We start from the raw sequence: 230,686 nt of genomic DNA on the forward strand, positions 1-230,686 counted from the left end.
TGCTAAAACACAGCTGCTCAGGCAAAAAGAAAAAGAGTTGAAGGAAAAGCTTAGCAATGATTCACCTAGTACAATCACCTACACTTTTGATGAGTTAGAGCACCTGGTTGAAAACTTCCCCCAACTATGGGATATGTCAACGGATGAAGAACGAAAAATCTTATTGAGAGAGATTTTTGAAGAGATTGTGATTGATGCAGATGAAAAAGCTAAAGTGAGTCCAGGAAACCCTAAACCATTTTGGATAGAGAGCGCAAAATAGCAGGTATGCACAGTGCACACCTGCTTTTTATTATTTCAGGGGAGGCAATTATGGGAGCCAATGTTGTGCGCGACTTTTTGGCAAGTGTGACAGATGTGATTGGCGGCAGGAGCTCTGCTTATGAGAACAAGCTTGCTGAAGGACGTGAAATAGCCATCCGGGAAATGGAGGAAAAGGCGCGGAGATTGGGTGCGAATGCCGTTGTCGGCGTCGACCTTGATTTCGAAACGCTTCGCGAAGGCATGATGATGTGCATTGCGACAGGCACAGCAGTCTATATCAAGGAATAGTTTATTAAGACCAGGCTTTTGGCCTGGTCTATTTTATTTTATCAAAGACATTGTTTTGGTCGAAGTCCTCCAGGATTGCCTGGGGCAAATGCGCTCTTAATTGGACTGTGTCTGCCCATAGATAATCTGAATGCTCCGGAGACAGCACGACTTGGTTAGTATGGCTTTTGCAAAGATAGCTGAGGATGACGACCTGCCTTGTTGGATCCGTTTTGAACGTGGTTGCAAATAATATTTGTTCAACAGTAATATGGAGGCCGGTTTCTTCATGAACTTCGCGTATTAATGCCGTCTCAAGGTCTTCCCCGAACTCGATTTTACCTCCGACTGTCTCCCAGCTGTCCCTTCCTATTTCTTCATCTGCCGACCGTTTGACGATCAGGACTTTTCCTTCATGCAGGATGACTCCTTTTACGACGACGAAGATTTTATTAGTATCTGCATAGGTTCGGCTTTCCATCATCTTGATTTCCCCTTTTTAAAGCTGGCAATCCTAAGTCCATTTCCAACGATTAAATCTTCCTTGCGCTCAAAGCCTAGCTTTTCATAAAGCCTGACAGCCGGCAAATTGGCAGCGCCAGTTGAAACGATGATATCAGAGGCCTCTGGCTCAAGCGTTTTTTCGATATATGTAATCAGTCTGGCGGCAATTCCTCTGCGGAAAAAGTCAGGATGGTTCATGACCCGGTGGATATCAATCGTGTCCTCTTCCCTTAAATAAGAAACTGCACCTGCCAGCCTGCCATGGAGATAGCAGCCAATGAATGTTTCGCCACAGCTTTGCAGCTGTTCGAAGGTTTCTTTTAATGGAGGAATTTCCTCCGTTCCTATGTATTCAGCTTCGATTTTGTAGGATGCCCGCTGAAGCTGGAGCACCTCGGCAGCAGCCATGATGTCATTCAAATTGATAGGGCTGAATTCCGGGATGATCCTGTATTCACTTATTTTGCTTAAAATCAGTTCCGGCCTGCCCTGCAGCTCAGGGAGATTGTCCAGAGCGAAGAAACGGAGCTCCTTGCTTTCTCCATCCAGCATTTGCAAAGTCCCATTCCAATCATCACATGCATACAGGGCAATGGCATTATGGATTTCATCACCATTTGGATACTGAAAGTAAAAATCCTCCCCCGCCAGAAGGTCAAGGAATTTCAGGCTATTTAGATGTAGTCCGGTTTCCTCAAGCAGCTCCCGCCTCGCAGTTTGTTCAAAGCTCTCCCCGGGCTCCATCGCCCCGCCCGGAATCCCCCACTTTCCTGTATCACTGCGCAGCTGCAGCAGCACCTCGTAGCGTTCATTAAAAACCAGCACAGCCGAACCCGCCAAAATAAACGGCCTGGTCCCAATCAATGCGCGAATCTCGTTCACATAATCCCCCAAACTCCAGCCCTCCCCGCACCCTTTACCCCTTCACCGCGCCGGGGGTCAGACCCCCGGCACGTTAACGCGTCACAGCGGCGGGGGTCAGACCCCCGCCGCTTTAACGCTGCACAGGATTGGGGGTCTGACCCCCACTGCGTTAATGCATTGGTGCGTTTTTTCTATTATACTAGGTTAAGCATACGAAACTTTGTTTTGTTTTGAAAGGAGCAGTTATGAAATCATTGGTTCTTGCGGAGAAACCGAGTGTGGCGCGTGAGCTGGCTCGTGTTCTTGGCTGCAATAAGACACATAAAAGCTATTTTGAGGGTAATCAGTATATCGTGACATGGGCGCTCGGGCACTTGATTGAATTGAAGATGCCTGAGAATTATGACCCGAAGTATAAGGTTTGGAAGCTTGAGGAGCTGCCGATCGTCCCGGATAAGATGGGATTGAAGGTTATCAAGCAGACGAGCCACCAGTTCAAGGCGATCGAAACGCTTGCTGACCGCAAGGATGTCGGCGAGTTCATCATCGCAACGGATGCCGGGCGTGAAGGTGAGCTTGTCGCACGCTGGATCCTCCAGCGCATCAATTGGCGCAAGCCAATCAAGCGTCTGTGGATTTCCTCCCAAACAGACCGCGCCATCAAAGATGGCTTCAAAAACCTAAAGCCTGGCAAGCAATTTGAAGACCTGTATGAATCTGCCGTCTGCCGCGCAGAAGCTGACTGGCTGATCGGGCTGAACGTCTCCCGCGCGCTGACAACTAAATATAAGGATCCACTTTCTGCAGGCCGGGTACAGACTCCAACCCTGGCGATGGTCCTTGAACGCGAGGATGAAATCAACAAGTTTGTGCCAAAGGATTACTGGACAATCCAGGCGAAGGTCGGCACCCTCAATGCTGAATGGGAGCATAACGGAGAAAAGCGCATTTTCTCAAAAGAGAAAGCGGAGCAGATCCAGAAAAAGCTCACTAACAAAAAGGCTGAGCTGAAATCGATCGACCGCAAGAAAAAGTCTGAGCCGCAGCCGCTGCCGTATGACCTGACAGAGCTGCAGCGCGATGCCAATAAGCGCTTTGGCTTCTCTGCCAAGAAAACATCCAATGTCCTTCAGGGACTATACGAGCAGCATAAACTCGTCACCTACCCAAGGACTGTATCTGCAAGAAAGGAAGTGCGCATAAATTATTTACCTTAAAATCATATTAATTTACCAGTCTATTTTTCTGTTTATAAATTGTGCATAATATTATAGTGTACATAAATATAACGAAACGCGGAAATATACCGGCTGGCCCCCCATTGGGATACATTCGCTAATTGCTTATATGTAAGTCCTGGTGTTGCTTCTGTCATCTTGTAATCCATTATTCATTCCCATCCCTAAAAGGGCAGCCATAATAATAATCGTTTCTTTTTTATCTGGCTTTCGATTATTCGAAGCATGAGTAAATTGCATGAAATCTGGTTATATGAGCAACACCCATGAGTAAATCGGTTAATTTTATAAGATAGCATCTGATACAGGCTTTCACTAAACTTTTTTGCTTCTCCTGGAACATCTTTTTCTAAGCGTGCAAGTGACAGCTTTCCTTTTTCAGGCGAAACTCCATCTAACTTGTTGGAATTGGTAGCTAACCACTTTAACTTTTCATTAAGGCTGCTGGCTCTTTCCGATATAATCATCGAATGATAAACTAACTGATAACCTCGTATTTCCCTTGGTTTATTTCCATGTATCTACCAAAAACAAATATTCCTCAAAATCCCTATATTGTCTGCTGTATACAATGGAAACGTCTCCCCAGAACATACTCCTGCAGTTCTGTTAAAACAGCTTTTTATTTTCTAAACAGATCAGTCCTATTTTTACGACAAAAACAGTTGTTATCGGTTTAATAACGATTGTTCTTGGAATCGATACAATCACACAACCAGCAACCGCCCTTGTTGCTTCTTTGACTGCTACCTTGCAGGCTGGCGGGGATACGAGGTTTCCTATGTATATGACAGCGATAGGAATATGGGTGATTCGGTATTTACTAGGTGTTTATTTTGGATTAGGACTTATCGGAGTCTGGATGCAATAGACAATTATGTTCGTGCGATATTTTTAATATTACGTTATCGTTCTTCTAAGTGGATTCAAAATTCAACTTGATTAGCATTTGTGTTTCTTTTTTCTTTATTCCATTATAGGGCGCTTTAATGAAGTAACTAAAGCCTAATTTCTCACTTAATACCGAGAAATTAGGCTTTTTTTTATATTTGGATTTCCTTAAAGTTGTGAATCCGCATTATCCTGACGCCACCCTAATTATGATAAATCTTGGAAGTAACTTTTTTGTTTCATGATTACTACCTACACCCTTTTATGTAAAGTGGAATAATGTATGTAAAAAGCAGATTTGGAGGTGAAGAATCAAGAATGGAAAGTTATTCAACTCAAAGTATAATTGTCCTTGGCACGGGGATACTTGTTATAGGTGCAATGTTCGTTTTTATAGGCGAATATAAGAAGTTGGGTGAATTAAGAGCGTAAATTGTGTTGGTGGTGGAATAAATATGGCTGAAAAATTAGAGACCTTTATATTGAAGAAATTTAAAGATGTAAGTGACTTTGAGTTACACAACATAAATAAATATAAAATTTTTCTTGTTTCTTCGTTAGTGAATGTTGATTTTGTTAATAAACTTATTATGAATCCGCTCCTTATGGAAGATGCATCAATTGAGATGCTCCCAATAATAAGTCTAAAAAAGGAAACTTCTTTCTTGGTTGCTGAAGATGAATTATTAAGGGGTTCTGTTATTGTCTGCAAAGAAAAAAAGAAAGATTTTTTTATTGTAACACTCCCTTCAGACGTTGGCAGAGGCATTGAACCATCAGAACAGGAGTCTACTTTATATACGTCTTTAGCAAGTTTTACTGAACAACTAAATCAAAATCTAACCATGATTAGGAGGGTTCTACCAACTTCTAATTTGAAGTCATGTATGTTTACAATTGGTGACCTATCAAAAAGTAAAGTGGCTATTCTATATCTTGAAACTCACTCGAATGAAAAAGAATTGAATGATCTAAAAGAAAAAATAAACAAAATTAAAGTCGAGTTTGTAACGAACTCAGCCTTTTTAGCGAGATTACTTAGTTCATCAAACAGCAGTTTTCCAGAATATCAACTTTCAAATCGGCCAGATTTTGTAGGGTTATCTTTATCAAAAGGAAAATTTGTCATATTAATGGATCAAACCCCATTTGTGATTATCGGACCAAGTACATTTTACGATTTTTTCTTATCAGCAGAGGATTATATTTTCAATACCTGGACTGCTTATTTTTTTAGGGTTCTTCGATTGGTGGGGTATTTTTCCTCTTTGCTACTAGTGCCTATATATGTGGCATTTACTACTCATCACTACGAAGGATTTCCAATTGAAGTTTTATTCCTTGTAATTGAGAGTCGATCTGATGTGCCTTTTCCTCCACTTTGGGAAGCGCTTCTAATGTTAATAACAATGGAATTTTTAAAAGAAGCAAGTAAAAGAATGCCGACAAAGACAGGTAACACACTTGGAATTGTTGGCGGAATAATTATTGGTGATGCTGCGGTTCAAGCGGGGCTAGCAAGTAATATACTTATTGTCTTGGTAGGAATAACAGCAGTTTCTTCATTTTTAGTGCCAAACTATATTATGGGTAGTTCCACAATAATATTAAGATTTTTGTTGCTTATGCTTTCGTTTGTATTTGGGATGTTTGGAATTGCGGCTGGATTTTGTATGTTAATTATTCATTTGAATTCTAAAAATTCAATAAATATCCCCTATCTCTATCCATATAATGTCGTAAAAGAAAGGTAAGGTTTAGATGTTTCAATTTTTGTTTCGAGAGTTACCCTTATTAAAAAATCATAGGGAAGAAATAAAGGTTAGTGGTTGGAATTGGGTGTTTGTTGTCAATCGGTTGCAAGTCGGTTATACTTTATTGCTTTTACCGACACAACTAATAAGTGGTGATAACTATTGGATCTTACTTCTTGGATTTGTTATATCTCAGGTTAATTTATTTTTTATTAGTAGGTGGATTACATATAAAAAAAGTGATAAGGAAAAAAAAGGAGGGGCTCTTTCAAAACTATTCATCAATTTAACATTAGCGACGGGAGTCGGTTTTTTATTAGTAAAGTTACTTGTTATAATCATTGGATATGCCAAGGTGATTCAGTTATATTTACTTAGATATGACAGGATAATAAGTATTATTATAGTTCTTGGAATTTTGGTTGTCTATTTAACTTATCAGGGAATTCAAAACATTACCAGATTTTCCGTCTACTCCTTTATTTTTTCTGCTTGGATTATCCTTTTTTATATTCAAGTTTTATTTGCCCCGACCTCCACTTTTAATGATTTTATACCGATATGGAATGGCTTCTCTATGGAAAAAGATATAAGTAAACTATTTTATGTACTCTCTGCCTTTTCAGGACCAGAATTAATTTTGTTGCTTCGAAAAGGGGTTTTACCAACGAAGAAAGTTTTTACTTATTTTACAATAGGAAATACTTTAACCTTGTTGGAGTTTTCTTTCTTTTTTTATCTATCTGTCATATTCTTCGGTCAAAATTACTTAGAAAAAGTGGAATATCCTCTAGTGTCCATGGCTAGGTATATGCAGCTTCCTATCATAGATCGGCTTGAAATGTTTATTATATCCTTTTTTATGTTTCCACTGATATTCTCCTTATCTTTCGTGAATTTCTTTATTTTCAAAGGATTTTTTTATACCTTTAAGACAAAACTAAATAACATAACCTATATCATTTATAGTTTCTGTCTGATTTGGATAATATTATTCGTTGAAAATAAGTATTGGGCAGAAAGCGATCAAGCGAAAATTTGGTTAAATTATTATGTGTACTTAACTGCCCTTGTATATACCGTAATACCATTAGTCTTATTTATAATAAAAAAGGTGAAAAAAGAATGAAAAAAAGAACACTATTTGTTTTTCTACCAATCATTTGGATTTTAACTTCATGCAATATTGGAGAAAATACTATTGAGGAGATTGCGCCTGTAGTTTTGTATTTTTTTGAAAAGGGGGAGAATGAAAAGTATAGGGTAACCACTATGGTTCCTCCTGTGAAGCGTGAAAAAAGAGCAGTAATAACCACAGAAGAATCACTTATAAAGGATATTAAATCAAAATTAAACTCTCAATACTTCAGAAGTATTAAAGATGGACAATTAAGAATCGCTTTTTTTAGTAAAGAACTTGCTGAAGAAAGTATTGAGGAGATTGTCACTGCATTATATATGGATACGGATATATCTGACAGGGTATATTTAGGAATCGTTGAAGGAGATTTTAAGAATCTAATGATTTCCAACTCATCTACTGATTATCTTCTATATAGGGAAATGAAGCACAACCAAAATCAAGGAGAAATCCTAGTTGTAGACTTACATGAATTTATAAAATCAATTCATTCTAATTATGCAGACCCTTACTTGCCATTTTTTTCAATGGTGAAAGGGGAATTGCATTTTAATGGTTTGGTCTTATTTAAGGATTATAAATTAATTCACCGGTTCAAACTAAACGAGGCTGAATTGTTTGACTTTCTAACTGGACAAGTGAATTATCACGAGGTATTTTCATTACAAAAATTACATCTCAATTTGGGACTCGTTAACTCTGACGTTAAGTTTCAAGTAAATAACGAGGGAAAAAAAATAAAGATAAGCATGAAGTTACGAGGTATAATTAATGAATATCAGGGATCCAAAGACTTAACTATAGAAAAAAAACAATTAGAACTTAAATCAGATATACAAAGTGAAATTAAAAAGTCAATGGAAGAACTTATACAAACGCTCCAATCAAATCATGTTGATCCTTTAAAGATAGGTCTTTATACCAAAGGAGTTTTTTCAGAACCATACAAGGATGGAAAGTGGAAAGATGTATGGCCTGAATATAATGTGGAGTTAATTGTTGAATTAGATATTAAAGATTATGGTACATATCAGAGAAGAGGAAGTTTTTAGTTTTCACTGTCTGTGATTTTGTAAATAATCAAAGTTTCTTGAGTGGTTACTTTGGCGATGTATGAACACATCATGGACTAGAAATTGTACATCTATTTGAAAATATTTATAACGATATCACGATTAAGGCGCTTATTGTAAACACAATGAAAGTATTAGGGGTTCATTGTGTCTCGAAAACGCAGGAAATGTGATTAATGCCGCGACTTTCAGCTAATAAATTCGGTTTATTAGTAGCAGATTTTCACGAAACCCTCGCGCCCTATTTGACAGTGGCAGAAGGAATGAGGCTGGCTGCCCTTACGTTCGATAAAGATGTATCCAAATTACCTTGTTATGCAGGATAACGATTTTTTATAATATCTAGCCGATATTCCACAAAGGATATCGGCTTTGTTTTTATCTAGAAATCATGCTATATCCATCTATAGTTTTGTTTAGGTAAGATACAAATTTGGAATCAGAAAAGTGATGATGAAATAAATTGATTTATCTCTCATTTAGTCATCAAATAATGTTGCGAAACTACTCTTAAGATCCAGGCTGAGACTCTCCTGTTTATTCTGTTCATTTATGGAAATTACATTATCTCGTATTCCTTTTTCTCGCCTTACACTTGGATTAGTACTAGCAATTACAAGACTTTCATAATGTTTAATAATGGCTTGCTGTTCATTTATTTCTTTTTCTTTTTGTTTGATAATCTCCTCTAAGTCTTCTGTATCCTTTACTTTTTTATTTAGCTTTAAGTTTTGTTCATAAAGAGACTGAATGACTTCGTTTAAATTAAACAAAGCATCCCTTAATCCCTTTTTATTATTTTCAAATCTTGTAATATATTCATCTATATTTGGAAGGGGGAGAGAATGATTTGTTGTAACTAAGGATTGACTAATGATAGGTTGATTCAATCTATTAATCACATGGGCCATTCTCCGTGACCAAACATGGCGTTTGATTTTGGTTGCCTTCTCTAATTGTAGGTAAGTTACTTTCCCAGGATTATCTTTAACATATTTCTCAAGTATTGACTTAAGTTCAGCCTCTGTATACCTATTAGGACGACCTTTTTTATTTTTGTTCGGTTCCATCTGGATTCACCTCAAATCTTTTTGGGATTAGTGAGTCTACCATAGCTTTTTGTTCCATCAACCTATTAAGTTCATTTGCGGTAGAAGATAGTTCTTCCTGATCAATTGTCGAATAATAGTTAGTATCTAGATTAAATTTCATATTTTGATTAATATGTTCTAATAACTTAATTTGATTACTGATACGACGGTCTAATAAGTCTGAACAATCTGTTAACCAACGAATTCCGTCTGTGAGATTTTCCTCTGGATTGAAATGATAAAAATCACAAAATCGACAATCACCAGTACAGTTATTTGGAAAATTCGAATCTGTACAATATCCATATTCAACAGGTCTTAGTGTCTCAAAGTCACTAAGCTCATAAATACGATGTTTGTCAAGTTTGCCTTTAACAGTAAATATACCGTCTGACATAGATTTATTTAATCGGTCTAATCGATTATTCTCGGACAAAACATATACCATTGACTCTGCAAAATACTCAATATGTCCCCAGTAATTTTGTTGAGTTCTTAATCGTCTATGTCCACCCATTTTAGCGATGGATAGCATGTTAAACCCCTGTAGCATCATGTTGCAAAAGGCGAAATGCCTTGTGTCACCAGGAGAAACTTGCTCTACTTCTAAGTATTTATATTTACCTCCCATAACTTTCTTGTAAAAATTATCTAATAGCCACTGAAATTGTGATAATAGTAGAACAGAGCGATCCTTTTTGTAGGTATCTCTCTTTAAATCTAGATACTTATAATAGGTTTCATACGACATTAAATAGTTCGACGTATAATCATTTGGTAGCATATCTTGATATGTTTTTAATAATCTATATGTTTCTTGGTTAATTTGAAGCGTGTCTTCAACATCGATATCACTATAACTTTCGTATTTCCGTTTCTCCCTTGGGACTGTGATCCAATATGAATTATCTTGGTTTTTCGTGATACAGTTTTTCTTCAATAGGAGAAATTCACTAGGACGCAAAGGTATAATCGTTGTTATTTTCCACCATAATAATATTGGGTAATATTTTGCCCGTTCATGTTGATTGCAAGTGTTTTCAAAGTCACTTATTACATCATCAAATACTAGGATAGATTCGTACTTAGGAAGTTTTCTATTTCTTTGAATATATTGATATAAAGGGGTACATTTTTCAATATATTCAGCAGCATTAGAATGACTGAAAAAATGCAGAAATCTGACTGTGTACAAAGCAATACTATTCCGTTTGCTATACCCAAATTGATTAATGTATTCTTCCAACTCTGGTAAAGCCCCTAAGCTAAATCCTTTGCTAATATATATCGCTTCTTTTATTGAGGTAACAACGTGTTGTGTATGATGAATTGTAAATTCAGATGAAATTTGAAGTAGGGCAAAACACTTCAGAGCAATATTTAATTCGCGAAATAGTTCAAGTTCGAACTTCAAAGATCGTGTGTTTCTAAAACGGTCACAAAGTGTCCAGATAGTATCGTCAAAACAATCTGCTTCAAGATAACCTTTTAATTTATATTCCATAAAAATATTATAGTATTGAGAGATATTTGTTTTATCAAATCTATGATTTTCAATGATATTTATATTCATAGATTTCCCTAAATCTTTTATTCTTTTTTGTGAGATCACAAGTCCACAACCCTTTATACTTTGGTTTCTGATACCTTAGATGTAACAGATAAATCATCTTGAATATCAATTAAAGAATTTCTTAAATCCCTTAAGTCAATAAATGTTCCAATATGCTCTCTACCTAACTCAACCGCTGCTTGTTCTAAAATAAATAAAACCTTAAATAACAGAGATGAATCTCTTTTTCGTATTGCCTCAAATTTCGTTGATTTTATTGATTCAATCAGTCTCTTTAATTCCTCACCTACTGAAAATAATAGGTAGTCTTTTGGTATAATATATTCGCAATTTAAACAGGAGGTAGCCGCATTATTACTACATTTAGGAAATATAAAGCATTGAGCATGTTTCATTTTAGCAGGCAATTCTCCGTGGAAAATCTTCTTTAATTTAATTTCTAATTCTTTTTTTGACATCATTGCTAAGCGCAATGGTAACGAATTCTCATTATTTTGTTCCTTTAGTAAGAAAGACGATAGACCTTCCAATTGAATAGGTGCATAGCCGTCACGGTATAACTGTATCATCTTTGTTCGTTCTTCTAGTGTCTGTGAACCCTGATCCGTATATAAGTTAATCATACTATTATACAACCAACCAAAATGGCCGCGATTAAACAGGTTAAGTGAAACATTATCTAGAGGCCCATCTTCATTCGTAAATTGTATATAAACAGTTGTTGAGTCTTGATCTTTATGATATCGCATCGTTCGTGTTAATTCGTATGAAATATCAGCATCTTTTCCTGATTCATTAATATGGTGGAAATAATAGGTTAGTAGAGTTCTGTTCATTTTTAAACTTTTAAAATCCGACAAATCTTTCTTATGCTTAAAAAATTTTTTGTTAATGAAATTGTGCCTGATGGATTCGAGCAATAAGATATCTTTCCATTTTCTACGGTGCAATTCAACAATTACTACGGCAGTTGCAAATGGAACGACAAGATCGTTATGACACAAAAACTGTCCAAGTGCACCCGTTTTGGAAATCCGCAATTTCCCTACTTTTAAATAGACCTGATTTGCAATTAATAGGGCTTGTTCTTGCGATAGTCTTTCTTTTTCAAAGTAACTAAGCGAGTTGACTTTGATATCATCCAGATCAATGGAAGGAAGCCCGTGAATAATATCTGATTTACGCCAGGCATTAATCATATGCATTAAAACAAATAACCACGTTTGAGCAATTGTTTTAGTTTTTATTGCTTCTGGGACATGAACCTCAATATTTTTTACATAATTGTAGTAGTCCATAAACTTTTCAAAGCTATATATATTTTTGTCTTTGGAACCCTTGTTTGCCATATTATAATTATTTTTAAAATTACAATTCACACGTTTTGCACAATATTGAAGAAAAGAAACAAAGTATTGTTTGACATAATCAGGAGTGCTTTTTGATTGCAGTATTCCTTCAATTTCTCTATCTGTAAGAAGAAATACTTCTCTAGGAATAATCGATATTATAGCATCAATTGTATTTGCGTAATAAACGACTTTCTTGTTTAGTGTATCTCCATTTGCTTTACTATTAGATAGCGTGTGATTAACAAATTCCATATACAAATCAAATGAACCTTGGAGTGTGTTTGGTATTTCCAAATTCAAGGATTTGTATTTAAACTTATTGATCGCATCGAGAGTAGTGAACTGACCTTTAGTTTCAGGTGTAAACTGCTGATACAGTGAGGTTTCATAATCAGCAATATCTGCTTCTGGAATAACCCAACTTCCTGTTGACATTTTATAAGCTCTTGGAAATCGATTATATAATATAAGCTGTTTAGTATAGCCCTTGCTAAATTTTAACCTTTCAGCAACTTCACTTATGGTTAAATAGCCTGGAGGAATTGATAAAGTTAACTCAAGACTTTCAATATCTGTTTCAGGGATTAAATAGCCCTCTCTTCGTGCCCTTAAGATAGCATTTGGGAATTTATTTTCTTTTATATATTTTCTTATAGTATCTGGATGACAAGCCAATATTTCAGCAGCTTCTTTGATTGTTATATATCCAGGTAACTTAATTGGCTTTTGCATTTCAAGTAATTGAATATCTGTTTCTAATATTAAGTATTCATTTTTATGACCGCGAATATAGTTAGGGAAGTTTCCTTTTCTGATATGTTCCCTAACTGACTCCTCATGACAGCCGAGTTTCTGCGCAGCTTGAAACACAGTTAAGAAGCCATCAGGTATCACAAGAGATTTTTCATATGCTGAGATATCTGATTCTAATATTAAATAACCTTCAGTTTGGTTTCTGAAAATAGTGTTTGGAAATTTGTTAGCTTTAATATAGTCTCTAAGAGTAGCTATACTAATATCTAATATTTTTGCTGCTTCTTTTAATGGTATGTATCCTTCTGGTAACTCTAAGTTTGTCTTTAAATTTTCAATATCCAATTCTGGAATAAGATAACCTAGACCGGCCCCTCTTAAAACCGCATTATGGAGTTTATTTGTTCTAATGTAGGTTAAAATATGACTTTCACTCCACAACATTCGCTTAGCAGCTTCTTTAGTTGTTATGTACCCTTTTGGTATGCTTAAATCTTGTTGTAAGTTAAGTATATCCTTTTCAAGAATCCAATATTTCCGTCCAACTTTGTGATAAGAAAGGGTGCCAACATTTATATAACGAAGAATAGTATTAGGGTTTAACGACACCATACTAGCAGCATCTTCTAAGGAGACATAACCATCTGGTTCAAGGGCTTGTTCGAAATCTTCCACATCAGATTTCGGAATTAATCGGCCTCGACCGTGTTTTTTTGAAATTGTATTAGGGAACTTTCCTTGTTTGATATAAATTCTTATGTTGGAATCAGAACATGACAATCTTGATGCAACTTCTTGAATTGTTAGGTAACCTTCGGGAACGGTGGCAAGTTCTTGTCTAAGAGTATCAATGTCTGATTCAGGTATGAGATAGGAACGACTATTTTCTTTTTGGATCGCATTCGGAAGTTTGTTTTTTTTCATATAGCTTCTAACGGTACTTTTATCACAGGATAGTGTTTTAGCTGCTTCCTCAACATTTAAATAGGACATCTTTCAGCACACCCTTTCAAACTCTCTGATTTAACTTACACTTGAATCATGGTTTTGTAAGCTCTGGACTGCTTGATCCATATAGAGTATCTAATCGGTTTTCTAACTTTTCTTTCATTCTGTTCGTATTCGCAAAGTATGGCATAACGGATTCAAAGCTACTGTCTCCACGAGGAAATGAAACTTCATAAAGATTTTTCGCTTCTTCAGCTAAAAGATTACTAAAAACACCTCTTCCTAAGTGCGTTGACCACTTGAAACTTGCTAGGGTCAGTGAGGCCATTTTATCATCTACATTCTTTGAGTTTCTTAAATATGAAAGAAACTCTTCCTTTAATTTGTTAAAATTATATCTGTAACTTTGTCCTGTTAAAGCATAGCCATGTTTGTTTATAAAAAGTGGATCTGAACCACTTGTAGCAGGATATTTTTCGAGATGATTTTTATAAAAAACCTTTGCCCAATTTTTGTACCCTAATACCAACTGATACCTAGGCTTTTTAACATAATTTGATCCAGACGTATTACTAAGATCGGTTCTTAGGTTCCGACTTTCAAGGTTAAGAACTAATCCATTTTCACCATAGGACCCAAGAGTACTTACATCCATTCGTCGTAAGTTTACAATTTCCCCAACCCTTAATCCCCCAAAAAATTGCATATACACCCCTAATGCAATTGCACTTTTGGTTTGAAAGGCTATTTCTAAGAAATATAGAATGAATTCATCAGGTATGGTATGTAAAATATTATTCTTTTTATCTCCTAGGTAGTTAACATTATGGAAAGGGGAGACATAATAAGTCTCATATTTATTGTAGGGTTTGGTCTTCTTCTCGAATATATCCATTTCAATGCAAATGAAATTTCTTTTTGCTAAATAGATATAGAACTCAGTAATGGTTCTTTCTATTTTTTGTACAGTACTACGAGGAACTTGATTATAGGTTAAATCATTTAGAAAATCACTACCATGTTCTAAATCTATCTCGGTTATGGAAGAAAGGTTATAATAATTTTTATTCTCAATAAGGTAATTAAGGAACTTAACTAGATTATAGGCATGAGATTTCATAGTATTAAAAGCACTGTACTTCCACTTATAAAAAATAAAGTCTGTTAAAGGATGTATCATCGACTTATTGTTTCGTCTGTTTTTAACTGCAATAACTGCAAATTCTTTTTCAACCTTACTGCCGTCTTTGTTTTTACCAATTTGTGACCAAACCGATCGAACAATAAATTTGATATATCCACTTCGATCAAAGTCAACTACATTTTTTTTACTTTTCATATAAACCCTTCCTTGTATAAATAGTAACCTGGTAATCTTAATAGCAACCATATCATTTAACAGATTAATGCACAATAAAACTAAATTTTTTTAGGAAGAAACGTTGATAAAAAAAGGGGCGTTGGCTATTAATGCACAGAAACTATTTATGTACAATTGTTAATAGATAAAGGACGGATTCACGCTATTTGACAACCGATATGGAAGCAACAATGGCGGACCGCCTTGAGGGAATTTTGTCCGGCTACAAGGATGAAGCAAAGCCGGCGCTTGCCCAAAAAGGAAAAGTGTTGGCTCGCCGCGTGTTCAATAATGAAAAAGTTACTGATCACCACGCCATCATTCCGACAGAGGAACGGCTGCATCTCGCTGATCTGTCACCTGACGAAAGAAAACTATACGATTTAATCGTCCGCCGTTTCCTGGCGTTGTTTTATCCTGCGTATGAATACGAAACAATCCACGCGAGCTTCATTGTCGAAGGTGAATCGTTATCAGCGCGCGAAACAAACGTCCTTGATCTTGGTTTTAAAAAGGTCCTCGTAAAAGACGAGGATGACCAGGCCGCCAAACAAAGCCTTGGCCATCTTGAAAAAGGCAAGAGCTATTCAATCGGCCCGGTGAACCTGAACAAGAAAATGACCGAACCGCCGCTTCGCCTTTCCGAATCGGATATCCTTGCTAAAATGGAGAAATTCGGTCTCGGCACGCCGGCTACCAGGGCGGAAATTATTGAACGCCTTATCAGTTCTGAAGTCGTTGAACGCCAAAACGGCCGCTTGTTCCCTACGAAAAAAGGCAAACAGCTGATCGACCTGGTGAATGAGGAATTGACTTCCCCTGAGCTTACGGCAAAATGGGAAAAAGAGCTTGAGGAAATCGCCCGCGGCAAGGGTGACCCGAAGGCATTCAAGCAGCGGATCCGCGAACAGACTGCCCGCCTTGTTTCTGAGATAAAAACAAGTGACAAGTCTTACCGTGCACATAATCTGACTGGATCGAAATGTCCTGAGTGCGGCGAATTCATGAAGGAACGGAAAACGAAGGAAGGCAGAATCCTCGTATGTTCAAGCCCGGAATGCAATTTCCGCAAGCATAAGGATCCAAAGCTTTCCCAGCGCCGCTGCCCTCAATGCCACAAACGTATGGAGATCCATAACGGCAAGGCAGGTGCCTACTTCCAATGCCGCCGCTGCAATGTCGTCGAGAAGGCTGAGGATAAGAAAAAGGGCGTTTCGAAACGCGAGGAGCGGAAGCTGAAGGAAAAATACAGCCCAGCCGAGTCCAGCTTCGGAACGAGCCTTGGCGATTTGCTGAAAGCAGCGCTTGAGGATAAAGAGTAATTTTTGCAGACCAACCAGAAAAACTTTGGGAAGTCCCCAAACATACCATTTAACTAAAAGCGGCCCTGTGCCGCTTTTTCCTTGTATTTAACTTGTAAAATCTTCCTTCAAAATAGTATGATATTCGTTGGACTTATGGAAAAGGAGAAACATCATGAGATTAAGAGACTGGGACCGCAACCTCAAAATCCGCCTATTTGGCGAGGCTTTGATGAATATTACTTTTTGGATGTTTTTCCCGTTTTTAACGATTTATTTTGCCGAAAGCTTCGGAAAGGATAAGGCAGGATTCCTGCTGATTTTTTCACAGTTGTTCTCGGTGTTTGCCAATCTGCTCGGCGGCTATACAGCAGACCGGTTCGGCCGCAAACGGATGATGGTCATCTCGGCATTCGGTCAAGGTGTTGCCTTTCTCGTCTTTGCGTACGCGGTTTCGCCATGGTTTACATCACCGATTCTCGGCTTTATCTGCTTCGCGCTTGTTGGCGTGTTCGGCTCGATCTATTGGCCGGCCAGCCAGGCAATGGTCGCAGATGTTGTGCCGGAAAAGGACCGCAGCAGCGTTTTCGCGATTTTTTACACCTCGATCAATATCGCCGTTGTAGTCGGGCCGATTCTCGGGGCACTTTTTTACGTAAAATACCGCTTTGAATTGCTGGTTGCTGTCGGGATCATCTCCATCCTGCTGGCATTGGTGCTTTCCAGATGGACTCGGGAGACCGTACCGGATTCAGCAAGAGTGAAACAGGCGGCGGATGGAAAATGGTATGATTTCCTTAAAAATCAGCTGGCTGATTACAAGGTCATTGTACAGGATAAAGTTTTCCTGCTGTTCATCATTTCGGGAGTTCTTGCGGCGCAAACATTCATGCAGCTTGACCTGCTATTCCCTGTTTACACTAAGGATACGGTACAAAATCAGACAGTGTTCGAGCTAGGCAGCAAGGTCTTCACGGTCAATGGCGAGCAGGCTTTCGGGCTGATTCTTTCGGAAAACGGCCTGCTTGTCGCCTTGTTCACTGTTTTCGTCACAAAATGGGTGACCCGCTTCACGGAACGGAATGTATTTGTGCTATCCTCTGTCACCTATGCAGTGGCCATCCTCATGTTCGGTTCAACAAACTGGATCTGGGGCCTGATTGCCGCAATGGCTGTCTTCACGCTGGCCGAATTGATGACGGCTGGCCTGCAGCAGACCTTCATCTCCAATCTGGCACCAGAGCATATGCGCGGGCAATATTTCGCGGCGGCATCACTGAGGTACACAATCGGTAAAACAATCGCACCTATCACGATTCCGCTTACTGTCTGGATCGGCTATGGATGGACATTCATCATCCTCAGCATCCTCGCGCTGTTGAGCGCTGGCCTATACTGGGTAATGTTCCGGCTGTACGAAAAAAGTAAGGCAGCCGGCGCTATTTAGCACAGGGATTCTTTTTCCTGTGCTTTTTCAATTTCTCAGTTAAAAGGCATCAGAACAAGTTCACATGAACTTCCTCCCATAAAGCCTTCAGCCCTCGAACTGAACGGTATTCCTTAAACACAGTTCCCTACCTGCAGGTTTCAAAAATTCTCCAGACAGCCACCTCCTGCTTTTTGTCCACACAAGTCGAACGCATTCAGTTTCTTTTTTCCTATAAAATCGTTACAATATAAAAGAAGATTCAGAAAAGGGGCGAAATTAATGAGTGATTTCCTGACGAATTTAGAAAAATATGCGGATCTTGCTGTCAAGGTTGGCGTTAATATCCAGGAGGGCCAGACGCTTGTCGTCAACACTACGCTTGATGCTGCGGATTTTGTGCGCCTGGTTGCAAAAAAGGCGTATGAAGCTGGCGCTAAAAACGTGGTTGTCAACTGGAATGATGATGTCGTTTCCAGAACAAAATACGAGCTTGCGCCTGATGAGGCTTTCACCGAGTATCCTGAATGGCGTGCCCGTGAAGTAGAAGCACTTGCAGAAAATGGAGCAGCATTCATGTCTGTCGTTTCTTCAAGTCCTGACCTTTTGAAGGGTGTTAAATCCGAGCGTATCGCCAATTTCCAAAAGGCAGCTGGGACAGCATTATCGAAGTACCGCAAGTACATACAATCAGACAAGGTCAGCTGGACAGTTGTTGCCGCTCCTTCCGAGGGATGGGCGAATATGGTCTTCCCTGATGAGCCAGCAGAAACAAGAGTGCAGAAGCTGTGGGAAGCCATTTTCAAGGCAGTCCGCGTGAACACTGAGGATCCTGTTGCAGCTTGGAAAGAGCATGATGCATCTCTCCATGAAAAAGTGGACTACCTGAACAGCAAACGCTACAAGAAGCTTCACTATAAAGCTCCTGGCACTGATTTGACAGTTGAGCTTCCAGAGAAGCATATCTGGGTAGGTGCTGGTTCTGTTAACGAGAATGGCCATGAATTCATGGCGAACATGCCAACGGAGGAAGTATTCTCTGTGCCTGTTAGAACTGGCGTGAATGGCTATGTTTCAAGCACGAAGCCGCTCAGCTACGGCGGAAATATCATCGACCGCTTCAAGCTGACGTTTGAAAACGGCAGGATCGTTGGCGTCGAGGCAGAGGAAGGCGAAGAAATCCTCAAGCAGCTTGTAGCGACAGACGAAGGCTCGCATTATCTTGGTGAAGTGGCGCTCGTTCCATTCAACTCGCCAATTTCCCAGTCAAATGTTCTTTTCTTCAATACACTATTTGATGAAAATGCATCCAACCACTTCGCTATCGGCAGTGCCTATGCGTTCTGCATCGAGGGCGGCAAGAAAATGTCGTCTGAAGAGCTCGCTGAAAATGGCCTGAACGAAAGCATCACTCACGTCGATTTCATGATTGGCTCTGACAAAATGGATATCGATGGCATCACTGAAGATGGTTCAGCTGAGGCTGTTTTCCGCAATGGTGATTGGGCATTCTAATTTCTGATAATGCCAGTAGCCGCACCTGCTTGTAAACTGTACCCTATAGAAGCCACTTTTTTTGTGTCTGCTCGCAGGGTACAGTTTACTTAATGGGGCGGCTTTTTTTTACCCTATACCGTTCCCGCCAGTATGCTATAATAGAAGTAATGAAGCATGATTAGATAGATTGCTAACTAAATGGGAATCTGGGGGCGACGTCTTGATTCAATTACATATTGTTGTGTCAGGAGAAGTTCAGGGTGTAGGATACCGCTATTATACTCAAATGAAGGCGATCCAATATGGAATTACCGGCTGGGTGAAAAACCTGCAGGGAGGCGGTGTGGAAATCCTCGCTTCCGGTGAAAAAGCTGCCCTGGAACGCTTCATCGACGAGGTCCGCAGAGGCAACCCTTTCTCACATGTCAACCATATTGAAGTCAATGAAACAGAAAAAACAGATACATATAAATCATTTGCGATAAAATACTAGCAAAAAGGCAGGGGGCTCGTTCCCCTGCCTTTTCCTTTGCGATCTTATAATCAAGCCTCTTGGGTCCCGCGCTGCACTCATTCCTTAACACCTCGAGCCCCATCCCTCTCGAAAACTAGCCTCAATCAAACGAGAGGATTGACCCATCCGGTTCTTTTAAAATAGCATCCTTCATTTTATTCAGCTGTTCCTCTTCACTTGGCTTTAAGCCCAATAGTGACAGCAGCCCCAGGGAATCCAGCATCTCTTCTGTGAAGCTTTCAAGTTCCTGGCTCAGCGTAGAATCTGCCGGGCAAAGTTCAACTAGAGTTTTATTTTCCTTTAATGCCTGGTCAATGAGCTCCAATCCCAGCTCCTTTGTGATTTGCCCGTTAGCTTCAGATAATTTTTCACATGCTGTTTTCGCTGTTTGGTCAACAGTTTCTTTTACTGGCTCAACGACCGGCTGGGCAACGGTTTTTGCAGTATCAGTTGTCGTTTTCACTGTTTCTTTTACAGGTTCAGTGACCTTGCCGACAACCGGCTCCACCACGTCGTCTTTAACTTTCCCGGCAGTGTCCTTCAATGGGTCGGTCACTGCCCCAACGGTATCTTTTAGCGGGTCCGTTACCTTTCCTACTGTGTCCTTCAGCGGGTCCGTTACCTTCCCTACCGTATCCTTCAGCGGGTCCGTCACTTTGCCAATCGTATCCTTAAGAGGGTCAGTGACTTTTCCTACCGTATCCTCTAATGGGTCGGTTATTTTTCCAACGGTGCCCTCCAATGGATCTGCAGCTTCAGCGATTGGTGCGAGTAATGGATCGGTCACAGCGCCAATTCCATCAAGAAGGTCTCCATCCTTTAATGGATTGCCATCACATGTCAGGGGCAGCTGGCCTTTTGTGATCTTTGAAATTTCCTTCTTCATTTGTTGTATCGGCATCGAGCTTAACTCAGAAAGAATTTTTAACGTCCCCGGCTTTTGCACCCCGCCATCACCATTGACCGTCTTCAGCTGCAGCTGATCAAGGCTGCTGTCTTCGGCTGTCATGGAGTGGGCCACCATCGTGACGTTCTCGAGCGCAGCGCTTGGGATCAGCTTGGCTGCATGGACACAGGCCCCTTTGAAGGAGATGGCTGTCGTATCGACCTGCATCCCTTTAATGGAAACCGGCCCATCCGCTTTCATCGTGATGCTTACCATGCCGCCTCCTGTTTGGAACTGCTTCGTCAATTTCATGCCGTATATTTGCACCGAATCATATCGAATCCTCAGCATCGGTTTTGAGTTGGAGCCAGAGGTCTCTCCGGTGACGATCATCGCCGTCATATTTTCACCGACTACCCTGTCTGCCTGGATTATGAAGCCTCCCTCATTGGCAGCAGCATCTGCTTTTTGTAAATATGGAAAAAAGGACATTGCCACAAGCTGTATGCTAAGGGCAAACAACATCAGTCTATTTTTTAACAGCCAGGAAACCGTCATTGTCTCTCCCCTTCACCCTGTTTTGGCAGGCTGCGCAGTGATTTCTTTACCTGGTTTCGCCTGCACCTGCTCTGCTGGGACCAGCCGCCATGCAGTAAGCAGTGAACCGCCGATGATCCCGAAAATTGTTCCAAACAAAAATCCACCAAGCGCGCCAATCACGGATAAGATCGACAGAAAAATGACGATGATTCCCAGAGCCTTAGAAGCACTCGGCAAAAAGAAAGACATCAGCCCCATCAATGTGATCAGTCCGCCAAACAGCAGGCCGATGACCGCAATTGAGCCTGGCAGGAATGTACTTAAATAGAGATTCAGCGGCACCCATAAAATCATCAGGCCGCTCAGGACAGTAAGAATCGAGCCGATAAATGGCCTGGTATGCCTCCACTTTTTAAAAACCATCAGGGTCACCTCCTGTTATTTTTTATTGATTTTTTCAACAGTCAATTTCATGCCGGCCATATTGATGGTTTCCTGGAAAAGATAATGCGTCTTCAATTTTGCGTTTTCAAGAATGATTGTGCTCGATGTTTGCTGGAATTGCTTTGTCCAGTCATCACTCTTGTGTTCTGCGAGCGCCAGGTTTTGGAACTTGGCATTTGCCTCGATCAGCCCTGCATCATGCTGCAGCCCAGAAATCTGCACGGGCTTTGAAGCCTGGATTTTCACCCTGATCCACTCTCCGCCAACCTGAAAATCCTTGTATAATTGGAGATTGTCAATTGTCAGTGTTTCAATCAAGTTGGTACCCTGCGGAGTTGCGTCAGAGCTGCTTGTTTCTCCAAGTTTCGGATAAAATTTGTATCCCTGGCCTTCCAGCTTATCGAATTCAACATAAAAGTCGCCGACCCCGGCTATTGGGACCGCATAGGCCACTCCCGACAGCCCAAAGGAAACGAGAAGCAGGCCAAGCAGCAGCACTCCTGTTGCCAGCGAGGTCCAAAAAACCTTTTTATTCGTCTTGCTTTCCATTACGACAGCTTCGTTCAATGAAGCCACCTCCGTTAAATTTTTTTAAAATTCAAAATTAATTCAATTTCTTCTAACATATCCCCAAAATATCCAAAGTCCAACCGCGGAAAATATCGTAACTATTTTGTTAAGCCCGTCATTTGTCGGGTATATAGAAAACGACGTACAGAAATCTGAATATTGAAACGAATTGTTTTTTATCAGTTCGGCCTGTTAAATTTCACTGTTGATTTTCGTTCCAGGCGCTTCGCTTTCCGCGGGGCTGGCGCTGAGCCTCCTCGTCGCTTTGCTCCTGCGGGGTCTCATCTGTCCAGCTGCACCCGCAGGAGTCTACGCGCCTTCCACTACAATCAACATCGTATTGAAATGAATATTCAAATTTAACGGAGCTTATCAGTCAAAGAGAGCGAGGATCCTGTATGGAACATAAGATTGAAGATTTGGCCGTTAAGGGATTGCTGCTTTTAAAGGAAAACGAGAAGCCCTTTCTGAAGGAATGGGCAGAATTCAAGCGCAGCCTGAAGATGTGGGAAAATGAGCTCATTTCGGATTTTGAAAGAATGATTGCTTTCGGTTTTCATAATTTGGAGAAATATAATTTTGTGTCATCCAATGATTTCATCATGGCGCTTGTACATAAATGGCAATCAAAGAATCGGGAGTTCGTGGATGACGTCGAGGCGATATTTTTGATCAGTGCTGTGGAAAACCTGTTTCACAAAGTGCTCCGGCAAAATGGAAATACTGGATTTCTGGACCACCAGGCTGTACAGGTTTTTTTCACAAGAATTATCGATAAAGTGTTAAGGACTCAGCAGCTCGAATGCCAGGATGATAAATGGCTGCGGACAATGCTGAGCTTGCGTACGTTCCCAAGCAATTGGCTGGCAGTTGTCCGAAATGAAAAAAGCCATTACAGAGTTCGCAAGGTAGTTTGTTCAGACGGCCTTGCGGTAAACGACCAGCTGATTTCGATGTGTGAAGGACTGCAGGCAGAGAAGGCAGATGATCTGTCGTTGGCGCTGTCGCGGCTGCTGACGCCAGGAATGGAAGATTCACAGATGATCATGATTCCTGTCTTGAATGAGACACTGATGGTTTGTGTAAAAAAGCAGGCTGAAGCCATTACTGAGGAGCAGATTGAGACGTTGCGGAAAATGTATCTGAAGCAGATGAAGCTGAACCATCTCGAGCACGAGCTGGAATGGAAGGATGCAACATTATTGTTCCAGCAGCGTCTCCTGCAATCGCAGAGTGCTGCCGAGGCGGTGAAGATGATTACTCAGGGCCTTGTCGATTATCTTCCTTTCTCACGCTGTGCTTTATTCATCTATTCACCAGGCGAGCATAGCGGGGTCGGGGTTCATGCGCATAATGTGCAGGCGGGTTCTGTCCAGCAGATTAAGGAGAGCATCGCCGAGTTTCCGCTGCTGACTAAATATTTGAAGCATTTCAGCCAGTCGAAGCCTATTTTCATAGAAGATGCAGCGGAGGTTTTGCCTGATAAATATGTGCGGGAATACAGCCTGAAATCGCTGGTTGTCCTCCCGATTTATGTTCCTGCTGAAAATAAACTCATCGGCCTAGGCCTGCTCGACCGTGGCGAGAACACAGCATTCACGGTAAACAACCAGACGCTGACGGCACTGATCAAGTTCGGACAATATGGCGGCGAATTGCTGAACAGGTACTGGGATGATGCCGTCCAGCTGTTTGGCACACAGCGCGCCGTCCTGACAATGCGTGAACGCGAGGTCCTCAAGCTCATCGCCGAAGGAGCCTCCATCAACGAAGCAGCCGACAGCCTTCATCTCAGCAGCTACACCGTCCGGGACTATATCTCCGCCATCATCCAAAAACTAGACGCAAAAAACCGCACAGAAGCAGCCGTCAAAGCCCTCAAAATGCGCCTGATCAATTAACGCATCAACGCATTGGGGGTCAGACCCCCGGTGTGTTGATGCGGTGAAGCGCCGGGGGTCTGACCCCCGGCGCGGTGGCGCGGTGGTGTACTGCACGCTCTTCTCTTACTTTACTTACTTAACTTAACTTAACTTCACTTTACTTTACTTCTCCCCCCCCTCCCCCTTTCTCCTATTGCTTTTTGCTGGTGTATCTCGGAAAATAGGAGTTGGATAGATATATTTACAGGGGGTTCTTTTTTTATGTGGAATGAATTCAAGAAATTTGCTCTTAAGGGCAATGTGCTGGATCTGGCTGTCGGGGTGATCATCGGCGGGGCGTTTGGCAAGATTGTCACTTCGCTGGTGAATGATATTATCATGCCGATTGTCGGACTCATCACTTTTGGTGAAGATTTCTCGAAGCTGAGCTATAAGGCCGTAAAATACGGGGCATTTTTACAGTCAGTGGTTGATTTCTTCATTACGGCGTTTGCCATTTTCCTATTCATTAAATTGGTCACACGCTTCCGCAAGAAGAAAGAGGAAGTGGTGGTTGAAGTGAAACCTGATATGAAGGAAGAACTGCTCATGGAAATCCGTGATTTATTAAAAGAAAATAAAAAAATAAATGAAACTTCTTGAGCCTGTCACCGTATATATTATCAAACATAAATTTCATGAGGTGACATTGAATGTACGCTTATTCAGAGAAAAATGTAATGCCTTCGGTGATGCGCACGTTTGCGATTTCCCTGGCAATCGCTTTTGCAGGGGTTATGGCTGGTGTCTACGTTCCGCCTGCACTGTTCCTGCCGCTGGTTATTATCGAAGTAGTCATGCTGCTTAGCATGTTCTTTTTAAGAAAAAGAAAAGCGGTATCCTATACGTTCTTATACATCTTTACATTCATTTCCGGTATGACGATGTACCCTGTGATCGCGCACTATGTAGCGACATCCGGTGCGAATGTCGTAATCAATGCTCTAGGTACAACAACCGTTGTTTTCGCGGGTCTTGCTCTTTACGCTGCAAAAACAAAGCGTGACCTTAGCTTCCTTGGCGGCATGCTGATGGCAGCCCTGCTGGCATTGATAGCAATCAGCATTTTCAGCATCTTCTGGCCGTTGAGCTCCACTGGGATGATGGCTTATTCCTTCATTGGAATCCTCGTCTTCAGCGGATATGTATTATTTGATTTCAACCGGATGAAGCATTATGGAGTAAGCCCTGAAGAAGTTCCTTTGATGGCTTTAAACCTGTATCTCGACTTTATCAACTTATTCCTATATATCCTTCGATTCTTTGGCGTTTTATCGAATCGGGATTAAGTTGAGCACGAAGAGGCAGCCGCATTGGCTGCCTCTTTTATTTTCCTTAAAATGGTATAAAAACCAGTTTTTAATCAAGTTTATTAAGTTTTCTGTTATTTCTACCGGGTATATAAAGAGTGCAAGGCCAATACAACACAATGAAGGGACTGGTTAAAGTGAAGAACTTTACGGCGACTTCAGAATACGTCATTGGCTTAGCAAACGGAGGAAGATTCGCGTTGCAGTCTCAAGGCACGCTGGTCTTAAATCGATGGACTTAACACCGATTGGCCCCAGTGAGTTTTTGAGATTAAGTTAACCGAATATGACTTGGAAAACGGTCCAATGGATCGGCGAGGCCAATTACCAAAACGGAAGGGACTGGTTAAAGTGGAGAACTTTACGGCGACTTCAGAATACGTCATTGGCTTAGCAAACGGAGGAAGATTCGCGCTGCTGTCTCAGGGCACGCTGGTCTTAAATCGATATACTTAAGATCGATTTGCCCCAGTGTTAATGTTTTGATAAGCAGTGATGAATAAGAACTCCATATTTGTCCGCAGGATTGAGCAACGCCAATACACATAGAAGGGGCTGGTTAAAGTGGAGAACTTTACGTCGACTTCGGAATACGTCATTGGCTATGCAAGCGGAGGAAGATTTGCGCTGCTGTCTCAAGGCACGCTGGTCTTAAATCGATATATTTAAGATCGATTGACCCCAGCGGAAAATTGAATAGCAAAACTTAATACTCCTCCCATCGTCCGTTGGTTCGGACTTAAAAAAGGTGCTGGCCGGATGGCTTGCACCTTTTTTAATGAATAACTGCTGTCCCTATACTCCAATGCGCTCTCCCAGGTTTACACTCAATCACAACCGGATATTTAATAACTATCTTTCAGAGGGAGGTTTTATCATGGAAAAAGACCATATGATCCATAAAGACGGCGAAGTAGATACTAGCAAGGTGGACGAGACCCTCAATCGCATGGACAGCGACCGTGCAGATGAGATTCTCGGTGATTTCAATGAATTCAAATCCTACTTAAGCAAGCGTATCCAGCTTGGCAGAACGGCCGGATTAAGTGATGAGCAGCTGGCAAACACAGCTCAGCAAATCGCTGATTACTTGGCTGAAAAAGTAGAGCCGCGCAACCGCGAGGAGCAGCTTTTAAGGGAGCTCTGGAAGGTCGGCAATGAAGAGGAGCAGCACAAGCTGGCCCATATGCTCGTAAAGCTCGCGGAATAAAACGCAAAAAAATCGCCCATATGCGGCGATTTTTTTGTTATCCAAAAAATCTGTTCTTTCCTTTGACCTTTAAAATATCTCCCATCCAGCCTTTCATTTTCAGGTAAAAATACAGCCAGACAGTTGAAATCAAAATCAAGCCTCCAGCCATCGCATAGCCTAGCTTCCATTCCAGCTCAGGCATGACTTTGAAGTTCATTCCCCAAAGCGCCCCCCAGGCCATGACTGGCGTGAATAAAATCGTGATAACAGTCAATGTTTTCATGATTTCATTGCCTCGATGCGTTGATACCACTTCCTCCAGATTGATCATCGTGTCAATTTCATGCTGATAGGCTGCCAGGAGCGCCTGGGCCCTTTCCACACGGATTGCCACCCGGCTGAATTCCGTCATTTCCCTGATTTCTTTGCCATATGCCTCTTCTCCAACGAATTTCAATTCAACGATCGGAACCAGGAGGTTTCTCCAAATCAGCAATTCATGCCTATTTTCATAGATCTCCTCGAGGATCTGCAGGTTATTCTGCTCCTTCATCTTCCAAAGAAGCTCATGCAGCCTCTCTTCATATGCATCAATTTTCAGGAGATAGCTTGATAGAATCTCTCCCAGCAAAATAAAAAAACCTTCCACACCGTTTTCCGCCTGATCCATCTGCTTGAGAATTCCCAGAGAGCTAGCGTCAAGGACATCGAAATCAAAATCAATGGTGACAAAGAATTCCTTACAGATATAGAAATGGAATAAATTCCTCTCATGCTTCTCTTCGATATCCTGCCTGTAAATCAAGGAGCCCCAAATAAATTCCTCTCCTCTGGTTTGCGTATTGACCTGAAGGTAATTGGCTTCATTTGCTTCAATACTTTTATACCACTCATGGCAGGTCGGAAATTTTGAAATGATCTCATTAATTTCAGCTGTTTGACTCTCATCAAACTCGAACCATTTCCATTTTCCCTCGTTAAAAGTGTGCTGCATCAGTCTCATGCCTTTCTTTTTAAAGGAATTATAAATAATACTCTTCCCCTAAAAGAAAACTTTGAAACAAACTCAGGTTAAAACTGGATGGCCTTCCATTTGAAAAAGGTTTTCCATCCCAAAAGTGCGGGTAAATAATATCAACGAGGCAGACAAAATCGCTTCAAGGCCTCTAACACTTTTATAGCAAAGGTGTATTACTAGGAGGGACTAAATCATGCAAACCAATTCAAGTCCAATGAAATCAGCTGTCATGCTTGGTGTTGGAGCAGCGGCATTGTGGATGGCTATGAAACCTGAAAATAAAACGAAATTGACAGAAATGGCAACTCAGCTTAAGGACAAGCTCATGCCAGCTAAAACAACTGTTCTTCCTGTCCAAAAAGCAGGCAATCCCGATCCGCTGGACGTAGAGGACAACAAGATGGTCAGCGAAGGCGCAATGTATGGAGTCAACTATTACAACGAGAATTTACAGAATCAATAAACAGCTAACCCCCTTCAATGGCGGGAAGCTGAAAAAATGTCCGGGGATATGCTTCCCCGGGCTATTTTTGTGTAATTTAAGGGTAAATATAGAATACTAAAATCATTATGTGGATCGGAGGTGCCGGACGGATGGGCATCTTGTTTATTTTCGTTTACTTGGTCATTGTTTTCACCGTAATTGAGATCAATACCACAATTTTCACCGCCACAGGCCTTGAACGTCAAGTGGCGAGATTCCAGGTGATTTCTATGCTGACCGGAACGGGCTTTACCACGGGGGAATCCGAATTGATCATTGACCATCCTGTAAGAAGAAGATGGGGTTCCTTTTTGATTTTGTTCGGTGCGTTCTCGCTCGCTGTCATCATTTCTGCTATTACACAGCTGCTGTCAGATACGTTTTACGCCATGGAAATAGCCTATATTGCCGGCGTTCTTCTCGCCGTTTTGCTGATTATCCGTACACCCTATGTAAAAAAAATGCTTGAAAGCAAGTTGAAGAGTGAATTAGAGGAGCACTATGAATTGGCGGACCTGCCTATCAAGGATGTGCTGTTAATGGACGATGAGGATGATGTCCGTGAAATTTCGATTGAGGAAGACTCACGCTTTGCTGGAAAAACCTTTGATGATATTATTGATCGCGAAGACGATATCATGCTTTTATTTATCAAGAGAGGCGACATCAATGTCAGGAATAAATCCTATCATACCGAATTGGAGCCTGGAGACCGCCTTATTCTATATGGACATAATCCATCCATAGATGAAAAATTCAAGGATGCCTGACCTACAAAAATGGAAGCATGAGGTACGTCCCCATGCTTCAAGTGGAAGCACGGGGACGTACCTCGTGCTTCTTTTGCAGGTCGGCTATGCCTTCTTTGCATACTCCGTATTGGAGCCAGGAACAGTTTTTACATAGGTGATCAAGGTCATCGGGAACGACTTTTTCTGCTGTCAAACTTACCAGATAGGACTTGAGATAGCTTTTCCCTGGTTGGAGGCCAAGATGGGAGATGATTTTCCCATCCATTGACAGAACATGTTCATTTGAACCCTCACCTGCCTCACAAATCTCTAGTCCTCGGTGCGGACATGACATGCAGGCATCGTCGAAGGCTGCCACTACCTTTATGTAAAAATCCTGATTCGGATCGCGAATATCATTGACTATTCCTTGCATTGTCTTAACAAATTCGGGACTGTAGCCCATCCCCCTGAATCCATGCACACATAGGAGATGATGCCCGCGCAGCACCTTTTCCACTGGATCCCCTCCTGTCAGCTTTTCCTAATACATTCTACAATCATACTGAAAAACCCTTCATTAAACTCATTAGTAGCGGGTATGCCGGACGCTCCTCGCCAGCCAGGTGATCCCGATTTTTTTGCAGATCGTCAAATAATGCAAAAAGAGAATTACAAGGCTTCCGGTATTCATGCCAACGATGACTCCCTCCATTTGCCATTCCGGCCGGGACCCCAACAGATAGATGAGCGAAAAAGTGACTACTGTCGCATAAACAGAATGGATGAAGGCATCCTTGATTAGTCCGAGACCAATCAAATATGCCTGCATTGGAATCGTGAAATAGTGGAACAGGAAATACGGTGCGAGCAGCTGCACATAGACCGCAGCATCCCTGGAATGAAAAAATTTCGCCGTTATCGGCTCGGCCAAAAAGAAAAAGGCTGTAACTGCGGGCAGGCCATACAGAAAAGTCAAAAGCATGACCTGCTGAAGCAGCCTCTGCAGCTTATGAAACTCTTTTTCAGCGTAGGCTTTTGATACGGTTGGAATCAGGATAATCAAAAATGAATGAGCTATGAATGCTGGAAAGAAGCCAATTGTCATCGCCACTCCCGCCATCATCCCGAACTGCTCTGTCGCCGTTTCCGAAGAAACGCCAGCACTTATCACTGCCGCCTTGATTAAAAATGGCTGGACCGCATGGGTGAGAGAATGGAAAATCCGCAGGCCTGTCGTCGGAACGGAAACTGCGACAAGATTTTTCCTGACCTCCCTCCCGCTGAGCGTCTTGCCCGGCATCCTCCTGATTCTTTGATAGGACATGATGAATAAATGCAGCAGATAAAGAAAGACGACGAGCTCGCTTGCGGCCAGTGTGCAAAAAGCAACAAGCAGGGCTGCTTCGCTGCCAAATTCAAAGAACTGGAATAACACCGTTAACAGGACCAGCTGCACAATTCTCCTGAGAAAATGGGAAACCGCAATTTTGCCCATTTCCTGTTTTCCCATGAAAAATCCCCTGGCAATCGCGGAAATCGTCATCACCGGGATCAGCGACAGCACTACCCATTTGAGCAGCGGATGATAGTCCTGGAAAACCGGAACCACCGGCAGGATAATGGCTGCTGCAAGGAATAACACTGCTGTAAAGGTCACCGCAAGCCTGATCGCATGGCTGAGCATGCTCCGGTGGTAAAGCTCATCCTTCTCGGCAACCATTTTCGAGATCGAAACCGGCAGTTCAAAGCTTGCTAGCATCATAATCAGGAAAATCGTTGGCAAAATCGTCATGAAGTGCCCCATGCCTCTTTCCCCAAGCTCCCTCGCCAATATCATGTTAACAAGGAACTCCACCACTTCGCCCAGAAAAGTCGCAATCACGAGGATGGACATTCCTTTTAAAAAAGTACTCATAGCCTCTCTCCCAATCTTGTCTCATTTACTTCTATATACATATGAGACAAGTCCGGACAATATTAAGGAAAAGCTTCTGAGGACGAAATTCATTCAGATTGAGTAGTATTGTGGACTTGCGGATTGATTGAAAAAGAAAAGCTCAGAGCGCACTCTGAGCTTTTAATGTTTTACGATATATTCTCAAGCATCACATATAGACTATCCCGTTCTTCATCCATCTTTTCTTTTTCAGCATACAGTCCCTGTAATGCATCCAAATCTGATATTGCCGACATTTTACTTTCAAGTGAAGCAATCTCGTTCTCGATGGCCTCAATTCGGTCGAGGAGCTTGCCTTCATCGATTTGGTCAGCAGCCTTTTTTACGGCTTTAGCTGCCGCAGGCTGCTTAACCGGCTCAATTAATGGAACAGGTTCTTCTTCCCGCTGCTTCCTCCACTGAGCCATTTTCACACGAGCTCTGCCGTAATTCCCTTCGACTTCCGTCAGTTCGCCGCTTTCCAGCCAATATATTTTATCAAACAGCTTATTCAGAAAAAAGCGGTCATGCGATACTGCGAGCAGGGTGCCTTCGAATCCGTCGAGTGCTTCCTCAAGCACTTCGCGGGAATCAATATCAAGATGGTTCGTCGGTTCATCGAGGATGAGGAAATTCAAGTCCTGGTGCATCAGCTGGGCTAGTCGCAGCCTCATCCGTTCTCCCCCGCTCAATTGTAAGACCTTCTTGAAGACGGCTGGCCCGTAGAACAGGAAGCCGGCAAGTACATTTCTCGCTTCCCCCTCATTCATGACGACCTCACTGCGGAAGGCGTCCAGTACCGTTCCGTCCTTGCTTGAAAGTTCCATGTGCTGTGATAAATAACCAATTTTTACATTGCTGCCAAGCCTTGCTTCTCCATGATCAGGTATCAGCTCACCCAGGATGAACTTCAGCAGCGTCGTTTTTCCTGAACCATTCTCACCGACGATTGCCGCCCGGTCCTGGTACTTCAGCTGCAGATTGACTTTACTGAATAACTGCCTGCTGCCGAACGACTTTTTAACATCATCGAACACGAGCACATCTTTCCCGCTGCGCGCCCCAGTTTCGAGCTCGAAGTTCATTTTCTTCCTGTTCAAGATCGGGCGGTCGAGCTTCTCCATCCTCGCCAATGCCCTTTCCATATTGGTGGCCCGCTTGTGCAATGCAGAGCTGGGCGGGTTTGACCGGTTTGCCCAATCACGAAGGCGCTTTATTGCTTCCTTCATCTTTTTGATTTTGCGCTGCTGTTCCTCGTACGCCTGGAATTCCCGCAGCAGTTTTTCTTCCTTTTCCTTAAGGAAGCCTGAGTAATTGGCATGATACAGCTCAATCTCCCCATCCTCCATATCAAGGATCTTTGTCGCTGTTTCATCAAGGAAATAACGGTCATGCGAAATGATGATAACCGTTCCATCGTAATCCGACAGAAACTCTGCCAGCCATTCTGCGGCCATAATATCAAGATGGTTTGTCGGCTCATCCAGCAGAAGCAGATCAGGGTTTCGAAGCAAGCTCAATGCCAGCCCAGCCTTTGTTTTCTCACCGCCGCTGAGGCTGTTGAAATTTGAATCAAGCAGGCCGGGAATATTCAGGCCATTGGCAATCCGGTCGATATTCGCTTCCATCTCGTAACCGCCGCCAAGAGAAAATTTCTCCTGAAGCCCTCCGTATTTCACAAGCAGTCTTTCAAGCCTGACCGAATCCTCCGCGGCTGCAGCCATTTCTTCCTCCAGCTTTTTCATCTCCTGCTGGGCTGCAACAAGCTCATCAAAGGCGGTCACAAGCACATCCCTGACTGTCATCTCTGGATCATAGACCGGAATCTGGGCCAAATAGCCAATCTTCAATCCCTTTTTCCAGTGTATCTTGCCGCTGTCCGGCTCTTCCATGCCTGCAATCAGTCTTAACAGCGTAGTTTTGCCGCTGCCATTCCTGCCTACCAATCCGACCCGGTCTTTCTCACTAATTTCAAAGCTCATATCCTGAAAGATAAGATTTCCGCCGTACATTTTGCTTATATTGTTAACACTGCATGTGATCATAATTTTATCCTCCTAAACGACCTCCCCTTTCCACTAAAAAGCATTCGCAGTATTGCTGCACCTGGCCCCTTGCAAAAATTGGACGCAAAAAAGCCAGGGGCAGACGCTCTGCTCCTGGCTCCAAATATCAGTTAAAACAAAAGGAGGGCATAGAGCCCTCCCTTTCTCACCGATGCTTGTTTTTAAGCGGGAAAAGAGATGATCCTACCGTTTTGTTTTGATATTGAACTGCTAAAAAAGGGCATACGTGTCCCGTTGGCAGCTGCAACAGCAAATTTTGCACGGCAAAAATATAGGAATTCGTTCCAGAATCCGCGCACAAAAACAGTCTTGATCATCTCTCCTCACCTCCGTTCATTAAATATTCACTCTTATTTTATTATTCCTTCAATATAATAGCAAGTTTTTTCAAAAGTGTTCCTTAAAAATGATGATTTTCGTTCCAGGCGCTTCGCTTTCCACGGGGCGTCCGGTGAGCCTCCTCGTCGCTATCGCTCCTGCGGGGTAAAATGGCCCCTTCTTCTCGGGCCATTTCTACCGGGGTCTCACCTGTCCGCTTCATCCCGTAGGACATTGATTAGCTTCCTTGAACGTGCCCACGCACGATGGAAATGCGTTAGCATTTTCGGAGGAGTCTTCGCGCCTTCCACTACAATCATCTTGGTATGAAACTAAAATTAATTTCCAAGGATAAAATAATGAAGGAATTCGCCTAAGACGTACCATTTTATCTTTAATCAAATGTTTGATTAAAGTCCTAATAACCGCGCTGCTTCAAGCTTTTAGGCTCTTTTCCCAATTTTTTCAAATCAAGAGAATTCTTCGGTTAAAGCGTTTAAGCACGCTGCGGTGGCGGGTAATTAATGACTAACGAAGGAGTGGGTGGCAATGCTTAGACACTTGGAACTTTCAGATTACCAGCTCTGGATGTGCAAAAAAATAAAAGAAAAGCTTGCTGAAAAGCATGATTATATAAATTGCGCTTCCCATTATCCAAATGAATTTGAAGAACGGGAAGTCATATCCATAGCCTTAAGCGAAATGCTTATGAAATTAGATGTAATCGAAAAGGAAGCGAATTAGGATGTTCGGGGCCTGGATGGCCTCTTTTTTGTGTCTATTTTTCTATGAACTCCTTATTTCCATCCTTCTTTTTCAGCTCTAGAAGAATTTCATTTAAGATTGCTTCCTGCCTTTTTGTGCTCGTCACCAGCATGACAAATAAAGCAATCATGACGATTGGAATACCGAGTGAAGCCATGATACCAAAGAATCCAAACAAACCCGCTAATCCTTCCATATAACCAGCTCCTTTTCTTGTATGGCTATCGATGAGCTTTATTTTACAATCGAATGCCTGAAAGCATAGATCACAGCCTGGGTCCGGTCCTGGACCTGCAGCTTGCTTAAGATATTGCTGACATGAGTTTTGACTGTTTTTAATGCAATGAACAGCTCGTCGGCAATTTCCTGGTTGGTCTTGCCCTCGGCGATTAGCTTCAGCACTTCCATTTCACGCTCGGTTAACTCTTCGTGCGGCAGTATGGTATTCTTCTGGCGCATCTTCATCATCATTTTACCTGTTACTTCCGGCTCAAGGACTGGCTGCCCAGCATATGTAGCCCTAACCGCGTTGGCGATTTCACTTGCCTTCGATGTTTTCAGCATATAGCTCGTCGCACCCGCTTCAAGTGCAGGGTACACTTTTTCATCATCAAGGAAGCTCGTAACAATGATAACCTTTGCTTCCGGCCATTTTTCGATGATTTGCCTTGTTGCTTCGATTCCATCCATTTCTTTCATGACCAGGTCCATCAGGATGATGTCCGGACGCAGCGAAAGAGCCATTTCGACTCCTGTCCTTCCATTATCCGCTTCCCCGACAACCTCGATGTCCGGCTGTGCGGATAGATACGAGGAAACTCCGATCCGAACCATTTCATGGTCATCTACAAAAACAACTTTAATCATGCTTCTCACCCGCCACCACTAAAATTGGAACCTTGACCTCAAGCCTGGTTCCTTTATTTTCCACACTGACAATTTTCAGTGCGCCGCCGATTTCCCCGGCGCGTTCATGCATATTCTGGAGGCCATAGGATCCTGCTTTCATTTCTTCCACATTGAATCCGCGACCATCATCAACAATTCTCAGGATGACCTTATCGTCCCTCTTGATGAGCAGAATTTCAAGATGCTCCGCTTTTGCATGGCGAAGCGTGTTTGATACCGATTCCTGAAGGATCCGGAACAGATGGTCCTCGACACCCTTGTCTAGTGGGAACTCCTCGACCTTCCATTTTATATTCATTGTGACTTTTTGCTTTAATTCGATTAATAGCTCCTCGATTCCTTCCTGCAGGCTTTTCCCTTTAAGGGCAGCCGGACGAAGATGCAGAAGCAGGGCTCTCATCTCGAGCTGCGATTGATGGATCATCTCTTCGACCATCTTTAATTGCTTCGATTCCCGGTCATCAGACGGAGCCTTCGTTTCATTGATTGCTGACATCATCATTGAAGCCGCGAACAGCTGCTGGCTGACAGAATCATGAAGCTCCCGGGCAAGCCTGTTTCGCTCCTGTGAAATGATTTCCTGGATGCGTGATTCCTGCTCCTCCGCTTTTTCAGTCGCAAGCCGCTGAGACAGCATCGCTTTTTCCGAGATTTGCTTGTGAAGCTTCCCGACTCTTTTCGATATCGATAAAATTTCTGCAAAACTAGTATTCTGATCAATTTCAGGCTGCTGCCCTTCCTCAAGCTGGAACAGCCAGCTGTCCACCAGCTTGAATTGCCGGCGCCAATAGATTCCCGAGCCCAAACCAAAGGCTGCACCCAACACAACGCTAATGCTAAAAGCAAAAAGGATGAACGGGATGTCCATCAGTTCCCGGTTCCATAGGTCCGAAAGCCGGGCAATCGGAAAAACAAGTAAGTATGAGACAGTCACTGCGGCAAAAAGAATGATGCCAAGCGTCAATCCCCATAAAATCTGGCGCATCGCTGAGGTCATATCCGCTTCACCTCGATATCGCCAATCACCATCGAAGTGAAGATTTTCACCTTTTGCTCTGCCTCTTCATAGCCTGGGGTCTGCAGGAATAAACTCTGGTTCAGCACCCGGCCCTCTTCATGCTCAAATACCTCGGCAGAACCGATAAGCGCAGAATGGCGGACCGTCACCTCTAAATCATATGGCACAAAGACCTTCACATTGCCAATAATATTGCGGATGAAAATAACCGTTTCTCCCTTTGGCAATACAGTCAGGCTCAGGTCAATGACACTGTCGCCAATCCCAGTCTGGATATTGACATCATTCCACTCATACACATGCGGCGGTGTTTCCTGATGTCCATACAGCCTGTTGTTAAAAAGCGGGGGTTTTTCAATCAGGGTTTCCTGCTTCTTTTCCAGAACCGGCTCCTGTAAAACTGGCGTAATCACCTGTGGCTTCTTTTTCGACTGAGCAAACTGGTATGCCAGATAAATCAGGACGGCCAGCAAAAAGAACCTGAATGTCATCATGCTGAACACACTGCTCAGGAAAAAGAATAGCCCGCCCCAGAAAAGAAGCTTACCGGACTTCTTAGGGACTAGGGATCGCCCAAAATAAATCATCGCCCCGCTGGCAAGAAGGGAGAAAATCAGGCCTTCATTAAAGAACGAGACCTCCAGCAACAGCAGAATCAGTCCTGTGATTGCGATCCAGCTGATATAATCCTTCTTTAAGTTGTTTAACATTCTGCTCTCCTCCCTTCCTCTTATCCTTGAATCAATCGTTTATGGAATCACATAGTTTGAGGAATTTTGATTGAAGTCTATCGGGGTGATATCCCAAAAGGCGCAGCTGCCTGCGCCTCTTAAGAATACCATGTTTTGCCTATTAAATAGAATGTGTTTCTTGTGATTTCATTTCTTTTTCCAGCTGGGCAATCCTTCCGTCAATCGTGCTGCGGTAGTAAGAGCTGTTCACCTTCTGCTCGAGATTGTCGAGGTAGGTTTCCATGTCTGCGAACGTTGAGCTCCCTTTATCTGAATAAGCATTGTTCTCAAGCACCTGATCCATGCGATAGTTCGCGCGCGTTACATTCTCGCGGCCCATCAGCTCCATGCGGCGGATATGCATATCCTTCAGCTTATGCTTCATATCTTCATATTTCCGTTCAAGCTCCAGCTGCTGCTTCGCGGCATTCTCCATAGCCTCCTGCAACCTGGCTGCTCTTTCCTCAAATTGAGCCTGCTCCTCGGCAGCGAAGTTTTGCAGCTCCGTTTCGCCCGCTCTCATCGCCACTTCAGACTGATATTTGCGCTTTTCAGCCATTTCGAGCGCCTGGTGATGTTCTCTCGCAAATTGCTCCTTCAGCTGGCCTTGTCGCTCAACCAGCTTCCTGACCTTTTCTGTTTCCACTTCGCATTCACGCAGATACTGGTTCAGCAGTGCGATTGGATTCTTGTTTTCCTTTTTATCAAGTGCCTCGTGCAGATCCGCCATGATTGTGTTTTTAAGTCTTGTTAATAGATTTGTCATTTTAGGTTCTCTCCTCTTGATTTAAAGTTTTTTTGATTGATTACTTTTTGGCTTTGTAAATAAGGCTGTTGATTTCCGTTCCAGGCGCTTCGCTTTCCTCGGGGCTGGCGCTGAGCCTCCTCGTCGCTTTGCTCCTGCGGGGTCTCACCTGTCCAGCTGCTCCCGCAGGAGTCTACGCGCCTTCCACTACAATCAACATGTTTTTAAAAAAAATGGGGGCTGAAACAGAACCTTTCTTCACACCTAGTTGTTCTTCAACTGAGCCCATTGCTTTTCGAAGTTGTTGAATGGGTCGTTTTCTTGCTGGATCGCTTCTTCTTTTTTGTCCCAGTTTTTATATACCAGGTACAGGACATAAGCGGCGGCGATTCCGAGGATGGCTGGCACGTTTGAGGCTGTTGCCATCAGGATGATGAACCCTGCGATGCCCCAGCCGATTTTTGCTGCTGTTGAGTTCGACTTTAAGAATTGCTTTACGGCAAAGTACAGAACCAGCAAACTGACGGCTAGGCCGACCAGCGGTCCAAGATTTGAAATCAGCACCATAGCCGCGATGCCACCAGCAACGATTAAACCAAATTTTTTCATTTTCAATTCCTCCTTATCTCTTATGGTTACATCTTACCTCTCTGGCAAAAATTCCATAACGAGCCTGAGCTTGATTTTGGAGTAGGACCTGAGGCGGAGCAACAGGCAGGACTGTTGGTACCTTGCCTTTTAGAAGGAATAAATTAGCTGTTATTTCATTGTTTTAACGGGTATCAGGTAGAGGGCAGCCCGTTTAAGGGGCGCAAGCTGTTTTATAGAAATTTTGTCCAGCAAGGAGGTCATTACATCATGTTCGGACTTCAAGATATATTCAAATTTCTGTGGGGATTCTTTTTAATCTTCCCAGTGGTGATCATCATTCATTTGCTGGGGCATATCACCTTTGCGGCCATTTTTGGGGCGAAAGGAATACGCGTGACGCTTGGGAGCGGAAAATACCTATTCTCTGTTTGGAAAATCGACATCCATAAATTTTATTTCTGGTCGGGAGACTGCGAATTCGAATATGTAACCTTTGATAATCGCTTATCGAAAACGTTTATTTTATCGGGTGGATCGCTATTTAATCTATTAAGCATTTTGCTGCTCAACCTTTTGATATGGTTTGGATTATTCGAACCCTCAATGATTGCTTACCAGTTTATTTATTTTTCATTTTATTACCTGTTCTTTGCCATACTGCCAATGGATTATCCAGGCGGCGGCCTCAGTGACGGCAAAGCTCTATATCGATTATGGAAACGCGGCGATCGCCACGTTTCATCCGCGGATTGCCAGTACCGATGCTAAAAAAAAAGGAAAGCCGGCCAGAATATCACTTCTGGACGGCTTTTTTTACTGGATTTTTTTTCGTTTGGTATTCGTAAATGAATTTATTACTTGTTTGCTTATAAACATCAAGTTTAGAAAACACCCATGTTAAATCTGTCATAAAAACTACTTTCACTGTTAATTCCCAAAAGCTGTCCGTTAGAGTCACTTAAAACGACTGCTTTCTCTGGAAATGCGTAAAAGCTGTCCGTTAGAGTCACTTAAAACGACTGCTTTCTCTGGAAATGCGCTAAAGCTGTCCGTTAGAGCCACTTAAAAGGACTGCTTTCACTGGAAATGCGCAAAAGCTGTCCGTTAGAGCCACTTAAAACGACTGCTTTCTTAGGAAATGCGCTAAAGCTGTCCGTTAGAGCCAGTCATAAGGACTGCTTTAACAGGAAAAGCGTAAAAGCTGTCCGTTAGAGCCAGTCATAAGGACTGCTTTAACAGGAAATGCGCAAAAGCTGTCCGTTAGAGCCAGTCATAAGGACTGCTTTAACAGGAAATGCGCTGAAGCTGTCCGTTAGAGCCACTTAAAAGGACTGCTTTCTCAGGAAAAGCGTAAAAGCTGTCCGTTAGAGCCAGTCAAAAGGACTGCTTCCTCAGGAAAAGCGCAAAAGCTATCCGTTAGAGCCACTTTAAAGGAACTCTTACAGGAAAAGTTCTAAATTATATTTTAGGTGGTGCTCATGCAGCAAAAAAATTGGTGAAATTCCACCTATCATTTATAAACTGGAACATCATTGCCCATTGATTCCTGGATGGCAACACACACTTTCTATCTGTCTTTCTAGAAAAAACAAAGAGAGCGAGAGAAATCTCGCTGCCTTTGTCGACAACCAAGATTTACGGAACCTGATAATTTTTAACAGGGGTGCTCCCTTACCTGGCAATAAACAGCTGTGTCCAATAATGACCGTAATCGCCGCCTGATGCGTAACCCGTTCCCATATGGGTGTACGTCCCGTTCAGGATATTCTTCCGGTGACCGGGGCTGTTCATCCATGCCTGTACGACATCTTCTGCCGTCCTTTGGCCAGCTGCGATGTTCTCGGCACCGCTCCGATAAGTGACACCGAAGCTTCGCATCATATTGAATGGGTCGCCGTAGGTAGGGCTTCTATGGGAAAAATAATTCCTGTCCCGCATATCAACACATTTGTATCTTGCCACCCGTGAGAGCTGAGAATCGTTAACAAGCTGCGGCAAGCCATGCTTGGAGCGTTCTGCGTTGGTCAGCCTGACGATCTCTTCGTCTATGCTCCTTGCTGTCCCCTGGCCTGGAATATTGATTCTTTGGCCTGGATAAATCATGGCTGGATTTTTGACCTGCGGATTGGCTGAGATGATTTCCGTTAATCCCACCTGATAACGCATGGAGATTTTCCACATAGTATCACCTGATTCAACAATATGTATCTGCTGTGCCAAAGTACTGGCCGGAACGAACCAAAACAGCAGCATCAATGCCAGTATTGCTTTTTTTCCCATAAAGCATTCCTCCTCAAGGTTAGCTTGAGAAATTCTTCGTGAAATATACAGCGGAATTGGTTTTTTTCGTGCCTGTAAGAAAACAACACACACATGCTGCATATAGATTTAACAAGGGAGGAATGCGATTATGGGCTATCTCTGGGTGATGACCATCGGTTTTTCCATTTGCCTTGGGTTAATGGGCGGAGCTCTTATGTATTTTATTTTTTCCTCATTGAATGTAGATGACGCCAGCAGGATTGATTTGCTTGATTCTCGGACAGAGGATGACAATAAAAAATAATGCTGAAACAATGCCAAAAGGCTGCCAAGTCAATGGCAGCCTCTTTTCTATGGCATCAAATTAAAAATCGCGAGTGTTGTCAAAACGAGTATTAGCAGGGTTGTCCGATGTCAGTGGTGCATCGACCGGCTGCTGCGTACGTGTTACGTTTGTGTCATTCAAGCCAACCCGGTTTTCGTCGCGCTCAACGACAACAAGAATTTTACCTTCTTTTACATAGCCTTCATAACGGTCTGCTTCATCCTCTGGAATACCCATTCCAATCAGTGCTCCAGCAAGACCGCCTGCACCTGCGCCGACTGCCGCACCTGTAAGGGTTGCAGCAATTGGACCAGCTGCCACGATTGGCCCGATTCCAGGAATCGCCAATGCACCAATACCAGCCAATAAACCTGTCAGGCCGCCTAGAACGCCGCCTGTTGCTGCACCTGCAGCAAGACCTTCCTCAGTCTTCGTACCGGTTGCTTCGTTAATGTGATCCACTTCTTCATCGTTTTTACCGATAACAGAGATGTCTTCTGTTGAGTAGCCTTGTCTTTTCAGGTCCTCAACAGCCTGGATTGCCTCACGCTCATTATCGTATACTCCAACTAGATGTTTTTCATGTTCATAATACATATTAAAAGCCTCCTTTAGACGAGTAGTCCCTTTAAAGATACCCGTCTGAAGGAGGCGTAAACATAATGTCGAACAGTTTTCAAGTGCTATTTTATTTATTTTACAGAGGCTTCCAAAGCTGACTCAAATTGGGCAATAATATCCTCTGCATGCTCGATCCCGACAGAAATCCGCACTACTTCATAGGTGATTCCAAGTTCTGCCTGAGCCTCCGGCGGAAGAGCACGATGAGACGTTTTCAGCGGATGGGACACTGTTGTTTCCACTCCAGCAAGGGTCGGAACAATCTTCACCCAGCCAAGCGATTTGAAAAATAAATCCGTATCCACATTTTGTCCCAGTTCAATCGTGACGATGGCGCCAAATCCTTTTTCCCCTTTTTCAAAAGGATAATAGACCCTGGCAACCTTGTCATTTGCACGAAGCTTTTCGGCGAGCAATCTGGCATTCTCGGACTGTGCCTTCATCCTTAGTGCAAGTGTCTTCAAGCCGCGGCACGTCAGCCATGCCTCAAAAGGACTGAGGTTGGCTCCAAGGTTCACGATCCTCGACCGCGCCTCAGCAATCAGGTCCTTCCGGCCGACGACGACACCTGCAGTCACATCACTATGGCCGCCGATATACTTCGTGGCGCTGTGGACGACAAGGTCAGCCCCCAGCAGGAACGGTTTAAGATGGAGAGGAGTCGCAAAGGTATTGTCAACAAGAACAGCAAGCTTGTGTTTCTTTGCAACCGAAATGACCTCTTCAAGATCTTCAACCCGCAGCAAAGGGTTCGTGATCGATTCCGTGTATAGCAGCTTCGTATTTTCCTTGATTGCAGCTTCTACTTTCTGCAAATCAGTGAAAGGAACAAATGTTGTTTCGATGCCGAAGTTGTGCAGCTCTGATTTTAACAGATGAAAGCTGCCGCCATACAAATCGGCCGCGGCAACGATATGGTCACCGTTCTTTGCGACTGCCAGCACGCCTGCAAGGATGGCGGCCAGACCCGAAGATGCCGCTGCCCCGTCCGGTGCCTGCTCAAGCGCCGCTACAGACTGGCCCAGTTCGTCTGTATTCGGATTGCCGACACGTGAATAAAGATAATTGCCTTCTCCCTGGTAAAAGCCCTCCAGTTCATCGAGATTGTTAAACGTAAATGCGGAAGTTTGATAGATCGGCGTTGCCTTGCTTTTGATGCCATCTGTTTTTTTATGCAATGAATGAACTACTTCTGTCTCGAACTTGCCTGCCAATTTGTCCACCTGCTTTGTATGATTTGTAAAAAAGAAAAACCTCTTCCAATAAGAAGAGGCTTTAGCGCTTGGCTATCCTCTCTCATCTTCAGACGTTGACTCTTCAGGAATTAGCACCTTTCCCCTTTACAGGAAGGTTGCCGGGCTTCACAGGGCCTGTCCCTCTGCCGCTCTGGATAAGAGTATATTTTTCTCTCTTCATTACGGGCATTTTTTAAAACAGCCATAAGAAAAGAGTCCTATTAATAGCTGAAGTATATCAACTAAAAAGGACTCTCGTCAATTGATTGTTCTGGTGCGAATCAGTCTTCAGAAGGCTCGCTGTCAAGCAGATCCCATGGCGTGATGACACCGATTGGCGTGCCGTGGCGGTCGCCTGTTTCGGTGATGATGACTGCCTGCAGCTTCTTCCCTCTCGTATGGTAGCGTTCAAAAAGTTCCTCGATTTCATAGAGCGAGGTTTCCTCTTTGACGAAGGTAACAAAGTAGTTTTTCCCTTTCGTCAGAAGGTCCTTGATCCGGACATCTTCAAAATGAATAACTTCACTTGAAAAATGCTTGGCCATCCACTGGATGATTTCTGTCGAAGTTAGCAGTGCGACATATTTATCATCCTTGTCATAAACCGGGAATCTCGTGAAATCAAACTTGTTGATTACCTTCAGCACATCTTTCAGATACGCATCTTCATAATAGTAGAATACCGGGCTTGTTGCGATTGAAAGGGCCGTTTGCGGCTTTTCAAATTCGCGGCAGATTTCCTCAATCTGTTCAACGACCTCGATATGCGGTTCCGCGATATAGAAATCCGCATTCACCCGCTCATGGACAATCGCATTGCGCAGCTTCGCAAACTGGTGCAGCTCACTTTTATATTTGCGGATTAATGAATGATTCTTATAGCCTGAGTACAGGAGCTCAACAAACGCATCGCTGTCGGTTTCCTTCACCATTTCCCTTAAAGCTTTATGGATTCGGTTAAAAGCGGTCTCAAACCGTCCCGATTGCTCCTTATGGTTCACCTCATGCTCCTGGCTTGAGTTTTCTGCGTCCTGCTTGCTATTTGGGTTACTCTTTTGTTGGCCGCTTTGATTTTGTTTGGAAGGAACTGATTCCCTGTTATCCCGCTTCCCATTCGCATCTTGTACATTAGCACTCTTCCGCTTATTGTCCTTATTATTGCTTTGATTTTTGTTTCCATTGTTGTTTTTGTTCTCGGTTTTGTTGGGGTGTCCGCTATTATTTTTTTCTGATGCAATTTTTGTGCTGCTGTTTTTGCGGCTTCCGTTTTGCTCTCCGGTTCCGCTATTTTTGGATTGGCCGGTATTTCGCTTAGCGTTTTGCTGTGACTTGTCATCTGCAGACTTAGTCTCGTTGGTTTGATTAGCCTGCTTGGTGACTGCTTTTGTCCCGGCAGTTTCCGCCTTCGGATTTGAAGTTTCCTTGATTTTTTTCATCTTAGGATTCTGCTTCGCCTTTTCAGCGCTCTGTTGAGTGATATTTTCTGATTGCAGCGGTTTTCTTTTCTTCCGCTGCCCAGATTCCTGCTGCCTAGTATTTGATCTATATTTAACTTGAGTATCGTTAGCCAAAATGGTCCCTCCGGTTTTCTGTAGAATCTTTCTCTCCTCAATACCCAAATATGCCTATTTTCTAATCCTGGTTATATAATCTAAAAATATACAGAAAACTCGCCGATTGGCAAGCCCTTAAAGGCGAAGACAGAGGCGAAGTTGCACTTATGCGTTAGGAAAATATAAATTGGCTGTTTTCGCAAAGATTGTTTCCTTCATAAATATTGAATTTAGATCCTGTTGATTGGAGTGGAAGGCGCGTAGACTCCTCCGAAAATGCTAACGCATTTCCATCGTGCGTGGGCCCATTCAAGGATGCTTTTCAGAGTCCTGCGGGATTAGACGGACAGGTGAGACCCCGCAGACGCCAACGGCGGCGAGGAGGCTCAGCGCCGGCCCCGCGGAAAGCGAAGCGCCTGGAACGGAAATCAACAGCCTTTTATTACAAAGCCTTTCTTAAAAAACATATATTCACCTTTTTGAAAATGAGTGTTTTCTTTCAAAAATTTATAGAATAGCAACAAAGTATTAGAAAAGAGCCTATAAATTTGAAAAAAGTTATATTTTCCTATTAGCCCAAACAGGACGGTGATTGTCTTGAGTTTTAAAAAAGTTTGATACAATATATATAGTACAAAATTTGATGGTTTGATTTTTAATAGAAAAGGGTTGGATTTACTGTGGCAAAAACAAAGAAGAAAAGTGTGGCGAAAGAGATTCAGCGGCTGATCGTGATAACAATCGGCGCGATTATTGCAGCATTTGGGCTTGATATGTTTTTGGTTCCCAATGCGATTCTTGACGGAGGAGTCATCGGTCTGTCCATCATTGCCGCGGAACTGACAGGTGTCTCAATGAGTATATTCCTGATTGTATTGAACCTGCCGTTTTTGTATATTGGCTACAAACGGATGGGTTTGAAATTTACGCTTAATACATTGTACGGAGTTGTGGTTTTATCTGCCGCTACTGCATACCTGCATCATTTTGAGCCGGTTACGACCGATCTGTTCCTGGCTACGATTGTTGGCGCGGTCATCCTCGGCACCGGTGTCGGCCTTGTTATCCGTGCTGGCGGAGCTTTGGATGGCACGGAAATCGTCGCAATCCTTGTCAGCAAAAACCGGACTATTTCAGTTGGCCAGCTCGTCATGGTGATGAACTTTTTCATCTTTATCCTCGCCGCATTGCTCGTGTTCAGCTGGGATACAGCGATGTACTCGATCATCACTTATTTCATCGCTTTTAAAATGATTGATGTAGTCGTCGAAGGTATGGAGGAATTGAAATCCGTCACGATCATTTCGGACACGCCGGAGGAGATTGCCGAGGAACTGCTGAAAACCGTCGGACGCGGCATGACGTATATCCATGGACAGGGTGTCTTCTCAAACGAACCGAAGAAAATCATTTATACCATCGTGAGCCGGATCGAATTATCGACGCTCAGGTCCACTGTATACGATATCGACCCTAATGCGTTAGTGGCAATTGAGAACGTTGCCGATGCATCGGGAAGCAATTTTGATAAGAGCGGCGCGCATTAAGTCGAGAATCACTGATTTTCAGCTGGCATGAAAAAAGTGTCCCTTCCTGCACGGATGGGACACTTTTTTCGTTTAATCGATCGGATTATTCAGCTTTTTCTCTTTTTGGCCAGTAGTGAATTCGACCAGTTCTTCAGGTGTATTATTGCCTTTTTTCTTATTATTGTTTCGCTGTGCGTTGCCATTTCCAAGCTTCGTTCTGCCCATACTTCCTCGCTCCTTTTTGTGGATTCAAGAAGTAGTATGGATTTTTTCATCCTTGCTTATTCCAAGCTCCGGTGCCCTGCGCGCCATCGTCGCCTGCTCGAAGGAATAGGCAAGCTTGATGAGCAATGGTTCGCTGAAGGCTGTTCCGGTAAAAGTAATGCCGACCGGCTCGCCTTCTGATGTGAAGCCTGCTGGCACTGTGACAGAAGGATATCCCGCCCTCGATGCGATCGTCGAACCGTCCATTGGGAAAAGGATTGCGTCCACGCCGTATTCCTTCAACACATAGTCAACACCCTGTTCGCGCGACATATACAAATTGTACTCCAGCTGCTCCAGGTACTCCGCCTCCGTCAATGTTCCGCTTGTAGCCTCAGATTCAAGCAGGACCTCCTGGCCATACTTCAATGTTTTATCCCCATGATCGTAATTGAAAGAAATCACATCCGCCAATGTCCTGATCGGGAAATGTGCCGGCAGCCTGCTTAAGTACGCATTCAAATCAGCCTTGAACTCATAGCCGAGAACTTTATCGCCCCAATTGGCCTTGGAGGCTGGAATCGCCGCTTCAACCAGTTCCGCGCCAAGCTCTTCAAGCTTCGCCGCTGCTTCTTGAAAAATCCGCTTCTGATCAGCTGACAGCTTGCCAATATACTCTTCACGGGCAACACCCAGCTTCGTTCCCTTCAAGGCTTCTTTGTCAAAAAGCTGACTATGATTCAGCTCCGGCTGTGCCACCATTGTCGCCGGGTCGCCAGCATCCTGGCCGGAGATTGCCTCCAGCAGATAGACCGCATCCCTCACCGTTCTCGCCATCGGGCCAGCTGTATCCTGAGTGTGTGCAATCGGGATGATTCCGCTTCTGCTCACCAGGCCGACTGTTGGCTTGATCCCGACTAGTGAATTTTGTGAAGCAGGATTTAAAATCGATCCGTCTGTTTCAGTGCCAACTGCCACTGCTGCAAGATTCGCTGCAATCGCTGCACCGGATCCCGCACTTGAGCCGCCCACCTCAAATTCTGCAGGGCCATATGGATTTAGAACCTGGCCGCCGCGTGAACTGTAGCCACTCTTCATTCCGTTCGCCATAAAATTTGCCCACTCTGTTAAATTTGTTTTACCAAGAATAACTGCACCCGCTTCCCTCAGCTTAGCGGCTACAAAGGAATCCTCCGGCGCTATCGAATCCTTCAGTGCCAGAGAGCCTGCACTCGTATGCATTTTATCATGGGTATCAATATTGTCCTTCAGCAGCACCGGGATTCCATGGAGCGGTCCCCTTGCCCCTTTCTGCTTGCGCTCCGAATCAAGGGAAGCCGCGATGTGAAGGGCATCAGGATTTAGTTCCAATACAGAATTGATGGTTTTATCAAAAGCAGCAACCCGGGCCTGGTACATCAGCACAAGATCATATGACGTCAGCTCGCCGCTTTCCATTTTCGCCTGCATCTCATCAATCGTCGCTTCCGGAAGCCACTCTTCCAACAGCTTTTTCAATCGTGGATTGTTCATTTTTTTATTCCTTTCCAATATAAGCTACCTTTATATATTCTTAATGTTTTCTTTAAAATCCTTTTTTAATAAGAAAAGCTACAGGAAGACCTGTAGCGTGGTGTTGTTATTTTTCTGCGTCGACGATTTCGCCTCTGTAGAACTCTTTTAGTATCGGGTTGATGTTCAGCGCCTTGCAGAACTTTTTCAGGTCCCGTTCTTCTCTTTCGTTGACGATGGAGATGACGGTTCCTTCTGCACCGAAACGGCCTGTACGTCCGGAGCGGTGGATATACTGTTCCTGTTCCCTCGGGAAGTCGAAATGGACGACATGCGTTACGCCTTTAATATCCAAACCGCGCGCTGCGATGTCGGTTACCAGCAGCATTTCGCTGTTACCGTCGCGGAATTTTTTCAAGTAGCGCTGGCGGTCCTGCTTCGGCAGGTCGCTGTGGAGCTGCCCAACATGAAGATCCTTGAACTTAAGCTTTTCAACGGCGATGGTAAGGTTCGCGATGTCTTTAATAAAAACAAGCGATTTTGTGCCTTTCAGGCGGGCAATTTTTTCAAGGATTTTGATTTTGTCACGCTGCTCGCTGACGAAATAAATATGCTCCACATTTGCCGCTTCGATTGTTTCGTCCTTTTTTACTCTGATGACTTCCGGATCCTTAGCAAGTGGTTTCACCGCCTGTTCCACTGCCGGAGGAAGCGTCGCTGAAAACAGAAGCAGCTGGCGCTGGTCCGCAAGCGTGGACTTGACGATAGCGTTTACCGTTTCTCTGTGTTCCGGAGTCATCAGCTGGTCACCTTCATCAAGAACGACCGTATGGACCTTGTGCATCTTCAGTTTCTTTTGCTTGATCAGTTCATTGGTGCGGCCCGGTGTTCCTACAATAATATGAGGGCTTTTTTTCAGCTTGTCGAGCTGGCGTTTCAAATTGGCGCCGCCGATCAGTGTCGCTGCTTTGATATCGGTGCCTTCTCCCCACTTCTTGATCTCAGAAAGGATCTGCATCACCAATTCCTGAGAGGAAGCCAGGATGACAGCCTGTGTATTCTGCAGCTTCGTGTCAATCTTATTTAAAACCGGCAGCAAATACGCAAGGGTTTTACCAGTACCTGTCGGTGATTCCGCCAACACATCTTTTCCTTCTATTATTAAAGGAATCGTTGAGGATTGGACAGAAGTCAGCGTCTGGAAACCAGCCTTTTCCCAGGCCTGCTGCAGGAACGGATTCAGTTGCGCGATAATTGGTTGAGTCTCTGACATAATTTTCTCCTTCTGCTTAAGCTTTCTAGTAATGATACTAGCTAAAACGATGGAATAAGTCCAGTTTCCCCTGAAAAATAGGTCAGTTTTTTGTGTGAATAGCGCGGTCTCTCACTTTATTGGTGAAATCCACAACTTTTCTGGCGAAAATATAATTGGCGAACTGGAGATTCCGCGCGTTTTTTCCAATTCATAAAAAGACACCGGGCGAAAAACCGCCCGATGTCTTAAAGTCTTATTTATGGATCCATACTGCGCCGGCAGAGTTGTCTTTCGCTTCGCCGATTACCTGGAACTTAAGGCCCAATTGCGGAACCTTGCGTCCTGCATCAGGAATCATTTCGTTCATGTAAGATTTTGAATCATCGAATGTTGTTACACCTTTAAGTCCTTTGTAATCATAGATACCGCGAGATGGAGAATCGATATACCATGATGGTGCCTTATCATAAGAGAAAGCCGCATCTGCTACTTGATAGCGTGTGCTACCAGTAATTGAATCTTCCCCATTTAGCGTTCCTACAATCGCCTCTGGATGTGCATCAACTGGTCCAAGGAAGCCTTCACCTGGATGGACACCAACCCAGTTATCCGTGAATGAATCATCCGCATACCATACGACCATACCAGTGTTGTACTTCACGCCGCGTCCTTCTAGCAATGCTTTGTCAGAACCAGCGTAGTTTCTCCACTCAAGGTAGTAATAGTGGTTTTTCAGGAAGATACCGTTTGTCTGGATGAAGCCGTCAAGTGTTACAGCGGCTTCACCTTCAGCGCCATCAGCGAATACTTCTTCACCATCAACTGTCAGCTTAAGCTCGTCCATTGCGAAACCTTCTGGAGCAAGGCCGCCGTCAGTTACGTATTCAAATACAAGTTTAACTTTCTTTCCAGCGAATTGGCTCAGGTCATAAGTCTTGTCTACCCATGCGCCACTTGTTGTTTCCATGCCGTCTGCAGTGTTTTCGTCGCCGATTGTATCAAGTAGTACTGGCTCTTTCTCTCCTTCAACTACTGCATTTACATAAACATAGTCATAATCGAACTCAACTTCGAAATTCGCTTTGTAAGTGAACTCAGCAGCGTTTGCAGCTGTTAAGTCAAATACTGGAGTTTCCAATGCTGTATGAAGGTCATCGCCTTTTTCGCTGTAGTAGTACTTATTGCCAAATTCAGTTTGGATGCCTTTGACTTCTTTGCCAGGAAGGTTTACTTTTACAATCCCTGGGTTCTCGGATTTTGTGACACTCTGGTCAATAACTGTTGAAAGTCCATTTTTATCAATGTCTTCATAATTTACTTCTGTAATGTTCGCCCAGTTACCACCCATTGTCTTTTGGAAGAATTCCTTGTTTTGTGGTGAGAAGCTTGGTGCTTCTGTTCCCGCGATTTTACCGTTCCAGCTTCCGCCTGACATGATTGACCATGAAGCTACAGGGTCACCGTGTCCGGTGTACTGAGTGTCATACTCATCTGGAAGACCCAGGTCATGTCCAAATTCGTGAGCGAATACGCCTACTGCTCCGTCTTCAGGCTCGATTGTGTAATCGTAAGCAGCCATTTTTCCGCCCCAGTAAGGAACTGCCGCAGTTGTGTTCGCAACTGGATAAACACCATTTAATACCCATCGGTGTGACCAGATCGCATCGTCTCCAAGTGCTCCGCCGCCAGCTTCCTGTCCAACACCTGCATGAAGGATCATCAAGTGGTCAACCAGGCCGTCTGGTTCATTTTGATCTCCGTCACCATCCAAGTCATAAAGGTCAAACTTATCGTAGTCTGCCAAATTAATGCCAGAAGCAACAGCTGCATTCAAAGCATCCTTAACTAGTCCACGAGGTCCTTTTGTACCTGGTGCATTGTCATGCCCGCCATCAGGGTTATCACTGCCGTAATCCTTATAATTTCCTGGTACTGTCAGCCATTCAGAAACTTTTCCATCAACTGTATAGCTTCCGCCCGATTGCTCTTCATAATATTGTTTGAAGGTTTTTACTTTCTCACCATTGAAAAGTGTGAAATCTTCGTCCCCAAATAGCATTTTTTCATAATGCTCTTTGTTGAAGTCTTCAGAATACATATATCCTGGTTCCTGCTCGATGTTGTTGTGCTTGAAATCCGCATATTCAACAAGAAGGACTAGAACCTCATCCTCACGTACCGCTCCATCGTAGCCAGCCTGTTTCGCAGGATCTACGCTTATAGCACCAGTTGGCTTGCCCTTTTTGAAGTTTTCATGGCCTTTGTTCAGCTGTTTTGCAAGCTTTTCTTTTTGCTTGGTAACAAAGTCCTTTGCTTTTTGGTCAAATTCTTTTTGTTCCTTTGTCAATGACTTGTCAGTTTGGCCTGGCTTTTCGCCCTGCTTCTGTTTGATATACTTTTGAACTGCTTTTGTTATTTCTTCCTGTGAAGCACCCTTAGCAATCAGCCCGCGCTTTTCCAACGCTTTTGCCAGGCGATCCTGGTCAATGATATTCAGATCTATAGGTGCAGATTCAGGCGTTGTTGCTGCAGCAGTGTGTTTCGGTGCTGCAGTCGTTCCTGCAAACGTTCCAGCAAATAAAGTGGAAGCGAAAACTGCGCTTGCCGCCATGCTGGAAAGAACCTTTAACGAACTTTTCTTTTTCAAGAGAATTCCCCCTGCTATTTCAATAGTTTTGATTTTTCATATTTTCTGAAGAATCTGTTTTGAATTGTAGCAAGGTTTTAAAATATTGTAAATTTTTAAAATATAATAAAAAATACCTATGTATATTGATGGTTTTTAACTAAAAATTACATCTTTTCCCATTAAAACATACTTTTTTCCTGGTTTATAAACAGAAAGTAGTGTAATAGGAATTATTTTACTAAAATACTAGCTTGGGAAATTTTATTTCGAAATTCTAATTTTGATTCCTATGTCCTATGAGGAAATTAGTGGAAACTGTTATTTTTTGCATGAAAAAGAAGAACGCACGTGGCGTTCTCCCCATTTCTTCTATTGATTCAATTTGATAACACGGCCGTCAATTTGCGGGTTAACAGTACCCTTTGCCTTGATATAGTTAACCAGTGCATCTAAATCTACGACATCGATCGTCTTGTCCGTAATTGTCGCAAGGATGGCATAACCGTCACCGCCGCCAGCCATGTAATTGTTTACTGTTATTGAGTAGGTTTTATCCATCTCAACAGGTGTTCCGTCATTTTTCACGATAGAAACAATACGGTCTCCTGCTGCTCTCGAATCATCATAAGTAACCTTCAAGCCGGATATTGGCATGATGCGGACCTTACTGCCCCACTGCTGCTCCAGCAGCGTCTTGATCACCTGTCCGCTGACATTCATTTTAACAAGGTCATTGCCAAAAGGCTGAACAGTAAATGCTTCCTTCCAGGTAATTTCGCCTGCGTCGATATCAGCACGTACACCGCCTGAATTCATGAAGGCGAAATCTGTATCGGTTTGGGCACGCATCGCGTCTGCAACAAGGTTGCCCATAGCAGATTCGCCAGCAGCATTTGTATCACGGGTGATAGGTGCATCAGTTTTCCCAATCACTTCGTTTAAAATTGGCGCAACATCTGCTACATATTCATCGAGAATCCCTTTGATTTTTGCGTCAGGAGTGATTTTATCACGGTAAGTTGTCACGATTTCTGATTTTCCAACCATGACATCCTTTGTTACAGGATTGATTAAAAGATCTACATCAGAGAATGCTGTTCCAGAAGAATACGATTGAACGACAATCTTGCCATCTACCTTCGTATTCGTGAACGCATGATTATGGCCGCCAAGAAGCACATCTACCTCATCGTCTACATTTTTAGCAATATCAACAAGCTCTTCACCAGCATTTGAACCGTCTGGGTTTGAGAAGGATGGATTATGGGCCAAAACCACGATTGTTTCAACACCTTGTGCTTTCAACTCTTCAGTGTAGGTGTTGATTGCTTCGGTTTCATCAGTGAATACCACATCTTGCACCGCACTTGGAATAACGATGCTTGGCGTATCAGATAAAGCCACGCCAATAATTCCAACTGGTATTCCATTTACTTCTTTGATTGTGTAAGGCTCCAAAACATTCTCGCCAGTTTCCTTATAAACTAGGTTCGCTGCCACATATGGGAAGTCCGCACCCTCGAACTCACCATACTTCTCAACAGTTTTAGGATGGCTGCCGCCATTGATCAGGCGAAGCATTTCATCTACGCCTTCATCAAATTCATGGTTTCCGACAGTACCTGCATCAAAGCCTAGCTCGTTGAGGATTTTGATTGTTGGCTCATCCTGCAATAAGGCGGACACCGGAGAACTTGCGCCTACCGCATCTCCCGCATGAAGCAGCAATGTGTTAGGGTTTTCCGCTTCGCGTTCTTTTAAGTAGGCAGCTAGGTACTCAACGCCGCCTGCATTGATTTTAGAATTGTACGTGTCCAGCTGTCCATGGAAATCATTGATTCCCAGAAGCTGAAGGCCGATTGGCAAATGCAGCTTGTATTTTGCAAAACCATCAGCCGCATCCCCACCAAATTCGATTAAACCATTTTCAGGCAGTTCCGACTGTGCATTCGGTGTAGAAGTAAATATAACGTTTGGTGCCTTGCTTACTCCTGCAAAGCTCCAGTTGTTATCAGCAGATGGATCAATGCTTCCAAGCTCACTGATATAATCAATGATCGCCTGGCGGTTTTCATCAGGGTACATTTCCACTGCTGTCTTTTCTTTTACACCTGGGAAGTTTCCATTAGCGCGGTAGTTATTCGTCACTACTAAAAATTCCTGTTCAAGATCGATTGGCTGGCCATTGTACTGCAGGTTCTTGATACGGTTTGCATCTGCATTAACAATCGTTCCATTGCCATCATATTTTGCTGGCTCTGTTACATCGATTTCATACGTAACACCATCAATGACGTCATAATTATATGTCGGGAAGCTTGAGTTGATCAGCTCTTGTTCTTCTGTTTTATTCTCATCGATCTGGTTGAACTGGCCTGCAGACATTTCAAGCCATTCTTTTACATCTGCGCCTTTGATTTTTACAGTTGCGACTGTATTTGGATACAGGTAAAGGTCAGAAACGTTTCGAATCGAGATCGTGCCCTCTGGGATGTATGTGTAATACTCTGATCCATTGCGTCCGCCTGCTTTAAATGGCGCGCCCGCAGAAAGGATTGGCAGATTTTCGTCAGCTGTGCCTTTTACCTTTTTCTCCACATACCACTTCTGGGCATTCGTAACGATTTGGATTGAAGGGTCATCCTGCACTAATGCGAAATAGCTGTGAATATCAGCAGTTGTGGTCCCTACTGGCTGGTTAACGTAATCAATTGTGCCTTTATGGTCTTCTTCAATAGCTTTTAAGATAGCTTTATCTGGATCAGCCAAGCTTGTTTTTGTGTTTTTATCGTATACTCCTCTTAATTGAGCCTTGGAGCTTTTTACATTCCATTTGCCTTTTTCTTTTACAATCGTAAGGTCCATGACGCCAAGCTGATTGCCCCAGCTTCCTGGCATGACGACAGGAACGCCGTTGATGGTGCCATTTTCAGCATCCACTCCTGGCAGGCCAGTGAAGCTTCCTGGGAAGTTCAAATGATTATGGCCGGAAATGATGGCATCGATTCCTTCAACCTTTGTCAGGTCATATGCTGCGTTTTCCTCCATTTCGATGACTTGTTCATCACCAATTCCGGAGTGTGCAAGCGCGACGATAATGTCCGCGCCCTCTTCCTTCATTTTCGGAATCTGCGCTTCTACTGATTTTACAATATCCTTCGTAATGACTTTGCCATCAAGGTTTGCTTTGTCCCACTGGACGATTTGCGGAGTGACCGCACCGACAACACCAACTTTAATCACCTGGGTTTTGCCATTGGCGTCGGTTACTTTTTTATTAAAAACAGTGTATGGCTTGAAATAGTTCTGATCGTTATCAGGATTTGCATCACCATCATACTTGAATACATTAGCGTTCACGTATGGCATTGGAGCGTCGTCTAAAACCTCATCAAGATAATCAAGGCCATAGTTGAATTCATGGTTACCTACTGTTGCTCCATCATAATCTAATAGTTCCATAGCTTCGAAGACCGGGTGCATTTCACCATCTTCAAGCTTGTCCACTTTTGCTTTAAAATCACCAAGCGGATTTCCCTGGATGAGATCCCCGTTATCAAAAAGCAGGTTGTTTTTTCCGGCTTCTTCTTTTCTGGCATTTTTAATCAGTGTTGCAGTCTTTGCAAGTCCAAAGTCCAGGACTTCGGCATTTTTATAATAATCGTAGTTTGCTATGTTTGTGTGAATGTCTGTCGTACCCATGATACGAAGCTGTACTTCAGTTGTTTTTCCAGCTTTTGCTGGCTTGCCAGCCGCAAACGTTTTATAAGATACAGGTCCAGCCAAAACGGATAATGCCATTGTCGTTGCAACAACCGTTTTCCCTAACTTGCGCAAAGGCTTTTTCAAGAGATCCATCCCCTTAGTGAGTAAATTAGTAGAACACGACTTTAATTATAGGAGGATTCTCAGAGATGGAAATGGACTGGAAGACCTGAATTTTCTAAACTTTTCGTAAGGAATTTGTAAAAAAACGGGACTATATCACTCTTTATTCAAGTAACCCCCCTATCAACGACAAAATTTGCGAATTCTATATTTATTCTTATCCTCACAAAGTCCTGCCAATTTTTTTAAGATTGAATCGGTACTTAAGTGGTAATGTAATGGTAGAGCTTTTTTTAAGAGGAGTGTTCGAGTGATGAAGGAACTATTGAAAGAACTGATCCTGATAGACAGCTCCACTAAGGAAGGTGCAAACCAGGCAGTGGAGTTTTGCAAGCAATGGCTGCTTGAACATGATTTACAGCCTGATTTAATCGAGAATAACGGATATAAAATGCTAGTATGCGAGATTGGTTCTGGTGATCAAACGATAGTCTTCAATGGCCATGTGGATGTAGTCACCGGGAAAAAGGATCAATTTATTCCTGTTGAAAAAGAAGGGCGTTTATACGCACGCGGGGCAGCGGACATGAAAGCCGGGGTTGCGGTGATGATGGCTACGATGTCCGAACTGAAGGGCCGGAAGCTTGGAGTGAAAATTCAGCTGCAAATCGTTTCCGATGAGGAAATTGGCGGCTATAATTGCTCGGGATATTTAGTCAAAAATGGCTACCGCGGTGATTTTGTGATTTGCTCGGAACCGACACAGCTCGGTATCGCTCTGCAGGCAAAAGGTGTGCTGCGGCTAGAAGTGGAGGTCACCGGAAAATCTGCGCACGGAAGCCGTCCATGGGAAGGCGAAAACGCGATAGTGAAGGCTTATAAAGTTTACGAAAAGATTTGCGGTCTGCCTTTTACAAAAGAAAACTCGGAGTTTTACCCTTCACCATCCGTCAACCTTGCGATTATTGCTGGCGGCGAAGTCTTCAATAAGGTTCCGGACCAGTGCTTGATGTCGCTTGATATCCGCTATCTTCCAGGACAGAATCCCGATTTGATTATAGAGCAAATCAAAAATGTCTCCGGCGGTGAAGTGCGCGTTGGCCTTCATGGGACTCCGGTAGCGACTGAAAAGGATGACCCGTTCATCCAATCGCTGAGACCTGTCGTTGAAAAGCATATCGGCGGTGAGGCTGTCCTGTTTGGCCAGCATGGCGCGGCAGATACACAGTATTTTTCAGCACACGGGATTCCGGCAATCGAATTCGGGCCAAGCGGAGGCAACTGGCACGGTGACGATGAGTTTGTTGAGCTGCAGTCGATTGAAACTTATAAAGACATTCTAATTGATTATGTGACGAAGTTTTAATACTGAAAAAGACAGCCCCCGGCTGTCTTTTTAACTGCTTGTACGATATTTTTTTGACCAGGAGTAGAGGAGCAGCCCCAACACTAGGACAATTTGCAGCAAAAAGACAGCCGAATCCCAAAAACGGATGGTGGTGAATGGCGCTGTTAGCCCTGGAAGCATGATTTTCTTTATGGCGAATATGAATTGCGGAATATAATAGTAGGCAGCGATCGCTATCGTTAAAATAACACCTGCAATATAAAAAATAGCGTATCGGCGGATGAATTTTTCTTCACCGGGAAAAGCTGCTGTCTGGCTGACCCTGAGGAACGGCAGCCACTTGCTCAGCATGTTGCGTCCATTCTCCATTAAGTTATAGCAGCCAGTCCAGTTTTCGAATACATAATAAAGGTCCGTTTTCATAAATACCGCCGCCTGATACACAAGGCGGATGAAAGTATCTAAAACGACAATTTTAAGCAACGCTGTCATGATAGTTTCTTGGTCTGTGAAAAACTGTACGGAAAGTGCTAAAAACAGAACCGTCATATCAAAATACATTCCAGCCAGGTAAAGCCTGTTGCGCCTTTCAGCAGGCAGCTTCCACACCTGAGACATATCCGTTTCGAGCACGACAAAAAATAAACGGTGCCCCAGTTCAATCCTTGCAGGCAATCCCTCCGACCGGACCGCCAGCACATGGCCGACTTCATGCAGAAGCACGAGAGCTGTTGTTATGATCAGCCATGCCGCAACGTTTTCCAGCATTAGGTCGAAAACAAATAAATCTTTGTACTGCGGGAATAGGTCAGGCTTTATAACCAGCATAGCAACACTGGCGGCAAGCAGAACCAGGTAAAGAGTAGAACTAATGTTATTAAAAAAGAAGCGGCCTAGACTGGTTGGAATCCAGGTGAATCCATGATGACTTTTTTGGACTTCCTTGCTGTGAATAGCTTCCCCATCGATTTCACTCACCAGCCCAAGCTCCAGCAGCTGGCTGACAAAATCGAGGATGTCCACCTCTTCATTGGGGTAGTTTGCTTTAAGCCTGTTTTCGATCTCATCAAGCGGTATGGATTGGTTGATCAGTTCGATTGCGTCGATGCTGATTTTGGGCATTTCGTAGAAGTCGTTGGTGGCCTTGTCTTCAACGACAAAGTGTTTTTTTTGTTTCAAAACACTTAATTTACGCAGGGATACTTTTGTATTAAATGAAATCTTCATCATATTAACATCGCCATGAAAAAGTTAATGGGATACTCAACGTATCCCATCAATTTTTTAAATCCCAACAAAAATACACCACCAGCAAGTTGTCTTCACTTTTGACAGCTTTCGGATTTTCATGGCGTATCCTCCTCTTACATAATATATGCTTTAACAGGGGAGTCCTTGTCCCAATGATAGCTTTCGTGAAAGTCGACCCACCTTGGAAAAACCTTTTCGAACAACTCTACAATTGCAGGATCAAATTGTGTACCTTTGCCTTCAATAATTCTTTTATATGCTTCTTCAACGGGCATCGCTGCTCGATAAGACCTTGAGGATGTCATCGCATCAAATGCGTCGGCCACAGAAACAATTCTTGCAAGCAGAGGAATTTCTTCCCCTTTTAGCTGTTCCGGATAACCCTTGCCATCCCATCTTTCATGATGTGATTTTATGACCCCAATGCTGCTATCTGAGAGGCCATCTACCTTGACAATAGCATCTGCGCCAACTTTCGGATGAGTTTTGATAATATCAAATTCTTCTTTCGAGAGTTTTCCTGGTTTTGTCAGGATTGTATCAGGAATGTTAACTTTGCCTATATCATGCAACAGACATGCATAGTTAAATGATAATAACTCCTCTTTCGTAAATTTCCCGGTTTCGATTGCAAGAGACATGGCATAGTGTGCCACACGCTCGCTGTGTCCTCTTGTATAAGGATCTTTTAATTCTATTGTGGCAATTACACCTTTTACAATTCCGTCTAACTGCTCATTGTAAGATTCCTTAATAGCGTTCACATATACTTGAAATCTTTTTAATAAAATAAAACCTATAGCTGAAATTACAGCAATTAAAGTAAGCGGCAGAAGAGTCAATTTCGAGTGCAACAAAATCCCAAAAAGTGCATATTTTGCAATAAGACCTGAACAAACTACCATAAAAAATCTAGTATTTATGAAAAATGGAGCAAATAATATAAATAATATTTCTGCAGAATTACCGCTTCTATATTCCTGATTTGAACCTAGATAAATCACTAATTCGTTTCCTATTGATATCGATATGTAACTAATTACAAAGAAATACTTTACCAGAAACAGCTTCCCTCTTTTTATCAGATAAAGAGAAGTCGGCAAAAGTAAAACCAGGAAAAAGTACATCGCAAAATTAATATCCTGAGGCAACTGTAGATCAATATTTTTATAGATTGTGTGATAGAATACTTCATATGAAAAGTAGATGATATAAAACAAGGTAAGAAACCACTTCAGTGCCCGTTGTTCTTCATTTATTATTGCTGGATCATGATTTATGTCTCTATACATGCTGATACCTCACAAGTTCTTTCTGCCTGCCCTATTCTTTTTATCGCCAAAATAACAAATTACTTAATAGATTAGTTTTTAAATCCCCAATATAAGTCTATTAACCTATTGAATTGACAACAATCGACAACTTTCTCCATTATAAACCAAAAGGACTATACAATGTATAGTCCTTTTGGTTTATTTATTGGAAAAATTCATCAAAAACTTAATTTTTTAACGGAAGGGTGACTGTAACGGCCGTCCCTTTTTCGATTTCACTAGCAATGGAGAAGGTCCCTTTATGTTCTTCGATGATTTTTTTCGTGACCATCAAGCCTAAACCTGTGCCATTTTGCTTGGTTGTGTAGAAGGGTTCCCCTAGTTTCGAGAGTGTTTCGGAATTAATTCCACAGCCTTGATCTGTAATCTTGATTACTGCCATATCGGCATTAATTGCAGATAGAATGTTGATGGTTCCGCCTCCTGGCATTGCTTCAATGGAATTTTTGACTAAATTAAGGAAGACCTGCTTTAATTGGTTGTCATCACAGGTCAACACCGGTGAATCTTTGAGTTCAAATTCTATTTTTATACCCTGTCGTTCTGCATGGACCTTTATTACATTAATGACATATTCAATGATATCTGCTAGATTCTTTTCGCTCTTCAGGGCCGTATTCGGCTTGCCAAGAATTAATAGGTCCGTCACAATTGAATTGATTCGATCAATCTCATTGAGCATGATTGGATAATATTGGTCGCCTTCTTTATCCTTTTCCTGCTGCAGCTGGGTAAACCCTTTCAAGGATGAAAGTGGATTCTTGATTTCATGGGCAATTGCTGTTGCCATTTGTCCAATAACAGCAAGCTTCTCCTTTTGTCTCATGTCCTCATTTATCGCTTGGATAGCATTCAGATAAGATTGGAAACGTGTAAGTAATATCCATGCAATTACTCCGATAAAGATAATTAATCCTAAAGCAAATAGAACTTCCGCTGATTTAAAAATTAATCCGGTAATTAAATACTTTATAAAAAATCCAAGAGTAATAATCCAAAAGAACCGTTTATTCACAAAAATTGGCGAAAACAATATAAAATACACTTCTAATATATGCCCGCTGCTAAAGTCTTTATCCGTACCCCAGTAGATCATTATGTTATTAATAATATCTAATAAAACAAAGGAAAAGAAATACATGTATTTTATTTTTTCAGGAGTATCCTTCTTGGCCAAATAAATTGCAATCGGAAGCAAAGCAAAGAGGATGAAATGAAAGATAAAACCCATTCCACCTTCTGGCATTCCTCTAGCCTCATGGTTAAAATAAGGAATAATATAATAATATGATAGGTCGTAGGGTAACAAAATTATATAAAAAGTCCATAAAAAGAACTTCACAGCTTTGACTTCTTCAAAAATCAGTACTGAGTTTTTCTTAAATTGATTCATCTGAATCTCCTAATTGTAATATTTCGATAGTCATATTATAGCAGGATGTGTCTAATCTTGTTACTTTTTGTCATTTAATAAAGTGAGGTTTTTAATAAATATTTTTTATGGGGCTAAAGGAAATCTTTATATTAAAAAAGGAATCAGGCGATTTCGCGCCTGATTCCTTTGGTTTTATGCTGTTTCACTTATATTATATTCATTAAGTATTCCTTCGAGCTTCAAAGCCAGCCCCATGCTGCCCTGGATTTTAAGCTTGCCAGTCATGAAAGCAGCGGTACCATTTAGTTTGCCCATAATCATTTTCTTAAAGTTTTTGTCCGATAGTTTCAGTGTGCAATCTGCTGTTTCCTGAGAACCTTCAACTACGCGAGCGGACCCATTTGAGATAATCAGCTGGAAAGTGCCGCTGTCATCCCCGGTAATATCATACTGATAAATTATATTCATCCCTTGAATCGGCTCAGGATTCTCATTCATCACCTGCTCAACCTCATGCCAAACCTCTTTCACAGAACTAGATTCCAACATCCCACGCACCCCTATCAAACTTAGAATATACATCCATTCTACCTGTAAGAAGCTTCCATAACAATACGATAATGAACGGCTATTCAATTTATGAACCCGACATTCGCAGGGTCTTTAACACTCTAAAGCAGTGGGGGTCTGACCCCCACTGCTTTAACGTATTAATGCGCCGGGGGTCTGACCCCCGGTGCGGTGGTGTGCTAAAGCATCGCCTGTTTAGCTGCCTGTGCTGGCGAAGGCTTTTAGGCCTTTGTTCCAGAAGGCGTAGGCGATGACGCAGCATACTACTGCTGCGACTGGTGTCCACAGGGCGAATTCTTTGTAGCCTGATTTATCGATGAAGTAGGCTGCTGGATAGAATGCTGTGAATCCGTATGGGATGATCCATGTAAGGAACATTCGGATCCCTTTGTGATAGATTGTCAGCGGGTATCGCGCAAAGTCGCTCAGGTTGAAAACAGCCCAAACAATCGGCAAACTGTCGATCATCCAGAAGCTGAATGTCGCAAAGAACAGATTGATTGCGACAAAAATTAGACCCGAGGAAATGATCATCACGATAAGCATGGCGATTTCAGCTGCTCCCCAAACTAAGCCGAGCTGTGGAATTGCGGTGCCCAGGATAATCAAGCCGATGATCAGCTGGCCAAAACCATCCTGATGCAGCCTATCAGCCACAACATGGAACAGCGGATTCACCGGCCTGATCAGCAAGCGATCTAGCTTTCCTGGCCTGATATACTGCCACCCCAAGGTCCATAAATTATCAAAGAAAATCTGATGGATTGAACGGCCCGTTGCCGCAATCCCATAGATAAATAATATTTCGTAAAAGCCCCAGCCATTTATTTGCTCAATGTGGTCAAAGACCACTTTTACAAAGAAGATGGAAGCGAACTGCTCGAGCATGACGGAGGCGACTCCGATCAAGAAGTCGATGCGGTATTCCATCATCACCTTCATATGGCTCTTCGCGAACTCCCAATATAGTCTTGTATAACGGCGCATACTATCCCCTCCTAACCTCCAAAAATCGTAATCTGTTTAATCGCCTGTGACCAGATGAACCTGACCAATACATACAGCAGCACGAGCCAGAACAACTGGACGCCAAGTGCCATATAAGCATCCGTTCCGCTGATCAAGCCGGAATAAATCGATACCGGCAGATAGACCATCGCTTGGAACGGCAGAAATTCCGTGATGGTACGAAGCCAATCCGGGAACAATGTGATTGGCACAAGTGCTCCAGAGAAAAACGTAATCAGCGATTCTTTCAGTACCCGCACTCCCCAGACATTGACAGTCCAGAACGCAAGCACTCCGACAAGGAAATCGAAGAACGTCCCAATCCAAATTCCAGCCAATGCACTAAGCACGAATAAGATAATCGTCTCAGGCGATTTAGGGAATGAAAGATCCATAAAGAAATAGGCAATCAAAATCATCGGGATCGTTCCCTGAATTAAGTACATAATCTTACTGCCTACATCGACCGCGAACATCTTAAAAATCATATCGTAAGGACGCATCAGCTCAATGGCAACCTGGCCGTCCTTGATATTTTCCGCAAGCTCATTCCCGACACCGCCGACAAAGCCCTGCAGCAGCATCGCGATGACAATATAAGTCAGCATCGTTTCTAAATTAATATTTTCGATCGTCGACTGGTTGGCATATACCGCCTGCCAGAAGAAATATATGATCAGCAGGCGCATGATGGCAGACAAGGTTCCCGCCCAGTACCATGCGGAATATGCCGTATTCTCCTGCATCCGCCCTTTAGCTATTTGCCAATATTTCCTCATGCTCTCCCCCCTGTTCCTGCTTGTTGTAAAGCTCTTCTACGATACTCTCAATCTTAGGATCGGCAATGTTCAAATCGCCAATTTCGTACAGGCTCATCATTTCGGAAATGACGAACGAGCTTTTCACGGCTTCATGGTCAAAAGAAAGGCTGACCTTCGTTTCCTCTTCGTTCGGTAAAATTTCCACCTGGCCTTCAAGAGATGCTGGCAATACGAATTTTTCCACCTCTGCAAGCTCAAAGTGAATGACCCGTTTTTGCCCGAATTGCTTCTTGATTTCATCCAGCCCGCCATCATAAAGAATTGTTCCGCCATCAATGATGATGATCCTGTCACAGATTTCCTCGATGTCCTGCATGTCATGTGTAGTCAGCAGCACTGTTGTGCCCCAGCGCTGATTCATTTCTTTTATAAACTTGCGGATCTTTACTTTTACCGCGATATCAAGGCCGATTGTCGGCTCATCCAGGTAGACAACGGAGGGCCTATGCAGGAAGGCCGCAGCCAGTTCACAACGCATTTTTTGCCCGAGAGAAAGCTGCCTGACCGGAATGCTGAGAAGCGGCTCAAGGTTAAGGACCTCCGTGAACATTTCAATCGTTTCCTGATATTGATGCTCGGGAATCTCATAAATATGCTTTAAGAGATTATAAGACTCGCGCACCGGAATATCCCAGAACAGCTGCGTCCGCTGTCCAAACACCGCCCCGATATTGACCGCGTTCTTCTGGCGGTTCTCATAAGGAATGAGCCCATTCACCGTCACCTTCCCAGATGTCGGCGTCAGGATTCCCGTCAGCATCTTGATCGTCGTAGACTTGCCCGCGCCATTCGCCCCAATATAGCCAACCGTCTCCCCCTGCTCAATGGAAAAGTTAATCCCCTTCACCGCACGCTTCGTTTCATACTTCCTGTTAAAAAGTGACTTGATCGCGCCCTTAAGACCGGGGTCGCGTTTCACCAATTTGTATTCCTTCTTCAAGTTTTCAACTGTAATCATCTATTTAATCATTCCTTTCATCCGAGAACATACATTCGTTTTTCAGGCACAAAAAAACCACAGACATGCAGTCTGTGGTTGACGCAGCTATTCCATAGAGAAATAAACTTATCTACACACGATACAGGCAGGCCGAAGTTGAGCTTATGAAATTGATTGTTGCTGCTCCATTGATTGTAATCATTTCGACTGCCTCCTTTGCTTAAGTACTTTCACATTATAACTTTATAAGAAAAATATGGCAATTAATTTCCCGAAAAATTATTAAACTTCAAAATGTAGAATAAATTTTATGTTTTAGTTTCTTTCAAATGGAAATTATCTAATACTCCATCCTCTATAGGATTATATTTAGTAATAGGTTGGTTGGGTTTCTTATTGCCGGTTAACAGTTTCCTTTTTAATAAAGTATTCAGTGGTTTTTCAATTAATATATAGACCAAACAGCATGAAATCGTGGTTAAAAGAACCAAAAATAATAACGACATATCTTTCCCGATAATATCCACTAACCCTGACCAACCCAGCACTAATAAAAATAGGCTCAAAAGAGGTCCATGTACTATATAGATTGAATATGACGCATCTCCCAAAAACGTTAAAATTGTAGGAACTCTTCTTGGCTTTTTATCTTTTTCAGCTATTCCGAGCATAATTAACATAGAAGAAATACAAAAGAATAGCGCGGAATGTAAAATAAATAGGTGAGCTATATTATTGATCCACATAAACAAAAAACCCATTAAGCCTAAAACAATCCACACGGTTGGATACTTTATATGAAACCTCAAAATAAGCAAGGCTACTAAGGAGCCTAAAAGCACTTCAATACTGCTGAAGCTGAATACAAATGACTCTATAAAAACCAGATATTTCATTTCGACTAATACAGTCAATATAATCCATATTAATATAATGGATTTCATTATTCTCGGTTTGAAAATTAAAGCAGCAAATAAGAGGTAGAAAAAAATAATATGCTTAAGCGACCACGCAGACCCTATAACAGGATTTCCTTCTATGAAAACAAGTGAGTTAAGTATTTTGGAACCTGAGTACCCTGACCCAAATATAAACGCTATGATTAAGACTAACACAGTCGTTATCCAGTAAAGCGGGAGAATTCGAATGGCCCGTTTCAACAGGAATTCTCCTGCTTTCCCGGGAACACCTATTTGTTTATGGTATAAATAATAAATCATAAATCCAGTTACGATAAAAAAGAAATCTACACCGCCAGTCCTTTCCCAGGCACCCATGTTTAACCAGTCATACTTATGCTCTGCATAAAATTCATTATTCGCATGGCCTAATAATACAAACAGAATAGCAATTGCCCTTGAGACCTGTACATAAGAAAGCCTTCTTTCCGGATACTGCATATTTATCCCCCATTTGCATGTATCAAGCCATACAATAAATTAAATGGTCTTAGAATGTTTTTTTAAAGCATTGATTGAATAGTGGGTAAAGTACCAAATGGAAAATGGAATACTGATTTTCCCCACTTTTCGGTAGGTGTTCCATGTTTTTTTGGCAGAAATTAGTTTGTTGCTTGACAGAGAATTGCTGCACTTCCTGTAAATCGCTAATTCCTCGTTTAACCCATATGCAATCGTTCCAGAGGAAAGAATTTTCAGCCAAAGACCAAAATCCTCGGAACAATCCCTGTCCGGCGGCATGCACACATCTCCAATTAACCTTTTATCCAAAATAACTGTCAATGTTCCTATCATTGTATTTTTCAGCAAAGATTTGTAGTCCAGCTTTTTGGGTACATGGAAAATAACATTAGATATATCACCTTCCTCATTCATTATTTTGTAGTTTGTAAACGAAAAGGCGATATTGTTTTTCTCCATAAATTCCAGCTGGCGCTCCAGTTTCTGAGGAAGCCACATATCATCACTGTCCAGGAACGCAAGATAATTCCCCTTAGAAAGGCTAATCGCTTTATTCCTGGCTTCAGCTGGCCCCCCGTTTGATTCCATTTGCCATAATCTGATTCTAGGTTCTTCTTGCATTTCCTGTCGGATGATTTCAACTGTTTGATCTGTAGAACCATCATCTACAATAATCATTTCCCAGTTTTGGTATGTTTGTGATTTTACGGAATAAATAGCTTCTGTAATATATTTGGATGCATTGTATGTCGGAGTAATAATAGAAACAAGATTATCGCAAGATGAATCCATAATCATATCTCCTTCCTAAACATCACATTCACGAGTTTTGTGAGAAATTCTTATCTGCTTAAGGCCTTTCCTTTTTCCTTCACTTTTAGCATAGGGAGCTCTTTAGTTTCATTTTCTGCCTTTATGCCTTCTGCCTGCGCAGGCTGGAACACCACCCTTATTGTTTGAAGCAAGATTTTAAGATCAAACAATAGAGAGTAATTCTGAATATAGAAAAGGTCATAACGTAATTTATCTTCAACAGTGGTGGTGTAATTCGCCAGCACTTGAGCATAACCAGTTATCCCGGGTTTAACATTAAACCTGAATTCATAGTGGGGAAGCTCCTGCTTAAACTGGCTGATGAAATAATCCCTTTCTGGACGTGGTCCGATAAGACTCATCTCTCCCTTTAAGACATTGATTAATTGAGGCAGTTCATCTAGCCGTACTGCCCTCATAAATTTCCCCAAAGGAGTGATCCTTGGATCCTTTTCAATTGCCAGGACTGGTCCTGTTTTGGCTTCAGCATTCTGGATCATACTTCTGAATTTATAAATAAAAAACGGTTTTTCATTGCTGCCAATTCGTTGTTGCTTGAAAATAGCAGGTCCTTTGGATGTAAGGGGAATCAGGTAGTAGAATAATAGGAATATGGGGCTGGATAAGACTAGTAATATCAAAGAACAAACTATGTCAAATATCCGTTTGATTACTTTATCTTTTACAGTGAGGGCAGGGTGATAAAGGGAAATGACTGGCATATCATCTATTTGCCTAATTGACGCACCTTGTAATGTTAATTCAAAAAACTGGGGAACTACTAAAACTTCCTTTTTCTTTTTTAGGGAGTATCTAACAACTTCATCCAAGAACGGCTTTTCCAGATCCGAACTTAGCATCAAAACATCACATAAATTGATTGACCGCTTAATTTCCGCACTATTTTCCTTCGTAAAAATACCAACCAGTTCAAACCATCCTTTAGAGTGATTAAGTATTTTTCCGGTTAAATGGCTTGCGGCATTCAAGTCCTTTCCAATAACAATAACTTTCTTAATGCCATAAAATTTTTTATATACAGCCCAGATGGTTAACCGTAATAAACTCAACATTGCCCCTTCGATAAGGAGTAAAGTAGTTATGAAGACAAGGCCATGTGAAGATAAAGGTTTAATATACGAAAACAAAAGTGCTCCCGCATAAACCAGAATCATCGATAGAATAATTGAATAAAGTATTTTCAAAATATTTAGCTGCCGCCAATCCGCATATAAATCATATAAATAAAAAATCATTAGAATAAACGGTATTACAATTAACACCTCAGACTTTAGGCTGCTAACGGAAATCGGCAAGAAATAATAAAACAGTAATTCAGCAGTAATATAGAAGCCCAGACAAAGGAAAGCTAAATCCACCAGCATCAAGTTAAAAAAAGTGCTTCTAGATGTCAACCTGTACCCCTCCCGCTGTTTGTTAGCCTTCTCATGCTTATCAAGCCTGCAACACTTTCTTTATAAAGAACACCGAGAAATAACAATGCCTATAAGACATTACTTCTCCTCCAATGTTATGCGATTATCCTGAATGCATATTTTCTGCTCTTGTACTGATACCTGTTCAATTTTTTTGGGTTTATATTTATAAAGCTTCCGGAAAAAATGGCCAATATGATAATCAATCCGCTTTCCATCTAATACGGTCATATTTCCAGCTGCCGTGATGGTGTGAAGTCCATCTGGATATAAACTTTCAGCAGCAGGTACGATCTGTTTAACTGTCTCTTCCTCAAACTGAGTTGGAGTCAGTATCTTAATTTTATTCAATGAAATTTTTCCGCCATAGGTTTCAGAACAATCCTGAGCAGGCCTATATAAGTCTCCACCATAAATAAATGGAGTTCCTGCCGGTCTGGAGGACCGTATATCGATCTTCACAGGATTCATCTGGTGCTCCTGCCAGTCTCCCATGAGATCGTCAGAATAAAAAATGTATAGCTCGTTATTATGGCTTTGCTTAGTGGAATTTGCTTTTGTGCAGAACAGCCACCAGCAATCCCCTGTATTAATGACCGTGGAATCAACGCCAGGGAAATTGCCTATAATCGTCCTGACTTTTTTCCATTCGCCTGTTTCTTGATTTAGTTGATAGATGGCAACCTCATTCTTCTCAGATGTCTCTGGTATACAATAAATCTCATTTTCATGTTCTAAAATATAAGGATAGGACATATGGGAAGATGAACTTATAGTCTCCCGGAAAAATGAACAACTTGGTTCCTTATTTTCATTGTGAAAAAGGGCTGCCTCACTAATAAAGCCCTTAACGACTCTGTGGTCAACCTCCTCCATGATTATTCGTATTTGATCTTTGTTCCTATAAACAAAGGGATCAGCAAGATACATATCTTTTCTGGCAATCAGCCACTGTATATCCATCTTTTCATCACCTAATAAAATACTGCTGATTGGTTTATTGACAATACCAACGTTCCAATATTCATAACGGAAAAGCCTGGAATAGATTTTCCTCATTTTGTGTCCAATAATCTTTATTAAAAAAAGCGGAAGGTTCCTTTTTTGCTGATGTTTTGGATAGTGTGACACCACTTCTTCTGGTTCTCTATTGAAATAGTTTGCATTTTGCAGAAAGATATCCTTGCAAACTTGCGCTGGCCACAATGCTGCTGATTCGACAATGAGCTCTCTTGATTGTGTAACCGATTCTTTTATCGCTGAGAAATGGCCTTGCTTCAGAATCAGGTATTTATTACCTGGTTCAAGCTTACGAAGAGCTGCAAAAATAACACCATTAGTCGAACAAATAGCAGAATAAAGACCTCTCCATCCAGGAGCAAAATTGAACTCCCAGATTCCATATTTTGCAGATTTCAAGATATCTCCCTCAATCTTTCTAGAGCTAAGATTCAGTATAAAGTCTAGCTGCATCAATTTTATCTGTTCCACCTGCTCTGCAGAAATGGATCCGCTACATTCAACCCTGGCCTGATTGCTGTTTATTATTCCTTTTACATTCAGCTTCTTGGCGAAGGTAAAGCCATAATGATTTTGCTTATCTTTGAAATCAATAACTGCACAGCACTCTCCAATCCTAAGAGTTTCAAGCTCTTTTATGACCCTTGAGTGCCAATCCATAATCTTTTGATTGTCGCAAATAACTGCATATTTCAATGTTCCTTCCATGCCCTCCACTCCCGAAGTTCACCCAAAGGTTAAATATTCTGCTAGCGTCTGCTGAATCATTTGCTCTAATGAAAAATCCTTCTCGACCTTTTTCCTCGCCTGATTTATGAGTTTCATCCTGAATTGAGGATTAGTTTTCAGATCCAGTATGTGGCTGCTGAATTCTTTTGGGCAATGCTGGCTTATTAAAACTCCCGTTTCGCAATGATTTACCGCTTCCTTAATCCCACCCTTATCAATGGAAAGAACAGGGGTTCCCACTGCCATCGATTCAATAACAACCATCGGGAAAACTTCCCTGTGCGAGGTTAATAGGATTACATCCATCTCTTTGATGAATTCTTCTGGATTATGGACCTCGCCAATCATCATCACCTTTTCAGATAGATCAAGGTCCCTGATTTTTCGGGTTATGCTCTCTTTTTCAGGTCCATCTCCTGCAATATAAAATTCCAGTTGCGGATGGTATCTCAACTCGTCAGCAATATTAATAAATAGCTCATGGTTTTTTTCTTCGGACAGCCTTGCTAGTATACCGATTTTGAAGCTTTCTTCGTTATTTATTTGATGGAATAAAAACTGTCCCAAATCCACTCCGTTATAAATGGTTTTGATTTTTTTGCTATCAATCCCCTGCTTCAGCAGGTTTTCTTTTTCAAAATCACTTACAGTAATGACTTTATCAACATGCTTATTCAATAAATATTTAAAACCCTGCTTAAACTTTCTTTCTAATACAGTAATATTGTGTTTTGTATAGATTACTTTTAGCGGCCTGCCGATTAGCTTTTTTATCAAAATGCTATATAGTACCATTCTTAGGCTGTTTGCATGAATTAATTCGATTTCCTTCTCTTGGATTAACCTAGCCAGCTTCTTGATATTTTTCAGATGCTGGTCCCTGCTCAATAAGGTAAGCTTTTCTTTTCGCCTGATTCTTTCATATAATTTGCCGTCAGCAGCAGCAAAATAAAATGTAATCTCTGGGTGGACCAAATTATTCTCCAGCTTGCAGTAATATATCTCAGCCCCACCCATTGCTAATTTATCGGTTAATAGTAAGATGTTCATGATAAGCGGCTCCTTTTATCGGTCTAACTTTCCTGCCTTTAATTGGGATGTTCGCCTTTTCCTGTTGCTCCCTATCGCTTTGATGCAAGTAAACAGAAAGTATAGCTATATACAGGAAAAACATATCGTTGATAATGACTGAAAGAAACCCCATTTGAAGGACCATTCCCAGGAAAGCAAGAAATAGATATGGACTTGTTTTATGAATCCGTCGCTGCAGGAGCTTTATAAAAACCAGGGTTAAAAATAACCCGTAACTAATAAATCCGAGAAGGCCAGACTCTGCCAAAATATCCAAATAGGTATTATGAGCAGTAAGCGGATCACCATTTTCAAAGAAATTGTAATCCGAAAAATTAAATGCCCCGATTCCCACCAAAATATTAGAATTAAAATATTCCCATGCCCGTTCCCAGAGCACTAGCCTGCCGCTTCCACCATCCTCTGAAAAATCTTCCACCCTGGATTGAAGAATAGAATAAATATCAAATTTCATCAGGCGCATGGCAATATATCCAACAATCGATAAGGAGGCGGATATGCCCATGACTAATTTCAGTTTCTTTACTGGCTTATTCAAAAGGACATTCACTACCACGAGTAAAAAAATAACAAGAAGCCCTCCTCTGGAAAAGGTCAATAAGTTGGTGAAGATAACCAGTATCAGGCCGATCTTATTTTTCCGGGATTCAAAATGGCAAAGATAATAGGCAAAGAAAATAGTATTATAAAAGACAAAGAAATTCGGATCCTGCATTAAACCTATTAACCTGGGATAATTCCGGTCGACCATCACTCCCAACGCGGATATTCTTTCCTCTGTCTCGAAAATGAAGTTCAAACTCTTCAGCCCTGCAAAATAAAAAATCAAACTTGCTCCATTGAACAGGATTCCCACATTTGAGAGTGCATTTAAAACGTCATCCTTACCTGTTCTCCCGATAATGTTCTTCATCACAAAATAACAGGATATATAAATTAAAATTCCCACAAGAATCCTTGCACTGGAGACCGGATAGAGCGAAAAAGCTCCTGTGAAGGAATACATAAGGTAAAACAATAACATCGCCATCTCATAGACATGCAGCCTATGAAAGTAAAAGGAGCCAAAATGAATGGCAAAAAACAGTATGCAAAAAATCATGTATGGCTTTAGTGCAAAACCAAGATAAAGGTTGAATTTTGCTAACATTAGGAACAAAATAAGCCAAAACACAGCCGTGCTATATCTATTTGAGGGTATGTTATTGTTCATTTCATGCCTCCTGATTCCCCTCAGATACAAAAGTTTTTCTGGCATTTTTTGATTTAAAGAATGTAAAAAATTTATTCTTCATTTCTTTATCCACAAGCAGTACTGTAACTACCAAGAGCGCATTGATCGCAAGTGCCAGAAAAGGAATCTGATTAAAGAAGAAATCTGTTGCAAGGAGACTGAATAGCGAAAAAACCAAGTATGGAATGAGTGTATTTTTGGCCAAAACCCATCGTCTTGAGGAACACAGCCAAAACCCAAGGAGGGCAACTGATTCCATAATCACACCAGCCATGGCAGCACCTGTTACTTCATATGTTTTACTTAAAAGGAAATAGAGGATAATTCCTGTAAATACCGATATTCCTTGTACAACCATTCTCTGGAATTGTTTCCTGCTGGTCGTCAACCCATCTGCAAGTGCAATGCTGATTGCCTGCAGAAAAAGCAGGAGCGATAAAATCTTTAGAGGAAATCCTGCATCAGCCCATTCCTCACCAAACAGGATTGACACAATAAAGCCTGACAGGTGATAAAAAGGTAAGGTCATTAATATGCCAACGAGCGCCATCAGCTTAGTTTGAAAATGTAAAAGCTTTAAGTGCTCAGCGATTAGGTTTGAGTTAAACGCTTTAAACAATACAGGATAGAAAGCCCCTGCAACGATAAAAGGAATTTGCTGCAGGGCCTGTGGAATCCGGTAGGCAACCGCAAAAAGCCCGACTTCATTCAATGAAATGGTTTTTTCCAATATGATCGGTCCAATATGGGGCAGCATCACAAACAAAAGCCCGGCAAACATAAAGGATCCCAGATTTTGCAGCAATCCCTGATGGAACTCACATTTCAAATCAATCCTGACATTTCTTCTGAGTAAATAGATCGAAAATAAGCCTGCGAAGAAATAAGAAAGCCCATATAGGAGACAAAATATGATGGGATCAAAATGAAATAAGAATCCCGCTCCAAGGGCAGAGACCAATATAATGGATGAAACAATACGAATCAAACCGCAATATTGCATTTTTTCCATTAACTGAAAGTATGTTATGCCAATGCTTTGTAGGGATATCCCCATTACCAAAGGTATGATTAAATAGAAGGCGGTCTGAAGCAGCTCCCTGTTCCCCGGATTCAGGAAAACGATAAGCATAAAGCCGACTGCAAATGTTCCTAATAAAAGGGCCCCTCTCATTTTTATATAAGAGGAAATCAGGATGGAAATGCTTACCTCCTTCTTTGAACCTTCTCTTAAAACGATGTCACTCAGGCCTGCATCAGTAAAATATCCCATGATCATTGCAAAGGCCAAAGCTACACTGAACAATCCATAATGATAAGATTGCAAATAATTTGCCAATAAGATAAGTGCCAATGCATTCAATGCGCTGGATAATGCAGTACTATAAAATAAGTGTCCAATGTTTTTTGCAATGGAATTTTTTCGGCTTTTCTCCATGAACTTTACCTGCCTTATACAGCATTAACCAGCCTGATAAATGACACCCAGGATTTCTATATTGGACCTCCTTAAGTTTTCCATTATCTTAAAAGCAGAGCTTTTCTTTGTTTTATTTTCTTCAATAACAAGAATGATGCCATCGCACTGGTTAGCTAGCACCAGTGGGTCAGGGGCTTCAAGCAATGCCGGGACTTCAAACAGGACGATATCATATTCTGTTCTGCATTCTTCGGCGAATTTTTTTATCTTGCTGGTTATCCAAAATTCCGAAGGACTGAAAACGAGCGATCCCACAGGTAAAACAGACAGCCAGGGAATGTCGGTCATGATGATGTTCAGCATGAGGCTCTCTTCATTAAGGATTACATTCGAAAAACCAGTCTTATTGCCAACATGAAATAATTCATGCAATGTCGGGTTATCAATATTAGCGTCAATCAATAAAACTTTTTTCCCTTGCTCAGCAAAAGCTATAGCCAGATTTGCTGTTACAGCAGATTTTCGTTCATTTTCTTCAGGGGCTGTAACCATCAAAAGGGCTGGACCATGATCGAACATTAATTCCAGATTGGTACGAATCACACGGAATTGCTCGCTGCTCATACGGGGAGCCAGGAAAGTTGTGTTCTGATTTTTCTCTTTATACCTTTTAAACACTTAATCCCCCCCTTTCCTCGCCCTTTGCAAATTCCACATGAAGATGATGCTGATCATCGCCCTCCATTTCTCCGCCAAGATGTACGTGCCCTAACAATCTTATGCCTAAAAGCTCTTCGACCTCTTTACTATCCTTGATTGAATCATCAAGAAACTCCTGCAATAGGGCCAACCCTATTCCAAAAAACAAACCGATTATTCCGCCAATCGCTATATTCAATACAGTACTCCCTACCCTTTTTACAGCCGGATGCTCTTCAGTGTTTGCCAGAACTTTAATCTCTGAAACTCCAAATAATGCATTCATTTTATCAACAGTTGTATTTACTATGGTTTCAGAAATCAGCTGTGTTTTTTTGGGGCTGTTGCCTCTGACAATGACACTGATTATTTGGGAATCCTTATTGTTCTTAACGACGATTTTGTCTTCCAATTTCTCATCCTTGAAATTAAGGTCCTTTTGTACCGAATTAAGGACTGTAGGACTCTTAATAAAATCCTTTGTAGATGCAAGCAGCATATAGACTTCCTGGGTCTCGCCATAGTAGCCTTCTTCTTTTTTTAACTTCCCTACTACAATGTTCTCAGTTGCCTCATAAGTGGGTTTCATTACAAATACCGAAACAATGACAGTAAAAATTAGAAAGCACACCAATGTGATGGCAATTGTTACTTTTCTCCTGAGGAGTATTTTCACGAATGTTTTTAAGTCTGTTTTTCCGTCCATGAGTACCTCCAGGTGACTTTATTTACTATCGATGCGCTCACTTTTGCTGCTTTCCACTGTTTCCCTCAGCCCTGCTGAAAAGCTATATGCAGGCTCCCACTTAAGTACATCCCTTGCCTTTTTATTGGATAGGATACTATGTTTTATATCACCGGCTCTTTCATCTAAAAAATTCGGAGAAATACCCACCTTGAACAATTTCGTTAACTCTGCAATCATATCGAGGACAGAGATACGAGTGCCTGAACTGATATTGATGATTTGATTGTCTCCCATTCCTAACGCAGCGATATTCGCTCTGGCAACATCCTTTACAAAAACAAAATCCCTTGTTTGCTCGCCATCACCATAAATATTTATGCCCCGGCCGCTTAGCAGCTTATCTGTAAAAATAGCAATTACACCTGCTTCTCCGTTGACATCCTGCCTGTATCCATATACATTGGAATATCTTAATATCGTAAAAGGCAGATCATAAAGTTTTGAAAAAAGGTGTATGTAATACTCAGCACTAAGCATAGAAACCCCATAAGGAGAAAGTGGTGCGGCATGATGCTTTTCATCTACGGGTAAGTATTGAGGATTTCCGTATAGAGCTGCACTGGATGCAAAAATGAACTTTTTCGTATTATATTTGACACAGTTTTTTAAAAGATTGATCGTTCCAATAATGTTTTCATTACCATCATAAATTGGATCATCTAATGAATTGGATACAGAAACCTGGGCCGCCTGATGAATGACATAATCCGGTTTTTCCTTTAAAAAGATTTCATCTAAATCCTCGAGGATATCTGCGTTATAAAATACAGCGCCTTCAGGTATGTTTCTTTTTTTACCTGAGATTAAATTATCAACTATGACAGTTTCATACTCTCCTTTTAACAGTTCCTCAGAAATATAGGAACCAATAAATCCTGCTCCTCCAGTTACAAGAACCTTCATATTTAGTAAAAACCTCCTTTATCTGCTGACCATAAGGAAGTTTGGCAAATTAATTAGAGCGTTCAAAATGCGTCGAATGTTACCCGATACTCCCGTTTTATCCCTAAGAAGTTACGACTATTTTATTAACAGTTTTAGATATTCATCCTTATTTTTTATAGGAAAATGAATATTTTTTTCGGGACCTTGTGTTTATCTCATATATCTTATATAACGACTCGGTTTTTTATTCCTTACTTTCCCAACAAGTTTTTAACATGCCAGATTAGAAATTTTCAGTTAGTTAATAAGGACCTTTGTGAGTTGTTCACTCCTAAACCAGGCATCGTATTGAAGGGAAGCCAACTTTCAACTACCTGGAAGATTTCTTTTCATAGAAAAAAAAGCCGAACCCTTTGTTCCTGAGAACTTTGGGTTCGGCCTATGAGACTTAGCTTTTACATATTTAAAGAAGCTGCATTTTTTTCGATTTTAGTAGTTCTATTAATATATTTCATAAGTCCTTCTACATCCTCGAAATGCCCTGCAGAACCGAAGCGCTGGAATACATTCATTTTACGGAGAATCCCTCCAAGGTCCAAATCATTGCCAACAAGATAAAGAGTCTGTCCGCGTTCCTTCAGCTGATCCTTAAGCTGCAGCAGCAGCAATGCACCTGAAGCATCGACCACTGTGACCTTTTCCAGGTCGATGGCGATTTCGGGGCTTCTGTCAGAACTGATCGTTTTCGTAATCAGCTCTGTTGCTCCAAAATAAAGCGGGCCTTCTAGTGTATAAACCTGTAGGCTCCCCTCTGACCGGCTGGAAATCTTAAAGCCTTCCTCACTCATTCGCTTCATGAAGATCAATGCGCTCATCACGATTCCGACTCCAACTGCTACCATCAAATCGATGGCGACTGTCAAAATCATCGTCACCAGCATGACCGCTGCGTCGGTTCGAGGTTCGTCCTTCAAGATTTTCAAGCTGTCGTAATCAAACATCGTGATACCAGTCATGATTAAAATCCCGGCAAGGACGGCAAGCGGAATCTCTTCAGCCAGCGGTCCGAACACGAGCATGAACATCAGCAGGAACACACTGTGGACCATTGCCGAAATGGCTGTTTGCCCGCCGCTCCGCAAATTGACCACAGAACGGACGGTTGCACCCGCACCAGGCATCGCTCCGAACAAACCAGCTAGTGTGTTACCAATCCCCTGTCCAATCAATTCTTTGTTGCTTTTATGCTTTGTGCCAGTCATATTGTCCATAACGACGGAAGTCAGCAATGAATCAATCGATCCCAGAACCGCGATGCTCAATGCAGCCGGAATCAGCTGGATGATTGTCGTAATATCCGCTGCAGGCAAATGGAATTGAGGCAATCCCTTCGGTATCTCCCCGATTCTCTCAACGCTGTCAAAAAAAATAAAATCATTAATGAACGGCAGTGTGAAGTGAACAGCAGGCACTACCTTTTCCAGCAGAATGACTGCCACTGTCCCTAAAATCAATGCCATCAGGCTTGGCGGAATGAACTTGATCCACTTGATCGACATAAGCATGAAAGCGATTGTTAAAAGAACAACTAAAAAGCTGCCTGTCACATACTGCAGCTGCCCCATGATAATGATGATGGCGATTCCGTTCATGAATCCGCTGACCACTGGCAATGGAATGAATTTAATATAATTGCCTGCTTTTAAAAGACCGAACAGGATTTGGAACAACCCGCCGAGGAATGCTGCTATGAATGCATATTCAAGCCCCTTCGTTGCTACAATTCCGGTAAAAATAATCGTGATCGGCCCGGTCGGACCTGTTACCTGACTCTTCGTCCCGCCAAAAAGAGCAGCAAAGAACCCGGTGATGATGGCACCATACAAACCAATGATGGCTCCATCAGAATTTCCCGTCGCCTGCATCCCGAAAGCCAATGCAAGCGGCAGCGCCACAATCGAAACTGTAATCCCGGCCAACAGCTCACGCTTGAGCTTCTCAAACATGTACGATACGCCTTCCTTCTTATGAGTATAAGAAAATTATACTGCTGTTAAAGTGGCTATTTATTATGGAAATAGTAAAATGCAGTGAACTTTTTGAGGGGTGATAGGGAGGCACTGACCGGTTCAGAATACCTGCACCAGCCAGTATCCATGCATGGTTGCAACAGCTGTGTAAAAGAAGGCAGCAAAAACCGTGACACCTTTTAGCAAAGAAGATCGCGGAACATGATTAAAGAGTATAAATAATAGAAGGAAAAATGATAGAGCAGACTTGATAATGAAGAAAAGTACGGGACTCGACTGATATATTGCATCCATTAGAGGGTTCAATTCCGTGATGAATGAATGCTTGAGGCCGAACCAGGTCACGGCTGCATCGAACAGGTTGAGGATGGTGAGGTAATAGAACAGCAGGATCATAAGCATCTCCTTTCGATGTTCTTTTTTAAGAACATTCGATTCAAAAATAAAGACCATATTTAATATTATTCCCAAACAAACCAGGTCCAACTCTTTCCTGTATAAATTGGTGAAATAGAACTATTTAAACTAAAATTAAGGCCTTGAAGTTTTAGACTCCAGGCCTTAATCAATGATCTCTCCGCGTTCTTCGTCGATTTATCAGCAGCAGTACACTGCCTCCGCCAACCAATAAACCACCTACAAGAAGCATATTATAGTTATTCGTAGCCGTATTTGGAAGTCGGTTCTCGTCTTTAGGAATGACAACCACATCTGTCACATCAGGTGCTGGTTCGCCTGGTTTTTCCCCTGTGCCTGGGTTACCATTATCGTCACCTGGATTTTCGGGATTTCCACCTGGCGGTTCGCAGCCATCCTGGGATGGATTTTGCTCACAGTTTGGTGGCTGTTCACATCCAGATTGGGTTGGATCTTCCTCACAGCTCGGCGGCTGTTCGCAACCAGATTGGGTTGAATACTGCTCACAGCTTGGCGGCTGTTCACATCCGGCTTGGGTTGGATCTTGTTCACAGCTCGGCGGCTGCTCACATCCTGCTTGGGTTGAATCTTCCTCACAGCTCGGCGGCTGCTGACATCCTACCTGAGAAGGATCCTCTGCACAGCTTGGCGGAGTATTCGTTATTCCCTCAGCATAGAAAATGATTTCAGCCTCAGCAGCAGAACCCTGGAACTCATTTCCTAGCTCATAAGGCATGGTTACTTGGAAGAATAAAGTCTCCTGGGAGCCTTTTGATAGAACCCTTGGATTCAGGCCTTTAAAGTCTTTTAATTTGCCATCGAAGAGGACGTAAGTGTCCTTTTTGACTAGTAACAGTAATTCCTCGAATAGACCTTTGTAGGATTTTGTTTCACCTACCATGGCGGTGTATTTGAAGTCTTGTTTGCCGTCGTTTTTGATTACTAGATCTCGAAGCATCGCATCCCCTGGCTTGATGTTAGTTGCTTTAAATAAAACACCATGGGGGTTGGTATTAATGTCAATTTCTCTTTCGGCAGCATTAGCAGAACTATTATTTATGAAGAAAAATAGTAATGAAATAACTATGAATGAAATTTTACATCGAAGGCCGACTTTTAAATTCATGGCATTACCTCACATATTTCATTAGAGAAGCTTATTGAAGCATAATAACAGAAATCTTTACCGATGAATTTGTATGTTTCCACCTGTTAAATTGTCAATTCCTGAATTATAACCAAATAATGAACCTTCTATAATTTCCAGATAAAATAAATCTCTTCTTCCTGGTTCACCGTAATCAACCATCCTTACATGAAGCCTAGCTTCTTTCTTATCCACTTCCCCTTGCACATCAAACTCTATACCTAAAACAATATTGTTTTCTTTTATTTCTGTAACATTGTATGCATTCTCATTAATGTGGATATTTTTTAAAAGCTTACTATCGTGGTCAGTATATTGAAGATTTACGCTCAGGGCATCTTTAGTCGGAATTACATTAAAACCATAAGATTTACCCTTACTTCCTTTTGGCAGCTTTTGCTCAATAGTTCCTCCACCAGTAATCTTCTTAAAACCTAAATCTCTATTGATATATTCTTCTGCTTGTAAAGAAAGTTCAAATTCCGCCGTCTTATATTGCAAATGATTTTGGTTCTGACCTGATTCTACAAATTCAATCTTAAAAACTAATAAATCTTCAGCATTAACAGGTAGATAACGCATATCAAAACTATCTGCATTTACATCTTGGAGAGGGCCATTATAAAGTTCTAAACCATAAGAGTCTTGAATGCTTAACCGTAGAGAATCCAAGAATTCCTGAGACCCTGATTTAAATTCGATTTTAGTAGAATAAGAAAAATTTCTCCTACCACTATTGGTTACTAACAATTCTCTAACTGCCGAATCCCCAGGCTTCATATTGGTTAATTCAAATACGAACTCTGTTGGATCAGCAACAATATCCAACTCTTTTTTTTCTCCATTTATCCATGCTTCTCCACTTGCTGGCTTAGCTATTATTGTTGAAATAATAAAAATACAAGTTAAAGCTATTATTGTTATTAATGAATATATTACCTTGTTCATCTAAAAGACAACCTCCAGAAACTATATGGAGCAATCAATAGATATTATAAAAAGGTGGATTTACACCCACCTTTTTAAATTGCAATTTTGATATTATGGTTGTTTTACTTCATCTTTAGGGTGTGCTTTTTTGTTTTCTTCAGCTGTATAGTCATTAGTCAGTGAATTTACACCATCCCACTGTCTGGCCTCAAGGTTAATACCCATTTGAACAGAGTTACCTTGATATTCATTTTGAGCTTTACCTGAGTCCTTAAATTCAATTACAAATTTTAAATTATCAAAATCACCATTGTCTGCTGGGACTCCGTCATATTCTTCCCAAGGGGAACCATTATTCGATGCAATATTTATTCTTCCTTGACTGTTGTCATTGGTTTCTTGAACCCAATATTTATCCCAATTCACACCCATAGCCGATCTGACTTCACCAGCTACTGTCGCTTTATCTCCACCTGCATAACTAGCATTTGTTGCCTTATAAAGGTCAGCAAGCGTAACTTCTGTACTGCCACCCGATGTAATTAAATCATATTTTTTCCCCTCAGTGCCTGTGGTAAAAATATTAACTACAAATTGATCTAAGAAGTTTAAGGCATTTGCATTTCCGCCAACTCCATTATCATCATCAATGACATTAGCTCCGTTATCAGCATAATTTGCGCTTTGGTTAAACCCTGACCAAGTTAAATGCATTAATACATCTTTAATCGCTAAGCTACCAACATTCTTAAGTTGGAACTCCCTCTCAATTGTATCTCCTGGTTTAAGGTTAGTTAACTTAATTAATTCCTTTGTATCTTGCTGACTTAAATTAACTACTGATAAATCTAGTTTACCTGCTGCGAATGAATTGGAGATCGCTTCAGTATCGTTAAAGTAAGCGAAAGTTCCTCCACCAATTAATGATACCCCCAAAGCTGCTGATGCCATTCCTAATCCTAATTTCTTTTTAATGCTCATTATTTCTCCTCCTAGTTTCCCCTCTTAATGAGGTATGTAATTTATTATTGAACCCTTATGTTTTACATAAGGAATGCAATCATTTAAATAGTTTCTTGGACATCATTTTGCTTCTTAGGGCTTTCGATTTCTTTCAATGCCCTAATGATTGTTACTATTGAATAAGCTAATAACAACAACCCAGGCAAGATAAGCAGTAAAGCTACACCATTTTTGGATTTCGCAAAATCTATGAAATATCCAGCAAGCGGAATAGTAAAACCTGTGTATTTAGCAACTACATTCTGAGCCATAACGGCATTCATATCGGGATCTTCATTATTGTCGCCCTTTGTCTTGAACATTGTTTGATTACCTTTATCCATGACTTCAATAATTCTATGGGTAACTAGTTTATCTTGAGTTTCCATGAAGGTTATTACGTCACCTTTTTTCAGGAGATTAGGGTCTTTAACTGGTTTGACTGCTATGATGGAACCTGTTTTAAAAGTTGGCTCCATTGAACCTGATAGTACTGTTTTTAACTGATATCCCAGGAATTGAGGCTCGCCTCCTGAAGCTTTTGATGAGATGACAACAAAGAGCATGAATACAAATAGTATAAATAATAGAGTTGTTATTAAATTACTTATGATATTCAAGGTTTTTTTCGTGTTCATAGGCTTTCTTCCTTTCATTTACGTCTATGAAATTAGTCTGTTTTAGAAAATGAAACAGTTACTCCTTCTGACTCATTTCCTGATTCATCAACAGTAGTAATCTTATAGACGTGTGATGGTTCTGTTGGTTTATCTAAAAGTTTTCCTTCACGATTTTCTCCCAAAAATACATTATCTTTATAAATCTTTACATGGCTAAAATCTTGATCTTTTGGATTAGTCCACGTAATCTCTATTTCTTCATTATTTTCATTGCTACTTAAACTGACGCTGTTTACCTCTTCTGGCGGCTGCTTATCTTCTGTAATCTTTTCCTCAGTTTTCACTGAAATTATTACTCCATCGCTTTCATCACCTGATTTGTTAACAACTGTTAATTTGTATTCATATTCGCTAGCTGGTTTTAAATTTTTATCTTCAAAACTATTTCGCGTAAGATTGTTTGCAATTAATGTTCCGTTTCGGTAGATTTTTACAAAATCAAATTCTTTTTCTTCTGGGTTCTTCCAACTTAGGTTTATGGAGTCAAATCCATGTAATTCCTTTAAATTAGTAATTTCAAGTTTCGAAGGAGTTTCAGCTTCAGGAACAATTGCAGTAATTCCTTTACAATTATCAATGTCCTCTTGGGTAATAGTAATTTCCTTTGTGCCCCATACATCTTGATCTTTTTCTTTATTCGGATCATTATTCGGATTTCCGTGATTCGGTCTTTGATCAGCTTTGAATTTATATTTTCCTGGACTTAATTTATTTAAGTCAGGTGTATAAATAAGCATAGTTTTATTTGAATTTGAATCTTGGCCTGGCAATGGCGGGACTTCTCCTTCATACAACAGTTCTCCTGGATTTTTTTGGTTTGGTCCACTTTCATTTAGACCGACCTTATATAGGTAAAATTTTGTAGGTCCTGCCATGGCATCACCTACATTAGCTAGCTCTGAATAAATTTGACCTTCAAAATCTGGTGTACAATAGCCCGCTATTCCGGTAAATTTTAGTGAACTTCTATCCCATTCTTCTGAATCCCCAGGAAATTCAGCATCTGCCCCCAGGAAATTATCAATTACTTCAATATCATTAAAATAAGCTCCAGTATGCGTAGTTAAATAAGATCCTGTAAAGACAAAGAGATACCATATCGCTACAATTTGAGCAGCAATAGAAATGCCTCTACTCTTTTTCTTAAACTTTCTCAATCTGCTCGCTCGTATAGTACTCCCCTCCCAGTGTGTTTTAATTTTATGTATTATATTGAGAACGAAGTTGGTGATTTTATCTCTCACTGTTATCAACTTCCTTAAAAATTTTCATTTTTCGTTCTTTTTAAAGAACTTATAGACTGAGTATATTGCAACCTATTCTTTTTGAAAAACACCAAATTTCGCCGTTTTTTCTTAATAACGAACGTTTTTCATATATTACCTCTTGTTTCCTTCTGTTTTCACATTATTTCATTCTTTTTATTGAACAATAATGTTTTATATATAGAACAAAATAACCAAAAAAAGCTTAAGCTAGGAATCCTTCAATCCCCAGCTTCAGCTTCTCCTATATTATACCGTCAGCTCTGCCCCTCTTGCCTTCTCAAAATCCTCCTTAACTCGTCCTAGTAAACTCTCATCCACCAACAACCGGTACCCAGCCAGCGCCAACGCCTTAGCCCCAGTCAACAAAGCCTGATCTCCACGCGGAGACCCCGTTGCATCCCTGAACTCATGAGTATGCGCAATCAGATTATCTGCACCAATCTTAATATAAGGATGAGCCGTCGGTGCAACATGGCTGATATTCCCTGCATCCACGGAAATTCCCTGTCCTTCGATTTGAACTTTTTAGTGACTTTTTCAAATGTAATCATCTCGACACTTCCTCTACCCTTTCTCTACTTTGCTCATCAGACTACTCAGATATAAACTCAAAGCTCTCCTCAGCTCCTGTCTCCTTTTTGAAAACTAAAAACCCTCTCCTTATCCATACAAACACACAGACAAGAAGAGGGTATATAGGTACCCGCTTGCTTCTCATCTGCCAGGCTGATTGGAAAAATCAGTCTGATGGAATTGGCACGGTGTCTGCTGCACGCAGATCCGCTGCCGAGGTTTCACAGGGCCAGTCCCTCCACCTCTCTGGATAAGAAAACGAAACTTTTTATATTCGGTTTTTTAACATGTCCCTCATTTTAGGGCAATAAAAATTAGGTGTAAACGAAAAAATTTCAAGATTTTTTTATAGTTTGCTAAAAACCCAGATTTTCCAACGATTATACCAGTGAAAATTTTTTCGGTTCACTAAAAATGTTTTTTGGAAATCACAAGCTAGCTTCCAGCTTTTACAGCCTGGCTTGGATAGGGCGGACCGGTACCTCTTTTTCAATATTGACTACTGGCTTTTTAGACCAGTAAGTCGCGAGGATTGGTCCGGAGATATTATGCCATGCTGCAGCAAGGACGCTCGGAAGTGCTGCCAGCGGCCCGAAGTGTGCGGTTGCCAATGCTACGCCTAAGCCTGAGTTCTGCATACCTACTTCAATCGAAATCGCTCTTCTATTTACCTCATCCTGGCCCATCATTTTTCCTGCAAAGTAGCCAAGCATCAGGCCGAACCCGTTGTGTAGCATTACTGCTGTAAAAATAATGAGCCCTGACGATGCAATGGTTGCAGCATTGCCCGATACGACCACGCTGACAATCGTGATGATCGCTGCAACCGAAATAAGCGGCAGAACTGATAGGCTTTTTTCAACTGCCACAGGGAAGAATTTCTTGATCGCTAAACCTAATACAATCGGAAGAATGATGACCTGGACAATTGACTTAAACATCGCAAAAGTATCAACCGGCATCCATTGGCCGGCTAGCAATAACAGGAGCAATGGTGTCATGATTGGTGCCAATAGTGTTGAAACCGAAGTCATGGCGATTGATAATGGTACATTTCCTTTTGCCAGATACACCATGACGTTGGAGGCTGTTCCGCCTGGTACGCAGCCGAGCAAAACGAGACCTGCAGCCAATTCGGCTGGCAGATTCAAAACTTTCGCAATCAGGAATGCGACAACTGGCATAATGATAAACTGGGCGCACACGCCAATGATGACTGGGATAGGCTTCGTAAAGACAATTTTAAAATCAACCGCCTTTAAGGTAAGCCCCATGCCAAACATGACAACGCCCAGCAAAATGGTAATGTATTGGCCCAACCCCAGGAATGGTTTTGGAACCAAAAAGGCAACGGCAGATGTAAGGATGACCCATACTGCAAAATATTTTCCTGCAATGTTACTGACAGCTTCGATTACTTTCATTTCACTACACCCCTTTCTTCGGCTTTACAATTTTATTTGGATTTAATAGATTGTCAGGATCAAGGGCTTGTTTGATTTTTTCCATAACGAGAAGGGCATCTCCATGCTCTTTTTGCTGATATTTCTGCTTACCGATTCCCACTCCATGCTCTCCAGTACATGTTCCTCCGCGCTCCAGGGCGTACAGGACAATTTGTTCATTTAGCTGTTCCGCTCGATCAATCTCTTCTTGGTCATTCAGATTAATCATCAAGAGTACGTGATAGTTTCCATCTCCTACATGGCCGAGAATTCCGCCGGTAAGCCCCAGTGAATCAACTGCTTCCCTTGCATGGCGAATGGCACCTGACAGCTCTGAAATTGGAAGGCAGACATCTGTCACCATCATCTTTTTGCCGGGATATCCATGAATATAGGCATAGGCAAGATTGTGCCGCGCCTCCCATAACCGGTTCCTGGCAGCATTATCTGTTTCAAATTCAATATCGAGGCAATGATGGTCTTGTACAATTTCCTTTGTGAACTCTACATCCTGCTTCAGCCCAGCTTCATTTCCATGGAACTCCAAAAATAGTGTTGGGCCTTCTTTATAGTTTGTGTCACTAAAAAGGTTAACCTGTTTCATGGAAGGTTCATCGACGAGCTCGACCCTGGCAATTGGAATGCCTGCCTGCAGGATTGAGACAACAGCCTCGACCGCATCGTTCAAGGTTGGGAATGAGGCTCTGGCTGCCATGACGTGCTCAGGAATTCCGTAGACTTTCAACGTGAGCTCAGTGAAGCAGCCAAGCGTACCTTCCGAACCGACGAATAGGCCGTTAAGGTGGAAGCCGGATGACGATTTGGCGGCCAGATTGCCAGTATGTATGATCGAGCCATCGGCAAGCACCACTTCAAGATCCCGGACCTGGTCGCGCATGACTCCATATTTTACCGATGTCGTTCCGCTGGCATTTGTTGCCGCCATTCCGCCCAAGGTAGCATCTGCTCCCGGATCCACCGAGAAAAACAAGCCGTACTTTTTCAGTTCTTTATTCAGCTGCGAACGGGTCACCCCAGGCTGTACTTTTACGAGAAAATCATTTTCCCGAACCTCGAGAATATTATTCATCAGCGAAAAATCAATTGTAATCCCGTGGTCATAAGGGATAACATGCCCCTCCAGGCTGGAACCCAACCCAAAAGGAACAACAGGAACCTTGAACCTGTTTGCCAGTTTTACAACTTCACTAACCTGCTGTGCCGTTTCTGGAAAAACAACAAGATCGGGAAGGCTCACTGCATGGTACGATTCATCCCGGCCATGCAATTCTCTTACTGTCTGATTTTCTGTTACCTGACTTTCAGAAAGAACCTCCTTTAATGCGTTGACCAGGTTTACACTCACTGCTTCCATCCATTTCTCCTTCTTTCCGTGATGCATCTCTTTAAATGAAAGATTTGGTTGCACCTTTATCGAAATTGGTCCAACCAGTTATCGTAATTATACTAAATTATCTGAACAATTCAATTATTTATTTTATTATTTATTCATTCTTGATAATTTAATTTTTGGTCTGTTACAGTTAGGATACATTCAAGATGTCGATTACTAGGGGTTGGCTATGAGTAAGCAGGAGAAAAAAAAGACCTATGAAGTGATAATGGACAAAATTACGGAATTCTTTTTAACAGGAAATTTGAAGCCAGGGGAAAAACTGCCTTCTGAACGGGAGTTGGCATCACAATTTAAAGTGAGCCGTACGTCGATCAGGGAAGCATTGCGGGCGATGGAGCTGAATGGGCTGATCGAGATTCGGCAAGGCGGCGGAAGCTATATCAAAGCTTCTGACTTCCAATCGAGAAAAGAGGAAATTACGGCTGCCATCATCAAGGCAGAAAATCATCTAGTCTATGAAATGCTTGAACTGAGGCGTGCGATCGAAGTAGAATCCGCGTTCCTGGCTGCCAAAAGAGCCACATCACAAGACTTGCAACAGCTGCGTTCAGCGCTTGAAAAAATGGCACTATCACCAGAGGATATTGAGTTAGGCCTAAAAGCAGACCTTGACTTCCACATAGGGATTGTCGAGGCCACCCATAATTCCATCTTCATCGATTTGATCCATACCCTGAGCGAGCATATGGAAGATACAATAAGGGCAACCAGGAGACATCGCTTTACTGCAGAGCCAGAACGATATGAAGATACAATGGATGAACACAAAGAGATTTATTTGGCCATCGCCTCCGGTAAAGGAGATAAAGCAAAAGAATTGATGGAAGGGCATATTACGAGGATAAGAGAAGAATTGACAGAATCGATTGTTTTTAATATTGGGAAATGAAGATTCAGGTTTATGATTTTTTAAAAAAGACTGCAGACGATTTCAGTGGTCTGCAGTCTTATCCTTATATGCTTGTAAGCTCTGCTTCCGTTTCCGCATGTGACAGCACAATCTCATTAAAGTACTTTACTGATTTTATTTCCTCATCAAATTCAAACTTCGATTTCCACTCTTGTTGAATGTACACTTCCATCACCTTCCGGGCCCGCTCACCCCCGCTCGCTGCATATTCCAATGCGTTCACACTTTCAAAAATCTTCACCATCAGCTCTGCCACCCGTTTTGAGTGGAAGGTTTTGTGGTCTGGAGACGCTATTTGCACTGCTGTCAGAAGGTTCTTCAGCTGCTCCATTCCAACGCGGACTTGATCAGCTTGCTCACCTTCCATATTTGCAGTCCGCACCGTCATTTCTTGTAAAAACAACTTCCCCGCATTGAATTTCTCCAGCAGCCTCAACACTTCGAGGCCCAAAATGTTAGCGGTTCCCTCCCAAACCGTAAGTACCTGAGCATCCCTCAGCAACCGCGGTGTGACGAAGTCTTCAATATAGCCATTCCCGCCATGCATTTCGATGGCTTCATGGGCAAAATGGACGGCCTGCTCGGCTGTTTCTTTTTTCAGAAGAGCGATGTAAAGCCTGTTCAGGACGACATCTTTTTCTGATACGCCCTCTTCGTCCCTCATCACTTTTTCAAACAGCGGAAGGTATTTGAACACAGTCCGTGTCTCGACTTCTAGTTTCACCGCCATTTTTACGAGGGAATCTTTGATCATTGGATAGTCTGCGAGCTTTTTGCCGAAAGCGTCTCTCTTGAATGCGTAATGCCGGGCTTCGCGATAGGCGCGGCGCATGATGCCGAGGGAGGCAACAGTGTTGCAGACTCTTGAAAGATTCAGTGCCTCCATCATGTAATAAAAGCCTTTGGCCGGATCGCCTACCACATAGGCCTGTGCGCCTTCGAACTCTACTTCAGCCGATGGTACGGCTTTTACTCCCAGCTTATCTTTGAGCCTGCGGATTTTGATGCCATTCAGCGAACCATTTTCGTTACGCCATGGAACTGCGAACAGTGTGAGTCCTTTTGTTCCGCCCGGGGCTCCTTCCCTTCTGGCTAAAACCATCGCGACTCCGCACATCCCTGCGTTTGACGCGAAGTATTTTTCCCCGTACAGTTTGTAGCCTTCGGTCGTTTGGACTGCCTTAACGACATTCGCTCCTACATCAGATCCGCCCTGCCTTTCGGTCAGGAAGGTCGCGCCTTCGTATAAAGTGGTTTCTCCGGTGGAAAGCACATGAGGCAGGAATTTTTCTTTGATGTCTGGGGAGGCGTATTGCTCGAGCAGATAAGCGCTTGCCATTGTCAGGGTGACTGGGCAGTAGAAGCCGGGTTCTGTTTGGGATAGCAGATAGCCCAGGGCATAAGAATAAATATAGTTCCCGCGCCGGCCGAGTTCAGGAATTTCCTTATGGATATAGCCAACAATGCCAGTGTTATAGGATTCCTCGACAGTTTTTCGGTAGCCGTCATTCACCCAGACCTCAGAAATGTCGTCACCGTAAGCATCATACTTGATCAGCCTCGGCTGGCCTTCACGGTCGGTGAACCTTGCCCGCTGATCGATTTCATTGGCGCATACCTCGCCGAATGCCTCGAGCTCGTTGTCAGCATATTTGAAGAAATCTTCGTCCAATAACTCCTTTAGCAGCGCTTGAAATTGTGGTTCATCCTTATAAAAATTCATTATCTGGCCTCCTTTTGAATTGCTTCCAGTTTCCCATTGAAATCGGACAGCAGCCTTTCGATTTCCTCTTTGATTTCAATTAATTCGGCGATGCGCTCATTCACCTCAGCGAGCTTCTCGCTGCCATATTCAATCGTGCGCTTCAGCTGTTTTTCCCCTGTGCGGTCTTCATCGAATAACAGCACCATCTCCTTGATTTCATCCAGCGAGAAGCCAAAGCGCTTCCCTCTGAGGATAAGCTTCAGCTGCGTGTGTTCCCTGCTAGAATAAATGCGCCGCCCGCCTTCAGAGCGCTTGGGCGTCAGCAGACCAAGCTCTTCATAATACCGGATGGTCCGCGTCGTCACATCGAACTCCTGCGCCAAATCTGAAATTGTATACATTAGCGAAAACCTCTTTTTAACAGAATAATCAGTAAATTAATTATAGCATTTACGTTAACGTAAAGAACAACAAAAAAATGCAAGGATTTCGTCCCTTTAACACAGTAAAGCGGTGGGGGTCAGACCCCCACCGCTTTACTGTGTTAAAGTTTGTTGTTGGTTTTTATTTTATTAGGTAATCTACTAGTTTTGTTTTTGGTTTGCCGAAGATCTCTTCTTCTAAGCGGCGGCCTGTTGGTGTGGCTGCTAGTCCGCCTTCTGCTGTTTCGCGGAGGGCGGATGGCATGGTTTGGCCGATGGCGTACATGGCTCCGATGACTTCGTCGCATGGGATTCGGCTTGTAATGCCTGCTAATGCCATGTCAGCTGCTGTGATGGCGTTTGATGCACCCATTGCGTTGCGTTTTACGCATGGTACTTCTACCAAACCTGCAACAGGGTCGCACACTAATCCAAGCATATTTTTCAATGTGATCGCAAATGCTTCTGATGATTGCTGCGGCGTGCCGCCAGCCATTTCAACGATCGCTGCAGCGGCCATTCCAGCTGCTGAACCTACTTCTGCCTGGCATCCTCCGGCAGCTCCGGAAATCGATGCGTTGTTCGCGACAACAAATCCAAATGCAGCTGTCGTAAACAGGAATTCGATCATTTCCATGCGCGTTGGGTTAAGCTTTTCTTTTACAGCGAACAATGTACCTGGAACGACTCCGGCAGATCCGGCTGTCGGCGTTGCACAGATGATTCCCATTGCTGCATTTACTTCATTGGTTGCGACGGCCTTGCTGACGGCATCCAATAATAGATTGCCACCCAATGACTTTCCGCTCGCAATATAGTTTTGCAGCAGCACAGCGTCCCCGCCGGTCAGACCTGAGTGGGACTTCACACCATTCAAACCGCGTTCAACAGCACGTTCCATGACAGACAGGTTATTGTCCATCTGGGCAATGATGTCCTCGCGGGAACGGCCGGAAACTTCTATTTCCTGCCGAATCATGATTTCGGCTATTTTCACCTGATTCTTCTCTGCTAATTCAACAAGCTCGGCAACATTACGAAACATGGCTTGTCCTCCTGAATTTTACTTTTAACACTATGACAACAGTGCGCGGGGCCCTCGGTTCTATCGGAAAACCTTAAGGCGCGCGCAGACCTAAAAATCCAAAATTAAAAATCTATTAATCCACCAATCGAATAATCTGCGTAACTCCAGCCAGGGAATTCAACTCCGCCACAACAGTTTCATCAAGCTTATGGTCCATTTCAATGACCATGACGGCAACTTCCCCTTTTTCTTTCCGCGAGACTTCCATATGCCCAATATTGATTTGGTACTTTGACAGAACGCTAGTCACGGCAGAAATCAGTCCGAAGCGGTCCTCGTGCACAACAAGAATCGCCGGGTTGGCTCCTGAAAGCTTCAGCTTGAACGAATTGATCTCGGTGATCTCAATCGTACCGCCGCCGATCGAAATGCCGACGATTTCAAGCTCTTTTCCAGCGCCATCATAAAGATTTATTTTAACCGTGTTCGGATGTTCTGTCACGGCATCTTCAGTAATGAATTCAACTTCCAAGCCTTCTTTTTCCGCGATTTCCAGCGCGTCAGGGATCCGCTCATCGAACGTATCGAAATCCATGATGCCGGCAACCAGCGCCAGGTCGGTACCGTGTCCCTTGTACGTTTTTGCAAAAGAACCGTATAAGGAAATCACAGCTTTGGCCGGCTGTTTTTCGAATAAAGTCCTTGCGACCCTGCCAATCCGGGCAGCACCTGCTGTATGTGAACTCGATGGCCCTATCATCACCGGGCCGATAATATCAAATGCAGAACGATATTTCATTATGCATTGCTCCTTGTCATCTATTGAATAGCTAATGTAAGCGATTACATATAATATCAGTATTAAAGTTTCATAACCATAGATATCTTACCACAATATCAATAGAGTTTAATCAAAAATAATAAAAAAACCATTCCCAGTTGCGAATGGTCAATTCAAACTTACTTTATTTCGCCCGCTGTTTTTTGACAGATATAGTCCTTTATCAGCGCGGTTGAGCATGGAATCGATATTGTCTCCGCAGCGATATTCGGTCACACCGAAGCTGGCTGTCAGGCTGCCGGCCCCTTTAAAGCTGTGATCTTCAATTAATTTTCGGAACTGCTCTGCTTTTACAAACGCCCGCTCGCCGCTATCTTCGGTTATCAGGAGGAATTCCTCTCCTCCCCAGCGCCCGAAAAGATCCCCATCCGCCAGATTGACAGAGACGATTGCCGACAGCTCCTTCAGGACGCAATCACCAATCTTATGGCCATGGATGTCGTTGACCTTTTTAAAATGGTCGATATCAAAAAAGATAATCGAAAAAGGCTTCTGCGGCTCCAGTTTTTCTTCAAGCCAGACATCGATCTGGTGGCGGTTGGCTACGCGCGTCAAGGAATCAATAAAGGCATGCTTTTTAAAGAAATCCCTTTCTGTAAAAGCCCGGAACATATTCTGTGCATAGAATAGTACAAGTATATAAACGATATTCGCAGAATGGAATTGAGTTAGCGAATCAATTGCTTCTGCGGTAAGGTGATTGCTGTATGCGAGGCCGATTGACATCGTGATCAAGAAAATGATGATTGAAAAAATAAATCCTTTTTTTATGCCAAGCGTCAAAAAGAAGAACATGATGATCAAAGGCAGCCAGACAATAAAATCGCCCAGGGACCCGCCCGTTTTGGAGAGATCATTATGAACCACATCAAAAAGGGTCGTGACATGGTACAGGCTGACAAGCAATAGGGTCACATATTCGGCGAACCGAATATAGCGATTTAGCAAGGCGGCGAGCCAGCCAATCGAAAACCAGGCAGTAAGCGTCGTATTGACGATCGTATCAAAGCTGCTCATTTCACTCAGGAAGCTGTTGATAATCAGGGCAGAAGTGATCACAGGGAGCACCCATAAATAGACACTGCGCTTCAGCTCTTCGATCGTCTCAAAATTTGCTAACATCTTACTTCATCTCCCAAACTAACTTATACTGTTAGTTTATCTATCTTAATAGGCCTTGGCTGAACCTCCGCGAGTAAAAAACATCTGTATTCCCTATAATTCCATTTTACTAGAAATACTTATTTTAGTATATTTTATAACGCAAAAAAAGAAGCAAAAGTCCCGGACAGCTTTTGCTTCTTCAATAATTTTATTCTTCCCAGTTCCAGTAGGTCATTTTGCCGAGATCTGCCCCCTGGATTTGCTCGGCTTCCTTTAGTTTCAGCAGTTCTTTTACCGGTCCGGTCACAACGGCGGCCATAAAAAAACACCATTCTTAATCGAATGGTGTCATTGACTCATTTTCATTTTCATAGATCCAGCGAATTGGCTTCCGCCTTTAGTTTCTTTACTTTTAACAGGACACTCCAAATCACCACAGCAGAAGCCCCCAAGATTCCAGTGAAGACGCCCTTGGTAAAATCGGATACATCTGATTCCGGATTTAATAGATAAAGAAGAAAGATAGCGATCAAGGCAAAATAAGCAAGGGAAATTGTCCTTAACACGCTGGTGTATTTCTGTATTCGAGAGTCTGAATCCGAATAGATATCCGGGAGTATTCCATTTTCTGCTTTCGTCCGGAAATAATGCCATCCTGCGAATTGCGCCACATGCTCCCAGCCTGCATCTTTGAAAATCGTCTTGTATTCCTCAAATTCTTTATTCTTTAACGTTTTGTAATCAGTTTTGTATACATATTCGCCTGGCTCGCTTTTTTCAAAAAAATAAAAAAAGCGATAATCCTTTAACAGCCAGCCTTCCTTCGCCATCTGGTTCAGCCATTCTTCCTCTTTCGTGTCCTGCCAATAGGCAAATAGTTTAAATACCTTTTTTGTCTCTGCCATTTAAATCTCCTCCATTTCGTTTACTTGTTTTTCCGTTGCTGTGACAAGGTTTTTTAACCTCTGCAGTTCGAGTTTCACAAGCTGCTTCCCCAAATCTGTAAGGACGTAGTATTTCCGGCGCTCTTCATCGACCTCTTCTGTTTTGCGGATGACGCCTTGTTTCTCCAATTTGCTTAAGGCCCCGTACAGTGTTCCTGGACCGAGCTTCACTTCGCCATCGCTCATTTCTTCTACCTTTTGCATGATGCCGTACCCATGCATCGGAGTGATAAGGGAAACTAGAATAAAATACGTTGTATGTGTTAGCGGCAAAAATTTCTCAGGTGATTGGTTTTTCATGTTTTGACCTCCAGTATATATCGCCGCGCGTTACTACGCTTCGCGATATATCGTCTAACGATATAATAAAATATTCCATTTCTTGCGTCAATACATTTAGTTAAAATTTCCTATACTTTTTTCTTTGTCTTCGAATTTGGCTTTCTTTTTTCAAAATATGGTACATTAGATAGGATGAAAAACGAAGGGAGATTTTACAATGACAAACCACGAAGAACAAAATAATGCGTTACCTCCAAAAACATGTGAAATCGAGCGTCTTGTGACGATGGAAGATGACATCAATAAAGTTTTGGAAGGCAAGAAGACAGCGACACGCCGTAACGGCCGTTATGCTGATGTTGGCGAAATCATGGAGCTAAAGGGCAAGAAATTCGTTGTGGACAAGGTGTATTCACAGTCCCTTGGAGAATTGACTGACGAAGATGCTCGCCGCGAGGGTTTTGAAACAGTTGAAGAGTACAAGCAGTCAATCCTTTCTTACCACCCGGGAATGCCTTGGCTTCCACAGATGAGAGTCTGGGTGCATGAGTTCAGCCCTGTAGAAGAATAAGAGATGGATTTGTTTTACCGAATCATCATCTATCTTCACGTTTCAAGTGTGATCGCATCAATTGGCCCGTTCTTCATTCTCATGCCAATTGTAAAAAAACTGCCTGCTTCAGAGGGGAAGGAATTGGGAGGATATCTGGCGACGCTTAAATCAGTCGTCCGCCTGTCAATGCACTCGGGCCATGTGCTGGTGGTTACTGGAGTCCTGCTTGTTGTTCTTGGTCCATGGACTTGGAAAACACCGTGGATCATCGCGACACTGGCGCTTCTGTTCTCCTCCCTCTTCTTCCTTGCGCGGGCCTTTTCGCCAACACTGCGGAAATTCGCTGAGGAAGGCGCAAATAAAGTGGAGCTTGCCGCGAAGCTGAAGCGCACCATTTGGACTTACATTATTTTATTGATGTCGATGCTCTGGTTCATGGTCGTGAAGCCGAATTTGTGGTAGGTAGTTTGTTGAGGAGTCCGGGCTTCGTGCCCGGACTTTTTTTGTTTGGGTGGCTCCTTGCGGTGAAGCGGCAGAATTGGAAATTTTAGCTGTTTTTTTCCAATTCGTCGATATCCTACTGTTTTTCGTCGATATATTCAAAATTTCGTCGATATCAGTTTGATTTCGTCGATATATTTTAAATTACGTCGATATCTTATAGGATTTCGCCGATATCCATCTTGGGTGGTCCGCTAGTGAACCATCTGCAGCAGCAAAATGGCTATTTATCTAGGAAATCCCTTTGGTTGGTCAATTTTTTTCACGGGATTCTGCTAAATCAGATTAATTTTCCCCAAAAAATATCGCATAAACGGTGAAAGCCGCTTTATCCATTCACTTTTTCAGCGCGTTTCTGGAATTGCGAGCCCACAATCGTCAAAACAATGATATATGGCACGATAAACAATCCGTACCCTGTGCCATAATCCTGAATGTCTTCTGTAAAATAAAGTACGACACCCCAAAGCGCATAAACGACATACCCGGTTAGTGTAATCCAGAATGCAATCCATTTTTTCGCCAGGGCTGGCAGCAGCACTGGGCTCAGTACAATCGCCGCCAGCACCAAATTCGTGACTAGATGATCCATCTCATTTTCCCCTTATGGAATATTTTTCTTTTACTAGACTAATATATGACGAAAAAATTTGCAGCAAGTTTCAAAAATCCTCATAACAAATCCAGGTCGCATCAACGTTGGGCCCCTCACTTTCTTCATCATAAAAAAAAACCGCTGCACCCCTCCAGCGATGTGGAGTGATCCAGCGGTTTTCCTTCCTTAACAGCAATCTCTTTCATTTCCCGATAAAACAAATCCGTTCGCCTGCTCGTTAAAATCAAGCGTGGATTCTTTCGCTTCTATCTCAATCGAAGGATCGATTGCTACTCTTATTCCATTTGCTTCAATGACAACATCATCTGATTCCGGCTCATCCAGAGCCAGTCCAAGCCTTGGGCTTCCTCAACTGATGCCGGCAAAATAAACACGGATGCCGGATGCATTCTGCTCCTGCAGCAGCTGTTTCAAGCTGTCGCGCGCGCTGTCAGTAATTTTCACTGTTCCCCATCCTCCCTTTTCGCATATTTATTAGTTTATCATTTATTTCGCTTCTGGAAAAAGCCTTTCAAGTGATGCTTTCATTTCCGGGTTTACATTAATGACCTCGCGGATGCCTTTTGCCTTTGCTTCGGCTTCTTCGATGCTGTTTGCTTCCCCAAGCTTCAGCAATGTCCCGATTGCTACAGTACCTGTCCTGTTTTTTCCGCCGGAACAGTGGAAGTAAACATTCTTGCCGGATTGGTAGGCACCGACTACTTCATCGATTGCCTTCTTTACGGACTCATCCTGCTGCTCCGCATTATCAACGATCGGCATATGTGTGCGGTTATAGGTGAATTCGCCTTCCTTGTTCTCTGCTCGCAGGTCATATACCATATCAACTTTTTCATGTTCAAGCAGTTCAGGGATATCATCAGCACCGCCAATGAAAATACGGCCTGGCACTAATTCTTGATAATTCTTGCTCATCTTGGCTGCCACCTTTCAATTCGTTTATGCTTCAATCATGTCTTTCAGTTTTTCATACCCTAGCTTTTCCTCGGGCTGCCATGGCACGATACAGGTCTTCTCGGCAATTTCCTCGCTGACCTTTTTGATCCAGGCTTTTTCAGCTTCTGCCCTGCTTTGTAAAGTATGGTCTGCCGTCTGCAGTACAGAAAGACTCTGGTTGATCACCCACCAGACAGGCTCAATAGATGCTCGCTTTAAATCATCCTTCAAACGTGTCGCTTCGAGTACCGGTGTGGCTTCTGGCAAAGTCACAATCACAACGCTCGTTTCGTCGGGATTCTTCAGTCGCGGCAGCAAATTCTGCACACTGTCTGAAACACTGCCTGTTGAACGGGAAATTTCCTTGTGGTAGGATTCCGCTGATTTCAGCAGCAGCAGGGTATGGCCGGTCGGCGCTGTATCGATGACGACGACCTCATCCTTCGCCTTCTCCACAATATCAGCGAATGCCTGGAAAACGGCGATTTCTTCTGTACAAGGTGAATTTAAGTCTTCCTCCAGGTACGCCATGCCTTCTTCATTCAGTTCTGCTTTATTTTGCTCAAGAATAGCAGCTTTGTATGCTTCCACCTCTGCCTTCGGGTCAAGGCGGCTGATGGTCAGGTTATCGGATACATTCTGTTTTGCAAACGTGTAATCCAGATGGGCCGCTGGATCTGTGGTTGTCAGGTGCACTTTTACACCTTTTTCAGCCAAACCAACACCAATCGCGGAGGCAATCGTTGTCTTTCCGACTCCGCCTTTGCCCATGGTAAAAATGATCCTTGTATTTTTGGCGGCAAGATCATCAACAAGGTTCTGCAGAGATTGCAGGTTTTCACCTGAAAGCTCCGGCTCGCTTCCAACTTGCGAATGAGTCGCTGCCTTGAACATATTGCGCAAATTGGCAGCACCTGTTAAAGAAAATGGCGCAAATGGGATTGAGAACATCCCGACTTGTTTCAGCCTGGCAGGCATGTCATCCAGGGCCTTCTGCTGGCGGACATAAAACGCATTAGAGATATGGTCTTCTTTTACGTAATTCTGTAAAACTCCGTTCACGATCACGACCTGATTGCCCATCCCGATTTCCTTTAGCTCTAAAGAAGCACGTTCTGCCTCCAGCATGGACGAGCGCTCCGGTCTTGTAACAAGGATTAGCGTTGTCTTGCTTGGATCTGATAAAGCTTTAACTGTTGCGCTGTAAAGCAGTTTTTTCTCACCCAGACCTGATAGTGGTCCAAGGCAGGAAGCTCCATGAGTGCTTTCCTCCAAAAATCCACTCCACGCGGTTGGCAGCTGCAGCAGCCTTAAGGTATGGCCAGTTGGTGCAGTATCAAAAATGATATGGTCGTACTTGCTAGTCAAATCCTCGTCCGTCAGCAAATGCGAGAATTCATCGAACGCCGCGATTTCCACTGTACAGGCACCGGACAGCTGTTCCTCCATCGATGCAACAACAATGTCGGGCAGTGCATTCCGATAGGGGGAAATGACCTTCTCCCGGTATTGGCGCGCCGATTCCTCAGGGTCAATATTGCAGGCAGACAAATTCGTGATTCCTGGAACTTCTACCGGGTTGTTGCCAATTTCCATTCCAAAGACGTCCTGAAGATTGGAAGCAGGGTCAGTACTGATAATCAACACTCTTTTACCCGAATCAGCTACTGCCACAGCCGTCGCACAGGCTGTAGACGTCTTGCCGACTCCTCCTTTGCCGGTAAAAAACATGTAAGGTGTGTTGACGGCATATTTTGGGTGAAATGTCTGGAACATATCCTCTTCCTCCTCTATAACAGCTGGTTGCGCGGTTTTTCCGGTGATAGTTCCTTCACATCAATGCCAAGCCAGCTGGCAAACTCTTCATTCGTCGGGTAGCTTCCAACCTTCTCCACTTTCCCATCAACCAGTACAAGCGGAAGCGCATCGGTTCCTTTTTCGTGGAGGTGGCGATTTACTTCTGTATGCTCAACAAAGGCAGCTGGTTCACTTCCGAGATTAAAACGGCTGATTGGAAAACCCTTTTTCTCCAGTAAAAAAACTGCCGAGGCCACACGTGTCAATTCCGGGTCCACACTTGGTCCGCATACTCCTGTCGGGCAGCACATCGCAGGGTCAAAAATTTTGATTTCCTTCATCACTTTTTCCTCCTTCTATGTAGGTTCAAAGGAACAGCCAAGAGTCATTCCCCTTGGCTGCATGGTTTACCCGATTTTATTTACCTGTTTCAGCAAATGTCTTGATGCGGTCGCTGATCTGGTCGCGGACGCGCTGGAAGACAGCCCACTTTTCTTCATCTGTTCCCTCTGCCTTTGCAGGGTCATCAAATCCCCAGTGCTCGCGTTTTACGTGTGGAGGTGTCATTGGGCAATGCTCATCTGCATGGCCGCAAAGCGTGACAACAAGGTCAGCGTTGTTGAGGATTTCCGGGTCAATCACATCGGATGTATGGCCTGTAATATCGATTCCAACCTCATTCATTGCTTTTATCGCATTTGGATTCAAACCGTGCGCTTCAAGACCGGCACTTTTTACATCCCACTCATCACCAAGATATTTTTTCGCCCAGCCTTCCGCCATTTGGCTTCTGCAAGAGTTTCCAGTACATAAGAAGTAGATTGTTTTTTTAGACATAGTAGATTCGCTCCTTTTATTAGATAATCAGTAACCAAATATATAGACCCACCAGCGTAATGAACAGGGTAGGAATGGTCAGGATGATTCCAGTTTTAAAATAAGTGCCCCAGGAAATTTTCACGCCTTTTAATGAAAGGACGTGCAGCCACAATAATGTCGCCAGTGACCCGATTGGCGTGATTTTTGGCCCTAAGTCGGAACCAATGACGTTTGCATAAATCAGTGCTTCACGTACGACACCAGTTGTATTAGTATCCGCAATCGCGAGCGCATCAATCATGACGGTAGGCATATTGTTCATGATTGAAGACAGGATTGCCGCAATGAAGCCCATTCCGATCGTTGCGACAAACAGCCCCTGGTCGGCAGCAGATTGAATCACATCAGCCAACAGCTTTGTCAGACCGGCATTTCGCAGACCGTAAACAACGACGTACATCCCGATTGAGAAAAAGACTATCGCCCATGGAGCTCCCTTTACCACCTTTGAAGTGTGGACCGCTGGACTCCTTCTTGCCATCATTAGAAAGAAAATTGCTACGGCTCCTGCGATGAACGATACCGGAATCTTCACGAATTCACTTGTAAAGTAACCGAGAAGCAGTATCCCGAGAACCACCCATGACAGGCGGAACATCTTCATATCCATGATTGCTTCAACAGGCTTCTTCAAATCGGACATCTGATAATTTTTCGGGATGCTTTTACGGAAAAATAAATACAACACCAGGATGCTTGCACCTAATGAGAAAAAGTTCGGCACAATCATTCGTGAAGCGTACTCAACAAACCCGATATTAAAGTAATCCGCTGATACGATATTCACCAGGTTGCTGACAATCAGCGGCAGTGAGGTCGTATCAGCAATGAATCCGCTCGCCATGATAAATGGAAAGACCATCTTCTCCTCGAACTTCAGGTTACGCACCATCGCGAGGACAATCGGCGTCAGGATCAGCGCAGCGCCATCATTGGCAAAAAGCGCGGCAACACCCGCACCAAGCAGGGTGACATAAATGAACATTCTTACACCGTTCCCTTTAGCCGCTCGTGCCATATGGAGCGCGGACCACTCGAAAAATCCGATCTCATCTAAAATAAGTGAAATAATAATAAGTGCAATAAATGTCAGCGTCGCATTCCAGACGATGCCGGTCACATCAATGACATCCTGGAAAGAAACAACACCAAACAATAAAGCTAAAAGCGCTCCACCAGTAGCTGACCAGCCAATCCCGAGCCCTTTAGGCTGCCAGATGACCAGTGTCAGCGTCACAAGAAAAATCAGTGAAGCAATAATTGCTAATGACAAATTGAAACACCTCCACAATCCGTTTCATGTACAAGATTATATACGTTACTCACAAGAAATCCTTTTACCCTGCCGTTCAAGTTCGGCTAATTTCTCCTCCTGGCTTGGCAGTGCATTCAGGAGCAATTGGACAAACTCGAAATGCTCAAACTGCTGATTGAGCGAATAGAAAATCCACTGCCCTCTCCTGGCTTCTTTTACCAATCCTGCATCCTTCAGCTTTCGGATATGCTGGCTGATTGCCGGCTGGCTCGCATCAAACATCGCCACGAATTCACACACGCAGCAATCATGGTCAGCGAGGATCCGCATCATCGTCAACCGTGTCTTATCACCAAGCAGCTTCAAAATCGCAGCAGCTTGTTCAATATCCATATCCTTGTTAATCATTCCCGTGCACCTCCAATACTGTATCAGCATATAATAATTCACTTATATAATCAAGAACTTATATGGAAGTTTACAAATTCTTAATATTTCACATTATGAAGCATGGGGACGTATCTTATGCTTCCATGAAATATAAAATGTTCTATTGGAAGCAATAGATACGTCCCCGTGCTTCTAAAAATTAAAATCAAAAATTTTTGATTTAAGGGTTGCAAAATGGTTTTACAGGAAATATAATACAATATATCAAGTAAATTTGATTTAAGGAGAGCTGAAAGTGGAAAAATTCATTCCTTTAACAGATCTGACCAATAACTCCAAAGCCACGAAGGAACCGCCGCTTCAAAGCACCTTTGAAAAGTATGAAAGCAAGTTTAAAGCTCTTGCCGATCAAAAACGCCTTCACATCCTGAACCTCTTATGCCAGCAGGACTCCAGCTGCGTTTGTGATTTAAGCGAACTCATCGACATGCCTCAATCCAAGCTTTCTTATCACTTAAAGATTTTGCTCGATGCAAACTTGATTAAGAAAGAAACTAGAGGAACCTGGAGCTACTATCAGGTCAACACAGAAGAAATCAATCATCTGCTATCTCCAGAGCTTTGCTGCCTTTTCCGACCTAGCTGCTGTTAAAGTTAGGTTTTATTTTCAAACCATATATCAAATTTTTTTGATTAATAAATCAACATATTTTGATTAAGGAGAGGATCAATATGTTTTATCAAGATTATCAAGCAATCGCACAGATTAAACAGCAGGAAGTTGAAAGAAAAGCGAAGCATGCATGGAAGTTTTTCGAGCAGCCTGGGACAAAGCACAGCTTCTGGCCATCCCGCTCACAGAAATCCCAGCCGCAATGCTGCCCAGTTGCAGCAAATGCGTAATTAAATACGAGGAAGAGGTAGAGGAAAATGATTGAATTTCTGAAAAGCTTTTTTTGGATCGCACTGGAATTAACACTTTTATTTATCGGGATCTCCTTTTTGATCAGCCTGCTGCAGGGCTACATCCCATACGAAAAAATTGAAAAGAAACTGACAGGCAGCAACAAACTATTCGCAAGCCTTGCCGCCATCCTGTTCGCGTTCATCACACCATTTTGCTCCTGCTCCACGATTCCGGTAGTGGTCAATATGCTGAAAAAGAAAATCCCGTTTTCAATCGTCATGATTTTCCTCTTCGCTTCTCCTGTTCTGGACCCTACTATTTTAACGATTATGGGAGTTGTGATGGGCTGGAAGGTAACGATTCTTTACACTGTTATAACAAGTGTCTTCTCGATTGGTATTGGCTTTGCACTCGATAAGCTAGGCTTTGAGCGTTATGTAAAAAATGTCATGATGTCCGGTTACGAGGAAAGCAACCAGAAATTCAACTGGCGTTTCGCATTGAATGAAACATGGTCTTTAATGAAGAGTGTTTACCCTTACCTGATTATTGGTGCAGCAATTGGCGCTGTCATCCATGGTCTTGTCCCGACTGAGTTCATCACTGAATGGTTCGGCCATGACGCCTGGTGGCTGATCCCGATCGCAGCTGTCGTTGGAATCCCATTATATATCCGTCTCTCAAGCATGATCCCGATTTCGCAAATGCTGATAATAAAAGGAATGGCATTGGGACCCGTCATGGCGATGATGATCAGTTCCGCCGGTGCCAGCCTTCCTGAAGTCATCCTGTTAAAATCGATCTTCAAGAAGCAGCTCGTGTTTGCATTCGTCGCCTCGGTGATCACGATGTCTACAATCTCAGGCTTTATCTTTTATCTTGTTTAATTAATCAAAAATTATTGATGAAAGGAGGTGAAAAAAATGGCTAACTTCATTCAAATCCTTATGGGCAGCAACAAAGCAAAGTCAGACTGCTGCAACATTGAAATTAAGGAAGTCCAGGAAACAGAAGAAAAGCAAGAAGCTTGCTGCGGCGGAGACACTTCCTGCTGCTAGTTTTTTACAAATAAGGATGACGGCACGATTATTGTCCTTTTTCGGGCAATTCCCGAACCTTTTCGGGAGATTGTCCAACTGGATTGGGAGATTACAGAGAAACTTCGGGCAATTACCACGTATGATTGAGAGAATAATTTTTCCAGCCAGCAAAAAAGGTGGAACCCGGCATCAAATTGCCTGATTCCACCTTCTTTTTATTCTTTATCCTCAACTACGGGCATGATTTCCACTTTGATTTTACGAATGCGATGGTTTTCTACTTCCTTGACGATGATTTTCAGATTTTCATAGTCGAAAGTATCGCCGTTTTCAGGGATGCTTTCAAGCGTTTCGAAAATCCAGCCGCCGAGATTGTGGTAGGATGTTTCCGGCATCGGAACATTCAACAGCTCGGCAAAATCATCCAGGTCGAACTGGGCGTCAAACTCATATGTGCTTTCATCGATTTTGGTCATGATATTGATTTTTTCATCATGCTCATCCCAAATTTCGCCGACCAGCTCTTCAAGGATATCCTCTAACGTGATCAGGCCGGATGTTCCGCCGAATTCGTCGACAACGATAGCCATATGGCTCTTCGTCTTCTGGAGTTCAGGCAGCAGCGTAGCAATTTTCATTGATTTCACAACGTACATTGGCTGGCGCAGAAGCTCGCGGACATTGACTTCCTTATTCTGGATCAGTTCCGCAAAAAACTCGCGCTCGGATAAAAAGCCGATGATATTATCTATATTGTCTTCATAAAGCGGTATACGGGAAAATCTCTCCGTAAAGAAGATTTCTTTGATTTCCTCCAGCGACTGGTTTATTTCAATTGTAATCATATCCATTCGGTGGGTTAACACTTCACCGACAAGTATCTCATTGAATTCAAGCGAACGGTGTACAAGCTCGCGTTCATTGCTATTGATTACGCCCTCTTCTTCACTGATATCGACCATTACCTTGATTTCCTCTTCGGTAACGGATGGCTGGGCCTCTCCGTCCTTTGAGAAAATCCGTGATACGCCAGATTTCAGTTTACTGAACAAGAAGTTGATTGGCGTCAGGATCTTAATAAGCAGAAGCAAAATTCCTGAAATTTTTAAAGAATAGGCTTCGGCGTGTTCCTTCGCAATCGACTTTGGCAGGATCTCACCGAAAATCAGGATTAAAATGGTCATACCAAAGGTACTGATGATCAGGCCTGTGCTTGCGCCGAAAAGGTCGACCGCTACCTTTGAAGAAATACTCGCCGCGGCGATGTTCACAATATTGTTTCCTACTAATATCGTAGACAAAGCATCATCGAAGTTCTCCGAAATGTGCAGCGCATTCTTGCTGCCAGAGCGGCCCTCGCTGACGTAATTGCGCAGCCTGATTTTGTTGACGCTCGAAAAAGCCGTTTCTGCCGATGAAAAGAAGGCAGATAAAAGAATTAAAACACCTAAAAAAATGATTAAACCTATGGGAACTTCCAAAAAAATTCACTCTCCGAAAAAATATTTAGTCATCATTAATTTTACTGTTCTGATGAATAGAAATCAAATACTCTACCTTATACGCATTTCCATGGTAAAAGTTATTTAGGAACGGATATTTTCAATGTCTTTACCCGCTATGTCAGTGGAATATTCACTCTTATCCCATTTTTTCATGATGCCTGTATTGGGAATTAGCCGGTATGCCAGGTATGCCATCATAGCTCCGAGAATGGCGCCTGCAGCCACGTCCCCCGGATAGTGCACTCCTGCGAAAATCCGTGAAAAGCCTACAATCAATGCAAGCAAGACCCAAAGGTAATGATGCCTCCTTTTAAACAGCCAGAATGTTACCGTCATCGTGAAAAAGATAATACTATGGTCGCTAGGAAACGAGTTGTTCACTCCCATATCGATCAGCTTATTCACCTCGGTAAGCTCAGCGAACGGCTGATTGTTGGAATACATCGACCCGGCAAGTTTGCCCGCCAGCTCGGCAAGAATGAGAGCGATCAGCCCAGTGAAAATCATCAGCCTGTCCCTGCGGCTGAACAAAAAGAAAATGACGGCAAGGACCAAAAGATAAATGGTGTTCTCCGCGATCCCTGCCATTATTGGATTCAGCCATTCATATTCTTTTCCGAGGTCGTTGATCCCCCTGAAGGCTTGGATATTTAGTTCTTTATAACTCATAACTTTTAAACACCCCTAAACACAGCAAATTAATTTGATTATACAATACTGGAAGATTTTTCTCCTCCTTAAATTAAAAAAGCCAGATACATAGAGTACTTGGCACGGGATCATACGGGCCTTATAAAAAAAGAAAAGCGGGAAACGATCGTGAATTCTTTCTTACATTTTCAGTGCATAACTATCAGGGAAATCCCCTATGAAATTTTCATTGTACGTTTTTGCGAACAGGAATATAATGGGTGATGGTTTAATATTTAGTAATTACCAGTTTAATTGGAGGAATAAGGATGGAAAAGCCAAGGTTATTTTTCCTGGATAATCTAAAAATCATGTTAACGATCTTAGTCGTAGTCCATCACGTTGGACAGCCCTATGGAGGCTCGAACGGCTTTTGGTATTATGTCAGTGATGATTCATTTCATTTAGGAAGATTCTTCTCGGTAAACGCGGGATTCTTCATGAGTCTGTTTTTCCTGATTTCCGCGTACTTTCTCCCAGCTTCCTTCAGGAAAAAAGGAACAAAAACATTTTTGCTGGACCGTACTAAAAGACTGGGAATTCCGTTAATCTTCGGGTTTCTGGTTATCATGCCTGTATTGATGTATTTCTTCTATATCAATTTCAGGCAATATGGAAATATTTCTTTCATTGATTATTTCTTCTCTATCTATCTAGGACTCGGGGAGATGCCTGAGGGCTGGAGCGGGCCGGTTTTTCCGGATATGCAGTTTGGCCATCTGTGGTTCATCGAGCATCTATTAGTCTATGCATTGCTATACGTTTTATTGTCCCGCCTGTTAGGCAGCTCTGTTCCCTTCTCTTTCCTGGAGAAATTGACGAATGCTAAACTGTTTGCCATCGCAGTAGTAGTAGCGATTGTTACTTTTGCAGTCCGCATCAGCTATCCGATTGACCACTGGGAGGGTTTGCTTGGCTTCATCCAGGTCGAATATGCCCATCTGCCGCAATATGCATCGTTTTTCATTCTCGGGCTCTTAGCTTTTAAGTACCAATGGTTTAGTCAAATGAAGGCAAAATCGGGCGGACCCTGGCTCGCAATCGGAGTGGTCCTCGCGGCTGCCCGTTATTTTACCGATATCATTCCGTATTCTCAAGGCGGTTTCAATTCAAACAGTTTGATTTACAGTTTTTATGAAACCTTCCTCTGCTTTGGATTGGGGTTTGGATTGATTTTTCTATTTAAAGTCGTTTTCAATAAAACAAATACCTTCTTAAAAACACTGGCAGACAACAGCTTCGCGGTGTATATCTTCCATCTGCCAATGGCTGTGGCGATCCAATATCTATTCACATCAGCAGCTATAACGCCTGTGATGAAATTCTTGGTCGTATCGATTCTCACGATTATCGCGACCTTCCTGTTCAGCATGCTGATCAGGAAAAGCGCGGCGGTTAGAGCGATTATTTAAGAACAAAAAGCGCAAGCGCCTCGTTCAGCCCCGAAAAGCGCTGGCCGACTAGAACCGCCACGTCCTGTGGCAACGTCGGCGCTAGAGCTGGATTAAGAAAAGAAAATGACCTCTCGAAATGAGTAGGTCATTTTTTAACATTCTTCTCTAAATCAAGCAAAAATTGTTTCATCTCAACTCCGCCTCTGTAGCCAGTGATGGCGCCATTCTTGCCGATCACCCGATGGCATGGAACGGTAATCAGCACCGGATTGGCTCCGATTGCCGTTCCAACTGCACGGACGGCTGCTGGCTTGCCAATTTTTTCAGCGATATCTGAATAAGAGCATGTATGCCCAAACGGAATTTCGGTCAACGCCTTCCAGATCGCTTCCTGAAATGGCGTTCCTTTTATATCAACAGGCATTGATAAAGCAGTGCTTCTTCCCTCGAGGTAATCATGCAGTTCCTGTAAATATAGCTCCATAAATTCCCGGTCCTCTTTTAGCTCAGCCGAAGGAAATCGTTTATGGATTGCCCCTGAAAACTCCTCGAAAAATTGACCCGGTGAGCCCACATAGCATAGTCCCTTTTCACTCGCGGCAATGTAGAGATCCAGTGCGGCATGATCCAGTTTCGTCCAAAAAATCATCTTAATCTACCTTCCTTTTCCGGTATGCAGCTGGCGTGCTGCCGAACTTCTTTTTAAACAGCGTCGTAAAATATGGGGTGCTGCTGTAGCCTACTGCCGTTGCAATATCTTTGACGGTACTCCCGGTTTCAAGCAGCATGGCTGCTGCTTTTTCCAGACGGAGGTGCTGGATATACTCTGCCGGGGTCATGCCCTTTGCTTTTTTAAACAGGCGCTGCAAATGAAATGGACTGCCGTGGAACAGATCAGCTAATCCTTCAAGAGTCAGCTGCTCGTGATAATGTCCATCAATCCAGGAAGTAATCTGCCCGATCCATTCCTCTGCAGGTAAAATCGCCCCATCCGGCCTGCATCTTTTACAGGGCCTGAAGCCTGCGTCCATCGCCATGTAGGCATTGTTAAAAACCAATACATTCTCCCTCTTCGGCTCTCGCGATTTGCAAGAAGGCTTGCAGAAGATCCTGGTCGTTTTCACTGCGTAAATAAAAGTGTCATTATAGGAAGGATCGCAATCTACAATTGCTTTCCAATAGTCTTCAGGGATATGCGGCATCATTCTCACCTCTAGCATCAGTATAAACCAGTTGCAGGCCGTTATGGAGTTTTGGTGATGAAAAAGCAAGATAACGAAAGAAAAAGCCCTTTTTGTGTAAAAAGGGCTTCTAAGACTATATATCTTGTTGGGGACATTTATAGGACTCAGGTTATGGACATAACTTACCTTAGTAATATCTGTTTAGCCATTGAGTCAAAATCTGGGCGGCCTCAGGATGGATTGGCTGGCCAATAGTTTTCAAGTAATCTTTCTTGTAGGTTGTTGGGGAAAACGGAGTGAGCTGCAACTTTAAGCCATGATCCATGTTTTCAATGACATGTGTCTCGTAATCTCCCTGGACAAATTGCTCGACACGCTTAAGATTTTCCGGATTTGTCTGCCAATCCTTCGAGCCGCTGACCGCCAGAACAGGACAAGCAGCCTTCGCGAGCGCTTCTTCGATGTTAAGGGCAAAATGCTCCCGGAAATACTTTGCCGGCATTGTAATAAAGCCCATTGTTTTGATGATGTCTTTATCTGAATCCAGCATTTTTTTATAGGTAGCCTGGGCTTGTTTTTCCCCTTTTTCAAGTGTATTGAACTTATTGATGATAAAACCTTGAAGGCCTTTCTTTTGCGCAAGTTCTTTAAATGTAACCTTTCTTTGGTAATCAAGAGCCTCTTTCATGGTTTCTCCGCCACCCGAAAGGAGGATCAGTCCGGCTGCCGGTCTCCTTGCGTTGAGAGCCGTGCCTACCATACAGCCTTCACTATGCCCAGCAATGATCAATTTGGCAGGATCCACTTTAGGATGGGAGGCCAGCATATCCATTGCTGCTTCTGCATCGTTCAAGGCGTCGGAAAGCCCTGCCGAATGGTAGTCACCCTCACTTTCGCCAACCCCTCTTTTATCATAACGGAACGTAACAAAGCCCTGGGCCGTACACAGTTCAGCCAAATCGGCATAGAGATTGAATTTGAATTTGCCTTTAGGTGTGCTGCCATCACGGTTCAGCTGCCCTGAACCAGGAAGGAATACAATCGCCGGATAGTTCTCCTTGCCAGTGTCTGGAATCAATAAAGTTCCTTTAAGGTTTACATCACTTTTAAAAGAAATTTCCTCTTTAACCAACTGGGCGTTCATCGTTTTTCCCCACTTCATCGGTATTTTGGGTTGTTAAAATATTGGTGATGCTCCGTTTCTTGCGGTGTGGCGCTGGCTCATTCTGCAGCAGCGGTGTGATCAGCTCCACGTACTTCCTGATAAATTCACTGTATTCCTCGTCGCTGGCGTACAAAGTCGCCATCCTGAAGCTGACCATATCCTTTTCGAAATCATAGTTCGGCTGGCGAATGTATGCTTCGAAATCCATCAATACACTGCCAAGAAACCTCATAAAATAATTAAGGTGTTCATCCGGGCCAGCCTTGAGCACTTCCTCACGCGATAGCAGCTGGTTCTGTTCCGGCAGTGCGTATACTTTCTCGACCGTGCCGCGCACCTGGTTTTCTTCAACGACCTCAATCACATTTGCATCAAGCAGCTTCTTCAAATGGCGATACAAGGTCGCCTGCGGAACCTCCGGCAGCTGCTCAGCAATTTGCTGTACGGTTTTCCTCCTCCCACTGGCTAATGTCTGAAGAACCTTCATTCTGACTGGATGTAAAATTAAATCTGCTTTCGTTTCCTTCATCGATATCACCTGATGTGTTTAAATTTGCGATTATTATCATTATCAATAATGATAATATAATCCTTTTTGAAGATAGTGTCAATACAGTTTGGAAAATATTTCTGTTATTAAAAAACTTCCGGCAGATTGCCTGGTGGGAGTGCTTGGTTGAATTATTTTTAGGGGGGCAGGCTCATTGCAGTTCAGGTGTGGTTTTGCCGAGGTAAGTGTATTGAGGAGCACGTTCATTGCAGTTCAGCAGCTTTTTTTCCGAGTGAAGTGAGCACACTCAAGACAATTCATTCGCGTCTTTTCCGGTTGAATTGTCTTGAAGCACCCTCTCAAGACAATTCGATCACCTTTTTCCCGTCGAATTGTCTTGGAGCACTCTTTCAAGACAATTCGATCACACTTTTTCCGGTTGAATTGTCTTGGAACACCTTCTCAGAACAATTCGATTCTACTTTTTCGAGTTGAATTGTCTTGGTGCACCTTCTCAGAACAATTCGATTCTACTTTTTCGAGTTGAATTGTCTTGGAGCACCTTCCCAGAACAATTCGATTCTACTTTTTCGAATTGAATTGTCTTGGATCACTCTCTCAAGACAATTCAATTACACTTTTCCCGATTGAATTGTCTTGAAGGCCTTGTTCAAGGTTTTTTAAATCAGTATCCAACCTTTCACAAGAAAAATACAAGCACCTGAGCTGCGACTGCGACGGAAATCAGCGCGAATGGATAGGCAGCTGCATAGGCGATGGACGGGTCTTCCGTATCCATTAGCTGGTTGGCTGCTCCAAGGCCGGGTGTGCTTGTCATCCCGCCGCAGATGGCTCCGAGTGAATGGATCACGCTTAACCTGAGCAGCTTTCGAGCAAGAAAATACCCAGCTGCCATGGGGATAATCGTAATAATCGCCCCTCCTAGAAGCAGACTGAAGCCCTCCTGCTGGATGACTTCGACGATTCCCTGCCCGGCGGTTGTACCGGCACCGGCCAGAAACAGCACAAGCCCGATATCACGGATCACCTGGTTGGATGGCTGGAAATACCTCGCGTGGATAGGACCAATTTTACCAAAGTGGCCGATGATCAAGGCTAAAAATAACGGCCCGCCTGCCACACCAAAGGTAATTGTTCCGAGCCCTGGCAAGTGAATCGGTATCATTCCCGCAAGGACGCCGAGCAATAGGATCACACTTAAGGATAGAATATGGATGTTCGTTACGGTCAGCTTTTTCCTGCTGAAAAGCTTTTCGACATCATTGAGCCTGTCCACGCTGCTGACAAGTGTGAGGACATCGCCACGCTCCAGACGCCATTTTGGATTCTGGTTGAACTCAAAACCTCCGCGCTCAATCCTGGTTACGGTCACGCCATAGGTTCTTCTCAGTTCCAGCTCTTTGATCGTTTTCCCGATCAGTTCGAGCGCATCGACCGTCACTTTGCGAAGTGTCACATTATCATGGTTTTCCGTATTCGTCTCCACTTGGCGGCCGATGTCCCTGCAAAGCTTCTCTAAATCATTCTTCAGGCCAACTGCGACAAGCCGATCCCCAACTAAAATAACAGTATCGTTCAAGGCGATGATATTTCGATCGCCCCGAATCACCCTGCTGATTACGACGGTATTGTAGCGATTGAATTTAAGTTCCTTTAGCGTTCGCTTATTAATAGCAGGTTTGGTTACCTCGATTGTCATAACCTCAGGAGACTCATCGTTACGCACTGGTCCTGATTTCTTTTTCAAATCCTCAGCTAAATCAACCTTTAGGACCCTCGGTAAAAGCTGAACGAAAAGCACAACAGCGAGGACTCCGAATGGATAGGCGATTCCATATCCGACTGATGCCAGCGGGTCGCCTGTCGCCTGGAGCGCAGCGGCCAGACCCGGCGTGCTCGTCAGCGCCCCTGTCATGATTCCAATGCTAAGCGCAGGTGATAAGTGAAACAGCTTGGCAACCACAATCGTTGTTACCGCAGCAATTACTGTAATTGACAATCCAATGAGGCCAAACACTACCCCGCTCGTTTTCATCATCCGGAAAAAACGCGGTCCAGCTGATAGGCCTACTGCGACAATGAACAAACCTAATCCCAGCTGCTGGATGACGGGTGAAATTTTATAGCCGAAATGGCCGAACACCATGGCAGCGAGCAGCACGCCGGAAGTGCCGAGACTTAATCCCCTGATTTTGATTTCGCCAATCGCCGATCCTGCAAACAGGATCGCAAATAATAAGATTAATGGTTCCTCAAGCAAACCAAGTATGAATTCCACTGATGATTCCTCCAGATTACCAACTCAATGATGGAAATCAAATTTATGGTCGGTTTAAATTGTGAATAAATGTACAATCTTCATATCATAGAATAGCATGAGGATTGTCCTCATCATCATCAAAACCTTGACGAATTTATTACAAATGCAAGTTGATATTGTTGAAAAGTAATTTACCCTTAAAAGAGAATTTCAAGCAAGGGGATGGTTCTTGTGCTTCTGTTTATCTATCTTCGGTAAATCCAGATAACACGACCTTTAACATTTCCTCTATGAGGCATTCGGCTAAGCTTCGACTCTGTGTATTTCCTTTAAAAATCCTTATCGGACATTCAGCTAAGCTTGAAACACGTGGATGTCCTATAGATACGTTCTATGAGACATTTTGCCAAGCTCATACCTCCTGAATGTCCTTTAGCCGGCTCCCAAGGGCCCATCAGCTTTCCTCGGCCAGGGTTCCAATAAACAAAACCCCCAAATAAAAAAACTCCTCTTATCCCAACCGATAAGAGGAGCATACCTAAAACATTTATTCAATTGATCCTACAAATTCAGCAATCTTGGCAATTTCACCATCGGACAAACCCGAAACTTCTTTCGTATTATGCCGGCCAATCGCTTCTTCAATTGTTTTGGCGCTCCCATCGTGGAAATATGGTGCTGTTGCCCAGACTCCTCTCAGCGTTGGTGTATCGAAGTGCTTATTGTCGCGCGGATTTTTCACGTCTGCCCTGGCATCTCCAGCAGATTCAATATCCTTTGCATTCCCTGTCCCGATATCGTAAAGATAATTAAGATTGCTGGTCGTAAGTTTTCCACTTCCGTCCACAGCCTTCCCACTATCGGTGAAATTCTCACCTGCATGGCAGGCGATGCAGCCTCCCTTGCCTTCGAACAGCTCCTTGCCTTCCAGTGCCGTTGCTGTAAGCTTACCATCCTTGGTGCGATAAGGGCTTTTCGGAGGAGGGAAGGACTCTGGGTTATCCAAATAGGCAAACATCGCATCATACATATGCTTAACGTCGTCCGGAAGCGGTTCGCCTGGATTATAATCCATCATCCCGCCCATTTCCCCTTGGACGGTAAGCAGGTAATCCTCGAAATCGTCACGGCTGCCATCCCACATGAATAGCCCGTTTTCGGTTGTCCGCACATTGCTCGGCACATTCCTAGGACCTTTCGGGGTAGTCAGCGTCAGTCCGTTCATGTCGCCATCCGCATGGCAGGAGGCACAGCTCATCCAGTTGTTCCCGGTGATGTCTGCTGCATATTCATCGCTGTTTGCGCTGTAGAAAATCGTCTTTCCTTCCCGTTCAAGCGGGTCCATCGGATCTTTTGACACCAATGCGATATTTTCGCCAGCTGATTTTACACGAGAATAAGAACTTTCCCCACCAGCATTCAGTACCGCTAAATCATGGCTCATCGCATTGTGGACAAACAGGTTTTTGCTGTCAGGCGACAAGACAGCTCCCCTAGGGTTGTTTCCGGAAATTCTCCGGACAACCTGGGTTGCGTTCCCACCCCGCTTTAAATCAAACACAACTAAATCCTCGCTTCCGGACATGACAGCATACGCTTTGCTTCCATCCGGCTTAAAAACGATATCATATGGGTTAGATACGATGATGGTCTGGTTCTGGCTGTCAGTAACATTCATTTCTTCAAACAGCTGTTTCCGATCTTCAATGATTTCCTCGTCTTTTTCAAGATCAATGACGGAGATCGCCGGAAAAATTGTTTCCTCGAAATGAATCGGTGTATCTACATTCGTTAACAGATGCGGCACCCAGGCTGTTTTCCCGTCTGGACTGATTACGAATTGCTCAAGCGTGTTCGGAATTCCCTGGCTCTTTTTCTGATCAATTTTGTCCGGGGACTCAGCAAGTTGAATCTGTTTCACGACCTCATTTTTATGAGTATCAATCACGGATATTGCCCCACTTAAATACTGCGGGACATACAACTTATCTCCCTTTGCCGTAATGGCCAGCGATCGCGGGCGGTCACCTACTTCAATCTCCTTGATTTGCTTGCGCTTCTCCAGGTCAAAAACAGATACTGTTCCCGAACGGTAATTCGCTGTGTATAACATTTTTCCGTCCTGGCTAGTCATGACCCCAAATGGTTCGATGCCAGTCGGGATTGAATCGATTACCTTTTTTTCCTTCAATGAAACAATATCAATCTTGTTATCTAGCATACAGGCTACATAAAGGTATTTCTCATCAGGACTCAAAGTCATCTGCCTCGGCTCTTTTCCAACCTTCACCTCTGCCAAAACTTTTCCTTTTTCAGGGTCCATAATGGTAACAGTATTGATATCAATATTTGCCGTATATACAGCAGTTCCTTTCTTATTCATAAGGATATTATCGCTGTGGGCAGCAAAATCACGGGTGCTGCCAAACTCCATGGCAACGCCCGTCTTTTCGCTGCAGCCTGCTGCAACTACTGTTGTAATGGCCAGTAAAAGGAAAAGAATCAGCTTCTTCATTGGAAACGCCTCTTTAATGGTTATTTTTTGCTAATTTCTACAGGCAGAAGGACAGGAGCAATTCCGTATTTGCCATGCCCTGCCTGAATTTGCGGCACATTGTCATCATCTGTGTTTTCTGAATTTCCTTTTTTCAGGTAAAAGTCTCCCGTATCCCAGAATTCGCTCGCCTGCATGCCTTCTTCAAGGGATGGCCCGTCGATGACCCTATCAAAGAAATCGGTGTACTTTTCAACGATCGTATCGACTTCTAATGAAGCAGGCTGCTCCTGGTCGCTGTCACTATTGCTTAAGTTATTGATCGCTATGCGAAATACAGCAGCTACTCCGCCTGCAGTGTAAGCATCATATTTCATCTCATCATTGCCAGTTTTATAGGCTTTAAGATCTTGATCCCAAAGGCTTTCATCCATTGCCACAAAAACGCCGCGGGCAGCTTCGCGATACTTGTCATCCTGTGTTGCCAGGTAAGCAGCCGTCAATCCGCGGATTGCCCCTATCTGTGCCTGCAGGGAAACTTCCTCGTCTGCACCGCTGCCAATTGTAAATCCTTTTGCAGCCAAGCCATTTTCCATGATCAGTTCACTCATAATAAAATCGGCTTGTGCCTTGATCAGTTCTTTTGCACGTTCGCCTTCTTTAGTTTTCAAGCCTTCTGCAGCATCTCCGCTAGCATAGCCAACAGGCAATCCATCAATTGCCCGCTGGAAGATTCGCAATGATTCTACTGTATAACCAGCCTGGAATGTATCGACATAATTCCCCTGCTTCGTGCCATCATGCTCCGTTACAAATGCTCCAGCATCCTTGTTGAAGTGCATGGCGTCAAGATTTTTAAAAACATGCAGCATGACATCTTTATTTACAGTATATGGATCGGAAGAAGCAACATCATTTGCACCATCGCCATCCAGATTTTCTTTTGGAGCAGATGGATATGGATTGCTGTCAAACAAAGCCCTGAATGAAGGAGCCACATTCTTGTTCTCCGCGCGCTGGTCCGTCATGCCATAAAACTCAGCTGCCGGCCAAAGCATTAGCCACTGATCATTAAGCACGCTGCGGCTGTCTGCCAGCTTCATAGACTTGGCGTTCGGCATCATGTCATTGCCGTCTTCTTCAACTTCGATTTTATGAGGCAGGTAAACCAATCCTTTGGAAGGATCATACTGGCTTCCGATACCAGCTGGTGTCAACTCTTTTCCATTGTAAAAAAGTCCGTTCTTGATGAAGTTCAGTTTATTCCAGATCCCTTCAACCAGGAACATTCCCTGCATGCCATCCGGAGAGCTTACACCAAGCCTGATATTTTCATCCTTGTCATCAGTTGGTGTCTCCCCTTCAAGCTCCTCATCCTTGTCGACCGTATGGTAACCGCCAAGGAAGTCCCCTGCCCATAGCGCCTGCTTCAAAAACGTCCCGCCATAAGCTGCCGGATTCAGGACTTTATCCATTTTTTCACGGTCCCAGCGAAGAGATTTGAAGTTTACTTGATAGTTAGGGACATATGTATCTCCATCACCTGAAGCATATTCCTCGGTATCAACCTTCCCAACATAATGCGGATCTCCATTCGAATATTCGATCAGTGTCGGGAACATATTCGTGAAGATTTCCTCTTGCGGGTAGCCTACAGCATCGGCAAGCTCATAATATCTTTCGGCAAGCATTTCTGGTGCTTCTTTTCCTTTTTGCTTCGCCATTTCGGCGACAACTGGTCCGTTGATCAAATGCAATCCAAGTCCCGATTTTTCAACGACCTCATACATCGCTTCCTCAGAGTATTCGTACGCCTCAATCCCGGCAGTATAATCGAATTTCTCCGGCTGATCGACTTTCATCGGATCCAGAAGATCAAGGTCGACGCCCAGTCCTTCTAAAAGCGGTTCCCCCGCTAATTCAAACTCAGCATAAGCAAACATATTTCCTGCTGTATCGAAATTATAGTCAGTTACTGCAGCCGAATACGTTTTTTCAGCTTCTGGTGTCTTTTTTGGTGACTCTTCTTTTTTGACACTTTCTTCGGTACACCCTGCAGCAAAAAGCAAACTTCCTGCCATCGAGATGGAAGCTACTTTCTTCCATGTTTTATTTTTCATTTCAACCGTCCTCGCCATAATTGATAATGATTTTCAATATTAATGATAACGATTCTCATTATATCGTATGTTAACCCTCTAAACAACATGCTTTTGATAGTTTCATAATTTTGTCACAACAATCTCCTACAAAAAAAATACCCTGGCAATAAACCAGGGTTATAATCTATAGCTCAGCTAGACTTCACTTCGTATAGATCTTGGCTTGATTCTATAAGATATTCCGGCTTTGGCTTGCCAATCTTAGCCTTATGGCCGGCAATATGGTCGGGATGCTTCTCCCAGTTCTTCCAGTCTCCCTCGGACTGCCATCTGATCATAACCATGACTTCCTCGTTGCCGCGGGTCCTCTTTTTCACCAAAACCTGCTTATCGATGAAGCCGGGCTGGCTTTCGATTAGCATGGCTTTCTGCGAAAAACGGTCGACGACCAGGCTGGACGCACCTTCTTTTACAAGCATGCGCTTGATTTGAAAGAACATGGATACTCCTCCTTATAATGCCGATTTCACTTCTTCGATCATTGACTTAAGTGACTGCAATCCGCCACCGCTCAAATACCAGTTCACGCCATCAAGATAAACAACTTTGCCTTCTTTAAATGCGGTTGTCTTTTTGACGAGTTCATTTTCAATCGTTTCCTTCGCTCCAACTTCCCCGCCTACTGCAGCAGTACGGTCGATGACGAAAAGGATATCAGGGTTCTTTTCAAGAATGTATTCAAAAGTAATGCTCTGGCCGTGTGTAGAAACTTCAATCTTTTCATCTGCAGCCTTGAAGCCGAATACATCGTGGATGAAGCCGTAACGGGAACTGGCGCCATATGCGCTGACTTTTCCTTCATTGGCGAGGACAAGCAATGCTTTCTTGTCTGATGATGATGCTTCCTTATTGATTTCTTCAATATCCGAGTTGATTTCCTTCAGCTGATCAGCCACTGCTTCCTCTTTTTCAAAAATCTCCCCGATCAATTTCATATTCTTCTCGAATGACTCCATATAATTAGCGTAATCCATTCCTACGAACACGGTTGGAGCGATTTCTGCGAATTGGTCATAAAGCTCCGCCTGCCTTGCTGAAATGAAAATCACATCTGGCTTAAGGGCATGTATCGCTTCAAAGTCTGGCTCCTTCAGGCTGCCGACATTGGTATATTCTTTGCCTGCATACTTTTTCAGATAGTCCGGAACGATTGCCTGCGGAACGCCGGCGACTTCCACACCTAACTCATCAAGCGAATCAAGGATACCAAAATCAAATACGACCACTTTTTCCGGATTCTTTTTCACAACCGCTTCCCCGTATTCGTGCTTGATTGTCATTTCTTTTGCTTCGCTTTTTCCAGACGCAGCCGTTGTTTCTGCTTTTTCCTCTGCTCCGCAAGCAGCCAAAGTGAACAGTATTGTTAAAAAAAGTGCTAGTAAGCTAATTTTTTTCATATTAAACCCCTCCTTTTAGTTGGAATTAAAATAAACACAAATCCGGCAATTGTTCATTTCCTGAATCGGTATTTCCATATCGTAAATTTCTTTTAGCGCGTCGGATTGGATGATTTCGTTTGTCGGTCCGTCCTTGACGACTTTTCCCTCTTTCAGGGCAACGATGCGGTCGGAATAGACGGAAGCAAAGTTGATATCGTGCAGGACGATGACGACCGTTTTTCCAAGTTCGTCGACCAGCTGACGCAGGATTTTCATGATCTGGACGGAGTGCTTCATGTCCAGGTTGTTGAGCGGTTCATCAAGCAGTATATAATCAGTATCCTGGGCGATGACCATCGCGATAAAAGCGCGCTGCTTCTGGCCACCGGACAATTCATCGAGATAACTGTCCTCCATTTCCTTCAGATGCATGTAATCAATGGCCTGGTCGACCATCCGTTCATCCTCTTCCGTCAGCCTCCCCTTTGAATAAGGAAATCGGCCGAAACTCACCAGCTCACGGATGGTCAGCCGGACATTCATGTAATTGGATTGCTTGAGGATGGATACGACCTTGGAAAAATCATTCGACTTCATTTTCCGGACGTCGGTCTGGTCAATGAGAACCTCTCCAGTATCGGCATCGAGCAGGCGGCTGACCATTGAAAGGAGTGTCGATTTTCCGGCGCCATTCGGTCCGATGAACGAAGTGATTTTTCCGCGTTCGATATTGACCGTTACATCTTCAACAACGCTTTTCTTTCCGTAAAATTTGGATAGTGAACGAACCTTGATCATGTGGATCGACTCTCCTTCAGCAGTAAGTAAATGAAGTACACGCCGCCGATGAAATTGATGATGACACTCAGCGTTGTTGAAAAAGTGAACACTCTTTCCACGACCCACTGGCCGCCGACAAGTGAGATGATGCTGATTAAAACGGCACCGCTTAGCAGGATGGAATGCTTGTAAGTTTTAAATGCCTGATAAGCAAGATTGGCAACGATCAGGCCCAAAAAGGTCAGCGGACCGACGAGCGCGGTTGAAATCGAAATGAACACGGCAACGAGCACCAGCATTTTTTTTACAATTGAATCGTAAGCAACGCCGAGATTGATGGCATTCTCCCTGCCAAGCGACAGGACATCGAGATAGGGAGTGAACCTCCATCCATAAAGGACGAGCAGGATGATCAGGCCGACCGCAAGCCAGACTAGGTCGGTATTGATGTTATTGAAGCTCGCAAACATCCGGTCCTGGACAATCTGGAACTCATTCGGGTCGATCAGCACCTGCAGGAAGGTGGAGATGCTCGAGAAAAACGTCCCGACGATGATCCCGACGAGCAGCAGGAAGTAAATCGGCTGGCTCCCCTTTTTAAAAAGCAGTTTGTAGAGCAGCAGGGCGAAAATGATCATGGCAGCGACTGTCAAAATGAAATTGACCTGTTTGTTCACCACTGTTACATGGCCGGAACCAAGGAAGAAAATCATCACTGTCTGCAGCAGCATGTAAAGCGAATCAAGCCCGATGATGCTTGGTGTCAGGATCCGGTTGTGCGTAATCGTCTGGAACACTACCGTCGAATAAGCGATTGCCAGGCCGGTGATGACCATCGCCGCCACCTTCATCGCCCGCTTTGGCAGGGCGTAATCAAAGCTGCCATTCAGGTCATGGAGCAGGTACAAAGCAATGGCGCCGACTGCCAGCAATGAAAGGAGGATGAGTTTGATTGAGTTACGCATATGCCTTCCTCCTAAACAGCAGATACAGGAAAATGCCGCTTCCGATGACGCCGACCATCAAGGAGATCGAAATTTCATACGGGTAAATCAGGACCCTGCCAAGAATGTCGGTTAACAGCAGAAAGTTTGCTCCAAGCAAGGCCGTATGGGGCAGCGTTTTTTGCAGGTGGTCACCTTTGAAGATCGAGATGATATTCGGGATGATCAACCCGAGGAACGGAATCATTCCAACCGTAAGGACCACGGTTGCCGTAATCAGTGCGACAAGGACCAGGCCGATATTGACGATTCGCTTGTAGGCCAGCCCCAGATTCTTCGAAAAATCCTCACCCATTCCGGCGACGGTAAAGCGATTCGCAAACAGATAGGCAATTACCAGCACGGGAATACTTATGTACAGCAATTCATAGCGGCCCTTCATGATCATTGAAAAATCACCCTGCAGCCACGCGGACATATTCTGGATGACATCGGCTCTGTAGGCAAAAAAGGTTGAAACCGAGGAAAGGATATTCCCGAGCATCATCCCGACGAGCGGAATGAAAATCGCATCCTTGAACTTGATGCGGTCAAGGATTTGCATGAAAAGAAAGGTCCCTGCCAGAGCAAAAATGAAGGCAATCAGCATTTTTTCAATCGTTGACGCGTTTGCAAAGAACAGCATCGAAACAAGGATTCCCAGTCTCGTAGCATCAAGCGTCCCTGCTGTCGTCGGAGACACAAACTTATTGCGGCTGAGCTGCTGCATGATCAGCCCGGCAATGCTCATTCCCGCTCCTGCCAGCAGAATCGAGACCAGCCTAGGCACCCTGCTGATCAGGAAGATTTCAGTTTCCTCTGATTGAAAGTCGAGAAGCTCCAAAGGTGAAATACTGCTGACCCCGACAAAGAGCGAAACAATCGATAGAATCAGCAAAGAAGCAATCAAATAACGTTTTTTCATGGTAAGACTCCTAATGATTAGGATTTTTTGCGCGCATTAGTCACTCGATAATGATAATCATTATCACTTAACTATTTAAATCTTAAAACGTAAATTTTGGTAAGTCAATAACTAATTGAGAATTTTTTTCATTTAGTTTTTTATCTATTGGAAAAAAATATAGAAAAAACCCCTCTTGAAAACAAGAGGAGCTTCAGGTTATATCCAATGATTTTTCCAAAAAGGTTTGATGCCTGATTTCGTGCCTGTGAATGTGATCGAGCTCTTCCAGCAGGTCATGGATGGAGACGAGCTCATAGTAGATCACCGTTTCTTCCGAGAAGCGGCGGGAGCATGCTTCCCTCATCTCCACCTCGTGTCTTAATAAATCGAGTAGCTCTCTGACGACCCTATCATGCGCTTCATCCATCTGAAAATCAGGATGGTGGAGAGCTGAGTTGATGGATTTCACCATTGATTGGACGACTTCTGCTTTCGAAGCTGGCAAGTGAATCGACGGAAGCGATACGAGATTTCCGACGTGGTAATGGATTTGCCTCAACAAAAGTAGCTTCTTGTATTCATAATGGAAGTCACGCATATCCTTGCGATTGAATTGATGCAGCTTCCATTCTTTCTTTTGGTACTTGCACAAGGTTTCGATGGCTTCCATGTCCTTTAGGATTTTTTGGAAGTGAGCCTTCGTCTCCCTGTGCAGCGGCTGATGCCTGGTGATTTCGGCTCCTCTGGCTTCAATCAAGTTTCCCGTTTCCAAGGTTAATTTCTTGATTTTAGCTTTGATTGTCTTGGAATAATCGGGCCTGATCACGAGCAGGTTCACGAGCGTAGAGACGGTCAGCCCCGTCAAGGTCGTGCCCAGTCGGACGAAAAACGAAGACAGATAGTGGTCATGCACTGTCGATATCATCGCTACCCCTGTCAGCACCGCCACCAGCGCCCCGTCCTGAAGCCGCAGCCTGTGGCAGGCAATGATCGTTGCTACAGCAACAAGCATATAAGTGAGCGGGCTGTGCCCGAACGCAAAATTGAACACAACGGAAAAAGCTGCCCCGATTGCCGAGGCCGGGAATCTGACATATGCTTTTTTTATCGAATCAGCCGCAGTCGGTTCGATTGTGACAATCGCTGTGATTACAGCAAACATCGGCGGCCAGTTTAACAGCTCACAGATGAGCGCAGTCAGGAAAACAGCAATCCCTGTTTTCACCACCCTGCCGCCGACAAAATTGAATTTTTTCAGTAAAGCCACTGGACATTCCTCATTTAAGTTCTTTGTATTAGATGATTATAACCCAAAAAAGAAATGCCCATAAAGGTAAAAACTCCTCTTATCAATAAGAGGAGTCCGCCAAATTGTTCCTATGCATCCGCGCGGAGAAAATCTGACCCTGACAGAATCATGCTAAAATATCATCAATTGCTTTCAATTCGTCTCGTGAGAATTCAAGGTTTTGCAGGGCAGCGACATTTTCTTCTATCTGGCTGACCTTGCTTGCGCCGATTAACGCCGAAGTGATTTTCCCGTCTCTAAGCACCCAGGCAAGTGCCATTTGGGCAAGGGACTGGCCTCGTTCCTGGGCAATCCCGTTAAGTTTTGCCACTTTTTCAAGCACGTCTTCCGATACATCTTTTTCGTTCAGGAAACTGTTCGGCTTCAATGCTCGCGAATCCTGTGGAATTCCGTTCAAGTATCGATTCGTTAACAGGCCCTGAGCCAATGGCACAAACGCGATGGCCCCGGCCCCTTCATCCTGCAGAAGATCCGTAAGTCCATTTTCAACCCATCTATTGAACATCGAGTAGGCCGGCTGATGAATCAACAGCGGTGTCTTTAGCTCTTTCAGGATTCCGATTGCCTGTTTGGTTTCTTCAACTCCATAGTTGGAAATGCCAACATAAAGGGCTTTTCCTTGTCTTACAATTTGATCCAGAGCCATCATCGTTTCTTCAAGAGGAGTATCAGGATCTGCCCTGTGGTGGTAAAAAATATCCACATAATCAAGACCCATCCTCTTCAGGCTTTGATCGAGACTGGATACAAGGTATTTCCTTGATCCCCAGTCACCGTAAGGACCAGGCCACATTCCATAGCCTGCTTTTGTCGAAATGACCATCTCATCACGGTAGCCGAAAAAATCTTTTCGAAGGATTTCTCCAAAGTTCTCCTCGGCTGATCCCGGCGGCGGCCCGTAATTGTTGGCAAGGTCGAAGTGAGTGATTCCCAGGTCAAATGCTTTCCTGATCAGCGCCCGGCCATTGTCAAAAGTATCTCCCCCGCCGAAATTATGCCATAGCCCAAGCGAAATGGCCGGCAGCTTTAGTCCGGATCTGCCACAGCGGTTATATTTCATTGAATCATATCTTGTTGTTTCTGGTTGATAAGCCATCTTTTATACCTCCAGCGTATTGTTTTTCTACCATCCTATAGGATTCTGTTTCAGCTCTTTTTCCCACATCATCTCAAGCTTTTTCACCTTTTCCGCTGATATCTTAGCAGCGGTTGCCGATAAATTCTCGGTCAGCTGCTCGAGATTCTTTGCCCCCGGAATCACTGTTGAAACCTCCTGATAATGAAGAATGTATCGCAGGGCGAGCTGGACCATGGTTTCCCCTGGTTCCAGAGCTTCTCTGACAGCTGGTAACAATTCGGCTCTTTCCTTAAGCTGCTTAGCATCCCATCGGCTGCGAATATCTGTAAATACACTTCTATCGTCATATTTACCTGAAAGCCATCCGGAATCCAGCGGCACTTTTACAATCAGTCCGACATTTTTATCAGCTGCTTTCTTGAAGGCTTGTCTTGGATCCTGATGAAAAATATTGAACATTACTTCCAATACTTCGCTGCCGGTAAAATCCAGCAGTGCCTCCATCTCTCTGGCTGAATCAATCGAGGCTCCGAAAGCACGAATTTTCCCTTCTCGCTTAAGCTTCTCCAATTCTGTAAAATGATCTGTATTTCCCGTCAGGCATTCAAAAGGCGGGTTATGCAATAAAAGGGAATCAAGATAATCCGTTTTGAGACGGCGCAAGCTGCCTTCCACAGAGCTCCGGATATTCCTCGGGTCGAAATTCACTGTATGATCAGGCTGATGTCCAAACTTAGTATTAATAACGACATCGGCCCTTTTTCCATTCAGCGCCTCCCCCAGGATGGATTCACTCATACCGCCGCCATAATTCGGGGCTGTATCAAAAAAATTGCAGCCTTGATCAAGGGCTTCATGTACTAAGCTCACTGCCTGTTTGTCCGACATCTTGTCCCAGTCTCTTGCATTCCCAAGCTGCCAGGCACCAAACCCTATTTCTGAAACCTTCATCCCGGTATTTCCAAGCTGTCTGTACTTCATTTGTTCTCCTCCTGATGAATTAGCTTCTAGTGAAAAGGAAAAGGGCAGATCCCTTGCATCTCTGCCCCTTCTATAAAACTAGTTCTTTATGATGTTTATATTATCAAGATAAACATTTGTTGCCACATTACCGCCATCGATATTCCCGAGTTCGAAGACGATTTTTCCGTCGTTGTACGTTTCTTCGGTCATTGTAAACGTGGAACTATATTGTTTCATTGCATTCGTTAAATCAAGGGTTTGTGTTGTCATATAAGGGATGAACCATGGATCAATGGTTAGTTCTTTGCCAATATTGACATTCATCTTCCTCGGCTCATCTGCCCTTGCATCAAACATGACCGTATAGCTGCCGCCATTTTCAAAAAGCAGCCCCTTTTGGAACACTTGCGGAGCATAGGAGGCGCCGCCAACTTGTGAAATCGCAACCTTCAGTTCTCCGTTTTCAGCTGTCATCGCACCTACACCATATCCGCTCCACTGGTCTCCCCACCAGTCGGACCAATTTGCTGTTCCATCGGCAAAATCACCGTTGTCAATCCCGGGTGTTGGTACAGGCTCCTCCTGTGTCGGAGCATCCTTGACTCTTAAAACTACATCGTCAATGAACACATCATGGCTCCCGACTGGAGACAATAAGTTTTTGCCTAGAAGCATCTTGAATGCAGCAAGATCATCTTGAGGCATTGTGAATTCAAAAGAATACGTCTGCATTTCTTCAGTCAGGTCTACTTTTTTGCTCAGATATCTTGAATACTGGGCATTCTCGACCGTAATTTCAGTGTCTCTCTCTTCAGTAGAACGGGCCTTGAAGGAGAGCTCATAAACTACATCCTTCGCAAGGTCCAAATTCTCCTGCTGCAAAATGATGCTCCATGGTTCGTTTCCTTCATTTGTTATAGCGGCTTTTACCTCTCCATTTTCAACAATGATGCTTGCACTGGCATCATTATGGATATATTGGCCCCATGAAGAGAAACCATCTGTGAAACTTCCATTCTTTAAAGGATACAAATCGATGTTTCCATAGTCAGGTATGTTTGAGGTCTTCAGCATGACTACATCATCCAAATATATATCAGCGTCATCACCACCAAAGTTGAAGACAATTTGAGCTTCCGGGTCAGACAGGTCTTCTTTCATTGTAAAATTGAATGTTTTCTCTTCCATGTCAGTTGTAAGATCGATTGTTTGCATTCCAGAATAATTTTCTGACCTATCCTTACTTAATACGCTCACTTGAATTGTTCTTGGCATTACAGCTCTTGCTTTAAAAGAAACCTTATAATCATTCCCTTTTACAAGATTGAGTCCTTTTTGGTCAAGCAGTACAGCTTCAGGATAGCCGGCTCCATCTTCAATCCCCACATGGAGTTCTCTCGTATTCTCTGAAACAAAGGCTGAAGCAGCGGCTGCATCTTCCACTGAAAAATTCCAGAACATCATTCGGTCCATGCCGCCCTGATCAAAAGTTCCATTATATACATGGTTTCCATCAGGAAGTGGCTGTTTTGCTGCATCTTCATCCACAGGTGTCCCCGTGATATCCTCGACCCTAACATTCCCAATCCAAACCGGTGCTGTTCCGTTCCCGCCAAGATTAAACTCAAGTCTTGAAGCGATATCTGTTTCATTTAGCATGTCGAAGGTAAATTCATAGCTTTGCAGTTCACTGCTTAGCTTGAATGTTTCTTCATTCGAATACTTGACCCATCCCCTTGATGCACCTGCACCGGTCTTCACCATGATATTTCTCGCTGCCGTTGATTTCGCGTCGAAGCTGACTTTGTACTTGCCGCCATTTGCTAATGAGATGTTTTGGATCATTTGCAGGGAATACAGCTGGGAGCCTGCATTTGTAATTTCTGTTTTTGCATATCTCCTGCCATCAATTTCATCTACCGTTAAGCTGCCGGCTCCTCCGAACTCTGGCAACTTCACGAAGTTCCAATTTGTTGGATCAAGTTCCTTCCCTGGCTGATCGACTACTGTTATTGGCTTTTGATAATCTTGGTCATAAACGAAATTGCCATCCTCAAGAGGCTGCTTCGCATCTGCAGGCAGTTCCACTGGACCAGACACTGGTTCAACAGGTTCACGATAGTCGCGGTCTTTCAGATCATATACTCTGACATAATCTACTAGCATTTTACTTGGGAATTTCGTCGTTTCATCAACCTCCCCGTCAAACCAGCCGCCAACTGCCAGGTTCATAACCAAATAGAATTCCTGGTCGAAAGGAGCAGGATAAGAGAAATTCGCAGCATTGTCCTTCCCTTTTGAATACCATTTGTTCTGAGTTTGATAGAGTTCTCCATCTACATACCAGCGCAGCTCTCCCGGCTCCCACTCAAGTGCATATGTATGCCACTTGTCAATTCCGCTTTTTTCAGGAAATTCGAATTCCTTACCGGTATACTTATTATTCGGCCAGCCTTCACCGTAGTGTATCGTCCCTGCGACAGTATGCGGTCTGCTGCCCCATGCTTCGACGATATCGATTTCCCCTGAAGCCGCCCACGTCCCGTATTTATCTTCTTCAGGCAGCATCCAGATGGCTGGCCATAATCCTTTGCCTACAGGAAGCTTCGCTTTGATTTCATAACGGCCATACTTTTTGCTGAACAGCCCTTTTGTCTTCAGTTTTGCTGAAGTATAGTCGTAGGTCCCGAACTGATCGGTAACCTGCTCTTTCTTTGCTTTTATAACAAGCTTTCCATCCTCAATAAAAGCGTTTTCATTTGAATCCGTGTAATATTCCTTCTCATTGTTTCCCCATCCAGACGTAACACCGTTACCATTTTCGTCTACGATCCAATTTCCGATATCAAAAGTCCACTTGCTCCGGTCAATTTCCTTGCCGCTGAATTCATCGGACCAGACAAGGGACCATTCTGATTCGTTTTGAATCCCATCCTGTTTCTTTACATTTTTACCAGTAACGTGCCCATCTGGAGCGGCGAAACTTGTGCCCGGCAGAATCATCATTGCACTTAACAACACGGCCAGTGTTTTTTTCATTCTGTTTCCTCCTTCTTATTTTTCTGGTCACTAAGAGAACTTATTGGTGACCTTTTTTCCACACTCTTTTTTTGGTCACCAAGAGACTTATTGGCGACCTTTTTTCCTCTGCTCATTCTTTTTGGTCACCAAGGGATCTTTTTCAATTTGTCCTTACTGGAAGCAACTTGAAAAGAGTGATTGAGTAAAAAAACACCACCTCCCTTATTTCAGCTGTCATCTTAGTAAATAAAACGATGTTGAAATCACATGGAGGCGGTGCGGTTTATTGTCCTTAGGATAATACTATTTTTTTACAATAAAGGTGCTGATGGAATGTCCTGGCAGCACAGCTGTGGACGATTCTTCACCGAGGGCAATCGTGATCGTTTGAGATTGTTCTTGATCATTCATTACGACTGCGATGATGCTGCCATCTTCATTCTCAAAGGTGACACACTTCAATGTCTCATGGTTTAGTTCATGGCCGATTCTTACGGCATTGTGCTTGATGTATTTGCTGAAATGTCCAATGTAGTAGAATGAGCTGTTATAGTGGACTTCGCCAGTTTTCGTGTCAACGATCACAGGGGCATCGCAGAAATTGCCGACATGGTTCGGGCCGCCTTGTTCATTCAGGACGATGTTCCAGTCGATCCAGCCTTCAAGCCAATTGTTGATATCGCCCATGATGTTGCGCGCATAGCGCTCGCCAGTATGCCATGCGCCTAATTGGACTCCGCCCTCGATGCAGCCTTCGGTGAAAATCAGGTGCTTATCCGGGAACGCCTCATGGATTTTGCTTAGGTTCTCAAATTCCTCGGAAACGTACCAGTGGATGCCTGTTCCCCAAATATATTTTGAAGCTTCAGGGTCGGATAAAATCGTTTCTCCCCGTTCATAGGCGATGTCACGGTTATGGTCCCAGATGATGATTTTCTTGTCCTCGAGCCCTTCTTTTTCCATGACAGGCCCCAAATGGTTTTTGACAAAATCGCGTTCTTCTTCTGCTGTGTATCTGCAGGAATCCCAAACTTGCGTGGCTTCCGGCTCATTTTGGACAGTGATTCCCCAGATCGGGATTCCTTCTGCCTCCATCGCCTTGATATATTTTGTATAGTACAAGGCCCATTCATCATAAAATTCCGGCTTCAGCTTCCCGCCGTGATTCATTTCATTATTCGTTTTCATCCAGGCAGGAGGACTCCACGGAGAGGAGAGAATGGTCAACTCGTCTCCCCTTGCTTTCATGGCATCCTTTATCAGCGGCAGGACGTATTTCTGTTCCCGCTCAATTGAAAAAGTCTTCAGTTCTGTATCATTTTCTTCCACGTATGTGTAATTCTCCAGGGCAAAATCACAGCTGTGGATATGGGTTCTGCCAAGGCTGTAGCCTAGCCCTGTTTCCGGGTTGAAATAGCTCTCTATTATTTCGGCGCGATCTTCTGTTGGGATTTGAGCAAGTGTATAGGCGGCTGCCTCTGTAAAAGCACCGCCAAAGCCCATGAATCTCTGATACTTTGTTTCTGGTTGAAGTTTGAGCACACTGTCTGCAGCTTCAGTGTTGACTCCAGCTTGAAGAGCCTCTTTTTCCGCAAATCGTTCAGCTGTGTTTTTTGAAGTTTGTATGATTTTCAATTTCATTGACCTGCACCCCGCATTCTCTTAATCTAGTCCCTGCTAAACACTGCTGTTGACTTCCGTTCCAGGCGCTTCGCTTTCCGCTGAAGAATTATGAAAAAGCCCAACTGCCGGCTTTTTCAAGGTCAAATTCTTCTCGGGGCTGGCGCTGAGCCTCCTCGTCGCTTTGCTCCTGCGGGGTAAAATGGCCCCTTCTTCTCGGGCCATTTCTACCGGGGTCTCATCTGTCCAGCTGCGCCCGCAGGACTCTGAAAAGCTTCCTCGAATGGGCCCACGCACGATGGAAATGCGTTAGCATTTTCGGAGGAGTCTACGCACCTTCCACTTCAGTCAACAGCTTATTAACCTATCAAAATTCAGCTTTAACAGATCCTTAATCTAAATAAACCTCTATCTTTCCAATCTGGCCGCTGCGGACTTTCTCCGCATACGCAGCCTCTATTTTGTCTTGCATGATTTCGACCTTGTCGCCGTCGGTGTGCAGGACATATTTCACTGTCTTCGCTCCGTCGTTTCCATAGGTATTCTTTCCTTCTGGATTGTGGTAGGTGACTTCTGTCTTGCCCAGGAAGGTGAATGTGACCTGGCCTTTTTCGTCAAATAGCCATCCTGGCAAAATAGGCTGCAGTTTCAGGGTTAACTGACCGTCGTTGAAAGCAAAGGCTTCTTTGCCAACCATCATCAATTGCAGCATGCTTAAAAACTCTGCTGTCGTTCCGCTCAGCCTGGCGACAAATCCCTGGCCGTGGACTGCCTGATCAGGGTTGACGCTGCTGGCAATGAAGGACGAGTTTTCAAGGACACTCCTGCCGTATACGCCTGGATCCATGAATGGAGGCAGGGCATGCTTCAAATCCTCGAAGAATTCATCATACAATCCCGACTTCAGGACACTGAGAAGATATTTGAATTCCATATGCATGAAGATCGATTCCCGCTCAAGCCAGCCTGGGGTAAATGCTCTTGCACGCCCGATTTCAAAGGTTTGGTCCTCAAGGGATCCCGAGGTTTTATACATTTTCAGCTTCTGGTCGTAAATCTCAGAGTCCCTTACATGTTCATAGATGGACTGTGCTGTTTCTTTGTCCGCTGTCTTCAGCTCCCGTGCAGGCCCTTCAAGGAAGTGCGGAAGCATCGAGACTTCAAATGCTTGGACCTTTACAAGCGGCAGTCCTTTGCTGTTCATTCTTTCGTTTCCGCTTTCGTCAAGCAGCTTTTCCCACTGCACCGCTTCAAAGGCAAAATAGGTTGGAATCAGTCCGTTGCCGATTTTGGTGGCACGCCCAATACAAGCATTCGTCTTTGAGAGCATCCTGCCTGCATCCTCGGCCAGGCTGGCAAGAGAAACTTTCACTTCCTCCCCGGCAAAACCATTTCTCACGCTCTCGCGATACTGTTCACGTGCAGCTGAGACCTGATCCCAATATCCGAAATCATCCAGTTCACCATTCTGATATTTTGCAAGATTGCTTTTAATAGACTCCAGCAGTGAATAAACCTCGGCTGGCAATGACACTTCTTTTTCCGTATCCTGCCCTGAAACAGCGACAAACTCCAGCAGACGCTTCAGTTCGAGGGTTTCGCTCATTGCCGAACCAAACAATCCCGGCAATCCGTTCATTGAGTCGTTCCAGCCCGGCTTGTTCGCTTCCATTTCAACTCCCATGCCGTATGGATCCAAAGTTGAGAACTTGATCAGTGAAAGCATGAAGAGCTTGCTGTACAGGCTTGAAGTAAAGAAATCGCCATCGTGTTTCCTCACCCACTCAGAACCGCTTTGGTGTCCAAGTTCCGTAATCGCATCGTACTGGCGGACCTTGCCGTCGACGAGGACATACTTCTCTGAACGCGGATTCACGATTACCGGACTGTAGAAGTATTTATAACCATCATCCCCGAACAGCAGATGGTCCTTGTTTTCCGGATAAACCTTCAGATAGTTTTCAATCAAGTCTAGATTGTATGTCCAGTGGTCCATCCAAAAGCCTTCACCGAACTCCGCTTCGATATTTTGGCTGCTTCGCGACAGGACTCTTTTCAGGAATTCCGGCAGTGGAGTGGTAAGCTCCATGTCCCTGTCTGAAATCGTCTGAAGGATATCTCCCGGTGTAAAGGTTACCGCAAGCTTTTTCCTGATATACTCAGCGTCGGAGGAATCGGTGAACATTTCCTTCAGCCAAGCCCACTCTTCCTTGTCTGTCAGTTCAAAGCTTGCCCCTTTGACCACAAGAGGGTTATAGCCATCCGCCTGGATCAGGCTCATGAATAGCTTGATGTTATAGTCTCCTGTTTCGGGATGGAACAAGACATCATTGCGACGGTTTTGGTTCACATCGCGGAAGTTGCCGTTACCCTGGGAAAAGAATTCTGGTGCAAGCGAGAAGAAGTTATAATCCCTTTCCAGGTCTCCATGTTTTCGGGAAAAAACATAATAGATAAATGGGTCATTTTCCGTCTCCAATGAAATTGGATAGCCTCCGCGAAGCACATTATCGAGATAACTTTGTTTGACATATGCATCAAAGAGCGGTGACCCAGTTTTTGTCAGGACATCGTCCGTTATGGCAGTAACAAGGCTCTGGCTTTCCTGATATTTGCGTTCCATATAATCCGCAGCGGTGATTTCCGCTGCTTTCTTATTGATGATTTCAATGTCCTTCACATGGCCAACCAGAGTATGGAACGTGATTTTCCCCCCTTCTTTAAGCTCCTGTCCTAAAGCAGTAAAACCGCATGGGACTTTGTTGGAGGTAACAGGCTTGGCAGAGGTCAGCTCCGGAATCGTCTTGCCTTCAAAGTTGTTCGGATAAGAAAGCGAGCTGTTGAATCCAAAAACCAAATCTGCGTCGACAATCGGCTGAAGCAATTCGCCATCCTCAGTGAAGCTTAAATAGAAATGGCCTTTGGACACCTCTTCCACTTCTGCTGAATCATTGGTCGAGGAGCGGACACGGTAGTAAGGAATCCTGTTTTCCAGATTGAATACATCCATCCAGCTCTTCAGCGTATTCCCCACCGCTTTGTAGGCAGCGTCATCAATGCCAAAAGGGATGATTGCCGGCAGGCCGTCAAGGATTTCCAGTTGCTTCGTACTGCCTGAAATATTTTCGATTTCAACCTTCCTCACCAGCGCGCCAAAATTCTCATTCGGAAGCGTGAAATAGGCAGCCACTGTTTTTATGCCGTACTGGTGGTTGACCTCTTCAATTTTCAGCTCATTTTCTTTTAAATACATGTTCCGTGTGTGGCTCTTCGTGCTGCCATATGCTGAAAACGGTTCGAATACCGTATTGCCTTCATCTCCTGCGATTTTGATGAAGGTGCGGAATCCATTCATGGAAACGCGCTGATATGCCTGGTTGGCAGGGAAAAACTCGGTAATCGCATGGTTTTTATCCTGGACGCCAAAGCTCACGATTGCCTGGCCGCGGTTCACGTAAAAGGACCAGATCGGGATGCCGTATAGACCAGCAAGACCCGGCAAAAAACTCGAGAAGGTTTTCGCCTGGTCAAAGTCTTCAATAACAAAATATTGATTTTCGTCGATTCGGTATTTTTCCATCATTCTCACTCCGAAGTTTTGGATTTAAATAGTCCGGTTCCTGATGATTTCCGCATAGCGGCAGCCGCTGTCCTTAAGGATTCTCTCCTGCGTTTCAAAGTCCACATACGTAATCCCGAAGCGTTTGTCATATCCGAATGCCCATTCAAAATTATCAAGCAGGGACCATAGATAATAGCCGGCAATATTCATTCCCTCTTCATTCAGCTCCGCCACTGCCTGGATATGTTTTTCAACATAATCCTGGCGTTCCGGGTCATGTACATGGCCATCTTCCGACACCATGTCATCAAAGGCAGCGCCATTTTCTGTAATATAGATTGGCAGATCCGTATACTCTGCTCGCAGACGGCGGATCAATTCCTTGAATTCTGCCGGGGAAATGTCCCACCCCATCCCGGTCTGGGGATAATCGGAATAGGCATTCTTGTAAAGGAAATCCGAAGCTGCATTGAATTCAACCAGCCCGCGGCTGTAAAAATTAATGCCAAAGAAATCGCACTCAATTGAGATTTTCTCCAGATCCCCCTCGTGGATAAAATCATAGGAGTGAACATATTTGGAGAATAAATTCATCATATCGGCAGGATAAGCTCCTTTTAAAACCGGATCAAGGAACCATCGATTCGAGTAGCCATCTGCATTGTTTGCAGCCAGCATGTCATTTGCCGAACCGCTGGCCGGATACATCGGCGACAGGTTCAAGGTGATGCCAATCGGAGTGGAAGATTCGAACTTCCCTTTCAAAAGGGCCACCGCTTCCCCATGGGACAGAAGGATATGATGGACTGCCTTTAGCGCCTCCTCCATATTCGTATGTCCCGGTGCGTGGATTCCCTGATGATAGCCGAGGAAACCGGCGCACCATGGCTCATTATGGGTAATCCACATTTCTACCTGATCATCCAGCTCCTCGTAGCATTTCTCTGCATATTCGAGGAACCAGTCCACAGATTCCCGGTTCGTCCAGCCACCCTGTTCGTGGGCCCACATCGGCAAATCCCAATGATACAGTGTAACAGCAGGCTTGATTCCATTTTCAATCAATCGCTGAATCAACTTTTTATAAAAGTCCATCCCGGCCTGGTTGTACTTGCCCTGCTCCGGAAAAATCCGCGGCCACGCGATCGATAATCGGTAGGAATCGACTCCCAGCGTTTTCAGGACTTCGATATCTTTCTCATATAGATGGTAGTGGTCACATGCGACATCGCCGTTATCCATATTGAAGACCTTGCCCGGCGTACGCGAAAACTGATCCCAGATGGACATCGTCCTGCCATCCTCCTGGTAAGCGCCTTCAATTTGATAGGAAGAAGTTGCTGTCCCGAAAATAAAATCCTTTGAAAATCTGTTCATATGATGTTCACCAGCCTAATCTATTTATCTGTTTTCTTATAAACTCTTATATAATCAATGGTCATTCGCTGCGGGAACTGTGTCGTTTCATCCGGATACCCCGGCCACTTCCCGCCGACAGCAAGATTGAACTGCATGTAAAACTCGCGGTCAAAAGGAGCATTTCCAGCATGGCGGTCTCCCGTTTCAATTGACGTACTGAACCATTCATTCTGAGTGGCATACAGGACTCCGTCGACATACCATCTAAACTCCCCTGGTTCCCACTCTAAAGTAAAGACATGAAAATCATCTGAAAATTTCTCATGCCCAGGGAGCTTATAGCTTTCCCCCGTATATGTATGCGGGACGCCATAATGAAGCGTTCCGTAAACTGTATCTGGCTGGTGGCCTATTTGCTCCATGATGTCAATCTCGCCACAGGCAGGCCATCCGCTATATCGCTCCATGTCTTCAGGCATCATCCAGATCGCAGGCCAAATCCCTTGCCCCTCTGGCAGTTTCGCACGGATAGAGAAGCGCCCATACTTCCAGGCTGCTTTACCCTTTGTCGTCAATTTTGCAGATGTATAAGCCATCCCTTTGTACTCTTCCTGCCTGGCTTCCAGCACCAGTGTCCCATTTTCGATTCTCGCGTTTTCCGGGCGTGCCGTGTAATACTGGGATTCCTCATTGCCGAAGCCCCAGCCGCCTTCAACAAAATTCCACTTGCCCGCATCTATCTCCGTGCTGGAAAAACTATCTTCCCAAATCATTTCCCATTTTTCAGAAGTATCTTCAAATTTTGAAAGCGCCATCATTTCTTTGCTAAAAGAACCTAGCTCTTCATCCTTCTTTTTCATCGGCTTCATTTGGATCGCTCCTTTCCTAAAAGCCAGGCCGTATGATCAAATCAGAAACCTGTTCGTACATACTATTTTACAGGTGCCCAGAGCACATCTTGAGATAGCGAATTTTGAATATGGTGCTGATATTTTAGGAGCTGTGAATTTATACTTAAATATTAATGAGGCAAAAAGAAAAAGAGGCGATCCAAAAAGAAACGGGTTCGGTTTGGAAGTGATAAATTTGAATTAACAGTGCTTTTCGCACAGAAATTTGCAGACACACTAGCTGTATGATTAGCACGCAAAAAGCTCTGAGCCATTTAGCCCAGAGCTTTTTTTGTTGTGCGTTGTTATAAAAAAGGACCCTTATGTTTAAGGTAGGATTATTCACAAACTTAGCATAAGAGACCATTGTCTGCCGTATATTGCTTTAATGGTTTCGGGGGCACTTTATCTGTTGTTTTAGTGACACTGATTAGAGTATATAACCGTTGTCAAAAATTTCATCATAGTTTTTTGATGTATAACTACCAAAAACATTCAATACAAAGCCCTTTAGGAAATATTTCCTAAAGGGCAATTTAATCTGCTTGGGTTATTCAATATTTCGGGCTTCATCTGTCCATGTAGGCATTAAATATTTCCCCAAACCTCTTTCGCCACTTCAACAATGAATTTTAATTTGTTCCACTGTTCTTCTTCTGTGAGGTTATTTCCATGGTGTGTAGAAGCGAATCCGCATTGCGGACTGATGCACAGCTGTTCCAGTGGTACGTATTGGGCTGCCTCTTTAATCCTTGCTTTTATCAATTCCTTATCTTCCAATTCAGGGTACTTTGAAGTAAATAATCCGAGGACCACCCGCGGTGCACCCACACCATTAGGGATATGTACTAAAGGTTCGAATGTTCCGGACCGTTCATCATCATATTCAAGGAAAAACCCATTTACTTTTTCCTTGTTGAGCAAAGTTGGCGCAATAAGGTCATAACTGCCCGAAAATGCATAATCAGACCTATAGTTGCCTCTGCACAAATGAGTGGTGACAATCAAATCCTCCGGCTTGTCCTTCAGAACGCCATTAACGACTCGTAGTGCAAGATCGATTAAATAATCACGTGGGTACTGAGCGTCACTAAATGGAAGCGCAGGGGCAGACAGGCCTGCAATATAAACATCGTCAAGCTGTACATATCGGACACCGACGTCATAAAAAGCTTTGAGAGTTTTTCTGTAAGCTTCAATAATATCCACTGCAAACTCTTCCCAATCCGAATAAAACTCTGGGTTGATGATACCTGCATTGAAAAACTGATTTGGGCTCGGGATGGTCACCTTTGCAACAGCCCTGTTCCCTACTACTTCAACCAACTCCCTGGCATGCTGAATAAACGGGTGGTCAGGATTGAAAGATATTTTGCCTATAGCCCGAACATCATGCTTTTCAGTTTCGATTTTGCTGAACTGATAGCCTTTTTCCGGTGTATATCCCTCCATCCCTAGAAAATTTTCCATAAAATCGGTATGCCACCAATGCCTCCTGAATTCACCGTCGGTTACCGCTTTCAATCCAATTTCAATCTGCTTATCGACTATTCTTTTTACCTCAGAAAGTTCAATTTCCCTCAGTTGTTCATAACTAATATTACCGTTACGAAAACTGGTTTTTGCCTCCAACAAGTGTTTAGGTCTTAATAAGCTGCCAACATGGTCAGCCCTGAACGGAGCTTTTGTTAGGGTAATGGACATCATGTATTTCTCCTTCATATATAAAGTATTTAAAATAAAAACCTCTTCTATTTAGAAGAAAAGAATTTTACTTCCAAAAAAATAAAAAACCCAACATGAAGGATGGGTTTCGTAACAATGGCAGACTAATAGACAGCAGAAAACAGTCCATTAATTTAACCTTGTTCTATCTTCCCAAGTCCCGAAGAAGATAACACACATAAATAAGGCAGGTCTCCTGACTTGTGCTTCACCTTACTCTAAGTCCTTCCCGTCTTTATAAGACAGTGGTCTACTTATTTCATCAGCACTTACAGTTGCGGGGACAGTTTTGGATTTCAACCAAATTCCTTATTAAGTCCATACGGACACCTTATTTATCGGTATAGTAGAATATCAACTTTGAATACTATTATATTCGTTCCCCTGATAATTGCAAATATTTGAAATATATTTCGAATTCAATTCTATCTAATCCAACCTTTACGAATTCATTCTTTTCATAAGCTCAAAGTACCATTTTCTAAGCTTTTTAAGCTTTCAACTTTATAATCAACTTTGAAAATATCGTAATCCTGACTTACAAATTCTAGTTGTTTTAATAACTCATCTTTAAATATTAAAAAACGTTTCAGCAGCTATTTTTCCATCATTCCCCATCTTCAGGAATGCTGCCCCGTTCAATAACAAAAATGCCGCCCTTGAATGGCAGCACAATCCGGAACTATTGCATCCTATGTCTAAGTACATTTCTTCCTACCAATGTAAAGTAGGTGTGTTGAAATCCCAAGAATATTAGGATCAGTAGCTTTCCTTAAGTAAAGAATGCCCCTTTTAGTCTAAGTGTGACTTTCACTAAATTACCTTCATATATATATTTCTCACCAGTGCACTTGGAGTTTATTGCCATTTAAATCAAAAAAGTGGAAATAGGCATGTCCATTATCCTCTTTTATATCCTCAACCTTAACACCATTTTCAATAAGATGTGTATGAAATCCAGATAATTCGGGACTTGTAAACCCAATGCTAAAGGCTGGGGCATTACCAACTGTAAAATGTGCAAATGTATCATCTTCAGTAGGAACTAAGATAAGTAAGAAAGGCCCCTCATTAACTTTTATAATGGCAAATGGATCCTCAGTAATGGTTAATAACTGAAGCCCTAATATATCTCTATACCATTGTGCAGACTGCACTAAATTTCTTACCGGAATTCTAATATAATGTACCTGTTCAATAAATGATTTACTCATAAACTACCTCTCCTTTATTTAGTATTGTCTATCAAGTAATTCCCTTTTTACATCCCTATTCCCTTCCGATTTTTGAACTAGCCTGCCCCGTTCGTGTAGTAAAGGTCCTGTTTTTTGACATTGCCTTAAATCTTCAACATCTTACTGAAAGATCAAATAGAAGATTACTATTACAACAACTATAATTCCACCTATTGTAGGCGTTCCATAAAAAGATCTATTCCATCCATCATCTGTTTCAATTTTACTATCTTCTCGGTTGTTTTCTTGATTCCTCAATGACCACACCCCCGGTAAAAACGGTTTTTGTACCTAAATGGATTAGGTTAATAAAAATTAAGGTTTCATCTCCTGCCCATTTAGCTTAATTAATGTTTAGTTCTGGATATATTTGCTGGCAAAACCCATTTCAATCCAAATGTATGATAAGGTTATTGAAGGGCGTTATATGTCTATTTCGATGGGGTGCATATGTGGAAAGTACACATTTAATGGAAGTTAATGAAATTCAAAACCTTACTAAGGGGCATGTGTTATATTTCTACGAGAATCAGGATCAGTATATTTCAAATGCGGCTGATTTTATCACTTCCGGTTTAGAAATGAATGAACATTGTATCATTGTAGAAAATGATCGAAACACTCCGTTGATTAAAAAAAGACTCACTTTGTTAGTTAATGAATGTCACTTAGAAAAAGTGACGTTTGTCAATAATTATGACTTCTATTATGCCAAGGGAGACTTTAGAATTAATTCTATTTTCGATTATCTCCCTAACTTAATTGGAGGCAATTCAAAACTTGATTCAGTCATCCGAAGCTGGGCCCATGTTGAATGGCGGGATGAGCGGGAAGTAAGTAATAAATTATTGAATTCTGAAAATGAAGCTGCTAAAATTGTGGCCGAAGCAAAACTTCTTTCTGTTTGTGCCTACGATTCAACAAGGGTTAGTAAGGAATTTAAGGAAGGACTTCTAGCTTGCCACAACTTTCTTGTAAAAGAGAAGGTGTGAAGCAACAGGATCGACATATTATTTCATAGAACAGATTTATCTTTTCCGAATATGGCTTGTTTACGACATCAAGCTCACCTTTAACAATTGTATTATTGAACCTGCGCCAATAATTGAATAAGCCTCCCAAACATTTTAACATAAATATCCAAATTTTTTTTTAGCATACTGACAATAACTTCTGATATCATGCTAAAACAACTTAATTACAAAGAAAACCCTGTTATAATAACAAAAAGATGCAGTCCAATTCTATTGCGAATTGGACTGCATCTTTGTATGCGAATTCGTTTTTGTACTCGAAAATCGCAAAAGGTATCTCATCTTGGTACAGCCTCTTTTTTGGGATAGTGTAACACATTGATTTTCGCTTCAATCAATTGGGCTTGTTATCAAAGGAATCAACTAAATAATCACAAGACCACCTCATTAATTCATCTCCCTAAACTCCTTTGGTGAAATCCCTTCGATTTCCCTAAACACCCTGGCAAATTGCTTCGGGTTCTTGTAGCCTACCATCTCACTGATTTCGAATACCTTGTAATCGGTCTCCTTGAGCAGGCGCTTAGCACCTTCGATCCTGACCGATTTGAGATAATCGACAAAGTTCTGGCCAGTAAATTCTTTGAACATATGGCTGAAATAGGAGTAGTTGAGCGAGATATAGTTTGAGACCACGGCCAGGTTTAGGTCCTTATGATAGTTTTCCCTGATATAGGCGATTGCCCGGTCCATATATTTCTGCTCAGAGTAGACTGATTTCATCTGTTTATTGTACTCATGGATTCTCATCAGCAGGTCCTCAAGAGCACGGACGTATTCATGAAAGTTAGGGAAATTGTAGATATCGCCTATCTTGTTCAATAGCTTGAACGTCTCGAGCGATTCTTCCCCAAGCCTTGCGAAAAATCCTTTAAAGATAATCTCATTGATCTCCTGGTTAAGGTTTTCCAGATAGCTGATGCTGCTGCTTGAGATGACATCAAAGTCCATAACATGCAGCAGGTAGGACTTGATTTCCTTTTCCCGTTCCGTCCCAAGCATATTGGCGATTTTATTGATCAGCTCGGTTGGCACGGATGCGGGATTTTGTTTCTCTTTGATTTTATCGTAGTTAATGATCTGGCATCTCGGATATAAAAAGTGATACTTCAAGGCATTTTCAGCCTGATGGTAAAATGTCTTGAATTCATTGATTTCCTCTGCCTTTTCACTGATTCCTAATGAAAAAGCAAAATACCTGTCTCTTCCGAACTGTTCCTTTAGATGGTCAAACACTTGCCGGTCTGGTGAAATGATGACGGCCCGCTGATCTTTATCAAGGAATGAAATAGTGCCTGAATCAGCCGGGAGCAGCTGATTGATTTTATTCAGGAAATCTTCTCCTGCCAGTTCACTTTCCTGATTGATGATTCCGACATAATAGCCTTCGGAATACGAGTCAACCTGAATCTTATTAAAAAGAGCAGCCAAATCCTCTTTTAACAGATTGGGATTGAGCAGGATGTAGTTCAGCTGACTGGCCCGGTAATCATTCAGGTGTTCATTTGACATATGATTGCTGGCCTCGAGTTCAGCAATGATTGTATCCAATGTCTTGAAAAGCTCTTCCCGGTTCACCGGCTTAAGCAAATAATCCTTTACCTGATGCCTGATAGCTTCTTTCGCGTAAGCAAAATCGTCATAACCGCTGAGGATAATCAACGCAGGCTTTTTCTCGATATGTTCCATTTCCTTGATCAGCTGGATTCCGTCAAGATGCGGCATTTTTATATCAGTGATCACAATATCCGGCTTTATTCCTTTTATGCTGGCAAGGGCCTCCAAGCCATCTCCAGCAATATAGGTTTCGTATGCAGGGTACTTCCTGTTGATCATCGCCTGGATCCCAAGGCGGATATTCTTTTCGTCGTCCGCTATAAGGATTTTATACACTTAGGCTGCCCCCCTTCAAAATTTTGCAAGGCACTGTTACCGTAACCATGGTGAATTCCCCCTCTGAACTTGTAACAGTGAGGCCATATCCTTCACCGTAGTAAAGCTTAATTCTTTCGTCTACATTGACTAGTCCAATCCCATTGCCTTTCCTTACACGCTCCATTGCATTTTCATGACCTGATTTGATGCTTTCATTCAGTAATTCGCATTGGGACGCTGACATGCCAATCCCATTATCAGTAATTTCAATGATCATTAAATCCTCCGAACATCTGGCGCTTACCTTGACCATGGCCTTGCTGGTTAGATTTTTAGGCAGGATTCCATGTTTAATCGCATTCTCCGCAATCGGCTGAAGCGACATTTTTAAAACTTCCTGGTCAAGCAGGTCTTGATCCACTTCAATATCTAATTCAAGCAAGCCATCCAGGCGAAGATTCATGATATCAATATAGTTTTTGATATAATTCAGCTCTTCCTCAAGGACGACGAAATCCGTTTTCCACCTCAGGTTATAGCGCATCATTTCCCCGAGGGAGGTGACTGCATCGGAAATCTCGTATTTCCCTTCAATTTCAGCCATCATCTTGATATTCTCAAGTGTGTTATAGAGGAAATGAGAATCAATTTGGGTCTTCAGCGCCTTTAGTTCTGTTTCTTTGGCCACTGCCTGTTTATTCACCGCATCAGCGATCAGATTGTTTATTTTTCCAAGCATGCTTTTAAAATGGAACCCAAATTCAGCAATTTCATCATATCCGCTGACTTCCACATCGAAGGCGAAATCGCCCTTTTCTACACGTGCCATCGAATCCTTCAGCTTATACATCCTTTTCAGCAGCAAGGAAATCAGGACATAGGTGAACAAGGAAAGAACGATGACAAGAAAGATGATGCCACTAAGGATGATATTCCTTGTCTTGGCGGTCTCCGCATAGAGATTCTCAAGGGAAATCACATTCAACATATAAGCTTCCAAATCCTCTATCTTTGCAGTGATGACAAGATAAGGAGTGCCCTTGTTTTCGAATTGAAAGCTCCCTGTGCCTTCCTTTTTCGATTTGCTGAAATCGCGTATGAGCGCTTCAGGATCGATTCCTTTATCTTCAAAAAATTTATCATGATGATTTCTGATCATGTTCATATCCTTGTCGAGGACTACATAGACAGAATCAGGATCATTCTTCGGCCCGAACATCTTAGGGAAGAAGTTCTTCAGGAACATATTGATTTCAATGATCCCCAAATGTTCATCCTTGGGAAAATCGAGTTCCCGCAGCAGCGAGATCTTCGATGTATTTTGTGATGGCAGCCTTTCAAGGACATCCTCAGTCTGCTGGTCAAACCACCAGAGCTCCATGCCATTACGGCTGACCACCTCATCTCTCCAGGGCTTTTTCATGATTCGCTGCTCTCTGAAAAGAATCGGCCACATCTCGGTAATATAGGGGTTCGTCGTATACACTCGTATATTTTCGATAGCAGGATTGTTCGCCTGCAATCGGGTGATATTGGAGAGCTCATTCATCCTGAAATCGATGAGCTGATCTACATTTGCTTCATTCCTTGTTTTCACGAACTCAAGGAATTCCATATCAGAAACGACCATTTGTGCGGTCCGTCTCATTGATTCGATATTGTTTTTGATATGCACCTGTTCAATTTCCAGGGCATTCTCATTTTTGATGCTGATTTCGTGTATCGCCCTGTCGTAGACATCCCTGGAATAAATGATCGTGGAGATGATAATCGGGATAATGATAATAATGATATAAAGTCCGATCAGTTTTTGCTGCAGGGATAGGCGGTTGAGCCCATCAGAGAGCTTCTTCAGTGCTTTGGGCATTATCATGTCTCTCACTTCCGTCATTTTTTCAGGATATCAACAGTATAAATTTTTTTGCTTATTAAAAATAGGGGAAGTGTTACGAATGAGTGAACAAATGTGGTCTTGTATGGCCATGAACAGGAATAGACTGGCCCTTTTAAAATTTTCTTTTAAAAGGGTCAGTCTGTTTAATGGATTATTTTGCTGCGTCGAGTTTCTTTTTGTTTCCTTCGTAGATCTTTTGCTGATACTCTTCTACTTTATCGTAGCCATATGAATCACGCTTTTTCAAGAAACCGTTGAAGATTTTATCGAATTCTTTATCGGATTTTGCGAGCAACAGCTTAGGAAGTGTTTTGCCCCATTCCTGTGCGATCTTGCTTGCTGCTACACCTTCTGCTGAAGTTCCTGTTGGGCTGATGCCATCGAATTCTGCATAGCTGACTGTCTTACCTTTTGTCCAGTCTTCCATTTGCTTGAATGGTTCAGACGCAGGAGGCGCCCAGGCAAGGCTCATATTTGTATCCATCAGCATCCAATATTTGAAGGATGCACCGTACTTCTGGTCAAATGCTGCGCGGTCCTTGTTTAAAAGATCCAATACTTCCGGCTTGAATTCCGGCTTTCCATTCACTACATCGTATGTTTCGCCTTCTTTACCCATGTAAAGGTCCATCTGGCCTTCTTCACTGATCAGGTAAGAAAGGAATTGAATGGCTCTTTCTTTATCTTTTACATCTTTTGAAATCAATGTTACAGTCCAGCCAGAGATGCTGTCGCCTGCCAATGCAGGTCCGTCTCCTTTGGAGTTCGCAGGTCCGTCAACAGCGATGTAGACAGAGTTAGGGTCTTTAGCATACAATGCATGCTGCTGTGCGGCAAGGTCACTGCGCTGGTAAAGCATTGCGAAGTATCTGCCCTGTGCAATTTTTTCTTCCATTTGCGGGCGCTTATCAATGAAGATATCCTTTGCAAGAAGGCCCTTTTCATTTGCTTCACGGAACGTTTTTAACCATGCAAGATATTCTGGGTCCCGAGTACGGTCATATACCTTGCCGTCTTTTTCCATCGGAATTGCAAGGAAGTTCTGGAGATAGCCTTCAAGAGATGTATTTCCTACATCAGTAAATTCGTTCAAACCAAACGGGATGACTGGAGCGCCGTTGACTTCAGGGAATTTCTCCTTCACGTCTTCAAGAGCTTTCAGGAATCCTTCTGGCGTGCTCATGTCTGGGCTGCCAATTGCTTCATACATGTCTTTTCTAACCAGGAATGTCTGGTTGGAAGGCTTAAGGTCTTTGTATTTATCGAAATCCTTAGGTGAAGAAGAAGCGTTTGGATAACCGTAAGTATTGCCATCCTCTTGCTTATACCACTCAAGCTTTGCGCCATCTGCCACTTTAAAGAAATAAGGATCATATTGATCAGCTAGTTCGTTTAATGGAAGGACAAGCTCGCCTTCGATCATCTTTTTCACTGCATCTTCCCACCAGCCTAATGTAATGAAATCAGGCAGCTTGCCAGATGCGATCATTGTGTTCATTTTTTCCGCTTCGTTTCCTGCTGGAGAGATATAGTTGATCGAAACTCCAGTCTTATCCGTCACATACTTGGAAACAGCATCATCGCCCCACTTATGTGCGAACCAGGAGAAGTTCACATACCAGTCAAAGGTGATTGGTTCTTTGTTCGACTGCCAGCCAGGAGCGTCAGCAGTAGCTTTTGGCTTATCATTCTTTTCTCCCTCATCGGAAGCGTTTTCATTTGTCTTGCTCGTACAGCCTGTAAATAATGCCAAAATCAATGTCAGAACAAGCAGCAATGGAAAACCTTTAGAAAACATCTTTCTCCTCATATTTTGACCCTCTCTCTTGTTTTGTTTTTGGGCCGCCACTATCAATTTACACCTCTTTAAAAAGCAGGGAAAGGCTTTTTGGTAAAATGCCAGCCTTTCCCTCAGATAAAGGGGGCAGCGCTTATGAAAAAGCAAGATTGATAATGACGCCGATTTATTTAAATCTCTTCGGTGAAGAAAATTTAAATCTGTTTGAATTGGATCAGCCTTTTACTGAACCAATCAGCATTCCTTTTACAAAATACTTCTGCAGGAATGGATACACCAGCATGATAGGCAGCGTTGTGACTACCATCGTTGCCAGTTTAATAGATTGCGAAGTCACAGTTTTTGTTGCAACAGTTCCTGCTGCATTTGTCATCATCTGGTTGGAGCTGGACTCGGCTACTACTTTGTACAAATACGTCTGGATTGGCTGCAGGTCCGGGTTATTCACAAAGATGACCCCGGCGAAGTAGTCATTCCATTGATACACACCCTGGAACAATGCAATCGTCGCGATAACTGGCATTGACAGCGGAATGATGACCTTTATAAAAATCATGAAGTCATTCGCTCCATCAATTTTCGCGGCCTCCTCCAGAGATGTTGGCAATTCTCTAAAGAACGAGACAAAGATGATCAGGTGGAAAAAGTTGAACATCGTCGGGATGATATAAACCAGGAAGTTATCAAACAATCCCAGATCCCTGATTAATAGAAAGTAAGGGATCAGCCCGCCGCTGAAAAACATCGTGATGACTCCGACCAGCATATAGAAGTTCCGGCCGTAAAGGTCCCGCCTTGAGATCGCATACGCGACCATCGCTGTGAAAAATACATGGGTGATGGTTCCAATCACCGTCTTTGCTATCGTCACCCCAAACGAGGTCACAATCCCGGGAGTATCAAATACAGCCTTGTAGTTCGCAAAAGTAAATTCCCGCGGCCACCAGTAGATGCCGCCCTTCATCGCATCCACTCCATCATTCAGGGAATTGACGAGTACGTACCAGATCGGGTAGATCGTAATGGCACAGATAAAAAGCATAATCAGAATGTTTACGTTGTCAAAAATATACTCGCTTGTGGTTCGCCGGTTCCGTTTGAAAATCTTAAACATGAAACCTCACCCCCTTAGAATAAAGATGTTCCGTTCAGTTTCTTGGTGATCTTGTTGGCAGACAGCAGGAGGATAAAGGCAATCACGGCCTTCAGCAGACCAACTGCGGTTGCGTATGAATATCGTGCATTCTGGAGACCCATTTGATATACATAAATATCGATTACATTACTGGCACTCTCATTCAGAGAGTTGCGCAGGATCAAGATTTGATCGAAGTTTGAATTCAAGACACCGCTTACAGCAAGAATGAACAGGATTGTAATCGTCGGGCGGATGGACGGCAATGTAACATGCCACATTTTTTGGAAGCGGCTCGCGCCATCGATGGTAGATGACTCATAAAGCTCGGGCGACACTCCGGCGATTGCTGCAAGATAGATGATCGCTGACCAGCCAAGCTCCTTCCAAATATCCGATAAGATGACAATCGTCCAGAAGTTGTCAGGCTCAGCGAGAAAGTTCGTCCGCTCGCTAATCAATCCAAGGCCAAGCAAAATTTCATTGATGACACCGATATCCGCCAGCCAGGTTGTCAGGATTCCTCCGAGTACAACCCAGGAAATGAAGTGCGGCAGATAGGAAATCGTCTGGACTGCCTTCTTGAACTTCATTGAAGTTAGCTCATTAAGCATAAGTGCGAATATGATCGGCAGTGGAAAGCCAATGATCAATTTAATAAGGCTGATTCCAAGTGTGTTTTTCAGGACGATCCAGAAATTCTCATCCTGGATGAACTCCTTGAACTGCATCAGCCCGACCCATGGTGCTTCCGAAATGGTGCGGATGATGCTATATTCCTTAAACGCAATGACTAAACCATACATCGGGATATAGTTGAAAATGAACATCCAAACTACCCCGAGCAGGGCCATGATCTGTAAGTACTTTTGACTGATGATGGTCTTCTTTATTTTCTTGAATTTTTCTTTCTTCGTGCTTGTTTCAATAATGGGGCCATTCACCTGTTGTTCGACTGGTTGCTGAATTTTGACTTCCATTGTTTCACCACCTTGGCTGCTCTTGTCTTTCTACCTCTATAGTAAAAAAAAGCGCTTGCATTTATAAGCCATCGAATTTTGCTTATGGTACCAATTTTTTAGGTTTATTTTTAGAGGCAAAAAGATTGATACTATTGCGTTGGTATCGTTTTCAAAAATATTGTTCTTGATAAAAGAAAAACCCCTCCATAAAGAGGGGGTTAGGCTGCAAGTCTAGTTAACCACATACCCGTCACCGCTTACCTGTGTATCAGCCGGGACGCGAATATACAAAAAATCAATTCCTTCCATCATTCCATATCCGTTGCTGGATTGCTCTCCGTACTCAGAGAACTGTGTGAATGGAAATGCATGCGAGAACTTTACAACCTTGATTGTGAAAGGCTCGGTAGGAAAAATTTTCAGAGTTCCATTAGCCATTTCGATTTCAGGGGAGGGAAAACGGTCGGTTATATCAATATTGTCCAAATAGGAATAAGTGGAGTAATGGGTCACTTGCACTTTCTCCTCCAGGGAATCAACCTTCTCGATGAAGATCTGCACACTTTGATTTATCCCCTCTACGTCCATCTGCTTTCCCTGAAGCGGAAATTCCCAGGATTCCTTATTGGTGAGCCCCTTCGCTTCTTCAATTTTTCCGGATTCAACCATAGAATAAAAATCGCTATTCAGCCGGTCGTTTGCCTCTATCTCCTGATCAGTCAGATAATCGCCTTTGAAGGTGTTTTCTACAGATACCATGAAAGATAGAACCCCAGCCCCAAGCAGGATAATGAAATACACTGCAAAGATTTTAGTGATTCCGCTGCCGCTCATGAACCTGGCACCAAAAAACTTGTTGGAAAAACTGCCGAAACTAAGCATCAGCACCATTATGAAAATTATTAGGAAGACGATGCTCATTTCCTCACCTCCAGGCTATTCGAGATCCACGCTGCTATTCCGTAGGCCAGCGAGGAAGCCAGCAGCACTTTTAACGTAAATAACAAGAATGACGTTTCCCTCACAAAAATTTGGGCGATATCAATCACAAAGGTTGACTGACTAGCCAGGAATACATTTAAGAACAGGCTGCCAAAAAGGAGCCCAGGAATAATGATCATAAAAACCTTACTCCTTTGGACCAGCATGCCGACCAGGTAGCCGATCGCGGTGAACAGGAAAAGATACAGGATTGTGGCAGCAAGACCCTCTGACATCTGCAGGAAGGTCAAAGGCTGGCTTGCGATGAATTCCCGATCTTTCAGGAAAAAGATTGCCAGTTTCAGCGATTGGCTCGCAAGCATAAATGTGACTCCGCCAATCACGCTTGCCAAACCGAGGAACAGGATATTAGCCAAATGGCTGCTCAGTCTGTTGGCCACAAATGTATAATCATCAAACCGATAGGCCTGAGTCGTGATGACAATCGCTGAAATGAATGCCCAGATCATCATGAAGGCAATAATGATATTCCCCGAATAGAATTTCATATCGTAGCTGAATGTATCAGAGCCGCCGCCCCCGCCGCTTTCTGCACCAAGAGAGAACAGGAAGGCCATTACCTGCAAGATCATCAGCGAGGTAAACATCCCGCGATAAGACTTCAGCTTGAAGCGGAACTGCTTTTTCACCACATCCCACAGACTAACCTTTGTTAAAGACATCATCAATCCCACCTTTCTCCTGGCTGGTCAAGTAAAGACAGAGATCCTCGTTTGAAATCCCCGAAAACTCCAGGCCGCTTTTTACCGCTGCAGTAATTTGATCTTCGGATAGGTCATTGCGCACAACCGCATAAATCCGGTTGAATCCCGCCTCATTCTGGTGAATGACTTCCTGGCCACTCAGCCAATTGTTCATGACGTCATCCTTTCCAGTGACAGCCACCGCATACTCGCGCAGCTCTTCAATCGGCATATGCAAGAAATTCTTACCGTCCTTGAGCAGCAAAATGTCCTCGAGAATGTCCTCGACCTCACTCAAATGGTGGCTCGAAATGATGATTGTCCGCGGATAAGCGATATAATCCTTCAGCAGCGCCCGGTAAAAATCCTTCCGGACACCAGCATCCATGCCGTTTGTCGGTTCATCGAAAATCGTCAGCGGACAGCGTGCTGCCAATCCTAAAATCGCGTTGAACGTATTCTTCATCCCTTTTGACAGACCTGAATGTGCCTGCCCCTGAGGCAGTGAAAAATAATCGAACAGGTTCCTGGCTAACTTCATATCCCAGTTCGGGTAAAAGCTGGCCGCGGTCTCAAGGAGTTCCTCCAGGTTTAGAGCCGCTGGCAAGTTCATATCATTATCAATCATGATCATATTCGCTGACACCATTAAATTATTGAATGGATTTTCCCCAAACACCCTTATGTCACCTGATGTTTCTTTCATAAAACCAGCAGCGATTTTCAGCATCGTCGTCTTGCCCGCACCATTCCTGCCGATCAGTCCGGTAATCTTATTTTCCCCGAGCGAAAAGCTGAGGTTATCCAAAGCTTTTTTACTTCCATATGACTTTGTCACCGACTCAAACTCAATGACGCTCATTAAGAATCCCCCTTCATTTCCCTTTTGGCCTCCTGGATCATGGCAATCAATTCCTCTTCCGTCACCTGGAGGTGCTCAGCTTCCCTCACCAATTCCGCCACCAATGACTTCAATGTCTGATTCCTCCGTTTCGCCGCAATGATTTTCTTCGCCTCTGAAGATACGAACATGCCAAGACCGCGCTTTTTATAAAGAATGTTTTCGTCCGCTAAAATATTCAGCCCTTTTGCCGCTGTAGCCGGATTGATATTGAGCATTTCAGCAAGCTGGTATTGTGAATACACCTTCTCATCCGCCTGGATGCTCTCACTGAGAATCTCCGTCTCCAGCCATTCAGCAATCTGGACGTAAATCGGCTTCATGCTCTCTGAATTTAGGATCAATCCCGCACCTCCTCTAACAGGTTCAATAGTACATTACTGTTGTAATGTACTATATAACATACTATGCAAATATTCAAGGGATATTTAACCAATTTATTTAAAAATTAGGCTCTGTTTAACACGGCTGTTGATTTTCGTTCCAGGCGCTTCGCTTTCCTCGGGGCGTGCGCTGAGCCTCCTCGTCGCTTTGCTCCTGCGGGGTCTCACCTGCCCGCTTCATCCCGAAGGAGTCTGCGCGCCTGGAACGAAGAGAAACAAGAGTTAAAAACAAAAATGAGCCTGAATTTGGGAACTCAATGCAATCTCCTGAATATCAAGGATAATTGCCTATAGAAGTACGATATTCTCCTAGTCATTGATGATAATTGCCCAATTTATCTGCTTAATTGCCCGAAAAAGGGAGATAATCATGCCGTCATCCTAATTCTGTAAATTGTTTTTACTAAAAAAATAAAAACCCCCTCGCATTCCACGAGGGGGCCGATCCTATAGCACTTTTGTATTCTCCAGAGGGCTTTCCAGCTGCATCTGGGTCAGTTCAACCTTCATTTTTTCTGTTTCAAGCAGAAAGTTTTCATGCTTGAGTCGCTCCAGTTCAATTTGGTCTTTAATCATGTTGTGTTTAATCTTGGCTGATTTTCGAAAATGGCTGGTCACAATGGCAGTCAGCGGAATTGAAAACACCATTATGATTGTTATCGTTCCAGTCATGGGACATCACCCCGGCATGATTATTTTGGACTATATTTCTATCATAGCAAACTATCAGGAAAAATAAACCAACATTTTAAATAGAAGTCTCAAACTGGACCTTGTGCAGGTTCGCAAAAATGCCGCCTCGTTCGATCAGTTCATCGTGACTTCCTTCCTCGGCAATCCCATTTTCAGTGACAACGACGATCCGGTCTGCACTCCGGATCGTTGCCAGCCTGTGGGCGATGACAAGGGTTGTGCGGTTTTTCGATAAGTCGGCCAGCGCCTTTTGGATAATCCTTTCCGTCTCGGTATCAAGTGCCGAAGTGGCTTCATCTAGAATCAGGATTGGCGGGTTCTTCAGGAACATGCGGGCAATCGCGATTCGCTGCTTCTGGCCACCCGAAAGCTTAAGACCCCGCTCGCCGATTTGCGTTTCATAGCCATCCGGCAAGGAAGCAATGAAATCTTCCAGATGTGCCTGTTTTGCCGCCCGGACAATTTCCTCATGAGTGGCACCAAGAGAGCCATATGCAATATTTTCACGTAGCGTCCCTGTGAACAGGAACACATCCTGCTGGACGATGCCGATCTGAGAGCGAAGCGATTTTTTCGTCATATCGCGGATATCGATGCCATCAATAAAGATACCGCCGCTTTGCACATCATAAAATCTCGGAATCAGCGAGCAAATCGTCGTTTTTCCGGCACCTGAAGGGCCGACGAATGCAACCGTCTCTCCATGCCTGATGTTTAAATCGATGCCTTCTAGCACCGGCTTGTTATCATCATAGCTGAAGGTTACGTCCCGGAATTCGATATTACCTTTGAGATGGGCAACATCAACCGCATCCTCTCTGTCGACGACATCCGGATTCTGGTCGATCAATTCCGTGAATCTCTTGAAGCCTGCCATCCCTTTTGGATACAGTTCGAGAATCGCACTGATTTTATCAATCGGTTTGAACAGGACGTTCACATACAGGACAAAGCCGACCAGCTCACCATAGCTGAGGGTGCCGCGGAAGCTGAGCCATGCACCATAGACGAGGACGACGAGGACCATCAGCCTTGTCAGCATATAGATACTGGAGGCACTGAAGGACATCACCTTGTAGGCAGACAATTTTGCACCGCGGAACTTGCGGTTGTTCTTTGTGAATCTCTCAATCTCGTAAGCTTCATTTGTAAAAGACTGCACGACCCGGATCCCGGATACGCTGTCTTCAACCCTCGCATTGACATCGGCGATCTCACTGTACATATTCTTCCACGCTGCATTCATCTTCAGGTTCGTATACGTAATCAGCCAGATCAGGAAAGGCACAATCAGCATCGTAATCAGCGCGAGCTTGACGTTGATCGTCAGCATGATCCAGAAGGCGCCGACGAAGGTCATGATCGCAATGAATAAATCCTCCGGACCATGATGGGCAAGCTCACCCAAATCAAACAGATCGTTGGTGATCCGGCTCATGATATGTCCCGTTTTCGTATTATCGAAAAAGCGGAACGATTGCTTCTGGACATGCTGGAAAAGCTGCTGTCGCATATCCGTTTCAATATTGATTCCGAGCTTATGGCCCCAGTAGTTGACGATGAACTGGAGGAATGTGCTCATAACATAAAGCAGCAAAAGCCCGACGCTCACGCCGACAATCATATTCCAGTTGTTCCCTGGCAGCAGGGTGTCAATGAACCACTGGACGGCCAGCGGAAACGCCAGCTCCAGCAGCGCGACAATGACGGCACTGGTAAAATCAATGACAAATAACCTCCGATGAGGCCGGTAATATGTAAAAAATCTTCGAATCATCTTCAAATATCTCCTTTAAGTTCTTCAAGTGATTATATGCCAAATGATTCAACTTTTTCAATAATTCTGGTAAAAATAAAACTTTCCGATTGGCGAGTCTCTTAGGATAAAGACAGAGACTTAGTTGCTGTTAAGCTTTTGGAAAAAATAAAAATCCTCCCGGAAACAGGAGGATTCATTTTATGAAGATACTAAAATACCTTCTAGCTCTCTATTCATTTCTTTTGACCGTTTGGCTGCATGATTGACTGCCTGGGCGATTGCCTGGCCGCCGTTATATTTACGCAGTGCATTCAGGCCCGATGCTGTCGTTCCATTTGGCGAGGTCACGTTTTTCCTCAGGACAGCTGGTTTTTCTTCTTTTTCCATGATCATTTTTGCCGCGCCGAAAATTGTTTGGGCGATGATTTCACGGACCATTTTTTCATCCATCCCGTTTTCCGTTCCAACATGCTCCATATGCTCCATCAAATAATAGAAATATGCAGGGCCGCTGCCGGCAAGGCCTGTGAAGATATCCATTTGGTCTTCTTCGATCAGGAACACTTTCCCCATGCAGCTGAGCAATTCTTTTACATCATCTATATTGGTTTCCGTTGTATTTTTCCCGGACGACATCGCAGTGGCAGACTCCTGGATCATGCTGGAGGTGTTAGGCATCACCCGTACCACCTGCTGGCCGGGGTTGAGATTCTCTTCCATGAAGCCTGTTGAGATGCCAGCAAGTACAGAAACAACTAACTGATCCGGACTGAGTTTATCCTTCAAAGCTTCCATGGCTTCACCTGCACCGTTCGGCTTCATTGCCAATATGAAAATATCAATCTCTTCAAATGGCATTTCATTTTGCGGAAGCCCATTGACTCCGTACCTGTCCTCGAGCCGCTGCAGCCTCGCACCATTGCTTTTATTTGTCACAAAAACGTGTTCCGGACGGATTTTTCCCGATTTCACCACTCCGGCAATCATTGATTCAGCCATTGACCCTGCACCCAGGAAAGCGACTTTTTTATTCTTCAGCAAAAGCATTCACCTCGAAACATAATTTGTTCTTAGACCGTTCGCATTTTATCAACGGTTTTAATGGTAACATGCCCAAAAATAGATTCAAGGGTATTGCAGGCATTCATGAGGAAACGGGCGAGATAGTGAAGAAAAGCGTTAACATATTGAGGATTATGTCTTTTTGCTTCGACTAATCAGGCGATATCCCTTATAGTCCTTAAATAAGAGCGAATATAAGGGCTTAAAAATTCCTTATATCATTGAAATTGCTATACTAAATAAGAGTCATTCTACTTTTTTATAGGAGAGGGAATGAAAAAGATGAATCTAAAAGAAAAGGTTAGGCAGCTTCCGTTAACACCGGGAGTTTATATAATGAAGGATCTTCATGGCAATGTCATTTATGTTGGCAAGGCAAAAAGCCTCAAAAAGAGAGTTCAGACCTACTTCCAAAACACAGCCTCCCATCCGCAAAAGATCAAAAAGATGGTCGCAAATATTGATGAATTTGACTATATCCTGACTGATACAGAATTCGAGGCGTTCATGCTTGAATGCAAGCTGATCAAAGAAATGAAGCCTCTGTTTAACAAGAGGATGAAAAGCCACCTGGGCTATTCCTATCTGGCAATCGAAATGGACGGCTTATACCGGAAAGTCTTCGTTACATCTGAAAAAGACTCAGGGGAAGGAACGCTATATTTCGGGCCCTACACCAGCCCGCTTTATGTAAAAAGAGCAATCGGGAATATAAAAGAGTATTTTCATATAAATTGCCTTCATCCGCTGAAGGGATCTCCCTGCCTGAATTACACCCTCGGGAAATGCAATGGCTTATGCTTAGGCGGTGCCGCTGTTGGGGAGTATAATGGTATTTTTGATAGAATCATTGCTTTGCTTTCCGGAAAAGACTTAAGCATTCTTGAAGAATTAGAGCAAAGAATGCTGCAGGCATCTGAAGAGTTTAATTTTGAAGCCGCAGGTAGGTATCGGAATTACCTTAAGTCCTTCTCGATCCTTCTATATAAGGAAAATCTCATCCAGTTTACTGAGGAGAATAAAAACCTGGCAGTCATTGAACACCTAAATGAAAGTACTTTGAAGCTTTTTTTACTTAAAGGGCATAAAGTGATTTCCAGCGCGACTTATGAATCTGGAAATACAAAAGAGCTTGTCAATTCAATAAGGTCTCACATCCTTGATTCTTTTGGACAACTAAGCCCTCAGGAAGCCATTGCAATCGGCAAAGAGGAACTTGATGAAGCGCAGATTATATACAGCTATCTGAATGGAAGCAGCGCAAAGTCCGCTGTCGTTCTGGATGAATGGCTTGAGTCCGGCGGGCTTGGAAAATTGGATGAGGCGGTAAAAGATTTACTGGATAATATTTAAGAGGCGGGCTGCATATCGAGTATGCAGCCTTTTTCATCGTGATCCAGAAATCTCCTATTTATTCTTGTCCCATACAATGGAAAAAGTACTTCCCTGGGGAGTGCTCTTTTTCAGGATTAAATCTGCACCTAAAGCCCTTGCAAGCATTTTGCTGAAAGGCAACCCGAGACCGAGACCCCTCACTTTTAGCTTTTTCTTTTCTCCGCGGTAGAACCGTTCGAAAACCAATGCTTGTTCAGCATCCGGAATTCCGGTTCCAGTGTCCTGGACATCGATACCTTCATCTGAAAGAATAAGAGAAATGGAGCCTTCTTTATCTATAGCTTGATATGAATTATTCAATAAATTGATCAGGATTTGCTGGAGCCGGAGCGGATCGGTCTCTTTTTCCACAGGATGGTCCGGGGTGACGATATGGAGGGTGACAGGGTCATTTTGAATGACCTTCCATTGTCTCCCAATTTCGTTCACCAGGTTATTCATATTGACATTCTCTGCACGGATTGAGAAGGCACCTGCAGCAAGCGAATTGAAATCAAGCAGGTCAGCAATCATCGTCTGCAGCCTTTGGATTTCTTTTAACGTAATATCCAAAAACTCCTGGCGCTCCTCACCAGTCACGATACCATCTCTTACAGCCTGGACAAGTCCGCTGATTGAAGTAACAGGTGTCTTTAAATCATGGGTCACTCCTGCTAACAGCTCTGCGCGCATTTGTTCAAGCTGGATGAGGCGATTGGTCATTTCCTTGAAAGAGCTGACCAATTCATGCAGCTCCCGTTCTTTTGGCTCAGTATCAAGGACGATTTCATAATCACCTTCACTCACCCTTGCAGCAGCATGGGCGACATCCTGTATCGGCTGAATTATTTTTTTTGAGAGCAGATAAATGACAATCCAGCCCAGCAATCCCAGCCCCAACAGCAGGATAATCAGCAGCCGGTATTCCTGGTCGACATTGGTCAGTTCATCTGCCTCCTGGATGGCCACAACCCAGCCGGTTTGCTTGTCATTGACGATTAGAGGAGTTTTTACAGCGTAAAGCTCTCTGCCGTTATTCACAAAGTCCTGGAATGTAGCTTCACTTTCGAGCACCTCAGCCGGCACCTGGCCTGCCTGGACAGCAGAGCGGTTCGGACCTATGCCTAGACCATTGTGAGGCGGACCTGCATTTATGACAGTCCCATCCATATCGGTTATATATAATTCTGGCTGTTTTTCCATCTGCAAGATTCGGGCACGTTTCTCAAGCCTTTTATCAAAATAAGCAAAGTCTCCAGCAGCGCTTGTTTGAGCAATGCGGTCTGCTGTTTCGAGAGTCAGGTATTCCATTAAATTCAGGCGGTTTTCAAGCGTTGTTTGTTTGATCCACCACATTGAGCCTGCGGCAAGAATGGCAAGGCCGGCAATAAGAGTGATCAGATACCTCGTGGTCCAGTAACGCAGCATTGATATTGGCTTTTTATTTTTCATGAACACGGAACTGATACCCCAATCCTCTTAGAGTCCGAATTTCTCCTTCTGATTCTGGCCAGTCAGACAACGCATGCCTGATCCGTTTAATGGATAAATCCACCGCCCTGTCACTTCCGAAATAATCCATTCCCCATATATTTTCTATTAAATTATCTCTTGTGAAGGTCCTATTCGGCCTTTCTGCCAAAAAAATCAGCAGACTCGTATCTTTGGGTGTCAGGACAACGGTTTCGCCGCCAAGCGAGACTTCATGCGAGTCCAGATTAATCTTCAGGCTTCCAAACTGTTTCGTATTAGCAGTATCCAGGACTTTGGGAGATCGGCGCAGGACAGCATTGACTCTGGCAACCACTTCCTCCCCGACAAACGGTTTGGTGATATAATCATCGGCCCCCTGATTCAATCCCTTAAGGCGGTAATCGATATCTCCAAGTGCAGTCAGCATGATGACGGGACAGGAACTGATTTTTCGTATCTCCTTGAGCACTTCCCAGCCCTCCATTCCCGGAAGCATCACATCCAGCAAAACAAGATCAGGTTCATGCGTCTCGAATGCTTCCAAACCTCCTGGGCCGTCGAACGCCTGGATGACTTCATAGCCTTCATGCTTTAGGTAAACAGCCAATACTCGTGAAATGGTTTGTTCATCCTCAATAATTAATATGGTCTTCATTGCTGTCCCTCCTAGTACCACTAACCCTAACTATACAAGAAATACCCCGGGTTTTGAAACCGGGGCTTTCTTGACTGGTGGATCTTTTTATAAGCCGAATCCTTCTCCGCTAAGGCCGTTCTCTCCCCTTCCCCCATCAGGGCCGAATCCGCCTTTCCCTCCAAATCCTCGTTCATGGCCCATACCGCCCTTGCCTTTAGAACCTCCTCCATGGCCGAAACCTTTACCGAACATGCCGAAAGTGTCCTCGGTTAATTCTGCCAGCTTGTCCGCATCCTTAGCCTGAATTTCCTCCATCAGCTGACGAGTATCTTTATTAGTGGTAGAAATCCCAAGCTCTTTTGCCAGGTTCACAACTTTTTTCTCCTGTACTTCTGCTGCGATCTCTCTGATTGTTTTTCCGTCGATCGTGATCTTCAGTTCTTTAGCTTCAGCTTTCACTTTAGCTGTCATGACTTCCTGAGCGACTTCCCTGATATCTTTACCATCTACAGTAATGCCAAGTTCTTTTGCTTCCTTATTGACTGCAGCGGTATAAACTTCCTGCTGAAGTGTCTGCAGGTCCTTGCCTTCGGTGGAAACACCAAGTTCCTTTGCTTTCTGGTTAAGGGAAGCCGTACGAATATCCTCCATTAAAGTTTGTTCATCTTTGTCAGCTGTTGACACCCCAAGCTCTTTAGCCTGTGTTTGCAGATTTGCCAGGCGGATTGCCTCATGAAGTGCAGCTGCGTCCTTTCCATCTGTGGAAATTCCCATCTCCTTCGCTTGCTCTTTTAGCTTGGCCAATTGAACTTCTCCGGCGATCGTGTCGATATCCTTATTGCTTGTTGTGATTCCCAGATCTTTTGCTTCCTTTTTTATCGTGGCTTCGCGAATTTCACTCATTAAGGTTTCTGCATCTTTATCCGTTGTGCTGATGCCCAACTCTTTAGCTTTCGCGATCAGCTCTTCGGAATTGCCGCCAAAGAATCCTTTATGGCCAAAGCCTTTCCCCATGAAACCCAGCTTTGAGCTTACCTTGCTTGCGATTGAGCCTGTGGTACTGTCATCATTCGCAAATGATGTTGTTGCATAACCTCCGACCAATAATGCTCCTGCGATTGTAAGACCGATTACTTTTTTCTTCATAACTGACATCCTCCTAGGTTTTTTCATTTTTTTAGGTTCCATTTCGTGGTGAACCTTATATCACTAATTTAACCGGGGAATATGTCAGCAGAATGTCAGAGCAAAATAATTTTCAAAAATAGTAAACAAGCTGAAATTGGCGGCAGAATCGGTGATTTCCTGCCCAATACGCTGAGAATATCAAAGCTCGCTGCATGTCAGGAACATGTCAGATTGAAAAAAAGAGTGGGTATCCTTTTGGCGAGGTCGGATACAGCGGGTAAATACCAGGTCCTTTTCAAAAGTTAGGACGCACCTTTTTTCAATCTAGCGACGGAAGCAAAAGGTACGTCCCCGTGCTTATTTCAGCTTTACTTTTTGGTCTCCAATTTTGATGTACCATTTTCCGGCTGCGAAGCTGTCTTTGGAGACTTCGTATACTTTTGTATCGGTAACGGTGATTCCTGGATTTAAGTCGCTGGCGATTTTGGCATTGTCGACATTTGTTTCGATTGCGTAATTTGTGGAGGCATCGATATCTGATTCGTACTCGGTGCCTTCTTCATCGACAAGGCTGACAGAGGGATAATCAAACATGCCGACTGGCTTCTTGGATATGTTCTTGATTTTGTACTGGATCGCCACAAAGGTTCCTCCTTCGGAAACCTTTTTGTTGATATATTCGTTTCCGACCTGCTCTTTCTCCTCAAACTTGGTGACAGTGATTTCAACATTGTCTGCCTGGACGGGTTCGCCTATTTTGAAAATTTTCTCTTCCTTGGCAGGCGCAGCTGCTGGTGCAGATGAGGTCCCTCCAGTGGCTGCCTCCTCACTGCCTCCGCCAAGTGCTGAACCGATGATACCAAGCAAAATCAATGCTCCTGCTAAACTTAAAATCTTATGCCTGCCAAAGAAGCTGCGCTGATCCTTTCCGCAGTGAGGACACTTCTTCACTCCTTTTGCGATTTCTTTCCTACAAGTCTTGCAAGCTGTCAATTTATTATCTGTCATGATTTTTTTCCTCCTGATTTGTCATTTTGGAAGCACTGGGTACGTCCCCGTGCTTCAATTTTCCCTTCGCTTTTCCATTACGGATTCGGAGATCATTTCGTACATGTTTTCGACGCCTTTGTGTGTTGCCTGGAAGCTGAATGAGTTTTCGAGGTGGATTCCGAGGCTGTCTGCTTCTTTTGCTGTGTCTATATTTGCGCCCATGAAGATGAATTCCCAGCTGTATTTTTCCTGCTGGTGGCTGATCAGCTCTTTTACTTTGTTATAGGTGAATTCACGGCTGGCGTTTTCCATGCCATCGGTCGTGATGACGAAAATGACGTTGCCTGGCCGATGGTCTTCAGGTGTTTTTGACAGTCTGTAGCCGACGTCAAGAATGGTCTTTCCAATGGCATCGAGCAGTGCTGTTGTTCCCCGCACAAAATATTCATCCTCTGTAAGCAGGACTTCCCGTGCATCGATACCACTCCACAATACTTCATATTCATCATCAAACAGCACCGTTGTCAGGATTGTGTCGCCTTCAAGTTCGCACTGCCTTTTTACAAAAGCATTGAAGCCTCCTACTGTATCGCTTTCCAGTCCTGCCATTGAACCGCTCCGGTCGAGCAGGAAAATGATTTCTGTTAAATTGTTGTTCATCTTCAACAACCTCCTATGTTTAATCTGATATAATCATAGCTAGATTCATCCATAAATTGGTCGCCTGTTAAGCGACATTTTCGGGGAGTGACCATATGCTAGATCAAAAGATTCTTGAAGAATTGCAGGAATATCTAGAAGCTAATCTGGCTTTCATTATTGAAAAGGAGATAATCCTATATAGTCCATCGGAAAAATCCATTGATATGGATTCTGTCATGGAAAGCGTATCGCCGATGGATATTGAGATGTTCATCAATGACAAACGGCAGCCTACACTCCAGGAGGTTCTTTTTGGCTTTATTGATAAAAAGGAAGCCACGGATGCAGAGATTTATAAGAAGGCTGGCATTGACCGCCGCCATTTTTCAAAAATCCGTTCCAACCCAGAGTATAGGCCAGGCAAGAATACGGTCCTGGCGCTGGCACTTGCACTTGAGCTGGATAAAAATGAAACCGACAGGCTATTAAGCGCTGCCGGCTACTCCTTATCGGACAGTGATACGACTGATCTCATTATTCAATTTTTTATTGAAAAGAAAATATACAGCCTCCGCGAGGTAAATTATGCCCTGGATCACTTTAGCATGAAGCCGTTGAGCGGGGTTTTATAGCATAAAAAAGTCGGCAGATGGAAAGTCTGCCGATTTTATTTTACATATTTGTTTAAGTCATCTATTAAGTAGGAAGGCAAACTGGAGATAGTATGCGTGTTCTTCTCATCCATGATGGAGCCTCCGTCCATTCCTAACCACAAAGAGTATTTTGCTTTTGTTCTATCATCGAACGTAAGTGTCAGAAGATAATCAGGCACCGCTACATCAACCACTCCTGGCATTTCCTCAGCCTTTTCAATAGCTTTGACAAAAGTTTTGAGAGCCTCAGATTCTTCTTGCTTATAAGATTTGTGCGGTAGTTTCACATCCAGCAGGCTTTCTCCCACCATGGCCACCTCTGCCTGAATCACCGTTTTTCCCTCGAGCTTCACGATTTCTATTTTTTCAGCTTTACTGTCCGGTTGAATCGCTTCCTTTTCACTGCAGGCTGCCATCGTCAAAACGGCCAGGATCATTGTCATGAAAAGCCTTCCCGCATTTATGGTGTGCATTATATTGCCCCCTTTTTTATATAGACGATGGTTCTGGAAAAAGGTCACAAAAAAAATGCCGGCTGCCCGGCACCTTACTTATACTAATGAATCACTTTCCCGCGTTCAAAATGGTTCATGCAGGTCAGTTCGATAATATACTCGTAGTTGGCGATTGACCGGAGGATCGCCTCTTTTTCGTCCAGGGTCAAATCAGGGTTCTGCATTTTTGTCATGAGCGTCATTTGCAATGCTTCTAACTGAGATTTCACTTCCTGATAGTTCATTACCTAACACCCTCCCTTAAATGTAATCGCTTTCTATCTTTATTTTCATTATACTCTACGAACCCCATGAGGTATTGGCGGATTTATTGTGAAATTGTGAAACATTCTTTAAAATGGACATTTCTAAATAAAAAGAACCCAGTTCATTCTCTGGAATCCCCTTCTTTTTACATTCGCTTGGGCGGGCATTTCAAGTATAATGAATACTATTCAGTTTATGCATATGATGATTCGTTGCGAGAATCCTATATATAAGTCGGATAATACACTATAAAAGAGGTTAATACATGAGCGAAAAAAGCTTTGAGGATTACAATTTAAGCGATGAAATCAAACGGGCACTTAGTGTGCTTAAATATGAAAATCCTACTGAGGTCCAAACAGAAGTCATTCCATTGGCATTGCAAAATCAGGACCTTGTCGTGAAATCACAGACTGGAAGCGGAAAGACAGCTTCATTCGGAATACCTGTTTGCGATATGGTTGAATGGGAGGAGAAGCTGCCTCAGGCCCTGATTCTTACCCCAACCAGGGAGCTGGCGGTCCAAGTCCGGGAAGACATCACGAATATCGGCAGATTTAAAAGGATCAAAGCGGCGGCTGTTTATGGAAAAGAGCCGTTTTCCAAGCAGAAAGAAGAGCTGAAGCAAAAAACACATGTCGTTGTCGGCACCCCCGGCCGTGTGATTGATCATATCGAAAGAGAAACGCTCCTTTTAGATAAAATTAAATATCTAATCATCGATGAAGCGGATGAAATGCTGAACATGGGGTTTATTGAAGCAGTTGAGTGGATCATCGAACAACTTCCAGAGGACAGAGTGACGATGGTTTTTTCTGCTACCCTGCCTAAGGATGTTGAAAATCTTTGCCACCAATATATGAAGGAACCTGTTCAAATCGAAATTGCTTCTACGGGTGTGACCACGAGTACGATTGAACACTCATTGATTGAAGTGAAGGAAGAAGAGAAAATAGCGCTGCTTAAGGACATTACGGTTGTTGAAAACCCAGACAGCTGCATTATTTTTTGCAGGACGAAGGAGAATGTCGATACCGTCTACGCTCAGCTTGACGCTGCCAATTATTCATGCGAAAGGCTTCATGGCGGTTTGGAGCAGGAAGATCGATTTGCGGTTATGAACGGCTTCAAAATGGGCAATTTCCGTTATCTCGTGGCCACCGATGTTGCCGCAAGAGGAATTGACGTCGACAATGTATCGATTGTCATCAACTATGATGTTCCGATGGAAAAAGAAAGCTATGTCCACCGCACAGGACGTACGGGGCGCGCGGGAAACAAAGGCAAAGCGGTTACCTTCGCTACACCTTATGAAGGAAAATTCATCAAAGCGATCGAACGGTACATTGGCTTTGAAATTCCTGTGGCAGAAGTTCCAAGCAAGCAGGAGGTTGCGAGTAACCAGGCTGCCTTCGAAGAGAAAATCGGCGGCCGCCGTGTCGTCAAAAATAACAAAACGGCCCGCATCAACCAGGGAATCACAAAGCTTCATTTTAGCGGCGGGAAAAAGAAAAAGCTTCGTGCTGTAGACTTCGTGGGAACAATCGCGAAAATCCCGGGAGTAACCGCGGATGATATCGGGATTATCACGATCCACGATACGATGACATATGTCGATATCCTGAACGGAAAAGGCTCGTTGGTCATCCAGGCGATGGAGGACGCAACAATTAAGGGAAAGAAAATCAGGGTTAGCAAGGCTATTAAATAGAGATTGTTTTATAGAAATCATAGTAAAGGACGATTATGCCAGCCATAATCGTCCTTTTTATTTATCTATTTTTCACACACAATAACCTCGCGTTCGAAGGTGCCCTTCCTTACAACACAACGATCGGCTATCTTGAAACCTGCTTCTTCGATGATCGAGTCGATTGGTTCAATTGTAACAATCACGACTTTATCGGCAAATTCCCGTGTGCTTTGCAGCATCTCAAGCTGCTCTTCTGGCGTAATAACGGAGCACAGATTGTAAGGCATATCGATAATCGCGACATCAAAATGGCCTGTCACTTCACGGATGTCCCTGAATTTCACTTCCGTCAAATAGCCAAAATGCGCGATGTTTTCCCGGGTGCCCGGCAAGATAAGCGGATTGATGTCACTGGCAACCATGTCTATTCCCATTGAGAGTGCCTCGACGACAACTGTGCCTATACCACAGCATGGATCGATCGCTTTCACTCCGGCTGGATCAGGAACAGCTATATTAGCGACAGCTCTCGCCACTCGCGTACTTAAGGAAGTCGAGTAACTGTGCGGCTTCTGCTGGTGATGCAGCCAAACCGCTTCACTGCTGTGATATTCACCGAATACCCAGCGGCCCCCTGCATTCATTAAAGCAAACACAAGCTCAGGATTATTCAGTTCGGGTTCCCCGGGAATGTGCAGGCCAACCTCGCGTTCGATCCGGCGCCTGTCTTTAAAATTCACTTTATCTGGTCCGGAGACTTTTACATACATCACTTTAAAAGTAGAGCCATTCAGCTCCAACTGTTTTACCTGCTCAATTAGGTCCTCTAATTTGTCGCCTTCAAACCAGACATCCATGCGTCCTCTCAAGAACGGGCTTCTGCTCGGGTCTATTTTTATCGTACTTTCAAGAATGCTGGAATCCGTATCCACGCCGAAAAATGAGCGCATTTCCAGGGCGCATAACTCTCTTTCTTCATCTGGCAAAGCGTAATTATATAAAAAAGAGCGCGGCTCTAGGTGTTTGTAATTCAAATTGTTCCATTCCTTCCTTTATCCATTCCATAACTATACTAGTTTACATGATAAAAGTATCTGGATACAGCTGGAAAGGAAGCTGAAAAAAGAAAGGCAGATTTCCCGCCTTTCTTCATTACTTATTACTTATTACTTATTACTTATTCATCTCAATCCAATTTTTGACCAACCGCTTCGGTGCTGCACGCAAATAGGCTTCTTGAATGAGATCGCTCAACTCATCCCAGTTCTCTGACTCGGGATTTTCAATCGAAACCCAGCCGTGCTGCCCGATATATGGTGTTTTGAAGAAATACTCTTTTTGCAGCAATAACACTTGAGTTTCCCGGTCTGACTTAAACGACAATCTGAAGCCCTTATCACTTTCACCTGAAATCACGAACGATTTCCCATTGATTTTAAATGTATGGTGACCGAATCCGTCAATGATTTCTACAGCTTCAGGCAGAGCAAGACAGATCTTGCGTACACGTTCAAGCATGTCTCCCGTTTCTTGTGTTTTCATGGTATATTCACCTGTCAGCGTTTCTATTTAGCATTTTCATCTGGTTGATGAACTCCGAATACATTGCCTTCCGGATCGAGGTAGTAGCCCTGCCACGCCATTCCAGGAAGGGCATGCTTTGGCAGTGCGACCTTGCCGCCATGTTCAAGGATTTTGGCTTCCGTCTGGTCGTAATTATCCACTCCCATTGTACATGAAAATCCATTCATCGCTGCATTGGCTTCCGGCGGGTTGCCTTTCCGCTGCATCAAAGCACCATTGATCCCAGGTTCTTTCTCGCCGCCAGTCACTGCCCCAAAGTACGGCATCCCGGCATAGTCGCTCCAATCCTGAAAGGTCCAGCCGAAAACCTCTCCATAAAACTTCTTTGCTCGTTCCATATCACTTACATGAATTTCAAAATGAATTAATCTTCCCATGACAACCTCCTAATGAACTATGTTTTTTGCTTGCAGCCATCTTGTACTTATGTAAATCATGAGGTTCTTCTTTCATGAATTCAGCTTACTCTCATTTGAGACGAATTCTGATAGATTACCTCTTTATTATAGGATAATTTTCAGAATATATATTCAATTTTTAATGAAAAGGCTCTTTTCTAATACTTTGCTGCTATTCTATATGCTCTTGAAATCTCCTTCCAAATGGTTTATTGAAGAAGGCTTCAAACTGTTGATTTCCGTTCCAGTCGCTTCGCTTTCCTCTGAAAAATTATAAAAAAGCCCAATTGCCGGCTTTTTCAAGAGCGAATTTTTCTTGGGGCGTGCGGTGAGCCTCCTCGTCGCTTTGCTCCTGCGGGGAAAAATGGTCCCTTCTTTTCGGACCATTTCTTCCGGGGTCTCACCTGTCCCGCTTCATCCCGAAGGAGTCTGCGCGCCTGGAACGAAGAGCAACAGGCTCTCAATTCAACATTGGTGAAAGCAACAATCTTTGCGAAAACAGCCAATAAGAATAATCATCTGTTTTTTCCCATGCAAAAAGGCAACACCCAGTGGAGGGTTGTTGCCTTCTTTTAGAAAAATGCTTCACTCTTTGACCGGGTCTAGTGCCTGGTATGCGAGCTGATACTTTCCGCCTTCTGCGACCTCAGAATGATATAAGGCCTTAAGAGCATAGTTTTTTTCAAGCTCGTGTTCCTTTATCAAGCTAGTTAAGCGCGTCTGCAGCTCAGGATTTTCTTTGACTAACTGCTTCATTTGCGATTTTAAAAATTTCATGAATGGTTACCTTACCCTTTAAGATTCAATAGACCTAAGTATAGCATTAACCATTCATGAATAATTAATAATTTTTCCTAGTCTGTTTCAATCCGGTTCAACATGGACATGGACATCATAAATTTCATATTCTTCGATCAGTTTTTGCTCGACTTTTGTGGAGATGTCGTGTGCTGTGCTGATATCCAGGGTAGGATTGACTGTGATGACGATGTCGACGACGATATTGTTGCCGTAGCGGCGTGCTTTCAGATCGTTGATTCCTTTTACACCGGGAACATTGCAAATGCTCTCATTATATTCCTTGATCAGCTCGATATCGAAGCCGTCGGTAAGCTGGTGGGAAGCTTCGCGGAAGATGTCCCAGCCTGTTTTTAAAATTAACCCGCCTACGATGACTGCCGTTACAGGGTCAAGCCATGGCAAACCGAATTGTGAGCCGATGATCCCGACAGCGGTCCCGATACTTACCCATGAGTCGGAGAGATTATCCTTGGCAGCTGCCATGACGGAGTGGCTCTTGATTTTCAGGGCAAGCTTGCGGTTGTAGCGATAAACAAAATACATGGCAAGTGCAGAGAACAGGCCTGTCCATGCTGCAGTCAGGTCAGGTGCTTCGGTTACTCCGTCAAAGATTGAGGTGACCGCGCTATACAGCACCTCTAGACCGACCAGGATCATGATAAAAGAAGCGACCATGGATGCGACCATTTCCGATTTCCAGTGTCCATAGAGATGGTCTTCATCTGCAGGCTTTTGCGACAGCCGCAGGCCAATCAGCACGGAAACAGATGCCAGAATATCGGTTGTATTGTTCAATCCGTCTGCCATCAAGGCTTCTGAATTGCTTATGTAGCCAACAAATAGCTTCAATGCGGATAAAATGATATATGCGACGATGCTTATTATGGCTCCGCGCTCGCCTAATTTCAAATTGTTATAACGCTGTTCATCCATGTTTAAAATCCTCCATTGCTAATGCCTTAAACATTTTAACAATCGGGAATCGTGTGGGTCTATAGCAATCTTTTTACCCGCAGGCATGTTCGTGTTGGAAAGGCAAAAAAGTTTCCTTGAGGAAAAAAGCAAAAAGCGCAAGCGCCTCGTTTAGCCCCGAAAAGCGCTGGCCGACTAAGAACGCCACGTCCTGTGGCAACGTCGGCACTAGAACATCGTGTCCGTCGGAGGGCCTGACAGTGAAGTCGCTTTTTGACTTCATTGGCAGGACCGAACACGAAAAGTATAGCCGACTGCCCAGAAACGCAGAAACTGGAGACTCCGGCAAAGAAGCGCTTTTTGCTTCTGCGGGCGGAGTTGAAGTTTCGGAGTTTCTAGGAGGCGAAACTAGACATGCGTCTCGAGGGGCTAGGCGCTGGAGCTAGATTAAGACAACTTATATAGTTATCCACATCAAAATCATTTTTATAATTTCCTGGTGTACAATAAAAAAACACACCAAACTGTTAAGTTTAGTGTGTTCAAAGTTTTATTTTAGTTCCATGATAATTGGTAAAATCATTGGTCTTCTGCCCGTCTGGCTATACAGGAACGGATTGACGACGTCGATGATGGCTTTCTTGAGGCTGGACCAATCCTTCGTCCCGCCCGCCAATTCTGTCGTAATTTTATCCTTGATGATTTCTTCAAGGTTTTTCATGAGATCGCCGGATTCCCTGACATAGACAAAGCCACGTGTGACGACTGTCGGCTTGTTGACAAGGGCATTCTTGTCGCGGTCGATCATCATCGTGACAATCACAAGGCCATCCTGTGACAGGACTCTTCTGTCCTTCAGCACGATATTGCCGATGTCGCCGATTCCGCTGCCGTCAACGTATACCGGCTGGGCAGGCACTTTTCCGCCAGGCTGGCCGCCATCCGCAGACAGCTCGAGAACGTCTCCATTGTCTAAAATAAAGCAGTTTTCACGCGGTATACCGCATTGCTCCGCCAATCTCACATGCTGATCGAGCATGCGGAACTCGCCATGGATCGGAATGAAATATTTCGGATTAAGCAGCTTGATCATCAGCTTCTGCTCTTCCTGCTTGCCATGGCCGGAAGTGTGGACTTCACTGATTTTGTGGTGAATGACCTCAGCTCCGATGCGGTGCAGCTTGTCTATCACGCGATTGACGCTGATTGCATTGCCTGGAATTGGTGAAGATGAGAAGACGATTGTGTCTCCCGGAATGACGGAAATCTGGCGATGTGTGCCATTCGCGATTCTTGCCAATGCTGCCATCGGCTCGCCCTGGCTTCCGGTACAAATTATCGTCAGCTCATTGCTTGGCACCTTCCCAATTTCATTGATGTGAATGAATGCCTCGTCTGGCGCCGTGATATACCCAAGCCTTCTGCCAATCTCCATTGATTTTTCCATACTGCGGCCAACAATGGCAATCTTGCGGTTATGCTTTAATGAAGACTTTACCACCTGCTGGATGCGGTCGATATTTGATGCGAATGTCGCAAAAATTACCCGGCTGTCAACAGTCTGGAAAATATCCTCAATTGCCTCAGCAACTCTTTTTTCAGATACAGAGAATCCTGGAACCTCGGAGTTCGTGCTGTCTGATAACAGGCAAAGCACACCCTCGCTGCTGATTTCCGCGATTTTTTGAAAATCGGTGCCAGCTCCGACTGGCGTCAAATCGAATTTGAAGTCGCCGGTGTGGACAATATTTCCCTCCGGAGTCGTGACAACGACACCAAATGAATCCGCGATACTGTGTGTAGTGCGGAAGAATCTTACCTTGATGTTCTGGAATTCCACAACCGTATCATTATTGATCTGGTGGAAAGTCACGCCCTTGATTTTATGCTCCACCAACTTTGATTTAATCAGTTCAACGGCAAAGTCGCCGCCATAAATCGGTGCCTTCACATCCTGAAGCAGGAATGGCAATCCGCCGATATGGTCCTCGTGGCCATGTGTGACAAAAATTCCGACAAGCTTGTCCTGGTTCTGCTTAAGATACGTGTAATCCGCAAGCACATAGTCAATCCCCAAAAGCTCATTGTCCGGGAACTTGATTCCGCAATCCACTAGGACCATTTCATTTTTATATTCAATTACATACGTGTTCTTCCCGATCTCGCCCAGTCCGCCCAGCGCGAAAATCCGAAGATCCTTTTTTAATTTTTGTTCCATAAGTCAACTCCTGTTTCTTTTTGCAATATGATCAATTCCCACTGGAATCATTATAAAAATAAAGAATAGTGAGGAAATTTAATGGAGAAATTATGAGGTTTGAAGTCCTTAAAATATACCACAAAATAGCGCATTCAACAAATTATGATATACCGTTCGTTAATGAGACGGGTTTTATCAGGGAAAAATTGCCGGGTTGTGCCGAAAACTTATGGGATGATGCAGTTATTTTTGCTTGAGTAGGTGTGTTTGCTTTTTTGGTTTGTTTTTTTCTGGATGGGTTTGGTTTTTGCTAGTTGGGATTGGTATTTCACTTGCAGTGGGGCGCTTATTGACTTGTTGGTACAATCATTTACTTGATTGGAGCTTGGTTTGGGATATTGATGAGGGCTTTTTTCGATTTAATACCAGTTGGGAGCAATTTAATACCAGTTGCGGGTTTTTTAATTCCAGTTGGAGAGGGTTTAATTCCAGTTAGGGGCAATTTAATACCAGTTGAGGTCAATATCCCGATTCATCTTCAGGTTAATAATGCGTTAACATAAGTAATTGCCGCTTTATCTACGGTTAGGTAAGATTTATCTACGGTCAGGGATGTTTTATCTACGGTTAGCTGAGTTTTATCTACGGTCAAGGAAGTTTTATCTACGGTTACGGGTACTTCATCTTAAATAATGCCTCATCTACCCGTTTTACCAAAAAAGAAAAAACACCACTAAATCAAGTGGTGCCCCGCGTTTTACAATATATCCTTAAATGCTTTCGCCTGTTCGTCGAGCTGGCGGGCGGCGCTGCCGATTTCTTTGAAGGCGGCGACTGCTTGTTTGTTGAGTGCCTGGTTGTTGGTGATGCCTGCCTGGGAACGGGTGGTGGCTTCACTGATTTTGTTGATTTCGCCGGTGATGCCTTCGATGTGGGCGTTGACTTCCTGGATGGAATCCTGGACGCGGGTGGCGAGCTTGCGGACTTCGCCTGCGACTACGTTGAAGCCTCGGCCGTGCTCGCCGGCGCGGGCTGCTTCGATTGCGGCATTCAGCGCCAATAAATTCGTTTGGGCGGCGATTTCCCGGATGGTCTTGACGATGCTGCCGATCGATTTGGCCTGCGACTTCAGCGATTCGAGGATTTCCAGGCTTTCCGTCGATTCTTCCACAAGCCTTGTGGTTGCCAGGGCGGCCTCTTCGCTGCGCTGTATTCCCGTTTCAGCCCTGCCGCTCAGCTCTTCTGACATCTGCTTCAGCTGCTCCGCTACTCTTCCGGAGTTCATTTCCCGCTCCGTAATATCGGTTGCAACCTTCACGACGCCTGCCAGCTTCCCGGCTGCATCGTAAACCGGCGTATAGGTTGCCTCCAGCCAGAGGAGCTTGCCGCGTTTTGTGACCCGCTGGATTTTTTCCTGGAAGCTCATGCCCTTGCGAAGATTACGCCATAATTCCTGGTATGCCCGGCTGCTGGCAAATTCCTCCGTACAGAACTGGCGGTGCTGCAGCCCGACCATTTCCCCGACTCGATATTCCATCGTCCGGGCAAAATTCTCGTTCACCCAGAGCACCTGTCCATTTGGGTCAAATTCAATCATCGCCAATGACTTCTCCATTGCTGCCAGTACGGCACCTTCCTCAAAAACCTGTGTGCTTTCAACCAGGGAACTCGTTAGCATCGCTGTCATCCTCTTCTACTTTTTTTCTAGCGTGTCTAATTCATGAATCAATAGTACTAGATTCCCGTCAATTCTACAATTTTCAATGTGCTATCCCTCATGAAGGATAAAACAGCTATCAAACTACTACTATATTGGAATTTGGCTATTTTATTGGAGTAAAATCACCTAGTACCTTTTTCTTATTTTTGGAAAATAAATGTAAATTATTAGATATTTCAGAGTCCCTTTCTATATAATGAAAAAGTCATTTAGTTGGGCTTTTTTTACAATATCCCCAACAATAGAAAGGGTTGTGAAAAATGGTGCATAAAAACTTGCTTGCGGTGTTCATCCTTTCCTTCACGCTAGTCTTGTCTGCGTGCGGAAATGATGAGAAGGCCTCAAAGGCAGAAGCAGAAACAAAGCCGAAAACGGAAAAAACAGAAGCTGCTAAAGAAGAAAAAACAGATGAAAAGACGGAAACTGCTGCAGCCAGCGGTGAACTGAACCCCGCGATTGCCGAGGAAACAGAAGGCAATGTCGAAGTGGTCTACACAAACAATGAAGCGAATTATACTCATGATATGAATGGATTCAAGGTGACTGTCGATGGCTATGAAATCGCCAAGGTGACCGACATGAATGAAAGCGCGAAAATCCTGTTTGATGACCAGATCGACGGATATGTGATTACCGCGAAGGTCACGCTTGAAAACGGCACTGACAAACAGATGTGGTATTCAAACTACCATCGCCTGCAGCTGGCGAATGATTTTGATTTCATTTCGTCTGACTGGAAAAACTATGTTCCGGAAGACAAGCAGATTAATAGAATCAAAAAGAACCAGGACGATTTTACCGTGTTCGAGCCGAAGGAAAAAGTAGCTGGCTTGGTGACTTTCACCCTGACAAATGAAGAGTTTGAGAGAATGAAAACAGTCAAGCCTAAGTATATTATCGAGGGCGGCGTTGCTGATAATGACAGCTTTGGAAATAGTTTTCAGCAAAATTCCCAGTCTTACGATTTTATATTCAGCGATGAACAGGCCAAGCAGGTAAGTTCACAGCCGCAATTCTACCAGGACCGCCTTTCTTCCGATAACTGGGCAGACAAGAAGATGATTTTTGAGAAGGCCGGCATTAATGAAACCCAGCAGATTGGCGATGTGAAGGTCACGCTTGATGGTGTCCAGTATACGGAAATCATCCCAACAGAAGCGAATAAAGAGATGTTCACTGACTTTGGCACAAACGGCATTGCTGCACTGACCGTAAAAATGAAGATCGATAACCAGTCCAAAGATCCAGTCAGCATCACGAACGTCCATACGATCCTGAACGTCGATGATAACCGTGCACGCTATATGAGCCAGGGAATGGCTGAGCCGAGCAGCCAGCCCGATATCGCCGCTGGCCAGCAGGGTGAGAAGTTACTAGTTTATCTATTCAGGAAAGACGAATTTGATTTGTATAAGAAGTTCTTGCTGGAATTCGGCCCATTCATTGCCGCGGATGGCAACGAAGCGTTCAAAGGCAGAAAAGCAACCTTTGCTTTGCCGAGATAATCAACAAAAATTTAGCCGCCCAAACCTTTGGGCGGCTATTTGCATTATTTTATTTTAGCAACGATTTTCCCTTTTACATGGCGTTCAGACAAGCGTTCAAGCGCAGCTGGCACCTCTTCCAGGTTAATTGTTTCTTTTAACATGGATGAAAGCTTCCCTTCAGCCATCAGCTTCAGCATCGCATCGCCCATTACGGCGAGGTCTTTCTCAGCCTTTAGCCCGCCCTGGTAAGCTGCTCCCAGAGCGATTTCATGATAGGACGGAACCTTAGTGAACCCTGGGATTTTTGTGAATTCAGGCGGTCCGGCAATATAGGCGATATGCCCCATATAGCCAAGCATGTCCAGGGATTCAGTGGCACTCTGCCTGCTGACAGCATCAACTACTGCGTCAACACCAGTACCGCCGGTGATTTCCATCACTCGTGCAGCCACATCTTCATTCCTGTAATCAATCACGTAATCGGCGCCTAACGATTTTACATAATCGTGATTGGAGCTTGAAGCTGTTGAAATGACCGTTTTTCCAGCAAGCTTGGCCAATTGGACACCAAAGCCGCCAACTCCTCCTGCCCCTCCATGGATGACAATAGTTTCTATCTGATCAAATGGAAGTTTTCTGTACAGGGCCTGATATGCCGTATAACCTGCAGTCGGGATTGCTGCGGCATCTTCAAAGCTGACTCCGTCTGGAATCCGCGAAACCGCATGGGCCTGCGCGATTGTAAATTCCGCATACCCCCCCTTTTTCGTAAGGTTGCCGTGGTATACCACGCGGTCTCCTTTTTTCCAGCTGCTTACCCCCTCCCCAGTTTCTACAACGATGCCGGCTACATCAAGCCCGAGAATATGTGGGTAAGTCCAGTTCGGATTGCCATTGGCAGCTGTTTTATAATCGACCGGATTAAGGCCGACGGCATGGACCTCAATTAACAGTTCACCTGCTCCTGGCTGTGGTGTGCTGATTTCTTCGACCTTCATTTCCTTCCAAAGGCCTTTATTTTGTAAAAGCAATGCTTTCATGTATGTCATCTCCTTCGAGAAATAGTTTTTCCTGACCTGGTTTATATTATATACTGTGCAAAATTACAGCAAGGCACCAAACAGTAACCTTGGAGGAAATAGAATGAAAGAATTATACAACCGTTATGACTGCGCGATTGATCTCGTCATCGACTTGATCGGCGGCAAATGGAAAGTGCTCATCCTATGGAACCTGAATGAAGGAACAAAGCGCTTCAATGAACTAAAAGTGTCACTTCCAGGTATCACCCAGAAAATGCTTACCCAGCAGCTCAGAGAACTCGAGTACCACGGCCTTGTGGAGCGTAAATCTTTCGAGGACAACCGGGTTGAATATTCCACGACAGCTGTCGGCAAAAAACTGCAGACAACACTGTTCGAAATGTGCAAATGGGGAGATGAATATGCGGGAGAACATGGCATCAGCATGAATAAATGCTGGACTTCGATTGACTTTATGGAATCTTAAACCAGATTACTCCTTACAAGAGCAGTTCATACTCAACCAACACAGAGCGCATCCAAATGTTTATCGCCATCCTCCCATGGCAAAAGGGTATTTAATGAAATGATTGGAATAGCATAGTGAAAAGGCTATTCGAAAGGCTGGTGGATTATGGGACGTTTCATCGTGAATTTGATTGCGACCATCCTTGTGGTGACGGTGAATGCTCTGGCGAATATTTTGCCAATCAATGGGCAGACGACCGGGGAGATCTCCAACAAGCTTGAGGTGCTGTTCACGCCGGCGGGGTATGTGTTTGGCATCTGGGGTCTGATTTATTTTCTGCTTTTGATTTGGAGTTTCATGCAGTTCCCTTCCTCAAGGCGTGATTTGCCGATTTACCGGAAAGCTACACCGTTATATGTATTAAGTTCTGCCCTCAATATCACCTGGATTCTTTTATGGCATTATGAGTTCTTCTTCATGACGGTGATCGTGATGATTGCCTTGCTTCTTACGCTGATTGCACTTTACCATACCATCAAAACCGTGCAGCCGGCATTCTTGGAGATCGTTGCCTTTTCTGTCTACCTCGGCTGGATCAGCGTCGCAACTATCGCCAATATCAGCTATTACCTGAAATTCATTGGCTGGGATGGCTTCGGCATAACCGACGAGTCCTGGACCTTCATCATGCTGCTGGTGGCGGCAATTCTGTCCATTGCTTTTTTCCGGAAAATGGAAGACCCGGTTTACCCGCTCGTTTTCATTTGGGCGTTCATTGGCATCGGCGTTAAAAATGCTGCGGGACATCCTTCTGTCAGCTATGTTGCCTATGCACTGAGCGCAATCATCCTGATCATCATCATGGTCAATAAGGGCAGCATAAAAGCTTATTTCAGCCGGCACCAGCCAACAGCCTGATCCTGCATCGGATTCAGGCTGTTTTTTTATAAAAGTTTACATACTTATTCCTGTGGATATCTTATTATAGAAGTAGCATGGTATCGAACTTATCTTTTTTTTGGCTCTGTTAAGGCTGAATGTTGATTTTTAAACCCTGTTGATTGTAGTGGAAGGCGCGTAGACTCCTTCGGGATGAAGCGGGACAGGTGAGACCCCACAGGAGCGCAGCGACGAGGAGGCTCACCGCACGCCCCGAGGAAAGCGAAGCGCCTGGAACGAAAATCAACAGCCTTGTTTAACAGAGCCATTTTTTATAAATTCGACTGTCATAAAAGGATGTGATGAAGCTGAATGAATAAGCAAATGTGCGTCTGGATCATGAATGAGTGGGACATCATCGAAGCGCGCTCGCAGGGGAAGAACGCTGCAAAGGCACTCGGCTTCAATTCAGCTGACCAGGCAAAAATAACTGTGACAATCAGTGAATTGGCGAGAAATATATATAAGTATGCCGGAAGAGGGCAAATCCACATCAATTCAATCCACGACGGCGACCGGATTGGCCTGCAGGTCATTGCTGCCGACCGCGGGCCCGGCATGGATATTTCAAAGGTGATGATGGATGGCTACAGCACTTCTGGCGGATTGGGTTCAGGACTGCCGGGAGCCAAAAGACTGATGGATGATTTTGATGTAAAATCATGTCCCGCTGAGGGCACCGTCATTACCACGACGAAGTGGCTGCAGGCGAACCCTGGGAAAGGGGCTTAAATAATATACGGAGAGCCTGATCCTTGGGAATCAGGCTCTTTTTAGCTTATCGGGTGGCGGCAAGATCTGGCAGCAGCAAAGTCTCCGGGCTGAAAAAACCTGATTCTCCTTTGTTCATCCATACTTCTTCTGATGTTCTTTTTTCTTCTCTAAATACTCCTCATCTGTCCGGGCCAGCTTCCATTTTTCCATGAAAATCGCTGCCGACTCTGCTTTCACCGGGTCAATCTGGCGCTCCTTCACCTTGCCGTCCTCATCATACTTCCTGCCGCCCTTGTAATTGGTGTAGCGCCGCGCCCGGGTGTAGCCCATCTGCAGGAATTTCCGCGCCATATCCATGCCGACGAAATCGTCTTTCTTTTTGTAGTCAAGGAACATCTGATAAATTTTCTCCGATGATACCGTTGCGATGTCCGGCGTCTTAAAACGCCAGTGCGGCAGGATCTCGCTTTTATACGGCTCCACCAGCAGGACTCCCTGCTCTCCCCTCCCAACCCGGTACAATTCGGGCTGCTCCCGGAAGTCAATTTTGTCAAAGTCGAGGTCATAATCAAATGCCATGCTACCAGTCCTTTTTCCTTTGTTTTACCCGACTTGAAAGAAAGCTAACAATCCAATGTGTCACAGGAAATCACCATTGTGAATAATTTATATAGGCACGAGTCTATTTTTGAGGGTGATAAGAAATGGTGAAATTCCAGTCCTTCAGCGGAATCGTAACGAATATCAGCGATTTTTTCACGACGGCAAATGACCAATCCGGCTGCTACAAGCTTATGGCAGTCAGCAACGGTACCGGCAGCACTGTGAACTTTGTGATTGAGCCTGATACTTACTTTTTGGACCAGGCGATGGTTAGACCTGGCGACCGGGTAACCGGATACTATGACGGCAATGCTCCCGTCCCGCTCATTTATCCGCCGCAATACCGTGCACTTGTGATGGTAAAAGAAAATCCGAACCAGAATGTAAAAGTTGATTTTTTCAACAGCCAGCTGGTCAGCAGTGACGGCATGTTAAAACTGAATCTTGCACCAACGACGAGGCTTCGTTTAAAAAACAATCAGGTGTTCACCGGCAATCCAGCGAACCGCAATCTGATCGTTGTCTATGGCTCTTCTACCTTCAGCATTCCGGCACAGACGACACCTGCCAGGGTGATTGTCTGGTGCTGAAAGCCCAGTAATACCGAGGTTCAGGGGGATTTAATCAAACGTTTGATTAGTGTACTTTTAGCCGGTCGCTTCTGGTTAATAATACAAACTAGCTAAACACACATTAGCACCTAAAATTACACAGAAGCTCAGAGTCCTTTCAGACTCTGTGCTTGCTTGTTGCCTGAGCTGTATACACTATAGCCATTCTTTTCCATTATCGAGAATGAATTGAATGTCATTTTGATAATGTTCATAGTCACCTTGGTCCAGCATCTTTTGAAAGGCAGTGTCCCCTTCACCTGCTTTTCTTAAGATGTATTGACATAAGCCCTCTAGCCTAAGCAATACCATCTCCAGGTAATCCTCTTCTATTCCCTTCATCCCGTAGGACTCAAAAAATATTTCAACTCTTTTTTTAATCCGGCCGGCATCTCGTATTGGTTCGTAATAAACTGGCTCGCCTGATTCAGAATGGTAAAGTCTGCTTAAAGGAATGCAAGTGTAAAGCGTATAGGCAATGTCCCAAATTCTAGGACCAGGCGCAGCTACATCAAAATCAATAATACCTATCGGTTTTTTGTGATGAAAAATAATATTATAAATGGCAAAGTCATTGTGACATAAAACCTCAATTTTATCAGGTGTATGGTCTAGCGGTTTCCAATCATCTGATAAAGGAAAATCACTCACTGCGTCATGGTATAGGCGGAGCATTTTTGCTATCTCTATTAAAACATCATCAGCCCACATATAACTTTTTAGCGGATAATTACCGGCTTCACCTTGGATAAATGATAAAATTTCTCTGCCATTTTCATCAATACCTAAGAACCTTGGTGCATATGTGTATCCTTTGCTTTCCAAATGCTTTAATAACCGGTGAACCTTGGCACTGTCCGGCTTTAAGACCCGTCGCACAGTATCACCTAAGCGAAAAACGTCGGAGATATTTCCTCCTGCTAATTTTTCTTCATTATTGTAGTCTGACACTGATTATTCACTTCCACTTCTGAAATCACGCCGGAAATTGGCCGAAAATCGCCTACTGGTGAAATATTCTCTTTTACTGGTAAAAAAACTGTTCCTACTAGTCAAAAAAACTACCTTACTAGTCAAAAATCCTTTCCTACTGGTGAATAAAATTTCATACGGTCTTAAAAAGCCATTTTACTATTAAGAAAATACAGTTTAGCTGCCTAAATAACTGTTTTGTCAAAAGAAGATTCAAGATCGCGTTGTTATTGGGGCAGGAATCAAATTTTCTTGTGAAAAAAATATAGAAAACTACCAAGTTCCACTAAAATAGAATCCGGCCAGTCATACGAAAACAGGCAATTTTGCCTCCATAATAAAATTAGTTAATACAGCGGATTCTTCCTCACATCCAGCCAGTGCTCTGATTGCTCAAGTTCACCTGCCAGCTGCAGCAGCAAATCCTCCTGTCCTCTTGCGGCCATGACCTGGACTCCGACCGGAAGCCCCGCTGCTGTCTGGTGCAGCGGCAGGGACATGGCCGGCTGGCCTGTCAGGTTGGCAAGCTGGGTGAAAGGTGTCCTCGCCAGGTTCTTCTGGGCAATCTGCTCAACGATTCCTGCTTTCTTCAGCATTCCGCCAAGTCCCATTTTGCCAACCGTGCTGATCAGGAACTTTTCAGACGCAGATGGCTCCAGTTCGCCAATTTTGGCAGGCGGGAAGGCAGTTGTCGGCGTAAGGTAGAAATCATATGTCTCGTGAAAAACTACCATTTGGTATGCGGCCCGGTCCCACTCTCTCATGCTGAGGACGAATTCCTCCGCAGAGGTTGCTTTGCCCAGCAGCCCCAGCAGCCAGGTGGTTGGCTCGACGTCAGAAGGTCCTGCTTTCCGCCCAAGTACTTCCTCCAGCGATGCCAAAAGTGCAGCCGTTTCCCCGAAATACATTGTTAAATAGCTTTTCGCTATTTTATTGCCGTCAATCGGAGCTTCTTTTTCCTCGACATGATGCCCCATCGACTCTAGCATTCTCGCTGTCTTTAACACAGCATCCCGGCATTCGGCATCGACATCGGTGCCAATTGGAGATGTCACTGAGTAAGCGATTCTGAGTTTTTTATTTAACGGAGTCTGCGCAGCCTCAAGATAGCTTCCTTCATATGGCTGGACCTGGAATGCTCCTGCTTTTTCTGGGCCATGCAGCTGGTCAAGCATCGTGGCGCTGTCGCGGACAGAACGAGTCAGCACATGTTCTGCCGAAGCCCCCTGCCATGCGCGGCCATAATTCGGTCCCACGGGCGTCCTTCCTCGTGTCGGCTTCAAGCCGAACAGGCCGCAATATGCTGCAGGTATCCTGATCGACCCGCCGCCGTCGTTGGCACCGGCAATTGGGACAATCCCTGAAGCTACTGCTGCGGCAGACCCTCCACTTGAACCACCTGGAGTATGGTTCAAATTCCACGGATTTCGGGTAGGGCCATAATGGGCAGGCTCCGTATAGGCGACCAGCGCAAACTCGGGCACATTCGTCTGGCCAAGGAACAGGACCCCCGCATGCCTCAATCTGCGCACATATTCGGAGTCCATTTTTGCCCGATAGTTTAGGAAGGCTTTCGATCCTGCCGTGAGCGGTTCCCCCTCCACTTCCTGAGAAATATCCTTCAGCAGCATCGGCACCCCGGCAAAAACACCTGAAAGCGGCGCCTCCGCTGCCTTTCGCGCCTTGTCATACATTTTATTGCTAACCGCATTCACCTTCGGATTGAGCGAATCGATCAATCTGATTGCTTCTTCTGCTAATTCTATCGGCTGCACTTCCTTCTTCCTTACCAGCTCAGCCAGCGCCAAACCATCATAAGCTTTATAATCGAGCCCATCCATCCGCATCACCGCCGTTATTTTTTATATTAATGTTCTCTTACAGACTGTAAATTTCCTTCTATGTAAAAAAGCGCTGATCAATCACCGATTCATCCCAGATGAATAATGTAAAACAAATACCCAGTTAAAGGGGTTGTTGAAATGACCTATTATCATGATGCACAAACTAGAATTGGACCTGGTGGATTTGGCGGCGGACCTCTGGGGCCTGGCGGACTTGGTCCGGGATTCGGGCCGCTTGGACCTGGTGGAGGCATACCTGGCGGGTTTGGACCGCTCGGACCTGGTGGAGGCATACCTGGCGGGTTTGGGCCGCTTGGACCTGGCGGAGGCATCCCCGGCGGATTTGGGCCGGCCGGACCTGGATTCGGGCCATCCGGACAGCCATGGACTGCACCGCATACACAGCCATGGGGTTATCCACATGGACAATGGTCAACGCCATCTGGACAGCCATGGGGAGCTCCACACGGACAGTTCGGCACCCATGGATCTTATCAGCAGTGCCTGAACAGGTGCTTAAGCTACGGCGGTTCAATGTACACGCAATGTGTATATCGCTGCATGCAGCAGTTTGGATTAAGGTAGTGAACGAGAGTCATTTCCACCCCGGAAATGACTCTTTTTTTGATTGCTGCTAAAGTATATTCCTGTTTTAATAGAATTAAATATTAATTTTTCCAGAAAAAAGGAGATTGGAAGATGAAGCAGCATAAGAGAGTCCCCCGCCACCTCGTTAAATACCAGGAAAAAGAAATTATGGAACGCCTGATGAAACGGCTGAAAATGGCCAAGTTTACAGTACATGAAGGCGGAAAATCAGAACAGAAAGCAGAGAAAGCGGAAGATTAAGAGCTGGTGGGCAGCTCTTTTTTTTCATTTGAGGCTTGTTTTGATGTTTAGTTCCTCGCCAAAATCAAGATATCGGCGAAATCGCAGCACTTATCGGCGGAAATTTAATTATATCGACGAATTTATAATTATATCGACGAAAAGCCTCCACTTATCGACGAAAAATCAAATATATCGACGAACTGGAAATTCCGGCCGATTTTTTCCAGCAAAAAAGGCCCTAAACAGAGGGCCTACTTCAAGATTTCGTTAAGTCTTTCTTTGTGCTGCTCCAGATCAAAGCGTGAATTATCGACAACCACTTTCGGCATACTCAATTGATCAAGTATCGCAAACTCCAGCTCCTGTCTTGCTTTAAGCACTTCAATCGTCCCATCAAGCCCGCTGAGTTCATTTTTCAGGCCATAGCCCTGGGCGGTGTAATAGTGGACGAATCCGTTGAACCACTCCTCTGGCCGCTCGGTGACGGCTTTCCTGAATGATTTCCCGATGTCCTCCTGTTTGACATAGACTAGCATTGGATTGAGCTTTTTTACAGTGTCAGCTAGTTTCTTCACGTATGCAGCCGACACATCTGCAGGCGCACCGTATTTTATCATTGCTACGGTCACAGGGTTCTGGATGAAGCAGCATTCCAACACATACACCTTGTCGCCTGCCTCGGCCTGCTTCGCGAACTCATCCCAGCTTTCTGAAATCACCGCGAAATTTTCCTCCAGCGGCAGCTCGTACACATCTTTCTTAGAAATCTGTGCTAACAGCTCATCTGGAAATTCATCGCCCAATTCATTCTTGAGCTTCATATATGGCAAAAGTCTGCGGCCTTTTTTTACTATGACCTGTTCCTTAAAGACTGCTTCAAGACTGCCGCTTTCCTCAAGAAGCTTTTTAAACTCTTCCTCGGTAAAATAAGCGACACCCTCATAATCTGCTGGATGATCAAGGTTTCCTTCGTAAAATACCTCTGCCTCAATGTTCCGTTCAGCGAGAATATCAGCGATCATTCCTGCAGTCGTTGACTTTCCGGAACCTGGAAGGCCCTCTACTAAAATTAATTTCGTTTTCATTTTGTTCTCCTTCAACATCTTCTCCCATTCAAAATTCACCAGATGCCTTGTGAATTCCTCCTTTTACGAAAAAAGAGCCTGATCCGCCAATGGATCAGGCTCTTCATATCAATCTTCTTTTTCAAGGTCTTGGATCAAGCTCTTCATATTAATCTTCCCTCTTCTCAATGTCTTGGATCCAGTTCTCCATTTATTAATCTTCCTTCTCTTCAAGGTCCTTGATCAAAGCCTTCATCTCGCCAATCTCCTTGCGCTGGGCTTTGATGATATCATCAGCCAGCTTACGTACACGAGGGTCCTCGATATTCGCGCGTTCACTTGTCAGAATGGCGATGGAGTGATGCGGGATCATCGCTTTCATCCATGATGTGTCATCTACCGTCGCCTGGCTTCGAACCAGGAACAGGGAAACAGCGATGATTAAGGCACTGCCGGCATAAATCCCAAGATTCGCTTTCTTATTGGTATACATTTTCCGCATGAATGCTAGCATGACAATCGCCATGACAGCCCCCATGATGAGCGCCATGTAAAATCTCGTTTCACTAAAGAAAACATGATCAATGCTATATGCATTAAAATACATCAAAATCAGCATGATGATGGTCGAAGTCAAAACCATCAAGCCAAACCTTCCATAATTATTCTTCAATATGCTACCTCCTCAACAGTTAATTTCTCCTATATTATGTGCATACCCCCCTGACTAAAAAATATTCAGGTTTGATTTTTTGCTTTATGGGTAAACACTATTGGGCCGGCCTGATGGAAATACATACCAAAAATTACCTGACTTTTCATTCTTTTCATATAAATTGAATAATTTTCAATAAACTTTCTTTTTTGCCGAAAAGTATGATAAACATTGATTTATCAAAGGTTATGAGAGATATTTCCTAATATTGTTTTTGACAATTCATACTATAATCAGTATTCTAGAATACGAAAATAGGGAGGGAAAAACATGTCAAACTTTAATAGGCAGAAAATTGTGGATAGTGTGCCTCAAAAAGGTTTCTTCGGACACCCTAAAGGTTTATTCACACTTTTCTTCACTGAATTCTGGGAGCGCTTTTCTTACTATGGAATGAGAGCGATCCTGGTTTACTACATGTACTATTCAGTTTCCAAAGGCGGATTAGGCCTTGATGAAACACTTGCACTTTCTATCATGTCCATCTACGGGTCACTCGTTTATATGTCCGGGATCATCGGCGGATGGCTGGCTGACCGAATTTTCGGTACTTCCAAAGCCGTGTTCTACGGTGGTATCTTGATCATGCTTGGTCATATTGCGCTCGCAATCCCTGGCAGTGTTTCAATGTTCTTCGTATCGATGGTCTTGATCGTTATCGGTACAGGTATGCTGAAGCCGAACGTTTCTACTGTCGTCGGTGAAATGTACAGCGAAAAAGACGATCGCCGCGATGCTGGTTTCACGATTTTCTACATGGGAATCAACGCTGGTGCATTCCTTGCGCCGCTAATCGTTGGTGCAGTATCTGATGCATACAACTTCCACTTTGGTTTCGCCATCGCTGCAATCGGTATGTTCGTAGGTCTAGTTGTGTTCATGCTAACAAAGAAAAAGAACCTTGGACTTGCAGGTACAATGGTTGCGAACCCACTGACACCAGAAGAAAAAAAGAAGACTTTCACTTGGATTGGTGTTGGAATCGTTGTATTAGCAATTTTAGTGGCAGTATTAGTTCCAGCTGGTCTGTTAACTTTCGAAAGCTTTATCAACATTGTTACGATTCTTGGTATCGTTATTCCTACTATTTACTTTATCGTTATGTACCGCAGCCCTAAGACAACTGAAGTTGAGCGTTCAAGGGTACTTGCTTACATCCCGCTATTCCTTGCAGCGGTTATGTTCTGGGCAATCCAGGAGCAGGGTTCAACAATCCTTGCTAACTATGCGGACAAGCGTACGCAATTGGAATTCGCAGGCTTCACTATTTCACCTGCATTCTTCCAGTCATTGAACCCATTATTCATTATCATCTTTGCACCGATCTTTGCAGGATTCTGGGTAAAGCTTGGCGACCGCCAGCCATCAATTCCAAAGAAATTCTCTTTCTCATTGATGTTCGCAGGTCTTTCATTCCTAGTCATCCTGATCCCTGGTTATTTAACTGGAACAGATGCTTTGGTTAGCCCAATCTGGCTGGTACTAAGCTATCTGATCGTTGTATTCGGTGAATTGCTGATCTCCCCTGTTGGTCTGTCAGCAACGACTAAACTTGCGCCTGCAGCGTTCTCTGCACAGACAATGAGCCTCTGGTTCCTTGCAAGTGCCGCAGCACAAGCAATCAACGCGCAAATCGTTAAGTTCTACTCACCAGAAACTGAAATGACATACTTCGGTACAATCGGTGGAGCATCCATCGTACTAGGTATCATCCTCTTCATCCTGGCTCCAAAAATCCAGGGCTACATGAAGGGCGTAAAATAATAAAAGAAGCAGCAAAAGCAGCAATGCTTTAGCAATTTAAAGCGCCGGGGGTCAGACCCCCGGCGCTTTACTGTGTTAAAGACTTTGTAATCTTCCGATATTTGTTTCTTTGTGGTAGTTGACGAGGGTCATTTTTTCGTTGATGACCCTGGGCTCTCCATACTGTTGGTAGCCCATTTTTTCGTACAGGTAGCAGTTCCGTTCCTCGGACAGGATCGTTGCAAGCTCCCATGCTTCTGCCTCTGGGTACATGAGCTCCAGGCGTGTCATGACTTCCTGGGCAATCCCCTTGTTTTGATATGCATCGCGAATATTGATGATATGCAGCCTCATCAGCCCTGGAGTTTTTCGAGAGACATTCACACTGCCTGCCAGCTCTCCATTATGTAGGATTTTGTAATATTCCCCGCGTTCGAACCTGGTTAAGAATTGTTCCATTGTCTGCGTGACCGGGCTTGTTTCGTGGTCGTTGTACTTTTCGTAAATCGGCATGAACACTTCCTTCTGAAGCTCCAGCAATTCTTCGGCATCTTCCGTGGAAGCCTTCATCAGTGAAATTGGGGATCGCGCCATTTCGAACAGCAGGTCAATATAAGCAAACGGAATGAATTCGCCAGCAGCGATCATTTTCTTAATTTCAAGCGCAGTGGCCCATTTTGCCTCTGCTACTTCCTCTTCCTGAAGGCTCAAATCCTCGATCCCGATATTTTGCCTTACCAGCCAGATATCATCGAAACCACAGGAAAACTTAACGGTGAACAGCCTTTCCCCGCTCGCAATATCCAGGTCGATTCCAAGCTCTTCCTTCGCCTCCCGCACCGCCGCCTGTTCACTGCTGTCCCCAAGAATTGCCGATCCAGCTGCCGAACAATCCCACATATTTGCCCAGCCCTTTTTCCATGGCTGCCGCTTTTGGATCAGGAACTCCCCGTTGTCATTCATGATCCATACATGGACAACAATATGGTAATCTCCGTCCTTCATATCCAGTCCCCGCTCATGTGTGCGGTCGGTGACCTGCCTGTACTGGTTATATACATTCCAGATTTCCATGTGTCCCTTCCCCCTATCCCACAATAAATTCTCTGTCTTTTTAAAAAGTGGATAGTTAGTATTATACAACGCTGATGGAAAAATTTGATAGAAGTTATTACAATTGTTTCGTCACTTCCCCAAAATTTGCCCCTTCCATTTTTTTATAAGCTCATCAGGTTGTAAGCTGTTAAAAAAACAGAGTAAGATAGATTCAAAAGATTTACACTTTTTTTCAACTCCTACTATTAAAGGAATGAAGCATATGTTTAGTGCCGCTGCCGCTTTTTCAACTATCATTTTTCTGGGCCTGTTAATTCCAATCATCGCCTTGGTCATGCTCAGCATCCTCAAGCTTTTGGAAAAAGAGTTCGATTATTTGCAGATGGAAAATCGACAGATTCAGCTGGAAACAGAGCTGCAGCAAATGGAATACATGCAGCTTAGCCAGCAAATCCGCCCGCATTTTCTATTCAACAGCTTGAACGCGATGATGTCGCTTGCCCGGCTGAACCGGAATGAAGATCTGATCCATGCGATGGAGAGGTTTTCTTTATTTTTACGGTATCAAAACAGGGATAAAACCTCGCTTGTCCCTTTTGAAAATGAGCTGGAGCATACAAAAAATTACCTGGCAATCCAGCAGCTTCGTTTCGGCAAGAAGCTGGAAATCCAGCTGTCGATTGATAAAAATGCTGAAGCTACCCTGCTTCCGCCCTATACACTGCAAACCTTTGTGGAAAATGCTTTTAAACACGGCCTTGAAAATAAACGCGGTGAAAAAAGGCTGATGATCGAACTGCGCAGGGATGGGAACTGGGCCATCCTGAAGGTGATGGATAACGGAGAAAAGGCGCCGGAATCGGACAGCTCGAATGGAGAGGGAACAGGAATGGAAAATATCCGCAAACGGATGGAACTGCTTTTCGATCTATATACAGAGGTCTCAATGAAACGCAATGACGAATGGACAGAAGTGAAAGCCGTTTGGCCTTATACCCCGGGGGAATCAAAATGAATCTATTAATAATCGACGACGAGCCTTTGGAGCTTGAACAATTATCTTATTTGGTTAAAAAACAATATCCGAACTGGCATGTTTTTACCGCCGAGGATGCCTTTGAAGCAAGGCAGCTATTAAAAACGCACTCATTCCCGCTTGCATTTGTCGATATCCAGCTCCCAGGTGATTCGGGCCTGGATTTCTGCGAGTACTTGCGGACAAATGATTTCGATACTGAAGTGGTCTTAATCACGGCTTACCAGGATTTCAATTATGCCCAGCAGGCGATCCGCCTCGATGTGCTGGATTACCTCGTCAAACCGGTGATCGAGAGTGAGTTATACAAGGTGATTGAGGACTTTTTAGCCAAGCATGCGTACATGGAGACGAAATCCGTGCTAATCAATAAGGTTCTCGATCTTGTGCACGAAAGCTACCATGAAAAACTGCAGCTATCGGATATTGCCAGGAAGGTATATGTCACACCTACGTACCTGAGCAAAAAATTCACCGAAGTGGTTGGTGTCAAATTTACCGATTATATCAATCAGTTCCGGATCCAAAAAGCAAAGCAGCTGATGCTCGCCAATCCAGATTGGAGCCTCTTCCAGATTGCTGAACATGTTGGCTTCTCCAGTCAGCATCATTTTAGCAATCTATTTAAAAAAATCGAAGGAATCACTCCAAGCCAATACAAGGAGATTCATTCATGATTGATTGGTATATTCTCTTATTTTTCGCATTCACCATCGTGATTCTTTTCATCGACAGCATCGGAAGCCATCGAAGCATATACGAATACGTGGCCGGGAAGGAAACGAGCCTTAGCAGCGGCACCTACTCATTGGTTATACAGTATCTGACTGGAGCCACATTCCTTTTCCCCTTCATTCTCGCGGAAAAAGGCGGATTGTCCAGTTTCTTTATTTTTAGCCTTACACCTATTTTTGTCTCGATCCTGATTGAAAAATTAGCTTCAAGCCAGGATCGGCTGAACAGGTTTTTCCCTTTTCAGCCTCATTCGCAAAATAAAATAAATCCCTATTTTATTTTTCTATTTGGCTTTGCAGCTCTGGGGAACATCATGATTCAAACTTCGCTGATTTCGATCCTATTTGAGGACTTATTCCAAGCTCCGCCTTACCTCGGGGTCGTTTTATTTTTAAGCTTCAGCTTCATCCTGTTTGGCTTGGGAGGCTGGATTGGTGTCAACAAGGTGGGGACGCTGCTTTTGTTCGCCATTCTTTTCTTTGTTTCTTTTACAGCGCTGACCTTGTATTTGCGAACGGGTATCGGTGCCGTTGAGGAGCAGTTCAGCATCCACTTTGAAGCTTTGGTGAATGGCAGCTTCTCTGAAAACGCTCTTTATCTCCTCACCTTTCTGCTGGTTATGGCGGGAAATACATTCACAAGCTTTTATTTTTGGGAATCGCTTCATAATGTGAAGCACAAACACCGAATCTCTTCGGTTCGATATTCTGCTTTTTCATGGGCCGCTTTATTACTGGCCTTTGCCGTGTTATCAATCTATTGGCTTGTACAGAGAGACCACACAAATCTTATACAAATGGCAAGTGCAATGATTCAGGCTAATAATTCTGTATCGCATCTGCTCATTTTTGCCGGGATTGGGCTCCTGTCAGTCGGGACCGGCCATGCACTTTATTCCGTCATTAGCCTGTTCCTTTACTTGAAATCGAATGATGGCAGTCAATCGCACTCTCATCATTTTATAAAACAGGCTTATTTATTTGGTCTTGTAATATGCATCTTAATCGGCAGCTTTGCTGTCAGGTTTTCCGGTTCATTCACTGACTGGCTCCCTTATTTTATTTCTTTCTACGCATCTGCGGGAGTGCCATTCATCTTCGCATCGTTCCAGAGGGAATTTTCATATAAGCATTTTATTTTAACGCTGAGTTTGATGAGCATCGCCGGCCCTATGCTAAGCACTTTTTCAACAAACTTTTGGGCTCTCGCGCCATTATCCGCTTTGCTGTCGTTCGTCTTCCATCTAATTTTTGTAAAAACGATCAGGACATGAATAGATTTTTGCAAAAACAGATTGAAAATCTGCAAACATCTTCGGTCAAAAAGGTTTAACATTTTAATTATTCAGAAAATAAAATCTTTGAGGAGGGTTTGCATGTCTACAGCTCAGCTTTCAACTCAAACCTATATTTACGCAATGGATAAAAACAACCAGCCTGCTCTTACCGTCCAGTCCGGCACCCAGGTGGAAATAGAAACATTCGATTGTTTCCAGGACCAGATTACTTCAGAAGAAACTACCTTTAATGCAATCGACTGGAACCAAATCAATCCGGCCACAGGTCCTGTTTTTGTAGAGGGAGCTCTGCCAGGGGACATTTTGAAGGTGACAATCGATGATATCCAGTTGGGGGACCAGGGAGTCATGGTTGTCGGACCGGAGCTTGGTGTCATGGGACATCGATTGAAGGATTTCGAAGTGAAGATCATTCCTGTAAAAGACGGCAAAGCCATTTTTAACAAAAAAATCTCCCTGCCATTAAATCCGATGATCGGTGTAATCGGAGTAGCGCCAGAAGGTGATGCTGTAAACAACGGGACACCAGGAGCCCATGGCGGCAACATGGATACGAAGCTTATTACCACAGGTGCTACCCTTTACTTCCCTGTTTTCCAGGAAGGTGCACTCTTTGCGCTAGGCGATCTCCACGCTGCGATGGGAGATGGCGAAATCAGCGTCTCGGGTATTGAAATTCCCGCAAAGGTTAAGGTCACCCTTGAAGTTATTAAGGGATACAGCCTGAATCATCCAGTTTTAGAAAACGAGGAAGGCGTAGCGACTCTTGTTTCGAAAAAATTATTGGATGATGCCGCGAATGTCGCTGTAGAAGAAATGATCGACTTATTGCAGCCTCAAACCGATTTATCACTGGCTGAGTTCACGATGCTGATGAGCGCGGCTGGCCAGGCACAGATCAGCCAGATTGTCGATCCGCTCAAAACAGCAAGATTTTTCGTTCCAAGATCCATCCTGGAAGCTTACAACATTGAACTTTTTAAAAAAGGGGTGGAATAATCCATGGCTGAACTTTCAAAAGCAACTCAAACCCAGAATAATATGGGTTATAAGCAGGAATTAAAACGCTCGTTGTCATTTTGGGATCTGTTGATTTACGGGCTCGTATTCATGGTGCCGATTGCTCCGTTCGGGATTTACGGTGCAGTTGCGCAGGGCTCGAACGGAATGGTCGCGCTTGCCTACTTGATCGGGATGGTCGGGATGATTTTTACGGCATTAAGCTACGCAAGGATGTCGGAAGCATTCCCAATTGCAGGATCTGTTTATGCCTATGCACAACGCGGGATCAATGATTCCGTAGGCTTCATCGCTGGCTGGCTCATCCTGCTCGATTATATTTTCGTTCCGGCACTTCTTTACCTTGTCAGTGCGGCAGCGTTGCATGATATCGTTCCTGAGATTCCCCTGCTCGTCTGGCTCGTGATTTTCATCGCGATTAATACTATTGTAAACGTACTTGGAATAGAATTTACCGCAAAAGCCAACAAAATCATTGTCGTCGCTGAACTCATCGTCCTTGTTATCTTTGTTGCAGTTGGGATTTTTGCGATCTCAAAAGGCGTGAATGGTGCCGAGTTCACTTTCAAGCCATTATATGATGCCGATCATTTCAGCATGGGCACGGTAATGGGCGCGGTATCGATTGCCGTGCTGAGCTTCCTCGGATTCGATGCGATTTCGACCCTTGCGGAAGAATCAAAGGGCGGCAGCAAAGCGATTGGCAGAGCGATTATTTTTTCACTGCTGGTTGTTGGAGTCCTGTTCATTGTCCAAACATGGGTAGCGGCGCTCATCTGGCCTGACTACACAACTTTCGAAAATGCCGATGTTGCCTTCTATCAGATTGCCGAGATTGCCGGCGGCCCTTGGCTGAAATGGATGACCATCATCGCGACGGCCATCGCCTGGGGAATTGCAGATGCACTGGTAGCACAAGCTGCAATTTCACGCATTCTTTACAGCATGGCGCGTGACCGCAAGCTGCCTAAAGTCCTGGCTAAGGTTCACCCTAAATTCAAGACACCACATGTGAGCACCCTGCTTGTCGCAGCCATCTCACTGGCTGTCACAGCATTCTTCGCTTCACAGATCGGTGCACTGGCATCGGTAGTCAACTTTGGTGCATTATCAGCTTTCTTATTCCTGCATGCATCAGTGGTGATTTATTTTATCAAAAAACAAAAGAGTAAGGACTACTTCAAGCATCTCGTCTTGCCGGTGATTGGTTTTATCATCATTGGGTACGTCTGGATTTCTCTTGATCCGCTGTCCAAGCAGCTCGGATTCATCTGGCTCGGAATCGGGATTGTCTATCTGATCCTGCTGAAGGTGTTCAAGAAGGATACATCGCTGGACCTGGATTAATATTTTAAAAAAGCTTGCAGAAAAAGGTTGCCCCCTCGATCTGCAAGCTTTTTCTTTTTGGGCTTAAAATAATTTTCAACGGAAACACCTCGAACCGCCGTCAGCCGCCCAACATATAGTAGGTAATATCCACCCAGGGAGGTGTCGGTCATGAATTATATCATCCAGCACGGTGACACCCTTTACAGCATCGCGAAAAAGTTCAAGGTCAGGCTGATCGACCTGCTGGCCAGCAATCGCCAGATCACCAATCCAAATATGATTTTCCCGGGCCAGGTCGTCTTCATCCCGACTCGCCTATGCCCAACACTGCGGATCGGTGACCAGGGGCCTGCCGTCAGCCGCGTTCAGATCATCCTGCAGTTTCTCGGAGTGTATAAAGGAAAAGTTGACGGGCTGTTCGGTCCCCAGACCCTCATCGCCATAAAAGAATGGCAGGGACGGGTAAAAGAAATCGAAGTGACCGGAATCGTCGACACAGATACATGGTATTCGCTCGGAGCCGAATGCGCTCCCCGTCCTTCAGTAACACAATACATCGTCCGCCCCGGCAGCACTCTGTATTTGATTGCCGCATGGTTTGGGGTGTCAGCAGAAAGCATCCTGCAGATCAACCCGCAAATCACAAACCCGAATATGATTTATGCCGGGCAGGTGATTCATATTCCGGTGAGTGAGTAATTTTGTTTCATCAAACCAAGCAGGAGAACCGTCCCCCTGATCAAAAAAACAAGGGTCCCAAAAGCCGGACTTTTGGGACCCTTGTTGTCAATTAGGATGGTTTTAGAATGTGCCGTAATAGAAACCGGCGTATTCACAAGAGATGCTGAGATCGTCACCTACGGTTACATAGTAGAATACATAGCCTGGAAGGACGATGCAGACATTATCACCTTCAACGTTAATCTGCGGTGTATTGCAATGGCCATCATAGTTACAGTCAACTGTCTGCAGGGTAAAATCCAGGCCAGTTGGCAGGCCGGATAAAGGCGCGCACAATGTGAGACACACTGGTGACCACCAGAAATCCAGACAAGAACCTTCCTCTGCTGGCTTCATGCCCAACTGCTCTTTATCAATACCCTCAAACTTTTCAATCATCTGCTGTAAAACCTCTGCTGGCAATGCTGTTTTTTGTTCCATACCTTCCATTCCCCCTTTTTGCTTCAAACTAAAAAAATCACTCCATTTCAATAAGCTTCACCTCCTTGTCCATCCTTGCTATATACAATGCAAGCACGACAAGAAGTGTATAGGAGCTTGTCTCATCCAAAGCAAAAATGTGCGGGAATACAGTGGAACATGGGGACGGTTCTCGCGTTCCAGAATGGAACAGGAGAACCGTCCCCGTGTTCCGCCAAAAAACCCGTGCCAGAGGCACGGGTTCTGTTTAGTTGCTGATCACAATATCATCAAAGTTAAGTCTGTGTCCCGAAGTACCGGAAACAACAATCCGGAAGCGGACTGATGCTGTCTGGTTCACTGAGAACGTTTTTACCTGCAAACTGGATGTGCTGGCATTCAGGCTGCCAACATTCGTCCAGGCCGAACCGCTATTTGTGGACATTTGCAGCTGCCATCTGGCTCCGCTATCGCTGCCAAAATTGGCGTGTGCAATTTGCACGCTTTTTGCCCCGCTCACATTGAAGTTCATTGTAAGAGCACCACTCGCTCGAACACGTGCCGACTGGGTGCCATTCTTCTTGTCAGTGCTCAAGTTTCCGATCAGCGCATTGTCAAAATACCATGATCCGCTTGATAAGGTAACATTCCCTGATGTATAGGATGTCTTTGTGCCGGTTTCGAACTTCTCATTCAATGTGGCAGTTCCGCCGCCACCGGAACCATCCGCATCATATCCGTAGGAACCAGACTTGAATGTTGAAGGGTCGTACCATTTATAGCCTGTAGCAGGTGCGGCCCAAGGCTCTGCTTGAGGTTCTGTTGAAGTTTGCGGGTTTTCCATAGACAGCAGAGTTGTTTTCTGGTCAAGCTGCAAGCCGCTTACCTGGGCTAAAGATGTATAGCTTTCCTGCTTTGCAAGCCAATCCACAAGATTCACAAGCAGCGTGCTGTCATCCTGCTCTTTGAAACCATCGTAGGTCGTCTTTTTGCCGCCTGTTTCTTCACGGAGATATTTAGGAGTGGCATCCTCCACCGGTGACGAATCACCGATAAAAGCCGCCTTTCCTGCACCGACCTTCGATACAGCCACGTATGGTCCTTCTGCTCTTCCACCGCCATTATATACACCCTGGTCGACAGCATAGCCCCAGGCAGCTGTTGTCGGAGGAAGGTAAACAATCCCCTTTGCCTTGTTTGGATCTGTAATTGCCAAGGTCGAACCTGCATGCATGGCCACTGTGGAAACTCCGCTTGTGATGCCGAACGCCTGGCTCGGTGCCACGATATCATTCGCTGTCACATCACCAATTGCATTGTAGCGGAAGCGGATGCCGAAGTTATTGGACAGCCAGTCAGAACCAGTCACACCCTGCATTGCTCCAGAGGATGCTTCCTCCGTTCCCATTCCTTTTGCCGGGTCATAATAAGCCCCGCGGCGGTAGCCATTGAATACTTCGGAAGCATCCCAGCGATTTTTATTCCGGTCAGCATTGTAATGGTCACCTATGAAAAAAATACTGCCGCCATTCTGGACATATTGAAGCATCGCATCCTGCTCAGAACTCTTATACGGAATATTCGCTTCTCCAATAATGAAAACATCGTAATCTTGTAAATCTTGATACGTTATCGGGGTTGTCTTGCGCAGTTCTTTTGCATAATACCCCTCGTTCGCCAGGGCATTCGCAAAATCAGAGAATCCGCCATCCAATACCCAATCAGCCGCTCCCGCAGTTTGTCCATGGGTATTATCAAACAAAATCCTTTCTCCATTCGCTGTCCCGACCGGCTGCAGCTGCGGAGCCGGATCCAGCGCATTTTCAGCAGAAACAAAAGGTGTAAAAAAATACAAAGACGGTGAAACAAGCAAAGCCACTAGTGCAATAACAGAGAACCTTCGACGAATCATGCTTTCACTCCTTATTCGTGTATTCCTAACTAAATTAACACACAAATATTGACGGAATGTTAAGATTCCCTTAATTTGAAATTTTCCCAACTTGGAACATGGGGACGGTTCTCGCGTTCCAGAATGGAACAGGAGAACCGTCCCCATGTTCCACCCTAAAAAAAGCAGGAGCTCGCCCCCCTGCTTTAGTAATTATTCTATTTTTTCACCATTTCCGGAAATCAATTTAAGCGTATCATTTTCATATTGAATTTTGTAGGTAACTTTATATTTACTATACACGGTTGAACCATCTTTTCGCTCTTCAGCTGATATGACAGCAATGGCAGAATAAGTCTCCCCTGAAGCTGTTACTGCCAGATCATCCATTTGAACGGACTTTGTGTTTAAATATCCTTCTCTAAATTCATCATAAGATAGGCTTGACTGCCATGAGCTGCCCAGCAATGAGTAAGCTGTTACATAATCACCGTAATTCAGGCTTTCATAAAAATAACTGACAAGGTATCGTGCGAGATCCTCTGTTGAATATTCTTCTTCATAGTCATACTCCTCAGAACCTAAGTTCACTTCAGGAATGGTTGTCATTGGAGCATCTGACCAGCCCTGTACGATTGGCAGGACACTTATGATCGGGATGCTGAAACCAATCGAACCTTTATCAATGCCAGCTGAATTTATCCCAACGACTTTACCAGTCTTGCTGTCTATTAACGGCCCTCCGCTGTTACCAGGCGCAATAGGGGCCGAAATCTGATAAACATCCTCATAATGGAATGGTTCTATATCAAGGTCCCGGTCCACACCGCTTATGATTCCTGTTGTGACTGTGTTTTGCAAGCCAAGCGGACTGCCAAGTGCAAGGACTTCATCACCGATTTCAGACTTTTGCTCTGAGGATATTTCCAGTGGCGTTGTTCCCTCCAGTCCAGGTACACGCACAACAGCAATATCTGTCTCGTTACTAACTCCTATAACCGTCCCTGCAAACTCTCTTGAATCAGAGGTCTTAACTTTTACATTTTTAGCATTTGCCACCACATGGGCATTGGTCACAATATCCCCTCGGTTATTGTAAAGAAAACCGGATCCTAAAGATCCATCCTCCAACTCTATTTTTACAACTAATTTTTGAGTATGATGGATAATCTCTTTCAATTCTTTTGAGGCACCCTTCTCTGGCGCGGACTCTTCCGCCTTCACTATTAATTCAGACGAAGCCGGCAGCTTATTTGGGATTTCTTCTTTTATGAAAAAGTAAGCGTAAGTGCCGCCTCCCCAAATCAGCAGAGTAGATAATATACTAATAGTCCATTTCATATTTATGCCACCCCTTAATCAACATACCAAGTGCTGTTGTCGATTTCTACATTTGCTTCCTGGTAAACTCCATATTGAATATCTTCAAAGTTTCCTGTCTCTCCGGGCTCCAGGTAATATGGATACACTGATGCATATCCTGAATTAATGTAATTGCCTTCGCTATCATATATCGTGTAGTTAACAGTAACAGAACTGATTGTAGTGGTTGCCACATTTTCGACATTACCCGAAATATATAAATCTCCATACTCATCTAGTTGTGCTGTAACCTCCAAGACTTGAACCGCTGCTGTTTGGTTCCTTAGGTCTTCCTGTGCAGCTGCTTCCATTGCTTTCTCAATTCTCTGCTGTTCAGCTTTCTCAAAAGCAGCCTGATCTTGCTGGACTCTTTCCTTCAACGCAAGCAGCTTTTTGTCATTCACAGCGAACTGAAGTCCTTTGTCTATATCGGAGAATGCTTGCGAAAAGTTTTTGCTTGCTAATTTCCCCTCTGCATCCTGGCTGCTTATTTGGACAATTTTATTCAAGATCTCTGTTTTCACCGCACTCGCTTCATTTTCGGGCATTGAAGACAAGATCGAAAGCTTTCCGCCTAATTCATCGATTGTCTTTAATCCGTTCAGCTCTTTCTTTATTGTGCCTACCGTAATTTTGATTTGCTTTTCATTAGCAAGCTTTATAAAATTATTGAAAATCGGACTTTCACTTTTGTTCAGCTCTTCTTTTAGGCTAGCAAGCTCTTTGGAGGCAGCATCAAAATTCGTTTTTTTAATATGATCACTTATTGTCAGCAAGGCAGTTTCATATTTGAGGGCTTTATCGATAACCTCTAAATCAGCTTGCAATGCCTTATAACCTGGACGCTTTGCGAGGCCGCTTTCTGCCAGTTCTTTGGCCTTTTTAAAATCACCCTTAAAAGCCATTTGCTCAGCAGATTCCTTCAGCTTCAATGTATCCGAATTTACATCTGTCTCAAGAAAATAATACGCCGCTACTCCAATACCCACTATAATCGCACTCAGGATCGGGATGATCACTGGAAGAATGCTTGCAGTAACACTAGATTCCTTTCCCTTAGGCTCGTCCTTACGGGCAGCCTTTGATGCTTGTATATCTGCACCACAACTTGAACAAAACTTGGATTCCTTAGCGACTTTCTCTCCACATTGGTGGCAAAACACTCAAATCCCTCCGTATATTAAAAAAATAAAAAGGCCTCTCATCTCATGTGAGCGACCCTAAAAATCCATTTACTTACAGGATATTTACTGGCAGCCCAGCCGCCATTGTCCCCTGACATTAGGCCTGTAGCTTGCATCCACATTTTTCAATGAGTTGCCTTTTTTCACATAATATGGTACTTATTCACTAGATAGATTACCATACTTATAGATATTTTAGTATATTTTTCCGCATTTTGTTTTACCTGTTAGGGTTCGTTATCTTTTTGCAAATGAAACCGTCTTTAAGTTCCACCCGCGTTCCAGCATGGAACAGGAGAACCGTCCCAATGTTCCCAAACTAGAAAAGGAGAATGAATGATGGAAGCAAAAATTAGACAAGCTGTGGATTCTGATCTGGAGGTATTTGTTGATTTTGCCGTTAAGCTAAGCCAATTCAACCGGTCAAAACATGGCAGCGAATGTAAATACGATGACTACGAATCTGTCATTACTGCAATCAAAACGAATGCACACGATACTTTTACCAATAGAAATGAAGATACGTTGATCCTGATCGCAGAGATAGCAGGAAAACCAGCCGGTTACTCGTTGGGAAGAATCTTTGAACAAGACGCAGCCGCCGACAACGGAACAGGCAGGATGGGACTATTCGATGAATTATTCCTCGATGATTCCGCGAGAGGCCTGGGCCTTGGACAAACATTAATCGAAGAAACGATGAAGTGGATGAAAGAACAAGGAATCAACAGAGTCAAACTGCATGCCTACTCCTGGAATGACCATGCCAAAAAACTGTATGAACGCAATGGATTCCAAGAGTATGCCGTCTCCTACGAGAAATTCCTTTAAACAAAGGTGGAACACGGGGACGGTTCTCACGTTCCAGAATGGAACAGGAGAACCGTCCCCATGTTTTCCCATGTTTTCCCTAAAATCAAGCAGGAGAACCGTCCCCATGATTGGCCCACTCTTCTTCGAGGATGGCGTAATAATATTCATCCCACCACTCGTTGCCATGTGGGATGCATTTTTTAAAGTAGCCTTCCCTCCGCATGCCGATCTTTTCCATGACACGGTAGGATCCTGTGTTTTCCGGCTGGCAGGTGGCGATGATTCTATGAAGCTTTAATTCTTCAAAACCATACTTCAAGAAAGCAAATGCAGCTTCAGAGGCATAGCCCTTATTATAGTATTTAGGATTGAACACCCAGCCAATTTCATATGTGTGTTCGCCGAAGTATTTAAAAAAAGCAATGTGTCCGATCAAAACATTCTCGTCTTTTAAAACAACAGCAAATTTCTGCGCGTTCTCCCCCATATTATCCTGAAGAAAGGCTGCTGCAGCTTCTTCATTAAAAACTCCCTCTGGAATATACTCCATAACGTTGTGGTCCGATGTATACTCCAACACAGCCTGCAAATCATCCATATCAAATTTGCGAACCAATAATCTAGTAGTTTCCAAATCCATTTACAAATCCCCCAAACTCTAACATCTTGCCTTTCTATATTTCGATACAAGGACGAAGAACACCTTCTGGAACATAGGGACGGTTCTTCCGTTCCAGAATGGAACAGGAGAACCGTCCCCATGTTCCACCACCTATTGTTTTACCCACAGCCGTGTCAGGTCGACGTACCCGAAGTGTTTGATTTCTACATTCATGAGATTGATGGAAAATGGGATTTGCCTTTTCGTGTAGTAGAGCGGGATGCATAAGGATTCGTCGCGCAAATACTGCTCGATCTTCAGATGGTGCTGAATCCAATTTTCAAATGGCAGGGTGTTATAAGCCTCTAGCTGCTCCTGCAGGAAATCGTCTTTTTCAGCGAGGAAATTCAGCGGCGAAAAGCGATTGACCAGGAAAAAGTAATAGGAGAAGCTTTGGTTCAGTTCAAATATTTCACCGTGAATGAATAGGTCATTATTCAATCGTCTTTCAGGGTGATAAATCGAATCTTCGAATGGGACTTCCTCCATCTCTACGGTGAAGCCCGCCTGCTCCAGCTTTTCTTTTAACCAATGAGCAGAGTCAGTGGAATAGTTGACCCAGCCTAGTTTTAACGGCCGGGTAATCGCTGGCTTTGGAATCTCAGGCATGGTATAGCTTGTGGAGTGTCCTATCAAACAGCCTTCATTATTTCCTTTGATTTTCGGATTCAGCTCCTTCAGCTCCTGGCGATGGCGGGCTATGACCATATGGATGTAATCCCTGACTTCCTTCCTAGCAATATCTGAATCACGATAGGGGTTCATGATGACAATCCCAAAGCCAGAATCGCTTTCCACCTTGAATGTGTCTACTTTGTATGTTTCCTGCCCGCCGTGATAGACGACCTGGAATTCCTTTGGCATCTGGATGAATTCGACCCGGTCAAGGAGCGGCCGATGGCCAAAGTATTGCTTGAAGGCACATAGAACGGATTTCTCTTCGCTGTTTTCAGCAAGATAGAAGCCGCCTGTGCCAAGCAGTTTGCCGTTCACTTCTTTAAAAATACTCGCCGTCAGCAGTCCGAGCATCTGGAGAATGTATGTGCATCCGTCTGGGAATTCCAATTTTACGGTAAGCGGCCCTGGTGTTGAAATCCTCGTTACTGGTTCCCAAAGTTTTTTATAGTGGATGTCGTCCTTCATCCTTTGCAGGGAATGGACTACGTCCTCGGCTTTGAGGATCGATCCATCATGGAACGCGACATCCTTCCGCAAATACAGCAGCAAAGAGGTCTCCGAATATTCCCAGGTATGGGCGATTTCGGGTGTCAGGGTGTTATCTGCGTTAACGGTCAGAAGCCGGTTATAAAGAGTGGCCACGAAATTCGCGCTATGAACATCGGCGGCTTCAAGCGGATGGGCTGTCAGGAAGCGATAAAACCTCGGGATGATCAGGCTGTCCTGCCCCTCCTGATGAAAACCCAGCTTCGACTGAAAGGCGGTCATCAGCCTCTGCTTCGTCTCCACCGACCAGTCCAGCACCAGCAGCTTGCTGACGTGTTCAATCGGTTCTTTTTCCAGCGCCTTGAAAAACTCCAGCTCCAATTCCTGTTCGACATTGAGGAGCCATTTCAGTGATGAAGCATTGCCTCTTCCCCGCCCTGATTGAAAGCTCAGCCATCCCTCAGCCTCCCACTGCTTCAGCTTCCTTCGGGTTTGCTTTGAGCTGAGGAACAGGGTTTCAGCCAGCTCCTCCACTTTTGCATTCCCGGATTCCACCCTGTTCCATAAAGTTAATAAATCATGATCCATCGCCAGTCTCCTTAAAAGTGGACATTTTTATATAAAAAGGACATTTTTAACATCATGCGTCTCCTTTAATATACAAATATAGAAAGGGGCTGGCAATATGAAATGGAAAGAATACCCACAAAATCTAAAGGTTCGTCTGATCACATCATTTATTAATCGCGCAATTTCAAGTGCGGTCATGCCGTTCATGGCATTATTTTTTGCCCACCATAAAGGCGCTATCTGGGCCGGGCTATTCCTCGGATTCAACGTCTTCGTCGGATTCCTGGGGAATATTATCGGGGGCTACCTATCTGATCGGTTCCGCCGGAAAAAAATCCTGCTGATCACATCTGCTTGCAGCGCGCTCATGTTTGGGCTGATGGCAGCAAGCTTGATTCCTGAGCAAAAACTAATCACTCTATTCGCGGCCGCTTATATCATTTTCATGGCGACAAGCAGTCTTGGCCGTCCGGCAATGCAGGCGATCATTGTCGATTCAACTACAGCTGATAACCGCAAAGCCATCTACGCACTGGATTATTGGTTCACGAATCTGTCATTGGCAATCGGCGCTGCGCTCGGCGGTTTATTTTATGCCCATCATCAGCTCGCGTTGTTCACGGCGCTAACGATTGCAGCAGTTGGCCTGCCAATTGCGTATAGTATCTGGCTTCTGGATTCAGGTGTCCCGCAGTTAAAGCAAAAGCATCAAAACATCTTTATCGACCTGCTCGCGAATTATAAGGTGGCGCTTCAGGACAAGCCGTTCGTCATGGCCGTCGTTGGCGGAATGTGCATCTATGCGGCGGAGTTTTCGCTGAACAGTTATATCGGTGTCCGCCTGGCCGATGAGTTCCGCCCGCTGTTTTTAGGCGGATTTGAAATCTCCGGCGTCAGGATGCTGAGTATGCTGAACATCCAGAACATGCTGATGGTCGTGCTCTTCACGTTTATCGTCACAAAAATCACGGATAAGTTCGATAAGAAAAAAATGCTGCTGATGGGGCTGATTTTTTACAGTATTGGATACACAGTCATTACTTCGGCGAATGTTTGGTACGCGCTGCTAATCTTCAATCTGATCGCAACCATCGGCGAGCTCGTCTACTCTCCAATCGCCAACGCGGAAAAAGCGAACATGATGCCGGACGATAAGCGCGGCTCCTACTCCGCATTCTCCGGAATCAGCTTTAACGGAGCAGACCTGATCGCCCGCTCAACGATTATTGTCGGCGCGTTCCTGGTGCCAACGATGATGAGCGTGTATATCGGCGTCATTTTAATGATGGGAACATTGCTACTGTATGGCGGGCTGTTTGTTTTTCGGGGGAAGGAACGGAAAGCGGGTTTGATGGTACGGAAGACAATATAATAGAAAGTCTATTCAATTCGAATAACAGTGACGATGAAAAAGCAATGGAATGTTCCATTGCTTTTGGAATGTTCCATTGCTTTTATAAATTTACTCTCTAGAATGTAAAATCATCAATAATCTCCACCACTTCAATTTCACCATTAATCAAAAGCTCAGTAAGTTCGTTCGTCCTGTTTCCATTCCAATACTCCCTGGCTTGGGCAATTTTGCGAGAAAAGGGAGCCCCATCTTCCTTCGGTAAAAGGTTGCCATCTCCTTCAAAATAATCTCCTTTAACTCGAAGTTTTACAATCTGCAAAACTTTGCGATTGAAGTAATCAAATATCTCTTTCCATTTCAAAGCATCTTCATAGCTTTTCGCAGCGTATAAGCAAGATAACCTGGAAGGATATTCAGGAAATTCCTGCACTCTCACCATTTCTACTATTACTTCTCTTATAGCCCTGATTGTTTGGCTAACATACTGAATAGCCACTTCGGCATCTTCCTTATTCAGATTCAGCCCTTCATTTGTAGAATGACCGTATAATATCTGGATAAAATCTTCACCTTTAGTATTCAGCTGCTCCCTTTCAAAAAAGAAGTGGTATAAGGTATTGTGCTGGTTTTTATCAAAGCAGATCGTTTGCCCAAGATGCATCTTCTTTCTCGTAACAATATGATAAGCATAAAATTCATTGGTATCTATCTCAGGCATTTTTCACGTTCTCCCTTTTTCAGTAATTTTCTATATTAATCAATAATAACAGGAAATTATTGGTTCTAGGGGACCTAAATTGGAGGATACCTTATCCTTAAATCTTAAGTTCATATTCAATGGAGATTACTGGACAAACTTTAGGTGAAATCGGGGCAACCGTAGATAAAATGGATGCAACCGTAGATATATTTGAGATAACCGCAGATATAATTGGGGTAACCGTAGATAAAATGGATGTAACCGTAGATATTTGAGATAACCGTAGATATAATTGAGATAACCGTAGATAAAATGGATGTAACCGTAGATATATTGAGGCGACCGTAGAAATTAGCGTTATCAACGCAGAAATTCTCGTCGATTCCTTATAGAAAGTTGAATTTGTGGATGGCTTAGTTAATTTCGGAAATAAATTAACCAGCAAAAAGAGGAAAAACAGTCGTTTTTCCTCTTTTCATTTACTTCATATCTGACGAATCATCATAATCGTACCGGAATCCGTCAGTTTGATTATTTTTACCCTGTTGATTTTTATCTTCCTTGATGTTCTTCAACTTATCCTGCTGCTTGTTTTGAGATTTCATCTTCTGACCCCCTTTTTGTGCAATTCCAACCCTATTTTTCCAAAAAAGATCAATAGTTATCCCTATATAAAATAGAGCCCATGCATTTCGGAAATACTATTACCACTTACTTTGCGATTAGAGGCAATAAACATGGAACGAAACTACGCGATCGACTTCATCAAATTTTTTGCCATCCTTGCTGTGGTGGTGATACATACTTTTCCGAGCAACGGCCAGCTTGGCTACTTCATCCTCGATAACCTGGCAAGGTTCGCGGTCCCGTTTTTCTTTGCGGCTTCCGGTTATTTATTTGGGCTGAAGGTAATGAACACACCTGAGTCTTCAGCCTATTTTAAACGGTATGTAGTGAAGCTACTGAAAATCTATGTCAGCTGGCTGTTATTTTACATGATTTATGATGTGATTAAATTGCTGCTGAGCGGCGGGAATATAGCGGAGTATGCGAAAAACCTGACTCCCCTCAATCTCATTTATTACGGTGAAGGAACGAGCGGGTACCAATTATGGTTCGTGATTTCGCTGGTGTGGAGCACGGTCATTCTGTACGTTTTTTATAGGCTAAAAAAAGTGCCGCTGCTGCTTGCGGTCAGTTTCTGCTTGAATCTGTTGGGCTTGTTTGGCCAATCTTATTCCATCTTCGATCCGCTGCCGGTTAGCACAACCAGGGCGGCGCTGTATATCAGCTTGTTTTATACGACATTAGGATTCTGGTTTGCCAGGAATAAGAGCATTCTTTCCTGGCCTAAATCCACCTATTTCTTATTGTTTTTCATTTTCACAGTACTGCAGTTTGCCGAGGGCTATATTTTGGAAAAATGGCTGGGTGCCCGGCATGGCGAGTATTTCTTATCGACGATTTTCCTGGCCTTTTTCCTGTTTGCATTTGCCTTGAGAAATCCGGCGCTTGGCAAAGGCAGGCTTCTCACAAAAATCGGCGCCAATTCACTTGGCATCTATGCCATCCATGTCTTCTTCATCGACATAGTCGACATCCTGTTCAAAATGCTGGGGCTCAAGCCAAGCTCGCACAACCTGCTGCTCAATCTAACCGATGCCTTCCTTGTCTTCACCATATCCTATTTCGCCTACAAGCTGCTGCAGCATCTCAAAACCACGGCACGGGAAAAGGCCTCATGAATGGAAGCGGGGGGACGTACCTTCTGCTTCCATTTATCAATAGAAGCATCAGATACGTCCCCCTGCTTATTATTTGAGTACTCTTCTTGCGCCGATGTAGCGGTCTTTCCAGTATTTTGTGTTCATGGAGTTGATGGATACTCCTTTTGATAGTGTGACGGCGATGAATTTGTCTTTGCTTAGTGCGATTCCGACGAAGGAGACGCCTTTGCCGCTTGTGTTGAAGAATACGAGATCGCCTTCTTTGATGTCTTTTTTATTGACTGCTTTGCCTGCTTTGTATTGTTCCTTTGATGTGCGCGGCAGCTTGATGTCTGCGGCTGATTTGTCAAAAACAAACTGCGTGAATCCTGATGCATCGAAGCCTTTTGGTGTTGTGCCAGCTTCTTTGTACTTCACGCCCATATACCTTTTCGCCACTTCAGTTACTTCCTGCCCCCAGGAAACGCTCGCCTCTGCTTTGTTTGTCATCGGCGCAAACATTGCCGCCAATAAAGCCAATAAACTCAATCCAATGACCACCCACTTAGACATTCTCACTGTTGTTACCATCTTTTCTTCCACCTTTCATTTTTCCACTTTTTTATATGATAAAGCGGCTTTTAAACCCTTGCCTGGATCAGTGGCACCCCGCCCATGCAGCCGCAGCACGTCTGAGTAACTCCACTCCCCATTCCCCATTTACCTCCTGTTGTTTCTCGCTTATGACCTTATTTTAAAATCCCAGCTGTCCCAACAAGTTACGAAATGGTTAACAAAGGTTTGAAAGATGGTAACAGTTTTGGAACATGGGGACGGTTCTCATGTTCCAGAATGGAACGCGAGAACCGTCCCCATGTTCCACCCGCGACCACAAATCGAGTAGGAGGGGGTGACTAACCCCCGACCTCTCACACCACCGTACGTACCGTTCGGTATACGGCGGTTCAATTAAGTGTGACGTAGAAATTCATATCTTTGATATAGACTTTTGAGCCCTCGATGACTCCAATAAGAGTTATCGAGGGTTTTGTGTAGTATTGGACTAGAGGCTATTCTCCAGTATTTCTTTCTGGAGTTTCCCCATTCGTATGCCTTTTGGTCAGGGACACCTAGACTTTTGAGTTTTCTTACTCTTGTCCTTGGGTTCTTCCATTGTTTCCATTCAATCATACGAAGTCTTCTTCTAATCCACTCATCAAATTCTTTAAATTTACTCGGTGTATCAGCCAATGCAAAATATCCGCACCATCCCGTTAAATATTGATTTAGTTTCTCAATTCTAACTTCCATAGGAATTGATTTGGAACGGGAGGTTAACTCCCGTATTTTAGCTTTAAGCCTTTTAATACTTTCGTTGGCTATTCGAACCTTCGGTTTCTTATTGAACGTAAAGCTAAAGCCAAGGAACTTTCGTTTCCACGGGCGATCAACTGCTGACTTTCCTCGATTTACTTTGAGCTTTAATTTCTGCTCAATGAAGCATGTAATCGAGTTCATCACTCGTTCTCCAGCTTTCTTCGATTTCATGTAAATATTACAATCATCGGCATAGCGGACAAACTTGTGACCTCTCCTTTCTAACTCTTTATCAAGCTTATCCAAAAGGATATTCGAAAGAAGAGGGCTCAAGGGACCTCCTTGTGGTGTTCCTTCTTCTGCATCATAGACTACACCATTTATCATGATTCCTGCTTGGAGATATTTCCGTATTAGTTTCAAGACCAATCGGTCTTGGATTCTGCTTGCCAATATCCCCATCAACTTATCATGATTCACTTTGTCAAAGAATTTCTCCAAGTCCATGTCAATCACCCATCTATAACCTTCGCTTATATATCCCCTTGCTTTACGAACAGCGTCATGGCCTCTTCGATTTGGTCTGAACCCATAACTGTGTTCTGAGAAGGTTGGGTCAAAAAGCGGGGTTAAAACTTGGGCGATAGCCTGTTGTATGAATCGGTCTGTCACGGTAGGTATTCCTAGTAACCTTACTCCACCGTTCGGTTTCGGGATTTCGACTCGACGGACTGGGTTAGGTTGATAGGTACCTTTCCTTAAAGAATCACAAAGGGTGTCCCAGTTCTCATAGAGATGTCTTCGTAGGGATTTTACGGACATTCCATCTATGCCGTGACTCCCTTTGTTTTTCTCCACACGTTTAAGTGCTTCTATTAAGTTTTCCCGTGACAGAATCAGTTCCATTAACATGTGATATTTCCTTTCGACGTGAACGTAGAAATCTAATTATGTTATTCCTGCTCCACCCTCCTGAAGTCCCCTGTGGATTCACCACTTCCTCCTTCAAGTAAGTCCTTTCGGATTGTCTGCTTCTACACAGGAATTGTATGCCTAGTTCTCGTTCTTCCTAATTGTTCAGTCCTTCCCTTACCGTCTCGAGTAGGTAAGGTACTATGACCTCTGCTGACTTCTGATTGTTCAGCTATCTATTGCTAGATAGGTTACCAAGTGTACTTGGCGTTTCAACCAGACCTCCCCGGGTAAGGGTACAGTCTTTCCCTCCATCTATCTGCTCCATTTACTCTGTACCACCTTCGGCAGTAAGGATTTTGTTTTGATGTGCAAACTCATCCAATGGTACCTAGCCTTATATGAAGTTCGTGTTCCTCAGACCGGAGGTTTGCCGCTCGCTTCCTTCAGATTCCGCGTCACCACGGACACCCTTGCGTTAAGCTAACCACTACTACTGCCTTCATGGCTCGGGACTTGCACCCTAAAGACTGCACCCATGCCGGGCGCACACAAAAGGCCGGCCATAAAAGATTCATGGCCGGCCTCGGTTCACATCTTCGCTTTTAATTTAATACCCTGTTTCCACCATTCTGATGAAATCTTCTAATGTATGATTTTGCAGGATCATGATCCGCGGCAGCTCGTATCGATCACTTTGGTCTGTGCTGATTCCGCCGCCAACTTTAAACGCACCTTTGAATCCTAATTCCTGAAGAATAGAGATTGTTTCTGCATTATAGCTTCCATAAGGATAGGCAAACACATTTGTGGTTCTGCCTGTTAAGTCTTTAAGTGCGCTGGTGGCATCATTGATTTCTGTATATTGCTGATCCTTGCTTAAATTAGCAAGGAAAGGGTGTGTAACCGAATGGTTTTGGATATCTACACCGTTTTCCATTACGGTCAAAAGTTCGTTTGACGTCATATTCCAGCTGCCATCCACCCAATCTGAAACAGTAAATTGAGTGGCCTTCATTCCATACTTCTGCAAGACAGGATATACATATGGATAAAAGTCATTCGAATTGTCATCGAATGTCAGCAGAATAGGCTTCTTAGGCATCGCCGCCTTCTTTTCGAGGATGTTGAAATATTGCTTCATCGTTAAAGTCCTGTAGCCATTTTCATGAAGGTAAGCCATATGCTTTTCAAATTCTTCCAGGCTGAATTGATAGGGATTATTCGGATCAGGATCAGGTTTCACGACATGATAAAGCAAGACCGGAATCTCAACCTTTTCGGTTTGTTTTGCGCTGGCTGGCAGCTGGAATTGTGTGCTCGCAATCAGGGTTAGTATCAAAGCGAATAACAGTCCTTTAAGTTTTTTCATCAGCATCTTTCCCTCCTATTTTTGGCTCCCACACTTTGTTGTTCAAAACAACAAAGTGCAGACGGAAAATCCCAAGGAATTCAAATAATGCAATCTTTACCTTAGTCTATAATCGCCCAGTAGGCAGGCTTGACATTGTACTCATTATCAAAGACAAATGGCGCGTCGACTCCAACACCGTCATTGTATTCTTCTGCGCGGTCATTCAGCCAAGTATGGTTATCGGCAACACCCCAGAATGTCACGCTGCTGATTTTATCATCCAGTTTCTCGTATAACTCGAAAAGCTGATTATAGCGATCTGCCTGACGATCGAATTCCCAAGCTGGAATTTCGTCATAAGCAGGATATGCAGGTCTTGGCGGCCAGCCATAAAGGCTAACATCCAATTCTGTAATTTGATTATCAAGGCCAAGTCCGGCAAACATGTTAATCGAATCTTCTATTTCCTTAAGAGAAGGCCAGCCAATCTGGATATGGGCCTGATGTCCAACTCCATCAACAGGCACACCAGCTTCGACTAATTCCTTCACCAAATTGTATAAATGGGTTCTTTTCGGCTCTACCTCAGTGTTGTAATCATTGATATAAAGCTTTGCGTCTTTGGCAGCATAACGATCCGCTGTCTCAAATGCGACCTTGATATAATCCGTACCGGTAATTTGATACCAAGGGGATTCCCGTAAGCCTTTTTCATTAGGTGCATACTCATCAATCACTTCATTGACAACATCCCAGGAGCTGACATCATTTTTATACCGCTTCACAATTGTTTTAATATGGGTCTCTAAACGCTTAAGCAAAAGCTTTTTATTCTTTTCACGCTGCTTCGGGTCTGTTTCATCGACCATCTTCTTCCCTTCTTTATCGAGGAAGAACCATTCTGGAACCTGGCTGTGCCAAACGAGATTATGGAAACGCAGCTCCATATTATTTTCTCTCGCAAATTGGACGATTTTATCCGCTTCCTCAAAGGTGAACTTCCCTTCTTCAGGCTGGATGTTGATCGGTTTCATCACATTCTCAGCGACAATGCTGTTAAAATGGCGCTTTAGAACGTCAGCGTCCTTCCCTTCAAACATGTAAGGCTCAACGGCGGCACCAATATCGAATGAATCCGCATACCTCTCATCGAGTTCGACCTCGACATCTAATGCACTAATTTTCTCAGCTGCTGCAACATTGGATAATCCGGCAGGTAAAAACAGGGCTAAAGCCAATCCGGTCAGAAAAGGTTTACGCAATACTTTTAACATAATAAGAATTCCCTTCTTTCTCGATTTCTTTTGGATTTTTACAGACCTAACGAATTCTCCCCCCTCATACAGTTTGCTTGCCAGGCATGGAAGTAAGGGCTTTCATAAAGGTGTAAAAACAGCAGCTGTTACCTTACGTAAAATGATTATATCAGCACTAAACTTAGTTTATCCACTGAATAAACTAATAATTTAAAGTTTTCCTTAAAAATGATAAAATATGACTAGATCTACTGTTTTAATTTTATATCCAACTATCAAGCTACTGAAAATAGACAGCATCCAAAGTAATATGAAAGGAGCTATAATAGGAGATACAAAAATCAGAAAAAGAAAGGCGAACCATCAGTGCTGAAACAACTAAAAAGATGGAACACATTGCGAAACCAAATTTTAATTATCTTTTTACTAGTAATGGTCATTGTTTTGCTGATTGTCAGTCTTCTTACGTTAGGGCAAGTCTCGGCATTGCTGCAGAATAATGCCGAAAAGCAAATCCAGCAAGTAGCGATTGAGGCAAATGGGCGGATTGAATCTCTTTACGAGCAGATCAATATGAATTCCAAGCTTGTCATAACCGACGAGGGGGTCCAGAGAGTTTTAACGAATGTCCATGACGGTAAACAAATCTCCTTTAGCGACCGGCAGCAATTAATGGGACATATCAATAGAATCATAGGAAATACGGATGGGATCTTTTCCTTTGAGCTGTTTTCCGGGAAGAAGCAGCGTGTACTCCCTCTTGATGAGGACGAGTTAAGAAACCGGATCGGCCAAAAGTGGATTGACGAAGCAAATCTAGCAAAAGGACGAATTGTTTGGATTGGTGAAGATCCAAATGATAAAAACTACTTCCTGGCCATCCGGCGAGTTAATTTAATGGAACGGCAATATAGAAATGGCGGCTACCTTTTAATCAGCATTAACCGGGATCATTTTCACTTTGCGAATGAAAAGTATGAAAACGACCAATATTCGATTCTTTTGGATCAGGATCAAAATCCGATCATCCAAAATTACAGTGGTGATATTAAAAGCATCATCGAGAGCAACAAAAGCGTCGTTGAGCTGAACGGTCAGGACTATATGGTGACAAAGCAATCATCAAATCTTACAGGCTGGACTGTTTTCATTATCACCCCTGTAAATAAATTGACAGAAGGAATGTCATGGATCAGGGACGGCATCATCTTATCTGGAGTCGTCGGTTTCATCATTTTTTCTATTAGCTCCTTCTTTCTTTCCACCATCATTACCAGGCCAATATTAAAATTGACGAAAACGATGAGGCGGGCCGGAGATGGGTCATTAACACTGAATCCCGAGGTCTATTCAATAAATGAGATCAATGAATTGAATAGCACCTATAACCAGCTGGTGAAAGAAACCAATCACTTGATGCAGATGGTGTATCAAAAGGAAATTCTGCGAAGCCAAAGCGAATTGAAAGCGCTTCAAGCACAGATTAATCCGCATTTTCTCTTCAATACGCTTGATGCATTGCATTGGTCCCTGGATGAAAAAGATGAGGATGAGCTCGCTGAACTAGTTGTTGCCATGTCGGATTTATTCCGGTATACCATCGCCAAAGAATCCGATGATGATTGGGTGTTTCTGAAGGATGAAATTAAGCATATCAGCGACTATATGGAAATTATGAAAATGCGCTTTGGCGACAGGCTTCACTGGGATGTCTCTGTCCCCTCGACCTATGAGCATGTCAGGATACCTAAGCTGATCGTCCAGCCATTAGTGGAAAATGCAATCCTCCATGGAGCCGGAAATAAAGCCGGAAACTGCCGCATTTCCGTAACAGTTGAACCAGTCACTTTTCAGAATGAAGAACGGATCCGTATATCTGTGAAAGACGATGGCTCCGGAATGGACCCAGAAAGGCTTGCACTGATCATCCAATCGCTGGAGTCGGGCGGCACCTCTTCTGCCAACGGCAAAGGAATGGCCATTTCAAATGTCTATAAGCGCTTAAAGCTGTATTACAAAAGCATTAGTCATACAGACCTTTTGATTGAAAGTGAGTTAAACCACGGAACTCGGATTACATTCGAACTACCGATTGAGGGAGGCGAGTAATATGGTGACAAAAACGATTTTAATTGTTGATGATGAACCAAGAACGAGACAAGGCTTGCAAAGAACGCTGGAAAGCTGGAATAATGGAGAATTTTCAATCCTCACTGCGGAAAGCGGTGAGGATGTGCTGCGGATTTCTGAGGAACAGAAAATTCATATTTTACTATCTGATATCAGGATGCCTGAGATGACCGGCTTACAGTTATTGAAAACACTAAAAGAAAAAGGGATGTCTCCAGTAGTGATTGTGATTTCGGCATACTCCGAATTCAAATATGCCCAGGAAGCGTTAAAGCTTGGGGTCGTCAATTACCTTTTAAAACCGATCGGCAAATCAAAACTGCTTGAAGCCCTTGAGGATGCAGTGAAGATCATGGAAAAACAAGTAAGGGCAGGGTTGATTGAAAAAGTAGTCGATAAAAAAATAGTCGATGCCAGCAATAAAATGGATTCCACCAGGGATACCATCCGCAAGGCAATCAGCTTTGTTGACGAGCATTTACAAGAGGAATTCACCCTAAAAGATGTTGCCGCGCATGTACACTTGAATCCGAGTTACTTCAGCGTGCTGTTCAAGGAGCAAGTCAATCTGAATTTCAGTGAATATGTGACAAGGCGCAGAATTCAGCGCGCCAAAGAATTAGTGATCTCCACTCCCCTTCCTATAAATGAAATCGCAGAAGAAGTCGGCTATAAAACGGCAAAATATTTTATAAAAATCTTCAAGGAAATAGAGGGAATGACACCGAGTGCCTTTCGAAAAACCAAAAATGAAAGGGCTTTCTAAAAAAAGTAGTATTTTTCCTAATCACAGTTGCCTTTTTTGAGTTCCCCCCCGGTGGTAGACTTTAAATGTAAGGTATAGGAAACAGACAAATAAGGGGGTTTTGGATTGATGAAAAAGAAAGCGTTTTCCTCTGTAATGACTTTTGCTTTGGCAGGCGGACTGATTTTGGCAGGCTGTTCCTCTTCTACTGGCTCCTCGAGCGATACGAAGACGTCAAGCGGGGATAAAACTGTTGTAAAAATGATGCATTTATGGCCCGAAGGAAGTTCAAATGCGCAATATACAATTGTCGATGACATTATCAATGCCTATGAAAAAGAACATCCGGATGTTGACATCCAGACCGAAATTTTAGGCAACGAGCAGTACAAAGAAAAAATCAAAGTACTATCAGCGTCAAACGAACTGCCTGATGTTGGAATCAGCTGGGCAGCAGGTTATATGAAACCTTTTGTTGATGGAAAAATGTTTGCTCCTTTGGACGACATTGCCAAAGAAGACAATTTCGTTGCTGGCACGCTTGATGCATTCTCAGTTGACGGGAAACCATATGCTGTACCTCTTGAATTAAACATCACCCCTGTATATTACAACAAAGAAATTTTTAAGAAATACAAACTGGAAGTTCCTAAAACGTACGACGAATTCCTGAATGTTGTCGAAACACTTGCTGATAACAAGGTTACTCCGATCACGTTAGGAAACAAGGACCGCTGGACTGGATCCATGTGGTATATGTACCTTGCTGACCGTATCGGCGGACCTGCAGCATTGAATAATGCCATCAATCGTTCTGGAAGCTTTGAAGATCCGGCACTGGTCCAGGCAGCTAAAGAAATCGAAAAGCTGGTTAAAATGGGCGCATTTGTTAAAGGCTACAACGGCCTGTCAAATGATGAAGCAAAAGGCTACTTTATGAATGAACAAGCGGCTATGTATTTAATGGCTACCTGGGAACTGCCAAACTACACAACAACCCCGGATGTTTCTCAGGAATTCAAAGATAAAGTTGGTTACTTTAAGTTCCCGACCTATGAAGGCGGAAAAGGCGATATCGACAGCTATGTAGGCGGACCTGGCGTTGGGCTGTTTGTATCTGAACAATCGAAAGTTAAGGATGAAGCAAAAGATTTTGTCTCCTACTTAGTCGAAGAATGGGGCAAGCGTTCAGTTGTGGATGCTGGAGTCATCCCTGCTACAGTGGTTGATACATCCAAGGGAGATCTTCATCCAATGTACATTGACATCCTGAATGATTTAGGAAAAGCGACAAATCTTACTTTATATGCAGATGTCCAGATGTCTGCCAGCGTAGCTGATGTTCACTTGAACCAGATCCAGGCATTATTCGGCGGACAAACAACTCCTGAAAAATTTGCAAAAACGCAAGAAGAAGCACTTGCTGCTGAGAAATAATACTTGCTTAGAAAGAGGGCATATTGCTGATGAATATGCCCTCTTCTTTATAGAAAGGAAGGCGGCTAACTACCATGAAAAATGTTATGTCGAATAAATTCGTGATTGCCCTTTACACACTTCCAGCCTTACTTCTCATACTCGTCCTGATCTATATTCCAATTGTATTGTCAGGCTATTACGGTTTCATGGACTGGGATGGAATTGGGGATATGACCTTCATCGGGTTTGATAACTATATCACCCTGATTCAGGATAAATTGTTCTGGACAAGTACTTGGCATTCTTTTCTCTTAGCCATTTTTTCCACAGCAAGCCTGCTGCTGTACCTGGTCATTTCCCTCGTATTAGCAAGTAAAATCAAAGGCTCAGATCTATTGAGAAAAATTTATTTAATTCCTATGCTATTATCCTCTGTGGCAATCGCCCAGCTTTGGATGAAGATCTTTGATCCAACAAACGGGATGGCCAATAAATTACTTGAAATGTTCGGTGTGGAAAATACACCTATTTGGCTGGCAGATCCCAACATTGCGCTTTACGCAATTTTCATCCCGGTTATATGGCAGTTTGCAGGGTTTTATATCCTCATTTATTATGCGGCCTTGAAAAATGTACCTGATGAAATCATTGAAGCAGCCAAGATTGATGGAGCCAATGCATTCCAAATAGCCTATAAAATTAAACTTCCCCTGATCTCTGGAGTTTTTAAAGTGACAATCATGCTGGCAGTGGTCGGATCGCTGAAATACTTTGATTTGATTTACGTAATGACTGGCGGAGGGCCCAACGGAGCCAGTGAAGTAATGGCTTCCTATATGTACAAAGAAGCGTTCAAATTAAATAATTTCGGTTATGGCAGTGCCATCGGTTTTGGCTTGTTAGTGATTGCACTTTTCATGACTTGGGTGATCTCGATGCTGACGAAATCTAAAGATGATGTTCAATTTTAAGGGAGTGAAATAGAATGAGTGAGGTTCATACACAACCAGCAGCAGCAACTACCCTTTCCGCACCCCAAAAAACAAAGAAATCTTACTTGAACAAAATCGGCTTCGGATTTCTTTATTTAATATTAGGGCTATTTGCTGTAATTCAAATTTACCCATTAATATGGCTGTTGTTCTTTTCATTGAAAACCAATCAAGAAGTATTTGGAATGTCACCTTTCTCCTTGCCGCAAGATCCACAATGGGGGAACTATACGAAAGCCTGGACTTCCGGCAATATTGGAGTCTACTTTTTCAACAGTGTTTGGATCACCGTCCTATCTGTTGCCCTGACCATCATCCTGGCCAGTTTCGTGACATTTGCCGTGACACGCATGACCTGGAAGTACAGCGGCCTTGTTCTCGGATTATTCCTGGTCGCCTATATGATTCCATTGCATTCTACACTGATTCCTTTGTTCAATATGTATAACAGCGCAAATTTAATTGATAGCCCTGTTTCGATTGTATTATCGTATACAGCATTCAATCTGCCTTTAACGATTATGATTCTATTAGGATTTTATCGGACCTTCCCGCGCGAAATTGAAGAAGCCGCGGTCATGGATGGATGCTCGGTTCACCGGATATTCTTCCAGATCACCCTGCCAATGACCATCCCGGTGCTATCAACAACGGCAATCATTAATATGATCTACAACTGGAACGAATTCGTGTTTGTCAACACCTTCATCAGTTCCGATTCCTTGAAGACGCTGACCGTCGGAATCAATAACTTCGTTGGACAATATTTAACAGATTGGGGCGCGATCGGGGCAACATTAGTTATAAGTATCGTGCCAATCCTGCTTGCCTTCTTGTTCTTAAGTGACAAGATTGTCGAAGGAATGGCAGCTGGGTCTGTAAAAGGATGATCAGACCAAAGGCAGATAGTAAAGGAATCCTTTTAGGAAATCCCTTCCGCTATCTGCCTTTTTGTTATTTATATATCCTTTTCTGCGGTCAGATAATAACGGGCCCATTCGGATTAACGGAGTCTATTACCTGTCACAAAATTAAATTCTGTCAGGCAAATCAAATTTGCAGACTAACAGAAACTTCTGTAAATATACAAATTACGGTACATTTTAACCGGCAATTTTGCTAAAAGGAATAATATGAGGAATGAAAAAACGATTAATGTCGATGTTAATCGTTTTTTATTTATGCTCGAATTCATCTTTAACGAAACCACCCGGATGTTTAAGTAGAATCCTACACAGTCTTTTGTTATGGGGTGACATTGGCTATACTTCGATAAAAGTAACAGTTTCAGCTTTATACATTTTTCCGTTCCAATGATACTTAACTTTTAGTCTGCCTATACTTGCTTCGGGAATGGATACAAATATAGATGTATAGCCATAAAGAACACCTTTTTCAGGCTGATAATCTTCTACTGAGCCTACACCAGGACGCTCAACAGGTGTGTAGTACCCGAATTTTGAGTAGTCCACTAAGTATTTCTTTTTACCAATTAAAATTTCAATTTCATTCCCTTTTTGTTCTATTTTAACAAGTCGCTTGACCGCATCATTAATGGATTCGACTGGAACTTCTTCATATCTTCGATTGGGATCTTGCCTTTGGTTCAGAATATGAATTTCTTTAGTAGAAATTCCAGAGCCAGCACCAGAAATCAATGCGACTATAACATCCTTTAGTCCATCGCTATTAATATCTTCATAAAATAATTTAGGGGCAAATTTAGCATTATACCAATTTGGAAAGTTGTATAATAATTCTCCACCCACACTGTCAACTCCACCACCAACTTGAACAGTAAAGTTTTTAGTAGCCATACCATCTGCTTTATCTGCTATAAGAAAGATATTTTCATACCATACATCAGAAATAATATATGATGTGACAACTCTCTGGTCTGCATATGCTTTTCCTGTATTAGAAAGCAAAATAGCGAAAACAAGACAAAATAAAAATTTTCTCATTCCTTCACCCCTTTTTTAGAATTCCCAAATGGAATGAATAAATGTAGATATTTACTTTAACTATCCTGCACCGTTTGATCAATAAAGTTCAACAAAAAGCGCCTTGATCCTCCTGAATCAAAGCTTCCCTTTGTTTAATAACTTTCTTCTATTGAAAACCTCGGAGGATTCCAAAAATTTAATCCCTGACAAATAATAAGTCTATCCAGCCATAATTCAAAACTTAATTTCAAACTATAAGCGACTCCACAAGGCTCACCTGCACCACGATACATTAAACAATACCTATCCCCTTTATTATACCTATCACAATCCAATAAAATCTCTTCTCCATAATGGTATCCTATTGAAATCCATCCTGATGGAAAGTCACCTAGCATATCCTGGTAATTCTCCAAAACTAACTTAATATCATATAAATAACATTCCCCACCAAAATTAACATCAACGAAAAAGGAAGCACCATTATGTAAAAGTAAAAACTGCTTATAATCATCTGGCAACGAAAGTCCGGTATGTTGTTCGAACTGATCTATCATAACTAGAGAAGCGGGATCATTAAATTTGCATGTTACGTTACTTATTCTTCCTTCTCCATGATAAATTTCAAAAAAGCCCTTTTCCTCTAACCTATGCTTTAAGTAATTAAAAGACTTTTCAACTAACATGAATTCCTCCGGTTATAACTCGACTTTAACAACTGTGTTAGGAACTAATTATCTTAATTGAATTAATTGCCCCTTTAAGGTAATGGTGCCCTTTTAGCAGCTGATTTTGAACACAAGCGCCTTGTGGACTAATCTGTAGAAAGGTTTAGACAGAGATTTTCCCAATGATCCACCCTTTGATAAACTCTTCTAACGTTGACGCAATTGCACGGCGACTATCATCTTCATGATTCCATACATAAATATCTTCATTTTGAATACTTCCGTCTATTATTGAAAATCCAAACAAGTCGCCATTACCAGCATCTGAGAAAAATAAAAAAGTATCTAATGGCTTTATAAAGTCCCTGTGTTCGTGAAGAGTCCAAAAAAATAAGTTTTCTTTTACCAATAGTTCTATTGGCCAAATGTATGATATTCCGTAGTTCCCGTAGACACCATTTGTTTCGTTATATAAAGAGGCCAAACTGCTAGGTAAGACCACATTTAATTCTGTTGTTACTAAGGATTTCTCAGCTTCAGTTGCAGGTACTTTGAATGTACACTCATTTGAGATACTGCTTAAATAATCTCTCCACATTGTTAACTACTGACCACCTTAAAATATTATGATTAATTATTCTCTCAAGGACTTATTTTTACCTTCTTCAACAACCTGCTTCGATTGTTTGACAAGCCAAATTCTATTAAATATCACTGTTATTAAGGCCCATTGTATAATGGCTAGGTATGAAGCTTATAACCTTCGCAGGTGTATTAAAGGAACTATTCTTGCTGAATATGGTTGTTCCAACTTCAGTTATTTCAAAAAAAGTTTCCACCTTTTCAATATCCAAATTCTCAAAAACAGTTGGTTTGCTCCAGTGGGATGTTGGTATTAAATGAGTTGAAGATAATTCTTTACCTTGAAAGATATAAACACTTAAACCAACTGAAGCTACTTCCTCAGACAAACCAGAAACAGCTTCTAATTGTTCCTTATTAATTATTTTAATAACATAGCCTTCTTTTAAAAACTTTTGGAATGGTATTCCTTTTTCTGTAAGTACACCTAATCCATATTCAAATACTATATCTTCAAAAATGAAGAAAATTGGAAGGTCGATCATATTGTTCATTAGAGAAAGAATAAAACCATTTGCATTTCTGAGTTCTATACCAATGCTAATAGTTGTAAAATAGTCTTTCGGAAAATCAAAACTATTGATGATACTTTGATCAGAATATTGAACAAAATATTCTTTGTTCACCGCTTTACCTCCTTTTCTCTTCACTAAACACTGCCCAGTAGTTGAGGACATAGTTTAGCAATCTTAGTAAAAGCTTAGAAAATTGTTATGACTTCAACGTCATTCCAAATGTCCTTCAATTGTTCCCCGTTAATTTTTCCATTGTTCAAAAGTTCTTCAGGCGTTTTAAAGTACTCAAATTCTTTATTATTCTCGCCTAGCCCATAGCCCTCTTCTACATTAAGGGTTCCGTATATTTTCCCTTTATATTTAAACTCGACTTCGTGACCTATTTTGATATCTCTTACTAATTCGTCATATGAATAATGCATTAATTTAACTCCTAATCTTAGAATTCTTGTTCGGTTCTTCAACTCCCTGCCTCGTTCGTGCAATAAGAAAAAAGCGATCTTCTAATTGAAGAATCGCACCGATAAATGAAATAGAACAAAACATTAAAAACTCAGCCATACAAAACAATAAATAATAATAGTGAATGAAATCGCAACCCATACCGTATTTTCTTCTGTATCTTCATTACCTTTAATCTGCTTAGCTAATTCAACACCTTTTACAATAAAAATAATACTAACTACAGGCAGTAAATAAATCGATATAAAATCCATTATTGGTCCCATTATTTTCTCCTATGTGTTATTCACCTAACAAGTTTTTCTAATCTTAATTTCAACACATTGGTTATCTTTCCCTTCTTCAATCCTGCTCCGTTTGTTTAGTATGGGTTCAACAACAAGATGCCTTAGTCTATTTGGATTAAGCACTGTTAATTCATTAACTATTAAGCTAAATACTTACCAATATTGCATACAAAAACAGTAACGCCAAACTTATACCAGTAATATATTTGGAAATCCGTTTAAGTTTATCACTTTCAAATGTTTTAATTAACAAGTAAAAAAAGCCGACTACCCAAATACCGTTTTGAAAAAAAGTGAGAATTATATTTTTAACCATATTTAATATGAAATATAAATCCAATACCATCCCTCCTCAAACTGATTTTACCATAAAAATCCATATTGCTTGATAAACTAAAAAAACTTCCCCTTTAATAAGATATTTAAAATCGGCCTATATCCTTTAAAGCAATACTAGTTGATAAATGGCTCACAAAACAAAAGGACCGAATCGCCACATAGCAATTTGGTCCACAAAACGATTACATTTTTATATACAACAACCATTACTTTTTAAAATGCAAATTAACCTTTTTGTGATAGGAATCCGTCCCGTTACATCCGCACAGGGTCCTTTTTCATTTCTAACATATAACTCATGTTTCAAATAAGCTTCTCTTCCTCTCCATCTTCCCGAATACCAGATAGCCTGCAGACATGATGATCGCTACAGCTAGACTGCCTCCGAAGAAAAATCCCAGGGCAGGAATGAATTTTACCATCAATAGTACAGCCATGATTCCAGCAATCATCACGATATTTTCAATTGGGCTGATCAGCATCATCAAAAACGAGTTTTTGACCATCTGGAACAATTTCAGCTCGTAATGAACATATACCGGGAATAGATAGAAAATGGTTAAAGTGGCCGCAAACATAAACAGATAGATTGGAATTTGAATGACATTTGCAAAACTTTGCCCGGAGCTTTTAATGAAAACAAGGTTAAGGGCGATAATCCCGCCAGTTACAGCTACAAGCAAACCTAATCCGTTGCTGCGGAAAAATTCCTTTTTCCAGGTTGTCCAAAAAGTTCTAAAGACCGGAATATCCGTTTCACCCTTCAGCCACTTGCGAATGATCGTGAACATCGCAATTGTCGCCGGGAAGAATCCGAGAACAATGAGACCTGCAAGTGAAAATCCAATCCATAAAAGATTGACATAGGCAAATTTCGTTATCCATTCAGCTGCTGCGAAAGCCCGGTTTGCCATTGTATTCATCTAACCCCTCCAACCTAACCCCTGATGAAGTGCTACAAGCTATATGATTCTAGTTACAACGGATTTCCAACAAAACGGAATAGAGCTATAACTAGTTTTACATTCTTGTCTGCTACCATTATAAATCAGTTAAGTGACCTGTGTGTCCATGTCTATAAAGAAAGCACAAAAATATTTATTTGTGCTTTCTAATTGATTTGTTTATTCTGGATACTATTTTTTCAATAAGGTCCTCTGATAAAATCCTTAACGCTCTCCTGGTAAAAACGCTGAACTGCCTGCCGTTCTTCTTCAGAGAAAGGCTTTGTCTCAAGCGCCAAAAGATTATCCTTCACCTGCTCAACGTTTTTAAAACCAGGAATGATGCATGTAATCTCCTCATGATCGAGGATCCAGCGCAATGCCGCACTCGCCATGGATTGGCGCCCTTCTCCAATCCACTTCAGCTGTTCAGCTAATTCAACGCCCTTTCTGAATCCAAGTCCAGCAAATGTTTCTCCGACATTAAAAGCCTCGCCATTTTCATTGAAACGGCGGTGGTCATCCTCTTCAAATACATGTCCAGCTGTAAATTTACCAGTCAGCAGCCCGCTTGCAAGCGGCAATCTGACCAGCAGTCCCACGCCTTTTTGATAAGCCTCGGGGATTAATGTTTCCAGCGGCTTTTGGCGGAACATATTAAAGATGATTTGCAGGCTTTTCACATTTGGGTTTTTTAGGCTGATCAACCCTTCTTCCACGGTTTCCACACTGACTCCGTAGTGGCGGATTTTCCCTTCCTCCTGGAGGCGGTCAAGCACTTCAAAGACACTGCCATCTTTCAGAATCTCTGTTGCCGGACAGTGGATTTGATATAAATCTATGGTTTCTCTGTTCAATCGCCGAAGACTATCTTCACAATAAGACCTGACTGTTTCGTAGCTGTAGGTTTTCGGATCAAATATGTCACCCTGGCGGCAAAACTTAGTTGCGATATAAATCTGGTCTTCCCTGCCTTTGGTGGCCTTTGCTAACAGCTCTTCACTATGGCCGTCCCCATACACATCTGCTGTATCGAAAAAATTGACACCCTGGCCAATCGCATATTCCAGCGATTTCAACGCGTCAGCGTCATTAGTCTTTCCCCATGACCCGCCGATTGCCCACGTTCCAAAGCTCACTTCACTGATTTTGATCCCGGTATTGCCCAATTCACGATAGTTCATTATACCGACTCCCTTACTCTAGTTATTGATCAATCCAAATTTATACCTTGTAATTGATGAATACTGTTCGCCCTTATCCAGAATCATCGTTGGAAAATGGTGATGATGGATGGCATCAGGAAAGGCTTGTGTTTCCAGGCAAATTCCCATGTACTTCCTGGAAGGAACACCCCTGAAGTCTCCCTCTGCTTTTAAAGAGTTGCCAGAGTAAACGACAACAGCTGGTTCATCGGTTTCAACGGTTAACATCCGCCCGCTTTCATGATCCTTCAGCACAATTTCGTTATCATGATTTGTATCTAATACAAATGGATGATCATATCCCTGTCCAACAAGAACAGTTTGCGGATGGCCCGACTCTGCTCCCGATTTTACAGTGCGTCCAGCTGTAAAATCAAAAGGTGTCTCCTTAACATCCACTAGCGATCCGGTTGGCAGGAACTCCTGATCCAGCTCAAGAAAGCGGGAGCTCTTCAGAAGCAATGAATGGTTCAGGACATCCCTTTTCAAGTTACCGCTCAAGTTAAAATAAGAATGGTTGGCAGCAGTGAACAGCGTTTTTTGTTCCGTTTCCGCTCGATACTGAATGGATAATTCATTATCATTATTCAGCCTGTAAGTCACTTGTATGTTCACGTTCCCCGGATAGCCTTCCTCTCCGTCCCTGCTTAGATAGGAAAACTGGACACCATCGTCAAGGATCCATGCATCCCAAACCACCTTGTCAAAGCCTTTTCCTCCTCCATGGAGATGATTGGTATTATCATTTCTGTCCAGAGTGTAGTTTTTTCCATCCAGTTCAAAACTTGCGCCTTTTATCCGTCCTGCGACCCGCCCGACTACAGCACCAAGAAAATAAGGATCCTCCAGATACTCATGCATCGTGTCGTGCCCAAGAACAATATTTTCATAGTTTCCATCTTGATCGGGAGCATTGATTTCAGTAATAATACAGCCGTAATTAATAGCGGTCACTGTCAGTCCATGGTCATTTTTGAGAGTAAACGAATAAACAGGCTGACCGTCAATCTGGCCAAAGCTTTCCTGTAAAACTGCCATCCCGGATCCTCCTCTCTTTTACCTTTACTTGCGAAAAGGAAGCCCCACCCTAAAAGTGGGGATATTATGTTTAGATTATCTTCTAAATTCCCGTAATTGATCGTTTAGCGTTTTTGTTTGAGTGTAAACGCCTTGATAAATGGGAAAGAGTTTCTGATAGATTGCTACATTTTCAGGAATTGGCTCATAGGTTTTAGAAACTTGAATAAATGCTGCCGCACATTCTTTTAAGGATGAAAACCAGCCGCTGCCATACGCCGCCAGCATCGCTGCTCCCATACCGGGCCCCTGCTCACTTGTCAGCTTTTCGATTTTCGCATTGAAGATATCTGCCTGCATTTGCAGCCATGTTTCATTTTTGGCTCCGCCGCCGATTGAAATGATGGAATCAATGGTCTTTCCGCTGCTCCTGAAGATTTCAATTGATTCATTTAACGAGAACGTAATTCCCTCAAGCACGGCGCGTGCAAAATGCTTGCGCTCATGTGAAGCATCCATGCCAATGAAGCTGCCGCGAATGGCTGAATCGGCGTGCGGAGTTCTTTCCCCTGCGATATAAGGAGTAAATAGCAAGCCGCTGCTGCCAGCTGGAACTTCATCCAATCCCTCTAAAAGACGGTCGAAAGCTTCCTGTTTTGCAAATGTATCCTTAAACCAGCTTAAGCTGTAGCCTGCCGCCAGAGTCACACCCATCGTGTAATAAGCATTCTCTTCCCCATGGTTAAAATAGTGAACCTTTCCTGCAAAATCGAGATCATTCCTTTCTTCATAAGAAAGAACAACTCCAGAAGTCCCGATACTGCACAGGCTTTTCCCTTCCGATAAAATCCCGGAACCAATCGCACCACAAGCATTATCTGCACCGCCAGCGAACACTTTTGTTCTTTCCGATAGCCCGGTTGCTTCGGCAAATCCGGGTGAAATCGTGCCAACAAACTCATGCGATTCCACTAATGGAGGACAAAACTCAGGAGAAAGGCCAAATGCGTTCAAGAGTTCCTGACTCCATTCCCGTTCAGCTACATTCAGCAATAAAGTCCCGGCAGCATCTGAGTAATCCATCTGGATCTTCCCCGTGATGCGATAGCGCAAATAATCCTTAGGCAGCAGAAAAGTGATGGCACGTTCAAATATTTGCGGCTCATTTTCTTTTACCCAAAGAATTTTTGGCAAAGTGAATCCTTCTAATGCTGGATTCTTTGTTACCTCTAACAGCCTCTGTTTGCCAACAACATTATAAATTTCCTCGCACTGCTTCGTTGTTCTTGTGTCATTCCATAAAATCGCATTCCTCAATACCTGGTGATCTGCATCCAATAAGACAAGGCCATGCATTTGTCCGGAAAAGCTGATGCCCTCAATGTCATTTACATCTCCATCAAATTGGCTGACTAGTTCAGCCAGCCCTTCCGTGGTTTTACCAATCCATTCCTCAGGGTCTTGCTCACTATAGCCAGATTTTTCAATGATAAGGGGATAGGATTTAGAAACCTCCTTGCACACTTCCCCATTTTGATCCACAAGCAGGATTTTCACTGCGCTTGTCCCAAGATCCACACCGATGACGTATTTCATCCTGATCCTCCTATTCTATAAAAATGGGGCCGTCTAAAAGGCTGTCTTCCCACACGATCCATCCTTATCCAGCAGTTTTTTCACTTCTGGACAGTATAATGTGTGGCCTGACCCTCCTTCTGGACAACCCCATAATGTATGTTTTATTGGAAAAATTAAACTCTCACGCTAGAAAGTGTTTCAAGCAAGTATTGGTTGATGACAGCTTTTAGGCGCTCCGTCCTGCCTGACTGATTCTTGATTTCTGTTAATTGAAGGGCATATTTCTCTAGTTCGCGCAAGTTAGTCTTGCCCTCAGCGATTTTCAGACCAATGCCTGTTGTATAGCTGCTGTAGCGTTCTTCAATAAAACTATCAAGAACTTTATCTTCAATCAATTTATTTGCCACTTTCAGGCCGACAGCGAAAGCATCCATTCCTGCGATGTGCGCATGGAAAAGATCCTCAGGCTCAAATGAACCTCTTCTTACTTTAGCATCAAAGTTTAAGCCGCCGCTGCCTAATCCGCCATTTTTAAGAATTTCATACATTGCTAATGTGTTCGTATACAAATCTGTAGGGAATTCATCCGTATCCCAGCCAAGCAATGTGTCACCCTGGTTGGCGTCCACTGAGCCAAGCATTCCGTTGATGCGTGCCGTTCTTAGTTCATGTTCAAACGTATGGCCTGCAAGCGTAGCATGGTTCGCTTCAATATTGAACTTGAAATAGTCAGTCAGGTCGTATTTTTGCAAGAATGCGAGACCAGTAGCAACATCAAAGTCATATTGGTGTTTAGTAGGCTCCTTTGGCTTCGGCTCGATCAGGAATGGAACATTCAAGCCAATTTCCTTCGCATAGTCGACTGCCATATGGAAGAAGCGGGCCAGGTTATCCTGCTCAAGCTTCATGTCCGTATTAAGCAGTGTTTCATAGCCTTCACGGCCGCCCCAGAACACATAGTTTTGTGCACCGAGCTCTTTTGCCACTTCAAGGGCTTTTTTCACTTTAGCTGCAGAGTAGGCGAATACATCCGCATTCGGAGAAGTCGCTGCACCATGAGTATACCTAGGGTTAGTGAACATATTTGCCGTATTCCAAAGCAATTTGGCTTTGCTGGTTTTCATGTAATCTTTAATCATTGAAACAATCGCGTCCTGATTTTCGTTTGTTTCTATTAAAGTAGATCCTTCTGGAGCGATATCTACATCGTGGAAGGCAAAGAAAGGAACATTCAATTTTTCAAAAAGTTCAAATGCCGCTTCAACCCGGGCTTTTGCTAAATCCATGCCCTGGAATCGGTCCCACGGACGGATCGCAGTCCCAGCACCAAATGGATCCGTGCCATCAGCAGTAAAAGTGTGCCAGTATGCAACAGAGAAACGAAGAATTTCCTCCATCGATTTCCCATTAATTAATTCTTCAGGATTATAATATTTAAATGCAAAAGGATTTTTGGAGCCTGGACCTTCAAATTGGATTTTGTTAACTGAATCAAAATATGCCATGCCGTAATTCCTCCCTGAAAAGTTGTTTGGTTTAAAACCTGTTAATGTAAATGCTTACAAAAATCTCGTTTTAAAAAACATCTTCTATCCTGCTACAAGTCAAATTATAGCACCGGTTACTTAGTTTGTCTATCTGATAAACTAAGATTATAAAAACTATTTTTCATGTATGATTCCATCAAAATCTATGTCTTAAATATAAGTTCTTTTCTAATACCTTGCTGCTATTCTACATACTTTGGGAAACTCCTTCCTTCCAAGTTTGTATGTTTGGCAAACTAAGATTATGATAAAATAAATTAACTATTGAATAAGGAGTTTTTAATAAGTGGGAATCCTGACGTGGAATCAGCATGTTGTCAAGAAGAATAATAAAGCATTGGTATTGAGTTTGATCATTGAAAAAGAGACAATTTCAAGGGCAGACATTGCCAGTGTAACAGGCTTGAATAAGACGACCGTATCTTCCTTAGTAACCGAATTATTAGAGGAAGACTTAATTTATGAATCCGGTCCCGGCATATCGAGCGGAGGACGCAGGCCGGTCATCCTCCACTTCAATAGAAATGCTGGCTATGCGATTGGTGTTGATATCGGCGTCAACTATGTCCTGGCAGTTTTGACGGATCTAAAAGGGAAAATCATCATCGAGAAAAGCCTGAATGTGAGCCGGACCTCCTATTCTTCGATTATCAGTACTGTCCAATCAATGATTCAATCTTTGATGGATACTATGCCAGACAGCAGGTATGGCATTGTCGGTATTGGAGTTGGCGTCCCTGGAATAGTAAACAAAGAAGGTTCAGTCCTGCTGGCTCCAAATCTAGGCTGGACAAACATCCAATTAAAAGAGGACTTAGAGAAAATCTTCAGCGTACCAATCATCATCGAGAACGAGGCAAATGCTGGTGCTGTTGGTGAACAGCAGTTTGGGGCAGGCCAGGACCATCAAAACATTCTTTATGTGAGTGCGGGGATTGGTATCGGTGTCGGAATCATTTTGAACAAAGAGCTATATCAGGGCAGAAGCGGATTTTCAGGGGAAATGGGACATATGATTATCGAATTGAACGGAAAACGGTGCAACTGCGGAAGCAGCGGATGCTGGGAAGCATACGCCTCTGAAAATGCCCTGCTGGAAATGGCCGGAGAAAACTTCGATTCACTGGAAACCTTGATAACACATGCCACGGACGGCGATGTATCCGCAATCAGCCTTTTCGAAAAGATTGGGCAATATCTAGGTTACGGAATCAATAACATCATCAATACCTTCAATCCTGATCAAGTGATTATAGGAAACCGTTTAGCCATGGCAAGAGAATGGATTGAGAAACCCATCCTTACGACGATCGAGAATCATACCCTTGCCTACCACCAGAAGGAAATGCAATTGGAGTTTTCTAATCTAGGAAAATATTCAACTGCTCTGGGTGTATCTGCATTTGTCGTTGAACATTTTATAAAAACTGAAGAAGCAAAGGCTTAATAAAGTGGCTATGTTATTGCCCATTATTGATTGTAGTGGAAAGCGCGAAGACTCCTTCGGGATAAAGCGGGCAGGTGAGACCCCGGTAGAAATGGTCTGAAAAGAAGGACCATTTTACCCCGCAGGAGCTAAGCGTCGAGGAGGCTCACCGCACGCCCCAAGAAGAATTTGCTCATGAAAAAGCCGGCAGTTGGGCTTTTTCATAATTCTTCAGAGGAAAGCGAAGCGCCTGGAACGGAAATCAACAGTTAATTCTAATAGAGCCAATAAAGTAAAAACCCGATTCAGCTTTTGAATCGGGTTTACTTGTTATATTTACTGATCACCATAAGGGTCAATCGTTTGAATACTTCCATCTTCATTGTATTTTAGTTCCGTGAATTTTACAGAACGCTTATGGTTCACGCCATCTGACATTGAGCAGTCATGATAGAACAAATACCATTTATCCTTGAATTGAACAATGGAATGGTGTGTTGTCCAGCCGATAACAGGAGTAAGGATAGTACCTTTAAATACAAATGGCCCCTGTGGATTCTCGCTTACGGCATAAACAATTTTATGGGTGGTACCCGTAGAATAAGAAAGGTAGTAAAGGCCATTGTACTTATGTACCCATGGACCCTCGAAATATCTGCGGTCCTCGTCACCTGCAAGAATTGGATTGCCCTCTTCATCTACAATGGAGATTTCCTGTGGCTCCCCTTTAAAATTCAGCATATCATCCGTTAATTCAGCAACGATTGGCCCTAAAGCAGGTGCCGTCGGAGCTGGACCTTCTGCATCAGGCTCAAACGTTCCAGTCTGCCATTTTTCAAGCTGTCCTCCCCATAAGCCGCCAAAATAAACATATGCTTTGTCATCCTCATCTACTAACACCGCAGGGTCAATGCTAAAGCTGCCAGGAATATAATTCGGCTCAGGCTTGAAAGGCCCTGCAGGATTTGGGCTTGTCGCCACGCCAATTCTAAAGATCCCCTCTTGATCCCTCGCCGGGAAAAATAAATAATAGGTGTTGTTTTTAAAGGCAGCATCAGGGGCCCATAGCTGCTTACTCGCCCAGGGAATATCTCTTAAATGAAGCACTTCCCCATGGTCGACACATGGTGCTTCGGCATCGTCCATGGAAAGGACATGATAATCCTCCATTTTATACTGGTCCCCATTATCGTTAGAAGGCTCATCATGATCAAGATCATGTGAAGGATAAATATAAAGCTTGCCATCAAAAACATGCGCGGAAGGATCTGCCGTAAAAATATGTGTAACTAAAGGTTCATTAGGTTTAGAATTTTTCCCCATAACATCCTCCAATTAAGTTATTAAAATACTCACAAATCTATTATAACGAAATTCCTTCCACTTTGTATACTCGAACAACTAACTTAACAAAAAAAACGTCCCATACTATAAAATGACCTCTTCATTCTTTTCAAGTGAGTAATAACAGGCATCAATGACACGCATATTCGCGATTGTCTTTTCTGCCGGATAGATGAGGGCTTTCTTTTTCAGGATTGCCTCTGAAAAATGATTTACCTCATGTAAATAGATATCTCCGGCGACCTGTTCGGTTCTTTGCTGGCCATTCGTTTCAACAGTAATGAGTCCTGCACCAGAATCCACATCCGGACGGAAGGCTCTAGGTACGAAAATCCTCCCCTTTGTCCCTACCAGCTCATATTCCTGCCTGAAAAATGCTTCAAAACTGCAATCAAACACACCTTGAATTCCCTGTTCGAATTCCAGGTATCCAACAGCTGACACATCTACACCTGTTTCCGGATGGAGTTGGCCCTGTACTCTTACTTTTACAGGCTCGGCATCTAAAATATGTCTCAGTGCATGTATGCAATAACAGCCAACATCATAAATACTGCCACCGCCAAGACTCTTATCCATGCGGATGTTCATGTCATGGTCTTCCATGTAGTAGGAGAAGCTGCTGCGCATCAGTTTAACCTCTCCAATCTCCCCGGAGGCAATGATCTCCTTGACACGCTCATGCTGAGGATGAAACTGGTACATAAAGGCTTCCATGAAAATGACATTTTGCTCCTTGCAATACCTGTCCATTTCCTTCATTTCTTCGGCTGTTAACGCAGCAGGCTTCTCACAAAGAATATGCTTGCCGTGCTTTGCTGCTTCGAGGACCCATTTGCGGTGAAGGCTGTTGGGCAGAGGAATATAGACAGCATCGATATTAGGGTCCTGCAGCAGTTCTTCATACGTTTCATATACTCCTGGAATATTCAGTTTCGCAGCTGCCTCGCCCGCCTTGCCGCTGGAACTTGCAATCGCTGCAGCCTCTGCTAAAGCCGATTTTTGAATTGCAGGTATCACTTGTGTCTGGGCAATGTTAGCCGTACTCAGGATTCCCCATCTAATTTTTCGCATTGAACATTCCTCCCTTTAGACCCTATCTAAAAGGTCCTGATTTTAAAGAATACATAAACTGGCGCTGTAGAAACAACAGAGGCAGTAAAAGCTAAAAAAAACGCAGGAAGCCCTGGGTCTTTCCTTTCACAACGTAACATATTCTTTCAAAACATAAAACAAATGAATTTCGATTAACCAAAAAAGCTCTCCCGCATACTTGTACGGGAGAGCTTCCTACGAGCTATAATGACTGAGATTTCTCTTTCTTCAGCATGTCACCAAGCTGGGACCACTTGAATTTTTCGCCGTAGATCATGACGCCTTTTACATAGATGCGTGAGGCGAGGTAGGCGATCAGCAAAATGGATGCTACGAGGACCGCCCCGCTTCCTGCGAGTTCCAGCCCTGATAGTTCGCCCATGACGTACTTTGAATAGGCGACGATTGGCGAGAAGAATGGGAAGTATGTAGCGAATGTGACCAGTCCGCCTGTTGGGTCCATCATCGTCTTGATTCCGATCATCAGGGCACCCATCACGAGCATCATGACCGGGCCCATGACACTACCCAAATCCTCTGTCCTTGAAATCAATGATCCCAGGGCCGCAAAGCATAAGGCATAGATCAAATAGCCGCAGGCAAAGAAGAAGATGAAGGCAGCAATCAGGCCTGCATCGATTTGCGACAGATCGAATGAAAAGCCGAATACGCTTAGCTGGTCGGTTTTAATCCAGCCAATCAGGTAGGCGATATATCCGGCGAGGAAGAAAATCGATACCTGGATCAGGCCGGCCGCCAGGTTTGAAAACACTTTGGCAAAAAGCATATAGATCGGCTTGATTTTCGTGATCATGACTTCCATGACGCGGGTCGACTTTTCACTCGTGATGCTCATCGCGATCGCCTGCCCGAACATCAGGATGAACGTATACATCAGGAAGATGAATACATACACGATCCCAAGGCTGCCGTTGTTTTCAGCAAGCATGTTTTTCTCTACCGGGATCGTCGCGAACAAGTCGCCAACGGCATCAGGGCTGATCGAATGCTCCGCTGCCACCTTTTGAAGGTATTGCGGCTGTAAAAGGGTGGAGAAGGCATAGATCACACTGGAATCAGGATAACGGTGATAAGAATAATCAATCACCGGGAGGGAATCCTTTTCCTCAATCACAATTAAGTGGTCAAGGTCCTGGTCCTTGATTTTTTCTTTTTGCGCATCGAGCTTGTCGGCTTTGACCTCTTCATATTGAAGGCCATCGACCATTTTTCCAAGCGCGGCTTCATTCACTTCATACGAGGACTGATTGATCACCGTTATTCTGACTTCCTCATCCTTGTCCGCGAAATGATTGTAGGCAAAGAAACCGAAAATGACGACAGACATGACGATGGACGTGATCCGGAAACTCTTTGAGCGGAGCTGCTCTTTAAAATGGAACAGAAATGCTGTGCCTAATGCGTTCATTTAGGATCCCACCTTATCGACGAAAATTTGGTGAAGGGTCGGCTGAAGGTAGGTAACCTCATTGACGCTGACACCCTCCTGCTTTAATTGGGACAAAATCGCAAGGTGGTCCTGGTCATTTTTCAACGAAACAATGACACGCTTCGCCTCCTGCTCAAAAGCATAATTGTTCGCTGAACAGAATTTTGCCAGCCGGCCGACGTCGCCAAACAAGGATAAATACATCATGCCATAGGAATCCTTCACGGTTGAAAGGTCGCCGGTGATGACAGCCTTTCCTTCCTTCATCAGCACCACCTGCTTACTGAACTTCTCAACCTGGTCCATCTGGTGGCTGGACATGATGATCACCTTGCCCTTCTCTTTCTCTTCCAAAATGACCTCAGTCAGCAGGTTCGTATTGACCGGATCCAGTCCGCTGAACGGCTCATCGAGGATGATCAGTTCCGGATTATGCAAAAGCGTCGCTACGAGCTGGACCTTCTGCTGGTTCCCCTTCGACAGGTCGCCCGCAAGCTTATTGCGGTATTGGCCGATATCAAATCTATCAATCCAGTAATCTATGCTTTTCTTGATATCATTCTTGCCCATGCCTTCAAGCTTCGCAAAGTATGTAAGCTGGTCGGAAACCTTCGTCTTCGGATAAAGCCCCCGCTCCTCCGGCAAATAGCCGTATGAAACATGGCTCAACCCGGGCTTGTGATTCCACTTCACCGTGCCCCCATCCGGAGCAACCAGGCCAAGCATCATCTTGATCGTCGTGGTCTTGCCGGCACCATTCCGACCCAGCAAACCAAACACCTCACCAGGCGAAACCGAGAAAGAAAGCGACTCAACCACAACCTTCCCACCATACCGCTTCGATAAATCAGTTATTTCAAGCACATCCATATCCTCCTTAAGACCTATAAACCAATATTAGAATATTTTCCCATCTAAAACAACTGGAACATGGGGACGGTTCTCCTGTTCCAGTTGCAATCACGGGGAAGGTTCTCCTGCTTCCTTTTTTGCAGGAGAACCTTCCCTCTGCTCAAACTAAAGTCTGAGAGTTTTTCATCCGTTTTTATGAGTTGAGATTTCTTGTTGGGATATATAATGAAACAAACAATACAAATGATGGGGTGTTAACAATGAAGAAAGAATGGTCTGAACAGCTTCCGGCTGTACAGTTCAGGATCGCGCGCCCAACGGATCAGCTCGAAAAAGTCGTGGAGTTTTACAGAGATGGAGTGGGCCTGAAGGTCGTTGGTTCGTTTGAAAAGCATGATGGCTATGACGGTGTCATGCTCGGCCTGCCTGAGGTCGGCTACCACCTCGAATTTACCCAGCATGAACATGGCAGCGCCTGCCCCGCGCCGACACAGGACAATCTGCTTGTTTTCTACATTCCCGACAAAGCTGCCCGCGATGCGATTGTGAACAGGCTGAATAATATGGGCTATCCCGAGGTCGAACCGGAGAACCCTTATTGGAAAAGAGCCGGCGTGACGATTGAAGATCCGGACGGCTGGCGGATTGTGCTGCAGAATACGAATGGGATTGGGTAGAGGCTGGTGGTATAGGCCAAATCAGGGATGGCGATTGGTTACCTATTTTGGAATCACAGCTGATTTTCGGTTACCAATGGGAGCTATTGGTTACCATTTTTGCGCCAGCCTCGAAATTTTGGTCACCATGCAAGCCTATTGGTTACCCTTTTTACGCCAGCCTCGAAAACTTTGGTCACCAATCAACCCTATTGGTTATGCCAGCCTCAAAATTTTGGTCACCAATCAAGTCTTTTTACCGCGCTTAGAAATTTTAGTCACCAACCATCCCGCCAATCCCCTTACTCCTCAGTTTCAGCGGCACCCCTCGAATCCAGCCGCTCCAAAATCCGCCGCTTCTGATACAGCATCGTCCCGGTCTCGGCAAGGTCGCTTACCATCGACCGGTTGGCGAAGGCGCCAAAGACGATTCCGGCCACCGGCACCATCTGCAGCAGCTTTTTCCAGCCGAAGGATTCTGTATAGGCAAGCGTGACCTCGCGCCAGCCCTGCAGCTGGGAGATGACTTCGCGGGAGCGGTTTTCGTTGTGATAATCGCCGAGCTCGTTCAAAATCGCCTGCTTGCCAACGACATCAGCGGACGAGAATTGCAGGCACTTAATAATGAACACCCGCTCCTTCTTATCCCTCGGGTCAAAGCCGTGAATGATTGCGATGTCCTGGAGCGTTTTTAACGAAAGGGCCAGCACTGCGGGGATGTCGATCGCCAGGGTAAAAATGCCGCCGATTCCGGTGCTCGCCCCCTGGATCGTCGCAGCCTTTTTGCGCTGTTCCCCTAACTCCAGGGAAACCTTCTTCATTTCCTCGACGGGAACTTCCTGCAGGTCAGCAAGCTGATAGACTTTCCGTCCCGTCTTTTTCTCGAAAAAATCGAACACAGATTTCTCGCTCGACAGATACTGCCCGCCCGTCTGGATGAAGCTCCCCAGCTCATCAAGCAGGATCCCGACCTTCTCCTGGATGAACTTTGGCGTGAACCGGTCCAGCATCTTAAAAGGCAGGCGGGTCAGCTTTTCCCAAAACCATAGCCCTTTTTGGTCCTTTTCCCATTTTTCAATCTGTGCCAGCTCGCTCAAAAGCTGTTCCTTTGATTCCATCTGCGTCATCCACCTGTCAAATTTGATACATGTTATAACGATTCAAACCGTGAAAAGGTTTCAATTTCAGATTGTTTTTATTCAGATACCTGGGCGCCTTGCCCATTCGCCTGCTCAGTCCCTGAATATAATTAAGTATTATGCCTGGGCAGGATCCATAAGGGAGGCAGAAAAAGTGGATAAAGAGGGGAACCTGACGAAAGAGGAATTGATTTTACAAATTGAGAAGCAGATTTCCGCGGCACTATGGGTTCAGGCCATGGCCCAGATTACGGAGGCAATTTTATTAACGAAGCTGTACACATTGAACGGGGAATCGGAAGGCGAAGCAAAAATTGTGACCGGCGTCTGGGTACAGGCGATCGGACAAACAATCGAAGCAGTGACTGTCACAAAAGAGATTTCGGTTAACGACCCGGCCTTTATCCGACAGCTCAGGAAGATTCTCGTTTCCTCAGACTTAATCCAATCCGCAGGAGCGGCAATCGAAGCTGTCGGCGGAGCACAGGTATTGGCAGAAGAAGAGGATTCGTTTATTCCTTAACACTCCCCGCCCGTACCTTTTCCCTCTCCACTTGCCCGAGGATCGATTTATTAATCCCATTCTTGACTGCGGTCTCAATCACAAAATACAGAATCGCAAACCCAATCAGCCATATTATAATAGCCGGTAACATCATCATTCTCGCCACCCACCTCGTTTTCTTTCATTATATCAATCCATACCTAATAAAAATGTGACAATCAGGCAAAGAAAAGGGCCTCCTCAATGGAGACCCGCAGATGCATGGATTAGGAAAGCTGGTTATTGGTATTCCTGACGAGAGATACCTTCTTAAGCGTCTTCGGCTGTTTTGCTTCCCTCTTCAGATACTCAATTTTAAAGCCGAGCATGGCAAAAATAATCGATAAAATCGGAACCGTGAAGTTCAGCACGGCATATGGGATATATTGAAACGGATGGACGGACAGCGTCGAGATGATAAACACGGCGCAGGTGTTCCATGGGA

Annotated in this window: 215 protein-coding genes, 6 pseudogenes and 4 riboswitches (2 of these 225 cut by a window edge); of the genes and pseudogenes, 61 read left to right on the plus strand and 160 right to left on the minus strand. The window is 43.5% G+C overall.

Features of this window, described 5'->3' with window-relative positions; all coding sequences use genetic code 11:
• Together AC3EBE_RS02895 and AC3EBE_RS02900 are read left to right on the plus strand one after the other, a co-directional pair.
• Positions 1-262, plus strand: partial view of a recombinase family protein gene (locus AC3EBE_RS02895; RefSeq protein ID WP_488593513.1) — the 3' portion only. 1,184 nt of this gene lie to the left of the window's left edge; only the last 262 of its 1,446 coding nucleotides appear in the window; its start codon lies off the left edge, out of view; it ends in the stop codon at positions 260-262.
• Positions 263-267: 5 nt separating this feature from the next.
• A complete protein-coding gene (locus tag AC3EBE_RS02900; protein ID WP_488593514.1) occupies positions 268-552 on the plus strand; it encodes a YbjQ family protein in 285 nt (94 codons plus the stop codon).
• A 28-nt stretch (positions 553-580) separates the two neighbouring features.
• Here AC3EBE_RS02900 and AC3EBE_RS02905 read toward each other — a convergent pair whose 3' ends face one another.
• From AC3EBE_RS02905 to AC3EBE_RS02915, 3 genes and pseudogenes are all read right to left on the minus strand, one after another.
• A complete protein-coding gene (locus AC3EBE_RS02905; protein WP_488593515.1) occupies positions 581-1,015 on the minus strand; it encodes an NUDIX hydrolase in 435 nt (144 codons plus the stop codon).
• Positions 1,012-1,443 carry a GNAT family N-acetyltransferase gene (locus tag AC3EBE_RS02910; protein WP_488593904.1) on the minus strand — a complete coding sequence of 144 codons (432 nt, stop codon included), beginning with the start codon at positions 1,441-1,443 and terminating at the stop codon, positions 1,012-1,014. Before AC3EBE_RS02910 ends, AC3EBE_RS02905 begins: the two co-directional genes overlap by 4 nt.
• Positions 1,444-1,497: 54 nt before the next feature.
• Positions 1,498-1,929 (minus strand): annotated as a pseudogene (locus AC3EBE_RS02915) (NUDIX hydrolase); the annotation flags it as partial.
• A gap of 215 nt (positions 1,930-2,144) precedes the next feature.
• Between AC3EBE_RS02915 and AC3EBE_RS02920 the strand changes: the two are divergent.
• Positions 2,145-3,080 (plus strand): annotated as a pseudogene (locus AC3EBE_RS02920) (DNA topoisomerase); the annotation flags it as partial.
• A 137-nt stretch (positions 3,081-3,217) separates the two neighbouring features.
• Here the strand turns inward: AC3EBE_RS02920 and AC3EBE_RS02925 are convergent.
• Positions 3,218-3,756 (minus strand): annotated as a pseudogene (locus AC3EBE_RS02925) (Tn3 family transposase); the annotation flags it as partial.
• 60 nt (positions 3,757-3,816) lie between these two features.
• Between AC3EBE_RS02925 and AC3EBE_RS02930 the strand changes: the two are divergent.
• The 5 genes and pseudogenes from AC3EBE_RS02930 to AC3EBE_RS02950 form a co-directional block, all read left to right on the plus strand.
• The gene (locus tag AC3EBE_RS02930; protein WP_488593905.1) at positions 3,817-4,008 is read left to right on the plus strand and encodes a hypothetical protein; all 192 of its coding nucleotides are present in this window, start codon (positions 3,817-3,819) and stop codon (positions 4,006-4,008) included.
• Positions 4,009-4,483: 475 nt separating this feature from the next.
• A complete protein-coding gene (locus AC3EBE_RS02935) occupies positions 4,484-5,782 on the plus strand; it encodes a spore germination protein (protein ID WP_488593516.1) in 1,299 nt (432 codons plus the stop codon).
• Between the two features lie 7 nt (positions 5,783-5,789).
• The gene (locus AC3EBE_RS02940; protein WP_488593517.1) at positions 5,790-6,911 is read left to right on the plus strand and encodes a GerAB/ArcD/ProY family transporter; all 1,122 of its coding nucleotides are present in this window, start codon (positions 5,790-5,792) and stop codon (positions 6,909-6,911) included.
• Entirely contained in the window at positions 6,908-7,975 is a 1,068-nt protein-coding gene (locus tag AC3EBE_RS02945) for a Ger(x)C family spore germination protein (protein WP_488593518.1), read from the plus strand. The genes AC3EBE_RS02940 and AC3EBE_RS02945 overlap by 4 nt, the downstream gene beginning before the upstream one ends.
• A 143-nt stretch (positions 7,976-8,118) precedes the next feature.
• A pseudogene (locus AC3EBE_RS02950) lies at positions 8,119-8,322 on the plus strand (mercury(II) reductase); the annotation flags it as partial.
• A gap of 153 nt (positions 8,323-8,475) precedes the next feature.
• Here AC3EBE_RS02950 and AC3EBE_RS02955 read toward each other — a convergent pair.
• Genes AC3EBE_RS02955 through AC3EBE_RS02970 form a run of 4 tightly spaced genes read right to left on the minus strand, consistent with a single transcriptional unit; the run spans position 8,476 to position 15,052 of the window.
• Positions 8,476-9,066 carry a hypothetical protein gene (locus AC3EBE_RS02955; RefSeq protein ID WP_415814300.1) on the minus strand — a complete coding sequence of 197 codons (591 nt, stop codon included), beginning with the start codon at positions 9,064-9,066 and terminating at the stop codon, positions 8,476-8,478.
• The gene (locus AC3EBE_RS02960) at positions 9,047-10,699 is read right to left on the minus strand and encodes a site-specific integrase (RefSeq protein WP_415814301.1); all 1,653 of its coding nucleotides are present in this window, start codon (positions 10,697-10,699) and stop codon (positions 9,047-9,049) included. Before AC3EBE_RS02960 ends, AC3EBE_RS02955 begins: the two co-directional genes overlap by 20 nt.
• Positions 10,700-10,713: 14 nt before the next feature.
• Positions 10,714-13,758, minus strand: coding sequence for a helix-turn-helix domain-containing protein (locus tag AC3EBE_RS02965; RefSeq protein ID WP_488593519.1), 3,045 nt, complete (start codon positions 13,756-13,758; stop codon positions 10,714-10,716).
• A gap of 46 nt (positions 13,759-13,804) precedes the next feature.
• Positions 13,805-15,052 (minus strand): hypothetical protein, encoded by a 1,248-nt coding sequence (locus AC3EBE_RS02970; RefSeq protein ID WP_488593520.1) that lies wholly within the window; start codon positions 15,050-15,052, stop codon positions 13,805-13,807.
• Positions 15,053-15,222: 170 nt separating this feature from the next.
• Between AC3EBE_RS02970 and AC3EBE_RS02975 the strand changes: the two are divergent.
• The 4 genes and pseudogenes from AC3EBE_RS02975 to AC3EBE_RS02990 all read left to right on the plus strand — a co-directional run.
• Positions 15,223-16,395: pseudogene (locus tag AC3EBE_RS02975) on the plus strand (DNA topoisomerase); the annotation flags it as partial.
• A gap of 154 nt (positions 16,396-16,549) precedes the next feature.
• The gene (locus AC3EBE_RS02980; protein WP_488593521.1) at positions 16,550-17,821 is read left to right on the plus strand and encodes an MDR family MFS transporter; all 1,272 of its coding nucleotides are present in this window, start codon (positions 16,550-16,552) and stop codon (positions 17,819-17,821) included.
• 261 nt (positions 17,822-18,082) lie between these two features.
• Positions 18,083-19,315, plus strand: a complete 1,233-nt coding sequence (locus tag AC3EBE_RS02985; protein ID WP_488593522.1) for an aminopeptidase — start codon at positions 18,083-18,085, stop codon at positions 19,313-19,315.
• A gap of 202 nt (positions 19,316-19,517) precedes the next feature.
• Entirely contained in the window at positions 19,518-19,790 is a 273-nt protein-coding gene (locus AC3EBE_RS02990; RefSeq protein ID WP_488593523.1) for an acylphosphatase, read from the plus strand.
• A gap of 121 nt (positions 19,791-19,911) precedes the next feature.
• Here the strand turns inward: AC3EBE_RS02990 and AC3EBE_RS02995 are convergent, their stop codons facing one another.
• Genes AC3EBE_RS02995 through AC3EBE_RS03005 form a run of 3 tightly spaced genes read right to left on the minus strand, consistent with a single transcriptional unit; the run spans position 19,912 to position 22,248 of the window.
• Entirely contained in the window at positions 19,912-21,255 is a 1,344-nt protein-coding gene (locus tag AC3EBE_RS02995; protein ID WP_488593524.1) for a hypothetical protein, read from the minus strand.
• 12 nt (positions 21,256-21,267) lie between these two features.
• Positions 21,268-21,660, minus strand: a complete 393-nt coding sequence (locus tag AC3EBE_RS03000) for a DUF6114 domain-containing protein (protein WP_488593525.1) — start codon at positions 21,658-21,660, stop codon at positions 21,268-21,270.
• A 15-nt stretch (positions 21,661-21,675) separates the two neighbouring features.
• Positions 21,676-22,248, minus strand: a complete 573-nt coding sequence (locus tag AC3EBE_RS03005; protein WP_488593526.1) for a DUF6230 family protein — start codon at positions 22,246-22,248, stop codon at positions 21,676-21,678.
• A 401-nt stretch (positions 22,249-22,649) separates the two neighbouring features.
• Between AC3EBE_RS03005 and AC3EBE_RS03010 the strand changes: the two genes are divergently transcribed.
• The 4 genes from AC3EBE_RS03010 to AC3EBE_RS03025 all read left to right on the plus strand — a co-directional run bounded on the left by AC3EBE_RS03010 (position 22,650) and on the right by AC3EBE_RS03025 (position 26,693).
• A complete protein-coding gene (locus tag AC3EBE_RS03010; protein WP_488593527.1) occupies positions 22,650-24,152 on the plus strand; it encodes a response regulator transcription factor in 1,503 nt (500 codons plus the stop codon).
• Between the two features lie 243 nt (positions 24,153-24,395).
• Positions 24,396-24,776 carry a large conductance mechanosensitive channel protein MscL gene (mscL, locus tag AC3EBE_RS03015; protein WP_488593528.1) on the plus strand — a complete coding sequence of 127 codons (381 nt, stop codon included), beginning with the start codon at positions 24,396-24,398 and terminating at the stop codon, positions 24,774-24,776.
• Between the two features lie 50 nt (positions 24,777-24,826).
• Positions 24,827-25,462, plus strand: a complete 636-nt coding sequence (locus AC3EBE_RS03020; protein ID WP_488593529.1) for a Bax inhibitor-1/YccA family protein — start codon at positions 24,827-24,829, stop codon at positions 25,460-25,462.
• Positions 25,463-26,360: 898 nt separating this feature from the next.
• Positions 26,361-26,693: a DUF3243 domain-containing protein gene (locus AC3EBE_RS03025; protein ID WP_488593530.1), complete on the plus strand. Its 333-nt coding sequence runs from the start codon at positions 26,361-26,363 to the stop codon at positions 26,691-26,693.
• 37 nt (positions 26,694-26,730) lie between these two features.
• On the opposite strand, the gene AC3EBE_RS03030 is transcribed toward AC3EBE_RS03025, so the two are convergent.
• Entirely contained in the window at positions 26,731-27,669 is a 939-nt protein-coding gene (locus AC3EBE_RS03030; RefSeq protein ID WP_488593531.1) for a magnesium transporter CorA family protein, read from the minus strand.
• Between the two features lie 217 nt (positions 27,670-27,886).
• On the opposite strand from AC3EBE_RS03030, the gene AC3EBE_RS03035 reads away from it, so the two are divergent.
• Entirely contained in the window at positions 27,887-28,156 is a 270-nt protein-coding gene (locus AC3EBE_RS03035; protein ID WP_488593532.1) for a hypothetical protein, read from the plus strand.
• A 131-nt stretch (positions 28,157-28,287) separates the two neighbouring features.
• Complete coding sequence (locus AC3EBE_RS03040; RefSeq protein WP_488593533.1) at positions 28,288-28,947, plus strand: TrkA C-terminal domain-containing protein; 660 nt, start codon at positions 28,288-28,290, stop codon at positions 28,945-28,947.
• 37 nt (positions 28,948-28,984) lie between these two features.
• Here AC3EBE_RS03040 and AC3EBE_RS03045 read toward each other — a convergent pair whose 3' ends face one another.
• The 4 genes from AC3EBE_RS03045 to AC3EBE_RS03060 all read right to left on the minus strand — a co-directional run bounded on the left by AC3EBE_RS03045 (position 28,985) and on the right by AC3EBE_RS03060 (position 33,230).
• Positions 28,985-29,374 (minus strand): DUF1284 domain-containing protein, encoded by a 390-nt coding sequence (locus AC3EBE_RS03045; RefSeq protein WP_488593906.1) that lies wholly within the window; start codon positions 29,372-29,374, stop codon positions 28,985-28,987.
• 123 nt (positions 29,375-29,497) lie between these two features.
• Positions 29,498-30,826, minus strand: a complete 1,329-nt coding sequence (locus AC3EBE_RS03050) for a polysaccharide biosynthesis protein (protein ID WP_488593534.1) — start codon at positions 30,824-30,826, stop codon at positions 29,498-29,500.
• Positions 30,827-30,996: 170 nt separating this feature from the next.
• The gene (gene abc-f / locus AC3EBE_RS03055; protein WP_488593535.1) at positions 30,997-32,892 is read right to left on the minus strand and encodes a ribosomal protection-like ABC-F family protein; all 1,896 of its coding nucleotides are present in this window, start codon (positions 32,890-32,892) and stop codon (positions 30,997-30,999) included.
• Between the two features lie 182 nt (positions 32,893-33,074).
• Positions 33,075-33,230, minus strand: a complete 156-nt coding sequence (locus tag AC3EBE_RS03060; protein WP_488593536.1) for an RAxF-45 family protein — start codon at positions 33,228-33,230, stop codon at positions 33,075-33,077.
• 550 nt (positions 33,231-33,780) lie between these two features.
• On the opposite strand from AC3EBE_RS03060, the gene AC3EBE_RS03065 reads away from it, so the two are divergent.
• Positions 33,781-33,975 carry a hypothetical protein gene (locus AC3EBE_RS03065; protein WP_488593537.1) on the plus strand — a complete coding sequence of 65 codons (195 nt, stop codon included), beginning with the start codon at positions 33,781-33,783 and terminating at the stop codon, positions 33,973-33,975.
• Between the two features lie 34 nt (positions 33,976-34,009).
• On the opposite strand, the gene AC3EBE_RS03070 is transcribed toward AC3EBE_RS03065, so the two are convergent.
• From AC3EBE_RS03070 to AC3EBE_RS03095, 6 genes are all read right to left on the minus strand, one after another.
• A complete protein-coding gene (locus AC3EBE_RS03070) occupies positions 34,010-34,192 on the minus strand; it encodes a hypothetical protein (RefSeq protein ID WP_488593538.1) in 183 nt (60 codons plus the stop codon).
• Between the two features lie 38 nt (positions 34,193-34,230).
• Positions 34,231-34,863 carry a response regulator gene (locus AC3EBE_RS03075; RefSeq protein ID WP_488593539.1) on the minus strand — a complete coding sequence of 211 codons (633 nt, stop codon included), beginning with the start codon at positions 34,861-34,863 and terminating at the stop codon, positions 34,231-34,233.
• Positions 34,856-35,902: a sensor histidine kinase gene (locus AC3EBE_RS03080; protein ID WP_488593540.1), complete on the minus strand. Its 1,047-nt coding sequence runs from the start codon at positions 35,900-35,902 to the stop codon at positions 34,856-34,858. Before AC3EBE_RS03080 ends, AC3EBE_RS03075 begins: the two co-directional genes overlap by 8 nt.
• Positions 35,899-36,633 carry a cell wall-active antibiotics response protein LiaF gene (liaF, locus tag AC3EBE_RS03085; RefSeq protein WP_488593541.1) on the minus strand — a complete coding sequence of 245 codons (735 nt, stop codon included), beginning with the start codon at positions 36,631-36,633 and terminating at the stop codon, positions 35,899-35,901. The genes AC3EBE_RS03080 and liaF overlap by 4 nt, the downstream gene beginning before the upstream one ends.
• A 142-nt stretch (positions 36,634-36,775) precedes the next feature.
• Positions 36,776-37,420: a PspA/IM30 family protein gene (locus AC3EBE_RS03090; RefSeq protein ID WP_488593542.1), complete on the minus strand. Its 645-nt coding sequence runs from the start codon at positions 37,418-37,420 to the stop codon at positions 36,776-36,778.
• A gap of 243 nt (positions 37,421-37,663) precedes the next feature.
• Positions 37,664-38,008 carry a lmo0954 family membrane protein gene (locus AC3EBE_RS03095; RefSeq protein WP_488593543.1) on the minus strand — a complete coding sequence of 115 codons (345 nt, stop codon included), beginning with the start codon at positions 38,006-38,008 and terminating at the stop codon, positions 37,664-37,666.
• Between the two features lie 249 nt (positions 38,009-38,257).
• On the opposite strand from AC3EBE_RS03095, the gene AC3EBE_RS03100 reads away from it, so the two are divergent.
• Positions 38,258-38,758: a hypothetical protein gene (locus AC3EBE_RS03100; RefSeq protein WP_488593544.1), complete on the plus strand. Its 501-nt coding sequence runs from the start codon at positions 38,258-38,260 to the stop codon at positions 38,756-38,758.
• 903 nt (positions 38,759-39,661) lie between these two features.
• Here the strand turns inward: AC3EBE_RS03100 and safA are convergent.
• Positions 39,662-40,270, minus strand: coding sequence for a SafA/ExsA family spore coat assembly protein (gene safA / locus AC3EBE_RS03105; protein ID WP_488593545.1), 609 nt, complete (start codon positions 40,268-40,270; stop codon positions 39,662-39,664).
• 130 nt (positions 40,271-40,400) lie between these two features.
• Between safA and AC3EBE_RS03110 the strand changes: the two genes are divergently transcribed.
• Positions 40,401-40,556 (plus strand): hypothetical protein, encoded by a 156-nt coding sequence (locus tag AC3EBE_RS03110; RefSeq protein ID WP_488593546.1) that lies wholly within the window; start codon positions 40,401-40,403, stop codon positions 40,554-40,556.
• 60 nt (positions 40,557-40,616) lie between these two features.
• On the opposite strand, the gene AC3EBE_RS03115 is transcribed toward AC3EBE_RS03110, so the two are convergent.
• From AC3EBE_RS03115 to AC3EBE_RS03125, 3 genes are all read right to left on the minus strand, one after another.
• A complete protein-coding gene (locus AC3EBE_RS03115) occupies positions 40,617-41,174 on the minus strand; it encodes a general stress protein (protein ID WP_488593547.1) in 558 nt (185 codons plus the stop codon).
• 95 nt (positions 41,175-41,269) lie between these two features.
• Complete coding sequence (locus AC3EBE_RS03120; protein WP_488593548.1) at positions 41,270-42,412, minus strand: trans-sulfuration enzyme family protein; 1,143 nt, start codon at positions 42,410-42,412, stop codon at positions 41,270-41,272.
• Positions 42,413-42,491: 79 nt separating this feature from the next.
• Positions 42,492-42,595: riboswitch (SAM riboswitch) on the minus strand.
• Positions 42,596-42,714: 119 nt separating this feature from the next.
• Positions 42,715-44,004: a CBS domain-containing protein gene (locus AC3EBE_RS03125; RefSeq protein ID WP_488593549.1), complete on the minus strand. Its 1,290-nt coding sequence runs from the start codon at positions 44,002-44,004 to the stop codon at positions 42,715-42,717.
• 662 nt (positions 44,005-44,666) lie between these two features.
• On the opposite strand from AC3EBE_RS03125, the gene AC3EBE_RS03130 reads away from it, so the two are divergent.
• Complete coding sequence (locus AC3EBE_RS03130) at positions 44,667-45,533, plus strand: YitT family protein (protein ID WP_488593550.1); 867 nt, start codon at positions 44,667-44,669, stop codon at positions 45,531-45,533.
• A gap of 72 nt (positions 45,534-45,605) precedes the next feature.
• Here the strand turns inward: AC3EBE_RS03130 and AC3EBE_RS03135 are convergent, their stop codons facing one another.
• The 5 genes from AC3EBE_RS03135 to AC3EBE_RS03155 all read right to left on the minus strand — a co-directional run bounded on the left by AC3EBE_RS03135 (position 45,606) and on the right by AC3EBE_RS03155 (position 54,973).
• Positions 45,606-45,740 (minus strand): hypothetical protein, encoded by a 135-nt coding sequence (locus AC3EBE_RS03135; RefSeq protein ID WP_488593551.1) that lies wholly within the window; start codon positions 45,738-45,740, stop codon positions 45,606-45,608.
• Positions 45,741-45,764: 24 nt separating this feature from the next.
• The gene (locus AC3EBE_RS03140) at positions 45,765-47,252 is read right to left on the minus strand and encodes an amidase family protein (protein WP_488593552.1); all 1,488 of its coding nucleotides are present in this window, start codon (positions 47,250-47,252) and stop codon (positions 45,765-45,767) included.
• A gap of 106 nt (positions 47,253-47,358) precedes the next feature.
• On the minus strand, positions 47,359-48,504 hold the full coding sequence (locus tag AC3EBE_RS03145) for a DEAD/DEAH box helicase (RefSeq protein ID WP_488593553.1): 1,146 nt from the start codon (positions 48,502-48,504) through the stop codon (positions 47,359-47,361).
• A gap of 235 nt (positions 48,505-48,739) precedes the next feature.
• The gene (locus AC3EBE_RS03150; RefSeq protein ID WP_488593554.1) at positions 48,740-51,133 is read right to left on the minus strand and encodes an immune inhibitor A domain-containing protein; all 2,394 of its coding nucleotides are present in this window, start codon (positions 51,131-51,133) and stop codon (positions 48,740-48,742) included.
• A 351-nt stretch (positions 51,134-51,484) separates the two neighbouring features.
• Positions 51,485-54,973, minus strand: a complete 3,489-nt coding sequence (locus AC3EBE_RS03155) for a bifunctional 2',3'-cyclic-nucleotide 2'-phosphodiesterase/3'-nucleotidase (RefSeq protein WP_488593555.1) — start codon at positions 54,971-54,973, stop codon at positions 51,485-51,487.
• 283 nt (positions 54,974-55,256) lie between these two features.
• Between AC3EBE_RS03155 and AC3EBE_RS03160 the strand changes: the two genes are divergently transcribed.
• A complete protein-coding gene (locus tag AC3EBE_RS03160) occupies positions 55,257-56,309 on the plus strand; it encodes a M20 family metallopeptidase (protein ID WP_488593556.1) in 1,053 nt (350 codons plus the stop codon).
• 30 nt (positions 56,310-56,339) lie between these two features.
• On the opposite strand, the gene AC3EBE_RS03165 is transcribed toward AC3EBE_RS03160, so the two are convergent.
• The 27 genes and pseudogenes from AC3EBE_RS03165 to AC3EBE_RS03295 form a co-directional block, all read right to left on the minus strand.
• Positions 56,340-57,521 carry a hypothetical protein gene (locus tag AC3EBE_RS03165; protein ID WP_488593557.1) on the minus strand — a complete coding sequence of 394 codons (1,182 nt, stop codon included), beginning with the start codon at positions 57,519-57,521 and terminating at the stop codon, positions 56,340-56,342.
• 134 nt (positions 57,522-57,655) lie between these two features.
• Entirely contained in the window at positions 57,656-58,834 is a 1,179-nt protein-coding gene (locus AC3EBE_RS03170) for an HD-GYP domain-containing protein (RefSeq protein ID WP_488593558.1), read from the minus strand.
• Between the two features lie 208 nt (positions 58,835-59,042).
• On the minus strand, positions 59,043-60,269 hold the full coding sequence (locus AC3EBE_RS03175; protein WP_488593559.1) for an ATP-binding protein: 1,227 nt from the start codon (positions 60,267-60,269) through the stop codon (positions 59,043-59,045).
• A 174-nt stretch (positions 60,270-60,443) separates the two neighbouring features.
• A complete protein-coding gene (locus AC3EBE_RS03180) occupies positions 60,444-60,800 on the minus strand; it encodes an SCP2 sterol-binding domain-containing protein (protein ID WP_488593560.1) in 357 nt (118 codons plus the stop codon).
• A gap of 216 nt (positions 60,801-61,016) precedes the next feature.
• Complete coding sequence (locus AC3EBE_RS03185; RefSeq protein ID WP_488593561.1) at positions 61,017-61,808, minus strand: ABC transporter permease; 792 nt, start codon at positions 61,806-61,808, stop codon at positions 61,017-61,019.
• An 11-nt stretch (positions 61,809-61,819) separates the two neighbouring features.
• Positions 61,820-62,608 carry an ABC transporter permease gene (locus AC3EBE_RS03190; RefSeq protein ID WP_488593562.1) on the minus strand — a complete coding sequence of 263 codons (789 nt, stop codon included), beginning with the start codon at positions 62,606-62,608 and terminating at the stop codon, positions 61,820-61,822.
• Complete coding sequence (locus AC3EBE_RS03195; RefSeq protein ID WP_488593563.1) at positions 62,583-63,608, minus strand: ABC transporter ATP-binding protein; 1,026 nt, start codon at positions 63,606-63,608, stop codon at positions 62,583-62,585. Before AC3EBE_RS03195 ends, AC3EBE_RS03190 begins: the two co-directional genes overlap by 26 nt.
• Before the next feature lie 290 nt (positions 63,609-63,898).
• Entirely contained in the window at positions 63,899-64,990 is a 1,092-nt protein-coding gene (locus tag AC3EBE_RS03200; protein ID WP_488593564.1) for an acyltransferase family protein, read from the minus strand.
• A gap of 39 nt (positions 64,991-65,029) precedes the next feature.
• Positions 65,030-65,803: a glycosyltransferase family 2 protein gene (locus tag AC3EBE_RS03205; protein ID WP_488593565.1), complete on the minus strand. Its 774-nt coding sequence runs from the start codon at positions 65,801-65,803 to the stop codon at positions 65,030-65,032.
• Positions 65,804-65,853: 50 nt separating this feature from the next.
• Positions 65,854-67,209: a sugar transferase gene (locus AC3EBE_RS03210; protein ID WP_488593907.1), complete on the minus strand. Its 1,356-nt coding sequence runs from the start codon at positions 67,207-67,209 to the stop codon at positions 65,854-65,856.
• Positions 67,210-67,338: 129 nt separating this feature from the next.
• Complete coding sequence (locus tag AC3EBE_RS03215; protein WP_488593566.1) at positions 67,339-68,988, minus strand: glucosamine inositolphosphorylceramide transferase family protein; 1,650 nt, start codon at positions 68,986-68,988, stop codon at positions 67,339-67,341.
• A gap of 18 nt (positions 68,989-69,006) precedes the next feature.
• Positions 69,007-70,059 (minus strand): glycosyltransferase family 4 protein, encoded by a 1,053-nt coding sequence (locus AC3EBE_RS03220; RefSeq protein ID WP_488593567.1) that lies wholly within the window; start codon positions 70,057-70,059, stop codon positions 69,007-69,009.
• Entirely contained in the window at positions 70,034-71,314 is a 1,281-nt protein-coding gene (locus AC3EBE_RS03225; RefSeq protein WP_488593568.1) for an O-antigen ligase family protein, read from the minus strand. Before AC3EBE_RS03225 ends, AC3EBE_RS03220 begins: the two co-directional genes overlap by 26 nt.
• A gap of 1 nt (position 71,315) precedes the next feature.
• Positions 71,316-72,773, minus strand: coding sequence for an oligosaccharide flippase family protein (locus tag AC3EBE_RS03230; protein ID WP_488593569.1), 1,458 nt, complete (start codon positions 72,771-72,773; stop codon positions 71,316-71,318).
• A gap of 24 nt (positions 72,774-72,797) precedes the next feature.
• Complete coding sequence (locus tag AC3EBE_RS03235; protein WP_488593570.1) at positions 72,798-73,433, minus strand: CpsD/CapB family tyrosine-protein kinase; 636 nt, start codon at positions 73,431-73,433, stop codon at positions 72,798-72,800.
• Positions 73,426-74,160, minus strand: a complete 735-nt coding sequence (locus tag AC3EBE_RS03240; RefSeq protein WP_488593571.1) for a YveK family protein — start codon at positions 74,158-74,160, stop codon at positions 73,426-73,428. The genes AC3EBE_RS03235 and AC3EBE_RS03240 overlap by 8 nt, the downstream gene beginning before the upstream one ends.
• Positions 74,161-74,178: 18 nt before the next feature.
• Entirely contained in the window at positions 74,179-75,105 is a 927-nt protein-coding gene (locus AC3EBE_RS03245) for an NAD-dependent epimerase/dehydratase family protein (RefSeq protein WP_488593572.1), read from the minus strand.
• A 437-nt stretch (positions 75,106-75,542) separates the two neighbouring features.
• Complete coding sequence (locus tag AC3EBE_RS03250; RefSeq protein WP_488593573.1) at positions 75,543-77,093, minus strand: SulP family inorganic anion transporter; 1,551 nt, start codon at positions 77,091-77,093, stop codon at positions 75,543-75,545.
• A 123-nt stretch (positions 77,094-77,216) separates the two neighbouring features.
• Positions 77,217-77,513, minus strand: a complete 297-nt coding sequence (locus tag AC3EBE_RS03255) for a DUF5658 family protein (RefSeq protein WP_488593574.1) — start codon at positions 77,511-77,513, stop codon at positions 77,217-77,219.
• A 169-nt stretch (positions 77,514-77,682) separates the two neighbouring features.
• Positions 77,683-78,660, minus strand: a complete 978-nt coding sequence (locus AC3EBE_RS03260) for a TasA family protein (RefSeq protein WP_488593575.1) — start codon at positions 78,658-78,660, stop codon at positions 77,683-77,685.
• A gap of 57 nt (positions 78,661-78,717) precedes the next feature.
• On the minus strand, positions 78,718-79,629 hold the full coding sequence (locus tag AC3EBE_RS03265; protein WP_488593576.1) for a post-COAP-1 domain-containing protein: 912 nt from the start codon (positions 79,627-79,629) through the stop codon (positions 78,718-78,720).
• Between the two features lie 93 nt (positions 79,630-79,722).
• Positions 79,723-80,592, minus strand: coding sequence for a TasA family protein (locus tag AC3EBE_RS03270; protein WP_488593577.1), 870 nt, complete (start codon positions 80,590-80,592; stop codon positions 79,723-79,725).
• A gap of 83 nt (positions 80,593-80,675) precedes the next feature.
• A complete protein-coding gene (gene sipW, locus AC3EBE_RS03275) occupies positions 80,676-81,251 on the minus strand; it encodes a signal peptidase I SipW (protein WP_488593578.1) in 576 nt (191 codons plus the stop codon).
• Positions 81,252-81,283: 32 nt separating this feature from the next.
• The gene (gene tapA, locus AC3EBE_RS03280) at positions 81,284-82,537 is read right to left on the minus strand and encodes an amyloid fiber anchoring/assembly protein TapA (protein ID WP_488593579.1); all 1,254 of its coding nucleotides are present in this window, start codon (positions 82,535-82,537) and stop codon (positions 81,284-81,286) included.
• 270 nt (positions 82,538-82,807) lie between these two features.
• A pseudogene (locus tag AC3EBE_RS03285) lies at positions 82,808-83,059 on the minus strand (amidohydrolase); the annotation flags it as partial.
• A 213-nt stretch (positions 83,060-83,272) separates the two neighbouring features.
• Positions 83,273-83,391, minus strand: a riboswitch (SAM riboswitch).
• Positions 83,392-83,583: 192 nt separating this feature from the next.
• The gene (locus AC3EBE_RS03290; protein ID WP_488593580.1) at positions 83,584-84,558 is read right to left on the minus strand and encodes a bile acid:sodium symporter family protein; all 975 of its coding nucleotides are present in this window, start codon (positions 84,556-84,558) and stop codon (positions 83,584-83,586) included.
• A gap of 4 nt (positions 84,559-84,562) precedes the next feature.
• Entirely contained in the window at positions 84,563-85,954 is a 1,392-nt protein-coding gene (locus tag AC3EBE_RS03295) for an FAD-binding oxidoreductase (RefSeq protein WP_488593581.1), read from the minus strand.
• Between the two features lie 208 nt (positions 85,955-86,162).
• On the opposite strand from AC3EBE_RS03295, the gene AC3EBE_RS03300 reads away from it, so the two are divergent.
• The gene (locus AC3EBE_RS03300; protein WP_488593582.1) at positions 86,163-86,885 is read left to right on the plus strand and encodes a FadR/GntR family transcriptional regulator; all 723 of its coding nucleotides are present in this window, start codon (positions 86,163-86,165) and stop codon (positions 86,883-86,885) included.
• Between the two features lie 64 nt (positions 86,886-86,949).
• Here AC3EBE_RS03300 and AC3EBE_RS03305 read toward each other — a convergent pair whose 3' ends face one another.
• From AC3EBE_RS03305 to AC3EBE_RS03340, 8 genes are all read right to left on the minus strand, one after another.
• Positions 86,950-88,629: an acyl-CoA dehydrogenase family protein gene (locus AC3EBE_RS03305; RefSeq protein WP_488593583.1), complete on the minus strand. Its 1,680-nt coding sequence runs from the start codon at positions 88,627-88,629 to the stop codon at positions 86,950-86,952.
• Positions 88,629-89,012 carry a MerR family transcriptional regulator gene (locus AC3EBE_RS03310; RefSeq protein WP_488593584.1) on the minus strand — a complete coding sequence of 128 codons (384 nt, stop codon included), beginning with the start codon at positions 89,010-89,012 and terminating at the stop codon, positions 88,629-88,631. The genes AC3EBE_RS03305 and AC3EBE_RS03310 overlap by 1 nt, the downstream gene beginning before the upstream one ends.
• A 163-nt stretch (positions 89,013-89,175) precedes the next feature.
• Positions 89,176-90,078: an L-serine ammonia-lyase, iron-sulfur-dependent, subunit alpha gene (gene sdaAA, locus AC3EBE_RS03315; RefSeq protein ID WP_488593585.1), complete on the minus strand. Its 903-nt coding sequence runs from the start codon at positions 90,076-90,078 to the stop codon at positions 89,176-89,178.
• Positions 90,079-90,193: 115 nt separating this feature from the next.
• A complete protein-coding gene (sdaAB, locus tag AC3EBE_RS03320) occupies positions 90,194-90,859 on the minus strand; it encodes an L-serine ammonia-lyase, iron-sulfur-dependent subunit beta (RefSeq protein ID WP_488593586.1) in 666 nt (221 codons plus the stop codon).
• Positions 90,860-91,009: 150 nt separating this feature from the next.
• Positions 91,010-92,023: a GGDEF domain-containing protein gene (locus AC3EBE_RS03325; protein WP_488593587.1), complete on the minus strand. Its 1,014-nt coding sequence runs from the start codon at positions 92,021-92,023 to the stop codon at positions 91,010-91,012.
• A 190-nt stretch (positions 92,024-92,213) separates the two neighbouring features.
• Positions 92,214-92,324, minus strand: a complete 111-nt coding sequence (locus AC3EBE_RS03330; RefSeq protein WP_488593588.1) for an anti sigma factor C-terminal domain-containing protein — start codon at positions 92,322-92,324, stop codon at positions 92,214-92,216.
• Positions 92,325-92,373: 49 nt separating this feature from the next.
• A complete protein-coding gene (locus AC3EBE_RS03335) occupies positions 92,374-92,910 on the minus strand; it encodes a DUF2812 domain-containing protein (protein WP_488593589.1) in 537 nt (178 codons plus the stop codon).
• Positions 92,911-93,249, minus strand: coding sequence for a PadR family transcriptional regulator (locus AC3EBE_RS03340; protein WP_488593590.1), 339 nt, complete (start codon positions 93,247-93,249; stop codon positions 92,911-92,913).
• 199 nt (positions 93,250-93,448) lie between these two features.
• On the opposite strand from AC3EBE_RS03340, the gene AC3EBE_RS03345 reads away from it, so the two are divergent.
• Positions 93,449-93,802 (plus strand): ASCH domain-containing protein, encoded by a 354-nt coding sequence (locus AC3EBE_RS03345; RefSeq protein ID WP_488593591.1) that lies wholly within the window; start codon positions 93,449-93,451, stop codon positions 93,800-93,802.
• 3 nt (positions 93,803-93,805) lie between these two features.
• The gene (locus AC3EBE_RS03350) at positions 93,806-94,246 is read left to right on the plus strand and encodes a hypothetical protein (protein ID WP_488593592.1); all 441 of its coding nucleotides are present in this window, start codon (positions 93,806-93,808) and stop codon (positions 94,244-94,246) included.
• A gap of 367 nt (positions 94,247-94,613) precedes the next feature.
• Here the strand turns inward: AC3EBE_RS03350 and AC3EBE_RS03355 are convergent, their stop codons facing one another.
• The 7 genes from AC3EBE_RS03355 to AC3EBE_RS03385 all read right to left on the minus strand — a co-directional run bounded on the left by AC3EBE_RS03355 (position 94,614) and on the right by AC3EBE_RS03385 (position 100,176).
• The gene (locus AC3EBE_RS03355) at positions 94,614-94,877 is read right to left on the minus strand and encodes a hypothetical protein (protein ID WP_488593593.1); all 264 of its coding nucleotides are present in this window, start codon (positions 94,875-94,877) and stop codon (positions 94,614-94,616) included.
• A 510-nt stretch (positions 94,878-95,387) separates the two neighbouring features.
• A complete protein-coding gene (locus AC3EBE_RS03360; protein ID WP_488593594.1) occupies positions 95,388-95,816 on the minus strand; it encodes a protein-tyrosine phosphatase family protein in 429 nt (142 codons plus the stop codon).
• Between the two features lie 24 nt (positions 95,817-95,840).
• Positions 95,841-97,613, minus strand: a complete 1,773-nt coding sequence (arsA, locus tag AC3EBE_RS03365) for an arsenical pump-driving ATPase (protein ID WP_488593595.1) — start codon at positions 97,611-97,613, stop codon at positions 95,841-95,843.
• 14 nt (positions 97,614-97,627) lie between these two features.
• Positions 97,628-97,975, minus strand: coding sequence for an arsenite efflux transporter metallochaperone ArsD (gene arsD / locus AC3EBE_RS03370; protein ID WP_488593596.1), 348 nt, complete (start codon positions 97,973-97,975; stop codon positions 97,628-97,630).
• Between the two features lie 76 nt (positions 97,976-98,051).
• A complete protein-coding gene (gene arsC, locus AC3EBE_RS03375) occupies positions 98,052-98,471 on the minus strand; it encodes an arsenate reductase (thioredoxin) (protein WP_488593597.1) in 420 nt (139 codons plus the stop codon).
• A 19-nt stretch (positions 98,472-98,490) separates the two neighbouring features.
• Positions 98,491-99,786: an arsenic transporter gene (locus tag AC3EBE_RS03380; protein ID WP_488593598.1), complete on the minus strand. Its 1,296-nt coding sequence runs from the start codon at positions 99,784-99,786 to the stop codon at positions 98,491-98,493.
• Positions 99,787-99,831: 45 nt separating this feature from the next.
• Complete coding sequence (locus AC3EBE_RS03385; protein WP_488593599.1) at positions 99,832-100,176, minus strand: ArsR/SmtB family transcription factor; 345 nt, start codon at positions 100,174-100,176, stop codon at positions 99,832-99,834.
• Positions 100,177-100,480: 304 nt separating this feature from the next.
• On the opposite strand from AC3EBE_RS03385, the gene AC3EBE_RS03390 reads away from it, so the two are divergent.
• The 4 genes from AC3EBE_RS03390 (at position 100,481) to AC3EBE_RS03405 (ending at position 102,123) form a co-directional block, all read left to right on the plus strand.
• Positions 100,481-100,810, plus strand: a complete 330-nt coding sequence (locus AC3EBE_RS03390) for an ArsR/SmtB family transcription factor (protein ID WP_488593908.1) — start codon at positions 100,481-100,483, stop codon at positions 100,808-100,810.
• 80 nt (positions 100,811-100,890) lie between these two features.
• A complete protein-coding gene (locus tag AC3EBE_RS03395; protein ID WP_488593600.1) occupies positions 100,891-101,061 on the plus strand; it encodes a hypothetical protein in 171 nt (56 codons plus the stop codon).
• Between the two features lie 27 nt (positions 101,062-101,088).
• Positions 101,089-101,952: a permease gene (locus tag AC3EBE_RS03400; RefSeq protein ID WP_488593601.1), complete on the plus strand. Its 864-nt coding sequence runs from the start codon at positions 101,089-101,091 to the stop codon at positions 101,950-101,952.
• 36 nt (positions 101,953-101,988) lie between these two features.
• Complete coding sequence (locus tag AC3EBE_RS03405) at positions 101,989-102,123, plus strand: hypothetical protein (protein ID WP_488593602.1); 135 nt, start codon at positions 101,989-101,991, stop codon at positions 102,121-102,123.
• Positions 102,124-102,320: 197 nt separating this feature from the next.
• Here the strand turns inward: AC3EBE_RS03405 and AC3EBE_RS03410 are convergent, their stop codons facing one another.
• Positions 102,321-103,586 (minus strand): hemolysin family protein, encoded by a 1,266-nt coding sequence (locus AC3EBE_RS03410; protein WP_488593603.1) that lies wholly within the window; start codon positions 103,584-103,586, stop codon positions 102,321-102,323.
• Between the two features lie 105 nt (positions 103,587-103,691).
• Positions 103,692-104,279, minus strand: a complete 588-nt coding sequence (locus AC3EBE_RS03415) for an undecaprenyl-diphosphatase (protein ID WP_488593604.1) — start codon at positions 104,277-104,279, stop codon at positions 103,692-103,694.
• Positions 104,280-104,569: 290 nt separating this feature from the next.
• Between AC3EBE_RS03415 and AC3EBE_RS03420 the strand changes: the two genes are divergently transcribed.
• Entirely contained in the window at positions 104,570-105,712 is a 1,143-nt protein-coding gene (locus AC3EBE_RS03420; RefSeq protein WP_488593605.1) for an acyltransferase family protein, read from the plus strand.
• A gap of 127 nt (positions 105,713-105,839) precedes the next feature.
• On the opposite strand, the gene AC3EBE_RS03425 is transcribed toward AC3EBE_RS03420, so the two are convergent.
• The 22 genes from AC3EBE_RS03425 to AC3EBE_RS03530 form a co-directional block, all read right to left on the minus strand.
• Entirely contained in the window at positions 105,840-106,343 is a 504-nt protein-coding gene (locus AC3EBE_RS03425) for a methylated-DNA--[protein]-cysteine S-methyltransferase (RefSeq protein ID WP_488593606.1), read from the minus strand.
• A 1-nt stretch (position 106,344) separates the two neighbouring features.
• The gene (locus tag AC3EBE_RS03430; RefSeq protein WP_488593607.1) at positions 106,345-106,899 is read right to left on the minus strand and encodes a bifunctional transcriptional activator/DNA repair enzyme AdaA; all 555 of its coding nucleotides are present in this window, start codon (positions 106,897-106,899) and stop codon (positions 106,345-106,347) included.
• Between the two features lie 166 nt (positions 106,900-107,065).
• Entirely contained in the window at positions 107,066-108,022 is a 957-nt protein-coding gene (locus AC3EBE_RS03435; RefSeq protein WP_488593608.1) for an alpha/beta hydrolase, read from the minus strand.
• Entirely contained in the window at positions 108,003-108,572 is a 570-nt protein-coding gene (locus AC3EBE_RS03440) for a helix-turn-helix domain-containing protein (RefSeq protein WP_488593609.1), read from the minus strand. The genes AC3EBE_RS03435 and AC3EBE_RS03440 overlap by 20 nt, the downstream gene beginning before the upstream one ends.
• Before the next feature lie 661 nt (positions 108,573-109,233).
• Positions 109,234-110,832, minus strand: coding sequence for an aspartate:alanine exchanger family transporter (locus tag AC3EBE_RS03445; RefSeq protein WP_488593610.1), 1,599 nt, complete (start codon positions 110,830-110,832; stop codon positions 109,234-109,236).
• A 529-nt stretch (positions 110,833-111,361) separates the two neighbouring features.
• A complete protein-coding gene (locus tag AC3EBE_RS03450; protein ID WP_488593611.1) occupies positions 111,362-113,329 on the minus strand; it encodes a cytochrome D1 domain-containing protein in 1,968 nt (655 codons plus the stop codon).
• Between the two features lie 20 nt (positions 113,330-113,349).
• Positions 113,350-115,428, minus strand: coding sequence for a hypothetical protein (locus tag AC3EBE_RS03455; RefSeq protein ID WP_488593612.1), 2,079 nt, complete (start codon positions 115,426-115,428; stop codon positions 113,350-113,352).
• Positions 115,429-115,601: 173 nt separating this feature from the next.
• Positions 115,602-115,910 carry an antibiotic biosynthesis monooxygenase family protein gene (locus tag AC3EBE_RS03460; protein WP_488593613.1) on the minus strand — a complete coding sequence of 103 codons (309 nt, stop codon included), beginning with the start codon at positions 115,908-115,910 and terminating at the stop codon, positions 115,602-115,604.
• Positions 115,911-115,922: 12 nt separating this feature from the next.
• Complete coding sequence (locus AC3EBE_RS03465) at positions 115,923-116,867, minus strand: siderophore ABC transporter substrate-binding protein (RefSeq protein ID WP_488593614.1); 945 nt, start codon at positions 116,865-116,867, stop codon at positions 115,923-115,925.
• Between the two features lie 15 nt (positions 116,868-116,882).
• The gene (locus AC3EBE_RS03470; protein ID WP_488593615.1) at positions 116,883-117,647 is read right to left on the minus strand and encodes an iron ABC transporter ATP-binding protein; all 765 of its coding nucleotides are present in this window, start codon (positions 117,645-117,647) and stop codon (positions 116,883-116,885) included.
• Positions 117,644-118,594 (minus strand): iron chelate uptake ABC transporter family permease subunit, encoded by a 951-nt coding sequence (locus AC3EBE_RS03475; protein WP_488593616.1) that lies wholly within the window; start codon positions 118,592-118,594, stop codon positions 117,644-117,646. Before AC3EBE_RS03475 ends, AC3EBE_RS03470 begins: the two co-directional genes overlap by 4 nt.
• Complete coding sequence (locus AC3EBE_RS03480) at positions 118,587-119,537, minus strand: ABC transporter permease (RefSeq protein WP_488593617.1); 951 nt, start codon at positions 119,535-119,537, stop codon at positions 118,587-118,589. Before AC3EBE_RS03480 ends, AC3EBE_RS03475 begins: the two co-directional genes overlap by 8 nt.
• A gap of 193 nt (positions 119,538-119,730) precedes the next feature.
• Positions 119,731-120,786 (minus strand): aromatic acid exporter family protein, encoded by a 1,056-nt coding sequence (locus AC3EBE_RS03485; protein WP_488593618.1) that lies wholly within the window; start codon positions 120,784-120,786, stop codon positions 119,731-119,733.
• Between the two features lie 148 nt (positions 120,787-120,934).
• Entirely contained in the window at positions 120,935-121,924 is a 990-nt protein-coding gene (mgrA, locus tag AC3EBE_RS03490) for an L-glyceraldehyde 3-phosphate reductase (RefSeq protein ID WP_488593619.1), read from the minus strand.
• 27 nt (positions 121,925-121,951) lie between these two features.
• Positions 121,952-122,887, minus strand: a complete 936-nt coding sequence (locus AC3EBE_RS03495) for an aldo/keto reductase (RefSeq protein ID WP_488593620.1) — start codon at positions 122,885-122,887, stop codon at positions 121,952-121,954.
• A 78-nt stretch (positions 122,888-122,965) separates the two neighbouring features.
• Positions 122,966-125,908, minus strand: a complete 2,943-nt coding sequence (locus tag AC3EBE_RS03500) for a carbohydrate binding domain-containing protein (RefSeq protein ID WP_488593621.1) — start codon at positions 125,906-125,908, stop codon at positions 122,966-122,968.
• Positions 125,909-126,193: 285 nt separating this feature from the next.
• Positions 126,194-127,531, minus strand: a complete 1,338-nt coding sequence (locus tag AC3EBE_RS03505) for a glycoside hydrolase family 30 protein (RefSeq protein WP_488593622.1) — start codon at positions 127,529-127,531, stop codon at positions 126,194-126,196.
• Between the two features lie 370 nt (positions 127,532-127,901).
• The gene (locus tag AC3EBE_RS03510) at positions 127,902-131,093 is read right to left on the minus strand and encodes a cellobiose phosphorylase (protein ID WP_488593623.1); all 3,192 of its coding nucleotides are present in this window, start codon (positions 131,091-131,093) and stop codon (positions 127,902-127,904) included.
• Between the two features lie 21 nt (positions 131,094-131,114).
• On the minus strand, positions 131,115-132,449 hold the full coding sequence (locus tag AC3EBE_RS03515; RefSeq protein WP_488593624.1) for a GH1 family beta-glucosidase: 1,335 nt from the start codon (positions 132,447-132,449) through the stop codon (positions 131,115-131,117).
• Positions 132,450-132,469: 20 nt separating this feature from the next.
• Complete coding sequence (locus AC3EBE_RS03520; protein ID WP_488593625.1) at positions 132,470-133,300, minus strand: glycoside hydrolase family 16 protein; 831 nt, start codon at positions 133,298-133,300, stop codon at positions 132,470-132,472.
• A 609-nt stretch (positions 133,301-133,909) separates the two neighbouring features.
• Positions 133,910-135,025, minus strand: coding sequence for a 5-methyltetrahydropteroyltriglutamate--homocysteine S-methyltransferase (locus tag AC3EBE_RS03525; protein ID WP_488593909.1), 1,116 nt, complete (start codon positions 135,023-135,025; stop codon positions 133,910-133,912).
• 190 nt (positions 135,026-135,215) lie between these two features.
• Positions 135,216-135,395: riboswitch (cobalamin riboswitch) on the minus strand.
• A 490-nt stretch (positions 135,396-135,885) separates the two neighbouring features.
• Positions 135,886-136,260 (minus strand): VOC family protein, encoded by a 375-nt coding sequence (locus AC3EBE_RS03530; protein ID WP_488593626.1) that lies wholly within the window; start codon positions 136,258-136,260, stop codon positions 135,886-135,888.
• Between the two features lie 473 nt (positions 136,261-136,733).
• On the opposite strand from AC3EBE_RS03530, the gene AC3EBE_RS03535 reads away from it, so the two are divergent.
• On the plus strand, positions 136,734-137,273 hold the full coding sequence (locus tag AC3EBE_RS03535) for an MEDS domain-containing protein (protein ID WP_488593627.1): 540 nt from the start codon (positions 136,734-136,736) through the stop codon (positions 137,271-137,273).
• A 429-nt stretch (positions 137,274-137,702) separates the two neighbouring features.
• Here the strand turns inward: AC3EBE_RS03535 and AC3EBE_RS03540 are convergent, their stop codons facing one another.
• The 12 genes from AC3EBE_RS03540 to proC form a co-directional block, all read right to left on the minus strand.
• Entirely contained in the window at positions 137,703-139,208 is a 1,506-nt protein-coding gene (locus tag AC3EBE_RS03540) for a response regulator transcription factor (protein ID WP_488593628.1), read from the minus strand.
• Complete coding sequence (locus AC3EBE_RS03545; protein ID WP_488593629.1) at positions 139,201-141,063, minus strand: sensor histidine kinase; 1,863 nt, start codon at positions 141,061-141,063, stop codon at positions 139,201-139,203. Before AC3EBE_RS03545 ends, AC3EBE_RS03540 begins: the two co-directional genes overlap by 8 nt.
• Before the next feature lie 172 nt (positions 141,064-141,235).
• On the minus strand, positions 141,236-142,894 hold the full coding sequence (locus AC3EBE_RS03550) for a type 2 periplasmic-binding domain-containing protein (RefSeq protein WP_488593630.1): 1,659 nt from the start codon (positions 142,892-142,894) through the stop codon (positions 141,236-141,238).
• Positions 142,895-143,096: 202 nt separating this feature from the next.
• The gene (locus tag AC3EBE_RS03555) at positions 143,097-143,996 is read right to left on the minus strand and encodes a carbohydrate ABC transporter permease (RefSeq protein WP_488593631.1); all 900 of its coding nucleotides are present in this window, start codon (positions 143,994-143,996) and stop codon (positions 143,097-143,099) included.
• Between the two features lie 14 nt (positions 143,997-144,010).
• A complete protein-coding gene (locus tag AC3EBE_RS03560) occupies positions 144,011-144,997 on the minus strand; it encodes an ABC transporter permease (RefSeq protein ID WP_488593632.1) in 987 nt (328 codons plus the stop codon).
• 213 nt (positions 144,998-145,210) lie between these two features.
• A complete protein-coding gene (locus AC3EBE_RS03565) occupies positions 145,211-145,900 on the minus strand; it encodes a hypothetical protein (RefSeq protein WP_488593633.1) in 690 nt (229 codons plus the stop codon).
• Positions 145,897-146,646, minus strand: coding sequence for a hypothetical protein (locus AC3EBE_RS03570; protein ID WP_488593634.1), 750 nt, complete (start codon positions 146,644-146,646; stop codon positions 145,897-145,899). The genes AC3EBE_RS03565 and AC3EBE_RS03570 overlap by 4 nt, the downstream gene beginning before the upstream one ends.
• Positions 146,624-147,526, minus strand: a complete 903-nt coding sequence (locus tag AC3EBE_RS03575) for an ABC transporter ATP-binding protein (RefSeq protein WP_488593635.1) — start codon at positions 147,524-147,526, stop codon at positions 146,624-146,626. Before AC3EBE_RS03575 ends, AC3EBE_RS03570 begins: the two co-directional genes overlap by 23 nt.
• The gene (locus AC3EBE_RS03580; RefSeq protein ID WP_488593636.1) at positions 147,526-147,909 is read right to left on the minus strand and encodes a GntR family transcriptional regulator; all 384 of its coding nucleotides are present in this window, start codon (positions 147,907-147,909) and stop codon (positions 147,526-147,528) included. Before AC3EBE_RS03580 ends, AC3EBE_RS03575 begins: the two co-directional genes overlap by 1 nt.
• A gap of 486 nt (positions 147,910-148,395) precedes the next feature.
• Positions 148,396-148,620 carry a hypothetical protein gene (locus AC3EBE_RS03585; protein WP_488593637.1) on the minus strand — a complete coding sequence of 75 codons (225 nt, stop codon included), beginning with the start codon at positions 148,618-148,620 and terminating at the stop codon, positions 148,396-148,398.
• 76 nt (positions 148,621-148,696) lie between these two features.
• Positions 148,697-150,418 carry an ABC transporter ATP-binding protein gene (locus AC3EBE_RS03590; RefSeq protein ID WP_488593638.1) on the minus strand — a complete coding sequence of 574 codons (1,722 nt, stop codon included), beginning with the start codon at positions 150,416-150,418 and terminating at the stop codon, positions 148,697-148,699.
• Between the two features lie 180 nt (positions 150,419-150,598).
• Entirely contained in the window at positions 150,599-151,447 is an 849-nt protein-coding gene (gene proC / locus AC3EBE_RS03595) for a pyrroline-5-carboxylate reductase (RefSeq protein WP_488593639.1), read from the minus strand.
• Positions 151,448-151,735: 288 nt separating this feature from the next.
• Here proC and AC3EBE_RS03600 point away from each other — a divergent pair, with 288 nt between their 5' ends.
• Positions 151,736-152,815, plus strand: coding sequence for a GIY-YIG nuclease family protein (locus tag AC3EBE_RS03600; RefSeq protein ID WP_488593640.1), 1,080 nt, complete (start codon positions 151,736-151,738; stop codon positions 152,813-152,815).
• Positions 152,816-152,869: 54 nt separating this feature from the next.
• On the opposite strand, the gene AC3EBE_RS03605 is transcribed toward AC3EBE_RS03600, so the two are convergent.
• The 5 genes from AC3EBE_RS03605 to AC3EBE_RS03625 all read right to left on the minus strand — a co-directional run bounded on the left by AC3EBE_RS03605 (position 152,870) and on the right by AC3EBE_RS03625 (position 157,724).
• On the minus strand, positions 152,870-154,288 hold the full coding sequence (locus AC3EBE_RS03605; RefSeq protein WP_488593910.1) for a sensor histidine kinase: 1,419 nt from the start codon (positions 154,286-154,288) through the stop codon (positions 152,870-152,872).
• Positions 154,278-154,964, minus strand: coding sequence for a response regulator transcription factor (locus AC3EBE_RS03610; protein WP_488593641.1), 687 nt, complete (start codon positions 154,962-154,964; stop codon positions 154,278-154,280). The genes AC3EBE_RS03605 and AC3EBE_RS03610 overlap by 11 nt, the downstream gene beginning before the upstream one ends.
• An 87-nt stretch (positions 154,965-155,051) precedes the next feature.
• Positions 155,052-156,092 (minus strand): hypothetical protein, encoded by a 1,041-nt coding sequence (locus AC3EBE_RS03615; RefSeq protein ID WP_488593642.1) that lies wholly within the window; start codon positions 156,090-156,092, stop codon positions 155,052-155,054.
• 339 nt (positions 156,093-156,431) lie between these two features.
• Positions 156,432-157,082 carry a DUF4352 domain-containing protein gene (locus AC3EBE_RS03620; protein ID WP_488593643.1) on the minus strand — a complete coding sequence of 217 codons (651 nt, stop codon included), beginning with the start codon at positions 157,080-157,082 and terminating at the stop codon, positions 156,432-156,434.
• Positions 157,083-157,136: 54 nt separating this feature from the next.
• Positions 157,137-157,724: a vWA domain-containing protein gene (locus AC3EBE_RS03625; protein WP_488593644.1), complete on the minus strand. Its 588-nt coding sequence runs from the start codon at positions 157,722-157,724 to the stop codon at positions 157,137-157,139.
• Positions 157,725-157,819: 95 nt separating this feature from the next.
• Between AC3EBE_RS03625 and AC3EBE_RS03630 the strand changes: the two genes are divergently transcribed.
• Positions 157,820-158,338, plus strand: a complete 519-nt coding sequence (locus AC3EBE_RS03630) for a hypothetical protein (RefSeq protein WP_488593645.1) — start codon at positions 157,820-157,822, stop codon at positions 158,336-158,338.
• 35 nt (positions 158,339-158,373) lie between these two features.
• Here the strand turns inward: AC3EBE_RS03630 and AC3EBE_RS03635 are convergent, their stop codons facing one another.
• Together AC3EBE_RS03635 and AC3EBE_RS03640 are read right to left on the minus strand one after the other, a co-directional pair.
• Positions 158,374-158,832: a YhfM domain-containing protein gene (locus AC3EBE_RS03635; RefSeq protein ID WP_488593646.1), complete on the minus strand. Its 459-nt coding sequence runs from the start codon at positions 158,830-158,832 to the stop codon at positions 158,374-158,376.
• A gap of 83 nt (positions 158,833-158,915) precedes the next feature.
• On the minus strand, positions 158,916-159,098 hold the full coding sequence (locus AC3EBE_RS03640; RefSeq protein WP_488593647.1) for a DUF3896 family protein: 183 nt from the start codon (positions 159,096-159,098) through the stop codon (positions 158,916-158,918).
• A 287-nt stretch (positions 159,099-159,385) separates the two neighbouring features.
• On the opposite strand from AC3EBE_RS03640, the gene AC3EBE_RS03645 reads away from it, so the two are divergent.
• Positions 159,386-160,831: a DEAD/DEAH box helicase gene (locus AC3EBE_RS03645; protein ID WP_488593648.1), complete on the plus strand. Its 1,446-nt coding sequence runs from the start codon at positions 159,386-159,388 to the stop codon at positions 160,829-160,831.
• A gap of 65 nt (positions 160,832-160,896) precedes the next feature.
• On the opposite strand, the gene AC3EBE_RS03650 is transcribed toward AC3EBE_RS03645, so the two are convergent.
• The 7 genes from AC3EBE_RS03650 to AC3EBE_RS03680 form a co-directional block, all read right to left on the minus strand.
• Entirely contained in the window at positions 160,897-161,847 is a 951-nt protein-coding gene (locus tag AC3EBE_RS03650) for a TRM11 family SAM-dependent methyltransferase (RefSeq protein WP_488593649.1), read from the minus strand.
• Between the two features lie 139 nt (positions 161,848-161,986).
• On the minus strand, positions 161,987-162,355 hold the full coding sequence (locus tag AC3EBE_RS03655) for an MmcQ/YjbR family DNA-binding protein (RefSeq protein WP_488593650.1): 369 nt from the start codon (positions 162,353-162,355) through the stop codon (positions 161,987-161,989).
• Between the two features lie 23 nt (positions 162,356-162,378).
• Positions 162,379-162,774 carry a VOC family protein gene (locus AC3EBE_RS03660; protein ID WP_488593651.1) on the minus strand — a complete coding sequence of 132 codons (396 nt, stop codon included), beginning with the start codon at positions 162,772-162,774 and terminating at the stop codon, positions 162,379-162,381.
• A 606-nt stretch (positions 162,775-163,380) separates the two neighbouring features.
• Complete coding sequence (locus AC3EBE_RS03665) at positions 163,381-163,572, minus strand: hypothetical protein (RefSeq protein WP_488593652.1); 192 nt, start codon at positions 163,570-163,572, stop codon at positions 163,381-163,383.
• A gap of 87 nt (positions 163,573-163,659) precedes the next feature.
• The gene (locus tag AC3EBE_RS03670) at positions 163,660-164,529 is read right to left on the minus strand and encodes a cation diffusion facilitator family transporter (protein WP_488593653.1); all 870 of its coding nucleotides are present in this window, start codon (positions 164,527-164,529) and stop codon (positions 163,660-163,662) included.
• 529 nt (positions 164,530-165,058) lie between these two features.
• The gene (gene rnjA / locus AC3EBE_RS03675; protein WP_488593654.1) at positions 165,059-166,726 is read right to left on the minus strand and encodes a ribonuclease J1; all 1,668 of its coding nucleotides are present in this window, start codon (positions 166,724-166,726) and stop codon (positions 165,059-165,061) included.
• Between the two features lie 739 nt (positions 166,727-167,465).
• Positions 167,466-168,386, minus strand: a complete 921-nt coding sequence (locus tag AC3EBE_RS03680; protein ID WP_488593655.1) for a methyl-accepting chemotaxis protein — start codon at positions 168,384-168,386, stop codon at positions 167,466-167,468.
• Positions 168,387-168,688: 302 nt separating this feature from the next.
• Here AC3EBE_RS03680 and AC3EBE_RS03685 point away from each other — a divergent pair, with 302 nt between their 5' ends.
• On the plus strand, positions 168,689-169,933 hold the full coding sequence (locus tag AC3EBE_RS03685) for a DUF5068 domain-containing protein (RefSeq protein WP_488593656.1): 1,245 nt from the start codon (positions 168,689-168,691) through the stop codon (positions 169,931-169,933).
• Between the two features lie 44 nt (positions 169,934-169,977).
• Here the strand turns inward: AC3EBE_RS03685 and AC3EBE_RS03690 are convergent, their stop codons facing one another.
• Positions 169,978-170,955 carry a zinc-binding dehydrogenase gene (locus AC3EBE_RS03690; RefSeq protein WP_488593657.1) on the minus strand — a complete coding sequence of 326 codons (978 nt, stop codon included), beginning with the start codon at positions 170,953-170,955 and terminating at the stop codon, positions 169,978-169,980.
• 103 nt (positions 170,956-171,058) lie between these two features.
• Between AC3EBE_RS03690 and AC3EBE_RS03695 the strand changes: the two genes are divergently transcribed.
• The 3 genes from AC3EBE_RS03695 (at position 171,059) to AC3EBE_RS03705 (ending at position 173,077) form a co-directional block, all read left to right on the plus strand.
• Entirely contained in the window at positions 171,059-171,424 is a 366-nt protein-coding gene (locus AC3EBE_RS03695; RefSeq protein WP_488593658.1) for a winged helix-turn-helix transcriptional regulator, read from the plus strand.
• Between the two features lie 147 nt (positions 171,425-171,571).
• On the plus strand, positions 171,572-172,324 hold the full coding sequence (locus tag AC3EBE_RS03700; RefSeq protein WP_488593659.1) for a tryptophan-rich sensory protein: 753 nt from the start codon (positions 171,572-171,574) through the stop codon (positions 172,322-172,324).
• Positions 172,325-172,657: 333 nt separating this feature from the next.
• Complete coding sequence (locus tag AC3EBE_RS03705; protein ID WP_488593660.1) at positions 172,658-173,077, plus strand: anti-sigma regulatory factor; 420 nt, start codon at positions 172,658-172,660, stop codon at positions 173,075-173,077.
• A 114-nt stretch (positions 173,078-173,191) separates the two neighbouring features.
• Here AC3EBE_RS03705 and AC3EBE_RS03710 read toward each other — a convergent pair whose 3' ends face one another.
• Positions 173,192-173,638 carry a DUF4385 domain-containing protein gene (locus tag AC3EBE_RS03710; protein ID WP_488593661.1) on the minus strand — a complete coding sequence of 149 codons (447 nt, stop codon included), beginning with the start codon at positions 173,636-173,638 and terminating at the stop codon, positions 173,192-173,194.
• Positions 173,639-173,763: 125 nt separating this feature from the next.
• On the opposite strand from AC3EBE_RS03710, the gene AC3EBE_RS03715 reads away from it, so the two are divergent.
• Positions 173,764-174,252 (plus strand): hypothetical protein, encoded by a 489-nt coding sequence (locus tag AC3EBE_RS03715; RefSeq protein ID WP_488593662.1) that lies wholly within the window; start codon positions 173,764-173,766, stop codon positions 174,250-174,252.
• Positions 174,253-174,429: 177 nt separating this feature from the next.
• Here AC3EBE_RS03715 and AC3EBE_RS03720 read toward each other — a convergent pair whose 3' ends face one another.
• Positions 174,430-175,224: an aminoglycoside phosphotransferase family protein gene (locus AC3EBE_RS03720; RefSeq protein WP_488593663.1), complete on the minus strand. Its 795-nt coding sequence runs from the start codon at positions 175,222-175,224 to the stop codon at positions 174,430-174,432.
• A 368-nt stretch (positions 175,225-175,592) separates the two neighbouring features.
• A complete protein-coding gene (locus AC3EBE_RS03725; protein ID WP_488593664.1) occupies positions 175,593-177,086 on the minus strand; it encodes an amidase in 1,494 nt (497 codons plus the stop codon).
• 141 nt (positions 177,087-177,227) lie between these two features.
• Here AC3EBE_RS03725 and AC3EBE_RS03730 point away from each other — a divergent pair, with 141 nt between their 5' ends.
• Positions 177,228-177,674 carry a hypothetical protein gene (locus AC3EBE_RS03730; protein WP_488593665.1) on the plus strand — a complete coding sequence of 149 codons (447 nt, stop codon included), beginning with the start codon at positions 177,228-177,230 and terminating at the stop codon, positions 177,672-177,674.
• A gap of 114 nt (positions 177,675-177,788) precedes the next feature.
• Positions 177,789-177,938 carry a hypothetical protein gene (locus AC3EBE_RS03735; protein WP_488593666.1) on the plus strand — a complete coding sequence of 50 codons (150 nt, stop codon included), beginning with the start codon at positions 177,789-177,791 and terminating at the stop codon, positions 177,936-177,938.
• 233 nt (positions 177,939-178,171) lie between these two features.
• Here AC3EBE_RS03735 and AC3EBE_RS03740 read toward each other — a convergent pair whose 3' ends face one another.
• Positions 178,172-179,005 (minus strand): P-loop NTPase family protein, encoded by an 834-nt coding sequence (locus AC3EBE_RS03740; RefSeq protein ID WP_488593667.1) that lies wholly within the window; start codon positions 179,003-179,005, stop codon positions 178,172-178,174.
• 193 nt (positions 179,006-179,198) lie between these two features.
• Positions 179,199-179,657 carry a DUF305 domain-containing protein gene (locus AC3EBE_RS03745; protein WP_488593668.1) on the minus strand — a complete coding sequence of 153 codons (459 nt, stop codon included), beginning with the start codon at positions 179,655-179,657 and terminating at the stop codon, positions 179,199-179,201.
• A gap of 312 nt (positions 179,658-179,969) precedes the next feature.
• Here AC3EBE_RS03745 and AC3EBE_RS03750 point away from each other — a divergent pair, with 312 nt between their 5' ends.
• Positions 179,970-181,463 (plus strand): peptide MFS transporter, encoded by a 1,494-nt coding sequence (locus tag AC3EBE_RS03750; protein ID WP_488593669.1) that lies wholly within the window; start codon positions 179,970-179,972, stop codon positions 181,461-181,463.
• Between the two features lie 75 nt (positions 181,464-181,538).
• Here the strand turns inward: AC3EBE_RS03750 and AC3EBE_RS03755 are convergent, their stop codons facing one another.
• Positions 181,539-182,516 (minus strand): GNAT family N-acetyltransferase, encoded by a 978-nt coding sequence (locus AC3EBE_RS03755; protein WP_488593670.1) that lies wholly within the window; start codon positions 182,514-182,516, stop codon positions 181,539-181,541.
• A gap of 244 nt (positions 182,517-182,760) precedes the next feature.
• Between AC3EBE_RS03755 and AC3EBE_RS03760 the strand changes: the two genes are divergently transcribed.
• The 6 genes from AC3EBE_RS03760 (at position 182,761) to AC3EBE_RS03785 (ending at position 188,614) form a co-directional block, all read left to right on the plus strand.
• Complete coding sequence (locus tag AC3EBE_RS03760) at positions 182,761-183,513, plus strand: sensor histidine kinase (protein WP_488593671.1); 753 nt, start codon at positions 182,761-182,763, stop codon at positions 183,511-183,513.
• Positions 183,510-184,211, plus strand: a complete 702-nt coding sequence (locus AC3EBE_RS03765; RefSeq protein WP_488593672.1) for a response regulator transcription factor — start codon at positions 183,510-183,512, stop codon at positions 184,209-184,211. The genes AC3EBE_RS03760 and AC3EBE_RS03765 overlap by 4 nt, the downstream gene beginning before the upstream one ends.
• A complete protein-coding gene (locus tag AC3EBE_RS03770; RefSeq protein WP_488593673.1) occupies positions 184,208-185,542 on the plus strand; it encodes a hypothetical protein in 1,335 nt (444 codons plus the stop codon). Before AC3EBE_RS03765 ends, AC3EBE_RS03770 begins: the two co-directional genes overlap by 4 nt.
• A 102-nt stretch (positions 185,543-185,644) precedes the next feature.
• Positions 185,645-186,565 carry an acetamidase/formamidase family protein gene (locus AC3EBE_RS03775; protein ID WP_488593674.1) on the plus strand — a complete coding sequence of 307 codons (921 nt, stop codon included), beginning with the start codon at positions 185,645-185,647 and terminating at the stop codon, positions 186,563-186,565.
• Positions 186,566-186,568: 3 nt separating this feature from the next.
• Positions 186,569-187,933, plus strand: coding sequence for an APC family permease (locus AC3EBE_RS03780; RefSeq protein WP_488593675.1), 1,365 nt, complete (start codon positions 186,569-186,571; stop codon positions 187,931-187,933).
• Between the two features lie 150 nt (positions 187,934-188,083).
• Positions 188,084-188,614, plus strand: a complete 531-nt coding sequence (locus AC3EBE_RS03785) for a LysM peptidoglycan-binding domain-containing protein (protein WP_488593911.1) — start codon at positions 188,084-188,086, stop codon at positions 188,612-188,614.
• A gap of 102 nt (positions 188,615-188,716) precedes the next feature.
• Here the strand turns inward: AC3EBE_RS03785 and AC3EBE_RS03790 are convergent, their stop codons facing one another.
• From AC3EBE_RS03790 to AC3EBE_RS03805, 4 genes are all read right to left on the minus strand, one after another.
• A complete protein-coding gene (locus tag AC3EBE_RS03790; protein WP_488593676.1) occupies positions 188,717-189,076 on the minus strand; it encodes a hypothetical protein in 360 nt (119 codons plus the stop codon).
• A 247-nt stretch (positions 189,077-189,323) separates the two neighbouring features.
• Positions 189,324-190,967, minus strand: a complete 1,644-nt coding sequence (locus tag AC3EBE_RS03795; protein ID WP_488593677.1) for an Ig domain protein group 2 domain protein — start codon at positions 190,965-190,967, stop codon at positions 189,324-189,326.
• A 192-nt stretch (positions 190,968-191,159) separates the two neighbouring features.
• Positions 191,160-192,287 (minus strand): S1C family serine protease, encoded by a 1,128-nt coding sequence (locus AC3EBE_RS03800; protein ID WP_488593678.1) that lies wholly within the window; start codon positions 192,285-192,287, stop codon positions 191,160-191,162.
• Positions 192,288-192,301: 14 nt separating this feature from the next.
• Positions 192,302-193,471: an FxLYD domain-containing protein gene (locus AC3EBE_RS03805; RefSeq protein WP_488593679.1), complete on the minus strand. Its 1,170-nt coding sequence runs from the start codon at positions 193,469-193,471 to the stop codon at positions 192,302-192,304.
• Between the two features lie 86 nt (positions 193,472-193,557).
• A riboswitch (cyclic di-GMP riboswitch) is annotated at positions 193,558-193,640 on the minus strand.
• Between the two features lie 188 nt (positions 193,641-193,828).
• Here AC3EBE_RS03805 and AC3EBE_RS03810 point away from each other — a divergent pair.
• A complete protein-coding gene (locus tag AC3EBE_RS03810; protein WP_488593680.1) occupies positions 193,829-194,323 on the plus strand; it encodes a GNAT family N-acetyltransferase in 495 nt (164 codons plus the stop codon).
• 85 nt (positions 194,324-194,408) lie between these two features.
• Here the strand turns inward: AC3EBE_RS03810 and AC3EBE_RS03815 are convergent, their stop codons facing one another.
• Complete coding sequence (locus AC3EBE_RS03815) at positions 194,409-194,945, minus strand: GNAT family N-acetyltransferase (protein WP_488593681.1); 537 nt, start codon at positions 194,943-194,945, stop codon at positions 194,409-194,411.
• A 132-nt stretch (positions 194,946-195,077) separates the two neighbouring features.
• Positions 195,078-196,718 carry an ABC transporter substrate-binding protein gene (locus tag AC3EBE_RS03820; protein ID WP_488593682.1) on the minus strand — a complete coding sequence of 547 codons (1,641 nt, stop codon included), beginning with the start codon at positions 196,716-196,718 and terminating at the stop codon, positions 195,078-195,080.
• Positions 196,719-196,815: 97 nt separating this feature from the next.
• Here AC3EBE_RS03820 and AC3EBE_RS03825 point away from each other — a divergent pair, with 97 nt between their 5' ends.
• Entirely contained in the window at positions 196,816-198,072 is a 1,257-nt protein-coding gene (locus tag AC3EBE_RS03825) for an MDR family MFS transporter (protein WP_488593683.1), read from the plus strand.
• A gap of 97 nt (positions 198,073-198,169) precedes the next feature.
• Here AC3EBE_RS03825 and AC3EBE_RS03830 read toward each other — a convergent pair whose 3' ends face one another.
• The gene (locus AC3EBE_RS03830) at positions 198,170-198,763 is read right to left on the minus strand and encodes a DUF2441 domain-containing protein (protein ID WP_488593912.1); all 594 of its coding nucleotides are present in this window, start codon (positions 198,761-198,763) and stop codon (positions 198,170-198,172) included.
• Between the two features lie 128 nt (positions 198,764-198,891).
• Here AC3EBE_RS03830 and AC3EBE_RS03835 point away from each other — a divergent pair, with 128 nt between their 5' ends.
• Complete coding sequence (locus AC3EBE_RS03835) at positions 198,892-199,029, plus strand: hypothetical protein (protein ID WP_488593684.1); 138 nt, start codon at positions 198,892-198,894, stop codon at positions 199,027-199,029.
• Positions 199,030-199,233: 204 nt separating this feature from the next.
• Here the strand turns inward: AC3EBE_RS03835 and AC3EBE_RS03840 are convergent, their stop codons facing one another.
• Positions 199,234-199,359, minus strand: a complete 126-nt coding sequence (locus AC3EBE_RS03840) for a hypothetical protein (protein WP_488593685.1) — start codon at positions 199,357-199,359, stop codon at positions 199,234-199,236.
• A 132-nt stretch (positions 199,360-199,491) separates the two neighbouring features.
• Here AC3EBE_RS03840 and AC3EBE_RS03845 point away from each other — a divergent pair, with 132 nt between their 5' ends.
• On the plus strand, positions 199,492-200,499 hold the full coding sequence (locus AC3EBE_RS03845) for an acyltransferase (protein ID WP_488593686.1): 1,008 nt from the start codon (positions 199,492-199,494) through the stop codon (positions 200,497-200,499).
• A 69-nt stretch (positions 200,500-200,568) separates the two neighbouring features.
• Here the strand turns inward: AC3EBE_RS03845 and AC3EBE_RS03850 are convergent, their stop codons facing one another.
• From AC3EBE_RS03850 to AC3EBE_RS03865, 4 genes are all read right to left on the minus strand, one after another.
• The gene (locus tag AC3EBE_RS03850; RefSeq protein ID WP_488593687.1) at positions 200,569-201,051 is read right to left on the minus strand and encodes a C40 family peptidase; all 483 of its coding nucleotides are present in this window, start codon (positions 201,049-201,051) and stop codon (positions 200,569-200,571) included.
• A gap of 378 nt (positions 201,052-201,429) precedes the next feature.
• Positions 201,430-202,689 (minus strand): group II intron reverse transcriptase/maturase, encoded by a 1,260-nt coding sequence (ltrA, locus tag AC3EBE_RS03855; RefSeq protein WP_488593688.1) that lies wholly within the window; start codon positions 202,687-202,689, stop codon positions 201,430-201,432.
• A gap of 610 nt (positions 202,690-203,299) precedes the next feature.
• Entirely contained in the window at positions 203,300-204,061 is a 762-nt protein-coding gene (locus AC3EBE_RS03860) for a polysaccharide deacetylase family protein (RefSeq protein WP_488593689.1), read from the minus strand.
• Between the two features lie 101 nt (positions 204,062-204,162).
• The gene (locus AC3EBE_RS03865; RefSeq protein ID WP_488593690.1) at positions 204,163-205,317 is read right to left on the minus strand and encodes an endo-1,4-beta-xylanase; all 1,155 of its coding nucleotides are present in this window, start codon (positions 205,315-205,317) and stop codon (positions 204,163-204,165) included.
• A gap of 348 nt (positions 205,318-205,665) precedes the next feature.
• On the opposite strand from AC3EBE_RS03865, the gene AC3EBE_RS03870 reads away from it, so the two are divergent.
• The 5 genes from AC3EBE_RS03870 to AC3EBE_RS03890 all read left to right on the plus strand — a co-directional run bounded on the left by AC3EBE_RS03870 (position 205,666) and on the right by AC3EBE_RS03890 (position 211,475).
• Entirely contained in the window at positions 205,666-207,408 is a 1,743-nt protein-coding gene (locus AC3EBE_RS03870) for a sensor histidine kinase (RefSeq protein ID WP_488593691.1), read from the plus strand.
• Between the two features lies 1 nt (position 207,409).
• A complete protein-coding gene (locus AC3EBE_RS03875; protein ID WP_488593692.1) occupies positions 207,410-208,195 on the plus strand; it encodes a response regulator transcription factor in 786 nt (261 codons plus the stop codon).
• A gap of 108 nt (positions 208,196-208,303) precedes the next feature.
• The gene (locus AC3EBE_RS03880) at positions 208,304-209,611 is read left to right on the plus strand and encodes an extracellular solute-binding protein (protein ID WP_488593913.1); all 1,308 of its coding nucleotides are present in this window, start codon (positions 208,304-208,306) and stop codon (positions 209,609-209,611) included.
• A gap of 74 nt (positions 209,612-209,685) precedes the next feature.
• Entirely contained in the window at positions 209,686-210,564 is an 879-nt protein-coding gene (locus tag AC3EBE_RS03885; RefSeq protein WP_488593693.1) for a carbohydrate ABC transporter permease, read from the plus strand.
• A gap of 14 nt (positions 210,565-210,578) precedes the next feature.
• Positions 210,579-211,475, plus strand: a complete 897-nt coding sequence (locus AC3EBE_RS03890) for a carbohydrate ABC transporter permease (RefSeq protein ID WP_488593694.1) — start codon at positions 210,579-210,581, stop codon at positions 211,473-211,475.
• Between the two features lie 372 nt (positions 211,476-211,847).
• On the opposite strand, the gene AC3EBE_RS03895 is transcribed toward AC3EBE_RS03890, so the two are convergent.
• From AC3EBE_RS03895 to xylA, 11 genes are all read right to left on the minus strand, one after another.
• Positions 211,848-212,549, minus strand: coding sequence for a hypothetical protein (locus tag AC3EBE_RS03895; protein WP_488593695.1), 702 nt, complete (start codon positions 212,547-212,549; stop codon positions 211,848-211,850).
• 134 nt (positions 212,550-212,683) lie between these two features.
• Positions 212,684-213,217, minus strand: a complete 534-nt coding sequence (locus AC3EBE_RS03900) for an SMI1/KNR4 family protein (protein ID WP_488593696.1) — start codon at positions 213,215-213,217, stop codon at positions 212,684-212,686.
• A 145-nt stretch (positions 213,218-213,362) separates the two neighbouring features.
• Positions 213,363-213,797, minus strand: coding sequence for an SMI1/KNR4 family protein (locus tag AC3EBE_RS03905; RefSeq protein WP_488593697.1), 435 nt, complete (start codon positions 213,795-213,797; stop codon positions 213,363-213,365).
• 106 nt (positions 213,798-213,903) lie between these two features.
• Complete coding sequence (locus AC3EBE_RS03910; RefSeq protein WP_488593698.1) at positions 213,904-214,467, minus strand: hypothetical protein; 564 nt, start codon at positions 214,465-214,467, stop codon at positions 213,904-213,906.
• Between the two features lie 74 nt (positions 214,468-214,541).
• Positions 214,542-214,778: a hypothetical protein gene (locus tag AC3EBE_RS03915; protein ID WP_488593699.1), complete on the minus strand. Its 237-nt coding sequence runs from the start codon at positions 214,776-214,778 to the stop codon at positions 214,542-214,544.
• A gap of 123 nt (positions 214,779-214,901) precedes the next feature.
• On the minus strand, positions 214,902-215,084 hold the full coding sequence (locus AC3EBE_RS03920; protein ID WP_090831353.1) for a hypothetical protein: 183 nt from the start codon (positions 215,082-215,084) through the stop codon (positions 214,902-214,904).
• Positions 215,085-215,740: 656 nt separating this feature from the next.
• Positions 215,741-216,367 carry a YesL family protein gene (locus tag AC3EBE_RS03925; RefSeq protein ID WP_488593700.1) on the minus strand — a complete coding sequence of 209 codons (627 nt, stop codon included), beginning with the start codon at positions 216,365-216,367 and terminating at the stop codon, positions 215,741-215,743.
• A 221-nt stretch (positions 216,368-216,588) separates the two neighbouring features.
• Positions 216,589-217,572: an aldo/keto reductase gene (locus tag AC3EBE_RS03930; protein WP_488593701.1), complete on the minus strand. Its 984-nt coding sequence runs from the start codon at positions 217,570-217,572 to the stop codon at positions 216,589-216,591.
• An 18-nt stretch (positions 217,573-217,590) separates the two neighbouring features.
• Positions 217,591-218,631: an aldose epimerase family protein gene (locus AC3EBE_RS03935; protein WP_488593702.1), complete on the minus strand. Its 1,041-nt coding sequence runs from the start codon at positions 218,629-218,631 to the stop codon at positions 217,591-217,593.
• A 75-nt stretch (positions 218,632-218,706) separates the two neighbouring features.
• A complete protein-coding gene (gene xylB, locus AC3EBE_RS03940) occupies positions 218,707-220,206 on the minus strand; it encodes a xylulokinase (protein WP_488593703.1) in 1,500 nt (499 codons plus the stop codon).
• A 155-nt stretch (positions 220,207-220,361) separates the two neighbouring features.
• Entirely contained in the window at positions 220,362-221,693 is a 1,332-nt protein-coding gene (gene xylA, locus AC3EBE_RS03945) for a xylose isomerase (protein WP_488593704.1), read from the minus strand.
• Positions 221,694-222,021: 328 nt separating this feature from the next.
• On the opposite strand from xylA, the gene AC3EBE_RS03950 reads away from it, so the two are divergent.
• On the plus strand, positions 222,022-223,182 hold the full coding sequence (locus AC3EBE_RS03950) for an ROK family transcriptional regulator (protein ID WP_488593705.1): 1,161 nt from the start codon (positions 222,022-222,024) through the stop codon (positions 223,180-223,182).
• Positions 223,183-223,497: 315 nt separating this feature from the next.
• Here AC3EBE_RS03950 and AC3EBE_RS03955 read toward each other — a convergent pair whose 3' ends face one another.
• The 4 genes from AC3EBE_RS03955 to AC3EBE_RS03970 form a co-directional block, all read right to left on the minus strand.
• Positions 223,498-224,484: a glycoside hydrolase family 43 protein gene (locus AC3EBE_RS03955; protein ID WP_488593706.1), complete on the minus strand. Its 987-nt coding sequence runs from the start codon at positions 224,482-224,484 to the stop codon at positions 223,498-223,500.
• A 105-nt stretch (positions 224,485-224,589) separates the two neighbouring features.
• The gene (locus AC3EBE_RS03960; RefSeq protein WP_488593707.1) at positions 224,590-225,579 is read right to left on the minus strand and encodes a Gfo/Idh/MocA family protein; all 990 of its coding nucleotides are present in this window, start codon (positions 225,577-225,579) and stop codon (positions 224,590-224,592) included.
• Positions 225,580-225,802: 223 nt separating this feature from the next.
• Positions 225,803-227,029: an ABC transporter permease gene (locus AC3EBE_RS03965; RefSeq protein ID WP_488593708.1), complete on the minus strand. Its 1,227-nt coding sequence runs from the start codon at positions 227,027-227,029 to the stop codon at positions 225,803-225,805.
• Positions 227,030-227,914 carry an ABC transporter ATP-binding protein gene (locus AC3EBE_RS03970; protein ID WP_488593709.1) on the minus strand — a complete coding sequence of 295 codons (885 nt, stop codon included), beginning with the start codon at positions 227,912-227,914 and terminating at the stop codon, positions 227,030-227,032. It lies immediately after the preceding gene.
• 248 nt (positions 227,915-228,162) lie between these two features.
• Between AC3EBE_RS03970 and AC3EBE_RS03975 the strand changes: the two genes are divergently transcribed.
• Positions 228,163-228,579: a VOC family protein gene (locus tag AC3EBE_RS03975; protein ID WP_488593710.1), complete on the plus strand. Its 417-nt coding sequence runs from the start codon at positions 228,163-228,165 to the stop codon at positions 228,577-228,579.
• Positions 228,580-228,860: 281 nt separating this feature from the next.
• Here the strand turns inward: AC3EBE_RS03975 and AC3EBE_RS03980 are convergent, their stop codons facing one another.
• The gene (locus tag AC3EBE_RS03980) at positions 228,861-229,676 is read right to left on the minus strand and encodes an EcsC family protein (RefSeq protein ID WP_488593711.1); all 816 of its coding nucleotides are present in this window, start codon (positions 229,674-229,676) and stop codon (positions 228,861-228,863) included.
• A 175-nt stretch (positions 229,677-229,851) separates the two neighbouring features.
• On the opposite strand from AC3EBE_RS03980, the gene AC3EBE_RS03985 reads away from it, so the two are divergent.
• A complete protein-coding gene (locus AC3EBE_RS03985) occupies positions 229,852-230,220 on the plus strand; it encodes a hypothetical protein (RefSeq protein WP_488593712.1) in 369 nt (122 codons plus the stop codon).
• Here AC3EBE_RS03985 and AC3EBE_RS03990 read toward each other — a convergent pair.
• A complete protein-coding gene (locus tag AC3EBE_RS03990) occupies positions 230,210-230,359 on the minus strand; it encodes a hypothetical protein (RefSeq protein ID WP_488593713.1) in 150 nt (49 codons plus the stop codon). The genes AC3EBE_RS03985 and AC3EBE_RS03990 overlap by 11 nt on opposite strands.
• Positions 230,360-230,468: 109 nt before the next feature.
• Positions 230,469-230,686 carry the 3' portion of a Na+/H+ antiporter NhaC gene (gene nhaC, locus AC3EBE_RS03995; protein ID WP_488593714.1) on the minus strand. 1,234 nt of this gene lie beyond the right edge of the window, so 218 of the gene's 1,452 nt are visible here — the last part of the coding sequence; its start codon lies off the right edge, out of view — the gene reads right to left on this strand; its stop codon occupies positions 230,469-230,471.

The organism is Mesobacillus sp. (assembly GCF_057785455.1).

Bases quoted from the DNA above. Each gene is read 5' to 3' on its own strand.
- AC3EBE_RS03060 (WP_488593536.1), bottom strand. From the start codon at position 33,230: ATGATCAAGACTGTTTTTGTGCGCGGATTCTGGAACGAATTCCTATAT.
- AC3EBE_RS03930 (WP_488593701.1), bottom strand. From the start codon at position 217,572: ATGAACTATCGTGAATTGGGCAATACCGGGATCAAAATCAGTGAAGTG.
- AC3EBE_RS03460 (WP_488593613.1), bottom strand. From the start codon at position 115,910: ATGTTCTTTCAAATCAAGCGCATGCTTGTAAAAGAAGGTGCGTCCAGC.
- AC3EBE_RS03565 (WP_488593633.1), bottom strand. From the start codon at position 145,900: ATGAGCATCGTCTTCCTAATAATTTTCATAATGGTGCTGATGCTTAGT.
- AC3EBE_RS03960 (WP_488593707.1), bottom strand. From the start codon at position 225,579: ATGCGAAAAATTAGATGGGGAATCCTGAGTACGGCTAACATTGCCCAG.
- AC3EBE_RS02935 (WP_488593516.1), top strand. From the start codon at position 4,484: ATGGCTGAAAAATTAGAGACCTTTATATTGAAGAAATTTAAAGATGTA.
- AC3EBE_RS03025 (WP_488593530.1), top strand. From the start codon at position 26,361: ATGGAAAAAGACCATATGATCCATAAAGACGGCGAAGTAGATACTAGC.
- AC3EBE_RS03185 (WP_488593561.1), bottom strand. From the start codon at position 61,808: ATGCGCCGTTATACAAGACTATATTGGGAGTTCGCGAAGAGCCATATG.
- AC3EBE_RS03570 (WP_488593634.1), bottom strand. From the start codon at position 146,646: ATGATGTCTTTAACAAAGGTTAGTCTGTGGGATGTGGTGAAAAAGCAG.
- AC3EBE_RS03735 (WP_488593666.1), top strand. From the start codon at position 177,789: ATGAAGCAGCATAAGAGAGTCCCCCGCCACCTCGTTAAATACCAGGAA.
- AC3EBE_RS03345 (WP_488593591.1), top strand. From the start codon at position 93,449: ATGACAAACCACGAAGAACAAAATAATGCGTTACCTCCAAAAACATGT.
- AC3EBE_RS03065 (WP_488593537.1), top strand. From the start codon at position 33,781: ATGCTTAGACACTTGGAACTTTCAGATTACCAGCTCTGGATGTGCAAA.
- xylA (WP_488593704.1), bottom strand. From the start codon at position 221,693: ATGGCATATTTTGATTCAGTTAACAAAATCCAATTTGAAGGTCCAGGC.
- AC3EBE_RS03030 (WP_488593531.1), bottom strand. From the start codon at position 27,669: ATGCAGCACACTTTTAACGAGGGAAAATGGAAATGGTTCGAGTTTGAT.
- AC3EBE_RS03915 (WP_488593699.1), bottom strand. From the start codon at position 214,778: ATGCATTATTCATATGACGAATTAGTAAGAGATATCAAAATAGGTCAC.
- AC3EBE_RS03340 (WP_488593590.1), bottom strand. From the start codon at position 93,249: ATGAAAAACCAATCACCTGAGAAATTTTTGCCGCTAACACATACAACG.
- AC3EBE_RS03205 (WP_488593565.1), bottom strand. From the start codon at position 65,803: ATGGATTCATCTTGCGATAATCTTGTTTCTATTATTACTCCGACATAC.
- AC3EBE_RS03515 (WP_488593624.1), bottom strand. From the start codon at position 132,449: ATGAACAGATTTTCAAAGGATTTTATTTTCGGGACAGCAACTTCTTCC.
- AC3EBE_RS03560 (WP_488593632.1), bottom strand. From the start codon at position 144,997: ATGGAAGTCAAAATTCAGCAACCAGTCGAACAACAGGTGAATGGCCCC.
- AC3EBE_RS03850 (WP_488593687.1), bottom strand. From the start codon at position 201,051: ATGGTAACAACAGTGAGAATGTCTAAGTGGGTGGTCATTGGATTGAGT.
- AC3EBE_RS03575 (WP_488593635.1), bottom strand. From the start codon at position 147,526: ATGAGCGTCATTGAGTTTGAGTCGGTGACAAAGTCATATGGAAGTAAA.
- AC3EBE_RS03665 (WP_488593652.1), bottom strand. From the start codon at position 163,572: ATGAAATTTTTAAAATCGCAAATGAAGCAGTTAGTCAAAGAAAATCCT.
- AC3EBE_RS03505 (WP_488593622.1), bottom strand. From the start codon at position 127,531: ATGAAATTGAAAATCATACAAACTTCAAAAAACACAGCTGAACGATTT.
- AC3EBE_RS03630 (WP_488593645.1), top strand. From the start codon at position 157,820: ATGCTAGATCAAAAGATTCTTGAAGAATTGCAGGAATATCTAGAAGCT.
- AC3EBE_RS03585 (WP_488593637.1), bottom strand. From the start codon at position 148,620: ATGACTGGAACGATAACAATCATAATGGTGTTTTCAATTCCGCTGACT.
- AC3EBE_RS03155 (WP_488593555.1), bottom strand. From the start codon at position 54,973: ATGGATCTCTTGAAAAAGCCTTTGCGCAAGTTAGGGAAAACGGTTGTT.
- AC3EBE_RS03965 (WP_488593708.1), bottom strand. From the start codon at position 227,029: ATGAACGCATTAGGCACAGCATTTCTGTTCCATTTTAAAGAGCAGCTC.
- AC3EBE_RS03685 (WP_488593656.1), top strand. From the start codon at position 168,689: ATGGTGCATAAAAACTTGCTTGCGGTGTTCATCCTTTCCTTCACGCTA.
- AC3EBE_RS03750 (WP_488593669.1), top strand. From the start codon at position 179,970: ATGTCAAACTTTAATAGGCAGAAAATTGTGGATAGTGTGCCTCAAAAA.
- AC3EBE_RS03245 (WP_488593572.1), bottom strand. From the start codon at position 75,105: ATGAAGGTTCTTGTAACTGGAGGAGCAGGATTTATTGGTTCCTATATT.
- AC3EBE_RS03780 (WP_488593675.1), top strand. From the start codon at position 186,569: ATGGCTGAACTTTCAAAAGCAACTCAAACCCAGAATAATATGGGTTAT.
- AC3EBE_RS03325 (WP_488593587.1), bottom strand. From the start codon at position 92,023: ATGTTAGCAAATTTTGAGACGATCGAAGAGCTGAAGCGCAGTGTCTAT.
- AC3EBE_RS03075 (WP_488593539.1), bottom strand. From the start codon at position 34,863: ATGATTAAAGTTGTTTTTGTAGATGACCATGAAATGGTTCGGATCGGA.
- AC3EBE_RS03240 (WP_488593571.1), bottom strand. From the start codon at position 74,160: ATGGACGGAAAAACAGACTTAAAAACATTCGTGAAAATACTCCTCAGG.
- AC3EBE_RS02965 (WP_488593519.1), bottom strand. From the start codon at position 13,758: ATGTCCTATTTAAATGTTGAGGAAGCAGCTAAAACACTATCCTGTGAT.
- AC3EBE_RS03605 (WP_488593910.1), bottom strand. From the start codon at position 154,288: ATGAAAAATAAAAAGCCAATATCAATGCTGCGTTACTGGACCACGAGG.
- AC3EBE_RS03400 (WP_488593601.1), top strand. From the start codon at position 101,089: ATGATTGAATTTCTGAAAAGCTTTTTTTGGATCGCACTGGAATTAACA.
- AC3EBE_RS02945 (WP_488593518.1), top strand. From the start codon at position 6,908: ATGAAAAAAAGAACACTATTTGTTTTTCTACCAATCATTTGGATTTTA.
- rnjA (WP_488593654.1), bottom strand. From the start codon at position 166,726: ATGGAACAAAAATTAAAAAAGGATCTTCGGATTTTCGCGCTGGGCGGA.
- AC3EBE_RS03140 (WP_488593552.1), bottom strand. From the start codon at position 47,252: ATGAACAATCCACGATTGAAAAAGCTGTTGGAAGAGTGGCTTCCGGAA.
- AC3EBE_RS03880 (WP_488593913.1), top strand. From the start codon at position 208,304: ATGAAAAAGAAAGCGTTTTCCTCTGTAATGACTTTTGCTTTGGCAGGC.
- AC3EBE_RS03740 (WP_488593667.1), bottom strand. From the start codon at position 179,005: ATGAAAACGAAATTAATTTTAGTAGAGGGCCTTCCAGGTTCCGGAAAG.
- AC3EBE_RS03480 (WP_488593617.1), bottom strand. From the start codon at position 119,537: ATGAAAAAACGTTATTTGATTGCTTCTTTGCTGATTCTATCGATTGTT.
- AC3EBE_RS03200 (WP_488593564.1), bottom strand. From the start codon at position 64,990: ATGCAGTATCCGGAAAGAAGGCTTTCTTATGTACAGGTCTCAAGGGCA.
- AC3EBE_RS03230 (WP_488593569.1), bottom strand. From the start codon at position 72,773: ATGGAGAAAAGCCGAAAAAATTCCATTGCAAAAAACATTGGACACTTA.
- AC3EBE_RS03545 (WP_488593629.1), bottom strand. From the start codon at position 141,063: ATGATAATGCCCAAAGCACTGAAGAAGCTCTCTGATGGGCTCAACCGC.
- AC3EBE_RS03470 (WP_488593615.1), bottom strand. From the start codon at position 117,647: ATGATCAAGGTTCGTTCACTATCCAAATTTTACGGAAAGAAAAGCGTT.
- AC3EBE_RS03680 (WP_488593655.1), bottom strand. From the start codon at position 168,386: ATGCTAACGAGTTCCCTGGTTGAAAGCACACAGGTTTTTGAGGAAGGT.
- AC3EBE_RS03170 (WP_488593558.1), bottom strand. From the start codon at position 58,834: ATGTATAGAGACATAAATCATGATCCAGCAATAATAAATGAAGAACAA.
- AC3EBE_RS03180 (WP_488593560.1), bottom strand. From the start codon at position 60,800: ATGTTGGAATCTAGTTCTGTGAAAGAGGTTTGGCATGAGGTTGAGCAG.
- AC3EBE_RS03195 (WP_488593563.1), bottom strand. From the start codon at position 63,608: ATGATTACAGTTGAAAACTTGAAGAAGGAATACAAATTGGTGAAACGC.
- ltrA (WP_488593688.1), bottom strand. From the start codon at position 202,689: ATGTTAATGGAACTGATTCTGTCACGGGAAAACTTAATAGAAGCACTT.
- AC3EBE_RS03495 (WP_488593620.1), bottom strand. From the start codon at position 122,887: ATGAAGTACAGACAGCTTGGAAATACCGGGATGAAGGTTTCAGAAATA.
- AC3EBE_RS03420 (WP_488593605.1), top strand. From the start codon at position 104,570: ATGGAAAAGCCAAGGTTATTTTTCCTGGATAATCTAAAAATCATGTTA.
- AC3EBE_RS03755 (WP_488593670.1), bottom strand. From the start codon at position 182,516: ATGGAAATCTGGAATGTATATAACCAGTACAGGCAGGTCACCGACCGC.
- AC3EBE_RS03000 (WP_488593525.1), bottom strand. From the start codon at position 21,660: ATGGTTTTTAAAAAGTGGAGGCATACCAGGCCATTTATCGGCTCGATT.
- AC3EBE_RS03250 (WP_488593573.1), bottom strand. From the start codon at position 77,093: ATGTTTGAGAAGCTCAAGCGTGAGCTGTTGGCCGGGATTACAGTTTCG.
- AC3EBE_RS03820 (WP_488593682.1), bottom strand. From the start codon at position 196,718: ATGGATCATGATTTATTAACTTTATGGAACAGGGTGGAATCCGGGAAT.
- AC3EBE_RS03600 (WP_488593640.1), top strand. From the start codon at position 151,736: ATGAAAAAGATGAATCTAAAAGAAAAGGTTAGGCAGCTTCCGTTAACA.
- AC3EBE_RS03270 (WP_488593577.1), bottom strand. From the start codon at position 80,592: ATGAGCATTAAAAAGAAATTAGGATTAGGAATGGCATCAGCAGCTTTG.
- AC3EBE_RS03645 (WP_488593648.1), top strand. From the start codon at position 159,386: ATGAGCGAAAAAAGCTTTGAGGATTACAATTTAAGCGATGAAATCAAA.
- AC3EBE_RS03625 (WP_488593644.1), bottom strand. From the start codon at position 157,724: ATGAACAACAATTTAACAGAAATCATTTTCCTGCTCGACCGGAGCGGT.
- AC3EBE_RS03110 (WP_488593546.1), top strand. From the start codon at position 40,401: ATGGGCTATCTCTGGGTGATGACCATCGGTTTTTCCATTTGCCTTGGG.
- AC3EBE_RS03210 (WP_488593907.1), bottom strand. From the start codon at position 67,209: ATGCTGGTGGATTTAGCTTTCCTTTGTCTGGGCTTCTATATTACTGCT.
- AC3EBE_RS03705 (WP_488593660.1), top strand. From the start codon at position 172,658: ATGAATAAGCAAATGTGCGTCTGGATCATGAATGAGTGGGACATCATC.
- AC3EBE_RS03635 (WP_488593646.1), bottom strand. From the start codon at position 158,832: ATGCACACCATAAATGCGGGAAGGCTTTTCATGACAATGATCCTGGCC.
- AC3EBE_RS03615 (WP_488593642.1), bottom strand. From the start codon at position 156,092: ATGAAGAAAAAAGTAATCGGTCTTACAATCGCAGGAGCATTATTGGTC.
- AC3EBE_RS03835 (WP_488593684.1), top strand. From the start codon at position 198,892: ATGGAGATTACTGGACAAACTTTAGGTGAAATCGGGGCAACCGTAGAT.
- AC3EBE_RS03890 (WP_488593694.1), top strand. From the start codon at position 210,579: ATGAGTGAGGTTCATACACAACCAGCAGCAGCAACTACCCTTTCCGCA.
- AC3EBE_RS03555 (WP_488593631.1), bottom strand. From the start codon at position 143,996: ATGTTTAAGATTTTCAAACGGAACCGGCGAACCACAAGCGAGTATATT.
- AC3EBE_RS03955 (WP_488593706.1), bottom strand. From the start codon at position 224,484: ATGGGGAAAAATTCTAAACCTAATGAACCTTTAGTTACACATATTTTT.
- mgrA (WP_488593619.1), bottom strand. From the start codon at position 121,924: ATGGCTTATCAACCAGAAACAACAAGATATGATTCAATGAAATATAAC.
- AC3EBE_RS03475 (WP_488593616.1), bottom strand. From the start codon at position 118,594: ATGCGTAACTCAATCAAACTCATCCTCCTTTCATTGCTGGCAGTCGGC.
- AC3EBE_RS02995 (WP_488593524.1), bottom strand. From the start codon at position 21,255: ATGACGGTTTCCTGGCTGTTAAAAAATAGACTGATGTTGTTTGCCCTT.
- AC3EBE_RS03385 (WP_488593599.1), bottom strand. From the start codon at position 100,176: ATGATTAACAAGGATATGGATATTGAACAAGCTGCTGCGATTTTGAAG.
- AC3EBE_RS03425 (WP_488593606.1), bottom strand. From the start codon at position 106,343: ATGATTTTTTGGACGAAACTGGATCATGCCGCACTGGATCTCTACATT.
- AC3EBE_RS03290 (WP_488593580.1), bottom strand. From the start codon at position 84,558: ATGAAAGTAATCGAAGCTGTCAGTAACATTGCAGGAAAATATTTTGCA.
- AC3EBE_RS03010 (WP_488593527.1), top strand. From the start codon at position 22,650: ATGGAACATAAGATTGAAGATTTGGCCGTTAAGGGATTGCTGCTTTTA.
- AC3EBE_RS03920 (WP_090831353.1), bottom strand. From the start codon at position 215,084: ATGGGACCAATAATGGATTTTATATCGATTTATTTACTGCCTGTAGTT.
- AC3EBE_RS03160 (WP_488593556.1), top strand. From the start codon at position 55,257: ATGAAGGAACTATTGAAAGAACTGATCCTGATAGACAGCTCCACTAAG.
- sipW (WP_488593578.1), bottom strand. From the start codon at position 81,251: ATGAACACGAAAAAAACCTTGAATATCATAAGTAATTTAATAACAACT.
- AC3EBE_RS03655 (WP_488593650.1), bottom strand. From the start codon at position 162,355: ATGAAAACACAAGAAACGGGAGACATGCTTGAACGTGTACGCAAGATC.
- AC3EBE_RS03935 (WP_488593702.1), bottom strand. From the start codon at position 218,631: ATGGCAGTTTTACAGGAAAGCTTTGGCCAGATTGACGGTCAGCCTGTT.
- AC3EBE_RS03430 (WP_488593607.1), bottom strand. From the start codon at position 106,899: ATGATGCCGCATATCCCTGAAGACTATTGGAAAGCAATTGTAGATTGC.
- AC3EBE_RS03145 (WP_488593553.1), bottom strand. From the start codon at position 48,504: ATGTCAGAGACTCAACCAATTATCGCGCAACTGAATCCGTTCCTGCAG.
- AC3EBE_RS03020 (WP_488593529.1), top strand. From the start codon at position 24,827: ATGTACGCTTATTCAGAGAAAAATGTAATGCCTTCGGTGATGCGCACG.
- AC3EBE_RS03990 (WP_488593713.1), bottom strand. From the start codon at position 230,359: ATGATGATGTTACCGGCTATTATAATATGGCTGATTGGGTTTGCGATT.
- AC3EBE_RS03415 (WP_488593604.1), bottom strand. From the start codon at position 104,279: ATGAGTTATAAAGAACTAAATATCCAAGCCTTCAGGGGGATCAACGAC.
- AC3EBE_RS03260 (WP_488593575.1), bottom strand. From the start codon at position 78,660: ATGAATTTAAAAGTCGGCCTTCGATGTAAAATTTCATTCATAGTTATT.
- AC3EBE_RS03265 (WP_488593576.1), bottom strand. From the start codon at position 79,629: ATGAACAAGGTAATATATTCATTAATAACAATAATAGCTTTAACTTGT.
- AC3EBE_RS03450 (WP_488593611.1), bottom strand. From the start codon at position 113,329: ATGAAGAAGCTGATTCTTTTCCTTTTACTGGCCATTACAACAGTAGTT.
- AC3EBE_RS03500 (WP_488593621.1), bottom strand. From the start codon at position 125,908: ATGAAAAAAACACTGGCCGTGTTGTTAAGTGCAATGATGATTCTGCCG.
- AC3EBE_RS03840 (WP_488593685.1), bottom strand. From the start codon at position 199,359: ATGAAATCTCAAAACAAGCAGCAGGATAAGTTGAAGAACATCAAGGAA.
- AC3EBE_RS02970 (WP_488593520.1), bottom strand. From the start codon at position 15,052: ATGAAAAGTAAAAAAAATGTAGTTGACTTTGATCGAAGTGGATATATC.
- AC3EBE_RS03335 (WP_488593589.1), bottom strand. From the start codon at position 92,910: ATGGCAGAGACAAAAAAGGTATTTAAACTATTTGCCTATTGGCAGGAC.
- AC3EBE_RS03070 (WP_488593538.1), bottom strand. From the start codon at position 34,192: ATGGAAGGATTAGCGGGTTTGTTTGGATTCTTTGGTATCATGGCTTCA.
- AC3EBE_RS03465 (WP_488593614.1), bottom strand. From the start codon at position 116,867: ATGAAAAAAATTAGCTTACTAGCACTTTTTTTAACAATACTGTTCACT.
- AC3EBE_RS03305 (WP_488593583.1), bottom strand. From the start codon at position 88,629: ATGAATTTTTATAAGGATGAACCACAATTTCAAGCGCTGCTAAAGGAG.
- AC3EBE_RS02905 (WP_488593515.1), bottom strand. From the start codon at position 1,015: ATGATGGAAAGCCGAACCTATGCAGATACTAATAAAATCTTCGTCGTC.
- AC3EBE_RS03165 (WP_488593557.1), bottom strand. From the start codon at position 57,521: ATGATGAAGATTTCATTTAATACAAAAGTATCCCTGCGTAAATTAAGT.
- safA (WP_488593545.1), bottom strand. From the start codon at position 40,270: ATGGGAAAAAAAGCAATACTGGCATTGATGCTGCTGTTTTGGTTCGTT.
- liaF (WP_488593541.1), bottom strand. From the start codon at position 36,633: ATGTTAAACAACTTAAAGAAGGATTATATCAGCTGGATCGCAATCACA.
- AC3EBE_RS03730 (WP_488593665.1), top strand. From the start codon at position 177,228: ATGACCTATTATCATGATGCACAAACTAGAATTGGACCTGGTGGATTT.
- xylB (WP_488593703.1), bottom strand. From the start codon at position 220,206: ATGAAATACGTCATCGGTGTGGATCTTGGGACAAGCGCAGTGAAAATC.
- AC3EBE_RS03550 (WP_488593630.1), bottom strand. From the start codon at position 142,894: ATGAGGAGAAAGATGTTTTCTAAAGGTTTTCCATTGCTGCTTGTTCTG.
- arsA (WP_488593595.1), bottom strand. From the start codon at position 97,613: ATGTTCCAGACATTTCACCCAAAATATGCCGTCAACACACCTTACATG.
- AC3EBE_RS03455 (WP_488593612.1), bottom strand. From the start codon at position 115,428: ATGAAAAATAAAACATGGAAGAAAGTAGCTTCCATCTCGATGGCAGGA.
- AC3EBE_RS03225 (WP_488593568.1), bottom strand. From the start codon at position 71,314: ATGAACAATAACATACCCTCAAATAGATATAGCACGGCTGTGTTTTGG.
- AC3EBE_RS03115 (WP_488593547.1), bottom strand. From the start codon at position 41,174: ATGTATTATGAACATGAAAAACATCTAGTTGGAGTATACGATAATGAG.
- AC3EBE_RS03435 (WP_488593608.1), bottom strand. From the start codon at position 108,022: ATGAACGCCCAGTTGGTTAAAGAGGAAATTTCTTTTAAAAGTGATGTA.
- AC3EBE_RS02900 (WP_488593514.1), top strand. From the start codon at position 268: ATGCACAGTGCACACCTGCTTTTTATTATTTCAGGGGAGGCAATTATG.
- AC3EBE_RS03190 (WP_488593562.1), bottom strand. From the start codon at position 62,608: ATGAGGAAATATTGGCAAATAGCTAAAGGGCGGATGCAGGAGAATACG.
- AC3EBE_RS03715 (WP_488593662.1), top strand. From the start codon at position 173,764: ATGGTGAAATTCCAGTCCTTCAGCGGAATCGTAACGAATATCAGCGAT.
- AC3EBE_RS02980 (WP_488593521.1), top strand. From the start codon at position 16,550: ATGAGATTAAGAGACTGGGACCGCAACCTCAAAATCCGCCTATTTGGC.
- AC3EBE_RS03905 (WP_488593697.1), bottom strand. From the start codon at position 213,797: ATGTGGAGAGATTATTTAAGCAGTATCTCAAATGAGTGTACATTCAAA.
- AC3EBE_RS03860 (WP_488593689.1), bottom strand. From the start codon at position 204,061: ATGAAAAAACTTAAAGGACTGTTATTCGCTTTGATACTAACCCTGATT.
- AC3EBE_RS03100 (WP_488593544.1), top strand. From the start codon at position 38,258: ATGTTCGGACTTCAAGATATATTCAAATTTCTGTGGGGATTCTTTTTA.
- AC3EBE_RS03095 (WP_488593543.1), bottom strand. From the start codon at position 38,008: ATGAAAAAATTTGGTTTAATCGTTGCTGGTGGCATCGCGGCTATGGTG.
- AC3EBE_RS03825 (WP_488593683.1), top strand. From the start codon at position 196,816: ATGAAATGGAAAGAATACCCACAAAATCTAAAGGTTCGTCTGATCACA.
- AC3EBE_RS03300 (WP_488593582.1), top strand. From the start codon at position 86,163: ATGAGTAAGCAGGAGAAAAAAAAGACCTATGAAGTGATAATGGACAAA.
- sdaAB (WP_488593586.1), bottom strand. From the start codon at position 90,859: ATGAAATATCGTTCTGCATTTGATATTATCGGCCCGGTGATGATAGGG.
- AC3EBE_RS03330 (WP_488593588.1), bottom strand. From the start codon at position 92,324: ATGGCCGCCGTTGTGACCGGACCGGTAAAAGAACTGCTGAAACTAAAG.
- AC3EBE_RS03690 (WP_488593657.1), bottom strand. From the start codon at position 170,955: ATGAAAGCATTGCTTTTACAAAATAAAGGCCTTTGGAAGGAAATGAAG.
- AC3EBE_RS03710 (WP_488593661.1), bottom strand. From the start codon at position 173,638: ATGGCATTTGATTATGACCTCGACTTTGACAAAATTGACTTCCGGGAG.
- AC3EBE_RS03800 (WP_488593678.1), bottom strand. From the start codon at position 192,287: ATGAAATGGACTATTAGTATATTATCTACTCTGCTGATTTGGGGAGGC.
- AC3EBE_RS03395 (WP_488593600.1), top strand. From the start codon at position 100,891: ATGTTTTATCAAGATTATCAAGCAATCGCACAGATTAAACAGCAGGAA.
- arsC (WP_488593597.1), bottom strand. From the start codon at position 98,471: ATGTCTAAAAAAACAATCTACTTCTTATGTACTGGAAACTCTTGCAGA.
- AC3EBE_RS03215 (WP_488593566.1), bottom strand. From the start codon at position 68,988: ATGGAAGGAACATTGAAATATGCAGTTATTTGCGACAATCAAAAGATT.
- AC3EBE_RS03440 (WP_488593609.1), bottom strand. From the start codon at position 108,572: ATGAAGGAAACGAAAGCAGATTTAATTTTACATCCAGTCAGAATGAAG.
- AC3EBE_RS03765 (WP_488593672.1), top strand. From the start codon at position 183,510: ATGAATCTATTAATAATCGACGACGAGCCTTTGGAGCTTGAACAATTA.
- AC3EBE_RS03725 (WP_488593664.1), bottom strand. From the start codon at position 177,086: ATGGATGGGCTCGATTATAAAGCTTATGATGGTTTGGCGCTGGCTGAG.
- AC3EBE_RS03175 (WP_488593559.1), bottom strand. From the start codon at position 60,269: ATGAATCAATTTAAGAAAAACTCAGTACTGATTTTTGAAGAAGTCAAA.
- AC3EBE_RS03510 (WP_488593623.1), bottom strand. From the start codon at position 131,093: ATGATGGAAAAATACCGAATCGACGAAAATCAATATTTTGTTATTGAA.
- AC3EBE_RS03255 (WP_488593574.1), bottom strand. From the start codon at position 77,513: ATGATCCTGCTGTTCTATTACCTCACCATCCTCAACCTGTTCGATGCA.
- AC3EBE_RS03405 (WP_488593602.1), top strand. From the start codon at position 101,989: ATGGCTAACTTCATTCAAATCCTTATGGGCAGCAACAAAGCAAAGTCA.
- AC3EBE_RS03640 (WP_488593647.1), bottom strand. From the start codon at position 159,098: ATGAACTATCAGGAAGTGAAATCTCAGTTAGAAGCATTGCAAATGACG.
- AC3EBE_RS03035 (WP_488593532.1), top strand. From the start codon at position 27,887: ATGCAAACCAATTCAAGTCCAATGAAATCAGCTGTCATGCTTGGTGTT.
- AC3EBE_RS03050 (WP_488593534.1), bottom strand. From the start codon at position 30,826: ATGAGTACTTTTTTAAAAGGAATGTCCATCCTCGTGATTGCGACTTTT.
- AC3EBE_RS02910 (WP_488593904.1), bottom strand. From the start codon at position 1,443: ATGGCTGCTGCCGAGGTGCTCCAGCTTCAGCGGGCATCCTACAAAATC.
- AC3EBE_RS03620 (WP_488593643.1), bottom strand. From the start codon at position 157,082: ATGACAGATAATAAATTGACAGCTTGCAAGACTTGTAGGAAAGAAATC.
- AC3EBE_RS03610 (WP_488593641.1), bottom strand. From the start codon at position 154,964: ATGAAGACCATATTAATTATTGAGGATGAACAAACCATTTCACGAGTA.
- AC3EBE_RS03865 (WP_488593690.1), bottom strand. From the start codon at position 205,317: ATGTTAAAAGTATTGCGTAAACCTTTTCTGACCGGATTGGCTTTAGCC.
- AC3EBE_RS03770 (WP_488593673.1), top strand. From the start codon at position 184,208: ATGATTGATTGGTATATTCTCTTATTTTTCGCATTCACCATCGTGATT.
- mscL (WP_488593528.1), top strand. From the start codon at position 24,396: ATGTGGAATGAATTCAAGAAATTTGCTCTTAAGGGCAATGTGCTGGAT.
- AC3EBE_RS03845 (WP_488593686.1), top strand. From the start codon at position 199,492: ATGGAACGAAACTACGCGATCGACTTCATCAAATTTTTTGCCATCCTT.
- AC3EBE_RS03040 (WP_488593533.1), top strand. From the start codon at position 28,288: ATGGGCATCTTGTTTATTTTCGTTTACTTGGTCATTGTTTTCACCGTA.
- AC3EBE_RS03590 (WP_488593638.1), bottom strand. From the start codon at position 150,418: ATGATTCGAAGATTTTTTACATATTACCGGCCTCATCGGAGGTTATTT.
- AC3EBE_RS03090 (WP_488593542.1), bottom strand. From the start codon at position 37,420: ATGACAAATCTATTAACAAGACTTAAAAACACAATCATGGCGGATCTG.
- AC3EBE_RS03355 (WP_488593593.1), bottom strand. From the start codon at position 94,877: ATGGATCATCTAGTCACGAATTTGGTGCTGGCGGCGATTGTACTGAGC.
- AC3EBE_RS03980 (WP_488593711.1), bottom strand. From the start codon at position 229,676: ATGGAATCAAAGGAACAGCTTTTGAGCGAGCTGGCACAGATTGAAAAA.
- proC (WP_488593639.1), bottom strand. From the start codon at position 151,447: ATGCTTTTGCTGAAGAATAAAAAAGTCGCTTTCCTGGGTGCAGGGTCA.
- AC3EBE_RS03875 (WP_488593692.1), top strand. From the start codon at position 207,410: ATGGTGACAAAAACGATTTTAATTGTTGATGATGAACCAAGAACGAGA.
- AC3EBE_RS03895 (WP_488593695.1), bottom strand. From the start codon at position 212,549: ATGAGAAAATTTTTATTTTGTCTTGTTTTCGCTATTTTGCTTTCTAAT.
- AC3EBE_RS03885 (WP_488593693.1), top strand. From the start codon at position 209,686: ATGAAAAATGTTATGTCGAATAAATTCGTGATTGCCCTTTACACACTT.
- AC3EBE_RS03975 (WP_488593710.1), top strand. From the start codon at position 228,163: ATGAAGAAAGAATGGTCTGAACAGCTTCCGGCTGTACAGTTCAGGATC.
- AC3EBE_RS03080 (WP_488593540.1), bottom strand. From the start codon at position 35,902: ATGACCTCAGCGATGCGCCAGATTTTATGGGGATTGACGCTTGGCATC.
- AC3EBE_RS03670 (WP_488593653.1), bottom strand. From the start codon at position 164,529: ATGGATGAACAGCGTTATAACAATTTGAAATTAGGCGAGCGCGGAGCC.
- AC3EBE_RS03350 (WP_488593592.1), top strand. From the start codon at position 93,806: ATGGATTTGTTTTACCGAATCATCATCTATCTTCACGTTTCAAGTGTG.
- AC3EBE_RS03295 (WP_488593581.1), bottom strand. From the start codon at position 85,954: ATGGAAGCAGTGAGTGTAAACCTGGTCAACGCATTAAAGGAGGTTCTT.
- AC3EBE_RS03810 (WP_488593680.1), top strand. From the start codon at position 193,829: ATGATGGAAGCAAAAATTAGACAAGCTGTGGATTCTGATCTGGAGGTA.
- AC3EBE_RS03220 (WP_488593567.1), bottom strand. From the start codon at position 70,059: ATGAACATCTTACTATTAACCGATAAATTAGCAATGGGTGGGGCTGAG.
- AC3EBE_RS03520 (WP_488593625.1), bottom strand. From the start codon at position 133,300: ATGAAGCCGATGAAAAAGAAGGATGAAGAGCTAGGTTCTTTTAGCAAA.
- AC3EBE_RS02985 (WP_488593522.1), top strand. From the start codon at position 18,083: ATGAGTGATTTCCTGACGAATTTAGAAAAATATGCGGATCTTGCTGTC.
- AC3EBE_RS03785 (WP_488593911.1), top strand. From the start codon at position 188,084: ATGAATTATATCATCCAGCACGGTGACACCCTTTACAGCATCGCGAAA.
- AC3EBE_RS03530 (WP_488593626.1), bottom strand. From the start codon at position 136,260: ATGAGTAAATCATTTATTGAACAGGTACATTATATTAGAATTCCGGTA.
- arsD (WP_488593596.1), bottom strand. From the start codon at position 97,975: ATGAAGGAAATCAAAATTTTTGACCCTGCGATGTGCTGCCCGACAGGA.
- AC3EBE_RS02940 (WP_488593517.1), top strand. From the start codon at position 5,790: ATGTTTCAATTTTTGTTTCGAGAGTTACCCTTATTAAAAAATCATAGG.
- AC3EBE_RS03900 (WP_488593696.1), bottom strand. From the start codon at position 213,217: ATGTTAGTTGAAAAGTCTTTTAATTACTTAAAGCATAGGTTAGAGGAA.
- AC3EBE_RS03795 (WP_488593677.1), bottom strand. From the start codon at position 190,967: ATGATTCGTCGAAGGTTCTCTGTTATTGCACTAGTGGCTTTGCTTGTT.
- AC3EBE_RS03815 (WP_488593681.1), bottom strand. From the start codon at position 194,945: ATGGATTTGGAAACTACTAGATTATTGGTTCGCAAATTTGATATGGAT.
- AC3EBE_RS03790 (WP_488593676.1), bottom strand. From the start codon at position 189,076: ATGGAACAAAAAACAGCATTGCCAGCAGAGGTTTTACAGCAGATGATT.
- AC3EBE_RS03660 (WP_488593651.1), bottom strand. From the start codon at position 162,774: ATGGGAAGATTAATTCATTTTGAAATTCATGTAAGTGATATGGAACGA.
- AC3EBE_RS03700 (WP_488593659.1), top strand. From the start codon at position 171,572: ATGGGACGTTTCATCGTGAATTTGATTGCGACCATCCTTGTGGTGACG.
- AC3EBE_RS03045 (WP_488593906.1), bottom strand. From the start codon at position 29,374: ATGGGCTACAGTCCCGAATTTGTTAAGACAATGCAAGGAATAGTCAAT.
- AC3EBE_RS03775 (WP_488593674.1), top strand. From the start codon at position 185,645: ATGTCTACAGCTCAGCTTTCAACTCAAACCTATATTTACGCAATGGAT.
- abc-f (WP_488593535.1), bottom strand. From the start codon at position 32,892: ATGATCACATGCAGTGTTAACAATATAAGCAAAATGTACGGCGGAAAT.
- AC3EBE_RS03310 (WP_488593584.1), bottom strand. From the start codon at position 89,012: ATGTATACAATTTCAGATTTGGCGCAGGAGTTCGATGTGACGACGCGG.
- AC3EBE_RS03360 (WP_488593594.1), bottom strand. From the start codon at position 95,816: ATGAGCAAGAATTATCAAGAATTAGTGCCAGGCCGTATTTTCATTGGC.
- AC3EBE_RS02955 (WP_415814300.1), bottom strand. From the start codon at position 9,066: ATGGAACCGAACAAAAATAAAAAAGGTCGTCCTAATAGGTATACAGAG.
- AC3EBE_RS03760 (WP_488593671.1), top strand. From the start codon at position 182,761: ATGTTTAGTGCCGCTGCCGCTTTTTCAACTATCATTTTTCTGGGCCTG.
- AC3EBE_RS03525 (WP_488593909.1), bottom strand. From the start codon at position 135,025: ATGTCCATTACCCTAACAAAAGCTCCGTTCAGGGCTGACCATGTTGGC.
- sdaAA (WP_488593585.1), bottom strand. From the start codon at position 90,078: ATGTTTCGTAATGTTGCCGAGCTTGTTGAATTAGCAGAGAAGAATCAG.
- AC3EBE_RS03135 (WP_488593551.1), bottom strand. From the start codon at position 45,740: ATGGGCAGAACGAAGCTTGGAAATGGCAACGCACAGCGAAACAATAAT.
- AC3EBE_RS03925 (WP_488593700.1), bottom strand. From the start codon at position 216,367: ATGAATACAATGGCAAACCGGGCTTTCGCAGCAGCTGAATGGATAACG.
- AC3EBE_RS03695 (WP_488593658.1), top strand. From the start codon at position 171,059: ATGAAAGAATTATACAACCGTTATGACTGCGCGATTGATCTCGTCATC.